This is a genomic window from Mycobacterium pseudokansasii (assembly GCF_900566075.1).
GTDB classification, from domain to species: domain Bacteria; phylum Actinomycetota; class Actinomycetes; order Mycobacteriales; family Mycobacteriaceae; genus Mycobacterium; species Mycobacterium pseudokansasii.
The window spans coordinates 4,378,671-4,609,356 of sequence record NZ_UPHU01000001.1 but is presented as its reverse complement, the minus strand read 5'-3'; the positions used below and the strand labels follow the sequence as shown (position 1 = coordinate 4,609,356).

The 230,686-nt window shown below is 65.5% G+C and carries 185 protein-coding genes, 2 tRNA genes, 3 rRNA genes and 19 pseudogenes (2 of these 209 only partly in view); 123 read left to right on the top strand and 86 right to left on the bottom strand.

The features are described 5' to 3' along the window. Positions 1-639: pseudogene (locus EET10_RS20685) on the bottom strand (PE family protein); its annotated part reaches 524 nt to the left of the window's first position; the annotation flags it as partial. A 216-nt stretch (positions 640-855) separates the two neighbouring features. On the opposite strand from EET10_RS20685, the gene EET10_RS20680 reads away from it, so the two are divergent. Both EET10_RS20680 and EET10_RS20675 read left to right on the top strand, forming a co-directional pair. Then, entirely contained in the window at positions 856-2,037 is a 1,182-nt protein-coding gene (locus EET10_RS20680; RefSeq protein ID WP_063467425.1) for an NAD(P)-dependent malic enzyme, read from the top strand. Continuing rightward, entirely contained in the window at positions 2,034-2,885 is an 852-nt protein-coding gene (locus tag EET10_RS20675; RefSeq protein WP_036400490.1) for a glycine betaine ABC transporter substrate-binding protein, read from the top strand. The genes EET10_RS20680 and EET10_RS20675 overlap by 4 nt, the downstream gene beginning before the upstream one ends. 127 nt (positions 2,886-3,012) lie before the next feature. Here the strand turns inward: EET10_RS20675 and EET10_RS20670 are convergent, their stop codons facing one another. Further along, positions 3,013-3,846 (bottom strand): SDR family NAD(P)-dependent oxidoreductase, encoded by an 834-nt coding sequence (locus tag EET10_RS20670; RefSeq protein ID WP_036400487.1) that lies wholly within the window; start codon positions 3,844-3,846, stop codon positions 3,013-3,015. A 251-nt stretch (positions 3,847-4,097) separates the two neighbouring features. Between EET10_RS20670 and EET10_RS31755 the strand changes: the two genes are divergently transcribed. Further along, positions 4,098-5,840 carry a PE family protein gene (locus EET10_RS31755; protein ID WP_122502447.1) on the top strand — a complete coding sequence of 581 codons (1,743 nt, stop codon included), beginning with the start codon at positions 4,098-4,100 and terminating at the stop codon, positions 5,838-5,840. Between the two features lie 160 nt (positions 5,841-6,000). Here the strand turns inward: EET10_RS31755 and EET10_RS20660 are convergent, their stop codons facing one another. The 4 genes and pseudogenes from EET10_RS20660 to EET10_RS32415 all read right to left on the bottom strand — a co-directional run bounded on the left by EET10_RS20660 (position 6,001) and on the right by EET10_RS32415 (position 13,334). Further along, a complete protein-coding gene (locus EET10_RS20660; protein WP_122502446.1) occupies positions 6,001-9,699 on the bottom strand; it encodes a multifunctional oxoglutarate decarboxylase/oxoglutarate dehydrogenase thiamine pyrophosphate-binding subunit/dihydrolipoyllysine-residue succinyltransferase subunit in 3,699 nt (1,232 codons plus the stop codon). Positions 9,700-9,880: 181 nt separating this feature from the next. Continuing rightward, the gene (locus EET10_RS20655; RefSeq protein WP_036400484.1) at positions 9,881-10,636 is read right to left on the bottom strand and encodes a hypothetical protein; all 756 of its coding nucleotides are present in this window, start codon (positions 10,634-10,636) and stop codon (positions 9,881-9,883) included. 492 nt (positions 10,637-11,128) lie between these two features. Further along, complete coding sequence (locus tag EET10_RS20650) at positions 11,129-12,082, bottom strand: PE family protein (protein WP_425461713.1); 954 nt, start codon at positions 12,080-12,082, stop codon at positions 11,129-11,131. Positions 12,083-12,162: 80 nt separating this feature from the next. Next, positions 12,163-13,334 (bottom strand): annotated as a pseudogene (locus EET10_RS32415) (PPE family protein). Positions 13,335-14,004: 670 nt separating this feature from the next. On the opposite strand from EET10_RS32415, the gene EET10_RS20640 reads away from it, so the two are divergent. The 3 genes and pseudogenes from EET10_RS20640 (at position 14,005) to EET10_RS20635 (ending at position 18,096) form a co-directional block, all read left to right on the top strand. After that, complete coding sequence (locus EET10_RS20640; protein WP_082273204.1) at positions 14,005-15,798, top strand: MFS transporter; 1,794 nt, start codon at positions 14,005-14,007, stop codon at positions 15,796-15,798. A gap of 402 nt (positions 15,799-16,200) precedes the next feature. Beyond that, positions 16,201-16,629 (top strand): annotated as a pseudogene (locus EET10_RS32000) (cellulose-binding domain-containing protein); the annotation flags it as partial. Then, a complete protein-coding gene (locus EET10_RS20635; RefSeq protein ID WP_246013742.1) occupies positions 16,606-18,096 on the top strand; it encodes a cellulose binding domain-containing protein in 1,491 nt (496 codons plus the stop codon). The pseudogene EET10_RS32000 and the gene EET10_RS20635, both read left to right, overlap by 24 nt. A gap of 33 nt (positions 18,097-18,129) precedes the next feature. Here the strand turns inward: EET10_RS20635 and EET10_RS20630 are convergent, their stop codons facing one another. Further along, positions 18,130-21,534: a TM0106 family RecB-like putative nuclease gene (locus EET10_RS20630; protein WP_122502445.1), complete on the bottom strand. Its 3,405-nt coding sequence runs from the start codon at positions 21,532-21,534 to the stop codon at positions 18,130-18,132. A gap of 339 nt (positions 21,535-21,873) precedes the next feature. After that, positions 21,874-22,437, bottom strand: a complete 564-nt coding sequence (locus EET10_RS20620) for an LppP/LprE family lipoprotein (protein WP_167480204.1) — start codon at positions 22,435-22,437, stop codon at positions 21,874-21,876. A 147-nt stretch (positions 22,438-22,584) separates the two neighbouring features. Between EET10_RS20620 and EET10_RS20615 the strand changes: the two are divergent. Continuing rightward, positions 22,585-23,043 (top strand): annotated as a pseudogene (locus EET10_RS20615) (IS1380 family transposase); the annotation flags it as partial. A 671-nt stretch (positions 23,044-23,714) separates the two neighbouring features. Here the strand turns inward: EET10_RS20615 and EET10_RS20610 are convergent. Then, positions 23,715-24,323, bottom strand: coding sequence for a DUF4190 domain-containing protein (locus tag EET10_RS20610; RefSeq protein ID WP_136622994.1), 609 nt, complete (start codon positions 24,321-24,323; stop codon positions 23,715-23,717). A 562-nt stretch (positions 24,324-24,885) separates the two neighbouring features. Between EET10_RS20610 and EET10_RS20605 the strand changes: the two genes are divergently transcribed. The 3 genes from EET10_RS20605 to EET10_RS20595 all read left to right on the top strand — a co-directional run bounded on the left by EET10_RS20605 (position 24,886) and on the right by EET10_RS20595 (position 28,547). Further along, the gene (locus EET10_RS20605) at positions 24,886-26,610 is read left to right on the top strand and encodes a DEAD/DEAH box helicase (protein ID WP_036400472.1); all 1,725 of its coding nucleotides are present in this window, start codon (positions 24,886-24,888) and stop codon (positions 26,608-26,610) included. Then, positions 26,607-27,746 (top strand): acyltransferase family protein, encoded by a 1,140-nt coding sequence (locus tag EET10_RS20600; RefSeq protein WP_122502442.1) that lies wholly within the window; start codon positions 26,607-26,609, stop codon positions 27,744-27,746. Before EET10_RS20605 ends, EET10_RS20600 begins: the two co-directional genes overlap by 4 nt. An 84-nt stretch (positions 27,747-27,830) precedes the next feature. Then, complete coding sequence (locus EET10_RS20595; protein WP_036400470.1) at positions 27,831-28,547, top strand: siderophore-interacting protein; 717 nt, start codon at positions 27,831-27,833, stop codon at positions 28,545-28,547. A 170-nt stretch (positions 28,548-28,717) separates the two neighbouring features. Here the strand turns inward: EET10_RS20595 and EET10_RS31050 are convergent, their stop codons facing one another. From EET10_RS31050 to tap, 7 genes and pseudogenes are all read right to left on the bottom strand, one after another. Then, on the bottom strand, positions 28,718-28,918 hold the full coding sequence (locus EET10_RS31050; protein ID WP_036400469.1) for a hypothetical protein: 201 nt from the start codon (positions 28,916-28,918) through the stop codon (positions 28,718-28,720). A 110-nt stretch (positions 28,919-29,028) separates the two neighbouring features. After that, positions 29,029-29,451, bottom strand: a pseudogene (locus EET10_RS31045) (PPE family protein); the annotation flags it as partial. Between the two features lie 661 nt (positions 29,452-30,112). Further along, positions 30,113-31,798: an IS1634 family transposase gene (locus tag EET10_RS20585; RefSeq protein WP_122501864.1), complete on the bottom strand. Its 1,686-nt coding sequence runs from the start codon at positions 31,796-31,798 to the stop codon at positions 30,113-30,115. A gap of 85 nt (positions 31,799-31,883) precedes the next feature. After that, entirely contained in the window at positions 31,884-32,465 is a 582-nt protein-coding gene (locus EET10_RS20580; RefSeq protein WP_036400468.1) for a TetR/AcrR family transcriptional regulator, read from the bottom strand. Further along, positions 32,465-33,706, bottom strand: coding sequence for a cytochrome P450 (locus EET10_RS20575; protein ID WP_051490318.1), 1,242 nt, complete (start codon positions 33,704-33,706; stop codon positions 32,465-32,467). Before EET10_RS20575 ends, EET10_RS20580 begins: the two co-directional genes overlap by 1 nt. 227 nt (positions 33,707-33,933) lie before the next feature. Continuing rightward, the gene (locus EET10_RS20570; protein WP_122502834.1) at positions 33,934-35,253 is read right to left on the bottom strand and encodes an FAD-binding oxidoreductase; all 1,320 of its coding nucleotides are present in this window, start codon (positions 35,251-35,253) and stop codon (positions 33,934-33,936) included. A 120-nt stretch (positions 35,254-35,373) separates the two neighbouring features. Then, entirely contained in the window at positions 35,374-36,627 is a 1,254-nt protein-coding gene (tap, locus tag EET10_RS20565; protein WP_036400463.1) for a multidrug efflux MFS transporter Tap, read from the bottom strand. Between the two features lie 59 nt (positions 36,628-36,686). Between tap and EET10_RS20560 the strand changes: the two genes are divergently transcribed. From EET10_RS20560 to EET10_RS20550, 3 genes are all read left to right on the top strand, one after another. Next, positions 36,687-37,514 (top strand): uracil-DNA glycosylase, encoded by an 828-nt coding sequence (locus EET10_RS20560; RefSeq protein ID WP_036400455.1) that lies wholly within the window; start codon positions 36,687-36,689, stop codon positions 37,512-37,514. 2 nt (positions 37,515-37,516) lie between these two features. Continuing rightward, complete coding sequence (locus EET10_RS20555) at positions 37,517-38,644, top strand: FAD-binding protein (RefSeq protein ID WP_036400454.1); 1,128 nt, start codon at positions 37,517-37,519, stop codon at positions 38,642-38,644. Positions 38,645-38,943: 299 nt separating this feature from the next. After that, on the top strand, positions 38,944-39,222 hold the full coding sequence (locus EET10_RS20550; protein WP_051490317.1) for a hypothetical protein: 279 nt from the start codon (positions 38,944-38,946) through the stop codon (positions 39,220-39,222). 49 nt (positions 39,223-39,271) lie between these two features. Here the strand turns inward: EET10_RS20550 and EET10_RS20545 are convergent, their stop codons facing one another. The 3 genes from EET10_RS20545 to EET10_RS20535 all read right to left on the bottom strand — a co-directional run bounded on the left by EET10_RS20545 (position 39,272) and on the right by EET10_RS20535 (position 44,232). Next, the gene (locus tag EET10_RS20545; RefSeq protein ID WP_246013664.1) at positions 39,272-43,231 is read right to left on the bottom strand and encodes a diguanylate cyclase domain-containing protein; all 3,960 of its coding nucleotides are present in this window, start codon (positions 43,229-43,231) and stop codon (positions 39,272-39,274) included. A gap of 98 nt (positions 43,232-43,329) precedes the next feature. Beyond that, entirely contained in the window at positions 43,330-43,794 is a 465-nt protein-coding gene (locus EET10_RS20540; protein WP_036400450.1) for a nitroreductase family deazaflavin-dependent oxidoreductase, read from the bottom strand. A 9-nt stretch (positions 43,795-43,803) separates the two neighbouring features. Then, positions 43,804-44,232: an HIT family protein gene (locus tag EET10_RS20535; protein ID WP_036400448.1), complete on the bottom strand. Its 429-nt coding sequence runs from the start codon at positions 44,230-44,232 to the stop codon at positions 43,804-43,806. Between the two features lie 78 nt (positions 44,233-44,310). Here EET10_RS20535 and EET10_RS20530 point away from each other — a divergent pair, with 78 nt between their 5' ends. The 3 genes from EET10_RS20530 (at position 44,311) to EET10_RS20520 (ending at position 47,745) form a co-directional block, all read left to right on the top strand. Further along, positions 44,311-45,699 carry an amidase gene (locus tag EET10_RS20530; RefSeq protein ID WP_122502833.1) on the top strand — a complete coding sequence of 463 codons (1,389 nt, stop codon included), beginning with the start codon at positions 44,311-44,313 and terminating at the stop codon, positions 45,697-45,699. Continuing rightward, positions 45,696-46,862: an adenylate/guanylate cyclase domain-containing protein gene (locus EET10_RS20525; protein ID WP_423793593.1), complete on the top strand. Its 1,167-nt coding sequence runs from the start codon at positions 45,696-45,698 to the stop codon at positions 46,860-46,862. Before EET10_RS20530 ends, EET10_RS20525 begins: the two co-directional genes overlap by 4 nt. A 298-nt stretch (positions 46,863-47,160) precedes the next feature. After that, a complete protein-coding gene (locus tag EET10_RS20520; protein ID WP_036400445.1) occupies positions 47,161-47,745 on the top strand; it encodes a hypothetical protein in 585 nt (194 codons plus the stop codon). Between the two features lie 4 nt (positions 47,746-47,749). On the opposite strand, the gene EET10_RS20515 is transcribed toward EET10_RS20520, so the two are convergent. After that, complete coding sequence (locus EET10_RS20515) at positions 47,750-49,720, bottom strand: serine/threonine-protein kinase PknH/PknJ (protein ID WP_063468554.1); 1,971 nt, start codon at positions 49,718-49,720, stop codon at positions 47,750-47,752. A gap of 293 nt (positions 49,721-50,013) precedes the next feature. Between EET10_RS20515 and EET10_RS20510 the strand changes: the two genes are divergently transcribed. Continuing rightward, positions 50,014-50,238: a hypothetical protein gene (locus tag EET10_RS20510; protein WP_036400441.1), complete on the top strand. Its 225-nt coding sequence runs from the start codon at positions 50,014-50,016 to the stop codon at positions 50,236-50,238. Positions 50,239-50,247: 9 nt separating this feature from the next. On the opposite strand, the gene EET10_RS20505 is transcribed toward EET10_RS20510, so the two are convergent. From EET10_RS20505 to EET10_RS20445, 13 genes are all read right to left on the bottom strand, one after another. Continuing rightward, positions 50,248-52,605 (bottom strand): FHA domain-containing protein, encoded by a 2,358-nt coding sequence (locus tag EET10_RS20505; RefSeq protein ID WP_122502440.1) that lies wholly within the window; start codon positions 52,603-52,605, stop codon positions 50,248-50,250. A 116-nt stretch (positions 52,606-52,721) separates the two neighbouring features. Continuing rightward, positions 52,722-53,060, bottom strand: a complete 339-nt coding sequence (locus EET10_RS20500; protein WP_244602027.1) for a DUF4189 domain-containing protein — start codon at positions 53,058-53,060, stop codon at positions 52,722-52,724. A gap of 112 nt (positions 53,061-53,172) precedes the next feature. Next, positions 53,173-53,901, bottom strand: coding sequence for an LppX_LprAFG lipoprotein (locus tag EET10_RS20495; RefSeq protein WP_036400439.1), 729 nt, complete (start codon positions 53,899-53,901; stop codon positions 53,173-53,175). Positions 53,902-54,146: 245 nt separating this feature from the next. After that, on the bottom strand, positions 54,147-56,525 hold the full coding sequence (locus EET10_RS20490) for an FHA domain-containing protein (protein ID WP_122502439.1): 2,379 nt from the start codon (positions 56,523-56,525) through the stop codon (positions 54,147-54,149). Positions 56,526-56,753: 228 nt separating this feature from the next. Then, positions 56,754-58,532, bottom strand: a complete 1,779-nt coding sequence (locus EET10_RS20485) for a serine/threonine-protein kinase (RefSeq protein WP_099187582.1) — start codon at positions 58,530-58,532, stop codon at positions 56,754-56,756. A gap of 376 nt (positions 58,533-58,908) precedes the next feature. Next, positions 58,909-60,069, bottom strand: a complete 1,161-nt coding sequence (gene embR / locus EET10_RS20480; protein WP_063466438.1) for an ATPase/transcriptional regulator EmbR — start codon at positions 60,067-60,069, stop codon at positions 58,909-58,911. Between the two features lie 255 nt (positions 60,070-60,324). Next, the gene (locus tag EET10_RS20475; protein ID WP_099187580.1) at positions 60,325-61,020 is read right to left on the bottom strand and encodes a C39 family peptidase; all 696 of its coding nucleotides are present in this window, start codon (positions 61,018-61,020) and stop codon (positions 60,325-60,327) included. A 221-nt stretch (positions 61,021-61,241) separates the two neighbouring features. Continuing rightward, positions 61,242-61,955, bottom strand: coding sequence for a C39 family peptidase (locus EET10_RS20470; RefSeq protein ID WP_036400425.1), 714 nt, complete (start codon positions 61,953-61,955; stop codon positions 61,242-61,244). A gap of 129 nt (positions 61,956-62,084) precedes the next feature. Further along, complete coding sequence (locus EET10_RS20465; protein WP_051490344.1) at positions 62,085-62,483, bottom strand: DUF4189 domain-containing protein; 399 nt, start codon at positions 62,481-62,483, stop codon at positions 62,085-62,087. Between the two features lie 67 nt (positions 62,484-62,550). Next, the gene (locus tag EET10_RS20460) at positions 62,551-63,285 is read right to left on the bottom strand and encodes an LppX_LprAFG lipoprotein (RefSeq protein ID WP_036400750.1); all 735 of its coding nucleotides are present in this window, start codon (positions 63,283-63,285) and stop codon (positions 62,551-62,553) included. 171 nt (positions 63,286-63,456) lie between these two features. Beyond that, positions 63,457-63,792 (bottom strand): DUF732 domain-containing protein, encoded by a 336-nt coding sequence (locus EET10_RS20455; protein WP_063466441.1) that lies wholly within the window; start codon positions 63,790-63,792, stop codon positions 63,457-63,459. A gap of 127 nt (positions 63,793-63,919) precedes the next feature. Next, entirely contained in the window at positions 63,920-65,839 is a 1,920-nt protein-coding gene (locus tag EET10_RS20450) for an ABC transporter ATP-binding protein (protein ID WP_122502438.1), read from the bottom strand. Positions 65,840-65,841: 2 nt separating this feature from the next. Beyond that, positions 65,842-67,590 carry an ABC transporter ATP-binding protein gene (locus tag EET10_RS20445; protein ID WP_036400423.1) on the bottom strand — a complete coding sequence of 583 codons (1,749 nt, stop codon included), beginning with the start codon at positions 67,588-67,590 and terminating at the stop codon, positions 65,842-65,844. A 148-nt stretch (positions 67,591-67,738) separates the two neighbouring features. On the opposite strand from EET10_RS20445, the gene EET10_RS20440 reads away from it, so the two are divergent. From EET10_RS20440 to EET10_RS30285, 4 genes are all read left to right on the top strand, one after another. Beyond that, a complete protein-coding gene (locus EET10_RS20440; RefSeq protein WP_036400420.1) occupies positions 67,739-68,296 on the top strand; it encodes a DUF3558 domain-containing protein in 558 nt (185 codons plus the stop codon). Beyond that, complete coding sequence (locus EET10_RS20435) at positions 68,293-68,835, top strand: DUF3558 domain-containing protein (protein WP_036400417.1); 543 nt, start codon at positions 68,293-68,295, stop codon at positions 68,833-68,835. Before EET10_RS20440 ends, EET10_RS20435 begins: the two co-directional genes overlap by 4 nt. 187 nt (positions 68,836-69,022) lie before the next feature. Then, positions 69,023-69,253, top strand: coding sequence for a PE family protein (locus EET10_RS32410; protein ID WP_122502437.1), 231 nt, complete (start codon positions 69,023-69,025; stop codon positions 69,251-69,253). Positions 69,254-69,257: 4 nt separating this feature from the next. Then, positions 69,258-69,449 carry a hypothetical protein gene (locus tag EET10_RS30285; RefSeq protein WP_218028479.1) on the top strand — a complete coding sequence of 64 codons (192 nt, stop codon included), beginning with the start codon at positions 69,258-69,260 and terminating at the stop codon, positions 69,447-69,449. Between the two features lie 39 nt (positions 69,450-69,488). On the opposite strand, the gene EET10_RS20425 is transcribed toward EET10_RS30285, so the two are convergent. Together EET10_RS20425 and EET10_RS20420 are read right to left on the bottom strand one after the other, a co-directional pair. Further along, positions 69,489-70,001 carry a SixA phosphatase family protein gene (locus tag EET10_RS20425; RefSeq protein WP_036400415.1) on the bottom strand — a complete coding sequence of 171 codons (513 nt, stop codon included), beginning with the start codon at positions 69,999-70,001 and terminating at the stop codon, positions 69,489-69,491. Between the two features lie 34 nt (positions 70,002-70,035). After that, positions 70,036-71,403, bottom strand: coding sequence for an HNH endonuclease signature motif containing protein (locus tag EET10_RS20420; RefSeq protein ID WP_036400413.1), 1,368 nt, complete (start codon positions 71,401-71,403; stop codon positions 70,036-70,038). A gap of 300 nt (positions 71,404-71,703) precedes the next feature. Here EET10_RS20420 and EET10_RS20415 point away from each other — a divergent pair. The 8 genes and pseudogenes from EET10_RS20415 to EET10_RS20380 all read left to right on the top strand — a co-directional run bounded on the left by EET10_RS20415 (position 71,704) and on the right by EET10_RS20380 (position 84,201). Next, positions 71,704-74,083: pseudogene (locus EET10_RS20415) on the top strand (LuxR C-terminal-related transcriptional regulator). Positions 74,084-74,649: 566 nt separating this feature from the next. Next, the gene (locus EET10_RS20410; RefSeq protein WP_244602026.1) at positions 74,650-75,138 is read left to right on the top strand and encodes a hypothetical protein; all 489 of its coding nucleotides are present in this window, start codon (positions 74,650-74,652) and stop codon (positions 75,136-75,138) included. Then, a complete protein-coding gene (locus tag EET10_RS20405; RefSeq protein WP_051490315.1) occupies positions 75,135-75,890 on the top strand; it encodes a hypothetical protein in 756 nt (251 codons plus the stop codon). Before EET10_RS20410 ends, EET10_RS20405 begins: the two co-directional genes overlap by 4 nt. A 300-nt stretch (positions 75,891-76,190) precedes the next feature. Then, the gene (locus tag EET10_RS20400) at positions 76,191-77,249 is read left to right on the top strand and encodes a cupin domain-containing protein (RefSeq protein ID WP_036400407.1); all 1,059 of its coding nucleotides are present in this window, start codon (positions 76,191-76,193) and stop codon (positions 77,247-77,249) included. Between the two features lie 251 nt (positions 77,250-77,500). Then, on the top strand, positions 77,501-78,652 hold the full coding sequence (locus tag EET10_RS20395) for a metallophosphoesterase family protein (RefSeq protein WP_036400406.1): 1,152 nt from the start codon (positions 77,501-77,503) through the stop codon (positions 78,650-78,652). Further along, entirely contained in the window at positions 78,649-81,270 is a 2,622-nt protein-coding gene (locus EET10_RS20390; protein ID WP_036400405.1) for an AAA family ATPase, read from the top strand. The genes EET10_RS20395 and EET10_RS20390 overlap by 4 nt, the downstream gene beginning before the upstream one ends. A gap of 10 nt (positions 81,271-81,280) precedes the next feature. Next, entirely contained in the window at positions 81,281-82,891 is a 1,611-nt protein-coding gene (locus EET10_RS20385; protein ID WP_036400745.1) for a GMC family oxidoreductase, read from the top strand. Between the two features lie 68 nt (positions 82,892-82,959). Further along, on the top strand, positions 82,960-84,201 hold the full coding sequence (locus EET10_RS20380; RefSeq protein WP_063466297.1) for an alpha/beta fold hydrolase: 1,242 nt from the start codon (positions 82,960-82,962) through the stop codon (positions 84,199-84,201). Here EET10_RS20380 and EET10_RS20375 read toward each other — a convergent pair. From EET10_RS20375 to EET10_RS20360, 4 genes are read right to left on the bottom strand one after another with little or no spacing between them, the layout of a single operon-like run. Then, positions 84,188-85,852 carry an ABC transporter family substrate-binding protein gene (locus EET10_RS20375; protein ID WP_122502436.1) on the bottom strand — a complete coding sequence of 555 codons (1,665 nt, stop codon included), beginning with the start codon at positions 85,850-85,852 and terminating at the stop codon, positions 84,188-84,190. The two genes, EET10_RS20380 and EET10_RS20375, sit on opposite strands and share 14 nt — an antisense overlap. Next, positions 85,849-87,684 (bottom strand): dipeptide ABC transporter ATP-binding protein, encoded by a 1,836-nt coding sequence (locus tag EET10_RS20370; protein WP_036400401.1) that lies wholly within the window; start codon positions 87,682-87,684, stop codon positions 85,849-85,851. Before EET10_RS20370 ends, EET10_RS20375 begins: the two co-directional genes overlap by 4 nt. Next, positions 87,681-88,580, bottom strand: a complete 900-nt coding sequence (locus EET10_RS20365) for an ABC transporter permease (protein ID WP_036400398.1) — start codon at positions 88,578-88,580, stop codon at positions 87,681-87,683. The genes EET10_RS20370 and EET10_RS20365 overlap by 4 nt, the downstream gene beginning before the upstream one ends. After that, positions 88,577-89,554, bottom strand: a complete 978-nt coding sequence (locus EET10_RS20360; RefSeq protein WP_036400397.1) for an ABC transporter permease — start codon at positions 89,552-89,554, stop codon at positions 88,577-88,579. The genes EET10_RS20365 and EET10_RS20360 overlap by 4 nt, the downstream gene beginning before the upstream one ends. 176 nt (positions 89,555-89,730) lie before the next feature. Here EET10_RS20360 and EET10_RS31750 point away from each other — a divergent pair, with 176 nt between their 5' ends. The 6 genes and pseudogenes from EET10_RS31750 (at position 89,731) to EET10_RS20330 (ending at position 97,607) form a co-directional block, all read left to right on the top strand. Next, complete coding sequence (locus tag EET10_RS31750; RefSeq protein WP_036400395.1) at positions 89,731-91,257, top strand: PE family protein; 1,527 nt, start codon at positions 89,731-89,733, stop codon at positions 91,255-91,257. Between the two features lie 459 nt (positions 91,258-91,716). Continuing rightward, entirely contained in the window at positions 91,717-93,081 is a 1,365-nt protein-coding gene (locus tag EET10_RS31745; RefSeq protein ID WP_063466432.1) for a PE family protein, read from the top strand. A gap of 453 nt (positions 93,082-93,534) precedes the next feature. Then, positions 93,535-94,026: a beta-class carbonic anhydrase gene (locus EET10_RS20345; RefSeq protein WP_036400392.1), complete on the top strand. Its 492-nt coding sequence runs from the start codon at positions 93,535-93,537 to the stop codon at positions 94,024-94,026. 150 nt (positions 94,027-94,176) lie between these two features. Further along, a pseudogene (cysD, locus tag EET10_RS20340) lies at positions 94,177-95,201 on the top strand (sulfate adenylyltransferase subunit CysD). Then, on the top strand, positions 95,201-97,051 hold the full coding sequence (gene cysC / locus EET10_RS20335) for an adenylyl-sulfate kinase (protein ID WP_099187570.1): 1,851 nt from the start codon (positions 95,201-95,203) through the stop codon (positions 97,049-97,051). Before cysD ends, cysC begins: the two are co-directional and overlap by 1 nt. Before the next feature lie 70 nt (positions 97,052-97,121). Beyond that, entirely contained in the window at positions 97,122-97,607 is a 486-nt protein-coding gene (locus tag EET10_RS20330) for an Rrf2 family transcriptional regulator (RefSeq protein ID WP_122502435.1), read from the top strand. Here the strand turns inward: EET10_RS20330 and EET10_RS20325 are convergent. Together EET10_RS20325 and EET10_RS20320 are read right to left on the bottom strand one after the other, a co-directional pair. Beyond that, a complete protein-coding gene (locus EET10_RS20325; RefSeq protein ID WP_122502434.1) occupies positions 97,604-97,993 on the bottom strand; it encodes a VOC family protein in 390 nt (129 codons plus the stop codon). The two genes, EET10_RS20330 and EET10_RS20325, sit on opposite strands and share 4 nt — an antisense overlap. A 42-nt stretch (positions 97,994-98,035) precedes the next feature. Then, on the bottom strand, positions 98,036-98,449 hold the full coding sequence (locus EET10_RS20320; RefSeq protein ID WP_036400375.1) for a VOC family protein: 414 nt from the start codon (positions 98,447-98,449) through the stop codon (positions 98,036-98,038). 39 nt (positions 98,450-98,488) lie between these two features. Between EET10_RS20320 and EET10_RS20315 the strand changes: the two genes are divergently transcribed. Further along, positions 98,489-99,367 carry an LLM class flavin-dependent oxidoreductase gene (locus tag EET10_RS20315; RefSeq protein WP_036400373.1) on the top strand — a complete coding sequence of 293 codons (879 nt, stop codon included), beginning with the start codon at positions 98,489-98,491 and terminating at the stop codon, positions 99,365-99,367. 1 nt (position 99,368) lies between these two features. On the opposite strand, the gene EET10_RS20310 is transcribed toward EET10_RS20315, so the two are convergent. Further along, complete coding sequence (locus EET10_RS20310; RefSeq protein WP_036400370.1) at positions 99,369-101,084, bottom strand: NAD-binding protein; 1,716 nt, start codon at positions 101,082-101,084, stop codon at positions 99,369-99,371. A 144-nt stretch (positions 101,085-101,228) separates the two neighbouring features. On the opposite strand from EET10_RS20310, the gene EET10_RS20305 reads away from it, so the two are divergent. Then, positions 101,229-101,696: an SRPBCC family protein gene (locus EET10_RS20305; RefSeq protein ID WP_122502433.1), complete on the top strand. Its 468-nt coding sequence runs from the start codon at positions 101,229-101,231 to the stop codon at positions 101,694-101,696. Between the two features lie 12 nt (positions 101,697-101,708). Here EET10_RS20305 and EET10_RS20300 read toward each other — a convergent pair whose 3' ends face one another. Then, positions 101,709-102,626 (bottom strand): DUF2971 domain-containing protein, encoded by a 918-nt coding sequence (locus EET10_RS20300; RefSeq protein WP_136622986.1) that lies wholly within the window; start codon positions 102,624-102,626, stop codon positions 101,709-101,711. Positions 102,627-102,774: 148 nt separating this feature from the next. Here EET10_RS20300 and EET10_RS20295 point away from each other — a divergent pair, with 148 nt between their 5' ends. From EET10_RS20295 to EET10_RS20285, 3 genes are all read left to right on the top strand, one after another. Further along, entirely contained in the window at positions 102,775-103,260 is a 486-nt protein-coding gene (locus EET10_RS20295; protein WP_174719749.1) for an NUDIX domain-containing protein, read from the top strand. Positions 103,261-103,404: 144 nt separating this feature from the next. Beyond that, a complete protein-coding gene (locus tag EET10_RS20290) occupies positions 103,405-103,887 on the top strand; it encodes an Rv2253 family sensor-like surface protein (RefSeq protein ID WP_036400361.1) in 483 nt (160 codons plus the stop codon). A gap of 49 nt (positions 103,888-103,936) precedes the next feature. After that, positions 103,937-104,572 carry a hypothetical protein gene (locus EET10_RS20285; RefSeq protein ID WP_036400360.1) on the top strand — a complete coding sequence of 212 codons (636 nt, stop codon included), beginning with the start codon at positions 103,937-103,939 and terminating at the stop codon, positions 104,570-104,572. A gap of 10 nt (positions 104,573-104,582) precedes the next feature. Here EET10_RS20285 and EET10_RS20280 read toward each other — a convergent pair whose 3' ends face one another. The 8 genes from EET10_RS20280 to EET10_RS20245 all read right to left on the bottom strand — a co-directional run bounded on the left by EET10_RS20280 (position 104,583) and on the right by EET10_RS20245 (position 111,273). After that, positions 104,583-106,007 carry a DUF2254 domain-containing protein gene (locus tag EET10_RS20280; RefSeq protein WP_036400359.1) on the bottom strand — a complete coding sequence of 475 codons (1,425 nt, stop codon included), beginning with the start codon at positions 106,005-106,007 and terminating at the stop codon, positions 104,583-104,585. A 268-nt stretch (positions 106,008-106,275) separates the two neighbouring features. After that, entirely contained in the window at positions 106,276-106,680 is a 405-nt protein-coding gene (locus EET10_RS20275) for a hypothetical protein (protein WP_051490314.1), read from the bottom strand. A gap of 340 nt (positions 106,681-107,020) precedes the next feature. Continuing rightward, positions 107,021-107,845 (bottom strand): nucleotidyl transferase AbiEii/AbiGii toxin family protein, encoded by an 825-nt coding sequence (locus EET10_RS20270; RefSeq protein WP_122502432.1) that lies wholly within the window; start codon positions 107,843-107,845, stop codon positions 107,021-107,023. A gap of 178 nt (positions 107,846-108,023) precedes the next feature. After that, on the bottom strand, positions 108,024-108,587 hold the full coding sequence (locus EET10_RS20265) for a type IV toxin-antitoxin system AbiEi family antitoxin domain-containing protein (RefSeq protein ID WP_122502832.1): 564 nt from the start codon (positions 108,585-108,587) through the stop codon (positions 108,024-108,026). A gap of 473 nt (positions 108,588-109,060) precedes the next feature. Beyond that, a complete protein-coding gene (locus EET10_RS20260; protein ID WP_063468492.1) occupies positions 109,061-110,122 on the bottom strand; it encodes a hypothetical protein in 1,062 nt (353 codons plus the stop codon). Between the two features lie 62 nt (positions 110,123-110,184). Then, positions 110,185-110,673 (bottom strand): hypothetical protein, encoded by a 489-nt coding sequence (locus EET10_RS29990; RefSeq protein WP_174719705.1) that lies wholly within the window; start codon positions 110,671-110,673, stop codon positions 110,185-110,187. A gap of 48 nt (positions 110,674-110,721) precedes the next feature. After that, positions 110,722-110,949, bottom strand: a complete 228-nt coding sequence (locus tag EET10_RS20250) for a helix-turn-helix domain-containing protein (RefSeq protein ID WP_063468502.1) — start codon at positions 110,947-110,949, stop codon at positions 110,722-110,724. A 251-nt stretch (positions 110,950-111,200) separates the two neighbouring features. After that, a tRNA-Arg gene (locus EET10_RS20245) sits at positions 111,201-111,273 on the bottom strand. A gap of 125 nt (positions 111,274-111,398) precedes the next feature. Between EET10_RS20245 and argS the strand changes: the two genes are divergently transcribed. The 21 genes from argS to EET10_RS20140 all read left to right on the top strand — a co-directional run bounded on the left by argS (position 111,399) and on the right by EET10_RS20140 (position 133,194). Continuing rightward, a complete protein-coding gene (gene argS / locus EET10_RS20240) occupies positions 111,399-113,051 on the top strand; it encodes an arginine--tRNA ligase (RefSeq protein WP_036400354.1) in 1,653 nt (550 codons plus the stop codon). Between the two features lie 59 nt (positions 113,052-113,110). Continuing rightward, complete coding sequence (gene lysA, locus EET10_RS20235; protein ID WP_174719748.1) at positions 113,111-114,454, top strand: diaminopimelate decarboxylase; 1,344 nt, start codon at positions 113,111-113,113, stop codon at positions 114,452-114,454. 3 nt (positions 114,455-114,457) lie between these two features. After that, positions 114,458-115,783: a homoserine dehydrogenase gene (locus tag EET10_RS20230; RefSeq protein ID WP_036400351.1), complete on the top strand. Its 1,326-nt coding sequence runs from the start codon at positions 114,458-114,460 to the stop codon at positions 115,781-115,783. Next, complete coding sequence (thrC, locus tag EET10_RS20225) at positions 115,780-116,862, top strand: threonine synthase (RefSeq protein WP_036400349.1); 1,083 nt, start codon at positions 115,780-115,782, stop codon at positions 116,860-116,862. The genes EET10_RS20230 and thrC overlap by 4 nt, the downstream gene beginning before the upstream one ends. Positions 116,863-117,085: 223 nt before the next feature. After that, positions 117,086-118,033: a homoserine kinase gene (gene thrB, locus EET10_RS20220; protein WP_036400740.1), complete on the top strand. Its 948-nt coding sequence runs from the start codon at positions 117,086-117,088 to the stop codon at positions 118,031-118,033. Between the two features lie 267 nt (positions 118,034-118,300). Then, positions 118,301-120,139 carry a transcription termination factor Rho gene (gene rho, locus EET10_RS20215; protein ID WP_063468495.1) on the top strand — a complete coding sequence of 613 codons (1,839 nt, stop codon included), beginning with the start codon at positions 118,301-118,303 and terminating at the stop codon, positions 120,137-120,139. 181 nt (positions 120,140-120,320) lie between these two features. Further along, positions 120,321-120,566: a 50S ribosomal protein L31 gene (gene rpmE / locus EET10_RS20210; RefSeq protein WP_036400346.1), complete on the top strand. Its 246-nt coding sequence runs from the start codon at positions 120,321-120,323 to the stop codon at positions 120,564-120,566. Positions 120,567-120,799: 233 nt separating this feature from the next. Next, the gene (gene prfA, locus EET10_RS20205) at positions 120,800-121,873 is read left to right on the top strand and encodes a peptide chain release factor 1 (protein WP_063468496.1); all 1,074 of its coding nucleotides are present in this window, start codon (positions 120,800-120,802) and stop codon (positions 121,871-121,873) included. Continuing rightward, complete coding sequence (gene prmC, locus EET10_RS20200; RefSeq protein WP_036400344.1) at positions 121,870-122,718, top strand: peptide chain release factor N(5)-glutamine methyltransferase; 849 nt, start codon at positions 121,870-121,872, stop codon at positions 122,716-122,718. The genes prfA and prmC overlap by 4 nt, the downstream gene beginning before the upstream one ends. Continuing rightward, positions 122,715-123,374, top strand: a complete 660-nt coding sequence (locus tag EET10_RS20195; RefSeq protein WP_036400342.1) for an L-threonylcarbamoyladenylate synthase — start codon at positions 122,715-122,717, stop codon at positions 123,372-123,374. Before prmC ends, EET10_RS20195 begins: the two co-directional genes overlap by 4 nt. Next, positions 123,371-124,579 carry a UDP-N-acetylglucosamine--decaprenyl-phosphate N-acetylglucosaminephosphotransferase gene (gene rfe, locus EET10_RS20190; RefSeq protein WP_099187566.1) on the top strand — a complete coding sequence of 403 codons (1,209 nt, stop codon included), beginning with the start codon at positions 123,371-123,373 and terminating at the stop codon, positions 124,577-124,579. Before EET10_RS20195 ends, rfe begins: the two co-directional genes overlap by 4 nt. A 227-nt stretch (positions 124,580-124,806) precedes the next feature. After that, positions 124,807-125,283 carry an ATP synthase subunit I gene (locus EET10_RS20185; protein WP_036400339.1) on the top strand — a complete coding sequence of 159 codons (477 nt, stop codon included), beginning with the start codon at positions 124,807-124,809 and terminating at the stop codon, positions 125,281-125,283. Continuing rightward, entirely contained in the window at positions 125,276-126,025 is a 750-nt protein-coding gene (gene atpB, locus EET10_RS20180) for a F0F1 ATP synthase subunit A (RefSeq protein WP_036400335.1), read from the top strand. The genes EET10_RS20185 and atpB overlap by 8 nt, the downstream gene beginning before the upstream one ends. A gap of 59 nt (positions 126,026-126,084) precedes the next feature. Beyond that, positions 126,085-126,330 (top strand): F0F1 ATP synthase subunit C, encoded by a 246-nt coding sequence (locus tag EET10_RS20175; protein WP_003406686.1) that lies wholly within the window; start codon positions 126,085-126,087, stop codon positions 126,328-126,330. A 10-nt stretch (positions 126,331-126,340) separates the two neighbouring features. After that, positions 126,341-126,865, top strand: a complete 525-nt coding sequence (locus EET10_RS20170; protein WP_036400332.1) for a F0F1 ATP synthase subunit B — start codon at positions 126,341-126,343, stop codon at positions 126,863-126,865. 6 nt (positions 126,866-126,871) lie between these two features. Beyond that, on the top strand, positions 126,872-128,212 hold the full coding sequence (locus EET10_RS20165) for a F0F1 ATP synthase subunit B/delta (RefSeq protein ID WP_063468497.1): 1,341 nt from the start codon (positions 126,872-126,874) through the stop codon (positions 128,210-128,212). Between the two features lie 72 nt (positions 128,213-128,284). Next, positions 128,285-129,940: a F0F1 ATP synthase subunit alpha gene (gene atpA / locus EET10_RS20160; RefSeq protein WP_063468498.1), complete on the top strand. Its 1,656-nt coding sequence runs from the start codon at positions 128,285-128,287 to the stop codon at positions 129,938-129,940. A 6-nt stretch (positions 129,941-129,946) separates the two neighbouring features. Then, entirely contained in the window at positions 129,947-130,864 is a 918-nt protein-coding gene (locus EET10_RS20155; RefSeq protein ID WP_036400327.1) for a F0F1 ATP synthase subunit gamma, read from the top strand. Between the two features lie 28 nt (positions 130,865-130,892). Next, on the top strand, positions 130,893-132,344 hold the full coding sequence (gene atpD / locus EET10_RS20150; RefSeq protein ID WP_063468499.1) for a F0F1 ATP synthase subunit beta: 1,452 nt from the start codon (positions 130,893-130,895) through the stop codon (positions 132,342-132,344). Positions 132,345-132,377: 33 nt separating this feature from the next. Further along, positions 132,378-132,743, top strand: a complete 366-nt coding sequence (locus EET10_RS20145; protein WP_036400326.1) for a F0F1 ATP synthase subunit epsilon — start codon at positions 132,378-132,380, stop codon at positions 132,741-132,743. 7 nt (positions 132,744-132,750) lie between these two features. Further along, complete coding sequence (locus tag EET10_RS20140; protein WP_036400325.1) at positions 132,751-133,194, top strand: DUF2550 domain-containing protein; 444 nt, start codon at positions 132,751-132,753, stop codon at positions 133,192-133,194. Positions 133,195-133,285: 91 nt separating this feature from the next. Here EET10_RS20140 and EET10_RS20135 read toward each other — a convergent pair whose 3' ends face one another. After that, on the bottom strand, positions 133,286-133,882 hold the full coding sequence (locus EET10_RS20135) for a cob(I)yrinic acid a,c-diamide adenosyltransferase (protein WP_063468500.1): 597 nt from the start codon (positions 133,880-133,882) through the stop codon (positions 133,286-133,288). Between the two features lie 70 nt (positions 133,883-133,952). Between EET10_RS20135 and murA the strand changes: the two genes are divergently transcribed. The 4 genes from murA (at position 133,953) to rrf (ending at position 140,608) form a co-directional block, all read left to right on the top strand. Further along, on the top strand, positions 133,953-135,209 hold the full coding sequence (murA, locus tag EET10_RS20130) for a UDP-N-acetylglucosamine 1-carboxyvinyltransferase (RefSeq protein WP_036400322.1): 1,257 nt from the start codon (positions 133,953-133,955) through the stop codon (positions 135,207-135,209). Positions 135,210-135,494: 285 nt separating this feature from the next. Then, a 16S ribosomal RNA gene (locus EET10_RS20125) occupies positions 135,495-137,023 on the top strand. 282 nt (positions 137,024-137,305) lie between these two features. Further along, positions 137,306-140,412: ribosomal RNA gene (locus tag EET10_RS20120) — 23S ribosomal RNA — on the top strand. Positions 140,413-140,494: 82 nt separating this feature from the next. Further along, positions 140,495-140,608, top strand: a 5S ribosomal RNA gene (gene rrf / locus EET10_RS20115). The 16S, 23S and 5S rRNA genes sit together here, the layout of an rRNA operon. Before the next feature lie 115 nt (positions 140,609-140,723). Here the strand turns inward: rrf and EET10_RS20110 are convergent. The 6 genes and pseudogenes from EET10_RS20110 to EET10_RS20085 all read right to left on the bottom strand — a co-directional run bounded on the left by EET10_RS20110 (position 140,724) and on the right by EET10_RS20085 (position 147,851). Next, a pseudogene (locus tag EET10_RS20110) lies at positions 140,724-141,983 on the bottom strand (ISL3 family transposase). Then, positions 141,976-142,245 (bottom strand): hypothetical protein, encoded by a 270-nt coding sequence (locus EET10_RS20105; protein WP_425461692.1) that lies wholly within the window; start codon positions 142,243-142,245, stop codon positions 141,976-141,978. Before EET10_RS20105 ends, EET10_RS20110 begins: the two are co-directional and overlap by 8 nt. A gap of 17 nt (positions 142,246-142,262) precedes the next feature. Beyond that, positions 142,263-142,757 (bottom strand): methylated-DNA--[protein]-cysteine S-methyltransferase, encoded by a 495-nt coding sequence (locus EET10_RS20100; protein WP_063466670.1) that lies wholly within the window; start codon positions 142,755-142,757, stop codon positions 142,263-142,265. Then, positions 142,754-144,250: a DNA-3-methyladenine glycosylase 2 family protein gene (locus tag EET10_RS20095; RefSeq protein WP_036400318.1), complete on the bottom strand. Its 1,497-nt coding sequence runs from the start codon at positions 144,248-144,250 to the stop codon at positions 142,754-142,756. The genes EET10_RS20100 and EET10_RS20095 overlap by 4 nt, the downstream gene beginning before the upstream one ends. 90 nt (positions 144,251-144,340) lie before the next feature. Beyond that, positions 144,341-145,966 (bottom strand): adenylate/guanylate cyclase domain-containing protein, encoded by a 1,626-nt coding sequence (locus EET10_RS20090; RefSeq protein ID WP_036400316.1) that lies wholly within the window; start codon positions 145,964-145,966, stop codon positions 144,341-144,343. Positions 145,967-146,180: 214 nt separating this feature from the next. After that, positions 146,181-147,851, bottom strand: a complete 1,671-nt coding sequence (locus EET10_RS20085) for an adenylate/guanylate cyclase domain-containing protein (protein ID WP_051490311.1) — start codon at positions 147,849-147,851, stop codon at positions 146,181-146,183. Positions 147,852-148,185: 334 nt separating this feature from the next. Between EET10_RS20085 and nucS the strand changes: the two genes are divergently transcribed. Continuing rightward, complete coding sequence (nucS, locus tag EET10_RS20080) at positions 148,186-148,857, top strand: endonuclease NucS (RefSeq protein ID WP_036400732.1); 672 nt, start codon at positions 148,186-148,188, stop codon at positions 148,855-148,857. Between the two features lie 22 nt (positions 148,858-148,879). Next, positions 148,880-149,173: a hypothetical protein gene (locus EET10_RS20075; RefSeq protein ID WP_099187564.1), complete on the top strand. Its 294-nt coding sequence runs from the start codon at positions 148,880-148,882 to the stop codon at positions 149,171-149,173. A 14-nt stretch (positions 149,174-149,187) separates the two neighbouring features. On the opposite strand, the gene EET10_RS20070 is transcribed toward EET10_RS20075, so the two are convergent. Beyond that, positions 149,188-150,033 carry an IS630 family transposase gene (locus tag EET10_RS20070; protein ID WP_246013663.1) on the bottom strand — a complete coding sequence of 282 codons (846 nt, stop codon included), beginning with the start codon at positions 150,031-150,033 and terminating at the stop codon, positions 149,188-149,190. On the opposite strand from EET10_RS20070, the pseudogene EET10_RS31030 reads away from it, so the two are divergent. The 4 genes and pseudogenes from EET10_RS31030 to EET10_RS20045 form a co-directional block, all read left to right on the top strand. Beyond that, a pseudogene (locus EET10_RS31030) lies at positions 149,914-150,165 on the top strand (site-specific integrase); the annotation flags it as partial. The gene EET10_RS20070 and the pseudogene EET10_RS31030 sit on opposite strands and share 120 nt — an antisense overlap. Positions 150,166-150,370: 205 nt before the next feature. Then, entirely contained in the window at positions 150,371-150,934 is a 564-nt protein-coding gene (locus EET10_RS31025) for a tyrosine-type recombinase/integrase (RefSeq protein ID WP_246013662.1), read from the top strand. Beyond that, complete coding sequence (locus EET10_RS30275; protein ID WP_218028477.1) at positions 150,921-152,864, top strand: tyrosine-type recombinase/integrase; 1,944 nt, start codon at positions 150,921-150,923, stop codon at positions 152,862-152,864. The genes EET10_RS31025 and EET10_RS30275 overlap by 14 nt, the downstream gene beginning before the upstream one ends. 25 nt (positions 152,865-152,889) lie before the next feature. After that, the gene (locus EET10_RS20045; protein WP_036400314.1) at positions 152,890-153,213 is read left to right on the top strand and encodes a DUF6262 family protein; all 324 of its coding nucleotides are present in this window, start codon (positions 152,890-152,892) and stop codon (positions 153,211-153,213) included. On the opposite strand, the gene EET10_RS20040 is transcribed toward EET10_RS20045, so the two are convergent. Then, the gene (locus tag EET10_RS20040) at positions 153,182-153,688 is read right to left on the bottom strand and encodes a helix-turn-helix domain-containing protein (protein WP_136622985.1); all 507 of its coding nucleotides are present in this window, start codon (positions 153,686-153,688) and stop codon (positions 153,182-153,184) included. The genes EET10_RS20045 and EET10_RS20040 overlap by 32 nt on opposite strands. A 65-nt stretch (positions 153,689-153,753) precedes the next feature. Then, positions 153,754-154,209: a methylmalonyl-CoA epimerase gene (gene mce, locus EET10_RS20035; RefSeq protein ID WP_036400309.1), complete on the bottom strand. Its 456-nt coding sequence runs from the start codon at positions 154,207-154,209 to the stop codon at positions 153,754-153,756. A gap of 82 nt (positions 154,210-154,291) precedes the next feature. On the opposite strand from mce, the gene EET10_RS20030 reads away from it, so the two are divergent. The 4 genes and pseudogenes from EET10_RS20030 to EET10_RS20015 all read left to right on the top strand — a co-directional run bounded on the left by EET10_RS20030 (position 154,292) and on the right by EET10_RS20015 (position 160,418). Then, positions 154,292-155,485 (top strand): acetyl-CoA C-acetyltransferase, encoded by a 1,194-nt coding sequence (locus tag EET10_RS20030; RefSeq protein ID WP_036400308.1) that lies wholly within the window; start codon positions 154,292-154,294, stop codon positions 155,483-155,485. 196 nt (positions 155,486-155,681) lie between these two features. Then, positions 155,682-157,103, top strand: a pseudogene (locus EET10_RS20025) (transposase). Between the two features lie 348 nt (positions 157,104-157,451). Then, positions 157,452-158,366 (top strand): thioredoxin family protein, encoded by a 915-nt coding sequence (locus EET10_RS20020; RefSeq protein WP_122502431.1) that lies wholly within the window; start codon positions 157,452-157,454, stop codon positions 158,364-158,366. A gap of 511 nt (positions 158,367-158,877) precedes the next feature. Next, positions 158,878-160,418, top strand: a pseudogene (locus EET10_RS20015) (PE family protein). Between the two features lie 84 nt (positions 160,419-160,502). Here EET10_RS20015 and EET10_RS20000 read toward each other — a convergent pair. From EET10_RS20000 to EET10_RS19990, 3 genes are all read right to left on the bottom strand, one after another. Then, the gene (locus EET10_RS20000; protein ID WP_036400320.1) at positions 160,503-162,023 is read right to left on the bottom strand and encodes an IS1634 family transposase; all 1,521 of its coding nucleotides are present in this window, start codon (positions 162,021-162,023) and stop codon (positions 160,503-160,505) included. A 218-nt stretch (positions 162,024-162,241) separates the two neighbouring features. After that, positions 162,242-164,419, bottom strand: coding sequence for a 1,4-alpha-glucan branching protein GlgB (gene glgB, locus EET10_RS19995; RefSeq protein WP_423793601.1), 2,178 nt, complete (start codon positions 164,417-164,419; stop codon positions 162,242-162,244). A 35-nt stretch (positions 164,420-164,454) separates the two neighbouring features. Beyond that, a complete protein-coding gene (locus EET10_RS19990) occupies positions 164,455-166,542 on the bottom strand; it encodes an alpha-1,4-glucan--maltose-1-phosphate maltosyltransferase (protein ID WP_036400301.1) in 2,088 nt (695 codons plus the stop codon). A gap of 261 nt (positions 166,543-166,803) precedes the next feature. On the opposite strand from EET10_RS19990, the gene glgP reads away from it, so the two are divergent. Then, positions 166,804-169,410, top strand: coding sequence for an alpha-glucan family phosphorylase (glgP, locus tag EET10_RS19985; RefSeq protein ID WP_036400300.1), 2,607 nt, complete (start codon positions 166,804-166,806; stop codon positions 169,408-169,410). Here the strand turns inward: glgP and EET10_RS19980 are convergent, their stop codons facing one another. Together EET10_RS19980 and EET10_RS19975 are read right to left on the bottom strand one after the other, a co-directional pair. After that, positions 169,411-171,384, bottom strand: coding sequence for an ATP-dependent DNA helicase (locus EET10_RS19980; protein WP_099187562.1), 1,974 nt, complete (start codon positions 171,382-171,384; stop codon positions 169,411-169,413). It abuts the gene before it with no gap. A 34-nt stretch (positions 171,385-171,418) separates the two neighbouring features. Further along, positions 171,419-172,735, bottom strand: a complete 1,317-nt coding sequence (locus EET10_RS19975) for a nicotinate phosphoribosyltransferase (RefSeq protein ID WP_036400298.1) — start codon at positions 172,733-172,735, stop codon at positions 171,419-171,421. Between the two features lie 66 nt (positions 172,736-172,801). Here EET10_RS19975 and clpS point away from each other — a divergent pair, with 66 nt between their 5' ends. The 15 genes and pseudogenes from clpS (at position 172,802) to rdgB (ending at position 182,166) form a co-directional block, all read left to right on the top strand. Further along, the gene (gene clpS, locus EET10_RS19970; RefSeq protein ID WP_036400296.1) at positions 172,802-173,107 is read left to right on the top strand and encodes an ATP-dependent Clp protease adapter ClpS; all 306 of its coding nucleotides are present in this window, start codon (positions 172,802-172,804) and stop codon (positions 173,105-173,107) included. 24 nt (positions 173,108-173,131) lie between these two features. Continuing rightward, positions 173,132-173,716, top strand: a complete 585-nt coding sequence (gene aosR / locus EET10_RS19965; RefSeq protein WP_036400294.1) for an oxidative stress transcriptional regulator AosR — start codon at positions 173,132-173,134, stop codon at positions 173,714-173,716. Positions 173,717-173,732: 16 nt separating this feature from the next. Next, positions 173,733-174,782: a P1 family peptidase gene (locus tag EET10_RS19960; RefSeq protein WP_036400292.1), complete on the top strand. Its 1,050-nt coding sequence runs from the start codon at positions 173,733-173,735 to the stop codon at positions 174,780-174,782. Further along, positions 174,757-175,194: pseudogene (locus EET10_RS19955) on the top strand (M67 family metallopeptidase); the annotation flags it as partial. The gene EET10_RS19960 and the pseudogene EET10_RS19955, both read left to right, overlap by 26 nt. 64 nt (positions 175,195-175,258) lie before the next feature. Next, positions 175,259-175,531 (top strand): MoaD/ThiS family protein, encoded by a 273-nt coding sequence (locus tag EET10_RS30270; RefSeq protein WP_036400290.1) that lies wholly within the window; start codon positions 175,259-175,261, stop codon positions 175,529-175,531. A gap of 9 nt (positions 175,532-175,540) precedes the next feature. Continuing rightward, positions 175,541-176,410: pseudogene (locus tag EET10_RS19945) on the top strand (pyridoxal-phosphate dependent enzyme); the annotation flags it as partial. 62 nt (positions 176,411-176,472) lie between these two features. Further along, entirely contained in the window at positions 176,473-177,141 is a 669-nt protein-coding gene (locus EET10_RS19940; protein ID WP_036400288.1) for a rhomboid family intramembrane serine protease, read from the top strand. After that, positions 177,138-177,953, top strand: a complete 816-nt coding sequence (gene murI, locus EET10_RS19935) for a glutamate racemase (protein ID WP_036400286.1) — start codon at positions 177,138-177,140, stop codon at positions 177,951-177,953. Before EET10_RS19940 ends, murI begins: the two co-directional genes overlap by 4 nt. A gap of 70 nt (positions 177,954-178,023) precedes the next feature. Beyond that, a complete protein-coding gene (locus EET10_RS19930; RefSeq protein WP_174719704.1) occupies positions 178,024-178,797 on the top strand; it encodes a cyclic nucleotide-degrading phosphodiesterase in 774 nt (257 codons plus the stop codon). A gap of 32 nt (positions 178,798-178,829) precedes the next feature. Then, positions 178,830-179,069, top strand: a pseudogene (locus EET10_RS19925) (helix-turn-helix domain-containing protein); the annotation flags it as partial. Between the two features lies 1 nt (position 179,070). Further along, a pseudogene (locus EET10_RS31020) lies at positions 179,071-179,373 on the top strand (VOC family protein); the annotation flags it as partial. 10 nt (positions 179,374-179,383) lie between these two features. After that, positions 179,384-179,749 (top strand): DUF1801 domain-containing protein, encoded by a 366-nt coding sequence (locus EET10_RS19915; RefSeq protein ID WP_036400279.1) that lies wholly within the window; start codon positions 179,384-179,386, stop codon positions 179,747-179,749. 193 nt (positions 179,750-179,942) lie between these two features. Then, positions 179,943-180,722 carry a ribonuclease PH gene (rph, locus tag EET10_RS19910; protein ID WP_036400277.1) on the top strand — a complete coding sequence of 260 codons (780 nt, stop codon included), beginning with the start codon at positions 179,943-179,945 and terminating at the stop codon, positions 180,720-180,722. A gap of 199 nt (positions 180,723-180,921) precedes the next feature. Next, positions 180,922-181,530, top strand: a complete 609-nt coding sequence (locus EET10_RS19905) for a DUF4395 domain-containing protein (RefSeq protein ID WP_244602023.1) — start codon at positions 180,922-180,924, stop codon at positions 181,528-181,530. 36 nt (positions 181,531-181,566) lie between these two features. Next, entirely contained in the window at positions 181,567-182,166 is a 600-nt protein-coding gene (gene rdgB, locus EET10_RS19900) for an RdgB/HAM1 family non-canonical purine NTP pyrophosphatase (protein ID WP_036400274.1), read from the top strand. On the opposite strand, the gene EET10_RS19895 is transcribed toward rdgB, so the two are convergent. Beyond that, on the bottom strand, positions 182,163-182,516 hold the full coding sequence (locus tag EET10_RS19895; RefSeq protein ID WP_036400271.1) for a DUF3817 domain-containing protein: 354 nt from the start codon (positions 182,514-182,516) through the stop codon (positions 182,163-182,165). The two genes, rdgB and EET10_RS19895, sit on opposite strands and share 4 nt — an antisense overlap. Beyond that, positions 182,513-182,896: a hypothetical protein gene (locus EET10_RS19890; RefSeq protein WP_063467275.1), complete on the bottom strand. Its 384-nt coding sequence runs from the start codon at positions 182,894-182,896 to the stop codon at positions 182,513-182,515. The genes EET10_RS19895 and EET10_RS19890 overlap by 4 nt, the downstream gene beginning before the upstream one ends. A 39-nt stretch (positions 182,897-182,935) precedes the next feature. Between EET10_RS19890 and EET10_RS19885 the strand changes: the two genes are divergently transcribed. Beyond that, positions 182,936-183,022: transfer RNA gene (locus EET10_RS19885), tRNA-Leu, on the top strand. 475 nt (positions 183,023-183,497) lie between these two features. Then, positions 183,498-184,082, top strand: coding sequence for a nucleoside deaminase (locus tag EET10_RS19880; RefSeq protein WP_244602022.1), 585 nt, complete (start codon positions 183,498-183,500; stop codon positions 184,080-184,082). A 126-nt stretch (positions 184,083-184,208) separates the two neighbouring features. Here the strand turns inward: EET10_RS19880 and EET10_RS19875 are convergent. Beyond that, positions 184,209-185,368 (bottom strand): annotated as a pseudogene (locus tag EET10_RS19875) (acyl-CoA dehydrogenase family protein). Between the two features lie 71 nt (positions 185,369-185,439). On the opposite strand from EET10_RS19875, the gene fabG reads away from it, so the two are divergent. From fabG to EET10_RS19845, 6 genes are all read left to right on the top strand, one after another. Next, positions 185,440-186,183 (top strand): 3-oxoacyl-ACP reductase FabG, encoded by a 744-nt coding sequence (gene fabG, locus EET10_RS19870; protein ID WP_099187558.1) that lies wholly within the window; start codon positions 185,440-185,442, stop codon positions 186,181-186,183. Next, positions 186,180-187,391, top strand: a complete 1,212-nt coding sequence (locus EET10_RS19865; RefSeq protein ID WP_063467274.1) for an acetyl-CoA C-acetyltransferase — start codon at positions 186,180-186,182, stop codon at positions 187,389-187,391. Before fabG ends, EET10_RS19865 begins: the two co-directional genes overlap by 4 nt. A gap of 2 nt (positions 187,392-187,393) precedes the next feature. Further along, on the top strand, positions 187,394-188,605 hold the full coding sequence (locus EET10_RS19860; RefSeq protein WP_122502428.1) for a CoA transferase: 1,212 nt from the start codon (positions 187,394-187,396) through the stop codon (positions 188,603-188,605). Further along, positions 188,598-189,791, top strand: a complete 1,194-nt coding sequence (locus EET10_RS19855; protein ID WP_036400260.1) for an acyl-CoA dehydrogenase family protein — start codon at positions 188,598-188,600, stop codon at positions 189,789-189,791. Before EET10_RS19860 ends, EET10_RS19855 begins: the two co-directional genes overlap by 8 nt. Positions 189,792-189,795: 4 nt before the next feature. Further along, positions 189,796-190,497: a GntR family transcriptional regulator gene (locus tag EET10_RS19850; RefSeq protein ID WP_036400258.1), complete on the top strand. Its 702-nt coding sequence runs from the start codon at positions 189,796-189,798 to the stop codon at positions 190,495-190,497. A 104-nt stretch (positions 190,498-190,601) separates the two neighbouring features. Then, complete coding sequence (locus tag EET10_RS19845; RefSeq protein WP_036400256.1) at positions 190,602-190,961, top strand: Rv1352/Rv1906c domain-containing protein; 360 nt, start codon at positions 190,602-190,604, stop codon at positions 190,959-190,961. Here EET10_RS19845 and EET10_RS19840 read toward each other — a convergent pair. After that, positions 190,958-191,755: a TetR/AcrR family transcriptional regulator gene (locus tag EET10_RS19840; RefSeq protein ID WP_036400252.1), complete on the bottom strand. Its 798-nt coding sequence runs from the start codon at positions 191,753-191,755 to the stop codon at positions 190,958-190,960. The two genes, EET10_RS19845 and EET10_RS19840, sit on opposite strands and share 4 nt — an antisense overlap. Before the next feature lie 171 nt (positions 191,756-191,926). Between EET10_RS19840 and EET10_RS19835 the strand changes: the two genes are divergently transcribed. Genes EET10_RS19835 through EET10_RS19805 form a run of 7 tightly spaced genes read left to right on the top strand, consistent with a single transcriptional unit; the run spans position 191,927 to position 199,752 of the window. After that, the gene (locus tag EET10_RS19835) at positions 191,927-192,934 is read left to right on the top strand and encodes a dihydrodipicolinate synthase family protein (protein WP_122502427.1); all 1,008 of its coding nucleotides are present in this window, start codon (positions 191,927-191,929) and stop codon (positions 192,932-192,934) included. A 33-nt stretch (positions 192,935-192,967) separates the two neighbouring features. Further along, on the top strand, positions 192,968-193,795 hold the full coding sequence (locus tag EET10_RS19830) for an enoyl-CoA hydratase (protein ID WP_036400247.1): 828 nt from the start codon (positions 192,968-192,970) through the stop codon (positions 193,793-193,795). 8 nt (positions 193,796-193,803) lie between these two features. After that, positions 193,804-195,009, top strand: coding sequence for an amidohydrolase family protein (locus tag EET10_RS19825; RefSeq protein WP_122502426.1), 1,206 nt, complete (start codon positions 193,804-193,806; stop codon positions 195,007-195,009). A gap of 8 nt (positions 195,010-195,017) precedes the next feature. Beyond that, positions 195,018-196,637 (top strand): acyl-CoA synthetase, encoded by a 1,620-nt coding sequence (locus EET10_RS19820; RefSeq protein WP_122502425.1) that lies wholly within the window; start codon positions 195,018-195,020, stop codon positions 196,635-196,637. Then, a complete protein-coding gene (locus EET10_RS19815) occupies positions 196,634-197,464 on the top strand; it encodes an amidohydrolase family protein (protein WP_063467270.1) in 831 nt (276 codons plus the stop codon). Before EET10_RS19820 ends, EET10_RS19815 begins: the two co-directional genes overlap by 4 nt. A 2-nt stretch (positions 197,465-197,466) precedes the next feature. Beyond that, complete coding sequence (locus EET10_RS19810; RefSeq protein ID WP_036400243.1) at positions 197,467-198,531, top strand: acyl-CoA dehydrogenase family protein; 1,065 nt, start codon at positions 197,467-197,469, stop codon at positions 198,529-198,531. Positions 198,532-198,546: 15 nt separating this feature from the next. Continuing rightward, complete coding sequence (locus tag EET10_RS19805; protein WP_063467269.1) at positions 198,547-199,752, top strand: acyl-CoA dehydrogenase family protein; 1,206 nt, start codon at positions 198,547-198,549, stop codon at positions 199,750-199,752. A 55-nt stretch (positions 199,753-199,807) separates the two neighbouring features. On the opposite strand, the gene EET10_RS19800 is transcribed toward EET10_RS19805, so the two are convergent. Then, the gene (locus tag EET10_RS19800) at positions 199,808-201,307 is read right to left on the bottom strand and encodes an acyl-CoA carboxylase subunit beta (RefSeq protein WP_036400237.1); all 1,500 of its coding nucleotides are present in this window, start codon (positions 201,305-201,307) and stop codon (positions 199,808-199,810) included. Positions 201,308-201,351: 44 nt separating this feature from the next. Here EET10_RS19800 and EET10_RS19795 point away from each other — a divergent pair, with 44 nt between their 5' ends. After that, on the top strand, positions 201,352-202,374 hold the full coding sequence (locus tag EET10_RS19795; RefSeq protein WP_036400234.1) for an LLM class F420-dependent oxidoreductase: 1,023 nt from the start codon (positions 201,352-201,354) through the stop codon (positions 202,372-202,374). 11 nt (positions 202,375-202,385) lie between these two features. Next, positions 202,386-203,606 carry a cytochrome P450 gene (locus tag EET10_RS19790; RefSeq protein ID WP_122502830.1) on the top strand — a complete coding sequence of 407 codons (1,221 nt, stop codon included), beginning with the start codon at positions 202,386-202,388 and terminating at the stop codon, positions 203,604-203,606. A 222-nt stretch (positions 203,607-203,828) separates the two neighbouring features. On the opposite strand, the gene EET10_RS19785 is transcribed toward EET10_RS19790, so the two are convergent. Then, entirely contained in the window at positions 203,829-205,085 is a 1,257-nt protein-coding gene (locus tag EET10_RS19785; RefSeq protein WP_036400232.1) for a serine hydrolase domain-containing protein, read from the bottom strand. A gap of 119 nt (positions 205,086-205,204) precedes the next feature. Here EET10_RS19785 and EET10_RS19780 point away from each other — a divergent pair, with 119 nt between their 5' ends. From EET10_RS19780 to EET10_RS19770, 3 genes are all read left to right on the top strand, one after another. After that, a complete protein-coding gene (locus EET10_RS19780; protein WP_036400230.1) occupies positions 205,205-206,032 on the top strand; it encodes an SDR family NAD(P)-dependent oxidoreductase in 828 nt (275 codons plus the stop codon). An 81-nt stretch (positions 206,033-206,113) separates the two neighbouring features. Further along, positions 206,114-206,554 carry a VOC family protein gene (locus EET10_RS19775; RefSeq protein WP_036400227.1) on the top strand — a complete coding sequence of 147 codons (441 nt, stop codon included), beginning with the start codon at positions 206,114-206,116 and terminating at the stop codon, positions 206,552-206,554. After that, on the top strand, positions 206,551-207,333 hold the full coding sequence (locus EET10_RS19770) for an SDR family NAD(P)-dependent oxidoreductase (RefSeq protein ID WP_036400224.1): 783 nt from the start codon (positions 206,551-206,553) through the stop codon (positions 207,331-207,333). Before EET10_RS19775 ends, EET10_RS19770 begins: the two co-directional genes overlap by 4 nt. 194 nt (positions 207,334-207,527) lie before the next feature. On the opposite strand, the gene EET10_RS19765 is transcribed toward EET10_RS19770, so the two are convergent. Further along, the gene (locus EET10_RS19765; RefSeq protein WP_122502424.1) at positions 207,528-208,760 is read right to left on the bottom strand and encodes a cytochrome P450; all 1,233 of its coding nucleotides are present in this window, start codon (positions 208,758-208,760) and stop codon (positions 207,528-207,530) included. A 102-nt stretch (positions 208,761-208,862) separates the two neighbouring features. On the opposite strand from EET10_RS19765, the gene EET10_RS19760 reads away from it, so the two are divergent. Genes EET10_RS19760 through EET10_RS19745 form a run of 4 tightly spaced genes read left to right on the top strand, consistent with a single transcriptional unit; the run spans position 208,863 to position 212,435 of the window. Beyond that, entirely contained in the window at positions 208,863-209,222 is a 360-nt protein-coding gene (locus tag EET10_RS19760; protein ID WP_036400221.1) for a Rieske (2Fe-2S) protein, read from the top strand. Then, complete coding sequence (locus EET10_RS19755) at positions 209,219-210,283, top strand: amidohydrolase family protein (RefSeq protein WP_036400218.1); 1,065 nt, start codon at positions 209,219-209,221, stop codon at positions 210,281-210,283. The genes EET10_RS19760 and EET10_RS19755 overlap by 4 nt, the downstream gene beginning before the upstream one ends. Then, positions 210,280-211,470 (top strand): amidohydrolase family protein, encoded by a 1,191-nt coding sequence (locus tag EET10_RS19750; RefSeq protein ID WP_036400215.1) that lies wholly within the window; start codon positions 210,280-210,282, stop codon positions 211,468-211,470. The genes EET10_RS19755 and EET10_RS19750 overlap by 4 nt, the downstream gene beginning before the upstream one ends. Further along, on the top strand, positions 211,467-212,435 hold the full coding sequence (locus EET10_RS19745; protein ID WP_036400213.1) for an alpha/beta hydrolase: 969 nt from the start codon (positions 211,467-211,469) through the stop codon (positions 212,433-212,435). The genes EET10_RS19750 and EET10_RS19745 overlap by 4 nt, the downstream gene beginning before the upstream one ends. A 16-nt stretch (positions 212,436-212,451) precedes the next feature. Here the strand turns inward: EET10_RS19745 and EET10_RS19740 are convergent, their stop codons facing one another. Together EET10_RS19740 and EET10_RS19735 are read right to left on the bottom strand one after the other, a co-directional pair. Beyond that, complete coding sequence (locus EET10_RS19740; RefSeq protein WP_423793598.1) at positions 212,452-213,033, bottom strand: hypothetical protein; 582 nt, start codon at positions 213,031-213,033, stop codon at positions 212,452-212,454. Positions 213,034-213,095: 62 nt separating this feature from the next. Continuing rightward, the gene (locus EET10_RS19735) at positions 213,096-213,815 is read right to left on the bottom strand and encodes a hypothetical protein (protein ID WP_063467264.1); all 720 of its coding nucleotides are present in this window, start codon (positions 213,813-213,815) and stop codon (positions 213,096-213,098) included. A 195-nt stretch (positions 213,816-214,010) separates the two neighbouring features. Between EET10_RS19735 and EET10_RS19730 the strand changes: the two genes are divergently transcribed. Both EET10_RS19730 and EET10_RS19725 read left to right on the top strand, forming a co-directional pair. Continuing rightward, entirely contained in the window at positions 214,011-215,153 is a 1,143-nt protein-coding gene (locus EET10_RS19730; RefSeq protein ID WP_036400716.1) for an acyl-CoA dehydrogenase family protein, read from the top strand. Further along, the gene (locus EET10_RS19725) at positions 215,150-216,385 is read left to right on the top strand and encodes an acyl-CoA dehydrogenase family protein (protein ID WP_063467263.1); all 1,236 of its coding nucleotides are present in this window, start codon (positions 215,150-215,152) and stop codon (positions 216,383-216,385) included. Before EET10_RS19730 ends, EET10_RS19725 begins: the two co-directional genes overlap by 4 nt. On the opposite strand, the gene EET10_RS19720 is transcribed toward EET10_RS19725, so the two are convergent. Genes EET10_RS19720 through EET10_RS19710 form a run of 3 tightly spaced genes read right to left on the bottom strand, consistent with a single transcriptional unit; the run spans position 216,354 to position 218,989 of the window. Beyond that, a complete protein-coding gene (locus tag EET10_RS19720; RefSeq protein ID WP_063467281.1) occupies positions 216,354-217,610 on the bottom strand; it encodes an MFS transporter in 1,257 nt (418 codons plus the stop codon). The two genes, EET10_RS19725 and EET10_RS19720, sit on opposite strands and share 32 nt — an antisense overlap. 7 nt (positions 217,611-217,617) lie before the next feature. After that, a complete protein-coding gene (locus EET10_RS19715) occupies positions 217,618-218,673 on the bottom strand; it encodes a PPE family protein (protein ID WP_051490306.1) in 1,056 nt (351 codons plus the stop codon). A gap of 16 nt (positions 218,674-218,689) precedes the next feature. Next, on the bottom strand, positions 218,690-218,989 hold the full coding sequence (locus EET10_RS19710; protein WP_036400209.1) for a PE family protein: 300 nt from the start codon (positions 218,987-218,989) through the stop codon (positions 218,690-218,692). Between the two features lie 106 nt (positions 218,990-219,095). Between EET10_RS19710 and EET10_RS19705 the strand changes: the two genes are divergently transcribed. Beyond that, positions 219,096-219,590: a MarR family winged helix-turn-helix transcriptional regulator gene (locus EET10_RS19705; protein WP_244602021.1), complete on the top strand. Its 495-nt coding sequence runs from the start codon at positions 219,096-219,098 to the stop codon at positions 219,588-219,590. A gap of 27 nt (positions 219,591-219,617) precedes the next feature. Here EET10_RS19705 and EET10_RS19700 read toward each other — a convergent pair whose 3' ends face one another. From EET10_RS19700 to EET10_RS29715, 3 genes are all read right to left on the bottom strand, one after another. Next, positions 219,618-221,579 (bottom strand): SpoIIE family protein phosphatase, encoded by a 1,962-nt coding sequence (locus EET10_RS19700; RefSeq protein WP_122502423.1) that lies wholly within the window; start codon positions 221,577-221,579, stop codon positions 219,618-219,620. A gap of 123 nt (positions 221,580-221,702) precedes the next feature. Then, the gene (locus EET10_RS19695; RefSeq protein WP_063467261.1) at positions 221,703-222,419 is read right to left on the bottom strand and encodes a GAF and ANTAR domain-containing protein; all 717 of its coding nucleotides are present in this window, start codon (positions 222,417-222,419) and stop codon (positions 221,703-221,705) included. Between the two features lie 26 nt (positions 222,420-222,445). Continuing rightward, positions 222,446-222,613 (bottom strand): hypothetical protein, encoded by a 168-nt coding sequence (locus EET10_RS29715; protein ID WP_167480203.1) that lies wholly within the window; start codon positions 222,611-222,613, stop codon positions 222,446-222,448. 166 nt (positions 222,614-222,779) lie between these two features. Between EET10_RS29715 and EET10_RS19690 the strand changes: the two genes are divergently transcribed. Next, positions 222,780-223,340, top strand: coding sequence for a hemerythrin domain-containing protein (locus EET10_RS19690; protein ID WP_122502422.1), 561 nt, complete (start codon positions 222,780-222,782; stop codon positions 223,338-223,340). A gap of 96 nt (positions 223,341-223,436) precedes the next feature. Here EET10_RS19690 and EET10_RS19685 read toward each other — a convergent pair whose 3' ends face one another. The 3 genes and pseudogenes from EET10_RS19685 to EET10_RS19675 form a co-directional block, all read right to left on the bottom strand. After that, positions 223,437-224,642: an amidohydrolase family protein gene (locus EET10_RS19685; RefSeq protein ID WP_036400202.1), complete on the bottom strand. Its 1,206-nt coding sequence runs from the start codon at positions 224,640-224,642 to the stop codon at positions 223,437-223,439. Positions 224,643-224,713: 71 nt separating this feature from the next. Beyond that, complete coding sequence (locus tag EET10_RS19680) at positions 224,714-225,715, bottom strand: hotdog fold thioesterase (protein WP_122502421.1); 1,002 nt, start codon at positions 225,713-225,715, stop codon at positions 224,714-224,716. 80 nt (positions 225,716-225,795) lie between these two features. Next, a pseudogene (locus tag EET10_RS19675) lies at positions 225,796-226,188 on the bottom strand (hypothetical protein); the annotation flags it as partial. Between the two features lie 144 nt (positions 226,189-226,332). Between EET10_RS19675 and EET10_RS19670 the strand changes: the two are divergent. The 4 genes and pseudogenes from EET10_RS19670 to EET10_RS19660 all read left to right on the top strand — a co-directional run bounded on the left by EET10_RS19670 (position 226,333) and on the right by EET10_RS19660 (position 229,312). Next, positions 226,333-226,632, top strand: coding sequence for a hypothetical protein (locus EET10_RS19670; protein ID WP_063467280.1), 300 nt, complete (start codon positions 226,333-226,335; stop codon positions 226,630-226,632). Between the two features lie 16 nt (positions 226,633-226,648). Next, a pseudogene (locus EET10_RS32405) lies at positions 226,649-227,026 on the top strand (PPE domain-containing protein); the annotation flags it as partial. A 107-nt stretch (positions 227,027-227,133) separates the two neighbouring features. Then, complete coding sequence (locus EET10_RS29265; RefSeq protein ID WP_246013661.1) at positions 227,134-228,495, top strand: hypothetical protein; 1,362 nt, start codon at positions 227,134-227,136, stop codon at positions 228,493-228,495. Positions 228,496-228,748: 253 nt separating this feature from the next. After that, positions 228,749-229,312: a hypothetical protein gene (locus EET10_RS19660; RefSeq protein WP_036400704.1), complete on the top strand. Its 564-nt coding sequence runs from the start codon at positions 228,749-228,751 to the stop codon at positions 229,310-229,312. A gap of 253 nt (positions 229,313-229,565) precedes the next feature. Here the strand turns inward: EET10_RS19660 and EET10_RS19655 are convergent. After that, positions 229,566-229,794: pseudogene (locus EET10_RS19655) on the bottom strand (ISAs1-like element ISMul1 family transposase); the annotation flags it as partial. A gap of 78 nt (positions 229,795-229,872) precedes the next feature. After that, positions 229,873-230,686, bottom strand: the 3' portion of a protein-coding gene (locus EET10_RS19650) for an IS1634 family transposase (RefSeq protein ID WP_036400320.1). Its footprint extends 707 nt past the window's final position; 814 of the gene's 1,521 nt are visible here — the last part of the coding sequence; its start codon lies off the right edge, out of view; the stop codon is at positions 229,873-229,875.

The following is a 230,686-nucleotide window of genomic DNA, read 5'->3' as shown; positions in this document are numbered from 1 at the left end:
CATAGGCGCCGCCGTTACCGCCGTCGCCACCGTTACCGCCCATGACTGTTCCGCCGGGGATGGTGGCGTACCCGCTGCCGCCATACCCAACAGCATCCCGCCGGGTCCGCCGTTGCCGCCGGTCTGGCCCGGGCCGCCGGTCCCGCCGATCCCGCCATTGCCGATCACCCCGGCCGCACCGCCGTTGCCGCCGTCCTGGCCGGGACCGCCCGCGCCGCCGTTGCCGCCGTTGCCGTAGCGCAGCCCGCCCGGCGCGCCGTTCTGTCCCGGCCCGCCGTCGGCGCCATTGCCGATCAGGGGCCGCCCCAGCAGGGCCTGGGTGGGCGCATTGATGACGTCGAGCAGGGTCTGCTCGACGTTGATGGCTTCGGCACCCGCGTACGCGCCCGCATTGGTGTTCAGGGCCTGCGCAAACCGGTCGTGACACACTGCCGCCTGGGCAGCCAGCGTCTGATAGGCCTGGCCGTGCGCTCCGAATACCGCGGCGATCTGTGTCGACGCCTCGTCGGCGCCCGCGGCCAGCATCTGGGTCGTGGTGGCCGCCACGACCGTGTTGGCCGTGTTGATCATCGAGCCAATGCTCGCCAAATCGGTAGCTGCCGCTGCCATCAGTTCCGGCGCTGCGATCAGCATCGACATCTGCCGTCTTCCTCTCAGATAGGGGATCAGATAGGGGACGAATTTCGCGCCGGTCGGCTACGACCGAGCCGTCCTGCAGCAGTGCAGATCGTATTAAGAGCTGACGCAAGTCCAGCGCTTCGCGCCGAAAATCGGCTCGGCGCGCGTCGTGCTTACTGGCCGCCGAACCGCACGGCCCAGGAGTGGAAGCCGGGCCGGGCACAGTACCCTGATGCGGTGCCAGGAATCGTGCCGCCACCGATCGTCATCGGAAACGACGAGATTTTCGAGGCCCACGCAGCGGGGAAGCTTTCGGTAGCGCTGAAGGCGCCGCTGGACACCCAGCGGGCTCTGTCGATCGCCTATACCCCGGGCGTGGCGCAGGTCAGCCGTGCGATCGCCGCCGATCGGACCTTGGCTGCGCGCTACACCTGGGCCAACCGGCTGGTGGCCGTCGTCAGCGATGGCAGCGCGGTACTCGGCCTCGGTGACATCGGACCCGCGGCCTCGCTGCCGGTGATGGAGGGCAAGTGCGCCCTGTTCCAGGCCTACGGTGGGCTGAACGCGATCCCGATCGTGCTGGACACCAAAGATCCCGACGAGATCGTCGAAACCCTGGTGCGGCTGCGGCCGACGTTCGGCGCCTGCAACCTCGAGGACATCTCCGCGCCCCGCTGCTTCGAGATCGAGCGACGGCTCATCGAGGCGCTGGACTGCCCGGTGATGCACGACGACCAGCACGGCACGGCGATCGTCGTACTGGCCGCGCTGATGGGCGCCACCAAGTTGCTCGGCCGCGACATGTCCTCGCTGCGGGTGGTGGTGTCGGGTGCCGGGGCCGCGGGTGTCGCGTGCACGAACCTTCTTCTGGCCATGGGTGTTTCGGACATCACGGTGCTCGACTCGCGCGGCATCCTGCACACCGGGCGCGACGACATGAACGGCGTCAAGGTCGATCTGGCGCACCGCACCAATCCCGACGGTCTCACCGGCGGCCTGGTCGAGGCGCTCGACGGGGCCGACGTCTTCCTCGGGGTGTCGGCGGGCGTGGTCCCCGAGGAGTTGATTGCCACCATGGCGGCCGACGGGATCGTGTTCGCGCTGTCCAACCCGGACCCCGAAATCCATCCCGAGGTTGCGGCCAAGTATGCGGCGGTGGTGGCCACGGGCCGCAGCGATTTTCCCAACCAGATCAACAATGTGCTCGCCTTCCCCGGGGTGTTTCGCGGCGCGCTGGACGCCGGTGCGTGCCAAATCACCGAAAAGATGATGGTGGCCGCGGCCGAGGCGATCTACTCCGTCGTCAGCGACGACCTTGCCCTCGACCGGATCGTTCCCAGCCCACTGGACCTGCGCGTCGGGGATGCGGTGGCCAAGGCGGTGGCTCTCGCGGTCGAGCCCTCAGACACCGCGGGGTGAGGATCGGCAGGCTGGCCCCGCTGCTACTCGCGGTCGTGTTCGCTATGGCCGGCTGCGCGCCCGGCGCCGGCAATCGCCCGGCGGAGTTGGTGGTCGGATCGCAGCCTGACAGCGAATCGATGCTGCTGGCCGACATCTATGTGGCCGCGTTGCGGTCGTACGGTTTTGCCGCGCGAGGCGAAACCGCCGCCGATCCGATGGCGAAACTGGACTCCGGGGCCTTCGCCGTCGTGCCGGTATTCACCGGCCAGGTGTTGCAGAGCTTGCAGCCCGGCGCGTCGGCCCTTTCCGACAAGCCCGTCTACCAAGCGATGATCGCCGCGCTGCCCGAGGGTGTGGCCGCCGGCGACTACACCACCGCGGCCGAAGACAAGCCCGCGCTGGTGGTGACGCCGGCGACCTCGACGGCCTGGGGCGGTAGCGAACTGGACCTGTTGCCACGCCACTGTGACGGGCTGGTCATCGGGATGGTCACCGGCGCGCACCCGCCGGCAGCGGTGGGATCGTGCCGGCTACCGGCGCCGCGTGAATTCCCGGATGACGCAACGATGTTGGCGGCGCTGCGGGCAGGACAGCTGACCGCGGCCTGGACCACCACCGCCAACCCCGCGAATCCCACCGATCTCGTGGTGCTGAACGACGGTAAGGACGCGCTGATCCGGGCCGAGAACGTGGTGCCGCTGTATCGCCGCAACACGCTGACTGATCGGCAACGGCTGGCCATCAACGAGGTGTCCGGCGTGCTGGACACCGCCGCCCTGGTCGAGATGCGCCGCCAGGTGGCCGGCGGAGCCGACCCGCAGGCGGTGGCTGCCGCGTGGCTGGGCGAGCACCCGCTGGGCCGTTGAACATCGCGGGCATCGAGCCTGCGGCCTGAGCACCGATCCTGCGGCCAGAGGCGGCCTGAGCGACCAAAATGCGCGGTGAGCGCAGGCTCGATGCCGACGCTACAGACTCGATGCCGACGCCCGAGGGTCAGCGGTGCGGCGCCGGGATCAGCTTGCCGAATAGCGGCATGAACAGCCGCTGATATCCCGAACCGGTCAGGCGCACCACCACGTCCAACACCTTGGCGTCCGGCCCGACGAGCACCCGCGCTTTGTTCTTGCGTACCGCGTCGAGAATGACCTTGGCGGCCCGCTCCGGGCTGGTACGCGCCGCCCGCTTGTCGAACAACGTGGCCAGTTCGGCCGCATCGAGCCCCTCGGCGGCGGTGGCGTTACGGGCGATCGCGGTCTTGATGCCGCCCGGGTGGACGGTGGTCACCCCGACCGGATGGCCGGCCAGGATCATCTCCTGACGCAGCGCCTCGGTGAAGCCGCGGACGGCGAATTTCGCCGCGTTGTAGGCCGCCTGCCCGGCGCAGGAGAACAATCCGAACACGCTGGAGATGTTGATGACGTGGCCGTCGCCGGAGGCGATCAGGTACGGCAGGAATGCCTTGGTGCCGTTGAGGACACCTCCGAAATCGACGTCCATCACCCGGTCGATGTCCTTGAACTCGCAGACCTCGATGTCGCCGGTGTGGCCGATGCCGGCGTTGTTGTAGATCTGGTTCACCTTGCCGAAGTGCTCGTTGACGGCGTCGGCGTAGGCCAGGACGGCCTCGCGTTCGGTAACGTCGAGCCGGTCCGCCTTGACCGGCGCGCCGATCGCCTTGAGCATTTCCTCGGTCTGCGCAAGTCCGTCGGTGTCGACGTCGCTGATCGCCAGGCTGGCGCCGGAGCGGCCCAGCTCGAGGGCCAACGCCCGCCCGATGCCCGATCCCGCGCCGGTCACCACGGCGATCTTCCCCGCGAACCCCTCCATGAGCGCCCTCCCTTGTCCGAAGCTCAGCGTCGAGGTTAGCCGGTACCGGTGGTCCGAGGTATCGGCGGGTGGGGTTCACGCGTGCCCGATTCCGACCCCCGTTTTCCGTCGCTCCTGCACATCATCGTGAGCGTTTTTCCCGAGGTTTACCCAGCTGACCGAGTATTGCAACGAAGCCGCTGATTCATGGGCTCCGCGCGGATACGCTTCGGTCACTGAGTGGCAATTCGGGTTCGGCAAGAGGAGGCGCGATGTCCTTCGTGATCGCGGTGCCGGATGCGCTGGCCGTAGCGGCGGCGGGTGTGCACGATATCGGTTCAGTGATCGGCGCGGCCAACTCTGCGGCGGCGGCGTTGACCACGACGGTGCTACCGGCGGCCGCCGACGAGGTCTCGACGGCGATCGCGGGATTGTTCGGCGCCCACGGCCGGGCCTATCAGGAGCTCAGCGCGCAGGCGGCGGTATTTCAGCAGCGGTTTGCGCAGGCTATGTTGGGTGGTGCGGCCGCCTACGCCGGTGCCGAGGCGGCCAATGCCAATCCGTTGCAGGCCGTCGAAGAAAACGTGCTGGCGGCGATCAACGCACCCACCCAGGCGCTACTCGGGCGCCCGCTGATCGGCGACGGCGCCAACGGGACCGCGGCGAATCCCGACGGGGGAGCCGGCGGCTTGCTGTTGGGCAACGGCGGTGCGGGGTTCAGCCAGACGGCCAACGGCGTCGCCGGCGGCAATGGCGGGGATGCCGGATTCTTCGGCAGTGGCGGCGCCGGCGGGGGCGGTGGTGCCGGCGCCAACGGCGGTCACGGTGGCAGCGGCGGGGTGCTCTACGGCAACGGCGGGGCCGGCGGGGCGGGCGGGGCGGCGCTCGTGGGCGTCAATTCCGGCACCGCCGGCGCCGGTGGCGCTGGCGGCAGCGCCGTGCTCTTCGGTAACGGTGGCGCCGGCGGGCTGGGCGGCGCGGGTCTCACCGGTGTCAGCGCCGTGACTCCCGACAACGGCACCGCCGCGACGGGCAGCGCCGCGCTGACCTCCCCGAACGTCGGCGGCCCCGGTGGGAACGGCGTCAACGGGACGCTGGGCCAGATCGGCGGCACCGGTGGGGCGGGGGCAGCCAACAACTTCGGCGGCTCATCTTTTGAACACGACTCGGCCGGCGGCGCCGGGGGCATCGGTGGCGTCGGAGGTGTCGGCACCGACGCCGGCGTAGCGGGGGCGGGAGGCACCGGCGGCACCGGCGGGGTCGGGGGAAACGCCGGGTTGCTGTTCGGTAGCGGAGGGGCCGGTGGACAGGGCGGCGCCGGTGGCGCGGGCGGTGGCGGTGGCATCGCCGCGAACGGTGGCGTGGGCGGTGCCGGCGGTGCCGCCGAAGCTCGCGCCGACACTATCGCCGTCACCGCGGTCGGCGGCGGCGGAGGTGCCGGTGGCGTGGGGGGCGTGGGTGGCACCGGCGGTACCGGCGGCAACGGAGGTGTTGGGGGCAGCGGCGGTCGTGGCGGGATGCTGTTCGGCGACGGCGGAGCCGCCGGTACCGGCGGCAGGGGTGGTGTGGGCGGCTCCGGCGGCCTGGGAGGCGACGGCGGCCTCGGCGGTGTCGGCGGAGATTCATATGCGATCTACAAGTTCGATGGAGAACTATCGATCAGCGGCAATGGCGGTGCCGGGGGCAGCGGCGGTGTCGGCGGTACGGGCGGCAACGGGGGCGCCGGCGGTGCCGCGGGCGCGGTGGGGCAGGGAGGACTGTTCGGCCAGGCGGGACTCAGCGGCAGCACCGGCGTGGGCGGCACCGGCGGCGTGGGCGGAGACGGCGGCACCGGCGGCAACGGCAAAGCGGCTGGTATCGCGACCGCCGGATCGGCCTCCATCATCATCCAGGGTGGCCCCGGGGGCGGTGGTAGCGGCGGCGGTGGCGGGGCCGGCGGCGCGGGCGGCTCTGGTTCAACCGCAGGTGCTATGGGCAACAACGGCGCTACAGGCGATGCCGGCGGGTCGGGCTAGGCCCGTTTCGCGTTGCGCACCCCACGAGCGTGCGCAGAATGCCGCTCGGCGTGTGCGTCTACAGACACGCACGCTCGCGGGCTATGCGGCGCAATTCAAATGCCTGACTCCTCCTCACGCCGCTGCGCGGCGCGCATCGTCACGCATCGTCGTCAGGCGGTCAGGCGAACGCCGTGTCGAGGATCTCCTGCTGCTCGACGGCATGTACCTTCGACGAGCCCGACGACGGCGCCGACATCGCCCGGCGCGAAATCCGCTTGAGTCCGGTCAGCTTGTCGGGCAACAACTCCGGCAGCTCCAGGCCGAACCGCGGCCACGCGCCCTGATTGGCCGGCTCCTCCTGCACCCAGGAGAATTCGGTGGCATTGGCGTAGCGGTCCAGCGTCTCGTTGAGACGGCGTTTTGGTAGCGGGGCCAGCTGCTCGATGCGCACAATCGCGATGTCGTCGCGGTTGTCCTTGCCCTTGCGTGCGGCCAGCTCGTAATAGATCTTGCCGCTGGTCAGCAGGATCCTGCGGACCTTGCTGCGATCGCCGATGCCGTCTTCGTAGGTGGGTTCCTCCAATACCGAACGGAACTTGATCTCGGTGAAGTCCTTGATGTCGCTGACTGCTGCCTTGTTGCGCAGCATGGACTTCGGCGTGAACACGATCAGCGGGCGCATGATCCCGTCCAGAGCGTGCCGGCGCAACAGGTGGAAGTAGTTGGACGGGGTCGACGGCACCGCGATCGTCATCGACCCTTCCGCCCACAGCTGCAGGAAGCGCTCGATGCGACCGGAGGTGTGGTCGGGCCCCTGTCCCTCGTGTCCGTGCGGCAGCAGCAGGACCACATTGGACAATTGGCCCCACTTGGCCTCGCCGGAGCTGATGAATTCGTCGATGATCGACTGTGCGCCGTTGACGAAGTCGCCGAACTGCGCCTCCCACAGCACCAAGGCATCCGGGTTGCCCACGGTGTAGCCGTATTCGAAGCCGACGGCGGCGTATTCCGACAACGGCGAGTCGTAGACCAGGAACTTGCCGCCGGTGGGGGTGCCGTCCTTGTTGGTGGCCAGCAGCTGCAGCGGCCAGAACTCCTTACCGGTATTGCGGTCGATGATCACCGAATGCCGTTGGGAGAACGTGCCGCGGCGGGTGTCCTGCCCGGACAGCCGCACCAGCTTGCCCTCGGCCACCAGCGACCCCAACGCCAGCAGTTCGGCGAACGCCCAGTCGATCTTGCCTTCGTAGGCCATTTCCCGGCGCTTTTCCAGCACCGGTTGGACGCGCGGATGCGGGGTGAACCCGTCGGGGAAGGCCAGGAACGCATCGCCGATGCGGGCCAGCAGCGCCTTGTCCACCGCGGTGGCCAGGCCGCGTGGAACCTGCTGCTCGGACTCCACCGACATGCTCGGCTGCACGGCGTGTTTCTCCAGCTCGCGGACCTCGTTGAAGACCCGCTCCAGCTGGCCCTGGTAGTCGCGCAGCGCGTCCTCGGCTTCCTTGAGCGAGATGTCGCCGCGGCCGATCAGGGCTTCGGTGTAGCTCTTGCGGGCCCCGCGCTTGGTGTCGACGACGTCGTACATGTAGGGGTTGGTCATCGACGGGTCGTCGCCCTCGTTGTGCCCGCGGCGCCGGTAGCACAGCATGTCGATGACGACGTCCTTGTGGAATTGTTGCCGGAAGTCCACGGCCAGCCGCGCGACCCACTCGCACGCCTCCGGGTCGTCGCCGTTGACGTGGAAGATCGGCGCGCCGATCATCTTGGCGACGTCGGTGCAGTACTCGCTGGACCGCGAATACTCCGGCGCGGTGGTGAAACCGATCTGGTTGTTGACGATGATGTGGATGGTCCCGCCGACCCGGTAGCCGGGCAGATTGGTCAGGTTCAACGTCTCGGCCACCACACCCTGGCCGGCGAAGGCGGCGTCACCGTGCAGCATCATCGGCACCACCGAGAAGCGCTGATCGCCGTCGGAGTCCAGCAGATCCTGCTTGGCCCGCACCAGGCCCTCCAGCACCGGGTCGACGGCCTCCAGGTGCGACGGGTTGGCGGTCAGCGACACCTGAATGTCGTTGTCGCCGAACATCTGCAGGTACACCCCGGTGGCGCCGAGGTGGTACTTGACGTCGCCGGAGCCGTGTGCCTGCGACGGGTTCAGGTTGCCCTCGAACTCGGTGAAGATCTGCGAGTACGGCTTGCCGACGATGTTGGCCAGCACGTTGAGCCGGCCGCGGTGCGGCATTCCGATGACCACCTCGTCGAGGCCGTGCTCGGCGCACTGGTCGATCGCCGCGTCCATCATCGGGATCACGCTTTCGGCGCCCTCCAGCGAGAACCGTTTCTGCCCGACGTACTTGGTCTGCAGGAACGTTTCGAACGCCTCGGCGGCGTTAAGCTTGCTCAGGATGTATTTCTGTTGGGCCACAGTCGGTTTGACGTGTTTGGCCTCGACCCGCTGCTGCAGCCACTGCTGTTGTTCGGGTTCGAGGATGTGGGTGTACTCCACGCCGACGTGGCGGCAGTAGGCGTCGCGCAGTATCGAGAGCACGTCGCGCAGCTTCATGTAGGGCGATCCGCCGAAGCAGCCGTCGACCTTGAACAACCGGTCGAGGTCCCACAGCGTGAGCCCATGGGAGCACACGTCGAGGTCGGGGTGGCTGCGGAACCGGGTCTTGTCCAGCCGCAGCGGGTCGATGTCGGCCATCAGGTGGCCGCGGTTGCGGTAGGCGGCAATGAGTTCGATGACCCGGGGGTTCTTGTCGACGATCGAGTCCGGGTTGTCGGGGCGCCAGCGCACCGGCAGGTAGGGGATGCCCAGTTCCCGGAAGATCTCGTCCCAGAAGTCGTCGGCGAGCAGCATCCGGTGGATGGTGCGCAGGAAGTCCCCGGATTCCGCGCCCTGGATGATGCGGTGGTCGTAGGTCGACGTCAGCGTGATCAGTTTACCGATGCCCAGTTCCGCGATGCGCTCCTGGCTGGCCCCCTGAAATTCGGCCGGGTATTCCATGGCGCCGACGCCGATGATGGCGCCTTGCCCGGCCATCAGCCGCGGCACCGAGTGCACGGTGCCGATGGTGCCGGGGTTGGTCAGCGAAATCGTCACGCCGGCAAAGTCGTCGGCGGTCAGCTTGCCGTCCCGGGCGCGGCGCACGATGTCTTCATACGCGGTGACGAACTGGGCGAATCGCATGGTCTCGCACCGCTTGATGCCGGCCACCACCAGCGAGCGCTTGCCGTCTTTGCCCTGCAGGTCGATCGCCAGGCCCAGATTGGTATGCGCCGGGGTGACGACGTTCGGCTTGCCGTCGACCTCGGCGTAATGGCGGTTCATGTTGGGGAACTGCTTGACCGCTTGCACCAGCGCATAGCCCAGCAGGTGGGTGAACGAGATCTTGCCGCCGCGATTTCGCTTGAGCTGGTTGTTGATGACGATCCGGTTGTCGATCAACAGCTTGGCCGGGACGGCGCGGACACTGGTCGCGGTCGGCACGTCCAGCGAGGCCGACATGTTCTTGACGACGGCCGCGGCGGCCCCGCGCAGCACCTGCAGTTCGTCGCCCTCGGCCGGCGGCGGGGCAGCGGCCTTGGTTGGAGCAGCGCCGGGCGCCGCGGTGGGTAAGCCGTTGCCGGCGGCTCCGGTGCCGGCCGGCTCTGCGGCGGGTTTTGCCGCGGGCCGCACGGGCTCGGCCGGCGGGGCGATCGTCGCGGGCTGATTGTCGGCGGGCGCCGGGGCGCTCTGCGCCGGCTCGGGGTTGTAGTCAACCAGGAACTCGTGCCAGCTCGGATCGACCGAGGAGGGGTCGTCGCGGAACTTGCGGTACATCTCCTCGACCAGCCATTCGTTTTGCCCGAACGGTGAACTTATGTTGGCCACGGCCGCTGCTCGCCTCGATTCTCTGCTTTTGACATCCTGCAAGCGCCGTGGCGCGACGCCTGCGATCCTTGTCCGCCCCGGCTGATGGGGCACTGCACACCCTTGGCGGTCGGGAACGCTGCCGCCTCATAAAGGCTAACGCTTTGCTGGCGATTCGCCAGAGACACCGGCCAGCCGCCCGCTAGCTGGCGTCCCGAACGGTCGGCAGTACGTACAGGGTGACCGGCCAGCGAGCCGGCGGCGCGCCGAACGCCGACCGCGCATTGCGCACCAGCTTCTTGCCCACCAGTCGGTTGCCGATGGCGCCGATAACGGCGCCGATGCCGACCGGCAACAGCTTGCCGAACATCAGCGCCCCCCGCTTCAGCGCGAACCTCTTGGCGAAATACTTGAACATCCGGGTGTTGAACTTCGACACCGCCGGAAGCGGCAGCGACGCAACGCTTTCCGAGACCCAGCCGCCGCTGGTTCGTCCCGAACCCATCAGTTCGGCCACCGCGTTCTTGCTGCTGTCGCCGACCAGCACCGCCAGCACCAGGGCACGACGCCGTTCCCGGTGGTCGAGCGGAATACCGTAGACCGACGCCAGTGCCAGCACCAGTAGCGCGGTGGCCTCCAGAAACACCGCGGTCTCGCCCGCGGCCGCCAGCAACGCGGCGAGGGTGCCGATTCCGGGCAAGGTGGCGACCATACCTATGGCGGCCCCGCTGGCCGTCACGGCGGCGACGAAGCGCTTCTCGATCTTGGCGACGATCTCGGCCGGGCTGGCAGCCGGGTGTGCTCGACGCAGCCGGGCTACGTAGGCCGTCGCCGCCGGGGCCTGGATATGCGAGCTGCGTTCGATGACCTGTGCCAAAGCCCGCGAGGACGCTTTGGGCCGGCCGGTGCCGGCCGGTTGCTCGTCAGGGTCAGACCTCTTATTTCGTCGAGCGCTCATGTTGCCTCTCCTGAGAACGGCGTACCTTCAGGCTAACCCGGATGCTTCGCGGGTTTGACGTGGTGGCCTGATCGGTTCGGATTGTGGTTCGCGATTCTGATTTTTGGGTTGCGGACGACGCGGCAGGGGCCGGTTAAGCGGGTTCAATGGGTCCTGGCCGGCATCGGGCGGTCCCACCGAGCGGGGCTCAAACGCCTTTGACAACCCGCCGGCCAGTGCCCCGCTCGTAGCCGGTCAACAGCACCAACGCCCGACACAGCACCGGTTGCGCGGCCGCCAGTGACAGCCCCGGTGATACACAGTGGCTTGTCGCTGGCTTGTCGCTGGCTTGTCGCTGGCTTGTCGCTGGCTTGTCAGCCGCGTTCACACCACAATTTTGCGTTAACGCAATCCGTCACCCAGCTCGGGTAAGCCTGGGGCTGGCATGCCCGTGCCTGCTGGCTTGAGGACTCAGGAACAGGTGAAGGCGGGGTCGGGTGCTGGAGGAGGTGATTAGGCAGGTTTCGGTGTGCTGTCCGCCGGCGATGCACCGTGCTTGCCCGGCCTCCCAAACAGCATGCCGCCCTCGCCGCCTGCGCCTCCGGTGCCGCCATCCGCACCGTTGCCGCCAGCTCCGCCATTACCGAATAGGTAAGCGTCGCCGCCGCTGCCGCCATTGCCGCCCAGGCTGCCGTGACCGCCGCCCGCACTGCCGTTTCCGCCGTTGCCGCCGTTGCCACAAAGCCACCCACCGTTGCCCCCGTTTCCACCTGAGCCGCCGGGCATACCGTCGCCGGTACCGTTGCCGCCGTCGCCGCCGGCGCCGCCGTTTCCGATGAGTCCGGCTGCTCCGCCGTTGCCGCCGTTGCCGCCGCTGCCTCCCGTCGCAGCCGCGGTGCCGCCGATTCCCCCTGCGCCGCCGTTGCCGACCAGCAGTCCGCCCTGGCCGCCGTTGCCGCCGTGGGCGCCGGCTCCGCCGTTGCCGCCGTTGCCGCCGTGGCCGAAGAGTCCGGCTGCTCCGCCGTTGCCGCCGTTTTGGCCTGCTGCCCCGGATCCGCCGTTGCCGCCGTTGCCCCACAGCCATCCGCCGGCGCCGCCGTTTTGTCCGGTGCCATTGAGCCCGTTGGCGCCGTTGCCGATGATCTCGCGCCCGACGAGCCATTCGCTGTCGGCGTTGGCGGTCTTGAGCGCATTCTGGGCGGCGTTGTCGATCTCGGTGGCCAAATACTTCAATGAGCTACCGTTGAGCAGGTCGACAAACTGCTGGTGAAGCCATTCATAGTCGTGGCTGAATGTCTGCCAGACCTGGCCCTGCCTGGTGAGTACGGCGGCCATCGCCGTCGAAAGCTCGTCGGCGCCGGCGGGCAGGATCGCGGTGGTCGGGGTGGCCGCGGCGGCGCTAGCCTCGCTAAATGCGGATCCGATACCGGCCACATCCGTTGCGGCGCATTCCAATGCCTGCGGCATGATGGTCACAAATGACACAGCTCATCCTCCTGGGGTTTGCCAATGTCGTTGTCGGGCAACGGATGCCCACCGCTTTCGGATTATCCGATGCCAGCTCGCGGAATCACGCTGTGCGGGATGGCCAACGCCGCCGCGGCGACGCCGACGCCGCCGCGGGTGGTTACCTCGCTGGGCGTCGCTGCAGCCGATCCCGCGGCCCGAGGCGCCATGGGCATCATCGGAACACCATCGGCCGGTGGGGTTGGTTGGGTCATGGGGGCAGGGGTTGGCGTGGATCCAAGTCCTTGCACTGCCGAACTGGAAAGTCCGCTGGGCACCGACCCTGGCCAGGTCGGTGGTACCGATACCGCGCCCACGCCGTGGGCCTGACCCAAGGTCGCCGACATCGCTGCGCCCGGTATCGCGGCGCCGCCAAGTCCTGTCATGGCCCTAGCGGCGATGCCGCCAACAACCGGCGCAGCCGAGGATGCCGCAGCGGTGGCTGCATTTCCCAATCCGGCTGCGCCCAATCCTGCGGTGGCTCCGCGTGCATTTGACATCGCCATCATCAATGGCGACATCATGAAGCTGGCCGGATACATTCCTAATTCGGCCATCGACAACAATGACGATGCCGGCAGGTCTGAAAACACGTCCGAAACCGTGTTGAATAGCGGGCCCAGCGGATCGATGATGGGTGGGGTGACGGGCGGGAACCAGGGTTGAGCCGCTGTAGCGCCTACCAGTTCAGCCGGCGGTGCGCTCAAGTGAGACAATGTAGATGCCAGGGTCACTACCTTGGCGTGGTAGCTGACCATGGCGGCGACATCTTGGGCCCACATTTCAGCATACACATTTTCGGTCGTGGCGATCGCCGGCGCATTTGGCCTAAGAAATTCGTGTTTACCAGCGTTGCGAGCAATATTCGATTCGCTGCCACCGCCGCTGGATGAACAGTTGCCGCAAACGCCGATTCGTAGGCGGCCGCTGCCCCCCGAGTCTGACCTGAAGACAACTGCGCGTGCGCGGCGGCCGGGGTCAACCATCCCGTCAGCGGAGCTGCAGCCGCCGCCATGGACAACGAAGCTGGTCCGCCCCACTGCCCATGGACCAGCCCGGATATCACCGACTGAAACGACGACGCCGTCGCCTGCAGATCCTGGGCCAACCGCTGCCAGGCAGCGGCTGCCGCATGCAATGATCCCGACCCGGCGCCCGAATACATCCGAGCCGAATTAATCTCCGGCGGCAACCACGAGAAGTGGAAGAACATGTTGCACCCTTCTACTGGCGGTATGTCACGTTCAAGAAGTTCAAGAAGATAGAATTGGCCTTATTGGAATCATCGCGGACCTTTGGTTCGGGTGACGATAATTCAGTTTCGACTCCATAAGCATGAAACAAACGCATTCGGGGGATTCTAGGATGCTGCCGCTGGAAATAAATGATCTACGAGAATGATGCTGCTAACCGCTAGCCGATTTCCTGAAATCTCACAAGTCAAGTGCGACAGCTGAATTGAGCCTGGCTCTTGCCGGAAAGACTCTCTCGCAGCAAGCCGGAGATATCAAACACAAAAATCTATCACTCAATAACTAATGTCTATGGATATGGTGGGCGTGGTTGTGTCGATTTTTACAGCGGTCGTGGTTCTGGCCTCGCTCGGCGGGTTCGGCGGGTCCCTTGGCCCGGTTCGTCGCGTCCGGCGGCGCTGGTGGGCTGTCGGCCAGTCGATTGAGAGTCGAGGTAACGCGGTGGTCACGCGCACCGCACCTTGCTTCGTTCAAAGCGCGCCATCACATCGGAGTGAAACGCCGGAGGGGAGCGCCTGTCGCGCGGATTGCGGACCGCGCGGAGCGATACCAGCGGGCATCGGCTGATGGCGGTCGGTGGGGGCTCCGCAATAATGCACGTGGATTCGGTAGCCGAAACGAGGTGCGTACATGACCACGGCGACGAGCCGGAGCTCCGCAGGCAACTACCGGGCAAGCTCCGCAAACCCGTGGCACGCGTTATGGGCGATGATCATCGGGTTTTTCATGATCATGCTCGATTCGACCATCGTCGCGATCGCCAACCCGACCATCATGGCGGTGTTGCATGTCGGCTACGCCACCGTGGTCTGGGTGACCAGCGCCTACCTGCTGGGGTACGCGGTGGTGTTGCTGGTGGCCGGCCGGCTGGGTGACCGGTTCGGGCCCAAGAACCTTTACCTGGCCGGGCTGACGGTGTTCACCGCCGCATCGCTGTGGTGCGGGCTGGCCGGCAGTGCCGGCGCGCTGATCACTGCTCGAGTGGTGCAGGGTGTGGGCGCCGGGTTGCTTACCCCACAGACGTTGTCGATCATCACCCGGACCTTTCCCGCTGCCCGTCGCGGTGTCGCGATGAGCATGTGGGGAGCGACTGCCGGGGTCGCCAGCCTGGTCGGGCCGCTGGCCGGGGGGGCGCTGGTCGGTGGGCTGGGTTGGGAGTGGATCTTCTTCGTCAACATCCCGATCGGCGTGCTCGGGCTGGCGCTGGCGGCCTGGCTGGTGCCGGTTCTGCCCGTCCGCGCGCAACGGTTCGACCTGATCGGTGTGGCGTTGTCCGGAATCGGCATGTTCTTGCTTGTTTTCGGGCTGCAGCAGGGTCAATCCGCGGGGTGGGAGCCGTGGATCTGGGCGGTGCTCGTCGCCGGGGTGGGATTGATGTCGGCGTTCGTCTACTGGCAATCGCTCCGCCGGTGCGCGCCGCTGATCCCGCTGGTGATCTTCAGGGACCGCGACTTCACCCTGTGCACCGTCGGCGTAGCCATCACGGCTTTCGCAACGACGGCGATGATGGTGCCGCTGATCTTTTATGCGCAGTCGGTGTGCGGGCTGTCGCCCGTTCGCGCGGCTTTGCTGATCGCGCCGGTGGCGATCACCAGCGGCGTGCTCGCCCCCTTTGTCGGCCGTATCGTCGACACCTACCACCCGCTGCCGGTGCTCGGATTCGGCTTTTCGGCGCTGGCGATCGCGATGACGTGGCTGTCCATCGAGATGGACCCCGGTACGCCGATCTGGCGGCTAGTGTTGCCGTTTTGCGTGATCGGCGTCGGGATGGCGTTCGTCTGGTCGCCGCTGGCCGCCACCGCCACCCGCAATCTGCGCCCCGACCAAGCCGGGGCGAGCTCGGGCGTCTACAACGCCACCCGGCAGCTCGGGGCGGTGCTGGGCAGCGCCAGCATGGCGGCGTTGATGACCTGGCGGATCAGCGCCGAGATGCCGACCTTGCCGGACGGGGCCCCCGGATTCGGCGGCGAAGGTGGTGGCCTGCAGCTGCCCGAGTTTGTCCGCGCACCCTTCTCGGCAGCGATGTCGCAATCGATGCTGCTGCCCGCGTTCGTCGCCTTGTTCGGGATCGTGGCCGCGCTGTTCCTGGTCGGCAGCACCGCTTCGGCGGCTTCCCGTCGGCTGCTCGTGCAGGAGGACCACGACCGGGGCGACTTACAGGACGAGGACGAGGACTTCGACGACGACGATTACGTCGAGTACATCCTGTGTCGCGAACCCGATCGGCGGCACCAGCCGGACGGCGAAATCCCGTGGATCTATGGGCAATCGGGCGGCGGACCGGCTGACGTCCCAGGCGACGTCGTCCGCAACGGGTCGCACCTTGACTCGTCACCGCAGACATCGACGCCGTCGCTGCTGGGGTCGGGCCAGCCGACGTACCGCGCGCATGACCTCGATGATCCACACGGCCCCGCCGGCTAGCGCTTTCTGCGGTGGGATCGGCCGGCCGCGTTGTTTCGGTTCGGCGCAGTGACGCTGTACAGCAATATGCCATCAGCGGCTCGGCCAGCGGTATGCAATCGGGTGGAGCGACCTTTGTTTCTCCTGGAAGTGGGACCGCGTCGCCCGCCGGAGCGGCCGTAGCGGCGACCCATAATAGAATTTAATTCTGTGAAAAACTGCCTCTACGCTGTACCAAGGCGCAACGTGCGAACATTTCATCCCGGCATCGATTCGGCCAATATCGAGCAGCTTGAAAAGCAATGCTAAGCATCTCGCAAAGGCATGATTTCGAGAATTAGAAGATTACCCGCCGATATCGGTTCGAGAAAGATCCGGCAGCTGTGAGAGAAATATCATCGGCGGGGGTCATACGTTAGGCCGATGCCAAATTCAATTCGATTCGAATTACGAAAACTCTGGCAACCGTCGCTTGTCGCCGTTCTCGCGATGCTTCTCGTGGCCGTCTGCGTTGTCGTCGTCACTCCGGTGGCCCGAGCTGCCGGCGTGACGGCGAAGCTGGCGGTGACATCGCAATGGAGTACCGGCTTTGTCGCCAACTACACGATCTCCAACTCGGATGCGACTGCGCTGTCCGACTGGAAGGTCGAGTTCGACCTGCCCGCAGGCGAATCCATCACTAATGCGTGGAGCACCAAACTCGCCCAGTCCGGCACGCACTACACGCTGACCCCCGAAGACTGGACGCGAACGATCGCCCCCGGCAGCTCGGTCACCGTCGGGTTCCAGGCCGCCCAGACCGGAACGTATTCACCGCCGGCGAACTGCCTGGTCAACGGACAGCCGTGCAGTGGTGCCGGGGCGACCACCACCACGTCCGCGCTACCGTCGACAACCACCACTACCCCGACCACCACGTCCACAACCTCCACCAGCGCGGCCACCACGTCATCCAGTGCGGCCACCACTACCGCGCCGACCGGGGCTGCCGCCGCCTACACCGCCGCCTTCGCCAAGACCAGCGACTGGGGCAACGGCTTCAACGGCAACTTCACGATCACCAACCCCGGCCCGACGCCGCTGAACGACTGGAAGCTCGAGTTCGACATGCCGGCCGGCCAGACCGTGACCAGCGCCTGGAATGCCAAGCTCGCCGCGCAGGGGACCCACTACGTGCTCACGCCGGAGGATTGGACGCGCACGGTGGCCGCCAACGGGGGCACGGCAAGCCTCGGCATGCAGGGCGCATACGCGGGTAGCTTCACCGCGCCGACGAACTGCACGCTCAACGGCCAGGCCTGCACGGGCAGTGGCGTCACGCCAGCCCCGACGACGATCACGACGACGCCGACCACCACGGCCCCGACCACCACCACGCCGCCCGTCACCCCCAGCGGGTCGACCCCGGCGCGATTCGCCCCCTACGTCGATATGACGCTCTACCCACAGTTCGACTATGCGTCGGCCACTCGCGCGGGGGGACTCAGGCACGTGACGCTGGGCTTCATCGTCAGCGGCGCACCGTGCACGGCATCATGGGGCACCTACTACGGGCTCAAGGACCAGTGGGTCACCTCGGCGATCGGAGCCCTGACCGCTGGCGGCGCCGACGCGATCGTCTCTTTCGGCGGAGTCGCCAATCAGGAGCTGGCGCTGACCTGTACCAGCGTCGATGCACTTGTTGCGCAATACAAGTCGGTGATCGACGCCTATGGGATCCGCGATCTGGACTTCGACATCGAGGGCGCGGCCCAGAATGACGTCGCGTCACTGACTCGCCGGTCGCAGGCGATCGCCAAGTTACAGGCGGACGGTAAGGCCGCCGGTAACCCGGTGCGCGTCTCGTTCACCCTTCCGGTGCTTCCCACCGGTCTGACCGTCGACGGGTTGCGGGTGGTGCAGAACGCCATTGCCAACGGTGTGGACATCGGCCAGGTGAACGTGATGGCGATGGATTATTACGACCCGGCCTTCGATTACAACGGCAAGATGGGCGACCTCGCGATTCAGGCGGCCCAGCGCGTCCACGATCAGCTGGCTGCGCTGTATCCGTCGAAGTCCGACGCTCAGCTCTGGGCGATGGTGGGGGTGACACCGATGATCGGGGTCAACGATGACCCCAGGGAGGTGTTCACCGTTGCCGACGCCGACAAGCTGACGGCTTTTGCCCGGCAGAAGGGTCTGGGCCGGCTTGCCATGTGGTCGGCCAACCGCGACTCGCAATGCCCGGCCGGTACTCCGCAACCGTCGAACACGTGCAGCGGTGTGACCCAAACCGCCTGGGCATTCTCGAGTTCCCTCAAGCAGTTCGGGGGGTGATCCACGCCGGCTGAGGGCAGGCCCCTCGGGTGGCTATGGGGGTGGCCTCGAGGTCAATGCCAAGAAGGCCCCCAAGTCGATCAATCCCGCGGGTGTGGTCGGCAGATATTGGGTCAGTAACTCGGAGCGCACGACGACCGCCGCGTACTGCGCCCGGCTGATGGCCACATTGAGTCGATTCCTGTTGAGCAGGAACGATATTCCGCGGGGAACGTCATCTGCCGAGGAGGCCGTCATCGAGATGAAGACGACGGGAGCCTGCCCACCCTGGAACTTGTCGACGGTGCCGACTCGGATTCCGTCCAGGCCCGCGGACTTCAATCGCCGCCGCAGCAACCCCACTTGGGCGTTGTACGGCGCCAGCACCAGCAGGTCGGAAGCCGTCAAAGGCCGGGTACCGCGCTCGTCGGTCCACGACCGTCCGAGCAGCGCCCGGATCTCAGCCAGTATCACCTCGGCCTCTTCCGGGCTTTCGGTCGAATTACCTTGGTGTGCAACGGAAAGCATATGCACGCCGGGCTGGTAGCCGGCAACGCGGCGGGCGCTGGTGCACTCGGCGTGGGACTGCAATCTGCCCTCGTAGGACAGCGTCGAAACGGCGGCACAGACTGCCGGATGCATTCGGTATGAGCGGTCCAGAAAATAGCCACGCTCGTCGGGCAGGGTGCGCTGCCCGTCGACCAGCCAATCCAGCGCGGAGGCGTCGACCGGTTCGGGATGAGTGCCCTGACTGACCTGAGGAAGCTGTTGGGGGTCGCCGAGCAGCAACATGTTCGTCGCCGCCGGCGCCACCGCGATGGTGTTGGCCAGACTGAACTGGCCGGCCTCGTCGATCACCAGCAGATCCAGGCCGCCGCGGGGCACGCGTTGATCGTTGGCGAAATCCCAGGCGGTGCCGCCGATCACGCATCCCGCATGGTCAGCAATGAATGCCGGGTAGTGCTTCTCGTCGATCTGCTGCCATCGCGCAGCAGTGCGGTCATACTTCTTCTTTGCGACGCACCGGGGATCCAAATCGGCGTCGATCACACAGTCCAACAGGTTCTCCACTGCGGCATGCGATTGCGCGACGACACCAATGCGCCAGGAATGCTCGATGACCAATCGCTTGATCACCTGTGCGGCGGTGTGCGTCTTGCCTGTCCCCGGCGGTCCATGTACCGCGACGTATGAGGCGTCCAGTCCCAGCACCGCCGCCGTAATGTCGGCGACGATGTCGGTTCCGCGCGGTAGCCGGGTGCGTGGCGGATGCCGCAGCAGCACGTCGACCAGCGCGGTACGGGGCAGTCGTGGCAGCCCGACGGCGAGCGCGGACGCCGTGGCCTCGATGGACTTGCGCAGCACCGTTGTCGGTACGGGTGGCCCGGGAGTCAGCGCGAACGGCAGTTGCTCAAACGTTTTGCCGTCACTGCCGGTTCGCTCCAGGATGACCACCTCGGTAGGCAGACCGGGGTCGTCGACCCCGACAACCTCGGCGTGGCCCGCGGCCCGGCGGTCGGGGTCGTCGCTCATGCCGGGCGGAGCCGGCGGGTCGTAGAGGGCGAACACGCTCGTCTTGAGGTCGCCACGCGCCAGCTCGCCGGTCAGCCGCACCCGCCGTTGCGGTTTGCGCGCTCGCGCAGGGGTATGCCAGGCGGCAACCACCGACTTTTCGTCGGCAACGAAAACGTCTGTGCTTTCAGACCATTCGTCGACCGGATAGTTCAGCCGGTCGAAGTGCGCCCACCAGAACGGCTTGTCCTCGCGGCGGTGGTAGCCGCGGGCCGCCGACAGCAACGCGACAACGTTCTGTTCCGGTGTGCGGTTGAGCGCTGTGTCGTCACCGACGAAGGTCGCCAATGCTGCGGCCAACTCATCGCGATCTTCGACCCGGCCGCTGTCGGGAACCGACTGGACCCCGATCGGTGTGACCCCTGCTTCCCAAGCGCGCATCAGTAACCAATCGCGCAGTTCGCGGGTGGAGCGGCAGTCGTAGTGGTTGTAGTCTTCGATCTCCTTGAGCACCGCCGCGGCCTCATCCGTACGGCCTGCGGCGCGAAATTCGCAGTAACGCGCGTAGCAGCTGATCGAGTCGGCTGCCGTCGTGACCTCACCGGCACGCAACCGGGTGCCCATATAGAGCGGCTCCAGCGCCTTGAGGCTGAACGACTCCGCGCCGGCGCGAAGGCTCTTGCGCACCAACGGGTAGAGGTCGACGAGAACACCGTTGCGTAACAGCTCGTCGATGTCGTCCTCGCCGACGCCGTAACGCCCGGCAAGCCGCAGCAGTGCCGTCTTCTCGTACGGCGCGTAATGGTAGATATGCATCTTGGGATGGCGACGGCGACGTTTGGCCACCAGCGCTAGAAAATCCTTGAGGGCCTGACGTTCCTGTGCCCGGTCGTGCGCCCACAGTGGCCGGAAGGCTCCCATCGGTCCGGCTTCCAATACACCGAACAGGTATTCCAGCCCCCACTCCTGGCCATCGGCGGTCCACAGCGGATCGCCTTCGAAGTCGAAGAACAGGTCGCCGGCGTCGGGTTCTGGCAATAGCGCCAGCGGCTGCGGGTCGACGACCTCGTACTGTGGCTCACCGGTATTATGTTGCCGCAGTTGTAGTTTAGCCTGCGCAGTCAGCTTGCCGAGGATGCTTGGGGCCAGGCCCGGCACCGGTTGGATGTGTTTGGCCAGCTCGTCGATTGTGGTGAGGCCGGCGTCCAGCAGCTTTTCCCGCTGGGTGACACGCATCCCGGCCACCAGCAGCAGGTCGTCGGTTGCGCGCAGTTGCTCTATGCACAGCGGACAACGAAAACAGGCGCGAACGCCAGGATCGTCCCAGCGCACCGCGGCGCCCGAGGCGTAATGATCGTCGAGCAGCCGCTGTAATACGGCGCGTTGGGACCGGTAAACGGGGATCAGGTCGCTAATCCGGTACCGCACCACGGCGCCGTCGCCCAGCTCCAACTCGGCCTCCGGTGCTACCGGCACCCCGCAGCCGGCTAGTGCGTCAGCGTAGGCCGCCAGCTGCAGCAGTGCGGTGACCTGAGGCGAGCGTGCCAACTTGGTGTCGGCGATCCGATAGCGTTCACCGTCTCGGATCAGGAAGTCGGCGAACCCCACGAAGCGGCCGGCGAACAGCGCAGCCTGATACACGACCCGGGCATGATTGGCGATGGCCTGTCGAGTCGCCGCCGCGGCGGCCGTCAGCCCGGCGAGCGTGTATGCCGGGCGACCGATCACGGCGACGCCATCACCGAACTCCTCGCGCAGTTGGTCGAGCCGGCGTCGTTCGTGTCGGTTCCCGAGTACGGCTGCTCTGGCGAGCAGTTCGTCCTCAACCGGCGCAGCCGGGCCGCGGCCTAGCTTCGCGTCGAAATCCCTGAGCAGCGCATACTCACAACGCGCGGCGGAGGCGAGATCCGATGCGCTGTAGACCAGGGTGCCGTCGCTGAGGAACACAACCGCAACGGTAGGTCAGGGGTCCGACATCGATGACGAACAGGCGTACCGCCTTGTTGGCTTTGGTCCTAGTGTCCCTAGTGTCCCTAGTGTCCCTAGTGTCCCTAGTGTCCCTAGTGTCCCTAGTGTCCCTAGTGTCCCTAGTGTCGGCGCGCCTGGCGATGGGGGCGCTCCGGCGGATGTGGCTTTCCCGCCGGAGCCGCCCAACGGTTGGGTCGGCGGCTGACCACGCTGAAGCATGGCTACGCCCTCGCGGGGGCGGGCCAAGTGGCACCGCTCGGTGCGAAAAGCCGGTGATTTGACCGCAAATGTGACGACTATGCTCCGGGACTGATTCGGTTACCCGCCTGGTGTGTTGCCGAGGACTTCGACGCCGCTGCCGTTCCAGCGGAATTTCACCAGGCTGTTCAAGCCGGTGATCCCGCCGGAGTACGTCAACGCGATCGTGTCTCCCGTGGACTGCGACTCGTCCACACCGGTGAACCCAAAGGTGTCGGGCACCCCCTGCTTGATGAATTGGCCGAGGTGGAACATCACCGCGCGAGTGGTGGGATTGGTGTCGTTTGTGTTGGCCTTGATGATCACCGCTGACAGCTGCGCGCACTCGTTATAGTTGCCGGCCAGCGGTTCCGGATTCCAGGGCTGCTGACTGCGGGGATCGCGAGGCAGCTCGGACACGACCCGGACGATTGCGGGCGAGGCGAGGTTGACCGCACACGGGTCGGCCGGGGCCGCACTACTGGTGGGTGGGGCAGCCGTCGCCGACGGCGGGTTCGTCGGGCTCGACGTGCTGGAGGCAGCGACGGGAGGTGTGGTTGCCTGCGGTGTCTTCGCGACCGTGGAATCCCCCGAACCACAGCCCGTCACTGTCGCGGCGACCAATACCGTCGCAGACACGCCCATGAATGGCGCGGCACGGCGGGGGAGCGACCACACAACGGGCACCGTACCGCGATCGGGCTGCAGATGGTGTCAGGCGTGGCCGCGCCAGCGAGATCTGGCGCCGGCTGGCCAGCTGCTCCCGGCGACGCCGGGCTCGCCGATGATGCGGTCAGTGCCCGAATGATCGTGCGCCGGGTCAAAGATGCTAACCAGGCCGGCGGGTTCTTTCCGGTCTTGCGATATCACCCGTTCTTCGCCGATTCAACCGAACCGCGCGTCAACGCCGACATCGCCCACCGCCGCCGCGCCGTCGCCGAAACCGTCTTCGCCGAGCTCATCGATGGACCCCTGGCACGAATCCCGTCCGGACGCATCGGCGCCAACTGCGCCTGGGTGCTGTGTGCGGCCATTGCCCACAACCTGTTGCGCGCTGCCGGAGTTCTCGCCGGCGCCCGACACGGCACGGCCCGCGGCGCAATACGGCGCCGCCACCTGGTCGACATCCCCGCCCGGCGGGCCGGTCCGCAACGCAGACCACCGCTGCGCCTGCGCAGTCACTGGCGCAGAGAACCAGTATGGCTTGCACTGTGGCACAACATAATCAGTCACACATCCACATCTGACTGACATCGCCCGACCCCACGACCTGGAACCAACAGGAAAGGCGGGGCGGACCGGCTGAATGGACGCACCCAGACCCTCTGAATCAAGATCAAACAATCAACAATTCGCGCAGCGCCGTCCATCGGTGGTTTTGAGGTGAAGCCTGAATCGCAAATGCCACAGGCGTCACTGGCGGAGACAGTGTTGTCGGTTTGCCCGGCTACCAGCGACAATCTCCGAAGCGAAGGTGCGGCAGCGCGATTTGTCGCTGAGAGCAAGGCACTTTTAGTGAGTCAACGCGCGCACGACCTCGGGGTGGTTGCAGTGGCTGGTGGGACTGGTGAGGCGCCGAAGGTCAGCGCGTCACGTGGACATGGTCAATCTTGCCGCGGCCCGGGGGATCGGTGGACCGGCCAACCCGGTGTGTCGCTCGTGGGGCCGTGTTGGCCCGCGCGACTGCATGCCGGAAATAATGTTGCAAAATAACATGTTTCGTGCGTTTGTCGATCAGCTGACGAGCGGCAAACCCGCATGTCTCGCTCCGCGGTTGACCGTAGTCGTCATCGTGAGCCAGGTCGGTGTACTTGCTGTCCGCGTCAGCGACGCGGTGCCTTGTCCGACGGGGTGACACGGAATCCCGATATGCCGAATGACTGCCGCGAAAAGCATTGCATTGAGCCACAATCTGCGACTGCCTACGTGGTCGGTGGCGGCATCGGCGCGTACTTCGACGCCTCGACGACCTTGAAGGTCACCGTCTTCATCGTGTCGTACAAATCGCTGGTAACGAAAACGAACATGTCCTTCCGGATGGCGTGACCCGGCGCAAGCGCCTCCACGAAAGCGGTGTCGTGTGCGATGCGATTTCCGTTGGCATTCAAGGCTTCAACGTCGACGCTGAAGGATGCGTTCTTATTGCCCTTGTTGCGGAGCGTCACAACCATCTTGCCGGGCTGGTACGGGTTGTCGTCAGTGACAAATTGACCGAACTGGACGTCGAGATCGTTCCGCAGAATATCTTCCGTGCTCCGGCCCGTTATGGCTTTCCGTGAGTCGCCTCGGTCCTTGAAGGAGTTGGCGATGACAACAATCCCAAAGGTCGCCAGGATCAGTGCCAGCACGCACAGGAGCGTGCCGGCAATGGCCATGGCCTTGCCCGTCCGGACCCCTTTGCTCGCCCGTACCATCGCGATGACGCCACACGCAAGGCCCACGACGGCGAACGGGAAGGCCGCTATCCCGAGGGCGGGAACCAGCCCTAAAGAAGAACCGAAGACCCCACACAATAGGGCGGTCACCGCCAAGCCGTTGCCCCTTTGTGGTTGCGGCGGGTGCTGCCAAGGACCGCGGGGGTGTGCTTCCCCCGCCGCTGGGGCCTGTTGCCACTCTTGCGGTGGCGGTTGGGAAGACAGGCAGACCCCGATCGGTGAAAGCCTCGTTGCTTATGGACGGAAGCTAAGCCGCAGTCCGTGCGGCACCAGTAGTGCCAGAAGTCCCTGACCAGAAGCTAAATGGTCCTTTCCAACCAGCTGGGGCCCAGACGCGGCGAAGCCAGCTTCCTGGTCCACCCACGACTAGGAAGGCGAGCTGCGCCGCGGCGGTCGCCGCGAATGTGGCCTCAGGCGCTGGTGTTTCGCCACTGCATTGCACCCTGCCATCGGTTAACGCAACCCCCGGAGGAAGATCTTGTCCAGGCGATCCCTTCACCCCCGAGGTACTTTCTTGGCTTCGGGCTACCGGGCAGAATTTTTCGGGGCGGTCGCTGTGCGGCCTTGGTTGCGGTGCTCCTGTCCCGCCCCCCCCGGCAGCCGATCGGCCACCGTGCCGTACGGCATAGCGGTGGATCCCGGCTAAACTCCGTGTGAAATGGTCACCTCGGACAACATGCCCGTCGCTCCTCCCGACACCTTCGTCGACCTGCAGATCCATCCCTCGGTCCTGCGGGCGATCGCTGCGGTCGGCTACGAGTCGCCGACGGCCATCCAGGCGGCAACGATTCCGGCGCTGATGGCCGGTTCCGACGTGGTGGGGCTGGCGCAGACCGGCACCGGCAAGACCGCCGCGTTCGCGATCCCGATCCTGTCCAAGATCGACGTCACCAGCACGGCGACCCAGGCGCTGATTCTGGCGCCCACCCGGGAGCTGGCCCTGCAGGTAGCCGAAGCCTTCGGCCGCTACGGGGCGTATCTGCCCAAGCTCAACGTGCTGCCGATCTACGGCGGGTCGTCTTATGCCGTACAGCTGGCCGGGCTGAGGCGCGGCGCGCAGATCATCGTCGGCACCCCCGGTCGAGTCATCGACCACCTGGAACGCGGGACGCTGGACCTGTCTCGGGTGGACTACCTGGTGCTCGACGAGGCCGACGAGATGCTGGCCATGGGTTTCGCCGAGGACGTCGAGCGCATCCTGTCCGACACCCCGGAATACAAACAGGTTGCCCTGTTTTCGGCGACCATGCCCTCGGCGATCCGCAAGATCACCACCAAGTACCTGCACGATCCCCTGGAAGTCACGTCCAAAGCGAAAACAGCTACCGCAGAGAACATTTCGCAGCGCTACATCCAAGTGGCCGGTCCGCGCAAGATGGACGCCCTCACCCGAGTCCTCGAGGTCGAGCCCTTCGAGGCGATGATCGTGTTCGTCCGAACCAAGCAGGCGACCGAGGAGGTTGCCGAAAAGCTAAGGGCCCGAGGTTTTTCCGCCGCGGCCATCAACGGCGACATTCCGCAGGCGCAGCGGGAGCGGACCATCACGGCGCTGCGTGAAGGCGGCCCCAACGGCATCGACATCCTGGTCGCCACCGATGTGGCGGCCCGCGGACTCGACGTCGAACGCATCTCGCATGTGCTCAATTACGACATCCCGCACGACACCGAGTCCTACGTGCACCGCATCGGACGCACCGGCCGGGCCGGCCGCTCCGGAGCCGCGCTGTTGTTCGTCTCCCCGCGCGAACGCCACCTGCTCAAGGCGATTGAAAAAGCCACCCGGCAAACGATGACCGAGGCCGAGTTGCCCACCGTCGAGGACGTCAACGCCCAGCGGATGGCTAAGTTCTCCGACTCGATCACCGACGCGCTCGCAAAACCTGGAGTCGAGCTGTTCCGCAAGCTGGTCGAGGATTACGAACGCGAGCATGATGTCCCGATGGCCGACATCGCCGCAGCGTTGGCATTGCAGTCGCGAGACGGCGAGGCATTCCTGCTGGCAGCCGAACCTCCACCCGAGCGGCGCAGCGAGACCAAGAAACGCGTGACCGACCAGCATGCCGAACGGCACGAAAAGCGCAGAAACGGCCCGGCGCTGAGCACGTACCGGATCTCGGTCGGCAAGCGTCACAAGATCGGCCCGGGAGCAATCGTCGGCGCAATTGCCAACGAAGGAGGGTTACACCGCAGCGATTTCGGGCACATCGCCATTGCAGCGGACTTCTCACTGGTGGAACTGCCCGCCAAGCTGCCACGCGCGACCCTCAAAAAGCTTGAGCACACCCGGATCTCGGGCGTATTGATCGACCTGCGGCCGGACCGGCCAGCCGACAAGGCACGCCGCTCCGACAGTGGCAAGACACGCCGGAAACGGGTCGGATGACCCTGTTCAAGGCCGAGGACGAGCAAGGCGGACTCGAGCAGATCTCACACGTGGACCGCGTCGCGTCGTTGACCGGAATCCGGGCAGTCGCCGCCCTTTTGGTGGTCGGCACCCATGCGGCTTACACCACCGGCAAGTACACCCACGGCTATTGGGGTCTGGTGTCGTCCCGGATGGAGATCGGTGTGCCGATCTTCTTCGTGCTGTCGGGTTACCTGTTGTTCCGTCCCTGGGTGCGCTCTGCCGCCACCGACGGCCCTCCACCTTCGCTGAGCCGCTATGCCTGGCATCGGGTGCGGCGGATCATGCCGGCCTACGTCGTCGTCGTGCTGATCGCCTATGTGATCTACCACTTCCGCACCGCCGGGCCCAACCCCGGACACAGCTGGATGGGGCTGGTGCGCAACCTGACGTTGACCCAGATCTACACCGATGGCTATCTGGGTTCCTATCTTCATCAGGGGCTGACCCAGATGTGGAGCCTGGCGGTGGAGGCAGCTTTCTACGTGGCCCTGCCATTCCTGGCCTACGTGCTCCTGGTGCTGGTCAGCCGGCGGCGCTGGCAGCCCAGGTTGATGGTCGGGGCGCTGGCGGGAATGGCAACCATCACGCCGGTCTGGTTGGTCCTGATCCACACCGTTGGCTGGTTTCCCGACGGAGCTCGCCTCTGGTTACCCAGTTACCTGGCGTGGTTTCTCGGCGGCATGATGCTGACCGTCTTGCAGGCCATGGGAGTGCGCTGCTACGCGTTTGCCGCACTGCCGTTGGCCGCCATCTGCTATTTCATCGCCTCCACGCCGATCGCCGGCGCGCCCACGACCTCGCCGTCGGCGGTGACCGAGGCAGTGGTCAAGGCGTGCTTCTACGCAGTGATCGCAACGCTGGCGGTGGCACCGCTGGCCCTCGGCGATCAGGGCTGGTACTCGCGGCTGCTGGCCAGCCGACCGATGGTGTGGCTTGGTGAGATCTCCTACGAGATCTTCCTGGTCCACCTGGTGACCATGGAATTCGCCATGGTTCACGTGGTCCGCTACCGGGTATACACCGGGTCGATGCTGAAGCTCTTCATCGCGACGATGGTGGTGACCATCCCGGTGGCATGGCTGCTGCACCGGTTTACCCGAGTCAAGACGTAGGTGTCGGCGCCGTCCGGTCGTTCAGCTTTTTAGGTTACCCTGCCCTAAATTGATGCGAATACGACGAAGGAACAACAACGACTCATGACCGAACACAAGGCGTCACGGGGCTGGCAGGGTGCGGTGTTGAAGCTCATGCGGGCCGGAGACTACCGGCTGACGGTGACCGGTTGGCGCGAGATCAGCCCCCACTACCTGCGGTTGAGCTTCGATGACGGCGGGATGTTGGGTGAACATGCCGTACATCCGACCATGTGGATCCGGATGTGGTTCTCCGATGGCGACAGATCGCACCAGCGCGGTTACACACTGGTCGACCCCGATCCGGCTGCGGGTGCATTCGATGTCGAGTTCGCCCTGCACGAGGGCATCGCGTCGGACTGGGCACGAAACGCGCAACCCGGCGACACCATCGAGGCGACGGTGCTGGGCAGCAAGTTCGCCATCCCAGATCCGGCACCCGGCGGCTACGTCATCGTCGGCGACACCGCATCACTGCCGGCGATCAACTCCTTGCTCGAATCGATCGGCGCCGCCCCCGCGCGAGTGTTTCTCGAGGCCGGCCACGACGAGGACAAATCGCTACCGGTCGCCCGCACCGACGACGTGACGTGGGTGGATCGCAAGGACGACGGCAACGCGCTGGTCGAGACGGTGCGCGGGGCGGCGTTCGACGCGGGCGATTACTTCGGCTGGGTCGCCAGCAGCACCCGCACCACCCGCTCGGTCGCCAAGGCACTGCGTGAGGACTTCGGCATTCCGCGCAAATCCATTAAGGCACAAGCTTATTGGATGGCCTGACCGGTACATCGTGACCGCACCCGAGGTCTGCGCTGGCAGGGTCAACCGCGGGCACGGAGCGTGATCGCCACCGTCTGGGGCGGTGTGCCCGGCGCGTCGATTACTTCCGCATCACCGGTACCGTCGGGACCCTCGGTTCCACCGGGACTCGGTGTATGGGCGGGACGGGCCTAGGCGTGGGTCTGGGAGGTGGCGTGGGCGCCGGGGCCGGTGCCGGTGTGGGTCTCGGAGGTGGCGGCGGGGTCACCGGCGGCGGCGTTGTCGTGGGTGGTGGAGTCACCGGCGGCGGCGGTGTCGTGGGCGGTGGCGGTGTCGTGGGTGGTGGCGGTGTCACCGGCGGCGGCGTTGTCGTGGGTGGCGGGTTCCCGCACGGCAGTGTGGGTATCCGCGGCAGGCCTTTGAGCAACTGCTGAATCGGGAATAACTGCGACCAGGCCTGCGAGACGCCCAGGTGATAGCCCAGCATCACCGCCACATCGTGGGCCCACATCTCCTCATATTCGGCTTCCATTGCCATGATCGCCGGGATGTTGAACCCAAAGATGTTGGTATTTGCCAGGGCCCGGGTGATAGCCCGGTTCGCCTCAATGATCACGGGCGATACTGCGCCGGCGATCGCCGCCTCGAAAGCCGCCGCCACGGCGCCGGCTTGGCAGGCCGCGCCCTCGGAATGGGAAGCCGCGGTGGCGAGCCACGCCGCATACGGCGCGGCCGCCTCGGTCATCTTCGTCGCTGCCGCACCTTGCCATGCTCCGCACGCCAGGTTCGAGGTCACCGATGCGAATGATGCTGCCGCCGAGCTCAACTCGCCGGCCAACTCACCCCAGGCTGTTGCCGCCGCCAGCATCGGACCCGATCCGGCGCCGGTAGCCAACAGTGCCGAATTGATCTCTGGGGGAAACATGGCGTACGACATTGTCGATCCTTCCGTTGGAGGCACTCAACTCAGTTGCTTGCACTGCACGTAGCCGTGCCTCGTCGGCGTCCACTCCGGCGGGCTCCCCTGGCTGCAAACCGGACCCCAGTTGCCAACGACCGCGTCGCTGCGTCGGTAACCGTCGTCAACCGGGCGAGAACGCAAAGCCGGCTCCCCATAACCGGCCGCCCGCCCGGGCAAGACGCGCCGTCTGCTGCGCGTTACCGACATGCCGCGGAAACCACCCTCCACCCCGGCTGAACATTCCCGTCCGCGCGCCGAAGCGCCAAGCCCCCGGCGCAGGATTCGCCTTATCTTAGAACGCGGACGCCGTGCCAGGACGGGATTAAACAAATTCGGCCGGCGCTGTGCACCGGCCGCACGCGCTCATGAAAGAAGCGCTTAGGCGGCAGGTGTTTTCGCATGCCCAAACCTCGGCGGCGGTACCGGCGGAAGTGGCGGGTTGCCGCGGGAAGCTCGATGGACCATCTTGGTGGCGCGAACGGCCGGCAGCCGCATCATGACGTTGTGCAGTGGCTAGCGGGAGTTTCCGGCCTTTCTTGATTGTGGGTCTGGTTTCGCCTGGTGGGATGGCTTTTTCGGGCAGCGCTGGTGTATTACCCAACTCGCTGTGAGGGGCCCGGCGGGGTCAGCGGGTGGGTGCGTATTGGTGGATGTCGAACAGGTCGGCCAGTTTCTGTTGGGTGGGGGTGGTGTCGGTGAGCATGCGTTGCACGCGGGGGCGTCCCTTGCCGCCGTCGTGGTAGAGCAGCACGGTTTCTTCGATGCCGGCGAGCTGGTCGAGTAACTCGCGCACGGACAGGTGCAGCCCAGCCTGGTCGGCGTGGCGGCGCATCAGGTGGGCGACGGCCAAGGCGAGCACGCAGTAGGACACGTGTACGCGGATCTTGGAGTCGGTCCAGTGGTGCATTGGGCTGAACGAGACCACGTGCGGGTCCTTGAGCTGGCGGAAGCCGAATTCGGCGTCGGATTGGGAGCGGTAGGCGGCCACGATGTCGGGCACCGGCCAGTCGCGGTTGGTGAACAGGATCCGTTTGCCGAAGATTCGTTGTTCCAAGCGTTTTCGGGCTTTGCTGTCGGTGTGCCAGGCCAGCCGCAACTCGGCGGGCTGCTCGCCGGTGAGGGTGACGGTGATGATATCGGCCACCCAGCGGGGTTTGCAGATCGCAGCGATCTGGGCCTGCACCTTGTCGCGGTCGCGGCGGGTGTGGCCGCGGGCCAGGCGGGCGGCCAGCTCGGCCAGCCGACGCCGCGCCTTGGCCAGGGTCTGGTCCAGGCCGCGGGCCTGCTTGGCCGCCAGGTTCGCCGAGTGGGTCAGCACCGCGCGGCGGGTCACCCCGAGCGCGGTGACGGTGGTGTCGACGAAAGTCAGCCCGGGATAGCGGTCTTCGTCGACGACACGGTAGTCGCGCGCCGGGATGCCCAGCAGGTCGGGGTGATCGCTGGGCGGCAGCGACCCGACGAACCCGATCCCGTGCTCTTCGACGACCGTGTGGTTGTCGCCGCTGTTTTGCCCGGCGTCATAGACCACGGTCAGCGACTCGACCGAGGACACCAGGTCGCGGTAGCGGGCCACCAGCTCGTCGATGACCGTGGGGAACTGGGTGACATCAGGCCGATCACCGGGATAGGCGTGGCTGATCACCGGCACCCCGCCGTCGCGGGTGATGACCAGCGCCAACCCGACCAGCCGCAGATCGGTGCGTTTCTGTTTGGCCTTGCCGCGCTGCGCGATCGACGCCTTCGCGTTGCCGGTGTCGATGAAGGTGGCGAAGTTGGTCATGTCCAGCGCCAGCCCGGTCAAATCCAGCCCGAACTCGCCGACCATCGCCCGCCCGAGCCGGGTCTCGATCTCGCGCAGCTCGCTCTCGCCGAGGCGGTCCATCGCGTCCCAGAACCGGCGGTGATCCAGCGCGGCGCGGCCCAGCTTCACCCATCGCGGCCCGGCCGTGCTGGCCCACCAGTCGGCGAATTCGCGTTTGGAGCACGGGTCGACGATTCGGTTCGCGCATGCCAGCGCGATGTAGGTGCCCACCGACGCGGCCGCGTCCGCGCGACGCGGCGCCACCTCGTCGACGATCCCGGCCACGTCCAGCCGCCTCAGCGTCGACCACACCGCCGCCAGATCCCCGAACTGCTTGTGCTGGCTGCGGATCGGCTGCCCGCTCGGCGTCGCCGACAGCTTGGCCAGCACCTCATCGGCGCTGCCCAGATACTGCTGGGACACGATGCGCGGCTTGCCGCCCACCCGCGCCGATTCCACCAGGTAGTAGTAGGTCTGCTTGCCGCGGCGCTTCCCCACGATCGACGCCATATATGGGTAATACTCTCTCGTCACACAAACCTCAAGCACCACAACGAAAGACACGCCGATCAACTAAAAAGGCCGGAAACTCCCGCTAGGGGGAGGCCGATACCGGGACCACGACGGGGACGACGAAATCTTCGATCATGGCCCGCTCGTCGGCTTCGTCCCGTCCCGGGAACGTCAGTAGCGAGATGATCACGCGCACGGCCCAACGGGCCCGGCGTTCGAGGCCGGCGCCGTCACCGGAGCCGAGTGACTGTAGGAACGCAGCGGCCAGAGCGGTAATTACTTCCGACTGTCCGGCCAACTCGCCGCCGATGGGCGGACGGGTCGCGGCAAACCACGCCGCCAGCGCAGGGCTCTCGCGCACCATCCGCAAGGTAGCGGCGATACTCGCGACGAGCCGTTCCTGCGGATCCTCGACCCCGCTGATGTGCTGCATGATTTCACGACCGAGCCGCCTGGTCTCCCGGTGCACATAGGCAGCCCGCAACGCCTCGCGGCTGTCGAAGTACCTGTACAGCGTCGCGCGAGAACATCCTGCGGCCCTGGCGATCTCGTTCATGCCGATCGAGCCCGGGTCGCGCTCAGTGTAGAGCTGCGCAGCGGCGTCGAGGATGCGGTCTGCGGCCACCTCGGTGCGGCGCGCAGCCAGCCAATCGGTTCCGGCCATTACGACCGCACCCGAAACGGCACCGACAACGGCCGGCGGACGTAGCTGCCCCCGGACCACACGATTGCGGGCTCGTCAATTTCGAAGTCCGGGCAGCGGCGCAGCAGTTCGGTCAGGGCGACCCGTGACTGCATGCGCGCCGCCGCCGCACCCAGGCAATGGTGCGCACCATGACTGAAGGTCAAGATGTTGCGCGGGCACCGGGCGACGTCGAGTTCACCTGCGTCCGACCCGTATTGGCGCTCGTCGCGGTTGGCCGACCCGTATAGCAGCAAAACCTTGCGGCCCGCCGGGATGGTGGTGTCGCCGATCTTCACGTCATCGGTGACGGTGCGTGCCAAGCCCTGTACGGGCGAGGTGAGCCGCAGTAGTTCCTCGATTGCATCGGGTATGCGTTCTGGTTGGTCCACCAGCAGCCGCCGCTGATCGGGCCGCTGCTGAAGCAACGGCATCGACCCGCCAAGCATTCCGGTGACGGTGTCGTTGCCACCGGTGACCATGGTGAACGTAAAGGCAAGTATCGAAAGGGTGCCGGCGATGTCCCCGTCTGCCCCGACCCCGGCGGATACCAGGTGTGAAATCGTGTCGTCCCCGGGTTCGGTTCGGCGGCGCTCGATCAATCCGGTGAAGTAGCCCATCATCGTGCCGACCGCATCGCCGACCGTTTCCAGTGCGCCGGCGATGCCGCCTTCGGCAGTGTTGGCCGCGACGATGGCTTGGGTCCAGCGGTCGAACTGGGCGCGATCCTCTTCGGGCACCCCGAGATAGTGCGCGACCACCATCGACGGCAGGGGTTTGAACAGCTCGGCGGCAATGTCGCCGCCGCCGTTGGCGCGCAGCCTCTCGATGCGCTCGACGACGAACTCTTTCACCTTGGGCTCTACCGCCTCGACCTGTCGGGGAGTGAAACCGCGCGATACCAGCTTGCGAAACTCGGTGTGCACCGGCGGGTCCTGCATCACCATCGGCGGGTTGTCTTGCAGCCCGATCAACTCCAGCTCACCGTAATTGACCGTGAGCCCCTGTGCCGAGGAGAACGTCTGATGGTCGCGGGCCGCTGCCCAGACGTCGGCATGCCGGGACAGCACGTAGTAGTCCTGGCCCGGGCTTCCGGGCGGGACGACGTGGTGGACGGGGTCATGGTCTCGCAGTGCCCGGTACATCGGCCAGGGATTGGCCCATGTTTCAGCATTGGCGAGCTGAAACACCGGCGGAGCCTTATGAGACACTAGAGCTGTCATGTCTCATTGATACGACAGCTATCGGCTATCTGTCAACAGTGCGGCATCGAGTGTGCGTCCAGGGATTCCACAGTGAGGCCCGGGCGCCGCCGCGGGCCTTGGGCTCGCCCTGGCCGCACAGTCGACGCCCTGGCCGCACAGTCGACGCCCTGGCCGCACAGTCGTACGCCCTGGCCGCTCAGTCGACGCCGTGGCCGCATGAATCGCCCCGAAGAGACTGCGACCAATCAGATCCCGCTGCCGGGGTTGAGGATGCTCAGCGGGTCCAATGCCTGCTTGATGCGCCGGTTGAGATTCATCGCGTCAGGCCCGAGGTAACCCGCCAGCCACGGCCGCTTCAGCCGGCCGACGCCGTGTTCGCCGGTGATTGTGCCGCCCAGCCCGACGGCCAGGTCCATGATTTCGCCATACGCGAGCTGGGCGCGCTCGGTCATTGCGACGTCTGCGGGGTCATAGACGAGCAGGGGATGGGTGTTGCCATCGCCGGCATGGGCGATCACCGAGATCATCAGCTCGCGCTCGTCGGCGATCCGGGCAATGCCGGTGACCAACGAGCCCAGCGCGGGCAAGGGCACCCCGACGTCTTCCAGCAACAGCGATCCCTTGGTCTCCACCGCCGGGATGCAGAATCGACGAGCCGCGACAAACGCCTCGCCCTCGTCCGGGTCGTCGGTCGAAAACACTTCGGTGGCACCGTTGTCGGTGAAGACGCCGGCCATGACCGCGGCGTCTTCGGCGCCGGCGCCGCCGCGCTCGTCTGAGCCGGCGACCAGCATGGCCGCGGCACCGCGATCCAAGTCCATGCGCATGGTGTCCTCGACGGCGTTGATGGCCACCGAATCCATGAACTCCAGCATTGACGGGCGAAGCCGCGAAGTGACGCCGAGCACCGCCTCGACGGCCGACTCCACCGAGGCAAAGCTGGCCACCACGATGCTCGACGCATGCGGCGCGGGCAGCAGCCGCAATGTCACCTCGGTGATGACGCCCAGCGTGCCTTCGCTGCCGACGAACAGCTTGGTCAGCGAGAGCCCGGCCACATCCTTCAAGCGGGGCCCGCCCAACCGGACCGCGGTGCCGTCGGCCAGTACCACCTGCATTCCCAGCACATAGTCGGTGGTGACGCCGTACTTCACACAGCACAAACCACCGGCGTTGGTGGCGATATTGCCCCCGATGCTGCAGATCTCGAACGACGACGGGTCCGGCGGATACCACAAGCCGTGTTCGGCGGCGGCCTGCTTCACCTCGGCATTGAACAGGCCGGGCTGGCATACCGCGGTCCGGGTGACCGGGTCGATGCTGATGTCGCGCATCTTCTCCGTCGACAGCACGATTCCGTTGTCCAAAGCGGTGGCCCCGCCCGACAATCCGGTGCCGGCTCCGCGGGTGACCACCGGTACCCGGTTGGCGGTGGCCCAACGCAGGACGGTTTGCACCTCGTCGGTGCGGCGCGGCCGGACCACGGCCAGCGGCTTGCCCGCCGACCGATCAAAGGCGCGGTCGTGACGGTAGCCGTCGGTGACGGCGGGGTCGGTGACGACCATCCCCTCCGGCAGGCTACCGATCAGGCTTGCCAGCAACTCTGCACTCGCCGGACCGTCCACCGGATCGATCCTACGGGCCGGTCGAGCAGCAGAAGCTCCGCATCCTCGGCAGCTGACCCGCTACACCGGCGAACTTTGCCGAGGCATCTCTTCGGGCGCGCGGTCAAGTTCCCGAAGCGATGGGAGCCGGGTACACACCAGGCCGGTCAGCAAGATCGGCAGCGCCAACGCCAAGAACGTCACGTTCAGTCCGGCTGCGTCGGTCAACGGGCCGGCCAGGAGTAGTCCCAACGGGCCGGCGGCAAAGGCCAGCGACGTCATCACTCCGACCACCCGGCCGCGCAGATGGTGCGGCGCCCGGGTTTGCATCACGTAGTTGTAGATGGGCTGGATCGGCCCGTAGACCAGCCCGATCACTGTGCAGCACACCAGGATCACCGGCAATGGCGGCAGCAGTGCGATGACAGCCGTCGCGGCACCGAGGGTGAGCACCGCGGTGAGCATGATCGTGCGCCGGCTCACGTAGTTCGACACCGTCGCGTAGCCGAGTGCGCCGACCAGTCCGCCCAGGCAGATCGCCATCAACACCGAGCCCAGCTGGGCCGGTTGGTGGCGGTCGGCGAAGTATTTGGGGAACAGCACGCTTTCCATGGGCAGGTACAGCGCGGTCACGGACAGGTCGATCAGCGCCAGCGCGCGCAATACCCGCAAACTCCACACGAACCGAAGTCCCTCGGCAACTCCGGAAACCAGCCCCTCGGGGCGGGTGGTGTGATGCGGCTTGCCGGTGCCCTCGAGCCGCAGGGCGGCAATGGCAAGGATGGACAACCCGAACGCCACCGAGGTGATCCACATCGTGTTGATGCCGCCGACCGTTGCGATCATGACGCCGCCGATGCCCGGACCCACCACGAAGGCGAGGTTGAGGATGGCCTCGTAGGTGCTGTTGACCCGATCCAGCGACCAGCCCGCCCGGGCTGCGGCCTCGGGCAGCATCGACTGGCGCGCGGTTATCCCGGCCGGGTCGAAGGCGGCCGAACAGGCGCCCAGTGCCGCAAGCACCGCCACGTTGACGGCACCGGTGCCCAACGCCCAGGCCACCAGCGGGACGGTGGCCACCGCGGTCCCGGATAGGGCGTCGGCCACCATCGACACCCGACGACGGCCGAAGTAGTCGACCGCGGTGCCCGCGATCAGCGTCGAGAACAGCAGCGGCAGGGTGGTCGCGCCGGCAACGATCGACGCCTGCCCCGCGCTGCCTTCGCGCTGCAACACCAGCCAAGGGAACGCCACGATCGAGATACCGTCGCCCGCACACGCCATCAAAGTGGCGAACAGGATCAGAAACACCGGGCCGCGGCTGTTGTTGTTCATGGGTATCGCGGCTGAATCTAACGTCACGGCCGTATCGGGGACCAGCGAATTTCCGCGCCGTGCAGGATGTTGGTGTGCTCATGCATCCGAATACCGGCCGGGCATTCGGGTCTCCGGTGGATCCCGGAACCGGCTGGCCGGGCGATCCGGCGACACCGCAGACCCCGGTGGCCGCCGATGCCGCACAAGTTGTGCAACTGGCCGGCGCGGCACACTCGATTCCCGAACTCGATGCCCTGGTCAGCGTGTGCCGGGCCTGTCCCCGACTGGTGGGCTGGCGGGAACACGTCGCCGCCGTAAAGCGCCGGGCCTTTGCCGATCAGCCGTATTGGGGACGGCCGGTGCCGGGCTGGGGTTCGGAGCGGCCCCGGCTGTTGATCGTCGGTCTGGCCCCGGCAGCGCACGGGGCCAACCGGACCGGGCGCATGTTCACCGGCGACCGGTCCGGAGATCAGCTGTATGCGGCGCTGCACCGCGCCGGCCTGGTGAACCAACCGACCAGCGTCGACGCCGCGGACGGCTTGCGCGCCAACCAGATTCGGATCGTGGCACCGGTGCGGTGCGCGCCGCCGGCCAACGCGCCCACCCCGGCCGAGCGGTTGGCCTGCTCGCCCTGGCTGGACACCGAGTGGCGGCTGGTTTCCGAGGACGTCCGGGTGATCGTTGCCCTGGGCGGGTTCGCCTGGCAGATCGCGCTGCGGATGTCTGGCGCGTTCGCCAAGCCCAAGCCCCGGTTCGGTCATGGTGTTGTGGCCGTGTTGGGGTCGAGACTGCGATTGCTCGGCTGCTACCACCCGAGCCAGCAGAACATGTTCACCGGTAAGTTGACTCCGGAAATGCTCGACGACGTAATCCGCGACGCCAAGGCTCTGGCAGGAATTGAGTAAGGGTGCGAACAGTTCTGGTTTCCGGTGCCAGTGTGGCCGGTACTGCGGTTGCGTACTGGCTTGGGCAGCAAGGCTATTCGGTCACGGTGGTGGAGCGCCACCCCGGGCTGCGGCCGGGCGGCCAGGCGATCGATGTCCGCGGTCCGGCGCTGACGGTGCTGGAGCGCATGGGGCTGCTGGCCGCCGCGCAGGCGTGCAAGACTGGCATCCGCGGCGCCTCGGTCGTCGACCGCGACGGCAACGAGTTGTCCCGGGACACCGAATCGACACCGACCGGCGGTCCCATCGACAATCCCAATATCGAGCTGCTGCGCGACGATCTCATCGAATTGCTCTACGGCGCAACCCAACCGGGGACCGAATACCTCTTCGGTGACAGCATCACCGCGTTGGACGACGACGGCGCCTCGGTCGCGGTGACATTCGAGCGCGCCGATGCCCGCAGCTTCGACTTCGTCATCGGCGCCGACGGATTGCATTCCAACGTGCGCCGGCTGGTTTTCGGTCCCGAGGAGCAATTCATCAAGAGGCTGGGCACTTTCGCGGCGATTTTCACCGTGCCCAACTTTCTGGAGCTCGACTATTGGCAGAAGTGGCATTACGGGGACGCCACCATGGCCGGGGTCTACAGCGCGCGGGGTAACACCGAGGCCCGCGCCGCACTGGGATTCATGGACCCCGATCTGCGGATCGATTATCGCGACAAAGAGGCTCAATTCGCCGAGCTGGAAAGGCGGATGGCCACCGACGGCTGGGTTCGCGCGCAGCTGCTGCACTACATGAAATCGGCTCCGGACTTCTACTTCGACGAGATGTCGCAGGTCGTGATGGACCGCTGGTCCAAGGGCAGGGTCGCGCTAGTGGGCGACGCGGCATACTGCTGTTCGCCGTTGTCCGGGCAAGGGACCAGTGTTGCCCTGCTGGGCGCCTATATCCTGGCCGGCGAGCTCGCGGCCGCCGGCACCGACTACCAGCGCGGCTTTGCCAACTACTACGCCGAATTCAGCGGTTACGTCGAGCGCAACCAATGGCTGGTCAGCGACAACATCCCCGGTGGCGAACCGATACCCCAGGAAGAGTTCGAACGCGTCGTGGACTCGCTCACGCTGGAGGACTACCAACGGCGCTGACCCGGCCGCGAAATCGCCGGCCATGATCGACACCACGGCCATGCCGCCGGTCGTCATGCGCTGTAGGTGTGATCGCTCACAGTGGCACGTGTCGCGGTCGAGGTCCAGAGACGTCTCCGTCGGCGCCGGTAGACTTTGTGACGGCTAGGTGGGTTCGGTCCGCCAGCCCTTCTCCCGGTGGTCGATCAAGCCGCGCTGCGCCGCAAACCCATTGTCTGCTAATAACGGTGAGCTTCGACCGTATCCGGCAGTCCGTGACTCGCCGACACCAGCCAGGACGGAACAAGGAGCCTTTGCGTATGGTTCACCGCTACAGCTACCGCGTCGTCTGGTCGCCCGGACACGACAAATACGCGGCCCACTGCAACGAGATACCGGTCGTGTCATCATTGGCCAGCACTCCGCAGGAAGCTCTCGACCAGCTCGTGCGGCTGGTTGCCGACGGCGAAGATGCCACGGACGGGCCGGTTGCGAGCGCGATCCCGGAAGGGCTCGCCGCCACCGGGGAGCTGCCCGCCGGCTCACGACTATCGCTGCATCGGCCGCGGGTGGTACCTCGGTGGCGCACCCGCTGCTGAGCCGACGCGAGCCGGCTGCGGTCGACCGGCCCGCCGGCCGAGGCGGCCGTCAAGCCGGATCCGGCACATGACTGTTGATCCACTGCACCACCTCGTCCGCCGGCAACGGCGGACTGTGCACGAAGCCCTGGGTGATGGTGCAACCGTAGCGCCGCAGCGCGCTCAAGGTCACCTCGTCTTCGACTCCCTCGGCAACCAGGTCCGCTTCCAGGCTGTGGGCCAGCGCCACCGTCGACCGCACGATCGCAACCGACCGAGGGTCCAGGGCCAGTCGTGCCACGAACACCCGGTCGAGTTTGAGTTCGTCGACCGAGACGTCCTGCAAGCGCGCCAGCGACGACCACCCGGTGCCGTAATCGTCGAGCGAGATGCGAACGCCTAGGTGCTGCAACGCCGCGACGGTATTGCGGGACCGCACCGAGTCGGCGAGGGTGCTTTCGGTGATCTCGATAATGAGAGCGTCCGCGGGCACGCCGTGGGCCTTCAACAGCCACTCGATCGTGCCCTCCAGATCCAGGTCAAGCAGATTTGTCGTCGAAAGATTAACGGCGACAGTAAAATTCATGCCCTGATCACGCCAGGACCGGAGCTGGGCGAGCGCGAGATCGAGGGTGCGGTTGGCCACCCTGCGCATCAGCCCGGCACGTTCGGCGGCGGGCAGGAACTCCTCGGGCAGCAGCATCCCCCGGCTGGGGTGCTGCCAGCGCAGCAGTGCCTCGACGCTGTGGACGCTACCGTCGTCGGCGTTGATCTTGGGCTGATAGTGACAGATCAGTTCGTTACCGTTCGACAGCACGGCGCGTAGATCATCGACGAGGGCGGGATCGCTGTCGCGATACAGCTCAAACGCCGAGTCATAGGCCACGACTTTGCTTTTGGCGCTCTTGGTGTGCGGGATCGCCGTCTCGGCGCGGTTGAGCAGCTCCTGCGGATGGTCACAGTGGTCGGGGTAGAGCGCAATGGCGATGCGGGCATCGACCTGCACTGTTATCGGATCCAGCTTGAACGGTTCACCGAAGGCATCGAGCAGCCGACCCGCTTGGGCGCGTGCGGCTATGAGATCCGCGCCGTCGCTCAAAAGGATCGCGAACTCGCTGTCACCCGTGCGCGCCAGCAGGTCTTCCGGACGCACATGCTGTGACAGGCGATTCGCGATGCGGCACAACAACTCCTCGGCTAAGTGACGACCGACCGAACCGGTGATCTCGTCGAACTCGTAGAGATGCAGCAACAGCAGCGCTCGACGTGCTGGGGCTCGGGGCGCCAAATCAGGCGCGTTCACCGACAGCGCCGTCAGGGCAGTCGCCAGCGAACGCCGATTGGGCAACGCGGTCAACGCGTCGGTCATGGCGTGCTGGTGGGTCTCGGCCAGCACGCTGACGTCCCGGAAAGCCACCGGGAACCGCGCCGCGACCGCGATCAGGCTCAACGCGGCCAAAGCGCCCGCGATCCGCGAGTGCGGGCCCAGCACAATAACTCCCAGCGCCACGACGGTGCCGGCTACGGGTGTGGCGTACGAACCGAGTCCACGTTTCGGTGCGGGCTCCGCCGACGACCAAGGAGCCCAACTGGCCACGGCCACCAGGAGCGACGACGCCGGCCACAGGGCATCGAACCAAGTGCCCACCCGGTACGAACCCGCGGCGGTTTCTAAGAGATACAGGGTGTCGGCGGCGGCGAACAGCGTAAACCCGGCGACCAGCAGAATCCAGCGAAACTCGTTGCGCAAGCCCAGGATCGGCAGCATGCCGGCGACAAGGGCCAGCAGGACCAGATCGCCCCACGGATACACCAGGCCCACCAGCACGGTGGCCGGTGCGCGGGCCGCCGCCGCATGAATGGGCCCCGCGGTCAGGGCGGCGGCAACCGCGGCGCCGGCCAATCCGCAGATCAGGGAATCGAGGCGCACCGCAACCGGCACCCTCTTCAGCCGCGCCCGGATGAGCAGCAGCAGCCCGGCGTAGCCGAACGGATAGAAAGCCAGGTAGAACGGATCCGCCGAGGACGGCGACTGACCGTCGGGCACCCACAGCCAGTAGACGACGTCACCCAAGGCTGAGCATGCCTGTCCGGCCGCAATCAGCGACCACGCCACCCGGCCGGCGGCAATGTGATAGGCGCGAGCGGCAATCACCGCAGCCGCCAGCAGGTTCAGCGCCGGATACCAGGATTCGGCGAAGACCCTGTGACCGGCATGCACGGTGAGCGCGGTGTAGACGGCGACGCCGATTGTCAGCAGCGCCAGGGCAATCCGGACGCCTACGGGCGGCCACCGAACTCCGCGGCGTGGCGGGCGGTCCCGTTGGGCCGGTGTTGCCGCCGCGAAGCCGGCCAGCCGTCGCAGCAGCGGTGCCGTCTTGTCCTGTCCGGGCACCGTAGGGCCGCCACTGTCCACGGCGGTCCCGCACGCGGGGGTGGTTTCCGGTGCAACGCTGATGGTCGATATCGGCGCGTCGGCATGCCGTGTGAGCGCATCGGGGACGGGCACATCCGGCACGAAACTGCGGATCCGTTCGCCGCCTTCGCGTTTGGCGGCATACATGGCCAGGTCGGCATGCCGGAGAAGCTCATCGACGGTACAGTTCGATCCCGCGGTGGCTACCGTGTACCCGATGCTGGGACGTACCGTGACCGGAACGCCGTCGATGACGATCGCCGCGTCGAATGCGCCGAGTACCCGATGCGCCGCGGCTTGTGTTTCCTCGACGGAGCCTTCGATGAGCACCGCGAACTCGTCCCCGCCCAGCCGGGCGATGGTCGTCGTTTCGTCCAGGGAGGCGGTCAGCAAGCTGGCGACCCGAACGAGAAGCTCGTCGCCGGCCGGGTGACCCAGGGCGTCGTTGACCTGCTTGAAGTTGTCCAGGTCGAGGCATAACACCGCGATCGGTGTGGGGCGCTGATCCCGAGCGGCGATGGCTCGTTCCAATCGGCCGAGGAACCGGGTCCGATTGGCCAGACCGGTCAGGCTGTCGCGAGACGCTTCCTGCGCCACCTCAGCCAGTAAAGCCTGGTTCTCGACCAGGACGACGAGCTGGCGGGCCAGCGCCGCGGCCACCAGAATGCCGAGTGCGGCGAACAGGAACGGCCACCGCCGCACCTGGTCCAAGAGGTGGCCCAGGCCGATCGCCGCGGCCAGCACCAGCGGCAGGTACGGCAACCACAGCCGGATCCGGGACGTGACCTCCGCACCCGTCTCGCTGGTCCCGTCGGAAACTGCGGTCGGGGACTCCCGGACACTGGCCAGCGCAGCCAGCGCCACCAGTCCCTGGCCGGCCACTCGGGGCAGGTCGACCAACTCTCCGGTGTGATAGCCGCCGATCCCGGTCTGGAACACGATCACGATGTCGACGCCGCCGATAACGGTGATCCCGCCGGCTAGCAGGCTTAGGCTGGGCCGCGCGCCGGAAAGGGTTCGCGACAACACCAGAATCGCAACCGTCATGACGACGACATCGGCGAAGACATGGGTGAAAATCACGGGCCGCGAGCTGCTGGCGTCCCGTACCACCTTGTTGAGGATGAATACCCACGAGGCCACGAATAGCGACGTCGCGACGATGACACCGTCGAGGATCAGCCGCCAGGGCACCCGGCGAACGGAATCGGACAGCAGCACCAACGACGCGGTGGCCCCGACGGGATACCACCACAGCGCCATCTCAGCGGCCGTCGGGTGTGCGGCGTGATCGAGTTGTGGGCACACCTCGGACAGGGCGCAGATGACCTCACCGACCGTCCACCCCGCCAGCGCCGCTGTCAGCGCCAGCCATCCCAATCTGCGGCGCCCACCCGCGCAGCGGGCCGCGTTGCCGGCACATCCCGCAGTGAAAAGCAACGACAACACCGGCACAAGCTGGTTGACCGGCCGAGCAAGGTAGCCGCCCGGCCAGCCCCCGATCGATATCGCCGCGGTCAGCGCCACCGCGATGGTGTATCCGCCGCCGACGAGCCAACCAGCGCGCGCCGGCAGTCCGAAGCGCCCCCACGGATTGGGCGTGCCGCGTTTCATAGCCGCTCCAGTCGCTTTGCACCCCATTGCCGGTGACAATTGGCAGCTTCACCGCGCGCTCTAGCGCAGGATAATCCGTGACGACCGGTCCGGCTTGACTACGCCCGCGTTTGCGGGACCGGGGTCAACGCAAAGACAGGGATGGGCCGCGGCGTCCGGCGTTGGTAAGCGGTGTATCGATTCGCGGTGTTCTTGTTGACCAGGTGCCACATCCGGGAGTAGTCCGCGTCGTCCGGGGTGACCCGTCGTGCGGTCACCGCCAATCGCCGTGAGCCGAGGTTGATTTCGCACTGCGGATGCTTGCGCAGGTTGTGGTACCAGCCGGGGTGGCGTTCGGCGCCGCCGTTGGAGGCGACGATCAGATACGAGTCGCCGTCGCGCGCGTAGGCGAGCGACGTGGTGCGCGGCTGGCCGGTCCTGGCGCCAACGGTGTGCAGCAGCAGGCAAGGTGGAACACCCGGGATGCGGTGCCCGATGCGCCCATTGGTCTTCCGGTAGACGGTGTCATGCAGTCGCAACAGGGGCGCGCCGACTAATCGCTCGAACGGCGTGAGATTGCTCATGGTGCAGTTTTACTGGCTGGCGTCGATCCGGGCCAACGCCTCGCGCAGGATTCGCCCGGTGCCCTCACGGTCCGGGTCGCGGCGTAGCACCATCGCCTTGGCAAGCGCCAGCTTGTCGCCGTTGCGCCGCGGTAGCACATGCAGGTGAATGTGGAACACCGTCTGGAAGGCGGCGCTGCCGTCGTTGATCGCGATGTTGGTCGCGTCGGCCAATTCCGTCGCGCGGGCGGCCTTGGCGATCCGCTGGCCGATCGTGACCATGTCGGCCAGCGTGTCCGGCGGGGTGTCGGTCATGTCGACGGTGTGTCGTTTGGGCAGCACCAGGGTGTGGCCGCGGCTGAACGGGCGGATGTCGAGGATGGCCAGATAGCCGTCGTCTTCGTAGATCCGGATGGCTGGGGCTTCACCGGCGACGATCGCACAAAACACACAGGGCATATGGCCACGGTACTGGGCGGGCCGCTGACTACGCGGGACCGCCTGGAACCGCCCGATGCAGCGGGATACGCTGCGGCAGTGGACCCTAGCGAGCTCGCCTTCGCCGGCGCTACGGAGCAGGCGCAAATGCTGGCCGACGGTGAGATCAGCGCACCGGTGCTTCTCGAGGTCTATCTGGAACGAATCGAGCGGCTGGACAGCCAGTTGCGCGTCTACCGCGTGGTGCGCTACGACGGCGCGCGCGACGAGGCCGAGGTGGCCCAGCAGCGCCTCGCCGCCGGCGAGCGGCTGCCGCTGCTTGGCGTGCCGATCGCGGTCAAAGACGATGTCGACGTCGCCGGAGAGGTGACGACCTACGGCGGCGGCGGGCACGGTCCGGCCGTGACCGCCGATGCGGAGCTGGTGCGCCGGCTGCGCGCCGCGGGGGCCGTGATCATCGGCAAGACCAATGTGCCCGAGCTGATGATGATGCCCTACACCGAGTCGCTGACGTTCGGGGCGACCCGCAACCCATGGAATCCCTCTCGCACCCCGGGCGGCAGCAGTGGCGGCAGTGCCGCCGCAGTCGCTGCCGGGTTGGCACCGGTGGCGTTCGGATCCGACGGCGGCGGGTCGATCCGCATCCCGTCGACCTGGTGTGGAGTGTTCGGGCTGAAGCCGCAACGTGACCGGATCTCGTTGGAGCCCCACGACGACGCCTGGTACGGGCTCAGCGTCAACGGCCCGATCACGCGCACGGTGCGGGACGCCGCGCTGCTGCTCGACGTGACGACCACGGTGCCCGGTCCCGAGGGCGAATTCGTCGATGCCGCCGCCCGCGCACCCGGACGGCTGCGAATTGCCTTGAGCACCAAGGTTCCCACGCCGCTTCCGGTCCGGGTCGGCAAGGCGCAACTGGCGGCGGTCGACCAGGCGGGTGCGTTGCTGCGCGATCTCGGCCACGATGTGGTGGTCGAAGACCCCGAATATCCGGCCACCTTGTACGCCAACTTCTTTCCCCGTTATCTGCGCGGGATCAGCGACGACGCCGACGCGCAGGCGCATCCGGAGCGTCTCGAACCGCGCACCCGCGCTATAGCCCGGATGGGTTCGTTCTTCTCGGACCGCCGGATGGCGGCCCTGCGCGCCGCGGAAGCCGCGCTCAGCAGCCGGATCCAGTCGATCTTCGACGACGTCGACGTCGTCGTCACCCCGGGCACGGCGGCCGGCCCGTCCCGGATCGGCGCCTATCAGCGCCGGGGCGCGGTGTCGACGCTGTTGCTGGCGGCCCAACGGGTGCCCTACCAACAGGTCTGGAATCTGACCGGCCAGCCCGCCGCCGTGGTGCCGTGGGACTTCGACGACGACGGCCTGCCGATGTCGGTGCAACTCGTCGGCAGGCCCTATGACGAGGCGACCCTGCTGTCGCTGGCCGCGCAGGTCGAAGCGGCCCGCCCGTGGGCGCACCGGCGGCCGCCGGTGTCATAACAGCGACAGGGGAGGCCCCCGTGGAACACGTGCCCGAGCCGATCGACCGCGATGTCGCCGATCTGCTCGACGGGCTCGACGGGACGGCACGCGCGGAGCGCGCCGAGCTGATCGAGTGGCTGCTCGAACAGGGCATCACCGCTGACGAGATCCGGCTGGCCAACCCGCCGCTGCTGCTGGCCACCCGCCGGCTGATCGGCGACGATGGCACATACGTATCCGCCCGCGAGATCAGCGAGACCTACGGCATTGACCTCACTCTGCTGCAGCGGGTGCAGCGCGCCATCGGTTTAGCCAGAGTCGACGACCCGGACGCGGCCGTACACATGCGAGCCGACGGTGAAGCCGCCGCGACCGCGCAGCGGTTCGTCGAGCTGGGGCTGAATCCCGATCAAATCGTCATGGTGGTGCGTGTTCTCGCCGAGGGCCTGTCCCACGCCGCGGAGGTCATGCGCTATACCGCGCTGTCGGCGATCATGCGTCCGGGAGTCACCGAGGTGCAGATCGCCCAGGCGTCGCAGGCGCTGGTGAGCCGGATCGTGCCGCTGCTCGGCCCGATGATCCAGGACATGCTGTTTATGCAGTTGCGGCACATGATGGAAACCGAGGCCGTCAATGCCGGTGAGCGAGCCGCCGGCAAGCCGTTGCCGGGCGCGCGCCAGGTCACCGTCGCCTTCGCCGACCTCGTCGGCTTCACCAAGCTCGGTGAGGTGGTGTCGGCCGAAGAGCTGGGGCATCTTGCCGGCCGGCTGGCAGAGCTGGCGCGTGACCTGACCGCTCCGCCGGTGCGGTTCATCAAGACGATCGGTGACGCGGTGATGTTCGTCTGCCCGGATCCGGTGCCCCTGTTGGACACGGTCCTGAAGTTGGTCGAGGTCGTCGACACCGATGCGGCGTTTCCCCGGTTGCGCGCAGGGGTTGCGTCCGGCATGGCGGTGAGCCGGGCTGGTGACTGGTTCGGCAGTCCGGTGAACGCGGCCAGCCGGGTCACCGGGGTGGCGCGGCCGGGCACGGTGCTGGTCGCCGATTCCGTCTGGGAGTCCGTCGGTGACGGCGCTGGGTTCGAGTGGTCATTCGCCGGCACCCGTCGCCTCAAGGGCATCAAGAATGAAGCCAAGTTGTTCCGGGTGCGTCGAGGCGACGGCGGCGACCGGCGGCCCTGATTGGGCAGGCCGGTCCGGAGGACTGTCCATCGCGCATATGGGCAGGCCCGGAGCGACTCTCGGGGGCGTCTGGCTCCGTCTTACGCGGATCCTGCGCTGCCGGATCTCACCCCGTTTTCCGGCACTTGAGTTCGGTCGCTTCCGGGCCTGCTTCGCTACCAAAAATACAACCGTGCATTACCCGATAGCAATGGTCTTCCGGCCCGCCGATGGCTTGAGCAGGGTCGGGCGGGGGCGTGGGCGTTCGCCGCCAGTGAACGGTATACCCTAATACGTATTACGGTGTAATCATGTAATTATGAAGGCACACCATATGCACGGACACCGGTACGGGCGGCCCGGGGGCTGGCAGCAAGCGCAGCAACCCGACGCCAGTGATGCGGCCGAATGGTTCGCCGGACGTCTCCCGGAAGATTGGTTCGACGGCGATCCCACGGTCATCGTCGACCGCGAGGAGATCACGGTGATCGGCAAGCTGGCCGCACCAGAGGATTCCGGACAGGAGCAGAGTCCGGCACGCGGAAAGGGACGAGCCTCGCGGTTCCGGGAGGAAACTCGCTCCGAGCGGATGCGGATCGCCGACGAGGCTCAGGATCGTTATGGACGCAAGGTGTCCTGGGGCGTGGACGTCGTCTCCGACACCGGCACCGAGCGCATGCTGTTCACCCACATCGCGGTTCCGGTGATGACCCGCCTGAGGCAACCCGAGCGTCAAGTGCTGGACACGCTGGTCGACGCCGGCGTCGCGCGGTCACGCGCCGACGCCCTTGCCTGGTCGGTCAGGCTGGTCGGTGAACATACCGAGGAGTGGCTGGCCAAGTTGCGCACCGCCATGGCGGCGGTGGACGACCTCCGCGCCCAGGGACCCGATCTGGGGGATTAGTCCTCTACTTGGTTTCCTTGTTGACCTTGGCGATGATCTGGTCGCCGATCTGGCCACCCTGATCGGTGATCTGGTAACCGCAGGCGTTGACGTCGACGATCACGTTGTTCGCCACGCTCATCGCGCGCTGGCACTCCCAGCCGTCAGCGCCCTCCTGGGTGTCGATGACCGTGATCTTCGGCGGACTGCCGACCACGTCGGCGAACGTCCACCGGTAGGTCTTGCCCTGGTTCGTCACGGTCACCGTCTTGCCCGCGCAGTTTTTCCATTTGCCCGCCGCGGACTGCAGGAACGAGCGAGCTTTGTCGGCGGACGGAAAGGCCACCACGGCCTGGTTGACCCAATGGTCGTAGTTGTCCCCGGGTTCCGACGACACCAGACCGCTGATGCCGGTGTAACCCGTGCCGGCGTACACCGGATCCTGGCTGGTGTACAAGGCCGCCTGGCAGTCGGGCAGAGACAGCGTCACCGGGGAGGTGTCCATCGACGTGATGGGCTTTCCCGGCTGAATGTTCGACGCGCCCATCACGGAGTTGATTTCTGACGGGCTCAGCAACAGCGCGCTGAGCCGGTCCTCCGAGATCGGTTTCGGCGGCGGCGCCGGCTTGGGCCGGGTGACCAGCCAGATACCCACGCCTCCGACGACCAGGACGAGGACGATAGCGACGGCTGCCACGATCGGCCACGGGTTGCGGTTTCGTGATGCCGACGGCTGCTGCCCCTGATTCCAGCCCGGTGGGCCCGGGGGCTGCTGCGGCGGCGGTGTGCCCGGTGGCGTAGCGCCCCAGCCGCCGCCTTGGTAGAACGCCGGGCTGCGGGTCGGCTGGCTGGCCGGCATCGGGCCGCTCGTCGGGGCCCACGAGGGTTGGCCCGCTGGCGCGGCTGGCGGCGGGGCTGGAGCCCGCCCGGGCGGCGTGGAGGCCGCAGCGGGTCCCGACGAGGGCCCAGAACCGGCCCCGGCGGGGTAATACGGCGGCTGCCGCTGCGGGGCGGGTCGCGGTGCCGGCGCGGCGGGGGCCGGCGATGCCGAAGGTGCCATCCCGGTGGCCGGCATGGTCGGCGGCGCGACGGCTGTGGGCGGGCCGGGCAGGGTGGCTTCCTGGCTGCGGCGCAGGATGTCGGCAGCGTGGTCTTGATCGGGGTCGCTGAGCGCTTCATGGGCGGCCAGCGCCAAATCTCCGGCACTGGCGTAACGGTCCTCGGGCTTTTTTGCCATGCCGCGCGCGATCACCGCGTCGAAGGCCTTGGGGATGCCCGCCCGCAGGGTGCTGGGCTGGGGGATGGGCTCGATCAAATGAGCGGTGACCAGCATGCTGGCGCTGTCGGCGCGGTAGGGCGGACTCCCGGTCAGGCATTCGTGCAGCACGCAGGCCAACGCATAGATGTCGGCGCGGTAGGTGACTTCGTCGTTGGAGAAACGTTCGGGCGCCATGTATTTCCAGGTGCCCACCGCGGTGCCCAATTGGGTGAGCTTTTCGTCCGTGGTGGCGCTGGCGATGCCGAAGTCGACGAGGTAGGCGAAGTCGTCGCGGGTGACCAGGATGTTCTGCGGTTTGACGTCGCGGTGCATCACGCCGGCGGCGTGGGCGGCGTCCAGGGCGGAGGCGATCTGGGTGATGATGGCCACCGCGCGCGGCGGGGTCAGCGGGCCGAAGCGCTTGAGGATGTGGTCCAGGTCGGTGCCCTCGATGAGGCGCATCTCCAGGTACATCTGCCCGTCGATTTCGCCGTAGTCGTGGATGGGCACCACGTGGGGTTCCTGCAGCCGGCCGGTGATGCGCGCTTCACGCTTCATCCGCTCCCGAAACACCGGGTCCTTACTGAAGGTTTCCGACATCAGCTTGACCGCGACCGTCCACTCTTTGACCGTGTGTTCGGCCTCGTAGACTTCGCCCATCCCGCCGCGGCCCAGCAGCCGCTTCAGGCGATAGGGCCCGAATGTCGACCCGACTCGCGAGCCCTGCGCGTCACTCATCGCTGATCCTCCCGGTCACGCCGCGATGCCGCAGACACTATCAACAACAGTCAGCCAGGCGCGTCAGCCGCGAGGCCCGGAAATGGCCCGGAAATGGCCAGGGGCCGGCGGGGGCCCACCCGCACCGCGATGCGACAACCGCGTCGCGGATCGCTTGGCACCCGCCCCGGCACCCGCCCGGCGACCGGCCTTCCCTGGGGCTGGTCGGCGCCAAGAAGTCCGCAAGAATGCGGCAAGCGCGTAGGCAGAAGCTCTCCTCAGCCGTCGAGAGCTGTCGAGAAAGGAAGAGACAGATGCCTACCACGGCCGGGACCGGCTCGAAGACCCACGTCGCTGTCATGTTCGTGCTGACCGCCTTGGTCGGGTGTGCGGCAACGTTCCCGGCGCAGTGGCGTACCAGCGCCGGACGCGCCTGGTCCTACGGGGTGTACTACATCGGATACCGGCTGTTGTCGGTACAGCTGTCCTGCGGTTCGCTGGCCGTCAGCGGGGTCCCGTTCGTCATGAAGCACGCCTGACAGCCCGGTTCACTTGCGGGCTTTGCGTTGCGGGTCGAGACGCCTGAGTTGCAACGCGATCAGCATCACCAGCACGATCGCCTGTATCAGGCAAGCTCCGGCGGCCAACAGCCAGCTGCTGACCTTGTAGTCCCACAGCGGATCCTGGTCCCCGCCGGCGGTGCGGCGCAGGTCGTTGAGATCGACGGTGGCGGCGGCCATGGCGTAGGCCCATCGGGACGGGGACAGCCAGGCCAGTTGTTCGAGCGGAGGCCGGCCCTTGACTCCGAACATTCCGCCGCAGAGCACCAGTTGGGCCATGACCACCAGTACCAGCAGGGGCATGCCCCGGTCGGCGTTGCCGATCAGCGCCGAGATCAGCAGGCCGATGATCATCGAGACCACGGTGACGGCAACGACGGCCACCGCCACCTCGACCGTCGGCCAGGGCAGCACCACCGATTGGTCCGGTGCGGGCAGGAACGCCGGGCCCAGGAATCCGAGGATGAGTCCTTGGATGGTGGTGAGTGCGGTCAGGACGACGAGTTTGGAGGCCAGGTAGGCGCTGGCGGATAGGCCGATGCCGTGTTCGCGGCGGTAGATGGCTTGTTCTTTGACGATTTCGCGGATGGAGGCTGCGCAGCCCATCAGTGCGCCGCCGATGATCAGCAGGACCAGCAGTTGGGAGGGTTGGGTGGAGCGTTCTTCGATGGCTTTGGCCAGTGAGAGTCCGGCGTTGCCGGGTACGGCGTGGGCGAACAGGCTCAGCAGCAGCGGCAGGGCCAGCAGGAACACCGAGTATTGGCGGTCGGCGGCGATGACGGCCAGGTAGCGCCGGCACAAGATGGCGAATTGGGCCAGGGCGCTTTGTTGGGCGAGGGCTTTGGTGGTGGGCGCTGGTGGGGGTGGGCCGGGTTTGGGGGCGGGGTGGGCGGTGACGGCGGCGTGCAGCGGTGAGGCGTGAAAGCGCGCGGTCCAGTCGGTGGTGGTGTCGCGTTCGAGCAGGGTGAACAGGTCGGCGAAGTCGGTGCAGTGGAAGTGGCTCAAGGCTTGCTGGGGTGGGCCGAAGTAGGCCAGCCGCCCCCCGGGGGCCAAGATGAGCAGCCGGTCGCACATGTTGAGGTGGGCGATGTTGTGGGTGACCACCACCACCGAGCGGCCGTCGTCGGCCAGTGAGCGCAGGGTCTGCATGACCGATTTTTCATAGCCGGGGTCGAGCCCGGAGGTGGGTTCGTCTAAAAACAGCAGCGAGGGTTTGGTCAGCAGTTCCAGTGCCACGCTGGTGCGTTTGCGCTGCCCGCCCGACAGACTGTCGATGCGCTGATCGGCCTGGGTGGACAGGCCCAGTTCGGTCAGCACCTCCGCGATGCGCTGGTTGCGTTCGGCGGCCGACACGTCGTGGGGAAAACGCAGCCGCGCAGCGTAATTGAGCGCCCGCCGGACCGTCAGCGGGGTGTGCAAGATGTCGTCTTGAGGCACGAACCCGATCCGGTGGCGCAGTTCGGCGTAGTTGTCGTAGAGGTCGCGGTCGTCGTAGCGCACGCTGCCGCTGGTGGCCGGGCGGAACCCGGTCAGCGCCCCCAGCAGCGTCGATTTACCGGCCCCGCTGGGCCCCACCACCGCCAACAGGCTGCGCTGGGACAGGGCAAAGCTGACGTCGGCCAGCAACACCTTGGATTTTTTGGTGACCACCCGCAGGTTGGCGGCCTCATAGGAAATGTCGCCGGTGTCAACGTATTCCACCAGCCGATCCCCGGACAGATGCAGCAGCTGATGACCGATACCGACGATGTCGCTGGCCCCCAGCAGCGCCCGGCTGATCCGGGTGCCGTTGACGTAGGTGCCGTTGGCGCTGTTGTTGTCGACCAGCTCCCACTGACTGCCCGAGCGGCGCAGCATGGCATGACGGCGCGAGACCAGCAGATCATTGAGCACCACATCGTTGTCGGGGCCACGCCCGATCGTCACCACCAACTGATCAATGGCATGCACCGCCGTGGGCGGGCGGGCCACCGTCGTCTGGCCCAGCACCCCAGCAGGCTGCGGCGCCGCCGCGCCGGGCTGCCCGCCCGGCGCCAACTGCACCAGCTGACCCGAGGACGCCGAACCCAACATCACCGACACCGGCCGCGCAATGACCACCCGCTCGACCCGCGCACCCTCGACAAACATCCCATTGCTGCTGTGGTTGACCAAAACCCAGCCCCCCGGCCCGGGCTGCAACACCGCATGATCACGCGACACCCGCGGATTATCCAACCGCACATCAGCCTCAGCCGAACGACCAATCGTCCACACCCGATTCGGCGTGGCATGCCAGACCCGCCCACCAGCACGCACCTCCAACCGGGGCACATCCATCACGACCGCCTCGGTCCTACCCTCCATACCCCGCCTCCGCCACCTCCACCCAACAACCCCAAACCACCACCACCATCACCCCACGGCAACAATCTTTAGGGCGCGCGTGCGCTGCCGGCCCGGAGTTTCGACCGCAGCAGCCTTTAGTTGCAGTACCAGGTCCCGATCCATCCTGAGGTACCGAGGTTCTTCGCGGCGTCTTGCTCTGCGGCCAGCAGCGTAGGCCCGTAACCGCCCGCGTGATCACCGCGGCTGTTCTCGGCGATGGCGCCGCAGTCGGTGAAGGTGACGAGCACCTTGCAGTCGGAGTAACCGCATGCACCCAGCGCGGCGCTCTCCGCGGCGGCCTTCGACGGAGCATGCTTGGTGCGGCCGAACACTTTTCCGGACGGGGAGTAGGCGATCGCGCCCACGTACCCGTCGGCCTCGGCTGCCGGCGCCAGCGTGAGGATCATCGCCGTCACCGCTACGAGGTTGGTCACTGAAACCGCAGCTCGGCGTTGAAAAGCGGTCAATGCCATGGTGGTTCCTTTCCAGGTTCGGTGGTCCGGCAAATGCTGAGACGAGAGGTGGGCTCGATGTCGGATTGGCCGGCTATGCCGGTTTGGTTGCGGTGACTTGCTTGCCCCAGTCGGACATGGTCATCGTCACGGTCCCGTTCTGGACCGGGCTGATTTCGATCTTGACGAGGTGATAAGACCCGTCCGAGGCGATCCAGAAGGTGGTGGGTGTGCCCTGCGCGTCCTTCGGGCTCAGGCGGGCCCCGGCCAGTGTGGTGATGTCGTCGGCTGACGACGTCCCGCTGATCTTGGTGGTCTGGATCCCGTTGATCTGCTCGCTGCCAACCACTTTCGGGCTTTGCAGATCGGAAAGCAGTTTGGCCAGGCCGCGATTCGGGTCGAGCAGGGTCGACACGTCATAGATCGACGCACCGTTGCCGTAATCGGCGTACGTGCCGGGGTCGGCGACATCGGAATAGAGATGTCCGTCGACGTAGACGAACTTCGAATCAACCGGGTTCTTGCCGACGACCAGCGTCGCGGTACCGGTGGCGACCGTTTGCGGCGTGTTGGAGACGTCGCCGTCGAGTTTGGTCACTGCAAGGTTGGGCACCGAGCCTTGCACCGTGAGGCTCACGTGCATCCCGGTGACCTTGGCCATGACGTCGGCAGCCTGTTTGACGATGCTGGCGGCGTCGCCAGTGGCCGGGCTGCTCGACCCGCCGCCTGCGCCCTTGTTTGAGCTGGAACATCCCGTGAGCACGAGTGCCGTCGCGGCGACGGCGGACACGGCCGCCGCAGCGGCGCGAGACCAGCGCTTCATAGACATCTCCTTCGTCGAGGCAACGGCACGTTGCCGCGGGCAAACTCGGCTGGAGGCAGCCAAAGCCAGGCGACTTAGCGTAAACCCGCCGATATCGGCTTGACCACCTTTTCGTTGGTGTCGGTGGTGAGAGGGTGATCGCCGTTTGGAGCAAAGCGGTAAGCCGACGGCGCCGCACCGGTGACCGGCCCGCAGCCAAGGCTGGTCAGCAACATCGCCGGGTTCGCCGCGCCGATCGCGCGGGCTTACTTACGACCCTTTCGCTGGGGGTCGAGCCGCTTGAGCCGCAGCGCCAGCAGGAGCACCAGGATCACCGCCAGTGCCGCGCACATACCGGCGGCGGTGAGCCAATTACTGCGATCGTGATCCCATAGCGGGTCTTCCGCGCCCGGGTGCAGGAAGTTCACCCCGACGGTGGCGGCGGCCATGGCGTAGGCCCATCGGGACGGGGACAGCCAGGCCAGTTGTTCGAGCGGAGGCCGGCCGTTGACTCCGAACATTCCGCCGCAGAGCACCAGTTGGGCCATGACCACCAGTACCAGCAGGGGCATGCCCCGGTCGGCGTTGCCGATCAGCGCCGAGATCAGCAGGCCGATGATCATCGAGACCACGGTGACGGCAACGACGGCCACCGCCACCTCGACCGCGCCGACGAGATGCTGTTGTGTTTCGTCGGCGTGCTGCGGCAACAGCACGGAGCTATCGGGGGGAGGCAGGAACGCCGTTCCCAGGAATCCGAGGATGAGTCCTTGGATGGTGGTGAGTGCGGTCAGGACGACGAGTTTGGAGGCCAGGTAGGCGCTGGCGGATAGGCCGATGCCGTGTTCGCGGCGGTAGATGGCTTGTTCTTTGACGATTTCGCGGATGGAGGCTGCGCAGCCCATCAGTGCGCCGCCGATGATCAGCAGGACCAGCAGTTGGGAGGGTTGGGTGGAGCGTTCTTCGATGGCTTTGGCCAGTGAGAGTCCGGCGTTGCCGGGTACGGCGTGGGCGAACAGGCTCAGCAGCAGCGGCAGGGCCAGCAGGAACACCGAGTATTGGCGGTCGGCGGCGATGACGGCCAGGTAGCGCCGGCACAAGATGGCGAATTGGGCCAGGGCGCTTTGTTGGGCGAGGGCTTTGGTGGTGGGCGCTGGTGGGGGTGGGCCGGGTTTGGGGGCGGGGTGGGCGGTGACGGCGGCGTGCAGCGGTGAGGCGTGAAAGCGCGCGGTCCAGTCGGTGGTGGTGTCGCGTTCGAGCAGGGTGAACAGGTCGGCGAAGTCGGTGCAGTGGAAGTGGCTCAAGGCTTGCTGGGGTGGGCCGAAGTAGGCCAGCCGCCCCCCGGGGGCCAAGATGAGCAGCCGGTCGCACATGTTGAGGTGGGCGATGTTGTGGGTGACCACCACCACCGAGCGGCCGTCGTCGGCCAGTGAGCGCAGGGTCTGCATGACCGATTTTTCATAGCCGGGGTCGAGCCCGGAGGTGGGTTCGTCTAAAAACAGCAGCGAGGGTTTGGTCAGCAGTTCCAGTGCCACGCTGGTGCGTTTGCGCTGCCCGCCCGACAGACTGTCGATGCGCTGATCGGCCTGGGTGGACAGGCCCAGTTCGGTCAGCACCTCCGCGATGCGCTGGTTGCGTTCGGCGGCCGACACGTCGTGGGGAAAACGCAGCCGCGCAGCGTAATTGAGCGCCCGCCGGACCGTCAGCGGGGTGTGCAAGATGTCGTCTTGAGGCACGAACCCGATCCGGTGGCGCAGTTCGGCGTAGTTGTCGTAGAGGTCGCGGTCGTCGTAGCGCACGCTGCCGCTGGTGGCCGGGCGGAACCCGGTCAGCGCCCCCAGCAGCGTCGATTTACCGGCCCCGCTGGGCCCCACCACCGCCAACAGGCTGCGCTGGGGCAGGGCAAAGCTGACGTCGGCCAGCAACACCTTGGATTTTTTGGTGACCACCCGCAGGTTGGCGGCCTCATAGGAAATGTCGCCGGTGTCAACGTATTCCACCAGCCGATCCCCGGACAGATGCAGCAGCTGATGACCGATACCGACGATGTCGCTGGCCCCCAGCAGCGCCCGGCTGATCCGGGTGCCGTTGACGTAGGTGCCGTTGGCGCTGTTGTTGTCGACCAGCTCCCACTGACTGCCCGAGCGGCGCAGCATGGCATGACGGCGCGAGACCAGCAGATCATTGAGCACCACATCGTTGTCGGGGCCACGCCCGATCGTCACCACCAACTGATCAATGGCATGCACCGCCGTGGGCGGGCGGGCCACCGTCGTCTGGCCCAGCACCCCAGCAGGCTGCGGCGCCGCCGCGCCGGGCTGCCCGCCCGGCGCCAACTGCACCAGCTGACCCGAGGACGCCGAACCCAACATCACCGACACCGGCCGCGCAATGACCACCCGCTCGACCCGCGCACCCTCGACAAACATCCCATTGCTGCTGTGGTTGACCAAAACCCAGCCCCCCGGCCCGGGCTGCAACACCGCATGATCACGCGACACCCGCGGATTATCCAACCGCACATCAGCCTCAGCCGAACGACCAATCGTCCACACCCGATTCGGCGTGGCATGCCAGACCCGCCCACCAGCACGCACCTCCAACCGGGGCACATCCATCACGACCGCCTCGGTCCTACCCTCCATACCCCGCCTCCGCCACCTCCACCCAACAACCCCAAACCACCACCACCATCACCCCACGGCAACGTAGCAATTGTGCATGCCGTAGTGGGCGAAATGACGTCCCTGGGAATCGCCTCGACGGCTACGGGTCGCACGGTTGCGCCCATCCCGTGCATCGTGCTCATCGCCGCCCCGTGCCTGCAAATCTTGTTGTGCTGCTTGGGCTTCAGCGGCTACGGACGGTCTGGATCAGCCGTACTTCGCCCACCACGTGTGCAGTTCGTCGATGGTGGCCGGATCGCCGAAGACGTCGCTGAGCATCAGTTTTTCCTCGTTGGTCCAGATCACGTTCGGGTGGTTCTTATAGGTGCCACAAGCGATCATGCCGGCGGTCACGTTCGGTGTCCTGTCGTAATGCCAGCCGTCCGGCGACGGTCCTTCCCCGGGGCAGTTCATCAGATCTACCGCGGCGATGTCGTCGTTGAAGGCCTTTTTGAGCGCGTCCAGAGTCGGGAACAGTCCGTAAATGGCGCGGCTGGGGCCGCCCTGGTTGGTGTTCTGCCCGCAGTTGTACATGGCTGTCGCTCCGGTCCAAACGCTGTCCGGCTTGGGACTGGTCGGTGTGCACGTGCCGCTGGCGTAGCCGGACGGCAGATAACTCATCAGCCTGCTTTGCGGGTCCCCGGCCGGGGTGGTTGTCGCCGGGGAACTCGGGGTCGTCGGCCTGGTGGTGGGGACGGAGGTCGTGGTGTCCGCCTTCGGGGTGGAGTCCGGTCTGGTCGCCAACCAGATCCCGATGGCGGCGACGACGAGAACGACTACCAGGGCGGCTGCGCCGGCCACGATCGGCCACGGGTTGCGCTTGCGCCGTGCGGGCTGATTCCAGGGTGCCGGGCTCCCGGGCTGTTGTGGTGGCGTGCCCGGTGGCGTGCCCCCCCAGCCGCCGCCTTGGTAGTACTGCGGGACCGGGGCGGCCTGGCCGGCGGCCGGAATGGGACCGCTCGCCGGTGCCCACGCGGGCTGCCCGGTCGGGCTCGCCTGTGGCAACGGCCCCGAACCGGCCGGCTCCGGGTACTGCGGCGCCGGTGGCGGCGTCGCAGCAGCAAGCGTGGGCGGCTGGGGCGCAAAAGCGGTGCCCGGCAGGGTCGCTTCCTGGCTGCGGCGCAGGATGTCGGCCGCATGGTCTTGATCGGGGTCGCTGAGGGCGTCGTGGGCGGCCCGGGCGAAATCGCCGGCGCTGGCGTAGCGGTCCTCAGGCCTCTTGGCCATGCCGCGCGCGATCACGGCGTCCAACCCCTTGGGTATCCCCGAGCGCGCGGCGCTGGCCTGCGGCACCGGATCCATCAGGTGCGCGGTGACCAAGGTGGACGCACTGTCGGCGCGATAAGGCGGGGAGCCGGTCAAACATTCGTACAGCACGCACGCCAACGCGTAGATATCGGCGCGGTAGGTCACCTCGTCGTTGGAAAACCGTTCGGGCGCCATGTATTTCCAGGTGCCCACCGCGGTGCCCAATTGGGTCAGCTTCTCGTCGGTGGTGGCGCTGGCGATGCCGAAGTCGACGAGGTAGGCGAAGTCGTCGCGGGTGACCAGGACGTTGGGCGGTTTGACGTCGCGGTGCATCACCCCGGCGGCGTGGGCGGCGTCGAGGGCGGAGGCGACCTGGCTGATGATGGCCACCGCCCGCGGCGGGGTCAGCGGACCGAAACGCTTGAGCAGGGTGTCCAGGTCGGTGCCCTCGATCAGGCGCATCTCCAGGTACATCTGCCCGTCGATCTCGCCGTAGTCGTGGATGGGCACCACATGGGGTTCCTGCAACCGACCGGCGGTGCGGGCCTCGCGCTTCATCCGCTCGCGAAACACCGGGTCCTTGCTGAACTCGGCGGTCATCAGCTTGACCGCGCACGGCCACTCCTTGACGGTGTTCTCGGCTTCGTAGACCTCGCCCATACCGCCACGGCCCAGCAGCCGCTTGAGGTGGTAAGGGCCGAACATCGACCCCACACGCGAGTCTGGCGCCTCGCCCATCGCTGATCCTCCCTCGACCCAACCCGAATTCCGCCGACCCTATCAAGCGGGCCCGACGTATCGCAGCGAGTGCGACCATCGGGCCCGGCAACCCGTGACGGTAACCATGACGGTAAGCCCTCGCCAACCCGACCGCGCGAAAACAGGGCTTATCCGTCCGCGGGTGACCGGGCACCGGTTGCCCCGTCGGTCTTCGGACGAACACGGTCGGCCACGACGGCGTCCGGCTATCGCCGCGCGCTGGCCGGGCGCCGGGCCGTGCGGTCACCGTGCGGCGAAAAGCCCTGGCGCAGTGCGACACTGAGCCGGCACCCGTCCTGTCGAGCCGGCTCGTCGCGGGTCAAAGCGGTTGCGACACAACTTTGCTGCCGCCAGGCTAGCGATTACGCCGGACAGCGATCTGAAAGGTGAATTCGTGGTCGCAGATACGGATGTGATCGCCATCGTTGAGCGTGGCGGCGCCGCGGATCCGCTGGTGCCCTACGTGCACGCCGTTGGATGACCGGAGGTCGTTGATGATGTAGTTGGTCCCGGTATCGATGATGACCGCGTGATGGCGGCTGACCTTTGCGCTGTCGAGCACGATGTCGTTGTCACTGAGACGGCCGATACGGGTTGCCGCGGTGCGAAGAGGGTGGTCGTGCCCGGTGGCGATGTCGTGCAGGCAGGCGACGGCCTGCTGTCCGGTCACCATGGTCCGTTGGTCGAGCACGGTGACGGTGCCGACGGCGGTGGACTTCGCGTTCATCTTGGCGTCCAACGGTTCCTGGCGCAGGATGCGTTCGTTGAGACCGCGCAGAGTCGGGCCGGGGTCGATGCCGAGATCCTCGGCCAGGGTTGTCTTTACCCGCCGATAGGCGCCCAGCGCGTCGGATTGCCGATCGGTGAGGTAGTAGGCGGTGATCAGCTGCGCCCACAGTGGTTCGCGATACGGGTGTTCGACGGTGAGCGCCTCCAGTTCGGTGATCACCTCAGCGGCGCGGCCGCAAGCGATCTCGGCTTCCGCTTTGGCGGTGTGGGCGAGAATCTTGTCCTCCACGAGCGCGGTGGCGAACGCGTCGACGAACTGGAAGTCGCGCAGGTCGTCGAGCACGGGCCCACGCCATTCCCGCAGTGCCGCAGCCAAATGCCGGCTGGCCTGTTCGAATTTGCCGGCAGCGGCCGCGTGTACTCCAGCGGCTTTCTCCGCGATGAATCGCCCTAGATCGCAGCTGTTTTCCGGGATGCTGAGCCGGTAGCCCGGGGGTGCTGCGGCCAATATCGCCCGGGGGTCGACCCCGGCGCCGCTGAGCAGCTTGCGCAGGTTGGACACGTAGGAATGAATGCTGGCCCGGGCTCCGGAGGGAGGCCATTCCTCCCAGAGGGCGGTGATCAGCGCGTCGACCCCGACTGGTCGGTTGCGGTTGATCACCAGCATGGCCAGCACCGCCCGCTGTTTTGGGGTGCCGGTCGGTACCAGGGCGTTGTCGATGCTCATCTCCAGCGGTCCCAGCAGCCCGAATTCGAGACGTTTGCCCGTCATCGCGTTACCAGCCATCCCGGGTCCTCCGCGGCTTCATCTGCGCCTCATCTGCCTAGTGTCAAGCAACCATCATCAACGGTCATTGTGGTACGAAGTTCGCCGATCCGGTACGAACCAACGGCCCGGGCACGTCGATCCCGTCGCGCCGCCGGGCCGCAAACGCCCGTCCATCGGTGTCCTCATAGCGAATCACCGTGTGGCCCTTGGAGACTCGTGATCGGCGGGCAGCTCACCGGGTGCACGGCGGCTGCCCGTCGCCGTGGTCGTGGGTCAGGTGCCGGTGGTGACGACCATGAAGTCGTGGCTGGTGGCCCATGCCTTGATGAAGGTTTCCATCGGGACCTGCTCGTCGCGGCCTTGCTTGGTACCGCTGTCGTTGAGGTGCACGATGCCGTTGGCGGTGTCGACTCCGGTGACCACCACCGCGTGGTCGGAGCGCGGATTGCCGTCGCTGTCTTTGTTTTCGATCGGCTGACCCCAGATCATTTCGGCGTTGAGGCTGACGATGACCTTGTGGCCGCCTCCCAGGTACTGCTCGAGCGCTTCCATGCCCGTCGGGATGCCGGTTTGCGGGGCGTCGTCGGTGTCGGTGACCTTGGCGTCGACGCCGTAGTGCGCCAGCAGGGCCGGCACGTCCCACATGCTGGTGCCCATGCCGGAATTCGGGTTCGAAGGGTCGGCGGGTTTGATGTAGATCGAGCCGGGGTGGACGGTGCTGGGTGTCGACTGGGCTACCTTGACGATCGCCCTCTCCGAAGGTTCCTTGCCGGTGATCTGACCGATCACGTCGGCGCTGGACATGATGACGCAGTCGTCGTATTTCTGGTAGCGCCACCACTTGGCGGCCGCCGCGGGGTCGCCGTACATCGTGCCCATCGCCGCATCGGCCGGGACAGCCAGTCCCAGTGCCAGCGCGCCCGCGAAGGTGGCGGCGATGGCGGTCTTGGCGATGGTGGAGATCTTCATCGGTGTCTTTCCCTTTTCTTGTTCTCTCGTTCCGCCACCGGCGGAAGGGGCGTTGAGAAAAGGTTCCGATGACGGGCTTTTCGTTATCTCTATGAATCCTTGAAGTGATCTACCCGGGCATTTCGGGTATTCGGAGCCGCAAAACACGCTTGGCGGGCAGCCGACCCGCGCTATGCGTCGGGTGGCTGCCCGCCACAGAAGTCACTCGTCTGGACCAAGGGCTACTTGTGTGTTTCCTGGGTGACGGTCATGAAGTCGTGACTGGTGGCCCACGCCTTGACGAACGTCTCGAGGGGGATCTGCTCGTCGCGACCGTCCGGATTGCCGCTGTCGTTGAGGTGCACCACGCCGTTGGCGGTGTCGACGCCGGTGACCACCGCTGCGTGGTCGGCCCGCGGCTGGCCGTCGCTGCCCTTGTTCTCGATCGGCTGGTTCCAGATCATCTCGGCGTTGACCCCGACGATCACCGCGTGACCGCTGCCCAGGTACTGCTCGAGCGCGTCCATGCCGGTGGCGAGACCGGTCTGTGCGGCGGTGTCCGAGTCGGTGTTGAGGCCGTGGACTCCGTAGTGCGCCAGCAGCGTCGGCAGGTCCTCCGGGTTGGTGCCCATGCCCGAGTTCGGGTCGTTCTTGTCGGTCGGCTTGATGTAGATCGAGCCGGGGTGGCTGGTGCTGGGCGTCGACTGGGCCACTTTGATGATGGCCCGCTCTGAAGGCAGCTTGCCCGTGATCTGACCGATCACGTCGGCGCTCGACATGATCGCGCAGTCGTCGTAGTTCTGGTGACGCCAGTACTTGGCGGCCGCGGTCGGGTCGCCGAACATGGTGCCGCCGACGGATGCGTCGGCCTGGCTGGCCAAGCCCAGTGACAGGCCGGCGGCGAGTGCGGCGGCGACGGCTGCCTTGGCGACGATGGAGATGTTGACGGTCTTCATGGCCGGGTCCTTTCTCAATTCCGCTCCGGTGGAGGGGCTGTTGAGAAAAGGCTCTGATGGTGGCCTATTCGTTATCTCGTCGAATTCTTGGAGTGACCTCGGGCCGCGGCCCGACCGTGCGGGGGTGCGTCAGTTGCAGGCCCACGTGTCGATGTAGCCGCCGTCGAGTTTGCTCAGCGCGTCTTTCATGGCGGCGCTGAGGGTCGGGCCCGTGCCGCCCTTGTAGTCGCGGTCTTTGGCGGCGACGGCACCGCAGGCGGTGAACGAGGTGAGCACCTTGCAATCGGAATAGCCGCACGATTTGACCGCTGTGGCTTCGGCAGCCGCCTTGGTGGGGTAGGCCCACGACCGGCCCCACGACCCGTTGCTGGAATAGGCGATCGCACCGTAGGAATCGGTGGCGCGTGCCGCGGGCGCCGGCACCACGGTCGCCGCCGTTGTTGCGATGGCCGCGATGGTCACGATGACAACCGTCAGCCGGGCGACCGTCACGGCGAACCGGCGCCGATGGGGAACCATCATCGTCATTGGTGAATCCTTTCCGAGCGTCGGCGGTCCGGCCGGATCAACATGCCGTGACGCCATCCGCCAATGGCTAGACCGGTTTGGTAGCGGTGACCTGTTTGCCCCAGTCGGACATTGTCAGTGTCACCGAGGTGTTCGGGGCCGGGACGATCTGGATTTGCACGAGGTGTGAGGACCCGTCCGAAGCGGTCCACACGGTGGTGGGCACCGTGGAGACGTCCTCGGTGGTCAACCGTGAGCCGGCCAGCGTCGCGATGTCATCGGCCCTCGATTTCCCGGTGATCTTGGTGGTGGCCACGCCGTTCACCTGCTGGGAGCCGGCCACCGACGCATCCATGAGGTTGGCCAGCACGTTGGCCAAGCCCTTGTCGGGGTCCAGCAGCACCGACACGTTGTAGATCGAGGCGCCGTTGCCGAAGTCGGTGTACATGCCGGGCTGGCCGAGGTCGGAGTAGAGGTGACCGTCGACATAGACGAATTTGACGTCCTGGGTGTCCTTGCCGACGAGCATCGTCGCGCTTCCGGTGGCGACGGTCTGCGGTGTGGTGGATACATCGCCGTCGAGCTTTGTCACCCGCAGGTTCGGCACGTCACCCTGCACGGCAAGGCTGAGGTGCACGCCGGTGACCTTGCGCATCACGTCGGTGGCCTGTTTGAGCAACCTTGCCGCCTCCCCGCTGGTGGCGGTTGCCGTAGCGCTTGACGATTTGGCGCTGGTATCCGGATGCCCGCAGCCGCTGATCGTCAGGGCGACGGCGAGTCCGGTGGCCGCGGCGGCGACAACGCTTCGACGCGCAAGCTTCATCGACATCTCCTTAGTCAGCCCGCAGTTGCTCAAGCCGAACTTCGAGCTTAGTGAGCCCGGGGTTACGGCCGGCCGGTCTGGGTCCAGGTACCTCGCCGCGGCTGACTGTCGCAGAATGCGCGATGCGGGGATCCCGGTTCTCGGGATCCCCGCATGCTGTGTGGGAGTCGATCAGGTGAGCTGGCTGGCGTACTGCGGGCAGTAGTACTTGGTTGCGTAGACGACGTAGTACGCGGCCTGCTTGGAGGTCAGGTTGGTCTGGCTGAGGATTTCCTTCGCAATCTGGGCTCCGGTTTCGCCGGCCGCCAATTCGGTGCAGACCTGGTGGCCCCCTTCGACCGCCGCCTGAGGTGAGCTGAACGTAACGCCAACCGACTCCATCTGCGAGATGAATGCAGCGTCAGCTGCGGTGGTGGCCGAGGCGACGCCGGCGGTGGCGACGGCAAGCCCGACGGCGGCGCCGCCGACGGCGGTGGCCAGGACTGCGGTGAGGCGTGCTGAGAACATTGGTGAGGTCCTTTGCTGAGTGCTGTGGGTTTCCTGCTTGGTGACCTCAGCTTCGGATCGACCTCTTGGCGAATTCTCAATAACTTCTTGATAACTTGCCGGCACCGGTTCGCCCGGCTCGGCGAGGTTAGGCCTGGGTCATCGCGTAGTAGGCGCCGCGCCGGGCCAGCAGTTCGGCGCGGTTGCCTTGTTCGACGATCCGTCCGTCTTGTACGACCATGATGCGGTCGGCATCGCGAATCGTCGAAAGTCGGTGAGCGATGATGAAACTCGTTCTGTCTCGGCGTAGTTCGCACATCGCTTGGGCGATGAGGAGTTCGGTGCGGGTATCGACCGAGCTGGTGGCCTCGTCCAGGATCAGCAGCTGGGGGCGGGCAAGAAACGCACGGGCGATGGTGATCAGCTGCTTCTCACCGGCGCTGATGTTGCTTCCATCGCCGCTGATCCGGGTCTGATAGCCGGCCGGCAGGCTACGCACGAAACGGTCGACATGCGCCGCCTTGGCGGCTTCGGTTATCTCGTGGGGCGCGGCGTCCGGCCGCCCGTAGGCGATGTTTTCGGCAATCGTCCCGTCGAACAGCCAGGTGTCTTGCAGCACCATGCCGATCCGTGACCGCAGTGCTTGCCGGCTCATCGCGGCGATGTCCACGCCGTCGATCAGGATCCGGCCGGAATCGACCTCGTAGAACCGCATCAGCAGGTTCACCAGCGTGGTCTTGCCCGCGCCGGTCGGTCCGACGATCGCCACCGTGCTACCCGGTTCGGCCACCAGCGACACGTCCCTGATCACCGGGTGACCGGGGTGGTAGGCGAAGCTCACGTGTTCGAACTCGACGCGGCCGGGCCGGCTCGGGCCCCGGACCGGCTTCGGGCCCCGGATAGCTGACGTCGGCGCCGGCTCCGGCGATTCTTCGGCCTCGTCGAGCAGCTCGAACACCCGCTCGGCGCTGGCCACCCCCGATTGCAGGGTGTTGTACATCCCGGCCACCTGGCTCACCGGCGTGTTGAATTGGCGGACATATTGAATGAAGGCCTGGATACTGCCCAGCGTGATGTGTCCGGTGGCCACCTGCAGGCCACCCACCACGGCGACGGCGACGTAACCGAGGTTGCCGATGAACGTCGTCGCCGGCCCGACCAGACCGGACAAGAACTGCGCGCCGAAGCTGGCCTGGTAGACGTCGTCGTTGAGCTTGCGGAATTCTTCTCGCGCGGCGGCCTGGTGGCCGAAGGTCTTGACCACCGTGAAGCCGCTGTATGTCTCTTCGATGTGGGCGTTGAGGCGCCCGGTGCTGGTCCAATGCGCAACGAACAGTCCTTGCGAACGTCGCGTGATCGCCCGCGTCACCAGCAGCGACAACGGCACGGTCAGCACCGTGATCAGCGCCAGCAGCGGCGAGATCCACGCCATCATGAAGAGCGCGCCCAGCACCGTCAGCATGGACGTCACCAGCTGGCTGATCGTCATCGACAGCGACGACTGGACGTTGTCGATGTCGTTGGTGACCCGGCTCAACAGCTCGCCGCGCTGACGTCCGTCGAAGTAGGACAACGGCAGCCGGTGCACCTTGTCCTCGACATCGGACCGCAACGTCGTTATGGTCCGCTGCACGGCCACGTTGAGCAGCCGGGCCTGAGCCCAAATCAACAGCGAAGCAACTAAATACAGTGCCAGTGCCAGCGCCAGGGTGCGTCCCACCGCGCCGAGGTCCACCCCCTGGCCCGGCACCACATTCATCCCCGACAGCAGGTCGGCGAACGCGTTGTCACCGCGGGCCCGGGCCGCCGCGACGGCCTGCGCCTTGGTGATGCCGGCCGGCAGCCGTCGCCCGATCACGCCGTTGAACAACAGGTCGGTGGCATGGCCCAGGATTCGCGGAACGACCACGCTGATCGCCGTACCGGTGATACCCAGCGTGATCACCGCAAGGCTGAGCCGGCGTTGCGGCGCCAGCCGTTTCACCAGGCGCGCCGCCGAACCCCAGAAGTCCTGCGACCGCATGGTGGGGGCCGGCGCCGCACCGCGTGGCCGCTGGTTCATAGCCATGGTCACGGGAACCCCCCGGCGCCGACGGTCACCGACTGCGAGACGGCGAATTCGGCATAGGTGGGGCAGTCGGCCAGCAGGGCTTCGTGGCTGCCCGCGCCGACGATCCTGCCGTCGTCGACGACGATCACCTGGTCGGCCTGGCATGCGGTCGAAACTCGTTGGGTGACAATGATAATGGTTGACGCTGCGGCCACCTCACGCAGTCGCGAGCGAACGCGGGCCTCGGTGTGCACGTCCAGGGCCGAGAACGCGTCGTCGAAGAGGTAGATGGCGGGGCGGCGAATGACGGCCCGCGCGATCGCCAGCCGTTGGCGCTGCCCACCGGAGAAGTTGATCCCGCCCTGGCCGACGCGCATCTGCAGGCCGTGCGCCGCCACGAAATCGTCTGCTGCGGCGACGCGCAGTGCCTCCCACATCTCCGCCTCGGTGACCGACTGGTCCGGGGTCGTGCCGTAACGCAGGTTGTCGGCGACGGTGCCGGAAAAGAGGTAGCCGCGCTGCGGCACCAGACCGATTGCAGTCCACAGTCTTTCGGTGCGGTAGTCGCGGACGTCGATGCCGTCGATCAGAACGGCGCCGCCGGTGACGTCGCGCAGCCGGCAGATCAGCGAGACCAGGGTCGACTTGCCCGAGCCGGTGCTGCCGACGATCGCGGTGGTGGCACCCGGCCGCGCGGTCAGCGAGATATCTTGCAGCACCGGACAATCAGCGCTCGGATAGGTGAACGTCACACGGTCCAGGCGGACCACGCCGGTGATCCCGTCGGGCGGGAATGTGGGATTTGCCGGTTCGCCGATGGCGGTGCGGGTGGACAGCACCTCGGTGATGCGTTCGGCGCACACGGATGCTCGCGGCAGCACGACCAGCGTCATCGTCGCCATCAACACCGCCATCAGGATCTGGGCGAAATACGACAGGAAGGCGCTCAGCGAGCCCACCTGCATCTGGCCGTTGTCGATGCGCAGGCCGCCGAACCAGATCACCGCGACGCTGGACGCATTGATGGTCAGGGTGGTCACCGGCAGCATCAGCGCCTGCCAGTTACCCGCTGCCAGTGCGGTCTTGGACAGCGCGGTGTTCGCCCGGGCGAACCTGTCCCGCTCGAAGCCTTCCCGGGTGAAGGCGCGGACCACCCGGACCCCGGACAGTTGGTCCCGCAGCACTCGGTTGATGCCGTCGATCAGGCTCTGCATGCTGCGAAACAACGGCAGCAGGTGGGTCATGATCCAGTAGTTCGCTATCGCCAGCACCGGGACGCTGACCAGTAGCAGCCAGGTCAGTGCGGCTTCCTGGTGAATTGCCATGAGAATGCCGCCGACGCTCATGATCGGCGCGGCGACCAGCACCGTGGCCGTCGTCTGCACCAGGAACACGATCTGGCGCACGTCGTTGGTGCTGCGGGTCAGCAACGTCGAGGCGCCGAAACGGGCAGTCTCTCGTTCGGAGAAGGTGACAACGTGTTCGAACATGGCTGAACGCAGGTCGCGGCCGAAGCCGGTCCCGGTCCGTGAGCCGACGTAGAGTGCGCCGACCGCGCACAGCGCCTGTAATCCGGTGACGCCGAGCATCACCACGCCCAGCCGGACGATGACGGTGGTGTTGCCCTTGGCGACTCCATCGTCGATGATCGCGGCGTTGACGGTGGGAAGGTACAGCGAAGCCAGGGTGCTGATCAGCTGCAACAGCATCAGTACCGCGATCAGCCGACGGTAGGGCCGCAGGTACTGGCGCAGCAGTGCCAGGAGCATGGGGTAACTGTCGCACACCGCGACTGCCCGGCACCGGCGCCAGGTTCGCTCGTAAGACCGAAATGCCTGATCAGCGAGCGTGTTGGTGGTTGACCTCAGGGGCTGCGGCTACAGTGCATGCTGTGACCGGCAGGAGAAGAGGTACGCGGTGCGGCGCAATGTGACGACGCTGGTGTTGGCGGCGTCGGCCCTGGTGGCTTTGACGCCCGCGATCGCGGCGTGTTCCAGTTCCGGCGCCAACCAGCCGGGTGCGACGATTTCGTCGACGCCCGGCAATGCCGAGGGCAAGCACGGGCCGTTTTTCCCGCAGTGCGGCGGCATCAGCGATCAGACCGTGACCGAGCTGACCAGGGTCGGCGGGCTGATCAACACCGCCAAGAACTCAGTGGGCTGCCAATGGCTGGCGGGCGGCGGGATCATGGGACCGCACTTCTCCTTCTCCTGGTATCGCGGTAGCCCGATCGGGCGGGAGCGCAAGACCGAGGAACTGTCGCGGGCGAGTGTCGAGGACATCAACATCAACGGTCACAGCGGCTTCATCGCGATCGGCAACGAGCCCAGTCTGGGCGATTCGTTGTGTGAAGTGGGGATCCAGTTCCAGGACGATTTCATCGAGTGGTCGGTGAGCTTTAGCCAGAAGCCATTTCCCCCGCCGTGTGACGTCGCCAAGGAATTGACCCGCCAATCGATTGCGAACGCGAAATGAGACGTGTTCTGGTCGGTGCCGCCGCAGTGATCACCGCGCTGATTTTCCTGGTGGGTTGCACGAGGTCGGTTTCCGGCACCGCCGTGAAGGCGGGCGCGGGCGGAGTGCCGCGCAACGACAATTCCGAAAGGCAATATCCGAACCTGCTCAAAGAATGTGAGGTCCTGACCACCGACATCCTGGCCAAGACCGTCGGTGCAGATCCGCTCGACATCCAAAGCACATTCGTGGGCGCGATATGCCGGTGGCAGGCGGCCAACCCGGCCGGTTTGATCGACATCACCCGGTTCTGGTTCGAGCAGGGCAGCCTGAGCAACGAGCGCAAGGTCGCCGAGGGTCTGAAATACCAGGTCGAGAATCGCACGATCCAGGGCATCGACTCGATTGTGATGCGGACCGGAGATCCCAACGGCGCGTGCGGTGTGGCCAGCGATGCGGCGGGAGTGGTCGGGTGGTGGGTCAATCCGCAGGCGCCCGGTATCGACGCCTGCGGGCAGGCCATCAAGCTGATGGAGTTGACGCTGGCCACCAACGCCTGAGTCGGGGGTTGCGGCCAAAACACTTCAGGTGCAACGTGTTCGGTGGTCGTGTGTAGGCGCTGAGACCTGATGGATCCTGTGCTGTTGCGTACAGTCTGCTGTCAGACAGCCCGAACTGCGAAATGCCAGATCAGCACGACATACGCTCGGTTTCTCGTAGTCAGCGACGACCGGGCGGGAGACAGCGATGTCGTTTCTGATAGCTGCGCCAACGGAATTGGCGCATGCGGCCGCGGACTTGTCGCTGTTGCCTCTGCGATCGGTGCGGCCAACGCGGCCGCTTTCGCCCCGACCACGACCGGTGGTGGCTGCGGCTGCCGACGAAGTGTCGGCCCAGATTGCGGCATTGTTCGCTCACCACGGCCAGAGCTATCAAGCAGTGAGCGCTCAGGCGGCGGGGTCACGCACAGTTCCTTGATGCCTTGACTTCGAGCGCGGGCTCATACGTGCCGGTGGAGCCGGAGGGGCAGGCGGTGCCGGTGTTCTGCCGTCCGGGCGCCACAAACGACGCCTCCGCGGGAGGCCGCGGCGCCAGCGGCGCCAGCGGCGGCACCGGGGGCACGGGAGGCAACGGCACCGCTGGCGGGACTGGCAAGTCCGGCAGCCACGGCTAACGCGTTATCAGTACCACGGCAGACGCCACTTTCGGTGGTCTAGGCCTGCCGCGGCACATGGAAGGCGACGAGTGCCGCACCGGCGGGTTGCAGGTCCGCCCAGGCGCCGAAGACTCGCAGTACTGCAATCGCCGACGTCGGGAACTTCTCCGAAATACGTTGTGCAGCTGTGGAGTTGGTGCCATCCGCGGCTGCCAATATCAGGGCCAGCGCCGACATCGTCGGCTCGTGCCCGACTACGAGGAGAGTCATGACCTCGTCGGCTACCCGGTTGATCTCCTCGACCACAATGCCAGGTCTGGCGCCGTAGAGCCGCTCGGCGTACCGCACCGGCGCATCGATGCCGGTGCGGACCAACGTCTCTCGGGTCCGAGTAGCCGTCGAGCACAGCACACTGTCGACCTTCGGCACATTGGCGCGCAACCAGTTCCCGGCCAGCCCGGCCTCGCGGACACCCCGTGGCGCCAACGGCCGGTCGTGATCGGCAACGCCGTCCGGATACGTCGACTTCGCGTGTCGCATCAGCACAAGGGTGCGGCGCTGCGCATTCATTGGGCTCACGTTAGTGAGTCGGGACAGTGGGTGGTTATGCCGCATCCTCCTCGTCGTCTCCGTCGCGCAGGAGTTTCTCCGGGTGATGGAAGGTGTTGGTTCTGGGCTGCCCGTGCTCGAGATGGGCCGGTGGTATCCATTCGGTGTCGCCGCGGGCGTTTTTGCGGGTGGTCCAGCCGCTGTCGAGGAGTTTGTGGTGGGGTCCGCAGGCCAGGGTGAGTTGGTCGATATCGGTGCGGTGCGTGGTCGCCCACTCCCGCACGTGGTGGACCTCGCAGCGATAACCCGGTACGTCGCAGCCGGGTGCGCTGCAGCCACGATCCTTGGCGTACAAGACAATTCGCTGCCCCGGCGACGCGAGGCGTTTGGCGTGGTACAGCGCCAGGGGTTTGCCGTTGTCGAAGATCGCCAGGTAATGAATCGCCTGGCGGGCCAAGCGGATCACATCCGACATGGGCAACAGGGTGCCACCGCCGGTGAGCGCCCTACCTGTGGCGGCTTCGAGGTCGTTGAGCGTGGTGGTCACGATGATGCTGGCGGGAAGGCCGTTGTGCTGGCCGAGCTCGCCGCTGGCCAGCAAGCCGCGCAGGCCGGCCAGCAGGCCATCGTGGTTGCGCTGGCCTTCCGAGCGGGTGTCACGCTGCGCGGCTTCCTCAGGTGCCGGGCCGTCCACCACCGGGCTGTCGTCGTGCGGGTTGCACATGCCCGGAGCGGCCAGCTTGGCCAACACCGCGTCCAGGCTGGCGCGCGCTTCCGGGGTCAGCCAGCCGCTGATGCGCGACATCCCGTCAAGGCCCTGCTTGCCCAGGCTCAGGCCGCGTCGCCGTGCCCTGTCCTCATCGGTGAAAGTGCCGTCGGGGTTGAGGCAGTCCATCAGCCGCTGCGCCAGCTTGGCCAATTGGTCGGGACTAAACCGGGTGGCCAGCCGGGCCAGATGGGCCTCGGCCTTCTCCCGCGTCTCGAGGTCCACACCGGCGGGCAGCTGGCGAAAGAAGTCGCGGATCACCCGCAGCTGGGCCGCGCCGATGCGCCCGTCCCGTTGCGCGGCAGCGGTGGCGCTGAGCTGCGGCGCCAACGGCTCACCGGTCAACGCGCGGCGCTCACCGAGCTCGGTCGCCTCCGCCACCCGCCGGCTGGCCTCCGCCCGCGTGATCCGCAACCGGGTGGCCAACGCCGAAGGCAACCTACCACCCAGCTCCTCCTCGCTGGACTGCTCGGCAATCTGGTTGATCAGCGAGTGTTCGATGCTGGGCAGCTGACGCCGCGTCGTCTCACAGTGCTCCAGCAAGACCAGCCGCTCAGCAGTGGTCAACGCGTCGAAGGAGAGCTCGAGCAACTGCGTCATTGCCGCCTTGAGCGCAGCGAAGGCCGAGATGACATCTTCCCGATTAGTCGAACGCATGTTCGAATACTATCGCCGGCCACCGACAGACTCGTCGGCGAACGAAAACTCGCTCGAGCCCGTCGCCGAAGGTGCGGATGGGCGGCGCCGCGGCGCGGGTGATCGCCTCGACTATGCGATGACTTTGCGAGCGGGACCGGTGAGCCGCCGTCGGCCGAAGCGCCTAATTCGGCGACCCGCGCAGACGCGTATGTAGACGCGCTGCGCAACTCGCACGATGAGCCATTTCGCTGATGTTTGCGATCGGCGCGTCTCCGCATGCTGGCTACCATGAGCGAAATCGACTGGAGCGACGTGAGCATGAGCGAGCTACCAACCGGAACGGTGACGTTGCTGCTGGCTGACGTTGAGGGCTCCACGCGGCTGTGGGAAACGCACCCCGACGAGATGGCGGCCGCTATCACCCGCCTGGACCAGGCGGTGTCCGAGGCGATCGCCGCCCACGACGGTGTCCGGCCGGTCGAGCAGGGCGAGGGCGACAGCTTCGTGATCGCGTTTGCGCGCGCCTCCGACGCGGTGGCCTGTGCGGTGCAGTTGCAGCGCGCGCCGCTGGCGCCGATCAGGCTGCGCATCGGGGTGCATACCGGTGAGGTGCGGCTACGCAGCCAAACCAGCGGCGACGGCAACTACGTCGGGCCGGCGATCAATCGCACCGCACGGCTGCGCGACCTGGCCCACGGCGGCCAGACGGTGCTGTCGGGGACCACCAGTGATCTGGTCATCGATCAGCTTCCGGCCGACTCGTGGTTGAGCGATCTCGGCAGTCATCCGTTGCGCGATCTACCCCGGCCCGAGCGAGTCGCGCAGCTATGTCATCCCGACTTGTGCAACGACTTCCCGCCGCTGCGCACACCCGTCACCATGGCGACCCACAATCTTCCGGTGAATCTGACGAATTTCGTTGGCCGCCAAGCTGAAACGAGGAGCCTGCAGGATGCCCTCGCCGATAGTCGGCTGGTCACCCTGACCGGAGCGGGTGGCGTCGGTAAGACGCGGCTGGCGGTGCATGTCGCCGCTCTGATCGCCAACAAGTTCCGTGACGGCGTGTTCGATCGAACTGGCGGCTGCACGAGTGCGGACGATGTCGCTGACGGAGATCGTCGACGGCCTGCATGACCGATTCCGCCTGCTGACCGGTGGTTCGCGCACCGCGGTGCGCCGTCAGCAGACGTTGCGGGCCTCGGTCGATTGGTCCCACGCGCTGCTCACCGACACCGAACGCCGCCAGTTTCGCCGGCTCGCGGTGTTTCTCGGTGGCTTCGACCTGGACGCCGCGCAAACGGTCGCCGGAGCCGACGACATCCAGCGTTACCAAGTGCTCGATCAGCTCACCCTGCCGGTGGACAAGTCGCTGGTGCTCGCCCAAAACACAAGTGGCCGCACGCGATACCGGCTGCTGGAGACCGTCCGCCAGTAAGCACTGGAATAACTGAGCGAATCCGAAGAGGCTGACGCCGTCCGGGCGCGACACCGCGACTACTACACGTCGATGGCTGGGAGGCTGAGCCAGATCCTTGCCCAGCAGTCGAATACGGCTGTCATGCAGGGTGACCCGTCCGCGGCCCAAGCGACCGCCGAAGAGGGGTGTGATGTCGCCGACGCCGTCGGCGACCGGTTCGGCGCGCATCAATGTCGCCTCAGTCTCGGATGGGCACTTCTGATGCGGGGGGACCTGGTCGATGCGGTAGCACAATTCAGCGCTGTGGTGGCCGATTGCCAAGCGGCCCACGATGAGTTTCTCGCGGCGTCTGGCCTCATGGGCCTGGGTGTTGCGCACGCGCAGCGGGGCGAGGTGAGCGCCGCAGGCGCGGCGGCGGAAGTGGCGCTGGAGGCCGTGGCGGACCTCGGCGAGTATTTCCTGGGATTGGGGTACGTGGCGTCAGCGCAAGCGGCGCTGGCCGGGGGCGATGTGGCGGAGGCGCAGGTCGCTAGCGACGCGGCTTGGCGCTGCCTCAGCGTGGCTACGCCCAAGATGGCGGTGGCGCAGCGCGGCTTCAACGCCGTCGAAGCCGCGCGGGTACTGGGTGATCTCACCGCGGCACGCTCGTGGGCCGATGACGCCGTCGCCGTGGCGACCGGCTGGCACCGGGTGGTGGCATATCTGGCTCGGGCTCGGGTGGCAACGGCGCAGGGCGTGCCAGACCAGGCCGGACACGACGCCCACGACGCCCTCACGTGCGCAGGGGACAGTGGCGTGTACCTACACCTTGCCGACACCCTCGACTGCCTGGCCGACCTCGGCAATGACACTGACAGTTGGCTAGCAGCAAGGCTTTTCGGCGCGGCCGATGCCTGTCGCCGACGGATGGGTCAGGTGCTGTTCAAGATCCACCAAGCCGACTACGAGTCTTCGGTGGCCGGACTGCGAAACGCGATGGGCAACAACGACTTCGATGCCGCATGGGTATAAGGCGCGACCCTGAGCGCCGAAGAGGCAATCGGCTACGCCCAGCGTGGCCGCGGCGAACGCAAACGTGCGTCTAGCGGCTGGGAGTCGTTGACCCCGGCCGAACTCGACGTTGTCGGATTGGTCACCGAAGGTCTGGGTAACAAAGACATCGCCGCCCGGCTCTTTCTGTCACCACGTACGGTGCAGGCCCATCTGACGCACGTCTATACCAAGCTCGGTCTCACCTCCCGGGTGCAGCTCGCTCAAGAGGCGGCCCGGCGTTCTCAGTGATGGGTTGATACATCGCTCTGGGCGTCGACTAAGCTGCCGCGTCCGCTGAAATGCTTGTGCGAGAACGGACAAAGCCACATCCGACAGTATCCATGGTCGCCCGGGATTAGGGCAGGCCAGCCGCCCGACTGACAGCTGACTGGCGTGCGACCTCGGCTCCAGTGTGAGATGTTTCGTCAATCCGCGTATAGCGCAGACGGGAGGATCCGATGGCGTCCAGTGGGCGTTTCGCGGCGCGCGTTCGGCGATCAGGGACGCGCGCGCCGCACCGGTCGTGGCCATACCTGGTAGCCGGTGCGGCACTAGCCATGCTCGGCGCGTGTGGGGTGACGGTGCTTGTGATTGGCCCTCGCGCAAACTCATCGACGAGTCTGGCGTCGCGAGCGGATTGGGTTCTGGCTGGCGCGCTTCCGTCGAGTGACGACTTTCCGGCGGACTGGGGGTATAGCCTGTCTGGGTGGTTGCGCCGCTCGTCGCTCTCGGAGACCACTGCCTCGAGCACCGCGCCGCAGCTTGGCCCGCGAGCCGTGTATGAACCGGCGCAGTGCACTAAGATCCCGCAACTGTTGACCCATTCCGGCGCGGCACTCGCCGCGGAACTGGACGTCGACCGCTACACCCAGCTGATTGCCCGCGATGCTCGAATCTGGGATTGGCCGGCGACGGGGGAAACCGACGAGCACGGCCCCAATGCGCATTTCGAAATCTCGGTGGTTCCCGACGGTCCGCAGCGCATCGCCAATTACCTGGATTGGCTGGGCCGATGCGGGTCCTACCAGGTGACCAACTACGACTTCAATGGGCGATTCAAAGATCACCGCTCGGCCACCACGGTGCTGCAGGACCACTGGACCGACGACGCCGTTGTCGCCGCCGTGGTCACCAGAACATTTGTCACCGCCGACAGTCACGAACCACCGGCGACCTATCTCGTCAGCTACTACGCGTTGCGTGGCGTCATCCTGGAATGCTCCGTCCACATGGAAACCACCGGGGATCGCGAGCTGGTGCAGCGCCGTGCCGCCGAAACGCTGCACAGGCTGCGCGCGCTATGAGCGGCACATCCGACGACGGCAGGTCTGCGGGCGCTCAACGGGATTCGCGCGCGCCGCTTTTCATGGCCGCGCTGATGTGTTTGGTCGCCATCGCGGCGGTACTGACTACTGCGCCTGTCGCGCTGCGACATTGGCGACCAACCGTCCAGTCGCTGGCCCCGGGACTGGCGGTGCTGTCTGACCAACAGCTGGCCGACCTGCTTCCCAAACCCGCCGACTTCCCGACAACGTGGACCGTCGACACCAGGACCGGCGCCGACAGGTTCGGATACTTCAGGACCCAACCGTTCCATAACGGTGACCTGGACTACGATCCGCCCGAATGCGCCAACATCAATGACCTGGCTCCCGGCATCGCCGGCGGCGCCGAAATCGCGGGACGTGATCCCGCCGATCGGCCCGAACGTTTTGGCCAGCATCCTGACGTCCGCCTGCAAATCGGCCGCGAGTTCAACCAAAGCGGCTTTGACGCGATGACCGCCCGGATGTCCCGGTGCTCACGATTCACCTTCGCGGACACCATAAACCACACGGTGCATGTGATCGAAGACGCGCGCTCCGCTCGCGGGCTGCGTCTCTTCCGGATCTCGGTCACCACTGTTTTCGGAGGCTCCGCCAACGCCGCCAGGGCGCAATACCTCTCCTTCGCGCAGCTGTCGAACCTGGTGCTTATCGGTGACGCGACCACAAGCAATCAGCATGTCCTCGACGTGCTTTTCGAAAACACCCTGCGCCGCATCCGCTCCGGCTGAATGTGGGCCGTGGGAGCAGATCAGCTTCTGGCTGGGCACGCCCCTGACCGGTCACCGCACGAGCACCGAAAACCCGCTCTGGCACCCGAGATTGACAACCGATGTCCGCGCCGGCCAGCTTTCCTGCGTCGCCGACACTACCGGCCCAAACGGCGAGCGCGGAGGCGTTCGCGGAGGCGTTTGATAATCAGCGCTGATCGACACATCGAAACCGGGTCTTGGACGGCTCGCCGCCCGCGCGGGGATCGTAACGGGCAGCAATCCACTGCGATCTTCGATCCAGGAGTTGAGGAGAATGAAATGCTCACGCAGACAAGCGCACACGTCGCATCATTGATTGACGGTGAAATTGTCGAAGAGTCCGACCTCGGTTCCATCCAGCGGCTGACGGCCGACACCTTCCCCATCCTGAAGGGCCTGTCGATCAAGCGGCTGGTGATCAACCCGGGCGCGATGCGGACGCCACACTGGCACGCCAATACCAACGAACTGACCTACTGTGTTTCGGGCACCGCTCTGGTCTCGGTGCTCGACACCGGTAGCCAGTTCGCCTCGTTCGTGGTGCATGCCGGCGACATGTTCCACATCGACTCCGGTTCGCTGCACCACATCGAAAACATCGGCACCGACGTGTGCGAATTCGTCATCGCGTTCCGCAACGAACGGCCCGAGGACTTCGGGCTCGGGGCAGCGTTTGGCGCCATGACCGATGTGGTGCTCGGCAACACCTACGACCTGCCGGCTTCGGATTTCGCGGCGATGCGCTGCAGCACCACTGACCGCGCCCTAGCCGCCCGCGCCGGGGCACCGGATGTTCCTGACACGGCGTACTTCAACGACCCACACAGGTTTTCTGTCGATGCGATGACTCCGCCCGTGAGCATGGCGGTCGGCTCGGCCAGGACCGCGCGGCTGCAATATTGGCCGGTGCTCGAAGACTTATCGATGTACTCCCTACGAATCCGCGAGGACGGGATGCGTGAGCCGCACTGGCACCCGATCACCGCCGAGATGGGCTACGTCAACTGGGGCTCGGCGCGCATGACCGTGATGAGTCCCGGCGGCGAGCTGGACACCTGGTACCTGCAGCAGGGCGACGTCTACTTCATTCCTCGCGCCTACCCGCACCACATCGAGGTCGTTGACGCCCCGGAAATGCACTTCTGCATCTTCTTCGACCAGCCGACCCCCGGCGACATCGGCTACCGGACGTCGGTGAGTGCTTACTCGCGCGAAGTGCTTGCGGCAGCATTCAACACCCACCTCGAGGACCTGCCCGACTTCCCGTTCACCAAAGCCGACCCGCTGATCGTCAACCGGCTCAACCCACTCGATGCCCACGCTCTAGGGGAGCGCTGAGAGCACGTCCGCCGCTGCACGATTCGGTGCCCGCCGCACCTGCTGCGGCCACTGCCGCCACGCGACGTCAGTCAACGCCGTCGAGCAACTCGAAGACCTCGCCACGAAACCAGAGTGACGTGAGTGACTGTTCTGTCAACGACGCCGCGGCCTCGAGCCGAACCTGCCGAGCGAGGTCCCGCGACTTGTCGGCACCGAGTCCTACACTCGCGGTGCCTTGATAGACATGCACTTCAGAGGGAGGTGCCGGGATGCGATTCCTGCACACCGCCGACTGGCAATTGGGCATGACCCGGCACTTCCTCGCGGGTGACGCCCAGCCCCGCTATTCCGCGGCCCGCCGCGACGCAGTCGCCGGACTCAAAGCGCTGGCCGCCGACGTCGGCGCCGAGTTCGTGGTGGTGGCCGGCGACGTCTTCGAACACAACCAACTCGCTCCCCAGGTGATCGGCCAATCGCTGGAGGCCATGCGCGCCATCGGAATTCCCGTGTACCTCCTGCCCGGCAACCACGACCCGCTGGATGCATCGTCGGTCTACACCAGCGCGCTGTTCCAGGCCGAACGCCCAGACAACGTGATCGTGCTCGACCGGCCCGGCGTGCATGAGGTGCGGCCGGGTCTGCAGATTGTCGCCGCGCCGTGGCGGTCGAAAGCGCCCACCACCGACCTGGTCGCCGAGGTGCTGGCCCCCCTGTCGGCAGCGGATGTCACCCGGGTGCTCGTCGCCCACGGCGGCGTCGACGTCTTGGACCCCGACCGTGACAAGCCCTCCCTGATCCACCTCGGCGAACTCGACCGGGCTTTGGCTGCCGGCCTGATCCACTATGTGGCCCTTGGGGATAAGCATTCGCGCACCCAGGTCGGCGGGAGCGGCCGGGTGTGGTATTCCGGCTCCCCGGAAGTCACCAATTTCGACGATGTCGAAGCAGATCCGGGATACGTCTTGGTGGTCGACATCGACGAGAGCGTCCCCGAAAGACCCGTAGCCGTCGACGCCAGGCATATCGGGCGTTGGCTTTTCGTCACGTTGCACACGCAGGTGGACACCAGCCGCGACATCGCCGACCTGGACATGAACCTGGATCTGATGACCGACAAGGAACGCACCGTGGTGCGGCTGGCACTGACCGGGTCATTGACGGTCACCGACCGCGCCACGTTGGACGCCTGCCTGGACAAGTACGCGCGGTTGTTCGCGTGGCTGGGCTTATGGGAGCGTCACACCGATCTGGCGGTGGTACCGGCCGACGGCGAATTTTCCGACCTCGGCATCGGGGGGTTCGCCGCCGCCGCGGTCGATGAGCTGATCGCAACGGCACGCGCGGGCGAGGGCGATGAGGCTGTGGATGCTCAGGCGGCGTTGGCGCTGCTGTTGCGGCTGACTGACCGGGGCGTCGCATGAAGCTGCACCGGCTCGTCCTGTCGAACTATCGCGGTATCTCCCACCGGGAGATCGCGTTTCCCGATCACGGCGTGGTGGTGGTATGCGGCGCCAATGAGAGCGGCAAGTCGTCGATGATCGAGGCGCTGGACCTGTTGCTGGAATCCAAAGACCGCTCGACGAGGAAGGACGTCAAGCAGGTCAAGCCCACCAACGCGGACGTCGGCTCCGAAGTCACTGCCGAAATCAGCAGCGGCCCTTATCGTTTCGTCTACCGGAAACGCTTCCACAAGCGGCCCGAGACCGAGCTGACCATCGTGGCGCCGCGCCGCGAACAGTTGACCGGCGATGAAGCGCACGATCGGGTCCGAGCGATGCTGGCCGAGACCGTCGACACCGAGCTCTGGCATGCGCAGCGAGTGCTGCAGACGGCGTCGACGGTCGCGGTGGATCTGTCGGGGTGCGATGCATTGTCGCGCGCGCTCGATGTCGCGGCCGGAGACGAGGCGGCGCTGTCCGGCGCCGAGCCCTTGCTGATCGAGCGGATCGACGCCGAATATGCGCGCTATTTCACCGCGACCGGGCGGCCCACCGGGGAATGGGCCGCCGCCATCAACGAGCTCGCCCAAGCCGAGGCCGCGGTGGCGGAGTGTGCGGCCGCCGTGGCCGAGGTCGACGAGCGGGTTCGGCGCCATGCTGAGCTGACCCGGCGGGTGGCTGCGTTAGCGGAACAACGTGTCGCTGCCGGTCCTCGGCTCGTCGCGGCGCAGGCCGCGGCGGACAGGATCGCCGCGCTGACCAACGAAGCGCGGGAAGCACAACTCATCGCCGCCGCTGCGGCCGCTGCCAGTGCCGCATCGACGGCACGACATGCCGAGCGGCTGGCCTGTGTCGCCGACGTCGACGCCGGCGGCGCAACGTTCGCGGCCCTGCAGGCCGAAGCGCACCAGGCCGTCGATCGGCAGGCCGTGGCAGCGGGGGCGGTAGCTGCCTGCGACGCCGCGGTCGAGGAGGCCATGCACGCGCTGTCGGCCGCACAGCGCCGCGCCGAATCCGCTCGGCGAGCGCTCGACCAGATCGTCGACCGCGAGGAGGCTGACCGGCTAGGGACGCGGCTGGCCAGGATCGACGCGATCCAGCGCGAACGTGACCGGGTCCGTGCTGAGCTGTCCGACGTGACGGTGACCGAACAGGTGATGCGTCGTATCGACGAGGCCGCCGCGGCTGCCGATCGATCAGACGGACAGCTCGCATCGATCTCCGCCGCGGTGGAATTCACCGCCGCGGTCGACATCGAGCTTGTAGTCGGCGAGCAGCGGGTCTCGCTTCCGGCGGGTCAATGCTGGTCGATCACGGCCGCCGGACCCGCAGAGGTGGTGGTGCCAGGTGTCCTCACGGCGCGGATCAGCCAGGGCCCGGCCGCCCAGGAGATGCAGGCCAAACACATTGCGGCACAACAAGAGCTGACCCAAGCATTGACGGCCGGTGGAGTCGCCGCCGTGGCGGATGCGCGAGCTGCCGACCGGCGGCGCCGGGAACTGGAAAGCAGGTGCGATCAGCTGACCGCCACTCTGGCCGGCCTGTGCGGCGACGACCAGGAGGATCAACTCCGAGCCCGACTGGCGCAATTGCAGGCCAGCCAACCCGCCGAGCCGGATCTGTTCGCGACGGACGCCGCGGCCGCCCGAGTCGAATTGCAAGCGGCCGAGGCGGCCCGCACGGCCGCGGAGACCGAGTGCGAAACCCAGCGCCGGACTGCCGCAGCCGCTGCTCGCCAGCTGGCCGAGATATCCACGCAGGCAACGGTGCTACGGCATAGGGTGGAAACTCAACTCGCCGAACTCGACTCGGCCCGAGCCCGGTTGGCGCAGGCGCGCGCCTCGGTCAGCGATGCACAGCTGGCGGTCAAAGCCGACGCGGATCTGCGCTCGCGAGAAACCGCCGAGTGGCGGGTGGCCGAACTGGCCGAAGCCCTCGCGGCCATGGCGCCCGAGGCGGTAGCCGCCGAGCTGAAGGAAGCCACCGACAAAGCAGAGTCGCTACGTGAGCGCCATGACGATGCCGTAAACGCGTTGCGAGAGATCAGCATTGAACTCTCGGTGTACGGCAGCGAAGGCCGCAAGGGCAAGCTCGACGCCGCCGAGACGCAGCGTGAGCACGCCGCTGGCCGGCACGCCCGCGTCGGCCAGCGGGCCAGGGCCGCGCAGCTGCTGCGGTCGGTGATGGCGCGTCACCGCGACAGCACCCGCCTGCGTTATGTCGAGCCGTACCGAGCGGAGTTGCATCGGCTCGGCCGGCCGGTGTTCGGGCACACCTTCGAGGTTGAGGTCGACAGTGACCTGAAGATCTGCAGCCGCACCCTGGACGGCACCACGGTGCCCTACGAGTCGTTGTCCGGGGGTGCCAAAGAGCAGCTCGGTATCCTGGCCAGATTTGCCGGGGCGGCCCTGGTCGCCAAGGAGGACGCCGTTCCGGTGGTGGTCGACGACGCGTTAGGGTTCACCGATCCAGACCGGTTGGCCAAGATGGGGGAGGTATTCGACACTGTGGGCATCCATGGACAGGTGATCGTGTTGACGTGCAGTCCCGACCGCTACGACGGTGTCGCCAACGCGCACCGCATCGATCTCCGTGCCTAGCGATCGGCGGCTGTCCCGCGGTTCACCGGCGACGGAGATTCAGTGCGACTACGTGGTGGTGGGCACCGGCTCGGCCGGGGCGGTCGTGGCCAATCGGCTCAGCGCCGATCCGGCCACCTCGGTAGTGGCGCTGGAAGCCGGCCCTCGCGACAAGAACCGCTTCATCGGAATTCCGGCGGCGTTTTCCAAGTTGTTCCGCAGCGAGATCGACTGGGACTACCTGACCGAACCGCAGCCGGAGCTCGCCGGTCGTGAAATCTATTGGCCCCGAGGCAAAGTGCTCGGCGGGTCGTCATCGATGAACGCGATGATGTGGGTGCGCGGGTTCAAAGCGGACTACGACGAGTGGGCGCGGCGTGCCGGCCCGCAGTGGTCGTACACCGAGGTGCTCGGGTATTTCCGTCGGATCGAAAACGTCACCGCGGCCTGGCACTTCGTCAGCGGAGACGACAGCGGGGTGACCGGTCCATTGCACATCTCCCGTCAGCGCAGCCCCCGGCCGTCGACCGCGGCCTTCCTGGCCGCGACACGTGAGTGCGGCTTTGCGGGTGCGCAGCCCAATTCTCCTGATCCGGAAGGGTTTTGCGAGACCATTGTCACCCAGCGTCGAGGTGCGCGATACAGCACCGCCGACGCCTACCTCAAGCCCGCGCTGCGCCGCAAGAACCTGCGGCTGCTCACCGAGGCCACCGCGACCCGAATCGTCATCGACGGGAACCGGGCGGTCGGCGTGGAATACCAGCGTGGTGGCCAAGCCGGTGTTATCCACGCCCGCCGTGAGACCGTGCTGTGCGGCGGCGCCGTCAACAGCCCGCAACTGCTGATGCTCTCCGGCATCGGCGACCGCGACCAGCTCGCCGAGCACGGCATCCAAACCGTCTACCACGCGCCGGAGGTAGGCCAGAACCTGCTGGATCACCTGGTCACACCGATGGGTTTCGACGTCGCCGGCGACAGCCTGGCCGCGGCCGAGAAGCCACGCCAGGTGCTGGACTATCTGTTGCGGCGCCGCGGCATGCTCACGTCCAACGTCGGCGAGGCATACGGCTTCGTCCGCAGCCGACCAGATGTCGAGTTGCCCGATCTGGAGCTGATTTTTGCCCCGGCGCCCTTTTACGACGAGGGTCTGCTCGTCCAGCCGCCGGGTCACGGAGTGGTGCTCGGGCCGATCCTGGTCGCGCCGGAAAGCCGCGGCCAGCTGACGCTGCGCTCGGCCGACCCGCATGCCAAACCGGTCATCGACCCGCGCTACCTCTCGGATCGCCAAGGTATCGACCGGGCCGCGATGATGGCCGGCCTGCGGCTGTGTGCCCGGATCGCCGCAGCGCCGTCGCTCAAAGGTGTGCTGGGTCCCATCGCTCGGCCGCGCAATTGCACCGAGCTGAACGAGGCAACCCTCGAGGCGGCCCTGGAAACGTGCTCGCACACCCTCTACCATCCGCTGGGCACGTGCCGGATGGGCACCGACGACAACAGTGTGGTCGATCCGCAGCTGCGGGTCCGCGGCGTCGACCGGCTCCGCGTCGCCGACGCATCGGTGATGCCGAGCACCATCAGGGGACACACCCATGCGCCGTCGGTGCTGATCGGCGAAAAGGCCGCCGACCTCCTGCGCAGCTGAGGCCACACCGCTGAACTGCCGACCTCGAAGGTTGTCGGCAGAATGGTACGCATGGCGGGGCAAAACCGATGACGATGAATGCCAAACGGCGCCGGGTACACGACAAGTTGGCGAAACTGCCCGGGGTGCGGCCGGTACGCCGGCCGGTGTCACCCGGCAGTGACGACGAGTTCGACCTGTACTACGTGCGCACCGGTCGCAAATCGGCGCACCCGCTGGTCATCATCCCGGGTGGGCCGGGAGTGGCGTCGATGCGGTTGTACCAGGGGCTGCGCCGGCGTGCCGCCGCGGCCGGTCTGGACGTGATCATGATCGAGCACCGTGGCGTCGGCATGTCCCGCCACGACGACTCCGGCGCCGACCTGCCGCCCGAGGCGCTGACCATCGACCAGGTCGTCGACGACGTGGCCGCGGTGCTCGACGACGCGCACGTGGACTCGGCCGTGGTCTACGGCACGTCGTACGGCACCTATATCGCGGCCGGCTTGGGGGTGCGTCATCCCGGCCGAGTGGAGGCGATGATCCTTGACTCCCCGGTGCTGTCGCGCCACGACATAGCGCTGGCGCGCGACGCTATCCGCAGGCTGCTGCTCAAGGGCGACAGTCCGGAGACGGCCGCTCTGGCGCCCAAGGTTCGCCGGCTGGTCGACTCCGGCGTGATGACCCCCTCGGCGGCACAGGTCGCGGCGGCAATTTACGGTTACGGAGGCGCCAAGCTTCTCGGCCGACAACTGGACCTACTGCTCGACGGCCGGACGATGCTGTGGCGCGGGCTGTGCCGGGTCACCAGCGCGGTCAATCGGAAGGTGCCCTACCGCTACGAGAACGATCTGGTCAGCCGCATCGCATTCCGCGAACTCGACTACGCCGCCGAGCCCGACGGCCTGCCCCTCGACCCCGCCGTGGCGATGCGGGAAACCCTGAAAGCAACAGCCGCCTTCGAGTCCGAGCCGTATGACTTGGTGGCCGAGATGCCGAAATTCGGCTGGCCGACGGTAGTGGTTTCCGGCGGCCGTGACCTCATCACGCCGCCGACGGTAGCCGAACGCGTGGCGTCGCTGGTGCCCGACGCTGTGCTCGTGGAGTTACCGACCATGGCGCACAGCGCCCTGGACTTTCGGGAGCCCGCCGCCCTGGCCATCGCCGCAGCGGTATGCCGCGGTGAACACCACCGGCTCACCGGCCAGGCGCCGCTGCTCGACGATATGCCGGCACGGGCCCCGGTGCGGCTGCTGTGGAAGGCCATCGACATGGCCGCCGCCGCGGAGGCGGCCGTCCTACCGGTGCGGCGCCAGGTCAGTCCCGCATGAATCCGATCGCGGTGTAATCGAGGTCGGCCAGGCCGGTGGCGCCGAAGTTGGCCAGCGTGCTGCGCACCGCGATGGTTCCGGGCGATTGGGTCAGCGGCAGGCTGAAACCTTCCGCCCACACCAGTCTGTCGACCTCGTTGGCCAGCTCACGGGCCTTGACTGGGTCCAGTTCCTGCAGCGTGCGCTCGATAGCGGCGTCGATCTCGGGGCTGCCGATTTTGCCGAAATTGCTTTCCCCGTCCGAGGTGTAGATCTGGGTGAGCGACGACAGCGGAAACGCGTCGCCGACCCACCCGAACAACGCGATATCGAAGGCTCCTACGTTGATGTAGTTGCTGAAAAAGCCGCTGCCGGAACGGGATTGGAGCTCGAGTTTCACTCCGATCTGAGCCAGGCTGTGCTGCGCGACCTGCCCGAACTGCCGGGTGCTCTGCGCGTCGTAGAACAGCAGGCGCACCATCAGCTGGTGGCCGTTCTTCTCCCGGAACTTGCCGTTGAGCTTCCAGCCCAGCGCGTCGAGGTCCCGCTTGGCCTGCTCCGGGTCATAGGGAGTGCTGTTGTCTTGATAGCCCTCCTGTCCGGCGACAAAGATGTGGTTGCTCAGTGGGGTCGGATCACTGGTGAGTCCGTAAAGGGCCACTTTTGCGATGGTCCGACGGTCGATGCCCTTGCAGACCGCCAGTCGCAGCGCCGGGTCGGCCAGTATCGCTCCGGGCGCGCCGTTGAGGGTGAAGTGACTCCAGCTCGGCGCCGGCGCGCGCCGGATCGAGATGCCCTTGGTGCGCTCGGCGATGGTGAGCTGATCGAGGGAGCCGATCCCGGTCGCGTCGATCGTCGCGTTCTGCAGCGCCGGCAACCGTGCGGCGTCATCCAGCACCAGGTAGGTGATGCTGTCCAGCCGCGGCCGCTGGCCCCACCATTTGGGGTTGCGGGTCAAGACGATTCGCTGTGTACTCCGGTCCAGCGAGCTCACGATGAACGGGCCGGCCGACGGGCCGGGCGCGTTGAGCTGGCCTGTGTTGAATGCCTCGGGTGTGGCGGTCATGCTGCTGGGCAGCAGCATCCCGTTGCCGGCGAACATTCCGCGCCACTCCGCGTAATGCTTGGCGAAGGTCACCACGGCCTGGCGGTCGTCGACGCCCCGGGTCACCGAGGCGACGCGGTCGGCGCCGTTGAGTGACGCGATCGCGAAGTTCTTGTCGGCGCCGCTGGTCGCGTGGATTTGGCTGGCGATGTCGCGCCAGGTGATCGGCGTGCCGTCGGACCAGAACGCCTTGGGATTGATGGTGTAGGTGATGACCTGCGGCTCGGTCTGGGTGAGTTCGACGCTGGTGAAGTAGTTGGTGTCGACTGTGGTCGAGCCGTCGGGCCCGATGACGAACGCGCGCGGCAAGGTGGCCTTCAGCATCGCCGAGACTTCGGCCGAATTGCCGTCGATGTGCAAGATGTTGAAGTTGGGCGGGAAGTCGCTGAGCGCCAGCCGCAGGTTGCCGCCGTCGCGCAGGGCGGCGGGACTCTGCGGGTTGATATCGCTGGTCGTGCCGACGGCGCCGTTCGGTGCGCCCGATGGTGTCACGGGCGCGGCCGAGCAGCCGGCGACTATCAGGGCGGCGATCAGCAGCGCAAGGATGAGGCGGGTCCGGTTGGTCATGATTGCCTGGGATTCGGTTGCGGCACCGCTCCAAGCAGCCGCCGCGTGTACTCGTGTTGTGGATTGGCGAGAACCTCCCGGCTGTCGCCCTGCTCGACGATGGCGCCGGCATACATGACGACCACATCGTGGGCGAGGTGTTTGACCACCGAAAGGTCATGGGACACAAACAGATACGAGAGCCGGAATTGCTCTTGCAGGTCCAGCAGCAGGTTGACGATCCCGGCCTGGATCGACACGTCGAGGGCGGATACCGGTTCGTCGAGCGCCAGGATCTTGGGCTGCAACGCCAGCGCCCTGGCGATACCGATGCGCTGCTTCTGCCCGCCGGAGAACTCGGCGGGATAGCGGCTGGCATCGGAGCGGCGCAGCCCGACGATGTCGAGCAGCTCGGCCACCCGGGCGTGCGTGTCAGTCTTGCTGAAGCCGTTGGCCTGCAACGGTTCGGCCAGCAGATCAGAGACGGGAAGCCGCGGATCCAGCGAGGCCACCGGGTCTTGGAAGACGACCTGGATATCGCGGCGCAGCGAGCGCCGGCTCGACGGCGTCAGGGTGGCGACATCGGTACCCAGCACTTCGATCGATCCCGATTGCGGCACAACCAATTCCAGTATCTGATGCAGGGTGGTCGACTTGCCCGAGCCTGATTCACCGACGATCCCCAATGTGCGGCCCTGCTGCAGCTCGAAACTGACCCCGTCCACGGCGCGAACCTCACCGATCGACCGGCGAAACAGCAGGCCCTTGGTCAGCCGGTAGGTCTTGACCAGACCGCTCACCCGCACGACGACCGGTGTGTCACCGAGATCCGGCGCGGCACGCTCGGTGTTGACGCCGTAGATGTCGGCGGCGCTGCGACCGTTGACCTGGTCGGTGCGGATGCAGGCAGCCCGTTGGTCTACACCGACCTCGATCAATTCGGGCTCGGCGCTGCGGCATTCGTCGATCACCAGCGGGCAGCGGGGCGCGAACGGGCAACCGGGCTCCAGACCGGCCAGCGATGGGGGCGCACCGGGAATGGGTACCAGCCGGGTGCCCTGCGCGGCGTCCAGTCTGGGCACCGATCCCAACAGCCCCACGGTGTAAGGCATCTGGCGATCGCGGTACAGGTCATCGACCCCGGCGGCCTCGACGACCCGGCCGGCGTACATCACCAGCGCCCGGTCGGCGAACTCGGCGACCACCCCGAGGTCGTGGGTGATGATCAATACCCCGGCGCCGGTGACGTCGCGAGCCGTCCTGAGCACGTCGAGGATCTGCGCCTGCACCGTGACGTCGAGTGCGGTGGTCGGCTCGTCGCAGATCAGCAGATCCGGATCGTTGGCAATCGCGATCGCGATCACCACACGTTGCCGCTCGCCGCCGGAAAGTTCGTGCGGGAACGCGCGGGCTCGCCGCTCGGCTTGCGAGATGCCCACCAGCTCAAGCAGTTCCACGGCGCGTCGGCGGGCTTCCTGCTTGCCGACCCGGGGCTGATGGACCCGGATCGCTTCGGCGATCTGGTCGCCGACGGTGTAGACGGGAGTCAGGGCGGACATCGGATCCTGGAACACCGTGCCGATCACCTTGCCGCGAAACCGTGACATCCCGTCGTCGCCAAGCCCCAGCAGTTCGGTGCCCTGCAGCCGCACCGAGCCGCCTACCTCGGCGTACTCGGGTAGCAGGCCCACCACGGCCATGGCCGCCGCGGACTTACCCGACCCCGATTCGCCGACCATGGCCACCACTTCGCCCGGGTCGACGCGGTAGCTGATGCCGCGCACCGCGGTCAGCGGATCGCCGTCGGTCGGGAAGGTGACAGCCAAGTCGGTCACCTCGAGCAGCGGGGTCATCTCTCACCACGGCGCAGTGTTCTGCTGCCGGGATCCAGGGCGTCGCGCAGGCCATCACCGGTCAGGTTGGCGCACACCAGGATCAGCACCAGCACCCCGGCCGGAAACAAAAACACCCACGGGTACGTCGTCGCGGACTGGGTACCGTCGGCGATCAGCGTTCCCAGCGACACATCGGGTGGCTGGATGCCGAAACCGAGGAAGCTCAAACCGGTTTCGGCCAAGATGGCGGATGCGACATTGAGGGCCGCGTCGATGATCAGGATCGACGCCACATTCGGGATCACGTGACCGGTGATGATCCTGCGGCTGGAAACCCCCATAAACCGTGCCGCACGGATGAATTCGCGCTCCCGCAAGCTCATCGTCATGCCGCGCACCATGCGGGAGCTGACCATCCAGCCGAAACCGGCCAACAGCAACACCAGAAACATGATGTTCGCCGAATTCTTGGTTCGCGGAGTGACGATGGCGATCAGGATGAAGCTGGGCACCACCAGCAGCAGGTCGACCACCCACATGAGTGCCCGGTCCCGCCAGCCGCCGAAGTACCCCGAGATCGCGCCGACGGTGGCGGCGATGCCGGTCGAGATCACGGCGACACACACACCGATCAGCATCGACTTCTGCATGCCCCGCAATATCTGCGCCAACAGGTCCTGGCCCAGCGCATTGGTGCCCAGCCAGTGCCGCGTATCGGGCGGTTGCAGGAGGGCGTCGAAATCAAGGTCCTCGTAGGAATAGGGCAGCAGCGTGGGCAGCGTGTAGCAGCCGACGAACAGCAGCACCAGCACCACGAGGGAGATCACCGCGGACCGGTTGCGCAGGAACCGTCGCAGCACCAGGGTGCGCCGCGACGTGAAATCCGCGACCTCTGGCTGGGCTACGGCGGTCATGCCACTCGCACTCTCGGGTCCAGCGCCGCGTAGATGACATCGGAGAGCAGGCCGGCCAGCAGGACCACGGCGCCGGAAAACACCGTGATCGCCGCGACGATGTTGGTGTCCTGGGTTGAAATACCGCGGACCATCCATTCGCCCATGCCGTGCCAGCCGAAGATTTTCTCGACGAAAACCGCTCCGGTGACCAGTCCGGCCACCCCGTAGGCGAACAGGGTGGCCATCGGTATCAGCGCGGTCCGCAGCCCGTGTTTGATCAGCGCGCGCCGCCTCGTCAGCCCCTTGGCGCGGGCGGTGCGAATGAAATCCTGGCCGAGGACGTCGAGCATCGCGTTGCGTTGATAGCGGCTGTAGCCGGCGGCAGCTCCGAGCGCCAGCGTGAGCGACGGCAGGACCAGATGCTTCAGCCGGTCAGCGAAGGCTTCCCACGTCCCGGCCGCCACGCCGGGTGCGGTCTCGCCGGTGTAGTCGAACAGTTGCAGACCCAGCGCCCAGTTGACCCGCAGGGCGCCCAGGATCAGCAGGTTGGCTACGACGAACGTCGGTGTGCTCAGCACCAGCAACGCCAGCATGGTGATGACGCGGTCACTGAGCCGGTATTGACGGATGGCGCCCCACGCGCCGATCGCCACCCCGACTATCGTGCCGACCACCGACCCGATGATCAGCAGCCGCAGGCTGGTTCCGATGCGCCGCCCCAGCTCGGCGCCGACGGGCTGGCCGGTGATGGTGACCCCGAAGTCGCCGCGAGCGGCATGGGAAACCCAGTTGGCGTAGCGGATCGGGATGGGCCGGTTCAATCCCAGTTGGGCGGCTTTGGCGTCGATCACCGCTTGCGGCGGCCGCGGGCTGCGCTGCAGCAGGCTCTCCAGCGGCGAGAACGCAAGTGAAGTCAGGCAGTACGTCAAGAAGGACGCCAACGCCAGCAACACGAGGTAGTTGAGCAACCGGCGCGCCAGAAAGCGTGTCATGCCCCGCCACCGTGCCGCATTGGGACAGGGTAGCGAGACTCGGTGACAGATGGCGCACCTGTTCGAGCCGACCTGCGCATTTCATGACTTCTGAACATTCGCCGAAGGCCGCTCGGACAGGCTTTTCGCGGACTCGGGCCGGCCTAGGCCTGTTTGACGACGCATGGAGGACGCGGATGTCGTTCGTGACCGCAGTACCCGACTTCGTCAGCGCCGCAGCGACGGAGCTAGCGAATATCGGTTCGACGATCAGCTATGCCAATGCGCTCGCCGCCTTTCCGACTACGGCAATCCCCGCCGCGGGCGCCGACGAGGTCTCGGCTGCCATCGCGGCGTTGTTCGGGGCGCACGCTCAGCAGTACCAGGCGATCAGCGGGCAGGTGGCGGTGTTTCATGACCAGTTCGTGCGCAACCTGCAAGCCAATGTGACCGCGTATGCGAGCACCGATGCGGCCAGTGCCCTTGCCGCAGCAGAGCAACACGTCCTCGACGTGGTCAACGGTCCCGCCAGGCTGCTGACCGGGCGCCCGCTGATCGGCGACGGCGCCGACGGAATAGCCCCCGGCCAGGACGGTGGCGACGGCGGATGGTTGATCGGCAACGGCGGCGACGGCGCCGACGGCACGGCACCGGGTCAGGCCGGCGGTCGAGGCGGCGACGCCGGTTTCATCGGCAGCGGCGGAAAGGGCGGCAGGGGCGCCGATTTCCGCGTGATCGACGGATTGCAGGGCGGGTTCGGTGGCCGGGGAGGTAACGCCTGGGGATTCGGTAACGGCGGCGCCGGCGGGGCGGGCGGAATGCTGGCTGATGGTGGTCGTGGGGGTGATGCTGGGTTCTTTGCCGGCAACGGCGGACCGGGTGGGGCGGGCGGGGGTTCGCCGCTGCCGGAGAATTTGGGCATCGGTCCTGGCATCCCCGGCGGGCGTGGCGGTGACGGCGGCGATGCCTTCCTTTACGGATTCGGTGGGGCCGGCGGGCCAGGCGGCGCCGGCAGTCCCGGCATCGCCGACTTCAACAGCAATTTTCTATTCGGTGGTGGGCCCGGCGGCTCTGGCGGTAACGGCGGCACCGGCGGGTTCATCGGTGGTGGCGGCCCCGGCGGCGCCGGCGGGCCCGGCGGTGCGGGTACCACGAGCAACGGTGGCGGTGGTGCCGGCGGTAGGGGTGGCGACGGCGGGATCGGCGGTTCGACCCGCCTGATCGGTCCCGGTGCATCCGGCGGTGCAGGCGGCCCCGGTGGTCAAGGCGGGTCCAGTCTTAACGCGGCCTTGGCCAACGGCAGCGGCGGCGACGGCGGCGACGGCGGTGCGGGCGGCTCGGGCGGGATCTCCTTCCCCTATGGCCCGCCAGACAACTTCGTGCAGCAGCTGCTGCAGCACCGTGGCGGTTACGGGGGAGACGGTGGCCCCGGCGGTAGCGCGGGACAAGGCGCGGGGATACCGGGCACTGGCGGCACCGGCGGCAAGGGCGGCAGCGGTGGCAATCTCTACGGCGTGCCCGGCCTGCCGGGTATCGATGCCGTCACCCATTTTGTGGCAACGTTCGCTACAGGGCAGTTGCAACTGGCGACTATAGTACAACCCGGTGAAGTCGGCGGAGTCGGCGAACTCGGTAACGGCCCTGGTGGGATCCTCGGCAATGGTGGCGGCGGTGGAGTCTACGCGGGCGGGGAGGGCGGGACCGGCGGTGCCCCGGCAGGTTAGCTACTGACGGGTACCGAAAGCCACATGTCAGGCACCGGCACATGACCGCCTGGCGCATGCGCCGCTCTCGATGTGCCAGAAGTCCCCCACGACATGAGCTGCGCAGGGTGTGGCTATGCCGCCGGCCCGGTTTGGCCCATGCACTCCTATGCACTCCCATGCATGAAGGACGTTGATCTCGTTCGTCTCTGCGGTGCCCGAGTTCGTCGATGCCGCGGCAGCGGAGTCGGCGCCTATTGGCTCGGCGATCAGCTAGGCGAATGCGGCCGGCTGCCTTCCCGAGGACGTCGATCGCGGCCGCGGGGATTGATGAGGCCCCTTAACCACGCTTCCATTCGCCACCTGAGCGGATATGACCAGCGCATTTCATAACTTATAAACGTTCATCTCAGGGCCCCTCGACAGACTTTGCCCAGATCCGGGCACGAATGACGTCCGGTTGGGCTTAGGAGGACGCAGATGTCGTTCGTGATCGCAGTGCCTGAGTACGTCGACGCCGCCGCAACGGAATTGGGGCGCATCGGCTCGACGATTAGCCAGGCGAATGTGCTCGCCGCTTTCCCGACGACGACGATCGCGGCAGCAGGCACCGATGAGGTGTCGGTGGCCCTCGCGGCGTTGTTCGGGTCGTTTGGCCAGCAGTATCAGGCGATCAGCGAGCAAATGGCAGCATTTCATGATCAGTTCGTGCGCAACCTGCAGGCTGCGGTGAACGGCTACGCGAGCACCGACGCGGCCAATGCGCTCGCTGCGGCAGGGCAACAAGTGACCAATGCCGTCAACGGGCCCATGCAGGCGCTGACCGGGCGCCCATTGATCGGCGACGGCGCCGATGGGATAGCGCCCGGTCAGAATGGCGGCCACGGCGGGTGGCTCATCGGCAACGGCGGCGACGGCGCACCGGGTGCTCCCGGCCAGGCCGGCGGCCGCGGCGGCGACGCGGGGTTCATCGGCAACGGTGGCCGCGGCGGATCCGGCGGGGCCGCTCCGGCTACAAAGGCTCCCTTGTTCGCGCCAACGATCGGGGGAGTCGGCGGGCATGGCGGCAATGCCTGGGGGTTAGGCGACGGCGGTGCGGGCGGTTCGGGCGGCTTGCTCGCGGATGGTGGTCGCGGCGGCAACGCTGGGTGGATCGGAAACGGAGGACCTGGCGGGGCGGGCGGACCCGCACCACCCGCGCTCGCTCAATATGTTGGTAACGGTCCTAATGGCGGGCGCGGCGGTGACGGCGGCCATGCGTTCCTTTATGGCAATGGCGGTGCCGGCGGGCCAGGTGGTGGTGGTGGACGCGGCAACGAATTCCCCTTGGGATTTAGCGTGTACAACGGTGGCCATGGCGGTGCCGGGGGTCATGGCGGCACTGGCGGGCTGATTGGCGGCGGCGGCCAGGGTGGTGCTGGTGGGCCTGGCGGTGCGGGGAGCGCCGGCCAGGCTGGTGGCGGCGACGGTGGTGATGGCGGTCCCGGCGGGTCCGGCGGAAGTACCCGGTTCGTCGGTCCGGGTGGTTCTGGTGGCGCCGGAGGGCACGGTGGCAATAGCGGGACCTCATTGTCGGCAGGCCTCTCCAACGGAAATGCGGGCGACGGCGGCGCAGGCGGCGCCGGGGGGTCAGGCGGGATCCCTTATGGCTTTGGTGGAAACACCACCCTTCTGCAACACCGTGGCGGTGAAGGTGGTGAAGGTGGTCCCGGTGGTGACGCCGTTTTCTTGTTCTCGACAGTTACGGGTGAACCCGGCACCGGCGGTGCCGGAGGTCCTGGGGGGAGTCAGTTCGGCTTACCCGGGCTGCCGGGCGACGACGGCGTCACTAGGAAGCTGTTCTGAGCCCGGGACCGCCTGTAGGGAATACCGAGGGCCACGCGAACAGCGAAGCCGCAGGGGCCGGTCTTTCCCTAGCGGTCATCTCGGGTGCGCGGCACGGGGGTGTGCCAGTGTTCGGAGAGCGGTAGGCAGTGCCAATGGGGACGCCGTCGGGGGCAGAGGATAGGGCCGTTCGCGCAGCTTCTGCCCAGCGGGCAATGGCAGTCCCATCCAGCGTCTGACTGGGGGCGGGCAAAAGTGGTAACGCAGACAAGCATCCACTTTCAAGCGAAACAGCCCCCGGTGGAGGCCCGCCGGCGGTGCTGCGGCAGCTATATGACGAGCAGAACTCGCGCAAGCGGGCATGTCCTTTTCGATCCCACTGATCAAGACGGACGAAATCCGGGCAGCCGATTGTTACGATCCTCGGGCCGCATCGTTCTGCGCAGTAAGACACCGATCCCCGAGGAGCCTGGCGTGACGGTCACCGACGAATACCTAGCTCACAACACCGAGTACGCAAGCACTTTCCAGGGTCCGCTTCCGCTGCCGCCCAGCAAACACATCGCGATTGTCGCCTGCATGGACGCCCGGATCGACGTCTACCGTGTGCTGGGCATCAACGAGGGCGAGGCCCACGTCATCCGCAACGCGGGCGGGGTGGTCACCGACGATGTGATCCGCTCGCTGGCTATCAGCCAGCGGCTGCTGGGGACTCAGGAGATCATGCTGATCCACCACACCGACTGCGGGATGCTCACCTTCACCGACGACGACTTCAAACGCGCCATTCAGGATGAGACGGGCGTCAAACCGCACTGGGCGGCTGAATCATTCCAAGATGACGTGGAGGATGTCCGGCAGTCGCTGCGCCGCATCGAAACCAGCCCCTTCGTCACCAAACACGTCTCCCTGCGCGGGTTCGTCTTCGACGTCGCCACCGGCAGGCTCAACGAAGTGACGCCGTAGCGCCGCCGTCCCGCCTGCCTCGGCGGATCACGAATCGCGACCCTCGCAGCCGACCCATTGACAACTCACGCCTCGGTCAGGCAATCGCTAGGAACTTGCCAGCGGTCCTGTCGTTGACAGCGGCCGCAGCGGCTGGTTCTATGGTTGACAATGACCGTAAACCTGGTCAATTCAACCAACTTTATCAAGTATGAGGCTCGGACTATGACAGGCAAGTATGAGGCTCGGACTATGACAGGTAAGCCATGACCAGCGGCGTCAAGGCCGGCCCCGCGGCGGGGCAGTATGAGTTGAGCCATCTCCGCTTACTGGAGGCCGAGGCGATCCACATCATTCGGGAGGTGGCTGCGGAGTTCGAACGGCCGGTGCTGTTGTTCTCCGGCGGCAAGGACTCGATCGTCATGCTGCATCTGGCGCTCAAGGCGTTTCGGCCGGGACGGCCGCCGTTCCCCGTGATGCATGTCGACACCGGCCACAACTTCGACGAGGTGATCGCGACCCGCGACGAGCTCGTCGCCGAGTCCGGGGTGCGGTTGGTGGTGGCATCGGTGCAGGACGACATCGACGCCGGGCGGGTCGTCGAAACCCCGCCGTCGCGTAATCCGCTACAGACGGTGACGCTGCTGCGGGCCATCCGGGAGAACAAGTTCGACGCCGCGTTCGGGGGAGCCCGACGCGACGAGGAGAAGGCGCGCGCCAAGGAACGGGTCTTCAGCTTCCGCGACGAATTCGGCCAGTGGGACCCCAAAGCCCAGCGGCCCGAGCTGTGGAACATCTACAACGGACGGCACCACAAGGGCGAGCACATCCGGGTCTTCCCTTTGTCGAACTGGACGGAATTCGACATCTGGTCCTACATCGGCGAGGAGAACATCACCTTGCCGTCGATCTACTTCGCCCACCGGCGCAAGGTATTTGAGCGCGACGGAATGCTGCTGGCCGTGCATCGCTACCTGCAGCCGCGCGCCGACGAGCCGGTATTCGAGGCCACGGTGCGGTTCCGCACCGTCGGTGACGTCACCTGCACCGGGTGTGTGGAATCAGATGCCGCGACGGTGGCCGAAGTCATCGCCGAGACGGCGGTGTCCCGGCTGACCGAACGCGGGGCGACCAGGGCTGACGACCGGATCTCGGAGGCTGGGATGGAAGACCGCAAACGGCAGGGGTACTTCTGATGACTGCATCCACCACGCTGTTGCGCATCGCGACCGCCGGATCCGTCGACGACGGCAAGTCGACGTTGATCGGGCGGCTGCTCTACGACTCCAAGGCGGTCATGGAAGACCAGTGGGCGTCGGTGGAACAGACGTCGCGGGAACGCGGCCACGACTACACCGACCTGGCTCTGGTCACCGACGGGCTGCGGGCAGAGCGCGAGCAGGGCATCACCATCGATGTCGCCTACCGCTACTTCGCCACGCCCAAGCGGAAATTCATCATTGCCGACACTCCCGGCCACATCCAGTACACGCGCAACATGGTGACGGGCGCGTCGACCGCCCAACTGGTGATCGTGCTGGTCGATGCACGTCACGGGCTGCTGGAGCAGTCCCGCCGGCACGCCTTCCTGGCCTCGCTGCTGGGCATTCAGCACATCGTGCTCGCGGTCAACAAGATGGACCTGATCGGTTGGGACAAGGACAAGTTCGAGGCGATTCGGGACGAGTTCCACGCCTTCGCCGCCCGCTTGGATGTGCAAGACGTGGCCACGATCCCCATCTCCGCGCTGAACGGCGACAATGTGGTGACCAAATCCGACCAGACACCGTGGTACGAGGGACCGGCGTTGCTGACCCATCTGGAAGAGGTCTACATCGCCGGTGACCGAAATCTGGTCGACGTGCGATTCCCGGTTCAGTACGTCATCCGGCCGCATACGCTTCGGCATCAAGACCACCGCAGCTATGCGGGCACCGTGGCCAGTGGGGTAATGCGTCCCGGTGACGAGGTGGTCGTGTTGCCGATTGGTAAGTCAACCCGGATCACCGCCATCGAAGGCCCCAACGGTCCAGTGCCGGAAGCGTTTCCGCCGATGGCGGTCTCGGTCAGCATTGCCGACGACATCGACATCTCCCGCGGTGACATGATCGCTCGCACCCACAACCAGCCGAGGGTCGCGCAAAGTTTCGACGCGACGGTGTGCTGGATGGCGGATTCGTCGGTGCTGGAGCCGGGCCGGGACTACATCATCAAGCACACCACCCGAACCACTCGTGCCCGCGTTACCGGGCTCGACTACCGGCTCGACGTCAACACCCTGCACCGCGACAAGACGGCAACCGCGTTGAAGCTCAACGAGCTTGGCCGGATCTCGCTGCGCACCCAGATGCCGCTGCTGCTCGACGAATACACCCGCAACGCCGCCACCGGATCGTTCATCCTCATCGATCCGGACACCAACGGAACCGTCGCGGCGGGCATGGTGTTGCGCGAGGTCTCGGCCCACACGCCCAGCCCCAACACCGTGCGGCACAAGTCGCTGGTGACAGCCAACGACCGGCCGCGGGGACGCACCGTATGGTTCACCGGGTTGTCCGGCGCGGGCAAGTCGTCGGTGGCCACCCGGGTGGAGCAGAAGCTGCTCGAAAGCGGTGTTCCCGCTTACGTTCTCGACGGCGACAACCTGCGGCACGGGTTGAACGCGGATCTGGGATTCAGTATGGCCGATCGCGCCGAAAACCTGCGGCGGCTGGCGCATGTGGCGGTATTGCTCGCCGACTGCGGCCATGTCGTACTGGTTCCGGCGATCAGTCCACTGGCTGAGCACCGCGCGTTGGCCCGGAAAGTGCACGACGACGCCGGGTTCGACTTTGTCGAGGTGTTCTGCGACACGCCGCTCGAAGACTGTGAGCGGCGCGATCCCAAGGGCCTGTACGCCAAAGCGCGCGCGGGGGAGATCACCCACTTCACCGGGATCGACAGTCCGTATCAGCGGCCGAAGAATCCCGACCTGCGGCTTACCCCCGACTGCTGCCTTGACGAGCAGGCGCAGCTGCTTATCGACCTACTGGAGGCCCGGGCCTGAGAGGCGGATCCACAGCGCACCGCTTCGCGTTGCGCATCGTCGCTCAGGGTGGGTGGCACAATCCTGAAGCATGCGGATGTCGGCCAAGGCTGAGTACGCGGTGCGGGCGATGGTCCAGCTCGCCACGGCTCCCACCGGCATCCTGGTCAAGACCGACGATTTGGCTCAGGCTCAGGGCATACCCCCGCAATTTCTCGTCGACATCCTGACCAACTTGCGCACCGACCGCCTGGTGCGCAGCCATCGCGGTCGCGAGGGCGGTTATGAGCTGGCGCGCCCGGGCAGCGAGATCAGCATTGCCGATGTGCTGCGCTGCATCGACGGGCCGCTGGCCAGCGTGCGTGATATCGGGCTCGGCGACCTGCCTTACTCCGGGCCCACCGCAGCGCTGACCGATGTGTGGCGGGCGCTGCGGGCCAGTATGCGATCGGTGCTGGAAGAAACCACGTTGGCCCATGTCGCCGCGGGCGCCCTGCCCGAGCACGTCATACGACTCGCCGACGACTATCGGGCGCAGGAGAGCAAACGCCACGGGTCAACCCGCAGCGGGGATTAGCCACCCGAACCGTACGGCCGGGTGAGGATCTCCATGAAATGGCCGGTCGGGTCTCGGAAGTACACTCCGCTCCCGCCGTCGTGGTGGTTGATCTCGCCGGGTCTGGTGGCCCCGGGGTCGGCCCAGTGCGCCACTCCGCGGGACGCGATCCTGCCGTAGATGGCGTCGAATTCCTCGTCGGAGACCAGGAAGGCGTAATGCTGTGGACGGATTTCCTCGTCGGCCGGGACATCGGCGTAATCAAGCGACGCGCCGTGGTCGAGTGCGACGACCAGGAAGCGGCCGAACGGTACCGGCTCGGGCAAGCCGAACAGGTCGGTGAGGAACTCCGCGGACTCTCGCTTGTCGTGCGACGCGACAATGGTGTGGTTGAAGCTGATGCCCATCTTTCTGGCTCTCCCCTTGTTTGCGGCGCGACGCCGCACCCGCTACTTGGGCGCGGTGAGTTCCAATGCAATGTTGTCGGGGTCGCGGAACTCGAGAATGTATGCCGGCCCGATGTCTTTGATCGGCTCGTGCCGGATCCCGAGATCATCGAGATGTGTAGCCGCAGAGTCTAATTCGGCCCGGCTGCCGACTCGGAACGCGATGTGGTCCAGGCCGGTGCGATCCTCGTCGAAGCGGTCGTTGGCCACCGGCCGCAGACCCAGCAGCGCGCCGCCGAGGTCGTAGATCACGCCGCCGAACAGAAAGCCCAACTGCCGGCGCGTTGCATCGTCGGCATTGTCGGGAACTTCGATCAGCACCGGCCAGCCGAACACGCTCTCGTAGAACCGCCGCGATCGCTCGATATCGGTGACCGTGAGCCTGACATGCGCAATCGACGTGCTGGCGAACCCCATCTAGCTCATGCTGCCAGAATCGCCTTCGTGCAGATAGCCATGACCATGCCCGTGATGGAGCCCGACCTCGACGCGGCGGTGCTCAAGAAGTGGGCGCGCGCAATAGACGACGGACCGTTCTCGTCGCTGTGCTGGGGCGAGCGCATCGCGTTCGACAACCCCGACAGCCTGACGCTGCTGGGTGCGCTGGCGGCGTGGACCGACCGGGTCCGGTTGGTGACGACGGTGATCGTGCCCCAATTGCACCACCCGGTGATGCTGGCGAAGGCGCTGGCCACCGGCGACGTCCTGAGTGGTGGGCGGTTGACGGTGGGAGTCGGGATCGGTGGCCGGCAGGAGGACTACCATGCCGTCGGCGCCGACCCCTCGACGCAGACGATGCGCGGTATGGCCGAGCATGTGGCGGTCATGAGGCGGGTCTGGGCCGGCGAGAAGATCACCGAGTCGCAGCGACCGATCGGCCCGCCACCGGTGCAGGCCGGCGGTCCGCCGCTGCTCGTCGGGACGATTGGGCCAAAGACCCTCCGCAACGCCGCCGGGTGGGCCGACGGACTCGCGGGAACAACCCTCGACCTCGACGTCGGGCGGCAGAACGAGCTCTACGACGTTGCTCGCAGCGCCTGGGCCGAAGCAGGCAAGCCCAAACCACACCTGGGGACGTCGTTCTGGTTCGCCTTCGGATCGCCGGATCAAGCCCGCGCGCAGGTGCATCGTCACCTGCGGCGCTACATGAACTGGATCCCGGCCGAATTCGTCGATGCCATGGCGCCGATGACCGGCTGGGCCGGCAGCGAAGAGGAACTGCTGGCGGTGCTGCGAAAGTTCGAGGAGATCGGCACCGACGAGGTTCAGCTGATCCCGACCAGTGCTGACCCGGAGCAGCTTCGTCGCGCCGCCGACGTGGTAGCCGCGCTGTAGATCAGCCGGTCGCCGCTTCGGGCAAGCCGCCGACGGCGCGTTGCTGCACGGGCTGGCCTTTACGCAGCGTCGCCAGCAGCTCGCGGTAGGGGCCGACAAGGTAGACGGTGTCGCCGGCCCGCAGCCGTGCCTCCCGGCGCGGATGCAGCGTGACCGGCTCGTCGGCCCTGGTGATCGCGATGACCCGGGTGTCGGTCGACAACTCGTACATGGGCAGCCCGTCGAGTTCGCTGCCGGCGCCCACCTGCATTCCGCCCACCATGAAGGAGCTTTGCCCCACCGAAAAGGTGCCCAGCACCTGAAGGCCCATCGCGGCGCCGATGAACCACGGTGCCGCCAACTCCACGGTCGAGCGCACACTTTCGAAGCCGAACCGCTGGGCCACCGCGCTGCCCAGGGTGCGGTCGTAGACCCGCAGCACCAGCGGAACGCCGCGTCCCTTGGCCTTGAGGCCACCCAACATTTCCCGCAGCACGATCCCGGTCTCGACGTTGACCATGTCGTCCTGGGTGAGCACCGCCACCGCGCGCGCGTGAGCGACGCAGGCCGACTCCAGTGTCTGTGGCAACGTCGCATCACCAAAGATGACCGGCACCTCCAGCTCGGCCGCCGATGACAGGTATCGGCTGTTTTCGTCGAGTTCGATGACCGCGACGTCGTAGCCGGCGGCGGTCAGGTCCCTGACCACCCGGATGCCGAACGAGCCGAGCCCGACGACGATCACGTGGTTGCGTAGGTGGCGTACCCGCATCCGCCCGGCCGAACGAGTGAAGCGGCGCGACAGCAGCAGGTCGGCGAGGAAAGCGACCAGAATCGCGGTGAGGGTCACGCCGGCGAACATCAGCGAGATGCTGAACACCCGCAGCCACGTGGGCTGGTGGGCGAAGCTGAAGTCGCCGTAGCCCACGGTCGCGATCGTCTCGGTGCTGAAGTACAGCGCATCCAGCCACGTCATTCCCGGCGGGCGCAGGTAGGCAAAGCGCAGCAAAATCGTCGATCCGACGAGCAGTACCGCCATCGCGGCCAAAGCCCGATAGAACATCGGGTTCACGTCGTTACGGAAAGCGCGTACCGCGTCGGACAGCTGGCGAAGCCACAGCAGGCGGAAACGCGTCGCCGTGGGCCGGGGGACCTTGATGCCGCGGACGGCCAGCTCGTCAGCGGTGCCGATCATCGCGGTCTGGTCGCCGGCGTGGACGCGCAGATCGCGGCCCGGACAGGCCACCAGCTCGCCGGGGTTGGGGGAGTCCTTGCCGCGGACGACGGCCACCGGCGCAAGGTCGCCGTAGATTTCCCGCAGGGTCGCCTCCCGGGGTGCCTCGGCCCGCCAGACGACGAACTTCATGCCGGCCACCTCGAACGGGTGAGCGGTGCGCGCCAAACAGGCCTCGACGACCGAAGGCGCCGCCAGGTCGGCGACGTCGAGGATCGCGCCGGGCTCGTTGGCGGCAGTCATCGCTTCGCGCAGGACGTCGTTGGCCAGCCTCGCCACCACCCGCACGTGCGGGTCGGCTTTCCTTGCCAGCAGCGCGATTTCGAGGTTTCGCGCGTCGTCGTCGCCGGCGCAGATGACGGCGATCGCCTGCGAGAGTTCGGCATCTTTGAGCTCGTCGGCGGCAAGCTTGACAATGCGGACGCCGGCGCTGTTCAGCTCCTCGACAATCGTGTTCGCCAGCGCGTCGTCACCGCTGACGATGATGTGCCGGCGCGTTCTCACCGATACCGCCGTGGCACCGGGTCGTCTGGCATCTCAACCCCTCCGCTGGCTGCCGTCGCTATCTACGCCTATCTGGCACCGTAACGGTTTGCCGGCCGAACATGTGTCGTAACTCGGCGGGCAGTCGGGTGGGATACTCGGGCCATGCCCACAGCCCGGCGCGGTCGCGAAAGTATCGACATTTCCGCACCTCCCGATCCGGTGTACGACCTCATTGCCGACGTCACCCGGATGGGAGAGTGGAGCCCGGAGTGCTATCGGTGCGAGTGGCTCGACGGGGTTTCCACCGCGGCCCCGGGCGCGCGGTTCCGCGGCTACAACCGGCTGGGTCTGATGCGCTGGGAAAGGACCGCCGTGGTGGGCACGGCCGAGCGGGGCCGCGAATTCAGCTTTACCACCGTCAACGACGGTGCCGGACGTGAAGAAACCCGCTGGACCTACAGCATGGAGCCCACGCCGTCGGGAACACTGCTCACCGAATCTTTCGAGTTTCTCTGGTGTTCGGTGGTCACCAGGTTGGCCGAAGCGGCTATTCCGCGGGGGCGGCAAATGGACCGCGGCATTCAGGAAACGTTGCGGCGTATCAAGAAGGCCGCCGAAACAGCGGCGTGAATCGCGGATGTGTCAAATGTCCCGGTATGGCACGTTTGACCGAATCACCTCGGCCCTTGGGTACCAACGCCGCAGGTAGCGGCACAGTGACAGGGTTTTGGCGTCGCAGTGTTCGCTGGGCCCCACGAGCACTCCTTTGACCGCGCTTCGGTCGAATTCAAACCGCACCCGCGGGATCAGGCCGATGCGCGACGTGGAATAGAAGGTCTCCGACGTGTGCGAGATCAGCCGCTGTTCGGCTTCGCCGACGAACTTCTTGTGCTTCATCGAAGCCGCTAACGGAATTATTCGCCGGACCAGGCGCTGCTGACCCGGATGAATACCGGCGCCAGGGTCGTCGCCCACGGCGTGGATCAACTCGTCGATATGGTCGTCGACCAGCCGAGCCACCCGCGCCGACTGCCGCTCCGGTAGATATTCCACCGGTTGCAACTCGGGCACCGGCGTGGATTCACTGATCGGAAGTTCGGTGGGCAGGGTCGTCTGCTTGACGGAATCTTTCAGTATTCGGCTGTCGAACTCGATCGCGTACCCGCCGTTGGCGTAGCCGCGCCACTGGGACAGGTCGTCTCCGAACATGGAAAAGCAGGCCACAAACGGTCCGAAGTCGTCGGCGATGAGCTCTTGGGCGCGCAGCACATTCCTGCAGACGCTCAGAATCGCAGACGATCGCAATTCGGGTTCCGCGTGTGCGGATGACTTAACGTCCTCCCCGTATTTCGCGATCATGGCGCATATCGCCTCCACTCCGTAGGAGAACTCCTGGGAGTCGTTCAGGTATGCGACATGAGTTCCCCAGATTTGTCCGGAGTCGAGAATTCCCTTGAGGCCCTTGATGTCTGTGTAGTGGTAAACGCTGCCGTCGCGCTCGTGCACCGGCCGATCGGTTACGTGTTCTGCTGAGTGGCCCGCAGCGGCGTCATCGGACACGTCGCCCAGTGAAGCACGTGGTGGCGACGGGCTCAGCGAAACCTGCGCAAGCGACCGCCTGCGGCGCTCTCAGCGCGACGGTCGCGATACTGGCCGGGTGCCTTTCATCGAACCCGTCGCGTCCCGCGAGATCTATCGCAATCGCTGGATGGTGCTCCGCGAAGACGACATCCGCCGCCCCGATGGCAGCTCCGGGATTTACGGCGTGGTCGACAAGCCGACCTACGCGCTCGTGATGCCGTATGACCGGCGACGATTCCGGCTCGTCGAGCAATTTCGGTATCCCGTCGGCGCCCGACGCTGGGAGTTTCCGCAGGGCACCGCGCCCGATTTGGTCGATCTGGAGCCCGCCGAGCTGGCCGCGCGCGAGCTGCGCGAGGAGACCGGATTGTGCGCTGCGTCGTTTGAGTTGCTCGGCCGGCTCGACACCGCCCCCGGAATGACAAGTCAGCGTGGGTGGGTGTATCTGGCCACCGACATCACCGAGGGTGATTCCGATCCTGAGCACGAGGAGCAGGACATGCGCAGTGCGTGGTTCCCGCGTGACGATGTCGAGGAGATGATCCGCTCCGGAGTGATCGTCGATTCGCAGTCGATCGCCGCATATGGGCTGTTTCTCATACTCGGCCTATGACGCGGATTGCCCTGTGTTGCTCACAGTTCCGACGCTTCTGCAGCCGAACGCGATCGTGTCCGCGCCGAGACCTGATTGCGTCGTCGAACCCGCACCATCAACTCGATGCGTCCGATTTCCAGGTGGGAAGCCCGTGTCGCTGGGATGCTCGCTGCCGCCGTGATCGCGGTGGTCGGCAACCCTGCGGTTGCGGTGCACGCGGCGACGCCATCGTGGAACGGGAAATACTCGCTGGTGCGCTACGCCGCCGACAAGTCCGGCACCAGCATGGCTGCCGGCCAGGCCGAACCCACGTTCAGCGCGGACTACGTCTTCACGACGATGTGTTCGGCTGCCCAGTGCGTTGCCACTGCCACCAACGGACCTACGCCGAAGAACCCGACGTTGCCCCGGCCTTCTCACTACGCCTGGGATGGAACAAGGTGGGTGGAGCACTTCGACTTTCAATGGGACTGCTACCTGGGAGAAGGGGTCGCCAAAGTATGGGCGCCCGCGCGGTCATGGGCGTTCTATGCACCTCAGGCCGACGGCTCGCTGCGCGGCACCTGGCATACCGACATTGCCAGCGGCCCGTGCCGCGGCAGCGTCGACATGCCGGTGGCGGCGTTTCCCGCTCGACCTCAATAGAACGGGCCGGTTGCGACACGACCGAGGTACTGGCCGATAGCCTGATCGCATGACCGTGGGCGAGTCGGTTGCGCAGTCGCTGCAACAGTGGGATCGCAAACTGTGGGACGTGGCCATGCTGCACGCATGTAACGCCGTCGACGGCACCGCCCGAAAACGCTATCCGGCTTTGGGAGTCGGCACGCGCTTCAGGAAAGTCATCCGGGATTCGCTCGACATTTTCGGTGTGATGGCGACGCCCGGTGTCAACCTGGAAGAAAGCCGTTTTCCGGTGGCGGTGCGATCCGATCTGCCGGACAAGCGCCCCGACATTGCCGACGTCCTCTTCGGGATTCACCGGTGGTTGCACGGTCACATCGACGAAGGCCCGGTTGGCTTCGAGGTAACGCCGTACGTGAACTCCGGTGCGGTACTGCGTACCGCGAACGACGGCAAAATTCAGCTGACCAAATTCGCGATCCTGGGAATGCTGGCCGTGGCCGTGTTTGCGCCGGAGAACAAGGGCGAGTCCATCCCGTCCGATTACCAGCTCAGCTGGTTTGACCACGTCTTCTACATCAGTGTCTGGTGGGGCTGGCAAGACCATTTCCGCGAAATCGTCAACGTCGACCCGTCGTCGCTGGTCACGCTCAACTTCGGCGACCTGTGGGATAGGTGGACGCCGGTTTCGGCGACCCCGGCGTAGTCGAGGTCTGTTAAACCGCCCCGCCTTTGTCGGCGGCCCTGATTGTCGATGCCGCCGCCTGCGCCGCAGCTACCTGGCCGAACACCGAGGACGGCGGCGCCAAGGTTCCGGGTTTCTCGGCGACCTCGGTCGCCCGGGCAGCAGCACTGACAACCATGGCCTGGTCCGATTCCTCCGCGAGCTCGCGGCGGGCGGTACGGACCACCAGGGCGATCTGGGTGTGCACTGCCGCGCGGCGCGACGGGTCGACGCAGTTTTGGGCGACGGCACTCAACAACTGCAGCAGCGCCGCCAGCACCAGCGGTTCCCGCGAACCGTAGCGGCGTATTTGTGCACATCCGACGTGCAGGTAGGCGGCAAAGCCGGGGTACGGCAGCCAGACAAGGAGATCCCCGCTGCCGTCGCGGCGTACGTCATTGGGAAGCGCGCGTGATGCCAGTACCGATTCGACGGCCGAAAGATGGTGCACGACTTGTATTGCCGTGTAGGGGTCGTTGACCGCGGGCGATAGCGCCCGCAGCGCGATATCTACCAGCTGCCGCAGTCCGAACCGGACGTCCTGCTGCAGCGTGCGCTCGAACCCGATGTGCACAAAACGCAAACAGTGTTGCGTAAAGTCCGATGCCGGTGGGCCCGGCTTGGTGCTCCGGCACCAGCACCAGCCGAGCAAACCCCCGGCGGTGATGTAATCGCCGACAAAGGCAACCAGTTCCACGGTGTGCCCGCAGGCGGCTGCTGATTCGGCGATCTCGTCGATGTCGACGGTTTGTATATAGCCCGACTGCGGGGCCAACAGCGGCGCCGCCCCCGCCGGCGGCTTAGGTGGCGTTTCCAGTTGCCGATCCGGCGTATCCGGATCCGGATACATCTCGTCGATCAGCCCGAGTGTGCGCAGTCGCACCTTCTCCATGATCGTGTCGATCTGGATCGAGTGCATGAGGTGGTGCAGGAAATAGATCAGCGCGGCGAAGCTGACGAACGCCAGCGCGAGGGAACCGCTGACCGCAACCTTCGGTACAAACGCGCCCCCGCTGGCATGCTCTCCGACCGTGTGGAGCCCGCCGGTGCTGTAGGCGAAGGTGCAGGCGAAAATCGCCAACACCACCTGGTTGGACACATCGCGCAGGAAGGTCCGCAGTAACCGGACCGAGAATTGGCTGGAAGCGATTTGCAGGGACAGAACCGTCAGCGAGAAGACGATCCCGATGGTGGTGATCATCGTGGCCGACACCACGATCAGCACCCCGCGAGCGTCGCCGGCGGTGCCCTGAAACATCACCTTGTCGATCAGCGAGTCGGATTTCACCGGTATCAGCGACAAAGCAGCTCCAGCCGCGAGACCGAACACAATGCCGAGCGTCGGGAGCACCCAGACCGCGCCCTGCAGGTAATCCCGGATGACGCTGCGGCGGCTGAGCAGGCTCTTTGCGGTCACCGATTAAGCATGCACCGCCGGCAGACGGTGTAACGAGAGTTTGCCTACCGCTTTGCCGGATGCAGGCCGGCGGTCACCGCCACCATCGCTCGGTCTGTTGGTGATCGACTTCCGGATGGTCATAGTGTGCTGGAATCGCCCGTTTTCGGCGCGCACGTTGCGGTCGGCGAGTTCGGTCAAGACATCTCCGCATCGCGTGCGGACCTGACTCGAATGTCTTGGCCCCCAAACGTCGTTGGGTGCTGCTGCGACCCCGGGCGGGGGAGAATCAGCGCAGTCTTTCTACCAGCCGGTGCCACCGGCGGTGACGGTGGCGGAACATCAGCCTGATGAACAACCGCGTCGGAGCCCCGCGCAGCCCGTCGTCCGTTTCGATCTCGTCGGTGTAACGACAGTGGTGCTCGTCGATGGGTTCGAAAGTCAAGCGGTGGTTCCGGGTGCGTGCGGGTCCGCCGTGTTCGTTGGTGTAGATCTCGGTGGCATCGAGTTGCTTGATCGTCAGGTGGTGGGTCCACGAGGGTATTACGCCGAACCACCACAGGCGCCCCGATGCCTGGGTGCCGACCTCGAAGTGTTCGGGGAATTCGAGGCGATAGAAGCGCAGGATCGGGCTTAAGACATGGGTCATCGTCGTAGGTTTGCGCGCCAGCGCGGCGGCCGTCTCCGCGGACATCGGCAGTTCGGTAGTTAGGGCAACCTTACTCACCGGATTATGATGCACCGCAAGGTGATTTCGGGCCAATCCGCATCATCCGAGGGCCGTTGGTCCGCGAGGTGCCCAGGAGAACGCTGATGTATGCCTGTTGGTTGGGATTGGTCGACGGCGTCGGAATTTTGACCCGGCACGCCATCTAATGTCGCCCATTGGACGGGGGTTGGCGCTGCGGTCAGGCGATGGCCCAGCCCCGGCTGCTTCGGCGGGTGACCGGTGGGATGGCGGTCGGTCGGCGGTCGCCGAGTGACGGCGTCAGCACAGGTCGCGCTGGGCGGCGGCGGGCGCGTGACCGAAAGGATTAGTGGGCGTCGATCTCTTCGATCCGCGCGTTCAGCCATGCGCATGCCTCCGACATCGTCGCGATCAGCAGGACGGCCTGGTTCACTTCATCTTTGGCCACCTGGTAACGCGTCTCCAAAGCGTTGGGCATCGCCGCGGCCGGCGGCCACGCGTGGGCTTTCCGGTAGGCGAATGTCCGTCGGCACCGATCGGCGAGCTTCGGCAGATCGAGCCCGTGTCCCCCCACCGTGCCCGCATGCCATAGCAGTTGCAGGTCGACTAAGTCATGCGCTCGTGTCGAGCCTTGTTCGGTCGCAGCGTGAATTTTCTGAGCGATCTGCTGCTCCAGTGAGATGAGTGGGACCGGCGCCAGTTCCCCGAAACCCAGGACCCTGCCGATAGCCGCGATCTGGTCGGCGATCTCGGTCGGATGGTCAGCGTCCTCAAGCGCGTCGATCTCGTCATGGCCCACTTCGACAGGCACCTTTTTCCATGGTTTGCCCATGAAGTGCAACGTCACATCGTAAGGCTCCATGAGGTATTCAGCCAGCACCCCTTCGGGCCGCGCCTGTTTAGCCGGTCGAGCCGTTCCACTGAACGCGAGCCTCGGAGGTGCGTCCGGGTTTCTCTTAAGGGCGCCCCGGCTCGCGGGCACTGTTCCCCAGCCGATTTCAAGCCGCTGGTTCAACTCGTCGAGGAAGGTGGTGCGGTTTCGGGCGGCTACGTCCATGTCCGCGGTTGCTCGCGTGCCGACTTCCCCGAGCCTGAATTTCACGCCGATGCCACCCTTCACAACGGCCTCGTCGGGAAGCATCTGCGCGACGATGACGCTGCCGATCAGCATGCGAGCACGGTCGATTGGGATGTCAAGCGCGCCGGCGATAGCTTCGACTCAGTCGTCGAATTGGACCAGGTTCACGGGAGTACCGGGGTACTCAAGTGCGTCCAAGGCCGCAATTGCGGAGTCGTGGGTAGTGATGAGTTGTCCTTACTCGCTGAAGATTTCGGCCGAGTTGTTATCGTCAGCGGGCTTGAGCTAGGAGCCGGTTCTGGGCTGCGATAGCACCACGGATCTCGGCGGCATCCCGTTCGTCGATGAGTTCGCGGCGCTGAGCTTCGGCGACTGCTTGTAAGACGCGTTCGCTAAGGAGATGGGGGACCCCGTCGAGGAGTGCGCGTCGAACCGTGACACAGCGCAAGCCCTCGTAGGTGGTCAAACCGTCCTCTGTCGCTCGGGGCCGAACTGTGACAACGGTGTGCGGCGGTGGCGCGGTACGCCGACGGCGCGGCGTACCGATGAAGATCTTCGGCGGGTTGACCAGAGCGAGGTTGAACATCGCTAAGACGGTGTCGCCTTCCAGGAAGGCGTCCTCACCGACACGGGCCAGCGTTGCCGCCAGCTCGGTCCACTTATCAGCTGGCACACCGGCATGGCGGTAGACGCCGTGCCCTATCCGGGTAAGCGCTCCGCGTGCGGCCAGCTTGCGCACCTCGACACCCGGGACGCCCGCATCTTCAGCCTGTCGCGTGGTGAAGATGCCGTGATGCTCCGCAGCAATCTCCCATAGATCCTGACGGTACGTCATCATTGCCTCCCTCCGCCAGGCCGTCGCTGACCAAACCGTACCATATTCGGTACGAATTTGCCATCATCGTTGGTACAATCCGTACTGAAAATGGGCCGTTTCTGCGCAACGTGCCGCCGCGTATGGTCGCGACCAAGGCTGACGACTGCGCAACTAGCAATCATCGGAACCAGAACAAGCGTGAGTGTCGATAGTCAAGAGAAAGACCCCTTCCAAAACGCGTAGATACGACTGGTCATCAGCCGACGCGTTTGTTGGGGTCCTCGCGTGCACAAGCCTGCGCACGGGCCGCCTCAACGTGCCCTTGGTCCTTTTCGACAGTGCCGCCCGCTGCGCTACTCGCGACTCATGCGGGTCACTGATAGCTGTCGGGGTGCTCCGAACCTTGCACACCCGGCTACAGGTGCGCGCGACACGCTACACCTGTCCCGCCACCACCCGCCACGGTTACGTTCCGCCCTCGGTGAGCTCTCCTACGCGTCATCCTCCGCTGGCTTCCGGATGAGAATTCGGGAGGACACCTCTGCTGAAGCCTCGGTGTCGGCGTTGGCGCGAAGAATCTCCATGATCGCTGACAGCTTGTGCATCCGAGATAGGCCTGCATGATCATTGGCGGATTGCCTGAGCCCAATCGCGTCCGCGCTGACCGTCTCGGTCTCGTCGGCACCTTCGTCGGTGCGTTCTTCCTCCACTTGCTTGTAGTCGACGTCATTGAAATGCCCGGCGTTGATCCCGATGAGGAAAGACCTTCGGTAGCCGCTGAATTCGAGCCTGGCATTGGCTGGCTGTGCTGAACTTCCTGGGGCCAACTGCAATTGGAGGTCGACCGGCGGGATACCGCGTTGCGCTACGAACACAGGGCTTCCCGAGTTGCCGTTGGTTGAGAAGGCGTCGAACAGTATCTGTTGGTTTCCGTCGTGGATTGTCGGCTCGCCAGAATTTGACCGGTAATCCGTTTGGGGATCGCTTGCAATCACGCCCGAGCGAAAAACAGGCCTGTTCTGCAGGCGGTCAAACCAGATCGGATAGCCAGGAAAGGCCACCGACTCGCCGGGTCCCAATTCGCCCCATAAAGTTTCACACTCAAGGAGGTATTCCCAACTCAAACCGTGCTTGAATTCAAGAAATTCGGCGCTCAGGTCCGGAATCAGATTTTCAATCTTGTCAAAGGGGTAGCCTTTCGCATTCGTGTCGATGGCCGGGCCGAATGGAATCACACATATGTCGATATACGGGTCAACGTGAAAGTATGTGGTCGGGTCCTGAATGTCAAATTCTATCCGGAGGTTCTTACTCTGCCACAATTCGACCTTCACGGACTTTAGTACGGTTCCATCGCGGTTCGGCTCAACCCATGGAATATCGGTCAGGTGACGGTTCGTCACCAAAGCGAATCTATTGTCCGGCGTAGAGAATCCTGTGATGAAGCCGGTGCCGTACAGCAGCCGTGGCGTGTGGTCAGCCGGTTCGTAGTAGTGCGTGAACGTGAGCCTGCACGCCGAGTACAGCTGCGTAGCCGAGAAACCCGTGTCCATTCATACCCCGATCCACCTCACGGAAAGCTATGTGGGCAAGTGTTGCATAGAGGTACGACAAGCTATGCAGACTCACCCTGGTGGAGTCTGACGGTCTCGGCACGTATCCACTGCTTCAAGAGCGGTTCAATCTTGATCCTCTGACCGCCGGCTGCCTCCTTGACCTTTAGTGTCCCTTCATAGGTGAACGGGAATCGAATGGCGCACCTTTTGTTGCTTAGCAGAATCTCGGTTTTGCTGACTCGCTTTAGCTCCCAGCGATACGTGTTCTCTTTACACAGGGCAATAATATGTGTGTCCATATTGCGTTTCTCAATCCATTCATCAGCTTCGGAGGGACGTAGTACTAACAAGCCGTCCAAGTCCGGCTCTTGCGCCATAATCAGCCGAGCGTAGAAGGCCCTGTGATTGTTGCTCAGTTTGTCATCGCGGTCATCTGTGGTGATTGCTAATTCCCACCTCGCCCGCTCGTAAAGATTTGCAACGCCTAACCTGTGCCGCCCGGTCCTGGAAACCCACTGCCTCGCAAAGTAGACCAGCGCGTCGTACACGCCGGGATTATTCGAGTGGAACTGCTCGAACTGCTGCCAAAGCGCGGCTCATGAGTTGTCAATCGTGACGATCAGCGCGTCTAGCTCTTTGACGTCGCACTTGATCAATCCGCCGATCTTGTAGCCCCGTAGCTTGCCGTCCGCGATGTACTGGCGGATGGTGCCGGGGGACACGTTCAGGCGGTCGGCGGCCTTCGTGGTGGAGATCAGTCGGCGCGGCGAAATCTCCGTAGCTACGGCTTTGGACGTTTGTGCGCCAGAACTGGACTTAGACATGGTGACTGAAACCCTTTCCGGGGTCACCATCCTCCCGCGAGGCCGAGGTAGCAGACTGCGCGAACCGGTGCGGTCTGCGCAGGCCACGCGGCACAACGCGGACACGGCCAAGTGTGCTGGCCGAGCGATACCCCGCAGCTCGCGCCACGGCGGCGCGCCAGCAACCGAACGTTAGCGTGCTGGTGGCAACGGAATGGGTAGCGGATAGGTAAGCCGTCTGTATTTCGGGCATTTTCACAGGTCAAATGGGGTGCCCCCGGCAGGATTCGAACCTGCGGCCTTCTGCTCCGGAGGCAGACGCTCTATCCCCTGAGCTACGGGGGCGCATCAACACCATGTTGCGCCATTGGGGCTTGAACAAGCACGGACAGACTAGCGCATCGCGGTTGCCGCCGGGCCACCGCTCTGGGTTCGAGCCCCGAGCGGCCCAGACCATAGGATGGACGTTCGTGACCCCCGCCGACCTGGCTGAGCTGCTCAAAGCGACCGCCGCTGCGGTGCTGGCCGAGCATGGCCTCGACACGTCTGTGTTGCCTCAGACGGTCCTCGTGGAGCGGCCACGCAATCCCGAACACGGCGATTACGCCAGCAACCTGGCATTGCAGCTCGCCAAGAAGGTCGGTGTCAACCCACGCGAACTGGCCGGATGGCTCGCCGCGACGCTGACGAAAGCTGACGGCATCGCGTCGGCAGAAGTAGCAGGACCGGGATTCATCAACCTGCGCGTCGAAACCTCGGCGCAGGCCCAGATCGTCAACAGCGTCATCGACGCCGGCGACCATTTCGGGCATTCCGACCTGTTGGCCGGACAGAAAATCAACCTGGAATTCGTCTCGGCCAACCCCACGGGGCCGATTCACATCGGCGGCACCCGCTGGGCCGCCGTCGGCGACGCGCTGGGCCGGCTACTCACCACGCAGGGTGCCGACGTGGTCCGCGAATACTATTTCAACGACCACGGCGCACAGATCGACCGGTTCGCCAACTCGTTGATCGCCGCCGCCAAGGGTGAGCCCACCCCGGCCGACGGCTACGCCGGCAGCTACATCACCGACATCGCCGCGCACGTGCTGGAAAAGGCTCCCGACGCGCTGAGCCTGCCCGAACCCGAGATGCGGGAAACCTTCCGCGAGATCGGTGTCGACCTGATGTTCGGCCATATCAAAGAGTCGTTGCACGAGTTCGGCACCGACTTCGACGTCTACACCCACGAAGACTCGATGCACACCAGCGGTCGCGTCGACCAGGCCATCGCAAGGCTTCGCGAGACCGGCAACATCTATCAAAAGGACGGCGCAACATGGTTGCGCACCAGTGCTTTTGGTGACGACAAGGACCGGGTGGTGATCAAGAGCGACGGCAAGCCGGCATATATCGCCGGTGACCTCGCCTACTACCTCGACAAGCGGCAGCGCGGTTTCGACCTGTGTATCTACATGCTCGGCGCCGACCATCACGGCTACATCGCCCGGCTCAAGTCGGCCGCCGCCGCATTCGGTGAGGATCCGGCGACCGTTGAAGTGCTCATCGGCCAAATGGTCAACCTGGTGCGTGACGGCCAGCCGGTCCGGATGAGCAAGCGGGCGGGCACCGTCATCACCCTCGACGACCTGGTCGAAGCGCTCGGCGTGGATGCCGCGCGCTACAGCCTGATCCGTTCCTCGGTGGACACCGCGATCGACATCGACCTGGCGCTGTGGTCTTCGGCGTCGAATGAAAACCCGGTCTATTACGTCCAATACGCACATGCCCGGCTATCCGCCCTGGCGCGCAACGCCGCTGAACTGGGACTGATACCCGACACCGCGCACCTGGAGCTGCTCAGCCACGACAAAGAGGGCACACTGCTGCGGACCATCGGCGAGTTCCCGCGGGTGCTCGAAACCGCGGCAGCCCTGCGTGAGCCTCATCGAGTGTGCCGCTACCTGGAGGACCTGGCCGGCGACTACCACCGCTTCTACGACTCCTGCCGGGTCTTGCCGCAAGGTGACGAGCAGCCCACCGACCTGCACGTAGCGCGCTTGGCGCTGTGCCAGGCCACACGCCAGGTCATTGCCAACGGCCTGTCAATACTCGGAGTCACCGCACCGGAGCGAATGTGAACGCCCACCCGGTCGCCCCACGACACACCGAAGACAACCGGCCCACGCGCCCGCAGTCGGTGCAGGAGCTGCTGCGACTCGCCCCGAATGTGTGGCCGCGTAACACGATTCGCGACCAATCGGGTGTAGCCTGCATTGCCGGGGTACCGGTGACCGAGCTGGCTCAGGAGTACGGTACTCCGCTGTTTGTCATCGACGAGGACGACTTCCGCTCGCGCTGCCAAGAAATTGCCGCAGCATTCGGCGGCGGGCACAACGTGTACTACGCCGCCAAGGCATTCTTGTGCAGCGAGATCGCGCGCTGGGTGGACGAGGAAGGCCTCTCCCTCGATGTGGCCACCGGCGGGGAGTTGGCCGTCGCACTGCACGCTGATTTTCCTCCAGAACGAATCACCCTGCACGGCAACAACAAGTCTGTCGCGGAGTTGACGGCTGCGGTCAAAGCCGGTGTGGGCCAGGTCGTTGTGGATTCGATGATTGAAATCGAGCGACTTGACGCCATCGCGGTGCAGGCAGGCATAGTTCAAGATGTCCTGGTGCGGGTCACCGTCGGCGTCGAGGCCCACACCCACGAATTCATCTCCACCGCACACGAAGACCAGAAGTTCGGGCTGTCGGTGGCCAGCGGCGCAGCGATGGCAGCGGTTCGGCGAGTTTTCGCCGCGGACCACCTGCGATTGGTCGGCCTGCACAGCCACATCGGTTCGCAGATCTTCGATGTCGCCGGCTTCGAAATCGCCGCACACCGCGTCATCGGCCTGCTGCGCGAGGTCGCCGGCGAATTCGGCGCCGAGAAGACGGCGCAGCTGTCCACCGTCGACCTCGGTGGCGGTTTGGGCATCTCCTATGTGCCCGCTGACGATCCGCCGCCGATCAGTGATTTGGCGGCCAAACTGAGCGCCATCTTGAGCAACGAATCCGTCGCGGTGGGGCTGTCCATCCCGAGGCTGGTGGTTGAGCCCGGACGGGCTATCGCTGGACCGGGCACCATCACGCTGTACGAGGTGGGCACCGTCAAGGATGTCGACGTGAGCGCCACGGCAATCCGGCGCTATGTCAGCGTCGACGGCGGCATGAGCGACAACATCCGCACGGCGCTTTACGACGCGGAGTACGACGTCCGCCTGGTGTCGAGAGTCAGCGATGCCCCGGCCGTGCCCGCACGTCTCGTCGGAAAGCATTGTGAGAGCGGCGATATCATTGTGCGCGATACGTGGATGCCCGACGATGTAGCTCCCGGCGACCTGGTCGGGGTGGCCGCGACCGGCGCCTACTGCTATTCGTTGTCAAGCCGTTACAACCTGATCGGCCGTCCCGCTGTGGTAGCCGTGCGACAGGGACAGGCGCGTCTGGTCCTGCGCCGGGAAACGGTCGACGATCTGCTGAGTCTGGAGGTGAGGTGACCTGTGCCGGGTGATGAAAAGCCGGTCGGCGTAGCGGTTCTCGGGCTGGGCAATGTCGGCAGCGAGGTGGTCCGCATCATCGAGGAAAGCGCTGACGATCTCGCTGCCCGGGTGGGGGCCCCACTGGTGCTGCGCGGTGTCGGGGTTCGCCGGGTGGCGCCCGGCCGCGGGGTGCCGGTCGAGTTGCTGACCGACAACATCGAAGAACTCGTCTCGCGCGAAGACGTCGACATCGTCGTCGAAGTAATGGGACCGGTGGAACCATCTCGCAAGGCGATCCTGACCGCGCTCGAGCACGGGAAATCCATCGTCACGGCGAACAAGGCCCTGTTATCCACGTCCACCGGTGAACTGGCCCAGGCCGCGGAAAGCGCGCATGTCGACCTCTATTTCGAGGCGGCCGTCGCCGGAGCCATACCGGTGATTCGCCCGCTGACGCAGTCGTTGGCCGGTGACACTGTGCTGCGGGTGGCCGGCATCGTCAACGGCACCACCAACTACATCCTCTCGGCGATGGACAGCACCGGCGCCGACTACGAGAGTGCCCTGGCCGACGCGAGCGCGCTGGGTTACGCCGAAGCCGACCCCACCGCCGACGTCGAAGGCTACGACGCCGCGGCCAAAGCCGCGATCCTGGCATCCATCGCGTTCCACACCCGGGTGCACGCCGACGACGTCTATCGCGAGGGCATTACCAAGGTCACGCCGGCCGACTTCGAGACCGCTCACGCCCTCGGCTGCACCATCAAGCTGCTGTCCATCTGCGAACGGATCACGGATGATGATGGGCAACAACGAGTTTCGGCTCGCGTCTATCCGGCACTGGTACCGCTGACGCATCCGCTCGCCACCGTCAACGGCGCATTCAACGCAGTGGTGGTCGAAGCCGAGGCCGCGGGCCGGCTGATGTTCTACGGTCAGGGCGCCGGTGGTGCGCCCACCGCATCGGCGGTGACCGGCGACCTGGTGATGGCGGCGCGTAATCGGGTGCTCGGTAGTCGTGGGCCACGCGAATCCAAGTATGCCCAACTGCCGATCGCGCCAATGGGTTTGATTTCAACCCGCTATTACGTCAGCATGAACGTGGCCGACAAGCCGGGTGTATTGTCCTCGGTGGCAGCGGAATTCGCCAAGCATGATGTGAGCATTGCCGAGGTTCGCCAGGAAGGCGTGGCCGATGAAGGCGGCAAACGGGTGGGTGCCCGAATCGTAGTCGTCACCCACCTCGCTACCGATGCCGCGCTTTCGGAAACCGTTGCAGCGCTGGCCGATCTGGACGTCGTACAGGATGTGACAAGCGTGTTGCGATTGGAAGGAACCGGCCTGTGACCACCCCGCGAACTGCCACCCACCGGCCCTGGCCGGGCGTGATCGCTGCCTATCGCGACCGGTTGCCGGTGGGCGACGACTGGAGCCCGGTCACTCTTCTCGAGGGCGGTACCCCCCTGATCGCGGCCACCAGGCTCTCCGAACAGGCCGGTTGCACAATTCATCTCAAGGTCGAGGGACTCAACCCCACCGGTTCCTTCAAGGACCGGGGCATGACGATGGCGGTCACCGATGCGGTGGCCCGCGGGCAGCAGGCCGTATTGTGCGCGTCGACCGGAAATACCTCGGCGTCGGCGGCGGCCTACGCTGCCCGCGCCGGCATCACCTGCGCGGTCCTGATACCGCAGGGCAAGATCGCGATGGGCAAGCTGGCTCAGGCGGTTATGCACGGCGCCAAGATCATTCAGATCGACGGTAACTTCGACGATTGCCTGGAGCTGGCCCGAAAGATGGCCGCCGATTTCCCGACGATCTCATTGGTCAACTCGGTCAATCCCGTCCGCATTGAGGGCCAGAAAACGGCGGCCTTTGAGGTCGTCGACGCGCTCGGCGCCGCGCCCGACGTGCACGCACTTCCAGTGGGCAATGCCGGCAACATCACCGCGTACTGGAAGGGCTACACCGAGTATCACCGCGAGGGGATGATCGACAAGCTGCCCCGCATGCTCGGCACCCAGGCGGCCGGCGCAGCGCCTCTGGTCCTCGGCAAGCCGGTGAGCCACCCGGAGACCATCGCCACCGCGATCCGCATCGGGGCTCCGGCGTCGTGGACGCAAGCCGTCGAGGCGCAGCAGCAATCGAACGGGCGCTTCCTGGCCGCTACGGACGAGGAGATCTTGGCCGCATATCACCTGGTCGCTCGTGCCGAAGGCGTCTTTGTCGAGCCCGCGTCCGCGGCCAGCGTCGCCGGCTTGCTCAAAGCCATTGACGACGGGTGGGTGGCCCGCGGGTCGACGGTGGTGTGCACCGTGACCGGCAACGGTTTGAAGGATCCCGACACCGCGCTCAAGGACATGCCTTTGGTGTCTCCGCTGCCGGTTGACCCGGTCGCCGTGGTCGAGCAGCTGGGCCTGGCCTAATGGCGATCGCAAGCGCGGCGGAGCCGGGCGCGGCGGGTCGCCATCGATCCGGCACCGTGGCGATCGCAAGCGCGGCGGAGCCGGGCGCGGCGGGTCGCCATCGATCCGGCACCGTGGCGATCGCAAGCGCGGCGGAGCCGGGCGCGGCGGGTCGCCATCGATCCGGCACCGTGGCGATCGCAAGCGCGGCGGAGCCGGGCGCTGGGGGCCCGACGGAGGCCTGTTGGTGACCCAGTCACTGCCTGCCGGGCTGGCGGCGAGTGCCGTGGTGGCGGCATCCAGCGCCAACCTCGGTCCGGGATTCGACAGTATCGGTCTGGCATTGAGCCTCTATGACGAGATCGAGGTCGAAACAACGGATTCCGGCTTGACGGTGATGGTCGAGGGGGAAGGTGCCGATCAGGTATCACTGGGTCCCGAGCACCTGGTGGTGCGCGCTATCCGGCACGGTTTGCGGGCCGTTGGCGCCCGAGCCGGGGGCCTCGTGGTTCGCTGCCGCAACGCCATCCCGCACTCGCGCGGTCTGGGCTCTTCCGCGGCAGCCGTGGTCGGCGGCCTAGCGATTGTCAACGGCCTTGCGGCACAGGTTGGTTCGACGCCGCTAAGCGAGGCTCAGTTGATTCAGCTTTCCTCGGAGTTCGAGGGTCATCCCGATAACGCGGCGGCTGCGGTGCTCGGGGGTGCGGTGGTTTCCTGGATCGACCGCACGGAGGATCGCCCGAACTACTCGGCCGTGCCCCTGCGCCTTCATCCCGATATCCACCTGTTTTCGGCGATTCCCGAGGAGCGGTCGTCGACTGCGGAGACGCGTGTGCTGCTTCCGGCACTGGTCAGCCACGACGAGGCGCGTTTCAATATCAGCCGCGTCGCGTTGCTGGTGGTCGCCCTGACTCAACGGCCCGATCTGCTGATACCGGCCACGGAAGACGTGCTCCACCAACCCCAGCGTGCGCCGGCCATGCCGGCCTCGGCGGAATATCTGCGGCTGCTGCGGCGTCATAATGTGGCAGCGACGATTTCCGGGGCTGGTCCAGCGCTCATCACCATGACGACGGAACCGGAACTGCCTTCAGAGGCGCTGGAGTACGGGGCCGCGCATGGCTTCGCGGTAACTGCCATGACTGCCGGAGACGGAGTTCGCTGGTGCCCGGGAGTCCCCGCCATTGATTGATACATAGCGCCACGGGAGGGTTTGCTTGCTTCCGGCCGGGAAGCGGGCTATCCTCGGACCCGTCCAGCAATCGCAGCATCTGCATCTGCATACATACTGCCTTGCCGCTAGGACACCACCAATTCTTCTCGTGGACGAGGTTCGCCGTACTCGCCGCCGATCCAGGCGATCACCGTTGCAGAGTCGATGATTGGGCGCACTCGGCGATTTGGCCGAATGCAACGAACCCCCCGTATGACGTGATCAGCGGGGGAAGAAAGGAAATCCGTGACTGATACGGACCTCATCACGGCTGGCGAAAGCACCAACGCCGACACGCAGTCGGAATCCGTGACCAAAGACACTTCAGACGTCAATACCAGGGTGCCGGGCGGCTCATTGTCCACCATGGTGTTGCCCGAGCTCCGTGCCCTGGCTAATCGCGCCGGCGTCAAAGGGACGTCGGGTATGCGCAAGAACGAACTGATCGCCGCAATTCAGGAGATCACCGGGCGCGCCAACGGCGCCTCGGCCGCCTCGACATCACCCCAAGACTCCGACCGATCGGATCCGACCGTGGCCGCCGCGGCTGACGCTGCGGAAGAAGTCCCCGCAGAGGGCCGGAGCGACTCGGGTGAGACCCAGCGACGGGAACGGCGCAAGTCCTCGCGTGAGGCGGGCACATCCGCGGCCGAATCGGGCAACCAAGCTGCTGCCGGGGAGGATGCGACCACTACTGACGAGGACGCCAAGGGCCGGCCTGGGCAAGGAGGCGACAAGACCGACGAACGAGCCGACAAGACCGACGAACGGGAAGAGTCGGATGGCGAGCAGCAAGGCTCAGGTGGCCAGCAGGCCCGCGGCGACGAGGACGGCGAAGGACGGCAGGGCCGCCGGGGCCGCCGGTTCCGCGACCGCAGGCGTCGTGGCGAACGGTCGGGTGAAGGCGCTGAAGCCGAGGTGCGTGAGGACGACGTCCTCCAGCCGGTGGCCGGCATCCTCGATGTGCTTGACAATTACGCATTCGTGCGCACGTCCGGCTACCTGGCCGGCCCGCATGACGTCTACGTATCGATGAACATGGTGCGCAAGAACGGGTTACGCCGTGGTGACGCGGTGACCGGTGCCGTCCGGGTGCCCCGAGAAGGAGAAGCGGGCGACAAAAATCCGCGGCAAAAGTTCAACCCGCTGGTGCGCCTAGATAGCGTCAACGGCGGATCGGTGGAAGACGCCAAGAAGCGTCCTGATTTCTCCAAACTGACGCCGCTGTACCCCAACCAGCGGCTGCGCCTGGAAACGACGACCGAGCGGCTGACCACCCGGGTCATCGACCTCATCATGCCGATCGGCAAGGGCCAGCGGGCGCTGATCGTGTCGCCGCCCAAGGCCGGCAAGACCACCATCCTGCAGGACATCGCCAACGCGATCACCAAGAACAATCCGGAATGCCATTTGATGGTCGTGCTGGTCGACGAGCGGCCCGAAGAGGTCACCGATATGACCCGCTCGGTCAAGGGCGAGGTCATCGCCTCGACGTTCGACCGGCCGCCGTCGGACCACACCTCGGTCGCCGAGCTGGCGATCGAGCGTGCCAAGCGGCTCGTGGAACAGGGCAAGGACGTCGTGGTGCTGCTTGACTCGATCACCCGGTTGGGGCGGGCCTACAACAACGCCTCACCCGCGTCGGGCCGGATCCTGTCCGGTGGTGTCGACTCCACCGCGTTGTACCCACCCAAACGCTTCCTGGGCGCCGCCCGCAACATCGAGGAAGGCGGCTCGCTCACCATCATCGCCACCGCGATGGTCGAGACCGGGTCCACCGGTGACACCGTCATCTTCGAGGAGTTCAAGGGCACCGGCAACGCCGAGCTCAAGCTGGACCGCAAGATCTCGGAGCGCCGAGTTTTCCCGGCCGTCGATGTGAACCCCTCGGGCACCCGCAAGGACGAACTCTTGCTCTCGCCGGACGAGTTCGCCATCGTGCACAAGCTGCGCCGCGTGCTGTCGGGCCTGGATGCCCACCAAGCCATCGACCTGTTGATGTCGCAGCTGCGCAAGACGAAGAACAATTACGAGTTCCTCGTCCAGGTTTCGAAGACCACACCGGGCAGCATGGACAACGACTAGCCGGCTGATTTCGGTGCCCGTCGCGGGGAATGCGCGGGCGCAGCCCGGTGTTTGGGCTGATGGTGATTGAGCTGGCATAATCGTCGCTTGACCACCGGAACCACTTCAGGTTCTCGAGTTCGGCCTGACCCGCCACAACCGAACGCCGGGGGCACCAGCGGCAACGATCGAAGAGGACAGCATGAAATCTGACATTCATCCCGCCTACGAGGAGACCACCGTGGTGTGTGGATGCGGGAACACGTTTCAGACTCGCAGCACCAAGTTGGGCGGTCGCATCGTGGTTGAGGTTTGCTCGCAGTGCCACCCGTTCTACACCGGCAAGCAGAAGATCCTCGACAGCGGCGGCCGGGTTGCCCGCTTCGAAAGGCGTTATGGCAAGCGCAAGGTCGGGGCTGACAAGGACGAAGCCGCAGCCACGAAGTAGCCGGATTACCGACGCCCGAACTGTGCAAGCCGGTGCACAGGCCGGGCGTCGGTTCGTGTATGTGACTGCCCGGTTTTTTCCCGCAGCCGGCTTGGGATACTGCCCTGGGAGGCAGGTGCCCCGGCCCTCACCGGGTATACGCCCAGGTCCGGCAGAGCGGGAAGACTCCCCGCGGACTACCGGGCCCGTAATCGTCGCGGGTGCATGGTGCAGAGCTGGCCAGGAGGTGTGACATGACGCAACCGGTGCACACGATCGACGTCCTCTTGGCCGAACATGCCGACCTCGAGCGCGCGCTATCCGATCCGGAGTTGCACAGCAACCCCGGTGCGGCACGCAAGGCCGGACGCCGATTTGCGTTGCTTGCACCGATCGTCGCGACCCACCGCAAACTGGTAGCCGCTCGGGAAGACCTGGAAACCGCGCGAGAGCTGGCCGCCTCCGACGACTCGTTCGTAGCAGAGGCCGTCGAATTGGAGGCTCGGGTAGCAGAACTGGATGCCCAACTCAGCGACATGCTGGCGCCGCGCGACCCGCACGACGCCGACGACATCGTGCTCGAAGTCAAATCCGGTGAGGGAGGCGAGGAGTCGGCGCTATTCGCCGCCGATCTGGCCAGGATGTACATACGCTACGCCGAACGGCACGGCTGGACCGTGACCGTACTGGATGAGACCACCTCGGATCTGGGCGGCTACAAGGACGCCACGCTGGCGATCGCAAGCAAGGGTGACTCGGCCGACGGCGTGTGGTCGCGGATGAAGTTCGAAGGTGGAGTACACCGGGTACAACGGGTCCCGGTGACCGAATCCCAAGGGCGCGTACATACTTCGGCGGCCGGTGTGCTGGTCTACCCGGAACCCGAAGAAGTGGGCGAAGTCCAGATCGACGAGTCGGATTTGCGCATCGACGTCTACCGGTCCTCGGGCAAGGGCGGCCAAGGGGTCAACACCACCGACTCCGCGGTGCGGATCACCCACCTACCCACCGGACTCGTCGTCACCTGCCAAAACGAACGATCTCAGCTGCAGAACAAGACCCGCGCATTGCAGGTGCTGGCCGCCCGGCTGCAAGCGATGGCCGAGGAGCAGGCGCTGGCAGACGCGTCTGCGGATCGGGCCAGCCAGATCCGCACGGTGGACCGCAGCGAGCGCATCCGCACCTACAACTTCCCGGAGAACCGGATCACCGATCACCGAATCGGTTACAAGGCATACAATCTCGATCAGGTTCTGGACGGCGACCTGGATGCGCTGTTCGACGCACTGGCCGCCGCAGACAAGCAGGCCCGGCTACAACAGTTATGACCTCGCTACGCCACGCGATCGACTCGGCTGCGGCCCTGCTGGCCGCAGCCGGGATCGACTCCGCGCGTTGGGATGCCGAGCAGTTGGCCGCTCATCTGGCGGGCGCCGAGCGCGGTTTGCTGGCCTTGCTTGACCACGCCCCGGGTGACGAGTTCTTCGAGCAGTACCGCGAGGCCGTCACCGCCCGCTCGCGGCGGGTGCCGCTGCAGCATCTGACCGGGACGGTGTCGTTCGGCCCGGTGGAGTTGCGTGTGGGCCCGGGCGTGTTCATACCGCGTCCCGAGACCGAGGCGATGTTGGAGTGGGCCACCGCGCAACCGCTTCCGCAGCGAGCGCTCATCGTCGACCTGTGCACCGGTTCGGGCGCACTGGCGGTCGCCCTGGCCCGGCACCGGCCGGCCGCGCGAATCATCGGTGTAGACGACTCCGAGGCGGCCTTGGAATACGCCCGCACTAACACCAAGGGCAGCAACGTCGAACTGATCCGGGCCGACATCGCCACACCCGCCCTACTGCCCGAGCTGGACCGGCAAGTCGACCTGGTCATCGCCAACCCGCCCTATGTTCCAGACAATGCCACTGTGGAACCCGAAGTAGCCCAACATGATCCGCAGCACGCCGTGTTCGGCGGCCCGGACGGAATGGCGGTGATTGCCCATATCGTACGGCTGGCCGGACGCTGGCTGGGTCCCGGCGGCCTGTTGGCTGTCGAGCATGACGACACCACTTCCAGATTGACCGTCGAATTCGTCAGCACCACAGGCCTTTTCGAGAACATAGTGGCACACAAAGACCTGGCTGGACGTCCCCGGTTCGTGACGGCCGGCAGGCGGGAAACATCATGACGCCCGCCGAGCTGTTCAACTGTGCCGACCCCGGCCAGCGCTCCAACGGAATCAGCGCTGCGGTCGCGGCCCTCAAGGCGGGCCGGCTGGTTGTCATGCCGACGGACACGGTCTACGGCGTCGCCGCCGACGCCTTCGACCGCACCGCGGTCGACGCGCTGCTCGCGGCGAAAGGACGTGGGCGCGATATGCCGGTGGGGGTGCTGGTCGGCTCCTGGCACACGATCGAGGGACTGGTCTATTCGGTGCCGCCCGGGGCGCGCGAGCTGATTCGCGCATTGTGGCCCGGAGCCCTGAGCCTGGTCGTGGTGCAAGCACCATCGCTGCAGTGGGATCTCGGCGATGCGCGCGGCACCGTGATGCTGCGGATGCCGTTACACCCGGTCGCCATCGAATTGTTGCGTGAGGCGGGGCCGCTGGCGGTGTCCAGTGCCAATGTCTCGGGTCAACCGGCGGCGGTGGACGCCGACGACGCGCGCCGCCAGCTCGGCGACCGCGTCGACGTCTATCTCGACGGGGGGCCGTCCGCACAGCAGGCCGCCTCGACGATCGTCGACCTGACCGGCGCCTCCCCCCGCATTCTGCGGCCGGGCCCGGTGACCGCGGAACGGATCGCCGAAGTGCTCGGGGTGGACGTGGCCACCCTGATCGCTTGAAGTACGGTCTCGAGGTGTCCAGCGATGTGACCAGCCTTGCCGGTGGTTTGCTCGCACTTTCTGTTCGCAGCGCCGGTGTCCCGCTGCGTGAGCTCGCCCTGGTGGGACTGACCGCGGCGATCGTCACCTATTTCGCGACTGGGCCGGTTCGGGTGCTGGCGACGCGGCTGGGCGCCGTCGCCTATCCGCGCGAAAGAGACGTGCACGTGACGCCGACCCCCAGGATGGGGGGACTGGCGATGTTTCTCGGCGTCGTCGCCGCCGTTTTCCTTGCTTCCCAGCTTCCCGCCCTTACCCGCGGATTCGTCTATTCCACCGGCATGCCCGCCGTGCTCGTCGCGGGTGCCGTCATCATGGGGATCGGCCTGATCGACGACCGCTGGGGACTTGATGCGTTGACCAAGTTCGCCGGTCAGATCACCGCCGCCAGTGTGCTGGTCACCATGGGAGTGGCGTGGAGTGTCCTCTACATCCCGCTGGGCGGCGTCGGAACCATCGTGCTGGACCAAGCGTCCTCGATCCTGCTCACCCTGGCGTTGACCGTGTCGATCGTCAACGCGATGAACTTCGTCGACGGCCTCGACGGGCTGGCGGCCGGGCTCGGCCTCATCACGGCGCTGGCGATCTGCATGTTCTCGGTGGGCCTGCTCCGCGACCACGGCGGTGACGTGCTGTTTTATCCGCCTGCCGTGATCTCGGTGGTGCTTGCCGGGGCATGCCTCGGCTTTCTGCCGCACAACTTTCACCGGGCCAAGATCTTCATGGGTGATTCCGGCTCCATGTTGATCGGACTGATGCTGGCTGCCGCCTCCACCACCGCAGCCGGCCCGATCTCGCAGAACGCCTACGGCGCTCGTGATGTGTTTGCTCTGCTGTCGCCGTTTCTGCTTGTGGTGGCCGTCATGTTCGTGCCGATGCTGGACCTCCTGCTGGCGATCGTTAGGCGTACCCGTGCGGGTCGTAGCGCCTTCAGTCCGGACAAGATGCACCTGCACCACCGCCTGCTACAGATCGGTCATTCTCATCGCCGGGTGGTGCTGCTGATCTACCTGTGGGTGGGCATCGTTGCATTCGGCGCGGCGAGCACGATCTTCTTCGACCCACGCCACACCGCGGCGGTGATGCTGGGCGCGATCGTCATCGCCGGCATCGCGACTGCGATCCCGCTGCTGCGCCGCCGCGACGACTACTACGACGACGAGTAGTAGTGGCGTTGACCTTGTGGTACGGTGCTGCTAGAACCCCGCAAAGAATCTCGCGGGCTGCCGGCCACCCGGCCTGTCGGATGGGTATCCGACCACGCCGATCGACGACCGACACAGGGAGCTACCCCTTGGGTGATTCCACCGTGACCCTTGCGATACGCTCGGCGGGCCACCGCTCAGTCGATCGATCGTTTTCCGCTCCGTCTACCCGGGATTGAGGTGCTGCAGTGACGACACCAGCGCAGGACGCGCCGTTGGTGTTTCCCTCTGTTGCTTTCCGCCCGGTTCGCTTGTTGGTCATCAGCGTTGTGCTGACCGCGGCGGCGATGCTCGTCGCCGGCTTGGGCGGGCACCTGATGGTCGGGGTTTTCTTGGGTGTCGGATTGCTGCTGGGTTTGCTCAACGCCCTCTTGGTCCGGCGCTCGGTCGAGTCGATCACCGCAAGAGAGCATCCGCTGAAGAGTTCGATGGCCCTTAACTCCGCGTCGAGGCTGGCGATCATCACCGTTGTCGGGCTGATCGTGGCCTACATTTTCCGGCCCGCCGGGTTGGGGGTGGTGTTCGGACTCGCGCTCTTCCAGGTGTTGCTGGTGGCAGCGACCGCGCTGCCGGTCTGGAAGAAGCTCCGCACCGGCGTGGGCTCAGACGGTGATGTATTGACGGCATCTGAAGGGACGGAAGTGAGGAGCCCCAGCGATGACTGAGTCGATCCTGGCCGCTCAGATCGAGGTCGGCGAGCACCACACCGCCACCTGGCTCGGTATGACAGTCAACACCGACACCGTTCTTTCGACGGCCATCGCCGCGGTGATCGTCATCGCGCTGGCGTTCTACCTGCGCTCGAAAGTCACGTCGACGGATGTGCCGGGCGGTGTGCAATTGTTCTTCGAGGCCATCACCATCCAGATGCGCAACCAGGTCGAAGGCGCCATCGGTATGCGGATCGCACCGTTCGTGCTGCCGCTGGCGGTGACCATCTTCGTGTTCATCCTGATCTCCAATTGGCTCTCCGTCCTCCCGGTGCAGTACACCGACAAGAACGGGCAGACCACCGAGTTGCTCAAACCGGCTGCTGCCGACATCAACTACGTGCTCGCGCTGGCCTTGTTCGTCTTCGTCTGCTATCACGCGGCCGGCATCTGGCGCCGGGGTATCGTCGGGCACCCGATCAAGCTGCTCAAGGGTCACGTGGCGATCCTCGCGCCGATCAACGTCGTCGAAGAACTCGCCAAGCCGATCTCGTTGTCGCTCCGTCTTTTCGGCAATATCTTCGCCGGCGGCATCCTGGTCGCGCTGATCGCGCTGTTTCCGCCGTATGTCATGTGGTTGCCTAATGCGATCTGGAAATCGTTCGACTTGTTCGTCGGCGCCATCCAGGCGTTCATTTTCGCTCTGCTGACGATCCTGTACTTCAGCCAAGCGATGGAGCTTGAGGAACATCACTAAACCGCACTGCTAACGAAATCTGGTCAACCGCAACCAGAGTCATCAAGGAGGATAAAGGAATGGACCCCACTATCGCTGCCGGCGCACTCATCGGCGGTGGACTGATCATGGCCGGTGGCGCGATCGGCGCCGGTATCGGTGACGGCGTCGCCGGTAACGCGCTGATCTCCGGTGTTGCCCGTCAGCCCGAGGCACAAGGACGGCTGTTTACCCCGTTCTTCATCACCGTCGGTCTGGTTGAGGCCGCCTACTTCATCAATCTGGCGTTCATGGCGCTGTTCGTCTTCGCCACGCCCGTCAAGTAATTCGGCTGTGATGGGTGACCTGAACTCGATTGTTCTGGCCGCTGGCCAGGCAGCGTCGGGGGCGGAAGAAGGCGGCAAGAACCAAAACTTCCTCGTTCCCAACGGCACCTTTTTCTTCGTGCTGGCCATCTTCCTGGTGGTGCTCGGCGTCATCGGCACTTTCGTCGTGCCGCCAATCCTCAAGGTATTGCGGGAACGTGACGCCATGGTGGCCAAGACATTGGCCGACAGCAAGAAGGCGGCCGAGCAGTTCGCCGCTGCCCAAGCCGATTACGAAGAGGCCATGAGCAAAGCCCGAGTCCAGGCGTCGTCCCATCGCGACAATGCGCGGGCCGAAGGTCGTAAGGCCATCGAAGACGCGCGCGCCCGTGCCGAACAAGAAGTGGCATCGACGTTGCAAACGGCCAATGAGCAGCTCAAGCGCGAGAGGGATGCGGTGGAACTGGATCTACGCGCCAATGTGGGAACGATGTCGGCGACGCTGGCCAGTCGGATCCTGGGCGTCGACGTCACCACCTCGGCCGCGACGAGGTAGCCGATCATGTCGACATTCATCGGACAGCTGGTCGGGTTCGCGGCCATCGTGTTTCTGGTGTGGCGCTACGTTGTGCCGCCCGTGCGGCGCCTGATGACTGCGCGTCAGCAGACCGTACGCCAGCAGTTGGCTGATTCGGCCGCCGCGGCCGACCGGCTCACCGAGTCCACGACGGCTCACAGCAAGGCAGTGGAAGCCGCCACCGCGGAGGCCGAACGAGTCGTCGAGGAGGCCAAAACCGACGCCACGCGCATCACCGAACAAATGCGGGCCCAGGCCGAGGTCGACGCCGATCGCATCAAGGTCCAGGGCGCTCGTCAGGTCGAGTTGCTCCGCACCCAGCTGACCCGTCAGCTTCGCCTGGAGCTCGGCCACGAATCCGTGCGCCAGGCAGGGGAGTTGGTGCGCAACTACGTTGCCGACTCGGCACAGCAGTCCGCCACGGTCGACAGATTCCTCGACGAACTCGACGCCATGGCGCCGGCGGCCGCAGAAGTCGAGCACCCGGTGGCAGCGAAGATGCGATCGGCCAGCCGACGGGCGCTGCAGAGCTTGGTCGACAAATTCGGCACCCTCGCCAAAGGCCTTGACAATGAAGGATTGTCGAAGCTTGCCGACGACTTGGTGTCGGTAGCCAACTTGCTGGATCGGGAAATCGTCGTCACGCGATACCTCACCGTGCCCGCCGAGGACGCGGCCCCCCGGGTCCGGTTACTGGAGCGACTGGTCTCGGGCAAGGTCGGCGATGCCGCACTCGATGTATTGCGGGCAGCCGTCACGGAACGGTGGTCGGCGAACTCCGATCTGATCGACGCTATCGAGCACGTGTCGCGGCAAGCGCTGTTGGAAATCGCCGACCGCGAGGGCCAGGTCGACGAGGTCGAGGACCTGCTATTCCGGTTCTCGCGCATCCTGGACGCACAGCCGCGGCTGGCGATTCTGCTGGGCGACTACGTCGTACCGGCCGAGGGCCGTATCCGGTTGTTACGCAACGTGCTCGACCGCTCGGGCAGCGCCGTCAATCCGATCGCGGCCTCGTTGCTCGCCCAGACGGTCGAGCTGCTGCGAGGTCAGTCGGCCGAGGATGCGGTGCTACTGCTGGCCGAGGTCGCGGTGGCTCGCCGCGGCGAGGTCGTCGCGCAAGTCAGCGCGGCGGCCGAGCTCACCGCCGCGCAGCGCACCCGCGTTACGGAGGTGCTGAGCCGCATCTACGGTCACCCCGTGACTGTGCAGCTGCAAATCGACCCGGAGCTGCTGGGTGGTCTGTCGATCGCGGTGGGTGATGAGGTGATTGACGGTACGCTCTCGTCCCGTCTGGCCGCTGCCAAGGCTCAACTGCCCGACTGAAGACCCTCTAGACGAAGCCTGCCTGAAACCCGAACTTAGTCAACATAAACCGAAGTAGGAAGACGAAAAGCCATGGCCGAGTTGACAATATCCGCCGATGATATTCAGAGCGCGATCGAAGAGTACGTAGGCTCCTTCACCTCGGACACCTCCCGCGAGGAGGTCGGCACCGTGGTGGACGCCGGCGACGGCATCGCACACGTCGAAGGGTTGCCTTCCGTCATGACACAGGAGCTGCTCGAGTTCCCGGGCGGAGTCCTCGGCGTGGCTCTCAACCTCGATGAGCACAGCGTCGGCGCGGTGATCCTCGGTGACTTCGAAAACATCGAAGAAGGGCAACAGGTCAAGCGCACCGGCGAAGTGCTCTCGGTTCCGGTCGGCGACGCGTTTTTGGGTCGGGTGGTCAACCCGCTCGGCCAGCCGATCGACGGCCGCGGCGACATCGAAGCTGAGACACGGCGCGCACTGGAGCTGCAGGCACCTTCGGTGGTGCAGCGGCAGAGCGTGAAAGAGCCGCTGCAGACCGGCATCAAAGCTATCGACGCGATGACCCCGATCGGCCGGGGCCAGCGTCAGCTGATCATCGGTGACCGCAAGACGGGCAAGACCGCGGTCTGCGTTGACACCATCCTCAACCAGCGGGAGAACTGGGAGAGCGGTGACGAGAAGAAGCAGGTGCGCTGCGTCTACGTCGCCATCGGGCAGAAGGGCACCACGATCGCTTCGGTGCGGCGTGCGCTGGAAGAGGGTGGCGCGATGGACTACACCACCATCGTGGCAGCGCCCGCGTCGGACTCCGCCGGCTTCAAATGGCTTGCTCCTTATACTGGTTCGGCCATCGCGCAGCACTGGATGTACGACGGCAAGCACGTGTTGATCGTCTTCGACGACCTGACCAAGCAGGCCGAGGCATATCGGGCCATCTCATTGCTGCTGCGGCGCCCGCCCGGCCGCGAAGCCTATCCGGGTGACGTGTTCTACCTGCATTCGCGACTCCTGGAGCGCTGCGCGAAGCTGTCCGACGACCTAGGCGGCGGCTCGCTGACCGGCCTGCCGATCATCGAGACCAAGGCCAACGACATTTCGGCCTACATCCCGACGAACGTCATTTCGATCACCGACGGGCAGTGCTTCCTGGAGACCGACCTGTTCAACCAGGGTGTCCGGCCGGCCATCAACGTCGGCGTCTCGGTGTCGCGCGTCGGCGGCGCCGCACAGATCAAGGCGATGAAAGAAGTGGCCGGTTCGTTGCGGCTGGACCTTTCGCAGTACCGCGAGTTGGAGGCCTTTGCCGCTTTTGCCTCGGACCTGGACGCCACGTCCAAGGCGCAGCTGGAACGCGGTGCCCGATTGGTCGAGCTACTCAAGCAACCGCAGTACCAGCCGATGGCGGTGGAGGAGCAAGTCATCTCGATCTTCCTGGGTACTGGCGGTCATCTGGACTCGGTGCCGGTCGAAGACGTCAGGCGGTTCGAAACCGAACTGCTGGACCACATTCGGGCCTCCGAAGAGAAACTCTTGAGCACCATCCGCGACACCCAGAAGCTCACCGAGGAGACCGAGAAGGCGCTGACCCAGGTCATCAACCACTTCAAGAAGGGCTTCGCGCCATCGGGCGGCGGATCAGTGGTGCCCGACGAGCATGTCGAGGCCATGGATGAGGAAGAGCTGGAAAAGGAATCGGTGAAAGTCAAGAAGCCCAAGCCGGAGAAGAAGGAAAAGAAGTAGCAACCGATGGCCGCCACACTTCGCGAATTGCGCGGACGGATCCGCTCGGCGGGCTCGATCAAGAAGATCACCAAGGCCCAGGAGCTGATCGCGACGTCGCGTATCGGTAGGGCGCAGGCCCGGCTCGGGTCTGCCCGGCCCTACGCCCTCGAAATCACGCGGATGCTCACCACCTTGGCCAACGACGCTGCGCTGGACCACCCGCTGCTCGTCGAGCGACCCGAACCGAAACGCGCTGGCGTTCTGGTGATGTCTTCCGACCGCGGCCTCTGCGGCGCCTACAACGCCAACATATTCCGGCGCTCCGAGGAGCTGTTCTCCCTGCTGCGGGAAGAAGGTAAGCAGCCGGTGCTCTACATCGTCGGACGTAAAGCGCTGAATTACTTCACGTTTCGGCACTGGGACATCACCGAGTCATGGACGGGTTTTTCTGAGCAGCCCAAGTATGAGAATGCCGCGGAGATCGCCTCGACCCTGGTGGATGCGTTCATGTCCGGCACCGGCGCCGGCGAGGACCAGCAACCCGACAACGAGCAGGGTGTCGATGAGCTGCACATTGTCCACACCGAATTCAAGTCGATGCTGTCGCAGTCGACGGAGGCGCGCCGGATCGCCCCGATGGTGGTGGAATACGTCGAGGAAGAGCCAACGCCGCACGCCCTGTATTCCTTCGAGCCGGACGCGACGACGCTGTTCGCGTCGCTGCTGCCGCGGTACCTGACCACCCGGGTGTATGCGGCGCTGCTGGAGTCCGCGGCATCGGAATTGGCATCGCGCCAGCGAGCGATGAAGTCGGCCACCGACAACGCCGACGACCTCATCAAGGCCCTGACGCTGATGGCAAACCGTGAGCGGCAGGCCCAGATCACCCAGGAGATCAGCGAAATCGTCGGTGGCGCAAATGCGCTCGCAGATGCCCGCTAGGTAGCCCCACCAGGAAGCGAAGAAAATTATGACTGCTACAGCCGAAAAAACGGACAAGTCGACCAACTCGGAGACCAGCGGCCGCGTGGTGCGGGTCACCGGGCCCGTCGTCGATGTCGAGTTTCCGCGTGGCTCCGTCCCGGAGCTGTTCAACGCGCTGCACGCCCAGATCGACTTCGAGTCGCTCGCCAAAACTCTGACGTTGGAGGTGGCGCAGCACCTCGGCGACAGCTTGGTGCGCACCATCTCGCTGCAACCCACCGACGGTCTGGTGCGCGGTGTCGAGGTCACCGACACCGGGAGGCCGATCTCGGTACCGGTTGGTGAAGCCGTGAAGGGCCACGTCTTCAACGCGCTGGGAGACTGCCTGGACGAGCCCGGCTACGGAGAAGACTTCGAACACTGGTCGATTCACCGCAAGCCGCCGGCTTTCGAGGACCTCGAGCCGCGGACCGAAATGCTCGAGACCGGTTTGAAGGTCGTCGACTTGCTGACCCCGTACGTACGTGGCGGCAAGATCGCCCTGTTCGGCGGCGCCGGCGTGGGCAAGACGGTGCTGATCCAGGAGATGATCAACCGCATCGCCCGCAACTTCGGTGGTACGTCGGTGTTTGCCGGCGTGGGGGAGCGCACCCGCGAAGGCAACGACCTGTGGGTCGAGCTTCAGGAAGCCAACGTCCTCAAGGACACCGCGCTGGTTTTCGGTCAGATGGACGAGCCGCCGGGTACCCGTATGCGCGTCGCGCTGTCCGCGTTGACCATGGCGGAATGGTTCCGCGACGAGGCTGGCCAGGACGTACTGCTGTTCATCGACAACATCTTCCGGTTCACCCAGGCCGGTTCGGAGGTCTCCACGCTACTCGGCCGGATGCCGTCTGCCGTCGGATACCAACCCACGTTGGCCGACGAGATGGGTGAGCTGCAAGAGCGCATCACCTCCACGCGGGGACGTTCCATTACGTCGATGCAGGCGGTTTACGTGCCCGCCGACGACTACACCGACCCGGCGCCGGCTACCACGTTCGCCCACCTGGACGCCACCACGGAGCTGTCGCGTGCGGTGTTCTCCAAGGGCATCTTCCCGGCCGTCGACCCGCTGGCGTCTAGCTCCACCATCCTTGACCCCGGCGTCGTCGGCGACGAGCACTACCGGGTGGCTCAGGAGGTGATTCGAATCCTACAGCGCTACAAGGACCTTCAGGACATCATTGCCATTCTGGGCATCGACGAGCTGTCCGAAGAGGACAAGCAGCTGGTGGGGCGGGCGCGGCGGATCGAGCGCTTCCTGTCGCAGAACATGATGGCGGCCGAGCAATTCACCGGTCAGCCGGGTTCGACGGTCCCGGTCAAGGAGACCATCGAGGCGTTCGATCGGTTGACCAAGGGCGAGTTCGACCACGTCCCCGAGCAGGCCTTCTTCCTGATCGGTGGCCTCGACGACTTGGCCAAGAAAGCCGAAAGCCTCGGTGCAAAGCTGTAACGAGCATCCGACCGAGCCGAAAGGTGATGTGCCATGGCGGAATTGAACGTTGAATTCGTCGCCGTCGACCGCAAGATCTGGTCCGGTAAGGCAACGTTTCTTTTCACCCGCACCACCGTTGGTGAGATCGGTATCCTGCCGCATCACATTCCGCTGGTGGCTCAGTTGGTCGATGATGCAATGGTCCGCCTGGAGCGGGAGGACGACAAGGATCTCCGCGTCGCGGTCGACGGCGGGTTCATGTCGGTAACCGAAGACGGAGTCACCATTCTCGCCGAATCCGCGGCATTCGAGTCGGAGATCGACGAAAGCGCCGCCAAGCAGGACGCCGAGTCTGAGGATCCCCGGATCGCCGCCAGGGGGCGCGCGAGATTGCGCGCTATCGGCGCGATCGACTGACACGTCGATGAGCGCGCCCATGGTCGGCATGGTCGTGCTCATCGTCCTGTTGGGCATAGCCGTGCTCGCCCTGAGCTATCGGTTATGGAAGCTACGCCGGGGTGGGACGCCGGGGATCATGCGAGATATTCCTGCGGTCGGAGGCCATGGTTGGCACCACGGCGTGATCCGCTACCGCGGCGCCGAAGCCGCCTTTTACCGGTTGTCCAGCCTGCGCTTGTGGCCGGATCGGCGGCTCAGTAGACGAGGCGTCGAGATCGTGGCCCGGCGGGCGCCACGCGGGGACGAATTCGACATCATGACCGACGAGATCGTCGTTCTGGAACTGCGCGACACGACCCAGGATCGCAGGTCCGGGTACGAGATCGCCTTGGACAAGGGCGCGTTGACCGCGTTCCTGTCGTGGCTGGAGTCGCGCCCGTCACCGCGCGCACGACGTCGCAGTATCTAGCTCGTTGGCGTTGAAAGTTCAACCGCCCGAATGGATCTGCCAGTAGCTGCGATGGCCGGTGAGGTCAGAGCGCTGGTATCGCCGCGCTGCGTCACCCCGCAGGCTTGTCCCCGCTTGAGGCACCGCCCGGTCGCCACATCAGGTCACCGCCGGGGTTGGCCACCCTGGACAGAATGAAGAGCAGATCAGAAAGCCGGTTCAGATACTTCGCCGGCAACACGCTGACCCCTTCTTGATGGGCGGTCACGGCGGCCCATGCCGATCGCTCGGCGCGGCGTACCACGGTCCGGGCGACGTGCAGCAGGGCCGACAGCGGTGAACCGCCAGGCAGTACAAAAGAATTCAACGCCGGCAAGGCCTCGTTGTAGGTGTCGCACCATCCTTCGAGCCGATCGATATAGGTCTGGGTGATCCGCAGCGGGCGGTGCGCGGATTCTTCCACTTTCACCGGAGTTGACAGATCCGCGCCGACGTCGAACAGATCGTTCTGGATCTGCCGCAGCACGTCCGTCAGCTGCCGGTCAGGGTTTCCCAGTGCCACGGCCAGACCGATCGCGGAGTTGGCCTCGTCGCAATCCGCGTACGCCACCAGGCGTGCGTCCGTTTTGGGGACCCGTGAGAAATCGCTCAACCCGGTGGTTCCGTCGTCGCCGGTGCGGGTATAGATGCGGGTCAGGTGCACAGCCATAGCAAGACGGTACCGGGCCGACTCGGTTGGCTGACTGACAAGCCGATAGCGCTTCACTAGACTGACCCGGGTGGCGGAGCGATTCGTGGTGACTGGTGGCAACCGGTTGTCAGGCGCAGTCGCCGTCGGAGGCGCGAAAAACAGCGTTCTCAAGCTTATGGCCGCGACACTGCTGGCCGAAGGCACCAGCACGATCACCAACTGCCCCGACATCCTCGATGTGCCGCTGATGGCGGAAGTACTGCGTGGCTTGGGTGCCACCGTTGAACTCGACGGTGACGTCGCGCGCATTACCTCACCAGACGAACCGAAGTACGACGCCGACTTCGCCGCCGTTCGTCAGTTTCGGGCCTCGGTCTGCGTGCTGGGACCCTTGGTCGGGCGATGCAAGCGGGCCAAGGTCGCTCTCCCGGGTGGCGATGCAATCGGCTCTAGACCGCTGGATATGCACCAGGCCGGTCTGCGGCAACTGGGTGCGCGGTGCAATATCGAGCATGGGTGCGTTGTGGCCCAGGCGGAAACCTTGCGCGGTGCGGAGATTCAGTTGGAGTTCCCCTCGGTGGGAGCTACCGAGAACATCTTGATGGCTGCCGTGCTGGCCGAGGGTGTGACGACCATCCACAACGCGGCGCGGGAACCTGACGTGGTCGACCTGTGCACGATGTTGAATCAGATGGGCGCACAGGTGGAAGGCGCTGGCTCGCCGACCATGACGATCACCGGTGTCCCACGGCTCTACCCCACCGAGCATCGGGTGATCGGGGACCGCATCGTCGCTGCCACCTGGGGCATCGCTGCGGCCATGACGCGTGGCGACATCACCGTGACGGGCATCGACCCGTCGCACCTTCAACTGGTGCTGCACAAGTTGCACGACGCGGGCGCTACTGTCACCCAAACCGACGACAGCTTTCGCATCGTGCAGTACGAGCGTCCTAAGGCCGTCAATGTTGCGACCTTGCCGTTCCCCGGCTTTCCGACCGACCTGCAGCCGATGGCGATCGCGTTGGCATCGATCGCCGACGGCACGTCCATGATCACCGAGAATGTGTTCGAGGCGAGGTTCCGGTTCGTCGAAGAGATGATCCGGCTGGGAGCCGATGCGCGCACCGACGGCCACCACGCGGTGGTGCGCGGCCTGCCACAACTATCCAGTGCACCAGTCTGGTGCTCGGACATCCGGGCGGGAGCGGGCTTGGTTCTGGCCGGACTCGTCGCAGATGGTGACACCGAGGTCCACGACGTCTTCCACATCGACCGCGGCTATCCGTTGTTCGTCGAGAACCTGGTCAGTCTGGGAGCCGAGGTCGAGAGGGTATGCTCTTAGATGCGTCCGACGGGCCCGGTCACTTCGCAAAAGTTGGCCGGAACCGGGGCTTGACCTAGCTGCCAGAATCGTATTAAGCTGGCAGGGTTGCCCCGAAGCGGGCGAAGACAAGTGAGCGTGTTGTTTGAGAACTCAATAGTGTGTTTGGTGTATTTGTTTGTTGTTGTTTTTTTGGCTACGCCGTTCACGCCCCGTGTGAAGGCGTAGTCGCATATTCAGATGCCAGTTTTTGGCGTCTTGTCAGGTATCTCTGATTGTAAATTCGCCTCGTTATCGAGGGGTTTTTGTTTGGAGAGTTTGATCCTGGCTCAGGACGAACGCTGGCGGCGTGCTTAACACATGCAAGTCGAACGGAAAGGCCCTTCGGGGTACTCGAGTGGCGAACGGGTGAGTAACACGTGGGCAATCTGCCCTGCACACCGGGATAAGCCTGGGAAACTGGGTCTAATACCGGATAGGACCACTTGGCGCATGCCTTGTGGTGGAAAGCTTTTGCGGTGTGGGATGGGCCCGCGGCCTATCAGCTTGTTGGTGGGGTGACGGCCTACCAAGGCGACGACGGGTAGCCGGCCTGAGAGGGTGTCCGGCCACACTGGGACTGAGATACGGCCCAGACTCCTACGGGAGGCAGCAGTGGGGAATATTGCACAATGGGCGCAAGCCTGATGCAGCGACGCCGCGTGGGGGATGACGGCCTTCGGGTTGTAAACCTCTTTCACCATCGACGAAGGTCCGGGTTTTCTCGGATTGACGGTAGGTGGAGAAGAAGCACCGGCCAACTACGTGCCAGCAGCCGCGGTAATACGTAGGGTGCGAGCGTTGTCCGGAATTACTGGGCGTAAAGAGCTCGTAGGTGGTTTGTCGCGTTGTTCGTGAAATCTCACGGCTTAACTGTGAGCGTGCGGGCGATACGGGCAGACTAGAGTACTGCAGGGGAGACTGGAATTCCTGGTGTAGCGGTGGAATGCGCAGATATCAGGAGGAACACCGGTGGCGAAGGCGGGTCTCTGGGCAGTAACTGACGCTGAGGAGCGAAAGCGTGGGGAGCGAACAGGATTAGATACCCTGGTAGTCCACGCCGTAAACGGTGGGTACTAGGTGTGGGTTTCCTTCCTTGGGATCCGTGCCGTAGCTAACGCATTAAGTACCCCGCCTGGGGAGTACGGCCGCAAGGCTAAAACTCAAAGGAATTGACGGGGGCCCGCACAAGCGGCGGAGCATGTGGATTAATTCGATGCAACGCGAAGAACCTTACCTGGGTTTGACATGCACAGGACGCGTCTAGAGATAGGCGTTCCCTTGTGGCCTGTGTGCAGGTGGTGCATGGCTGTCGTCAGCTCGTGTCGTGAGATGTTGGGTTAAGTCCCGCAACGAGCGCAACCCTTGTCTCATGTTGCCAGCGGGTAATGCCGGGGACTCGTGAGAGACTGCCGGGGTCAACTCGGAGGAAGGTGGGGATGACGTCAAGTCATCATGCCCCTTATGTCCAGGGCTTCACACATGCTACAATGGCCGGTACAAAGGGCTGCGATGCCGCGAGGTTAAGCGAATCCTTTTAAAGCCGGTCTCAGTTCGGATCGGGGTCTGCAACTCGACCCCGTGAAGTCGGAGTCGCTAGTAATCGCAGATCAGCAACGCTGCGGTGAATACGTTCCCGGGCCTTGTACACACCGCCCGTCACGTCATGAAAGTCGGTAACACCCGAAGCCAGTGGCCTAACCCTCGGGAGGGAGCTGTCGAAGGTGGGATCGGCGATTGGGACGAAGTCGTAACAAGGTAGCCGTACCGGAAGGTGCGGCTGGATCACCTCCTTTCTAAGGAGCACCACGAAAAGCACTCCAATTGGTGGGGTGCAAGCCGTGAGGGGTTCTCGTCTGTAGTGGACGAGGGCCGGGTGCGCAACTGTAAATGAATCACCAACACACTATTGGGCCCTGAGGCAACAACTCGGACTTGTCTGGGTCGTTGTCCCACCATCTTGGTGGTGGGGTGTGGTGTTTGAGAACTGGATAGTGGTTGCGAGCATCAACTGGATGCGCTGCCGTTCGTGGCGGCGTGTTCTTTTGTGCAATTTTATTCTTTGGTTTTTGTAGTGTTTGTAAGTGTCTAAGGGCGCATGGTGGATGCCTTGGCATCGAGAGCCGATGAAGGACGTGGGAGGCTGCGATAAGCCTCGGGGAGCTGTCAACCGAGCGTGGATCCGAGGATTTCCGAATGGGGAAACCCAGCACGAGTGATGTCGTGTTACCCGTACCTGAATATATAGGGTGCGGGAGGGAACGCGGGGAAGTGAAACATCTCAGTACCCGTAGGAGAAGAAAACAAAAGTGATTCCGTCAGTAGTGGCGAGCGAACGCGGAACATGGCTAAACCGCACGCATGGGTAACCGGGTAGGGGTTGTGCGTGCGGGGTTGTGGGATCGATACATCTCAGCTCTACCCGGCTGAGGGGCAGTCAGAAAGTGTCGTGGTTAACGGAAGTGGCCTGGGATGGTCTGCCGTAGACGGTGAGAGCCCGGTACGTGAAAACCCGGCACCTGCCTTGTATCAATTCCCGAGTAGCAGCGGGCCCGTGGAATCTGCTGTGAATCTGCCGGGACCACCCGGTAAGCCTAAATACTTCTCGATGACCGATAGCGGAATAGTACCGTGAGGGAATGGTGAAAAGTACCCCGGGAGGGGAGTGAAAGAGTACCTGAAACCGTGTGCCTACAATCCGTCAGAGCCCCTTCGTGGGGTGATGGCGTGCCTTTTGAAGAATGAGCCTGCGAGTCAGGGACATGTCGCGAGGTTAACCCGAGCGGGGTAGCCGCAGCGAAAGCGAGTCTGAATAGGGCGTATCACGCGCGAGCGTGTGTAGTGGCGTGTTCTGGACCCGAAGCGGAGTGATCTACCCATGGCCAGGGTGAAGCGCGGGTAAGACCGCGTGGAGGCCCGAACCCACTTAGGTTGAAGACTGAGGGGATGAGCTGTGGGTAGGGGTGAAAGGCCAATCAAACTCCGTGATAGCTGGTTCTCCCCGAAATGCATTTAGGTGCAGCGTTGCGTGTTTCACCACGGAGGTAGAGCTACTGGATGGCCGATGGGCCCCACTAGGTTACTGACGTCAGCCAAACTCCGAATGCCGTGGTGTATAGCGTGGCAGTGAGACGGCGGGGGATAAGCTCCGTACGTCGAAAGGGAAACAGCCCAGATCGCCGGCTAAGGCCCCAAAGCGTGTGCTAAGTGGGAAAGGATGTGCAGTCGCAGAGACAACCAGGAGGTTGGCTTAGAAGCAGCCACCCTTGAAAGAGTGCGTAATAGCTCACTGGTCAAGTGATTGTGCGCCGATAATGTAGCGGGGCTCAAGCACACCGCCGAAGCCGCGACAACCGCAAGGTTGGGTAGGGGAGCGTCCCTCATTCAGCGAAGCCGCCGGGTGACCGGTGGTGGAGGGTGGGGGAGTGAGAATGCAGGCATGAGTAGCGATAAGGCAAGTGAGAACCTTGCCCGCCGAAAGACCAAGGGTTCCTGGGCCAGGCCAGTCCGCCCAGGGTGAGTCGGGACCTAAGGCGAGGCCGACAGGCGTAGTCGATGGACAACGGGTTGATATTCCCGTACCCGTGTGTGGGCGCCCGTGATGAATCAGCGGTACTAACCACCCAAAACCGGATCGATCACTCTCCTTCGGGGGCGTGGAGGTCTGGGGCTGCGTGGAGCCTTCGTTGGTAGTAGTCAAGCGATGGGGTGACGCAGGAAGGCAGCCGTACCAGTCAGTGGTAATACTGGGGCAAGCCCGTAGGGAGAGCGATAGGCAAATCCGTCGCTCACTAATCCTGAGAGGTGACGCATAGCCGATTGAGGCGAATTCGGTGATCCTCTGCTGCCAAGAAAAGCCTCTAGCGAGCACACACACGGCCCGTACCCCAAACCGACACAGGTGGTCAGGTAGAGAATACCAAGGCGTACGAGATAACTATGGTTAAGGAACTCGGCAAAATGCCCCCGTAACTTCGGGAGAAGGGGGACCGGAATACCGTGAACACCGTTGCGGTGGGAGCGGGATTCGGTCGCAGAAACCAGTGAGAAGCGACTGTTTACTAAAAACACAGGTCCGTGCGAAGTCGCAAGACGATGTATACGGACTGACGCCTGCCCGGTGCTGGAAGGTTAAGAGGACCCGTTAACCCGCAAGGGTGAAGCGGAGAATTTAAGCCCCAGTAAACGGCGGTGGTAACTATAACCATCCTAAGGTAGCGAAATTCCTTGTCGGGTAAGTTCCGACCTGCACGAATGGCGTAACGACTTCTCAACTGTCTCAACCATAGACTCGGCGAAATTGCACTACGAGTAAAGATGCTCGTTACGCGCGGCAGGACGAAAAGACCCCGGGACCTTCACTACAACTTGGTATTGGTGTTCGGTACGGTTTGTGTAGGATAGGTGGGAGACTGTGAAACCTCAACGCCAGTTGGGGTGGAGTCGTTGTTGAAATACCACTCTGATCGTATTGGACACCTAACGTCGAACCCTGAATCGGGTTCACGGACAGTGCCTGGCGGGTAGTTTAACTGGGGCGGTTGCCTCCTAAAATGTAACGGAGGCGCCCAAAGGTTCCCTCAACCTGGACGGCAATCAGGTGGCGAGTGTAAGTGCACAAGGGAGCTTGACTGCGAGACCTACAAGTCAAGCAGGGACGAAAGTCGGGACTAGTGATCCGGCACCTCTGAGTGGAAGGGGTGTCGCTCAACGGATAAAAGGTACCCCGGGGATAACAGGCTGATCTTCCCCAAGAGTCCATATCGACGGGATGGTTTGGCACCTCGATGTCGGCTCGTCGCATCCTGGGGCTGGAGCAGGTCCCAAGGGTTGGGCTGTTCGCCCATTAAAGCGGCACGCGAGCTGGGTTTAGAACGTCGTGAGACAGTTCGGTCTCTATCCGCCGCGCGCGTCAGAAGCTTGAGGAAACCTGTCCCTAGTACGAGAGGACCGGGACGGACGAACCTCTAGTGCACCAGTTGTCCCACCAGGGGCACCGCTGGATAGCTACGTTCGGACAGGATAACCGCTGAAAGCATCTAAGCGGGAAACCTTCTCCAAGATCAGGCTTCTCACCCACTTGGTGGGATAAGGCCCCCCGCAGAACACGGGTTCGATAGGTCAGACCTGGAAGCTCAGCAATGAGTGAAGGGAACTGGCACTAACCGGCCGAAAACTTACCAACACACAAAAATCGCAACCACTTTCCACTCTCACGGCGTAAGCCGTGGGTCCACACCCCCCACCAATACAAATTTACATAGAGTTACGGCGGCCACAGCGACAGGGAAACGCCCGGTCCCATCCCGAACCCGGAAGCTAAGCCTGTCAGCGCCGATGATACTGCCCTTCTCGGGTGGAAAAGTAGGACACCGCCGAACATACAAAAACACCCCCGGTATCGGGGGTGTTTTTGTATTTACAGGATTCGTGTCAGTCGAACAAACTCAAATTGACCGACACGCGCTGCTTCTCCAATTCGAGCAATATGGCTCTTCACAATGTGGGGTGTAGTTGGGGTCTGAATCCGCCGGTCTCCGGGAGTGCTCTTGCGATGTAGTTGGTCAGGTTGCGGAATCCGAGGGCGGAGCCGCGTAGGTGTTCGAGGCGCCCGTTGATCGCTTCGGTCGGCCCGTTGGCGGTGCCGGGTCGGATCGAAGTTGGCCAGCACGTCGGCGGCGCGTTTTTTTAACGTGCGTCTCAGGGGTGATGACTTCGGCGAGCACGGCGGGGACGCCGTGGCTGATCGACTCGATAAGCGTGCTCATCAGGGTGCGGCCGGTCCGGCGGTCGGGGTGGCGGTAGGCGGTGATCATGCGCTGGTAGATGCCCCAGGTCGCCTCGACCTCGACGTGGGCGTCGGCGGCGAACAACGTCGTCAGCCGGTCTTTCTGCTTGTCGGTGAGCAGCTCAGCGCCGGTGTGCAGGGTCCGCCGCGCGGCATAGAGCGGATCGGCTTTGCGGCCGCGGTGGCCACAGGTGTCGAGTTGGACGCGGCGGCGGCATCCATCCAGCGCCTCGCCGGCCAGCCGGACAACGTGGAAGGGATCCATCACCGCGACCGCGTCGGGCAGTTCCTCGCTGGCGGCGGTCTTAAACCCGGTGAACCCGTCCATTGCCACCACCTCAACTTCGTTGCGCCAGGACTCTTCTCGTTCGACCAGCCAGGCCTTGAAGGCCTGTTTCGAGCGGCCCTCGACCATGTCCAGCAGCCGCGCCGGGCCGGTGCCCTCGCGGATGGCGGTCAGGTCGATAATCACGGTCACGTACTGTCCCCGCGCCGCGTGTGGCGCACACGTGTTCGTCGACCCCGATCACCTTGACCCCGTCGAACCTGTCCGGGTCGTCGATCAACACACGCTTGCCTTCGGCCAACACGGCGTCGTTGGCGGTATTCCACGAAACCCCGAGTCCCTCGGCGATACGGGAAACGGTGAGGTGTTGGCACACAACGGCTTCCAACGCCCACCGCAAGCCATGACGCGACAGCTTCGCCCGCGGCTCGGCCGCCGCGCTGGCGTCTTGGCGCCACACGTGCCCGCAGCCTGTGCACCGGTACCGGCGCACCGTGACCAGCAGGGTCGTCGGCCGCCAGCCCCACGGCTCGTGGGACAACCGACGGGTCACCGTATCGCGTGGCGTGCCCTGGCAGCCGCAGCGACGACACCAATCGTCGGGTTCGACGACCAGGCAGGCCAGCACCGCACGCTCGGGCTCGACACGCTGCCCGACTACCTCCAGGCCGAGATCATCCAACCGGCAAAAACAACCGACGGGTCACCGTATCGCGTGGCGTGCCCTGGCAGCCGCAGCGACGACACCAATCGTCGGGTTCGACGACCAGGCAGGCCAGCACCGCACGCTCGGGCTCGACACGCTGCCCGACTACCTCCAGGCCGAGATCATCCAACCGGCAAAACGCAGTCAAATCAGGGGTAATGAAGATAGCGTCAGCCATGTCGAGGTCTTTCAGATGAGGTGTATAGGAACCTTCATCCTCGGAAGACCATTCCGGCAACGACGCGCCGACCAGCCCTACACCCTCATCTGCGAAGAGCCCACGCGCTGCTTCTCCAATTCGAGCAATATTTGCTTTCGGTCAAGCCCGCCACCGTACCCGGTGAGCTTTCCACTGGCCCCAATGACCCGATGGCACGGGACAATGATGGCGATGGGATTCCGCCCGTTGGCCAAGCCGACGGCACGCGCCGCGCCCGGGGCACCGATCTGTTCCGCGATTTCTCCATAGGATCGAGTTTCTCCGTAGGGAATTGTCAGCAAGGCTTTCCATACCCGCTGCTGGAATTCTGTGCCGGGCAGGTCCAGGTCGACATCGAAATCGCGGAGGTCACCGGCGAAATAGGCGTCAAGCTGTTCGACCGCGGCGGGAAAGGCACATTGATTCGGTGACCAACCGGATCGGTTCGGCTCATGGGTTTGATCGGCCATCCGCAGGTTGGCCAACACGGCGCCGCGCCCAGCTAGCGTCAACGGTCCGATCGGGCTGTCGATTGTGCGGTAATGAATCATGCGACTTCCTTCGGCGGCTCTTGGGGCCAATGGTTTACCGGGTGCTCGAGCGTGGTCCACAAATGCTGTGTGGCATATGACCGCCAGGGCCGCCACCGGGCACTTCGCTCGGTAAGTGCGCGTCGTTGCTCGGGCAGGCCCAGTTGTCTGGCGGCCAAGCGGACACCGAGGTCACCGACGGGAAATGCGTCCGGGTCGCCCAAGCCGCGCATCGCGATGACCTCGGCCGTCCAAGGACCCACCCCGGGCAAGGCCAGCAACTGACTACGTGCTTCAGTCCAGTCGCAACCGGGGTCGAGGCTGATCCTCCCGTCAGCTAGGCCACTGACGAGCGCGCTGAGCGTGAGCCGGCGCGCTCTGGGTACAGCCAGATCGACCGGGTCGATCTGCGACAGCTGCTCCACTGACGGAAAGGTATGGGTCAGGCCGCCGTTGACATCGTGCGCCGGTTGCCCGTAGGCCGAGACGAGCCGACTAGCGTGGGTTCGCGCGGCCTTGGTCGAAACCTGTTGAGCCAGTACCGCCCGTATTGCGAGTTCAGCCTCGTCGACGGTGCGCGGAATTCGTTGTCCGGGCGCCTTAGTGACCACTGGGGCCAAGTCCGGGTCGCCGCTGAGTGCGCCGATCACGGCTTCGGGATCGGCATCAAGGTCCAGCAGCCGGCGGCACCGCGCCGTGGCGGCCGCGAGATCGCGGAAGTCGTCGAGTGCCAGTAAGCAGCGAACATGATCGGGGGCCGGTGTGAGGGTGACCACAGCGGTGCCGGACGAAAGCCGCAGCGTGCGTCGGTACGCGCCATTGCGCACCTCCTCGCAACCGGGCACCGCGCCGGCGGCCAGATGACCGAAGACACCCTCATAGGCGAAGGGGGTGCGAACCGCGAGCCGCAGGGATATCGTCCCCGCCCCGCCGGCCCCGGGTTCGCGGCGGGAAGCGGCGCGCTTGCGCAACGCCGTCGGCGTGCTATCGCAGACTAAGCGCACGGTGTCGTTGAACTGTCGGATGCTGGAAAACCCGGCGGCAAACGCCACATCGCCGAACGGTAGATCGGTGGTCTCGATCAGCACCCGCGCTGTCTGCATTCGTTGTGCGCGGGCCAGTGCCAGCGCGCCGGCACCCACCTCCGCGCGCAGCAGTCGCTGCAGCTGACGAGTGGTGTAACCCAGACGGGCAGCCAGCCCGGTGACGCCTTCGCGATCCACCGTCCCGTCGGCAATGAGCCGCATGGCCCGCGCCACCACATCGCCGCGGACGTTCCACTCCGGAGAACCCGGAGACGCGTCGGGACGGCATCGTTTACAGGCACGGAAGCCCTGCTGTTGGGCCGCCGCCGCTGTCGGCAGGAACCGCACGTTGTGCGCGAACGGTGGCCGTACCGGACAACTCGGCCGGCAGTAGATCCGGGTCGTCAAGACCGCGATCACGAACCAGCCGTCGAACCGGGCGTCTTTGGCCTGGACCGCTCGGTAGCAGCGTTCGAAATCTTCGTGCACAGTTCGACAATTACACCTGATCACCGACATCGCTGGCGGGAAAGCGACATCGTAATAGGCGCCGTCGCGCACGGGCTGGGTGACCAGAGGTTACCTGCGCGGCTTGGCCGGTTCGATCGGCGATGCCAGTTGGGTGGGCTGCTTGTGCCCACGAAGCTTCACGTGCCTTCCCAAAGTCCAATGGGCACGCTCGCTTTCGCTCGCTGCCTCGACGGTCTGCGCCGAAGCCAGTAACTTGCCGGGGCGCGATTTCGCACGTTCGCACAGTCGGGCCGCCTCGTTTACCGGCTCGCCGATCACGGTGTATTCGAACCGCTCCTTGGAGCCGACATTGCCGGCCACCACCTGTCCCGACGCCACCCCGATGCCCGCCGGGCACTCCCAGATTTCCTCGGCCAACCGCTCGGCCAGGGTCCGTGCGCAGGCCAAAGCCTGGTCTTCGGGTCGGTCGAGATGGTTGGGGGCACCGAAGATGGCCAGCGAGGCGTCGCCCTCGAACTTGTTGACCAGCCCGCAATGGCGATCGACCTCTTCGACCACGATCGCGAAGAAGCGGTTGAGCAACTGCACGACCTCGGCCGGGGGTTGGGTGGTCACCAACTTGGTCGAGCCGACGATGTCGAGGAACACCACGGCGACGTGGCGTTCCTCCCCGCCCAGTTTCGGCCGCTCCCGCTCGGCGGCGAGGGCGACCTCGCGTCCGACATGGCGGCCGAACAGATCACGCACCCGCTCGCGCTCCCGCAGGCCGTCGACCATCGCGTTGAAACCACGCTGCAGCTCCCCGAGTTCGGTTCCGTCGAACACCACCAGGTCGCCTCGGAGATCCCCTCGCTCCACGCGCTGGAGTGCCGCTCGGACCACGCGTACCGGTGTCGCTGTGAGCCAGGCCAAGATCCACATCAGGAGAAACCCGAAGACCAATGTTGCCATCGACACGATGAGCACACCGACCGCGAACTGGGTCGCCGTGAGATTCCGCATCGCGATCTGGAAGATCGCAATCAGGGCAATACCGACGATGGGAACACCCGACCCGAGGAACCACACCATCATCGTCCGCCCCATGATCCCCGATGCCAGTCGCCGGGGCGGCGGTCCCGCCTCAAGCGCCTGTGCTGCTACCGGACGCAATGCGAACTCGGTGATCAGGTAGCTCCCGGTGGCCACCAGGAGTCCGCAAATGGTCACCGCGAAGAGGAAGCGGGGGATGAACATGGTGTTGGCCATGCCGTAGAGCGTCGTCAGCAGCGCTGCGCCGACTCCCCAGAGGATCAGATCGACAATGGCGACCCGCCAGGGAGTCAGGAAGGTGTTGCGCTCGTCGTCGTGGGTTGGCGGGCGTTCCTCGATTGCCCAGCGCAGCGCGATCACCGTTCGTCGCGTGATCCAATACGCTCCGAGAGCCAAGGCGACCACGATGTAGGCCGGTACAACGGCGAACGACACCCACAACGGCGCGTCGGAAAAGACGCTCGGCTCGGGAATCGCGACGGTAACCAACAGGATGGAGACCGCTATCCCGATCAGGTTTGCCGCCACCACCATCACCGTCAAGATGACCTGGATGCGTATCCGCCGGCCCCGTTGGTCCTCCGATACCCGTCCGAGCAGCCAGGAGCCGTAGGCGGGGGTCTCTGATAGCCGGCCGCTTTGACGGGTCACCGTCTCAAGTACCCGGCCCAAACGTTGCGCCATACTTTCCTCGGCCACCATTGTGGCGTCAGTCTAGTCTGGAACCTTCGCGTGGTTGACGTGCTGGCCCGAGTGGGTTCGGGTTGCGCCTTGCGTCTGTGGTGGCGGCCCGTGGCGTCGATGCATTTTGTCGCACCGTCGGCGTTGATGGAAATGGCTGCAGCCGTTGGCATTCCAGTTGTCAGCCATCTCGAAGCCACAAATCGGCGGTTGTCTTACTCGTTGGCGCCGCACGTTAGCCGTTGCCGGTCACGGTTGCGCCGGCGCTGGACGCATTCTCTGGATGGGCGTTATCACCGGTCTGCGTCGGTGATGCCAGCCGGGTGGGCTGGCCGAGCCCGCGAAGTGTCACGACCTCGCCCAGATGCCAAAGGGCACTTTCGCGTTCGGTTGCGCCCCGAAGTGTTTCGGCGGTGGCCAACAATTGACCCGGATGTGATTTGGCCAGTTCGCAAAGTCGGGCCGCTTCGTTGACCGGCGCACCGATCACGGTGTATTCGAACCGCTCGTTGGCGCCGACATTACCGGCGACCACCTGCCCCGATGCCACACCAATGCCCGCCGGACACTCGGGCACTTCATCGGCCAGTCGTTCGGCAATCGCGCGTGCGGCGGCCAGAGCCTGATCTTCAGGTTGCTCAAGGTGATTAGGGGCGCCGAAGATGGCCAGCGACGCGTCACCCTGGAACTTGTTGACCAGCCCGTGATGTCGGTCAACCTCCTCGATGACCACTGCGAAAAACCGGTTGAGCAACTGCACGACGTCGGCCGGAGGCTGGGTGCTCACCAACGTTGTGGAGCCGACGATATCGATGAAGACGACGGCGACATGGCGTTCTTCGCCACCCAATTGCGGCGGCTGGCGTTCGGCAGCAAGGGCGACTTCGCGACCGACGTGCCGGCCGAAAAGGTCTCGCACCCGCTCGCGTTCCCGCAGGCCGTGGACCATCGAGTTGAATCCGCGTTGCAGCTCACCGAGTTCGCTGCCGTCGAACACCACCAGATCGCCGGCCAAGTTGCCCTGCTCGACACGCCTGAGCGCCGCGCGCACGACGCCCACCGGCGTTGCCGTCATCCAGGCAAGCATCCACATCAGGACGAACCCGAAGACCAAAACGGGCACCCACAAGATCAGCACCGAGACTATGTATTGGTCGTTCTCGAGATCCGAAAACGAATTCTCGAATAACGCGGTGACGGCGATACCGGTGTTGGGCAGCCCCGAACACAGCAGCCATACCACCATGGTCCGGCCCATGATGCCTGGCACCAGGGATCGGGGTGTCGGTCCTACTTCAAGCGCCCGGGCGGCCACGGGGCGCAGCGCGAATTCAGATATCAAATAACAGCTGGTGGCCACAAGAACGCCGACAACGCTCATCGAAAACAAGAACCGTGGGACAAACAGCGGGTTGGCCAAACCGTAGAGAGTGCTCCACAACGCCATCCCGAATCCCCACACGAAAAGAACGGCCAACGCCACGCGCGCCGGGATCCGGAATGCATCGCGCGCTTCAGCCGGGGTGGGGGTGCGCGCTTCGATCGCCCATCGCAATGCTCGAGTCGTTTGCCGGGTAAGCCACAATGCGCCCAGTACCACAGCGAGCAAGTTGTAAGCGGGCACGAGCCCGAAGGACAGCCAATGCGGCGCGTCGAAGATCACGCTTGGTTTCGGGAAGGCAATCGTGAGTAGCAGAGTGGCGATAATAATCCCGACCAACTGCGCGACCAGAATGGCGACGGTCATCATCATCTGGATACGTATCCGCCGGTGTTCCAAGCTTTCCGATGCCCCGCCGAGCAGCCGCGATCCGTAAGCAGGGGTTTCCGACGACCAGCTGTACTGGCGGGTCACTTTTTCAATCACCCGGTCCAAGCGCTGCGCCACGGTCTTCTGGGACGACATTGTGGCATCAGCCTAAATTGTCAGACCGGCTCTAACCGCATTTTTTCGCGGAAGTGTATCTGTATCGGGTATTGATAGGCGCAGGATCCCGTTCCGCATTGAGGATCGCGTTTGTCTTATGGCTCGGCACCGTTTTCGCGCCGTCTCTGTCGATACCCGGTCCGACCTGTCGAGGTAGGCGATCAGGGAAGAGCCGCGGCCCCGACGCGTCCGACCAACCGATACCGGCCAGCCAAGCGCATCGCATCTCGAAAACAGCATCCACACAGGCCAATCCGTGACTCGACGGCAGCCATACCTACCGGCGCGCAAGGCCGAGGCTAGGGTGAATCGGGTGCGGCTAGTCATCGCTCAATGCACGGTCGACTACATCGGCCGGCTGACCGCGCATCTGCCGTCGGCGCGCAGGTTGTTGTTGTTCAAGGCTGACGGGTCGGTCAGCGTGCACGCAGACGATCGCGCCTACAAGCCGCTGAACTGGATGAGTCCCCCCTGCTGGCTGACCGAGGAGTCCGGCCCAGAATCACCGGTGTGGGTGGTCACCAACAAGTCCGGCGAACAGTTGCGCATCACCGTCGAAGAGATCGAACACGACTCGAGTCATGAGTTGGGTGTCGACCCCGGGCTGGTGAAGGACGGCGTCGAGGCCCACTTGCAGGCCTTGCTCGCCGAGCACGTCCAACTCCTGGGTGAGGGCTACACGCTGATCCGTCGCGAGTACATGACCGCGATCGGGCCGGTCGATCTGCTGTGCCGCGACGAACGCGGGGGCTGCGTAGCAGTGGAGATCAAGCGGCGCGGCGAAATCGACGGGGTGGAGCAGCTAACCCGATATCTCGAGTTGCTCAATCGCGACAGCGTTCTCGCGCCGGTCAAGGGTGTGTTCGCCGCTCAACAGATCAAGCCGCAGGCCCGCACCTTGGCTACCGACCGCGGCATCCGTTGCCTCACACTGGATTACGACAAGATGCGCGGTATGGACAATGATGAGTACCGGCTGTTCTGAAGGTCGCGGCTAAACTTGTCAGGTGGCTGGGCGCCGTAAACCGCCAAGCCGGCAGCGGCCGGTCGCGCCATCGCCGATGCCGCGCCGGGTCGAGACCGGGCCGGATGGCTACGAGTACGAAGTCCGAGCGATTGCGGCAGTGCGAGCCGTCAAGACCTATCGATGTCCCGGGTGTGATCACGAAATCCGAACCGGGACTTCACATGTAGTGGTGTGGCTCGCCGATCGACCGGAAGCTGTCGAGGAGCGGCGGCACTGGCATACTCCGTGTTGGGCCAGCCGGGGGACTCGTGGCCCAACCCGAAAGTGGTCTTAGCTTAGTGGTGTGTCTCAGTTTTGGCTAACTACTTGTTCGAGTTTAGTGCGTGCTCGCTGGACTTTGGCCAGGATGGATTCGGCGGTGGCCGTCCACACGTAGGGGGTGGGATCGGCGTTGTGGGCGTTGAGGTATTCCTCGATGCTGGCGATCAGATCGGGCACGCTGGCGAATACCCCGCGACGCAGATTCTTGTCGGTCAGATCCCGAAACCAGCGCTCGACCTGGTTGAGCCACGACGATGAGGTCGGCGTGAAGTGCAGGTGAAAACGCTTGTGCCGGTTGAGCCACCGGTCGACCTCGGCGTGCTTGTGGGTGCTGTAGTTATCCAGGATCAGAGGGACCTGCAGGCCCTGGGGCACCTCGTGGTCGATCGTGTTGAGAAACTTCAGGAACTCGGTATGACGGTGATGAGGCAGGCATTGACCGATCACCGTGCCGGTCAATACGTCAAGTGCCGCGAACAACGTGGTCGTCCCGTTGCGCTTGTAGTCATGGGTCATCGTTCCGGCTCGACCGGGGATCATTGGCACCGACGCCTGGGTACGGTCGAGAGCCTGAATCTGGCTCTTGTCATCCATGCACAACACGATCGCCTTGTCCGGCGGGTTGAGGTACAAACCGACGACATCGACAAGCTTGTCTCCTTTACCGGCTAATCCTGTTTGCTTCCAGGGCCCGACACGCCGTAGTGGGTGTGGTTCCCGGGCTGCTCGATGTGTGTGTGGGATACGTGTCTCATGACATCGCTGAGCGAGTTCCGTGTCGAGGCGCGTAACGACGGCTGGGTGCTGACTGGCCCGTCCTCGGTCGGCCTGCGGCTGGTCAATGACTATCTGGGCTATCTCGGTGACCGGCATTACGCGCCGGGCACTCGACGCTCCTACGCGTTCGACCTGCTCGCGTTGTGCCGGTGGCTGGAGGAGCAACATCTGCGGCTGGATGAGGTGGATACCGCTGTGCTGCTGCGGTTTCTCACCTCGTGCCATGGGTTGGCGGCGGCGACGGTGAACCGGCGGCTGGCCGCGATCAGCGGCCTGTTCACGTTCCGGGCGATGCGTGATCCTGCCTTGGTCAACCCGATGCCGAAAGGCCCGGCCGGCCGCCGGGTTTCCGCGTCCCAGCGCAGTGGGCTGCTGGGTCACCTGGCCAGCCCGCAGCCACGCTCGCCGTTGCGGGCAACGGCAGCCGCGGCGGTTGCCGCGCGGTCTGGAACACGCCGAGGTCAACGCGTTCTTGGCGAGTTTGCGGACCTGGCGGGACAAGGCGATCGCGGGGCTGATGTTGTTCTCCGGCCTGCGCAGCGCCGAGGTCCTCGCACTGGATGTCGCCGACGTGGACATCGGCGCCGGCTGGGCACGGGTGGCCGGCAAGGGCGGACGGGAACGACGGGCACCGGTCGATAGCGAGGTGGTCGGCTGGATCCAGGCTTACCTTCTCGCCGAACGGCCCGACACCAAGACCGGTGCGTTGTTCGTGGTCGCCAAGGGGCCGCACCGCGGGCAACGGCTGACCCCGGCCGGGCTGCGCACGATCTTCCGCTACCACCGGGACCGCGCCGACGTGCCCGCCGCGCACCCGCACGCGTTGCGGCACTCCTTCGGGACCGCATTGGCCGAGGCCGGTCTGGATCTTGCGGTCATCCAGGCGTTGCTCGGTCACGCCCACGTCGACTCCTCGGTCGGCTACATCCATTTGGCGCCGGTGCGGGTCCGCGCGGCCTACGACGCCGCCCGGACCAAGCAACGTGCCCGGGCCTGAACGGCGCGCAGCGCACGTGCCCGGCGCGGCCGAGCTGGTCGCCGACTACGAGGCGTGGCTGGCCGTGGACAAGCGCGGGTCGCTGTCCTACCGCAACGCGGCGTGGTCGTTCCTCGCGCGCTGGCTCGACCCGGCCGCATTCGCCGCGGAAACCCTCGACGTGCAGCAGAGTTTGGGCGTGGCGCAACGGCCGTTCGTCACCTACCTGATGGCCACCGGGCGGCTACGGCCCGGCTATGACTACCTGAGCCGCAAGATCGGCGGGCTGCTCACCCAGGCTGGCCGCGGCCCGCTGGCCGCCGAGATCACCGCGTTCACCACCGCGGCGACCGAGCTGGATTACAGTGCCCACACCGTGCGCTGCGCCACCGAACGCGTCATCGTCCGGCTGCTCACCCAGACCGGCCGGCCACTGGCTCAGCTGCGCGCCGCCGACCTCGACGAGCTGGCCGCGGCGCTGCACCGACGCACCCAGATCAACGGCAAACCCGCCGCCTGGAACGCCGACCGCGCCATGATCAGCACGGCGCACCGGGTGCTGTTCCACCTCGGCATCCTCGACACGCCTCCACCGGACCCGCGGTGCCGGCCAGGCCTGCGCGGGTGCTGCAGCGGCGTGGACGAACCTCTGCGCACCGTATTCATGGACTACTGCACGCAGGCCGCCTCAACGCGGGCACCGACCACGGTCAAAGCGATTGCGGGCCACCTGGCCGGCTTCGGCCGGTTTCTGTCCGCCTGCGACCCGCCGGTCACCGACCTCGCCGTGCTCGACCGCGCCACCATCGAGGCGTGGCTCGCGGCGCTGGCCGCCGCCCGACTGCGCGACGGCAGCCCCATGTCCATCGGCTACCGCCGCGGCCGGATCATCGCCGTACGGCAGTTCCTCACCGACATCACCGAGTGGGGCTGGCCCGCCGCACCGGCCCGCATCCTGATCTTCTCCCGGGACCTTCCGCGCTTGCAGCACCCGCTGACGCGCTATCTGCCTCCCGACGCCGACCGGGCGCTGCTGGCCGCGCTCACCGACCTGTCCGGGTCCGCGCCGGCCGGGTTGACGCGGCTGCACGCCGACGCGCTGCTGCTGACCCGCGCCACCGGGCTGCGCATCGGCGAACTGCGCGACCTGGAACTGGACTGCGTGCACCAGATCGACGGAAACGGCGCCTGGCTGAAAGTGCCGCTGGGCAAGCTCGCAACCGAACGGATGGTCCCGCTCGACGACGAGACCGTGACGATCCTCGACCGGATCGTCGCCCGCCGCACCCCCGGCCGGCCGCTGCCGCACCCCCGCACCGGCGCACCGGTCGACTTCCTGCTGGTGCATCAAGGCCGACGCATCTCCGCCTGCGCGCTGCGGGAAGAGCTTTCCCGCGCCTGCCAAGATCGCCGAAATCACCACGGCCACAACGCATTCCCTCAGACACACCTTCGCCACGGCCCTGGTGAACGCGGGCTGCTCGCTGCAGGCGCTGATGCAACTACTCGGGACGTCTCGGCGAACATGAGTCTTCGATACGGGCGGCTGTTCGACGCCACCGTGCGCGAAGAGTACGAACGCGCTTTGACCCAGACCAAAGCACACCTCGCCACGGCACCAGCCGCACCGCCCGCACCGCCCGGCTCGCCACCGGCATCCGGTCGGCCGCTACCGCTCGTGGCGATCACCGGCGGCGCCGACTGGAAGGACACTGCCACCATCAAATCACGCCTGGCCGGCGGGTCTGCCTACGCGCCCCAGCTCAGGGATCCTGTTCCTATGCCAACATCTGCGAGCACTGCCCGAACTTCCGCACCGACGCCGGCTACCTCGCCGTCCTCGGCGCCCAACACGCCGACGCGCTCACCCTGGCCGCGGACGCCGAAACACGCGGCTGGGGCGCCGAAGCCGAACGCCACCGCCGCCTCGCCGACCGCCTTGATGAGCTGATCAGCCAAACCCGGGCCGAAACACGATGAGCGACAACCCGACTGACCGCGTCCGCAGCGCCTGCGAACAACTGCTCGCCGCCGGACGCGATGTCACCTTCGCCGCCGTCGCCGAGCACAGCGGCATCAGCCGCGCCACTTGCTACCGCAACCGGCAACTCCGCGCCGTCATCGACACCTACCGATCCCGCCACGGCGAAATGCTCACCATCACCGGACTCGCCGACCGCCTCGACAACCTCACCCAAGCCCTCGATGCCGTCGCCGCCAAAGTTCGCCGACAAGAAGAAGAACTCCGCACGCTCAAACGCCGAACCGCTACCCCGCGGCGGAGCCAGAAGCAAGATTAGCCGGAGAATCCTCGAACTTCGGATCGGTGGACACCTTGAACGTGTCCACTCGATGCGGCTTGATCCCTAAATCGGACCAGATACGTTGCACCGCAGAGTGACTCACTCCCACCCGGGTGCCCATCGTGCGGCATGACCAATGCGTGTGGCCGGGCGGGGTCTCCTCGGTGGTCAATCGCACGATCTGCGCGACCTGCTCGTCTGAGATCGTGGGCTTGCGGCCTCGTCCCTTACGTACCTGCCCCAGCTTGGCCAGCCCGTCCTCGCTGAACCTTTTGCGCCAGCTACGCACCGTCACCGGCGTCACCCCGACCTCCTCGGCGATGCGGGTGTTCGCCACGCCATCGGCAGCCATCAGCAACGCCCGCGCGCGCATCACCTGCCGATGCGGCACCGCATGAGACCGCGCCAACCTCTCCAACGTTTCACGCTCGCCAACCGACATAGCCAAGGCAACTGCAGGTGATGCGCTCACCGATCCAGAATACCGAACATGCAGCTAGATATTTACGTGACACACCATTGGCTTAGCCGGAACTCTCAGCGAGCCGGCTCGACCAACTCGATCAGGACGCCGCCGGCATCCTTGGGGTGGATGAAGTTGATTCGGGAATTCGCCGTGCCACGCCGGGCAGCGTCGTACACCAAACGGACGCCCTGCGAGCGCAGTCGGCGGCTGAGGGCGTCAAGATCGGCGACCCGGCAGGCGAACTGCTGGATGCCCGGTCCGCGCTTCTCCAGAAACTTTGCGATCGCCGACGATTCATCCATCGGGGCCATTAATTGGATCTGGGCTGTGGAGCCCGGCACCGCAAGCATGGCTTCGCGGATTCCCTGGTCGTCGTTGAGCTCCTCATGCACCAGGATCATGCCGAGGTGTTCGTGGTACCACTCGATCGCCGCGTCCAGATCGGTGACGGCGATGCCGACGTGATCCAGCCCGGTCACCAAGGAGGTGGCCACAACCTGACGGGCGTCAACTTGATCGGTGGTCATAACACAACGGTAACCTCATGGGGAAGAATCTGCTTCTCCGGGTTGGCTGGATCGGCCGTTCCCACGCTCTTAGGAGGTAGTCATGACGACGTCGGTGATCGTTGCTGGAGCCCGGACACCCGTCGGCAAGTTGATGGGTTCGCTGAAGGATTTCAGCGCCAGTGACCTGGGCGCCATCGCCATCAGGGGTGCCCTGGAAAAGGCCTTCCCGGGTGTGGAAAACCCGGCATCTCTGGTCGAGTACGTGATCATGGGCCAGGTCCTCACCGCGGGCGCGGGACAGATGCCCGCGCGGCAGGCGGCGGTCGCGGCGGGCATTGGCTGGGACGTGCCCGCGTTGACGATCAACAAGATGTGTCTGTCCGGCATCGACGCCATCGCGCTCGCTGACCAGCTGATTCGGGCCGGAGAATTCGACGTGGTGGTTGCCGGCGGTCAGGAGTCGATGACCAAGGCCCCGCATCTGCTGATGGACAGCCGGGCCGGCTACAAGTACGGCGACGTCACGGTTCTCGACCACATGGCCTACGACGGTCTGCACGACGTGTTCACCGATCAGCCCATGGGCGCGCTCACCGAGCAACGCAACGACGTCGACAAGTTCACCCGCGCTGAGCAGGACGAGTACGCGGCGCAGTCGCACCAGAAAGCGGCCGCTGCCTGGAAGGACGGGGTGTTCGCCGACGAAGTGGTGCCGGTGAGCATTCCGCAGCGCAAAGGCGATCCACTGCAGTTCAGCGAAGACGAAGGAATCCGGGCGAACACGACCGCCGATTCGTTGGGTGGTCTCAAGCCGGCGTTTCGCAAGGACGGCACCATCACCGCCGGCTCGGCCTCGCAGATCTCCGACGGCGCCTGCGCGGTCGTGGTGATGAGCAAAGAAAAGGCCCAGGAGCGCGGAGTTTCATGGCTGGTCGAGATCGGCGCGCATGGCGTCGTGGCGGGCCCGGATTCGACGTTGCAGTCGCAACCGGCCAACGCGATCAAGAAGGCGCTCAAGCGTGAGGGCATCTCGGTCGACCAGCTCGATGTCGTCGAGATCAACGAGGCGTTCGCCGCGGTCGCGCTGGCGTCGACGAGAGAGCTGGGGGTTGATCCCGAGATCGTCAATGTCAACGGTGGCGCGATTGCCGTCGGTCATCCCATCGGGATGTCGGGCGCGCGCATCACGCTGCACGTGGCACTCGAGTTGGCCCGCCGCGGCTCCGGTTATGGGGTTGCGGCCCTGTGTGGTGCGGGTGGCCAGGGTGACGCGCTGATCTTGCGTGCCGGCTAGGAGCGCGGGTCAGTAACACGCCGTCGGCGCTGCAGGGCTGATCGCCGGATGCACGCGATGATGGGGTGTGCCTGATGGTCTCGATTATGGCGGGTTGTTCGAGGTAGACCCTGCGCAGCGGGTAGATCCACATTTTGTGGTGCCGAAGTCGCCGGTGGTCAAGACTTTTCGGGCTTTCGACCCAGACCAGGGGTAGTTGTTGCCGCCGTCGCTGGATGACTGGTTGCCGGCCGAGCACCTGGCCCGGTTTATCGCCGATCTCGTCGATGATCACCTGGATTTATCTCGTATCCACGCGGCCTACACCGAAGTCCGCGGCGGGCCGCCCTATGACCCGCGGCTGATGGTGCGCATCCTGCTATATGGCTACACCACCGGGGTACGCTCGTCACGGCGGCTGGAAGCGGCCTGCGTCGATGTGGTGGCGTTTCGATGGCTGGCCGCCGGCAGCGCCCCGGATTATCGGGCGATCGCCCGGTTCCGCAAACGTCACCTGTCAGCGCTGGGACATCTGTTCGTCCAAGCGTTGGCGCTGTGTCAGGCCGCTGGCATGGTCAGCCTGGGCCAGGTGGCGCTGGATGGCACCAAGGTGCGCGCCAATGCCTCCCGGCGCAAAGCGATGAGTTATGCGCGGATGAGCCAGAAGGAAAAGATCCTCGCCGACGAGGTGTCGGCGCTGTTGGCTAATGCCGAGCGCATCGACAAGGCTGAGGACAACAAATTCGGCAAGAACCGCCGTGGCGACGAGCTGCCCGAAGAGCTGGCCCGCCGCGAAACCCGGCTGGCTAAGATCCGCGAGGCCAAGGCCGCCTTGGAGGAGGAGGCCCGCCATCGGGCCCGCGAGCAGGCCGAGGCCAGCGCCCGGGACCGCGGCGATGACGCCGAGGTCGTCGTGGCCAAGGGCGAGGCCGCGGCCGCGCAGGCAGTCCCGAAACCCAAGGCGCAGCGCAACTTCACCGACCCGGATTCAAAGATCATGCCCACCAGTGACGGCGCTTTCCACCAGTGCTACAACGCCCAAGCCGTGGTTGACGCCGATCATTGACCGCTGCTCACAGGTGAGGAATTTCGGCGAGCACACCTGGGGACTTTCGATGAGCGCGATCATCATCAGGTGATCGTCGCGACCGAGGTCAACACCTGCGCCGCCGATATGGGCAACCTGATCACGATGACCGACCAGACCACCGCCAACACCGGGCAGGCCCCGGCTCGGTTGCTCGCCGACGCCGGCTACTGCTCAGCCGACAACCTCGATGCCGCCGCCGACTACACCGACGCGCATGGCACCGAGTTCTACGTGGCCACCGGACGCCTCCGTCGTGGGGACCCGCCGCCGGTGGCCCCGCGTGGCCGGATCCCCAACACGGCCACCAGCAAGCAGCGCATGGCCCGCAAACTGACAACCAAGAACGGTCAACAGGTTTACGCCCGCCGCAAGGCGATCGTTGAACCGGTCTTCGGCCAGATGCACACCCTGCAAGACGCCAAACACCTGCTGCTGCGCGGGCTCGAGCAAGCTCGCGGCGAATGGCTGCTGCTCACCGCGTGCCACAACCTGCGAAAACTCCACGCCCACATCGGCGTGGACGGACTGACCGGCCTGGCAATGAGCTGACCCGACGGGCCTTCACGGGTGGCTTGTCCGCCCGAGTGTGCATCCACGGCATTGAGTCTGCGTCCAGGGCGGCGACACGCCGACGGACATCGCCCTGACCGCAGAATCAAAACCGACCACGCCCCGCAGCGCACTTAGACCCGCCCAACCTGTTACTGACCCGCGCTCCTAGCGCCGGCGGGCATGGCGACGTTGCTGGGATCCGTTCGTCGGATACTGATGTGATTTTCGTCATATACCGTGACCGCGGCCGCTCAGGCCACTTTTCGGTGATGATTTCCGCCGTCGGATGAAGGTCGGCGCCACCGGCTGGACGGCGCCCGACCCCGGCGTGACAGACTTGATGACGTGACACGTCCCCGACCTCCGATCGGGCCTGCCATGGCCGGTGCGGTCGATCTTTCCGGTCTCAAACAACGAGCTCAACAAAACGCTGCAACAGCCGGGGCTGCCGGCCGGACACCCGCTGCTCAGTCCGGCGCGGTCGAGATCACCGAAACCAATTTCGAGGACGAGGTGATCGCCCGCTCCGATGAGGTGCCCGTCGTGGTGCTGCTGTGGTCACCGCGCAGCGACGTGTGCGTCGACCTGCTCGACACGTTGTCCGGCCTGGGCGCAGCCGATCAGGGCACTTGGCAGTTGGCGACGGTCAACGTCGACGTTGCGCCCAGAGTGGCTCAGATATTCGGCGCACAGGCGGTCCCGACCGTGGTGGCACTGGCTGCGGCGCAACCGATCTCGAGCTTCCAGGGGCCCCAGCCCGCCGATCAGCTACGACGCTGGCTAGACTCGCTGCTGTCGGCGACAGCGGGAAAGCTCAGGGGCCCAACGGGTTCGGCAGAGTTCGCGGAAGTCGATCCGGCGGTGGCGCAGGCCCGCGCGGAACTCGAGGCCGGTGACTTCGAGGCGGCCAAGAAGTCTTATCAAGCGATTCTGGACGCCGAGCCGGGCAATGTCGAAGCGAAGGCGGCGATCCGGCAGATCGACTTCCTCACTCGCGCAACCGCACAGCGTCCGGACGCGGTCCTGGTCGCCGACGCCGCACCGGATGACATCGAGGCTGCGTTCGCGGCCGCCGACGTGCAAATCCTCAACCAGGATGTCACCGGGGCGTTCGAGCGATTGGTTGCTTTGGTGCGCAGTACATCTGGTGATGAGCGCACCAGAGTGCGTACTCGGCTGATCGAGCTGTTCGAGCTGTTCGACCCTGCCGATCCCGAAGTCATCGCGGGTCGGCGCAATCTTGCCAACGCCCTGTACTGAGTGGTACTGAGTGGTGGGGTCGGGCAGGCCTGAGTTTTCTGAGGGTCCTGTCAGCGTGGAAGGCAAGCACTTTGCTGGTGAGGGCGTCGAGGCCGTGATGCCGACGACGACCAGCGCGTCGATGCGACCGCGTGAGCTGCCGAACCCTCCAGGAGCGGGTGGCTGCGTGTCGACATTAACGCCACGCTGACCGGTCGACCGCAACGACAGCAGGGCAGTGGGGCCGCAGAACTGCCCGACAAATAGTGCGCGAGCGGCGACGCCTCCCCAGCGAGTGGTCGGGTCCACGCATCTTGACCATGGCTGGGTCGGTGCGTTGCCCGACCGCCGCGACCACACAAATTCACTGAAGTTCAGTATTCGCCGAGCTGGCCAACATGGTTGTGCCACCGGGGGTGAAGTACTCAAAAGGGGATAGGTATTGCGAAATAGTACGGTTTGTGACCCTGAAGCGGCACACTCGGTATTCTCTCCCGCCCGTCCTGGAGTTGCTGAGCTGAAGGAGATCATCGTGTCGTTTGTGGTTGCAGTACCTGAGATGTTTGCGACGGCACGAGCTGATTTATCGGGGCTCGGGGCGGTGATTGCCGAGGCTGATGCGGCTGCGGCGGCTGCGACGACGGCTGTGTTGGCCGCTGGTGCCGATGAGGTGTGGGTGGCGATTGCGACGCTGTTTGGTTCGCATGGGCAGGCTTATCAGGCGTTGCGCGCACAGGCGGCGAAGTTTCACGCTCAGTTTGTGCAGACCCTGGCGGCTGCGGGCAGTTCGTACGCGGCCGCTGAAGCGGCCAATGTTGAGCAGACGCTGCTTGGCGCGATCAATGCGCCGGCTCAAGCGCTGTTGGGTCGTCCGCTGATCGGCAACGGTGCTAACGGCGCGCCTGGTCAGCCCGGCGGTCCTGGCGGGCTGCTTTATGGCAATGGCGGCAATGGTGGTGCCAGCGTCACCGCCGGGGTGGCCGGTGGTCGCGGTGGAGCGGCGGGACTGATCGGAAACGGTGGACTGGGTGGGGCGGGTGGGGCCGGGGCTTCTGGTGGGGCTGGCGGTACGGGGGGATGGTTGGTTGGCAATGGCGGCGCGGGGGGGCCGGTGGGGCCGCTGCGACGGTTGCTAGCAACGCGGGCAACGGTGGCGCCGGTGGCAGTGCCGGGTTGTTTGGTGTGGGGGGCCATGGCGGGGCCGGCGGAGCCGGGGCCGCGGGCGCTTCGGGGGTTAATCCGGGGCCTGCCACCCCAACCACCCCTGCGGCCAATGGCGCCAACGGTGGTCTGTTGCCCGATGGCGCCGGTAGTGGTGGCCAGCATGGCGACGCCGGCACCGCTGTCGGTCAGGCTGGTGGCACCGGCGGCACCGGTGGCACCGCCGGCACCGGCATCGTCGACGGCGCGGGCGGAGGCGGCGGTGCGGGCGGGGCGGGCGGTCCGGGCGCGCCCGGTGGAACCGGCGGCAACGGCGGCGCTGGCGGCGGTGGCGCCGGCGGCGGCGGCGGAGGCGTCGGGGGCGCCGGGGGCGACGGCGGCGGTCACCTTGCCAGCGGCGATAGCGGCGGCGGAGCCCACGGCGGGGCCGGCGGCTTGACGGGATATGGCGGTAACGGCGGCGGTATCGGGGGTGGCTCAGGCCGCAACGGCATTACCTCCGGTGGGGGTGGCGGTAGCGCGGGCGGTGCGGGCGGGATCGGCGCGCCGGGCGGTCATGGCGGAAACGGCGGTGACGGCGGCTATGTTCCGCCTGAAAATTCAGGTAACGGCGGTGGCGGTGGGGGCGCGGGCGGCGCCGGGGGCGTCGGCGGCAATGGCGGCAGTGGTGGCGCCGCCTACAGCGGGTATTTCGCCGGCAATGGCGGCCGTGGTGGTGATGGCGGAATCGGCGCCGCGGGAAGTGCTGGTTCCAACGGCGGCACCGGGGGCGCCGGGGGTCGTGGTGGCCTGCTGTTTGGCTACGGCGGAAACGGCGGTAGCGGCGCGACCCATGGCGGGAACGGCAATGCCGGCGCGGCCGGCGCAAACGGCGGGCACGGACAAAACGGCGTACACGGCGCACCGGGCTGACAATGGCTGCGGGCCATCGACAGCGCCCACCATCGATTGCTCGTCTCGGTACGGAATATCACCGGGTCACCTACCTGACTTCGGTCATTTAGTGCGTAGGTCGGCTCCGCTGATTTGGGCGAGGGCGTCGCGTAGGTCGGCGGGCAGTGGATCGGCGGCGGTGAGGGTGTGTTGGCCGGCTCGGATGTCCACGGTGCGGTATCGGCGTGTGGTGCGCACGAATTGCCGGATACTCCAACCGGTTTGGTGTTCGATCCAGTGGCTGACTGCGAGCGCGGCGAACACGATGTTTAGGTGGGCCTCGATGGACTCGCGTTTGTGGTGGTAGATCGGGCGGGCGGCCAGGTCGTGCTTGGACATCCGGAACGCCTTCTCGATCCGCCACAACTGGTGATACGCATCGATGACGAAGTCTGCGGTCTGGCCGGTCAGGTTGGTGGTGTAGCCCTTGATCCCGGCCAACTCGCGGGCTTTGGCTTCTAACTCCCGGTTCACCGACCGGTTCTCGCCGGTCACGGTGATGAACCGGTTGCGTTTGAGGGGGGCCTTCCCGTCGACGGCGGCCTGGGCTTTGGCTACCTGCTCATCGATACCACGCAGGGTGCGCCGGGCCCGGTCAGCACGGTACTGGTAGAAGATGACCCGGTCGGGGATCCCGCGGGCCTTCTCCTTGCTGCTGGCCGGCCAGGCCTGGGTGAAGATGTGCCCGTCAGGGATGTCCTCGCCGGGATGCTTGTCGCGCCATTCGCGTATGACGCCGGGCAGGAACGGGATCCTGGAGCCGAGGATGAAGGTCAGCCCGGCGGCGTAGATCGCTTTCTGGTTGTCCTCGGAGATCATGCCGGCATCAGCGACCACTGTGACATCGGTGAGTTGGTGGGCCTTCTTGAAGGCGTTGATGACGGGCAGCATCGTCTTGGTTTCACCCTTGTCGCCTTCAAATGCGTGTACTGCCAATGGAAATCCAGTCGCATCGGTGAGCAGGCCGATGGTGATCTGCGGTTCGAGCCGACGTTCTTTGGAGAATCCGGGCTCGCGGAATCCGTCGGCCTTATCGGTCTCGAAGTACAGCGTCGAGACGTCGTAGAGCACCAACGACGCCGGCCCCAACGCCGCCTGAACCGCGCACGCCTTGGACAACGCCCGGCCGAAAGCCGCTGTGGCGAACCGCGGCAGGTGCCGGGTCAGGGTGCGGTAGGACACCGTGGCGATACCGGTCTCGGCCAGTACCCGCAGCGAGTCGGCCTTACTGGTCGGCTCGATGATCCGGGCCAGCACCAGATCCCGGAACACCTCATCGGCTCCAGCGGCCCGATCGAAGCCAAGCCGGACATACGCAGCGCACAAGCTGTCCCACAAAAACGCCATCCGCGAAGAGACGATTTCCAAAGAGGCACCGGATATTTCGGTGTCACCGACATCAAGGTCGAGGGTCTGCTGACCTCCAGTAAGCCGCCGTACGGCCGCCGTCTTGAGTGCTTGCAATTCCACCGCGTCATGAGCCGAACCCACATGCTCGATCGAGCGTGCACCGCGCCGCGACGACCACACAATCTGCACCGCTGTCGCCCCCGACTTGGTCCTCACCGTCCGCATATAGGCCACTCCGGCACCCGACGAACCCATCCGTTAGTGCACACATTCCGGCCCCAACGACCACAAAACAGCAGGTCCAAGCGTCGCGCCAACCCCAAACCGGAAAAGTGACCGAAGTCAGGACCGGGTCACCTAGATGCGGAGCGCGATATCGGCCTTGTCCGTCTGACGCCAAAGTGCAGGCATGCCGGATTCAGGCGGAAAGTTTCCTCCGGCGGCTGCTAAGCCTAAGCCGGCTCCAGCCATAACGCCGACGTGGGCGGCAGCACCAGCACCGCCGAGGCGGGGCGGCCGTGCCAGGGATCTTCGGTGGCGTCGACGCCCCCGAGGTTGCCCACTCCAGTCCCGTTGTAGTCGGTCGCGTCGGTGTTGAGGACCTCGCGCCAGCGGCCCGCCGCCGGGAGGCCCAGCCGGTAGCCGCTGTGCTCGGCGCCCGCGAAATTGAACACGCACGCCATCACCGAGCCGTCGTTGCCGTAGCGCAGGAAGCTCAACACATTATTGGCCGAATCGTTGGCGTCGATCCAGGAATAGCCCGCCGGAACGGTGTCTTGGCTCCACAGTGCCGGGTGGCTGCGGTAGATCTCGTTGATGTCGCGCACCAGGCGCAGGATCCCGTTCGAGAAGCCTTGTTCGTCGAGCTGGAACCAGTCCAGACCGTGTTGCTCGGACCATTCGGCACGCTGGCCGAATTCCTGGCCCATGAACAGCAGTTGTTTGCCCGGGTGTGCCCACTGGTAGGCGAGCAGACTGCGCAGCCCGGCGGCCTTCATGTGGTTGTTGCCCGGCATCCGGCCCCACAGCGTCCCCTTGCCGTGCACCACCTCGTCATGGCTGAGGGGCAGCACGTAGTTCTCACTGAACGCATACAGCATCGAGAACGTCATCTCATGGTGGTGGAAGCTGCGGTAGACCGGATCGCGACTGATGTAGTCAAGCGTGTCGTGCATCCAGCCCATGTTCCATTTCATCGAAAAGCCAAGGCCGCCAAGGCTCGTCGGTCTCGTCACTCCCGGCCACGACGTCGACTCCTCGGCGATGGTGACGATGCCGGGCGCCACTTTGTGCGCGGTGGCGTTCATCTCCTGCAGGAACTGCACCGCCTCCAAGTTCTCCCGCCCGCCGTAGATATTGGGGGTCCAGCCGCCCTCGGGGCGCGAGTAATCCAGGTAGAGCATCGATGCCACCGCGTCCACCCGCAGCCCGTCGATGTGGAATTCCTGGAGCCAAAACAACGCGTTGGCCACCAAGAAGTTTCGTACCTCCGGCCGCCCGAAGTCGAAAACGTAAGTGCCCCAGTCCAGTTGCTCGCCACGTTTGGGATCGGAATGCTCGTAGAGCGGAGTGCCGTCGAACCGTCCGAGCGCCCATGCGTCCTTGGGGAAGTGGGCCGGCACCCAGTCCACGATGACCCCGATGCCGGCTTGGTGAAGGGCGTCGACCAGCGCCCGGAAATCGTCGGGGGTACCGAAGCGCGATGTCGGGGCGTAGTACGACGTGACCTGGTATCCCCAGGATCCGGCGAAGGGGTGCTCGGCCACGGGCAGCAGCTCCACATGGGTAAACCCGTGTGCCACCACGTAATCGGTCAGCTCCCGGGCAAGCTGGCGGTAGCTCAGCCCGGGACGCCAGGAGCCCAGATGGACCTCGTAGGTACTCATCGGCTCGAACACCGGGTTGCGCTGGGCACGCCGCGCCATCCAGTCGGTGTCGCCCCAGGAGTAGTTGCTCACCGTCACCCGCGATGCCGTCTGCGGCGGCACCTCGGCGCCGAACGCGAACGGGTCGGCCCGATCGGTCACGACGCCGTCGGCACCGTGCACCCGAAACTTGTACAGGCCGTCGTCCGGGAAACCGGGCCAGAACAACTCCCACACTCCCGAGGAGCCCAGCACGCGCATGGGCGCGTCGTTTCCGGTCCAGCCGTTGAAATCACCGATCAGGCTGACGCCCTTGGCGTTGGGTGCCCACACCGCGAACGACACGCCCTCGACGTCACCGTCGGCCGTGCTGAACGAGCGGCGGTGCGCGCCAAGGACTTTCCAGAGTCGTTCATGGCGGCCTTCGGCGAACAGATGCAGGTCGACTTCACCCAGGGTGGGCAGAAAGCGGTAAGCGTCGGCGACCGTATAGGGGTCCGCGCCCACATAGCTGACCTGCAACCGGTAATCGATTAAGTTGACGAAGGGCAGCGCCACGGCGAACAGTCCGACGTCAATGTGCTGCATCGGCAGTTGCTCGTCACCGACGAGCGCGACGACGCTGACCGCATGCGGACGAAATGCCCGGATGACCGTGTGGTCGCCGTATTCGTGGGCGCCCAGGATGCTGTGCGGGTTATGGTGTGCGCCGGCCACCAGGCGCGCCAGCTCGGCAGGGTCAGGCGCCAAGTGCGTCACGGGCAGTTGATCGGTTCGGCTCTTGGATCGGCTCAAGTCGCTCACCTCCTGCGCAGCAGTGTGATTCGGGATTCTTCCGGTATGAGTGGCATGTTGATGACGTGGGCGACTGCCTGCGCCGGGTCGATGCGAACATAATTTGCTTGCCCCCAATTGAATTCCTGGCCGGTTATCTCGTCACGGACCCAAAACCGCTCGTAGGGCTCCATACCCAGCGCGGCCATGTCCAGCCACAGGGTTGCTTCCTCGGGCCCGAGCGCGTTGAGCGTGACCACCACCAGGACACAGTCCCCGGATGACGGATCGAACTTGCTGTAGGCCAGCAACGCCTCGTTGTCGAGGTGGTGGAAATGAATGGTGCGTAGCTCCTGCAGCGCGGGATGCAGGCGCCGAATTGCGTTGAGTGCTGTGATGAACGGCTCCAGTGACCTGCCTTCGGCAAGCGCGCCTGCGAAGTCTCGGGGACGCAGTTCGTATTTCTCCGAGTCCAGGTATTCCTCGCTGCCTTCCCGCACCGCCCGGTGCTCGAACAGCTCGTAACCGGAGTACACGCCCCAGGCCGGGCCCATGGTGGCCGCCAGGACCGCGCGGATGGCGAACATGCCGGGGCCGTTGTGTTGCAGGACCGCGTGCAGGATGTCGGGGGTGTTGACGAAGAGGTTGGGCCGGCGAAAATCGGCGAATTCGGCTATCTCATTACCGAATTCGGTGAGCTCCCACTTGGACGTGCGCCAGGTGAAGTAACTGTAGGACTGCGTGAAGCCCAGTTTGGCCAGCCCGTACTGGCGGGCCGGCGGAGTGAATGCCTCCGACAAGAACAACACGTCGGGGTGGGTGGTCTTGACCTGACCGATCAGCCAAGACCAGAAGTCGGGTGGCTTGGTGTGCGGGTTGTCGACCCGAAAGAACTTGACGCCGTGGTCAATCCAATGTCGTACCACGCGCAGCACTTCGTCGTAGAGTCCGGCGGGGTCGTTGTCGAAGTTGAGCGGATAGATGTCCTGATATTTCTTCGGCGGGTTCTCCGCGTAGGCGATGGTGCCGTCCGGCAGTTGGGTGAACCAGTTGCGGTGTTCACGGGCCCACGGATGGTCGGGCGCGCATTGCAGGGCGAGGTCCAGGGCCACCTCCAGGCCCAGGTTTCGCGCCGCGGCAACGAAGTCGTCGAAATCGTCGATGGTGCCCAGGCTCGGATGGATGGCGTCGTGGCCGCCCTCGTCGCTGCCGATCGCCCACGGAGATCCGACGTCACCGGGCGCAGCGGTGGGGTTGTTGTTGCGGCCCTTGCGGTGCACCTTGCCGATCGGATGGATCGGCGGCAGGTACACCACGTCGAATCCCATCCGCGCGATGCGCGGCAGTTCGTCCGCCGCGGTGGCAAAGGTGCCGTGTACCGGTTTGCCGTCGTCGTCCCGGCCTCCGGTCGAGCGCGGGAACATCTCGTACCACGCCCCGAAGCGGGCCAGCGGCCGATCGACCCAGATCCCGAACTGTTCGCCGCGGGTAACCAGGTCCCGCAGCGGATAGGTTTTGAGCAGGTCCTCGATTTCCGGGGACAGGGCTAGCGCGGAGCGGGTCACCGGATCCCCGGGATTCCGCAACGCCGCGGCGGCCTCCATCAGGGGCCAGCGCTGCGCGCGCGGCACGCCCGTGGCGGCGCGCTCGAGTAGCGTGGCGCCGATCAGCAAGTCGTTGGACAATTCTTTTTCGCCTTGGCCGGCGTCGAGTTTGGCGACCAGGCCATGACGCCAGGTGTGTACCGGGTCACCCCAACCGTCGACCCGGAAGGTCCATAGTCCGGCGCTGTCGGGGGTGAACTGGCCGTGGAACACATAGGGCTCCGGGCCCATCGTCATCGGGAACAACAGCGGCTTGACGCGCTGATGCTCGGCCGGCCTGGCCGTCACCTCGGATTCCAGCGCTCGCACCGCCGAGACCCTGCGCACGTCGGTGACCAGCGGATAACGCGGGCCGAGATAGCGCACGACCAAGGTCGCGGCCACCGCTTCGTGGCCTTCGCGCCATACCGAGGCGCGGACCGGCAGGACCTCACCGACCACCGCCTTGGCGGGGTAGGTGCCGCATGAGACGACGGGCTCGACGTCATCGATCTCGACACGACCGGGCACCAATCACTCCGTTCTGTTCGCGGCTCGCCCACGCAGGCGGGGAACCCGACCTAGCTCCGCCCTTGGCCTGCCATGCCGCCCGTTCCCGGGCTCGTCCACCCCGGGGACGAGCAACAGCGGTGTCGCCGGGGTGTCCATCGTGTGTCGTTGTCTGCTCGTCTTAGCGACCCATACCCACCCTAGTGTCCGGCCACACCGGCGCGGCCGAACCTGTCGCCGAGTGCCCTGCGCCGAGCGGAATCCTCAGTAAGGTAAAGACGCGTGAAGGCCCTCCGCCGGTTTACCGTCCGTGCTCATCTGCCCGACCGTCTTGCCGCGCTGGACCAGTTGTCGACCAACCTGCGGTGGTCCTGGGAAAAGGCCACCCAGGACCTGTTCGCCCGCATCGACCCGGCGCTGTGGGCAAGCTGCGGCAATGACCCGGTGGCGGTGCTGGGTGCGGTCAAACCGGCACGCCTGGACGAGTTGGCGCTCGACGAGGAATTCCTGTGCCGCCTCGACGAGCAGGCGGCCGATCTGGCCGACTACCTGAGCCGCCCACTGTGGTATCAGCAACACGAGCAGGCGGGCATTGCAGGGACATCCGGGACGACCCTGCCCTCCAGCATCGCGTATTTCTCGATGGAATTCGGCATTGCCGAGGTGCTGCCCAATTACTCGGGCGGCCTTGGGATCCTGGCTGGAGATCACCTGAAGGCCGCATCGGATCTGGGATTGCCGCTGATCGCGGTCGGTCTCTACTACCGCTCGGGATACTTTCGGCAGTCGCTGACCGCTGACGGCTGGCAGCAGGAGACCTATCCGTCGTTGGATCCGCATGGGCTGCCGTTGCGTCTGCTCACCCACGCCAGCGGTGATCCGGTGCTGGTCGAGCTGGCGCTGCCGGACTCCGCGCAACTGCGGGCGCGGATCTGGATCGCACAGGTGGGCCGGGTTCCGCTGCTGCTGCTGGATTCCGACATCCCGGAAAACGAGCACGAGCTGCGCAGCGTGACCGACCGCCTCTACGGGGGTGATCAAGAACACCGGATCAAGCAGGAAATCTTGGCCGGCATCGGCGGGATACGGGCGATTCGCGCGTTCACCGCCATCCAGGGGTTGCCGGCCCCCGAGGTTTTCCACATGAACGAGGGCCACGCCGGATTCCTGGGAGCCGAACGCATCCGGGAACTCATCACCGACTCGGGATTGGACTTCGATACCGCGCTGACGGTGGTGCGGTCCAGCACGGTGTTCACCACACACACTCCGGTGCCCGCCGGTATCGACCGGTTCCTGGTGGACATGGTGCAGCGGTACTTCGGCGATGACGAGGCGACGCTGCTGCCGGGGGTGCCGACCGATCGGATCCTCGCGCTGGGCGCCGAGGACGATCCCACCAAGTTCAACATGGCCCACATGGGTCTGCGGCTGGCGCAACGAGCCAACGGTGTCTCGCTGCTGCACGGCAGGGTCAGCCGGGCCATGTTCAACGAGCTGTGGCCCGGATTCGACCCCGACGAAGTACCGATCGGGTCGATCACCAACGGGGTGCACGCCCGCAGCTGGGCCGCGCCGCAATGGCTGCAACTGGGCCGCGAATTGGCCGGTTCGGACTCCTTCGCCGAGCCGGCCGTCTGGCTGCGGTTGCAGCAGGTCGATGCCGGCCATCTGTGGTGGATCCGGTCTCAGCTGCGCTCGTTGCTGGTTGCGGACGTGCGGGCGCGGTTGCGTCAGTCATGGCTGGAACGCGGTGCCTCTGAAGCCGAATTAGGCTGGATCGCAAAGGCTTTCGATCCGGATGTGTTGACCATCGGGTTCGCCCGCCGGGTTCCGACATACAAGCGGCTGACCCTGATGCTGCGTGATCCGGATCGACTCGAGAAGCTGCTGCTGGACCCGGAACGGCCGGTACAGCTGATCGTGGCGGGCAAGTCCCATCCGGCCGACGACGGGGGAAAGGCGCTGATCCAGCAGGTGGTGCGCTTCGCCGACCGGCCACAGGTGCGCCACCGCATCGCGTTCTTGCCCAACTACGACATGTCGATGGCCCGGTTGTTGTACTGGGGTTGCGATGTGTGGCTGAACAACCCGTTGCGGCCGTTGGAGGCATGCGGAACCTCAGGGATGAAGAGTGCGCTCAACGGGGGCCTGAACCTGTCCGTCCGCGACGGGTGGTGGGACGAATGGTACGACGGCGAAAACGGCTGGGAGATACCGTCTGCCGACGGCGTGGCCGATCCGGAACGACGCGATGACCTGGAGTCCACTGGGCTGTACAACCTGCTGGAACAGGCGGTGGCACCGAAGTTTTACGAGCGCGACGAACACGGCGTTCCCCCGCGATGGATGGAGATGGTGCGCCACACCCTGCAGACCCTGGGACCCAAAGTGCTGGCTTCCCGCATGGTGCGCGACTACGTCGAGCACTACTACGCGCCGGCGGCGCACTCGTGGCGCAAGACCATCGGTGTCGCCGACGACGGCACCGAGTTCGGCGGGGCCCGCGAGCTGGCCGCCTACCGGCGGCGGGCCGCAGCGGCGTGGCCGCGAATCGAGATCACCGACGTGGACAGCGCCGGGCTGCCCGATACTCCGCTGCTCGGCTCCAAGCTGACCTTGACCGCAATCGTGCAGCTGGCCGGGCTGCAGCCCGACGAGGTGACCGTGCAGGCGGTGCTGGGCAGGGTCGACGCCGGCGATATGCTGCTGGACCCGACCACCGTCGATATGTCGCACACCGACACCGACGGCGTCAGCCACATCTTCTCGACGACGACGCCGCTGCCGCTGGCGGGGGCCGTCGGGTACACCGTGCGCGTGCTGCCGCGCCATCCGATGCTCGCCGACGGCAACGAGCTCGGGCTGGTCACCCTCGCCGGGGGCTGATCAACCGGCGGCCGACAATCGCCGCAGCGCCGCGCGGACCTGGGTGGCGCTGGTGGTCTGCCAGAACGGGGGCAGCGAGGCTCGCAGGTAGTCCCCGTAGCGGGCGGTCACCATTCGCGAGTCCAGCACCGCCACCACCCCGCGGTCGCTGACCCGGCGCAACAGCCGACCCGCGCCTTGTGCCAGCAGCAGCGCCGCATGGTTGGCGGCGACCGTCATGAAACCGTTGCCGCCGCGAGCCGCCACCGCGCGCTGGCGGGCGCTCAGCAGTGGGTCGTCCGGACGTGGAAACGGGATGCGGTCGATCAGGACCAACGACAGCGACGGTCCGGGTACGTCGACGCCCTGCCACAACGACAGCGTGCCGAACAGCGAGGTGGCGGGGTCGGCGCTGAATTGCTCAACCAGCGCGGAGGTGGTGTCGTCGCCCTGGCATAACACCGGTGTGGAAAGCCGGTCGCGCATGGCTTCGGCGGCGGCACGAGCCGCGCGCATCGAGGAGAACAGGCCCAGGGTGCGCCCGCCGGCCGCGGTGATGAGTTCGGCGATTTCGGTCAGTTGCTCGGCCGACCCGGTGCCGTCCCGCCCGGGCGGCGGCAGATGGGCCGCCACGTAGAGAATTCCCGACTTCGCGTGCTGGAACGGCGATCCCACATCCAGGCCGCGCCAGCCGGTATCCGAAGGTGGGTCTGACGTCAGGCCCCAGGCCGCCGCCATCGAGTCGAATGTCCCGCCGATTGCCAGCGTCGCCGAGGTCAGCACCGTCGTCGAACGGGCGAACACGGCAGTGGCCAGCAGGTCGGCGACCGACAGCGGAGCCACCCGCAGCACGCTGCGTGGCGAACCGCGGTTCTCCTCGTGGTCGAGCCAGACGACGTCGGTGCGGTCGGGGATCGCCGGTGCGAAGGACGTCAGTATTCGCGAAGCAGTATCGGAGATGTCGGTCAGGGCCGCGGCGGCTTCGGCTCTGGCGGATGCCGCTTTGGCGTCGCTGCTGCTGTCGATCGCCGATCGGGCTGCGCCGGCTGCGTCGCGTAGCGCCGTCAGGTATGTCGCCAACTCGTCGTCGAGGTAATCAATGCGCCCGGGCGACGCGTCGTGGATCGCCGAGGAGAAGGTCGCCGATGCGGCTTCCAACCGCTCGAGTACCTCCGGGCCGACCAACCGGGCGATCCGCCGCGCCGCTACGCCGAGTGTCGCCGACGTCAGCTCAGCGGTGGCCACTGAGGTCACCCGGTCGGCCAACTCATGCGCCTCGTCGACCACCAGGAGTCGATGTTCGGGCAGCACCGAGGATTCGGCAACGGCATCCACGGCCAGCAGCGCATGATTGGTGACGACGATATCGGCCGCACCCGCCCTGGCGCGGGCCCGTTCGGAGAAGCACTGGGAGCCAAACGGGCATCGGGCCACGCCGATGCATTCCCGTGCGGAGACGCTGACCTGCGACCATGACCGATCGGCCACGCCGGGCTTGAGGTCGTCGCGGTCCCCGGAGTCGGTCGTGGCCGCCCATTCGGTAAGCCGTTGCACGTCGCGGCCCAGCGCGGTCACGGCCATGGGGTTGAAGAGTTCCTCCTGCGGCTCGCCGGCCGCGTCGGTGGTCGCGCTGTCGTTGTGAACCTTGTTGAGACACAGGTAGTTTCCCCGCCCTTTGAGCAATGCGAACTGCGGCCGGCGGGGCAGGGAAGCGGCGAGCGCATCGGCGAGTCGGGGTAGGTCGCGATCGACGAGTTGCCGCTGCAGGGCGATCGTTGCGGTAGACACCACGACGGGCTCGTCGTCACCGACCGCACGGACAATCGCCGGAATCAGGTACGCCAGGGACTTGCCGGTGCCGGTGCCGGCCTGGACGACGAGGTGCTGGCCGGTCGCGAAAGTCTGCGCCACGGCGTTGGCCATCTCCAGCTGGCCGCGGCGCTCGCTGCCGCCCAGGGCTGCCACGGCGACGGCCAGCAACTCGGGAACAGACACCTCAGGCGTGGTTACTCCCTCGTCGAATCGAATTTCAGGGCGTGATCGTCAGGGTCGGAATAGCCGGCTCGCCGGCCGCCAATTTCAGTCCCTCCCACGGCAGGCTCCCCAGCCCGAACGCCACCAGCTTGCGGGCCGCCGCCAGTGCAGTGCTACCGGTATCGGCGACCACGTCCCCGCCGCGAACCAGTGGCGTGGTCAACACTCGGTGCGGCTCGGTGGTGGTCGGTGGGCGCCCCGCCGGATGCACGATTTCCTCGGTGATGGTTCCCGTGGGCTTCGACAGCCGCAGCGCTGCTTTGTGGCCGCCGCGGGATTCCTTGTGGCTGCTGCGTTTTTGCACAGGTATGCCGTCGACCTCGACCAGTTTGTAAACCATGTTCGCGGTCGGTGCACCCGAGCCGGTGACCAGCGACGTCCCGACGCCGTAATGATCGACCGGCTCCGCGCGCAGCGCCGCGATGGCGAACTCGTCGAGATCGCCGGACACCATGATGCGGGTCTGCTTGGCGCCGAGTTGGTCGAGCTGCTCGCGGGCTTGGCGGGCCAGCACGCCCAACTCGCCTGAGTCGATGCGGACCGCGCCGAGCCCGGTACCGGCGGCCGCGACAGCGTTGGCGATACCGGTCGTCACGTCGTAGGTGTCGACGAGCAGCGTCGTGTCCGGCCCCAGCGCCTCGACCTGGGCGCGGAATGCGGCTAACTCTGACACCGCCGAGGGGCTGTCGCGGTGGGCGTACAGCATCGTGAACGCGTGGGCCGCGGTGCCTTCGGTGGGTATCCCGTAGCGTCGCTGAGCTTCCAGATTGGACGAGCCCGCGAAGCCCGCGACATAAGCTGCCCGGGCGGCGGCGACCGCGGCGCGCTCATGCGTCCGGCGTGAGCCCATTTCGACCAGCGGGCGGCCTCCGGCGGCGCTGACCATCCGCGCTGCCGCGGATGCGATGGCCGTGTCGTGGTTGAAGATCGACAGCACCAGCGTTTCCAGCAGCACGCATTCGGCGAAACTGCCGTGCACTGAGAGCACCGGGGAACCGGGGAAGTACAGTTCGCCTTCCGGGTAGCCGTCGATATCGCCGCAGAAGCGAAAGTCCCGGAGGTAATCCAGGGTCTCGGGGTCGAGGAAGTGGGCCAGCAACTCGCATGCGTCGTCGTCGAACCTGAACTGCGGCAACAGCTCCAGCAGTCGACCGGTTCCGGCCACCACCCCGTACCGCCGGTCCGCGGGAAGCCGGCGAGCGAACACTTCCCACGTGGTCCGGCGATCGGCTGTGCCGTCGCGCAACGCGGCCGCGAGCATGGTCAGTTCGTACTTGTCGGTCAGGAGCCCAGCGGGGACCGAGTCATTCACCCCGCAACCGTATCGGTTGGCGTCGGGGTCTCGGTATCCACCGCAATCGCTCGCTATCCTATGGCTATGGTTGCTGCATCAGCGCCCGCCAAGCCCGGATCGACCGGGCAACGCGAGTCCGCGCCGGTCGATGTGACGGCCAGTCCGTGGGTGACCATCGTCTGGGACGACCCGGTCAACTTGATGAGCTACGTGACGTATGTGTTCCAAAAATTGTTCGGCTACAGCGAGCCGCATGCCACCACGTTGATGTTGCAGGTGCACAACGAGGGAAAGGCAGTGGTCTCGGCCGGCAGCCGGGAGGCCATGGAGGTCGACGTGTCCAAACTGCACGCCGCCGGATTGTGGGCGACGATGCAGCAGGACCGGTGAGCTTCGAGGGTATCCGGATCCAGCGTGCGCAAATGGAAGCGCGTCGAAACCCGCAACGGCCCCCGTTTTCGGTCTGCCTTGGCTCCCCATGAGGCAGCCCTGCTCAAGAATCTGGTCGGCGCGATGGTCGGTCTGTTCGATGAACGCGAATCGTCGGCTCCGACAGATGAACTCGAAGAAATTACCGGCATAAAGACCGGGCATTCCGACCGTCCGGGTGACCCGACGCTGGGTCGGCTGCTGCCGGATTTCTACAAGCTGGATCTGGGCGACCCGATGACCCTCGATGCGTCGGAGACGCTCAACGCCGCCCTTCGCAGTTTGCATGAGCCGGCAATCATCGACGCCAAACGCGGTGCGGCACAGCAGTTGTTGCAGACGGTCCCGGAAAACGGCGGACGGTTCGAGCTGACGGAGGCGGATGCCAACGCCTGGGTTGCTGCCGTCAACGACTTACGGCTGACCCTGGGAGTCCTGCTCAACGTCGGTCCACAGGGGCCCGAGCGGCTGCCGGCTGACCATCCGATGGCCGCGCACTATGACGTCTACCAGTGGCTGACAGTGCTGCAGGAATACCTCGTCCTGGTGCTGATGGGCAAGCCCGGATGATCGCGACGGCAGCCGGATGAACGCCATCACCGACGTCGGCGGCATCCGCGTCGGCCACCACCAGCGGCTTGACCGCGACGCGTCGCTCGGCACCGGCTGGGCGTGCGGCGTCACCGTGGTGCTGCCGCCACCCGGAACGGTCGGTGCGGTCGATTGCCGCGGTGGTGCGCCCGGAACCCGTGAGACCGACCTGCTGGATCCGGTCAACAGTGTCCGCTTCGTAGACGCGGTGCTGCTCGCCGCCGGCAGCGCCTACGGCCTGGCCGCCGCCGACGGCGTCATGCGCTGGCTGGAGGAACACCAGCGCGGTGTCGCAGTGGGTACGGGGGGCGCGGGTGTGGTGCCCATTGTCCCGGCCGCGGTGATCTTTGACCTGCCGGTCGGGGGCTGGGATTGCCGGCCGGGAGCTGACTTCGGCTATCTGGCCTGTGAAGCCGCGGGGATCGATGTCGCCACCGGGACCGTGGGCGCGGGCGTCGGCGCGCGCGCCGGACTCCTCAAGGGCGGTGTCGGCACAGCGTCCACCGTGCTGCCCTCCGGCGTCACCGTCGGCGCGGTCGTCGTGGTGAACTCGGTGGGCAACGTCGTCGATCCGGCCACCGGCCTGCCGTGGATGGCGGACTTGATCGACGAGTTCGCGCTGACCCAACCGCCCGCCGAGCAGGTCGCGGCGTTGGCGCAACTGCCGGCGGGATCGAGCCCAATGAACACCACCATCGCGGTGGTTGCGACGGACGCGGCGCTGAGTCCGGCGGCGTGCCGGCGCGTCGCGATCGCGGCTCACGACGGGCTGGCCCGCTCGATCCGGCCAGCCCACACGCCGTTGGATGGCGATACCGTCTTCGCGCTGGCCACCGGTGCGGTCGAGGTGCCGCCGGACCCCGGCATACCCGCCGCTCTCTCGCCGGAGACGGGGCTGGTCAGCGCGGTGGGAGCGGCCGCCGGCGATTGCCTGGCCCGAGCGGTGTTGGCTGGTGTCATCGCCGCCGCGCCGGTGGCCGGAATACCGAGCTACCCCGGCATGTTGCCCGGAGCATTCGGTGCACGTGCGGAAGGGAACCGCTGAGGTGCTGGTGATTCGTGCCGACCTGATCGAAGCGATGCTCGCCCATGCGCGCCGCGATCATCCTGACGAAGCCTGCGGGGTGCTGGCGGGGCCGGAGGGTTCCGACCGTCCCCAGCGGCACATCCCGATGACCAATGCGCAGCGCTCGCCGACGTTCTACCGTATCGATTCCGGTGAGCAACTCCAGGTGTGGCGATCCATGGAAAGCGCCAACGAAGTGCCGGTTGTCATCTATCACTCGCATACGGCGACTGAGGCCTACCCGAGCCGTACGGACGTCAGCCTGGCCGCCGAACCGGAGGCGCATTATGTGTTGGTTTCCACCCGTGATACCGAGCTTTTTGAGCTACGCAGCTACCGCATCGTCGCCGGTGCCGTCACCGAAGAGCCTGTCCATGTCGTCGAGCAGTATCGAACATCTGTGAAAGTCCCCGGAACGTCCCCGGAAAGTCCCGAAAAGTCGAAGGAAGCCCTGCATGAGCGTCACCGTGTCCATCCCGACCGTCCTGCGACCGCACACCGATGGCCAGAAGCGCGTCTCCGCGAACGGCGACACGCTCGGTGCGGTCATCAACGACCTCGAGGCCAACTACGCGGGCATCTCCGAGCGGCTGATCGATAACGGCAAGCTGCACCGCTTTGTGAACGTCTACGTCAACGACGAGGATGTGCGGTTCTCCGGTGGTCTGGACACCGTCCTATCCGACGGCGACTCGGTCACCATCCTGCCCGCCGTGGCGGGCGGGTAAGCGGAGCGCATGACGCGATACGACTCGCTGCTACAGGCCTTGGGCAACACCCCGCTGGTGGGTCTGCGGCAGCTGTCACCGCGCTGGGCAGACGAGGCCGACGCAGCACACGTGCGGCTGTGGGCCAAGCTCAAAGACCGAAATCCGACCGGATCGATCAAAGACCGGCCGGCGCTGCGGATGATCGAGCAGGCCGAACAGGACGGGCGGTTGTCGCCCGGCACCACCATCGTCGAGCCCACCAGCGGCAACACCGGCATCTCGCTGGCGATGGCGGCCCGGTTGAAGGGGTATCGGCTGATATGCGTGATGCCCGAGAACACCTCGATGGAACGGCGTCAGCTGCTGGAGTTCTATGGCGCGAAAATCACTTTTTCGCCGGCCGAGGGGGGATCCAATACAGCGGTGGCCGCCGCCAAGGAGCTTGCCGCCGCCAACCCGTCGTGGGTGATGCTGTACCAGTATGGCAATCCGGCCAACACCGATGCGCACTACTGCGGTACCGGCCCCGAATTGCTGGCAGACCTGCCCGAAGTCACCCATTTCGTCGCCGGCCTGGGCACCGCCGGCACGCTGATGGGTACCGGCCGGTTTCTGCGTGAGCGGGTTCCCGGTGTCCAGATCGTGGCGGCCGAGCCACGCTACGGCGAGGGGGTGTACGCGTTGCGAAACATCGACCAGGGCTTTGTCCCCGAACTGTATGACCCCGAGGTGCTGACCGCGCGATATTCCGTCGGCGCGCACGACGCGGTGCGCCGGACCCGTGAACTGGCGGCAGCCGAGGGCATCTTCGCGGGTATCTCGACGGGCGCGGTGCGGCACGCCGCACTGGGAGTCGCGGCGAATGTCGTCCAGTCGGGTAATCGCGCCGACATTGCCTACGATGCAGTAAGGGCACCGCCCGCTTGCGGGGGACGTAGCGATGAGGAGGAGCGGCGCCAATGACCGCGCATCCGCGCACACCCAAGAAGCAGCCGGAAAAGCGGCCGCGCTGGATCGTCGGCGGGGCGACCATCCTCACCTTCGTCGCGCTGCTGTATCTCGTTGAACTGATCGACCAGCTGTCGCGGCATTCTTTGGACGTCAACGGCATCCGCCCGCTGAAAACCGACGGGTTGTGGGGCATCGTTTTCGCGCCGCTGTTGCACGCCAACTGGGCACACCTGATGGCCAACACCATTCCCTTGCTGGTGTTGGGATTCCTGATGACGCTGGCCGGATTGTCGCGGTTCGTCTGGGCGACGGTGATCGTGTGGATCCTGGGCGGCTTCGGAACCTGGCTCATCGGAAATGTGGGCAGCAGCTGCGGTCCGACCGACCACATCGGAGCGTCCGGGCTGATCTTCGGCTGGTTGACCTTTCTGCTGGTGTTCGGCCTTTTCGTCCGCAAGGTCTGGGACATCGTCATCGGTTTGGTGGTCTTGTTCTTCTACGGTGGCGTCCTGCTGGGAGCACTGCCGCGGCTGGGCATGTGCGGCGGGGTGTCATGGCAGGGCCATCTGTGCGGCGCGCTTGCCGGCGTGGTGGCGGCATATCTCTTGTCGGCACCGGAGCGTAAATCCCGCGCACTGAAGAAGGCCGGCAACCGGCAGTTGCGTCCGAAGACATGAGCTCGCCGTTGGCGCCCGTCGGAATCTTCGACTCCGGCGTCGGCGGACTGACCGTCGCGCGGGCCATCATCGACCAACTGCCCGACGAAGACATCATCTACGTCGGTGACACCGGCAATGGCCCCTACGGTCCACTGACCATCCCCGAGATCCGCGCACACGCGTTGGCCATCGGCGACAACTTGGTTGACCGGGGTGTCAAGGTTTTGGTGATCGCCTGCAACTCGGCGTCCGCGGCGTGCCTGCGAGACGCGCGGGAGCGATACGACGTGCCCGTCGTCGAGGTGATCCTGCCGGCCGTACGCCGCGCGGTTGCCGCCACCCGCAACGGCCGCATCGGGGTGATCGGCACTCGCGCGACCATCACCTCCCACGCCTACCAAGACGCCTTCGCCGCCGCGCGCGACACCGAGATCACCGCGGTGGCCTGTCCGCGGTTCGTGGATTTCGTCGAGCGTGGGGTCACCAGCGGCCGTCAGGTGCTGGGGCTGGCGGAGGGTTACCTGGAGCCGTTGCAGCGTGCCGGGGTGGACACTCTGGTGCTCGGTTGTACGCACTATCCACTACTGTCCGGACTCATTCAACTGGCCATGGGAGACCCCGTCACACTGGTCTCGAGCGCCGAGGAGACCGCCAAAGAAGTTCTCGCGGTGCTGACCCGAAGCGACCTCCTGCGCCCGCACGATGCGCCGCCGGCTACCCGGATGTTCGAAGCCACCGGCGACCCGGAAGCCTTCACCCGGCTGGCGGCGCGATTTCTCGGGCCGGCGATCACCGGTGTGGAAGCCGTTGGTCATCCGCCTGTCAAATAGTGTCACGCGAGATTCTGCTCACCTATTGCGGCAATGTTTTTCTCATCGCGGTAATGGGCATGGCACAGTAGTGTCCGTGCGAATAACCGTGCTCGGATGCTCCGGGAGCGTCGTGGGTCCGGATTCGGCTGCGTCGGGTTATCTGCTCCGGGCTCCGGAAACCCCGCCGATGGTCATCGACTTCGGTGGCGGTGTGCTCGGCGCACTGCAACGACACCTGGACCCCGGGTCGGTGCATGTGCTGTTGTCGCATCTGCACGCGGACCACTGTCTGGATATGCCTGGGTTATTTGTATGGCGCCGTTATCACCCAACGCCTCCGAAGGGCAAGGCGTTGTTATACGGGCCGAGCGACACCTGGTCGCGCTTGGGGGCAGCGTCGTCGCCCTACGGCGGCGAGATCGACGATTGCTCGGACATCTTCGACGTCCACCACTGGGTGGACGGCGAGCCGGTGACGTTCGGCGCGGTTACCGTGGTGCCCCGGGTCGTTGCTCACCCGACCGAGTCCTACGGCATGCGCTTTACCGATTCCACCGGCGCGTCATTTGCCTACAGCGGCGACACCGGCATCTGTGACCAGCTCGTCGAGTTGGCTCGCGGCGTCGACGTCTTTCTGTGCGAGGCCTCCTGGACACACTCCCCGGACCGTCCGCCGGACCTACATCTGTCCGGCACTGAAGCCGGAAGGGCCGCGAGGCGGGCCGGCGTCCGCGAACTCCTGCTGACCCACATTCCGCCATGGACGTCGCGCGAGGACGTCATCAGTGAGGCCAAGGCCGAGTTCGACGGACCCGTACACGCGGTGGTGTGCGGCGAGACTTTTGAAGTCCGGCGGGCCTGAAGCCCGCTGGTGAAGGCGGTGGTTCGGCGCAGATGAGCACACCAGCCCAGGTTCAGCGTTTACGAGCCCTCAAGCTGCTGCGGCGCGCTCGGGACAGGATGGACCGCGAGTATGCACAGCCGCTGAACGTCGACGCGCTCGCCCGCAGCGTGAATATGTCCGCCGGGCACTTCAGCCGCCAGTTCAAGCTCGCCTATGGCGAATCGCCCTATTCGTATCTGATGAGGCGGCGCATCGAGCGCGCGATGGCGCTCTTGCGTCGCGGCGACCTTGATGCGCTGGGTCACGGTCGGTCCTCCCCATCAGCCCGACACCTCCATCGTCTTGTACCCGCCGAATGCCACCCCCGGCATCACCGACGAGGAGCGCCGCACCATTGCCGAGATGATGGCCAAAGGCAGCTACGGCACCCTGCTTTTGGTAACCAAGGACCTCGATGCCACCTTTGAGCGGCTGCAAGCCTGCGTGCAGAACGGCCAGGGTGAGGTGATTCAGGAACCGAACGACCAGCCGTACGGGGTTCGAGATTGCGCGCTGCGTGATCCCGCCGGCAACCTGATCCGCATTCAGCAGGTGAGCCAAAACCATGAGCAATGCAACGAAGAACATCGACGCGCGGATAGCCGAGCTGGCCGACTGGCGGGGCGACACGCTGGCGCGGATCCGCACGCACATCAAGCAGGCCGATCCGGACGTGACCGAGGAATGGAAGTGGCGCGCCGTTCAAGTCTGGTCACACGACGGAATCATCTGCACCGGTGAGACCTACACGTCTCAGGTGAAGGCGACCTTTGCCAAGGGCGCGTCGCTGGCCGACCCGGCGGGTTTGTTCAATGCCAGCCTCGACGGCAATACCGGGCGTGCGATCGATATTCGCGAGGGCGATGCGATCGACGAAGAGGCGTTCGTGGCGCTCATTCGCGAGGCGGTGCAGCTGAATACCCGTGGTTGAGCGTCGGGTGCGGCCGCGCGCTGGGACGGACTGCGGCAATGTCGATCTGCGAGGCGTCGGTCTGCCCGAGCGAGCGGATATGGCTTCGAGGGTGTACACAAGGCGGCCGACCGGCACGTGGCGAAGCCGTGGACGCACCCTCGACGCCGTGGACGCACACTCGATGGGGACGGTGCCCGCTAGGGTTGGCGTCGTGTCCAAACGAGAAGACGGCCGCCTCGACGACGAGCTTCGTCCGGTGGTCATCACCCGCGGGTTCACCGAAAATCCTGCAGGCTCGGTGCTGATTGAATTCGGTCGCACCAAGGTCCTGTGTACCGCCAGCGTTACCGAGGGGGTTCCGCGCTGGCGCAAGGGATCTGGTGTGGGATGGCTGACCGCCGAGTACGCAATGCTGCCGTCGGCGACTCATACCCGCTCCGACCGCGAATCGGTCAAGGGGCGAGTCGGCGGGCGCACCCAAGAAATCAGTCGACTGGTCGGCCGGTCGCTGCGGGCGTGCATCGACTTGGCGGCCCTGGGGGAGAACACCATTGCGGTCGACTGCGACGTGTTGCAAGCCGACGGCGGGACCCGCACGGCGGCCATCACGGGCGCCTATGTGGCGCTGGCCGATGCGGTGACCTACCTGGCGGCCGCCGGCAAACTGTCCGATCCCCGACCGTTGTCGTGCGCCATCGCCGCGATCAGCGTGGGCGTGGTCGACGGCCGGATCCGCGTCGACCTGCCGTACGAGGAAGATTCGCGAGCCGAGGTCGACATGAACGTCGTCGCCACCGACACCGGGACTCTGGTGGAGATCCAGGGCACCGGCGAAGGCGCTACGTTCCCGCGATCGACGCTGGACAAGCTGCTCGACATGGCGCTGGGCGCTTGCGACAAATTGTTCGCCGCTCAGCGGGAGGCGTTGGCGCTGCCGTATCCGGGTGTCCTGCCCGAAGGACCGCCACCGCCGAGAGCGTTCGGAAGCTGACAAGGCTGCTGGGCAATCCAAGCGGCGCGTCGTTCATTGGTCGGGCAGTTCGAGCCCCAGGGCGCTGTCGTCTGGACACCGGGTTGGCATTGGCCAGCCGTGGCAAGCCGCGGCCGTCGATCCAAGGTGGCTGACCAGAGGCGCGCACAATACCGCCATGATAAACTGCTCGACGTCTAATTGAGTTTTGTCAAAACCAATGTTTCGCCACATTTTTAGGATCAAAATTATGGTCAGTCGGCGAGTCCCACTTGAACATGCCTTTCTCAACCAGCCGTGGTGGGCAATGGGACAGATGACGCAGGAACATGCGGAACCGCGCATCAACGAAACCGCGACCCGCGCCAGGGCGGGCTTGCTCAATATTATCTCGGCAATCACGATTGCCTTGTTGCTTATGCGTCCGGAAACCGATCCGGTGATCATTGTTGGTCCGCTCGTGCTTTTCGACATGTTGGCTGCGGCCGCTACCGGATTAACTCCGTTCAGCCCCACCGGCATTCTGGGCACAGCGTTGACAATGGGCATGCGTCCGGTGTGGAAAGCGACGCGGCCGAAACGGTTTGCATGGTTGCTCGGTGCCGGTTTAGCAGCGACATGTCTTGCCATGCGCTTGTTAGGCGCGTCGCCGGTAGCGATGGCAGCTGTTGTTGCGGTCTGTTTTGTCCTGACCTGGTCGGAAGCCACGCTGGGATTTTGTGTCGGCTGCTACCTGCACAAATTAATGTGGGGTTGTGAAGACTGCGAAGTCCCTTATGTCAGGACAATAGCACCGCGACCGGCAACAAAAGAGGAAAGTCGCGCGTAGCCCCGGGGCCGTGTGGACAATGTTTGGAAGTGATTAGTGACCCGGCTGCTGGTCGCCAGCCGCAACCCCAAGAAGCTGGCCGAACTGCGCAGGGTGCTGGACGGCGCCGGATTGTCCGGGGTGACATTGGCGTCGCTCAATGACGTTGCACCATTTCACGAGGTACCCGAAACCGGTGCGACATTCGAGGACAATGCGCTGGCCAAGGCGCGAGACGCGTTCGCCGCGACCGGTCTGGCCAGCATCGCCGACGACTCTGGTTTGGAAGTGGGGGCACTCAACGGCATGCCCGGGGTGCTGTCGGCCCGGTGGTCCGGCAACCACGGCGACGACGCGGCCAACACCGCCCTGCTGCTGGCCCAGCTGCGCGATGTACCCGACGAGCGACGCGGTGCGGCATTCGTCTCGGCCTGCGCACTGGTCTCGGCGTCCCGCGAAGTCGTGGTGCGCGGCCAGTGGGCTGGCACGATTGCGCGGGAGCCACGCGGTGACGGCGGGTTCGGCTACGACCCCGTCTTTATTCCCGACGGCTATCAGCGGACCGCGGCGCAGCTGAGCCCGGAGGAGAAGGATGCGGTGTCGCATCGCAGCCGCGCGCTGAGGCTGCTGGTGCCGGAGTTGGTGGCGCTCGCCTAGAGGTTGTAGCGCGCCTTGACGTCCCTGGTTTGGACATGTTCGACGATGATGCCCAGCAGCGGGATGGTGCCGGCGAGCAGGACACCGACTGTCTTGCCGATCGGCCAGCGAACCTTGACGGCGAGATTGAAAGCGGCCAACACGTAGACGAAGTAGACCCAACCGTGGACGATCTCGATCCAGCGGATCTCGTGGTGAAAGACCAAGTGGGAGACCAGTTCGTAACACAAGGCGATGAGCCAGATACCCGTCGTCCACGCCATCACGCGGTAGCCGAGCAGCGCGGTACGGATCTTCTCCACGGGAAAGACGGTGTTGCGCTGGGCTTCGGGTGTCTCAGGCGTCGTCATGCGGTGTTCCTATTCTGCCTTTCGGCGTCGTGCTTCGCGAGTTCGGCCAAGTATGCGTTGTACTCCAGTAGCGCAGGATCGTCGGTCGGCTGCGGCGTGGGCCTCGGTCGTTCGGGCAGCAGTCCTGCTGGTATCTCGGTCATGGTGTTTCGTGGCTCCGGCGGTACTTCTTCGTAGCGAACGAACTTGCGGTACGCGTAGATGCAGAACCAGGCGAACATCGGCCACTGCAATGCGTATCCCAGGTTCTGGAAGTTGCCGGATACCGACTGAAACCTGGTCCACTGCCACCAGCCCAAGGCCAGGCAGCCGCAGGCGGCAATGATCGCCAGGGCGATCAGCGCGGGCCTGGCGGGCCTGCGAGGACGGGTGGTAGACACACTTAGACGCTACCGCGCGGTACTCTGTGAGGCGCCCATGCGCGAGTGGCGGAACTGGTAGACGCCCTGGATTTAGGTTCCAGTGTCCTTCGGGACGTGGGGGTTCGAGTCCCCCCTTGCGCACCATCTGCGATGTCTCGGGACATCATGCACACGTGTGTTGGGACATCGTGCGCGGTTGTATTTGTGGCTGGCAGTCCTTGGTCGGGGCGAGGTGAAGTTCTCGGTGTAGTTGGCCGTCGGTGGTCACGAGCGGTGTCGCCGGCGGTCCATGTCCGGCACTCGAGTGTTAGCGTCCATCGGAGGTGGGCCCGGCGTCCCCGATACTGCGTTGAGCCGAACCTGATGCGGGCATCGGCCTTCTGACCGCCGCCGAACCCCCACCATCCGATCATGCCGGCCAATTGCCGAAATGCAGAACCGCGTGCGCACTAGCGTGACAAAAGCCAGGTCTGACACGATCTCAGGCAGCCCGGCGGGTAGCCCTGTCCAGTAGGAGCGTACGACGTTGAATCGACATTCAGGTCATCCGGCGTCTGTCGGGATTGTCCGGAGATTGTCGCGGCGACGACTTGGCGCTTCCGCTATCGGAGCGAGCATCTTGGCCGTCACATACCCGACCGGACGGGTCAAGGCGGACGACGGGACTGCCCACTGCGGCGACAACCCAGAACCGGATGACAAAAGTGAATCAGCCCTTCGCAGATTGCTCCAATACCAGCCCACGGCGGCAGAGCTACAGCAACACGAATCGAACATGCGCGTAGCACTTGAAGCGGCAAAAACGAATCAGAAGTTCCCCTTCGGCGCCGCTATCTTCGACCAGACCCGCAATTATCCGATCGTGATTAGCGTCGGTAACCAATCGATTGACCCGATCTCACATAGCGAATTAGTCGCTATCAACAATATGGCTGCGCAAGAGGGTGCGGGGAAGTGGAGTGAGACTACACTGTATTCCACTGGCGAGCCTTGCTGTATGTGTATGGGGGCCATCGTTTGGATCGGCATACCGCGCGTCGTCTGGGGGTCTTCAATAAAGACGATCAGGAATTCCGGGACAAGCCAAATCGGTATCGGCGCACTCGACGTTGCAGCCCGAAGTCACGAAATGTATACGCCTCAATATTGCATTTCCGGAGTATTGTCAGATGAAACCGACGAATTGTTCAGGATCCGTCCTTGAGCTCCCGTCCTCCCTGGCATTTTGCTTTTCGGTCGAGCGATTCCGCCAAAGCGATGCAGGAGCGAATTCATGCCGAATCCAGCCGGACCTCGCCCCACCAACGCAAACGGAGCCAGGCCGGACGCGTTATCGCTGCGCCGCTCGCACCAGGTTCGACCCGATGATCAGGCGCTGAATCTCGCTGGTGCCCTCGTACAGTCGCAGCAGCCGAACATCGCGGTAGATGCGTTCCACCGGCACCCCTCGCATGTAGCCGCTGCCACCATGAATCTGCACCGCAAGGTCGGCTACCTTGCCGGCCATCTCGGTGCAGAAAAGCTTCGCCGCCGACGGCGCGATGCGGCGGTCCTCGCCGGACACCCACAGCCGCGCGGCATCGCGGACCAGCGCGCGTCCGGCCAGCACGCCGGTCTGCTGATCGGCCAGCATCGCCTGGACCAATTGGAAGTTTCCGATCGGTGTGCCGCCCTGCGTTGCGCTCGCGGCGTAGGCGACGGACTCATCGAGTGCGCGCTGCGCTGTCCCCACCGCGACCGCCGCGATATGCACCCGGCCGCGTGCCAATGAGGTCAGGGCAGCTCGATAGCCGATGTCCTCGCTGCCGCCGATCAGCGCCTCGGCGTCGACCTGGACGTCGTTGAAGTTGACGTCGGATGTCCAGGCTCCTTCCTGGCCCATCTTGGCGTCCTTGACACCGACGTCCACTCCTGCCGCGTCCGCGGGAACCAGGAAGACCGCGATACCGGCGCCCCGTTCGTCAGCCGGCCTGGTCCGCGCGAAAACCACGAACACACCGGCGACCGGGGCATTGGTGATGAACCGCTTCTGCCCTGAAATCACCCAATTGCCGTTGTCCCGAAAGGCTTTGGTGCGTAATCCGGCCGGATTCGACCCGGCGCCGGGTTCGGTCAGTGCAAAAGAGGCGACGACGTCGCCGGAGGCTATCGGCCCCAGCCAGCGGGCCTTCTGCTCGTCGGTGCCGAAGCCGACCAGTACCTGCCCGGCGATGCCGTTGTTGGTGCCGAACATCGACCGCAACGCCAGCGAGGTGTAGCCCATTCCATGGCAAGTTCGACGTCCTGCGTCAGGTCGAGGCCAAGCCCGCCCCACTCCTGTGGAATCGCGTAGCCGAACAATCCCATCTTCTTGGCATGCTCACGCAGGTCGTCTGGCACCTGATCGTTGTCCAGGATCTCCTGCTCACGCGGGATCACGGCGGTGCGGACGAAGTGACGGGTCTGGGCCAGGATGTGCTGAAAGTCCTCGGCGTTGACTGTCAGGGACATCGCCTCATCATATATGAAATATAATATTTGGACGGTGAGTGCCCGGCTGCGGGCAGGACAGTGAGGAATAGGTGATGTCATTGCTGAACGGTCAGACCGCGGTGGTCACCGGCGGAGCCCAAGGACTGGGCTTGGCCATTGCCGAGCGATTCGTCACCGAGGGCGCGCGCGTCGTGCTCGGTGATCTGAATCTCGAAGCGACCGAGGCCGCGGCCGAGAAGCTCGGCGGCGATGGAGTAGCCGCGGCCGTGCGGTGCGACGTGACCAAAGCCGACGAGGTCCAAACGCTCATCCGCACGGCCGTCGAGCTTTTCGGCGGTCTCGACGTCATGGTCAACAACGCCGGCATTACCCGGGACGCGACCATGCGCAACATGACCGAGGAGCAGTTCGACCAGGTCATCAACGTACATCTGAAGGGCACCTGGAACGGCACCCGGCTCGCGGCGGCCATTATGCGCGAAAACAAACGGGGTGCGATCGTGAACATGTCCTCGGTGTCGGGCAAGGTCGGGATGGTGGGTCAAACCAATTACTCTGCGGCGAAAGCCGGGATCGTCGGGATGACCAAGGCCGCCGCCAAAGAGCTTGCCCACGTGGGTGTTCGAGTGAACGCGATCGCCCCCGGATTGATTCGCTCGGCGATGACGGAAGCAATGCCGCAACGCATCTGGGACCAGAAATTGGCCGAGGTTCCAATGGGCCGGGCGGGTGAGCCCAGCGAAGTCGCCAGCGTAGCCTTGTTTTTGGCCTCTGAACTGTCTTCGTACATGACCGGAACGGTGCTGGATGTCACCGGCGGGCGGTTCATATGAATGACGCTGTCATCTGCGAGCCGGTCCGCACGCCGATCGGTCGCTACGGCGGAATATTCAAGTCGCTCAGTGCCGTTGATCTCGGTGTCGCGGCGCTCAACGGGCTGCTGGACCGCGCCGGTCTGCCGCCCGATGCGGTGCAGGACGTTATCCTGGGGCACTGCTATCCCAGCAGTGAGGCACCGGCCATCGGTCGCGTGGTCGCATTGGATGCCGGGCTGCCGGTCACGGTTCCCGGTATGCAGGTCGACCGCCGCTGCGGTTCTGGCCTGCAGGCCGTGATCCACGCCTGCCTGCAGGTGAGCAACGGCGACAACGACCTCGTCATCGCCGGCGGCTGCGAAAGCATGAGCAATGTCGCGTTCTATTCCACCGATATGCGCTGGGGCGGCGCCCGCGATGGGATCCGGGTGCATGACGGGCTGGCTCGTGGGCGCACCACTGCCGGGGGCCGGCATTATCCGGTGCCCGGCGGGATGCTGGAGACCGCCGAGAATCTGCGCCGCCGGTACGGCATTTCGCGGCTGGAGCAAGACGAACTCGCGGTGACGTCGCATCGGCGTGCGGTCACCGCGCAACAGGACGGCATCCTGGCCGTGGAGATCATTCCGGTCGCAGTGCCCACTCGCCACGGCGAGGAGCTGATCGACACCGACGAACATCCCCGCGCCGACACCACGCTTGAGTCTCTGAGCAAGCTCAAACCCGTTCTGCTGAAACAGGATCCGGAGGCTACGGTTACAGCGGGCAACGCCAGCGGCCAAAACGATGCGGCATCGATGTGCGTGGTTGCCACGCCGGCGAAAGTCGCCGAGTACGGCTTGAGGCCGTTGGTCCGGTTGGTGTCCTGGGGGCTGGCGGGGGTGGGTCCTGACATCATGGGCATCGGTCCGGTTCCCGCGACCGAGGCCGCCCTCGCCAAGGCGGGCCTGCGGCTGGCCGACATCGACCTCATCGAACTCAACGAAGCGTTCGCCGCCCAGGTGCTTGCGGTGATGCGGGAGTGGAACTTCGGTGCCGCCGACCGAGAACGCACCAACGTGCACGGCTCCGGCATCTCGTTGGGTCATCCCGTCGGCGCGACTGGCGGCAGGATGCTGGCCACCCTGGCTCGTGAACTGGACCGGCGCCAGGCGCGCTACGGCCTGCAAACCATGTGCATCGGCGGGGGTCAGGGGCTGGCCGCCGTCTTTGAGCGGGTCGCATAGCCATGCAAGGTCACGCGTTGCCGTTGAGCGGCATCAGCATCGTAGAGGTTTCCAGCTTCGTGGCCGCACCGCTGTGCGGCATGACGCTCAGTCAGCTTGGTGCACAGGTGATCCGCGTCGATCCGATCGGTGGCGCTGCTGACGTGCAACGCTGGCCGCTCGCTGCAACCGGAACGTCGATCTACTGGACGGGTCTGAACAAGGGAAAGCGTTCGGTGACCGTGGATCTGCGCTCGGCGGAAGGACAGCGGCTGGTGCAGCGGTTGGTCATCGAGGGCGACGGCATCGTCGTGACCAACGCCGTCTTTCCCTGGCTCAGCCACGAGCTGCTGGCCACCCGGCGTTCCGACGTCATCCACCTCCAGCTACTGGGGCGCAGCGACGGGTCTACCGCTGTCGACTACACCGTCAACGCGGCCACCGGCTTCCCGCTGGTCACCGGTCCGGTCGGCCATGCCGGCCCGGTCAACCATGTGCTGCCGGCCTGGGACGTCTGTTGCGGTCTGTATGCCGCGCTCGCCGTGGTGGCTGCGGTTCGCCGCCGCGACCAGACCGGGATGGGGGCTCGGGTGAGTCTGGCACTGGAAGACGTTGCGCTGGCGACGGCGGGAAACCTGGGGCTGTTGACCGAACCGCAGGTCAATGGGACGCAACGGCAGCGCCTGGGCAATGCCGTCTACGGCCAGTACGGCCAGGACTTCGCCAGCCGCGACGGGGTCGGGTTCATGGTTGTCACGTTGACCGGAAGGCACTTTCGCGATCTGGTCGATGTGACCGGCTCGGGGGCGGCGGTGTCGGCACTGGCCGAGGCGCTGGGTGTGGATTTCTCCGCTGAAGGCGACCGGTACCGCTACCGCGATGTCCTTACGGGCCTTTTCGCGACCTGGTTCGGCGACCATACCGGTGACGAGATCAGTGCGGCACTGTCGGGAACCACCGTGCTCTTCGAACGCTACCGCAGCTTCGCGCAGGTGGCTAAGAGTCCGAAAGTGACTGCCAACCCGCTGTTTTCCCTACTGTATCAGCCCGAAGTCGGTGCTTACCTGGCCCCCGGCATGCCGACGGCGTTCGATGGCGCACACCCTGCCAGCGCACCCGCAGCGGGACTCGGACAGGACACCGCTGAGGTATTGACCGAGCGCCTCGGACTGACGACCGCCGATATCGCGCGATTGTCGAGCGCCAAGACGATAGGAACTCCAGCGCATGACTAAACTTGCCCAGACCCTCGGGCTGACCGAGTTGCAAGCCGAAATCGTCGCTACCGTAAGGAAATTCGTCGACAAAGAGATCATTCCCAACGCGCCGGAGCTGGAGCGTGCCGACACCTATCCGCAGGCAATCGTCGACCAGATGCGTGGCATGGGCTTGTTCGGCCTGATGATCTCCGAAGAATACGGCGGACTGGATGAGTCGTTGCTGACTTACGCGTTGTGTGTCGAGGAGCTGGCGCGCGGCTGGATGAGTGTGTCCGGTGTGCTCAACACCCACTTCATCGTGGCCTATATGCTGCGTCAGCACGGGACCGACGAGCAGCAGCAGCGCTTCCTGCCGCGGATGGCCACCGGTGAGGTCCGCGGCGCGTTCTCGATGTCCGAGCCGGAACTGGGCTCCGACGTCGCCGCGATCCGCACCCGGGCCCGCCTCGATGCCGGTGGCGACTACGTCATCGATGGCCAGAAGATGTGGCTGACCAACGGCGCCAGCTCGACGCTCGTGGCGGTGCTGGTGCGCACCGACGAAGGCGCAGCCAAGCCGCACCGCAACCTGACCGCATTTCTCATCGAAAAGCCAACGGGCTTCGGCGAAGTGGCTCCCGGCTTGGTGATCCCCGGGAAGATCGACAAACTGGGCTACAAGGGCATCGATACCACCGAACTCATCTTCGACGGTTATCGGGCGCCCGCCGACGACATCCTTGGCGGCATCCCGGGTCAGGGCTTCTTCCAGATGATGGACGGCATCGAAGTCGGCCGGGTGAACGTTGCGGCGCGAGCCTGTGGTGTCGCCATTCGAGCCTTCGAGCTGGCGGTGCGGTACGCGCAGCAACGCCAAACATTCGGCAAGCCGATCGCCGAGCACCAGGCCATCGCTTTCCAGCTGGCCGAGATGGCGACCAAGGTCGAAGCGGCACACCTGATGATGGTCAACGCGGCGCGGCTGAAAGACTCGGGCGAGCGCAACGACGTCGCCGCCGGAATGGCGAAATACCTTGCCAGCGAATATTGCTCGGAAGTCACCCAGCAAAGCTTCCGCATCCACGGCGGTTACGGATACTCGACGGCCTACGAGGTCGAGCGGCTGATGCGCGATGCGCCGTTCCTGCTGATCGGCGAGGGAACCAGCGAAATACAGAAGTCCATCATCAGTAAGCGCCTGCTCGACGAGTATCGGATGTGAAGCGATGACTGTCCCGGATTTCGCTGCGCGGCCCCAGCTTTCCGACGATGTGGCGAATTTTGTCCGCAAGAGGATTTACGAAGGCAGCTACGCCGCGGGCAACTACATTCGCCTTGATCAGCTGGCCGCGGAATTGGGAATCAGCGTGACGCCGGTGCGTGAGGCGTTGTTCGCCTTGCGCGCCGAAGGATTGGTCGCCCAGCAGCCGCGGCGAGGGTTTGTGGTGTTGCCGGTGACCAAACGCGACCTCGCCGACGTCGCCGACGTGCAGGCGCACGTGGGCGGCGAGCTGGCGGCGAGGGCCGCGATCAGCATCAGCGACCAGCAGTTGCGTGACCTCAGGCAGATCCAGGCGCAGCTCGAGGAGGCTTACGCCGCCCACGACGACGAGCGGACGGTCCAGCTCAACCACGAGTTTCACCGAGCCATCAATATTGCGGCCGACTCGCCGAAGCTGGCCCAATTGATGTCTCAGATCACCCGTTACGCACCCGAATCGGTGTTTCCCAGCATCGAGCATTGGCCGGCCCGGGCAATCAGGCACCATCGGCGGATACTGTCCGCACTGGCGAAGCGCGACGACAAGCTGGCCCGCGCTGCCATGGCCGACCATCTTGCCGCCAGTGCAATCCCGTTGATCGACCATCTGATTGCGCGTGGGGTGGTGGCAGAAAGCGGAGCCCTCGGCGCATCGCGGCTAGGCTGAAGCTACGGCGGTTAGGCCGAGCCATTCGGCGCTACCCGGCGCGGGCATGGGTATAGGCTGCCGCTAGGCCGAGCCAGATCGAGCCCAGATCGGACGAGGACGAAATGCCGGGTGCAACTCGAGCGTCGGCCGCGCTGGTTGCCTGCGTGGCCGCGGTATCGCTCGCGTCACCGGCCCGTGCCGAACCGGGCGACCAGATCGCCGGCGATGGAGTCTTTCTGGTGGGGACTGACATCGCACCAGGTACTTACCGCACCGAGGGACCATCGAATCCCCTTATCCTGTTGTTCGGTCGGGTGTCCGAGCTCTCGACCTGCTCGTGGTTGATGCACAGCACACCCGCGGCCGGCGCTGCGGACATTGTGAACTCGAATACCTCGATGGGTCCGATGTATGTGACGATCCCGGCAACGGTCGCGGCTTTCGAGACGAGAAACTGCAAACTTTGGATGCGGGTCTCCTAGACTCGACCCGTGGATGGGCCGGTCCCGGTCCGTTTTCGCGGAGCGGACGACTTGGTCGTTTTGCGTTGCGGTGACGCCGGTTTGGCTGCTTTCGCCCGTTCCTCGATCAACCGGCCGGCGTGGTCAAGGATGCAGTTGAGGCCGTATTCGAAGTTGGCCTCATCAGGGGTCGCGATGCGGTGTCCCTTCCCGGTGACCCGGGCGATCAACGGTGTGGTTTGCGGGTCGATCTCCATGGCGTCTTCGAGGGCGCGTGGCCCGCTGTCGGCGGACTGGTGTTTCTCGTTGAGCCGATGCAGCACGACCGACCCGCGGACATGAAGCGAGACCGCGGCGTAGGTGTCGAACGCGTCCTCGGGGGACAGACCTGCTTGCACCAGATTCGCGATGGCCCGCTCCATCTCCTGGGCGCCAAGCCTGGCGGCCCTGGGACTGAGCGCTGACCGGATAAGGATCAGATCGCACAGTATCGGGTTGCCCATGAAGGTCTTCCGCATCAGGCGGGCATGATTGCGTAAGGTCTCACGCCAGTCGTCGGCCTCCACGTACGGGGTGGCAAAGACGTACTTGCTCAAGGCGCGGTCGGTCATCGCGTTGAGCAGATCGTCCTTCTTCCGGAAGTACCAGTAGATGCTGGTGACGCCTACTCCAAGATGTTTGCCGAGCAGCGGCATGCTCAGGTTGTCGATGGACACCTGTTCTGCCAGTTCGAATGCGCCGGTGATGATGTCGTCTGGATTGATGGACCCGCGCTCGCGCCGCTGACGTTTGTCGGCGGTTGCCTGCTTTGCCACTACGCGGCTACCTCCGTCGAAGATCTGTGTTGCGCACGCGGTCCTGGTGGTCCCGCCGCTCAGCCCGACCGGCACTGCTTCGGGCGCCTTTACGTCTGCTACTGTAATACCTATCGTAGGCTTTTTGGTATAAGCGGCTGGGCGGGGCGAGCATGACCGGGCTGAGGCAGAGTGGCAACGGCCGGTGAGGCGCGCGCCTGGGCACGGGGCGCGTTGCGGGGGATCGGCGACTCGCTGTATACGCCGTTCTGCGGGAGCGACGGGGACGACATCGACTGGGATGCCTATCGGACTTTGGTGCGTTATTGCGTCGGTGATCTCGGGCATCCGATGTTGTGGTGCACCAGCGGAATCGGGGAATTCTGGTCGCTGACCATCGAGGAGCGGAAGCGCTTGCTCGAGGTCGCGATCGAAGAAGGGCGTGGCTGCAATCCTGACGTCGTCATACAGGCCTGCACATCGGCGATGGCGGCCAAGGACTGCCTGGAATTGACGCTGCACGCCCAGGCGGCGGGCGCCGACATCGCCTATATCCAGACTCCGATGATGGAAACTCACGGCGGCGAAGGCGTGTTGAGATTCTTCAAATACGTTGCTGCACATACCGACATCGCGATGGGCATGTTCAATTCGCCGTCTTCAGGCTATGTGTTGACGCCGGCCGAGAGTGCGCGCATCTACCACGAAGTGCCCGCGGTATGTGCTACCAAGGAAGGTGCTTTCCGCCCGCAGGCCAGTCGGCTGCTCCACGAACTCGCCCCCGGACTGGTGCTCTGGGAATGCGACAAGACGATCTACCGCGCCGGATGGCTGCGCGCCGGGATCGTCTGTCCGGCACAGCTGGGCACGGCCGGCTATCTGATGGAGACGCCGCAGCGGCCGCTGCTGTCCGAATACTGGGATTTGGTGTTGGGGGACAAGCTTATCGAGGCGATGGACTATGGACGTGATTCGGGTCTGGACCAGTTCGACGTGGACCTCGGTTCGTGGTGGACCTGCTATCCGGGCAGACCTGGCTACTTCACCCACTGGGGCGGTGCTTTTAAGTACGCGGCGTCGGTGCTGGGGTTGCCGATCGGGTCCTATCCGCATTCCCGGCCGCCCCAGGCCGAGTTGCCGCCCGAGGCGAAGACCCAAATCGCGGCTGCCTACCGTCGGCTGGGGCTCGTCGATGCCTAACCGCTGCGCCGCGGTGGGGTCGAGGAGGCACCGATGAGCAACGATGCTGACGACGCGGTGCTCTACGACGCAACCCCGGGCGGGGTAGCGATCCTCACCTTCAACCGCCCCGATCGTCTCAACGCGTGGGGTCCCGACATTGCCGCCGGGCTCTATGCGGCGCTCGACCGCGCCGAACAGGATCCGGCGATCCGGGTGATCGTGCTGACCGGCCGGGGCCGGGGCTTCTGTGCCGGCGCTTATCTGGGCTCGCCGGATTCGGCGGCGGGATACGGCGCCACCATGGCGACGGCACGTCAGACCGATCTGGCCGATTTGGTCGGTGAACGCCCGCCGCATTTCGTGACGACGCTGCGCAAGCCGGTGATCGCCGCGATCAACGGTCCCTGCGCGGGCATCGGTCTGACGCAGGCGCTGATGTGCGACGTTCGATTTGCCGCCGCCGGGGCGAAGTTCGCCGCCGTGTTCGCCCGGCGCGGGCTGATCGCCGAGTTCGGCATCTCCTGGATACTTCCGCGCTTGACAAGCTGGGCGGTCGCACTGGACCTGTTGTTGAGCGGCCGAACGTTTTTGGCCCAGGAGGCCGCAGAGTTGGGTTTGGTCAAGGAAGTCGTCGCGCGCGATGACTTGATGAAGCGCACTCTCGACTATGCGGAGGACATCGCCCGCAACTGCTCGCCGGCGTCGATGGCGGTGATCAAGCGCCAGGTCTACGGTGACGCCACTGGCGATGTCGTCGAAGCCACCGCCCGCGCCGAAGTTCTGCTGCGCGAGGCGATGCCGAGGCCAGACGTTGTCGAAGGAATCGTGAGTTTCCTGCAGAAGCGGCAACCGCGGTTTCCTTCGCTCACATCGGAATAAGGACGATGATGGGGCACTTGAAGTACCGGGCGATCGACGTCGACAACCACTACTACGAACCGCTGGATGCGTTCACCCGCCATCTGGACAAGCGGTTCCGTCGGCGTGGTGTGCAGATGTTCAGCGACGGCAGGCATACCCAGGCGATCATCGGCGATCGCGTCAACCGATTCATCCCCAATCCGACCTTCGACCCGATCATCGTGCCGGGTTGCCTGGACGTGCTGTTCCGCGGCGAGATTCCCGAGGGCGTGGACCCTGCGTCGCTGATGAAGGTCGAGAAGCTGGAATTGCGGCCGGAGTACCAGCACCGGGACGCACGCGTTGCCGTGCTCGAAAGCCAGGGTATTGAAACGATTCTCGTGTTCCCGACCTTCGGCTGCGGCGTCGAGGAGGCGCTCAGGGGCGACATCGAGGCGACGATGGCATCCCTGCATGCCTTCAACCTTTGGCTTGACGAGGATTGGGGTTTTGACCGCCAGGACCACCGCATCCTTGCCGCGCCCATGATCTCGTTGGCCGACCCCGAAGAAGCGGTCAGAGAAATCGATTTCGTGCTCGCACGCGGTGCACGACTGGTGCATGTGCGTCCGGCCCCGGTTCCAGGTATTCCGAAGAACCGCTCGCTGGGCCACCGCTCGCACGACCCGGCGTGGGCGCGGCTGGCCGAAGCCGGCGTGCCGGTGGCCTTCCACCTGGGCGACAGCGGCTACCTGAAAATCGCTGCGATGTGGGGCGGAAAGGAAACCTTCGAGCCATTCTCGGCCCCGCCCGACCCGCTGGACAAGATACTCGTCGATGATCGTGCCATCCATGACACCATGGCTTCGCTGGTCGTCCACGGTGTTTTCGATCGTCATCCCGCACTCCGGGTGGCCAGCATCGAGAACGGTTCGGAATGGGTGCATCGGCTCGCCAAGCGGCTCAAGAAGTTGGCTAACCAGCATCCGCGCGCGTTCCCCAACGATCCCGTCGATACGTTGCGCGAGCACGTGTGGGTGTCACCGTACTACGAGGAAGATCTCGTGTTGCTGGCCGACAAGATCGGCGTCGATCGCGTTCTGTTCGGCTCGGACTGGCCCCACGGCGAAGGTCTGGAGTCACCCCTGTCGTTCACCGGGGAACTTGCCGCGTTCAGTGAATCCGACGCCCGAAAGATCATGCGCGACAACGCCTTGTCCTTCCTCGGCATCACGGTGTCCTCGGCGGCCTAGGTAAGACCGTGCCCCAATGGACTATCGGCGCCGTGCTGGATGCCATCGCGGACGTCATTCCGGATCACCAGATGACGGTGTGCGGTCCGCGCCGCAGCACCTTCGCCGAGTCGGCCGCGCGAACGAACCGGTTGGCAAACTACCTGCACGGCAATGGTTTCGGAATTCATCACTCGCACAAGGTGCTGCAGCGGTGGGAATGCGATCAGGACCGGATTGCCCTGATCATGTACAACGACCTGTATCCCGACATGGTGATCGGCTGCCTCAAGGCGCGCGTGGTGCCGGTCAATGTGAACCACCACTACTCACCGCGTGAAATCGCTGAGCTGCTTGACTATGTCAAGCCGCGGGGCGTCATCTACCATCGCTCGCTTGGTGCCCGATGCGCCGAAGTGCTGCCGTCCCACGAAACCGAACTATTGATATCCATCGACGACGCGAGCGGCGCTGCCGAACTGCCGGGCGCGGTTTCGCTGGACGACGCGCTGGCACCCTGCGGCGCTGACCGCACTGTCGCGGATTCGCCGGACGATCTGATCATGATGTGCACCGGCGGAACGACGGGACGCCCCAAGGGAGTGCTGTGGCGCCAAAGCGATATCTACGTGACGTCGATGCTCGGCGCCGACCACGCAGGCGTCGAAGAGATCTATCAGCTGGTGCGCGCGGGCGGACCGCCATGGTTCGCCGTTTCACCGCTCATGCATGCGGCCGGGATGTGGACGGCGTTCGCCGCGCTCCTGCACGGCCTCACCGTCGTCATGTACGACGACCGCAACAGGCTCGACGCGCGGTCGGTCTGGGCGACCGCCGAACGGGAACAAGTGGGCATGATCACCATGGTCGGCGACGCATACGCCGCACCGCTGGTCGCCGAACTGCGGAACCGCACCTACGACCTGTCGTCGGTGCACTCGATCGGCACCGGCGGGGCGGCCACCAACGCGAAATACAAACGGGCGCTGATGGAGTTGCTGCCGCAGGCCACCATCATCGAGGGCTACGGCTCGTCGGAGACCGGCAACATGGCATTCGGGTACAGCCGCGACGGAACCGCCAGCGAAACCTTCGAACCCAGAGTCGGTGCAACCGTCGTCTCCGCGGACCGCACCCGATTCCTGCGGCCCGGTGAGCCCGAGATCGGTTGGGCGGCCAGAATCGGCCGGATTCCACTGGGATACTTCGACGACGCCGAAGCCACCCAACGCACTTTTCCCGAGATCGCCGGCCAGCGTGTGGTGATACCGGGCGACCGGGCCTGCCTCGAGAAGGACGGAACCATCCGGTTATTCGGCCGCGATTCCCTGGTGGTGAACACCGGTGGCGAGAAGGTGTTCGTCGAAGAGGTCGAGGACGTACTGCGCACACATCCCGGCGTTGCCGATGCCGTGGTGCTGGGACGGCCCAGCGAGCGCTGGGGGCAGGAAGTGGTCGCGCTCGTCGTGCTGGGCACCGATGCCCCCGTCGGTGAACCGGCGCTATATGCCTTCTGCACCTCGCGGCTGGCGCATTTCAAGGCCCCCAAGGCGTTCGTCTTCGTCGAGCACATCCGGCGTCTCGGCAACGGCAAGCCGAACTATCGGTGGGCCAGAGAGCAAGTGACGCGGCAGGTCCCGGCGCCATGACCCAGACAGCGATTGATTGCCTGGTGAACGTCCACTTCGGTGAGGCCGCATCCCAGCCGACCTGGATGCTCAAGGTGCGCGACGACTACTTCAAGAGCCCCGAGTCGATGTTCGAACCGGTCGAGCTGTCCGCGCTGCTCGCCGAGATGGACGAACAAGGGGTGCGCAAAGCGATCCTGATGGATTCGCTGGCCAACCCGTCCCGCACCGCGCGCGCATTCGTCGAAGCCAAGCCGGACCGGTTCGCGCTGGCCATGGGTGGCGTCAACCTGCTGCGTCCGGTCAAGCCGTTGCGTGAACTGAACGCCATTGCCAGCGACCTTCCCGTAGCGTATGCCGTTGTCGGGCCCAGCTTTTGGGGAGACGGGCAATACCCGCCCAGCGACGCCGTCTACTATCCGCTCTACGCCAAGTGCGCCGAACTCGACCTTCCGCTGGGCGTCAACACCGGCATACCCGGGCCGCCGATCCCCGGAGAAGTACAGCATCCGATGCATCTCGACCGGGTGTGCGTGCGGTTTCCGGAGCTGCGGCTGTGCATGATCCACGGCGCCGATCCATGGTGGGACGTGGCGATCCGGCTACTGCTCAAGTACGCCAACCTGCGGCTGATGACCTCGGCATGGTCGCCCAAGCGGCTGCCGGAATCTCTGCTGCATTACATGCGGACCCGGGGCAAGAACAAGGTGATCTTCGCCTCGGATTGGCCGGTATTGCCGATGCGCAGGGTCATACCCGAGGCGCGGGCACTGGACCTGCCGTCTGACGTCCTGCAGAACTACCTCTACAACAACGCCCAAGAATTTTTCTTCGGTGAGGAGCGCTGATGATGGACCGTTTCGAACTGCGCAGGCTGGACTACAGCCTGTCCGAGGACCATATCGCGTTGCAGTCCGCGTACAAACAGTTCTTCAAGATCCACTGCTCGATCGAAACGGTCCGTGCCGCAGAGTCATCCGGCTTCGACAAGGGCCTGTGGGAGCGGTTGTGCGGGATGGGCGCCACGACGATGGCGCTGCCCGAGTCCGCCGGCGGCGACGGCGCGACGCTGGTCGACCTCAGCCTGGTGGCCGAGGAGATCGGCCGCTGGCTGGCGCCGGTCCCGTGGATCGACCATGTCTGCGCGACGCGGCTCCTGGCACGCCTCGGGATGCTGGATGCCGAAACCGCTGCCCTGGCCAACGGAGAACAGATCGCGGCGCTCGACCCGCGGATCGATGGTGGACCGGGCCGGCGGCTGATTCCCGCCGGGTCGATTGCCGGCCGCGTCGTCGTCGCTGACCGCGACCATATCCTGAGCCTGATATTCGGCACGCAACCGGAAAAGGTGGACAACATCGGCCGGCTGCCGATGGCCTGGGTTGATCCGGCCTCCGTCGACTCTCGGACGGTGTTGGCTCGCGGCCCTGAGGCGCTGGCGAATTATCAACGGGCGTTGGATGAATGGCGACTGCTGATGGCCGCGGCGCTGGTTGGCCTGGTCGAGGAGACGATGACGATTGCGGCGGAGTTCGCCAAGACCCGTTACACGCTGGGCGTGCCCATCGCTACGCTGCAAGGCATTTCGCACCCGCTGGCGAACATGGCCGTCACCGTGCACAGCGGACGCAACCTGGTTCGGCGCGCCGCCTGGTTCCTGGACACTGAACCCGGCGAACGACCGGAACTCGCACCGGCAGCCTTTCTGTTCATGGCCGAGGAAGCCGCCAAGGCCGCCACCATGGCCGTCCACATCCAGGGAGGCCTGGGGGTTTCGGCTGAGGCCGCCGCCACCGCCTATCTGGTGCGGGCCCGCGGATGGCCACTGGCCGGCGGTGATCCGGGCGCCTGCGCCAGGCGAATCGCCGGGATCGTGGCCGCCCGCGAAACCGCGTCCCGGGCCGCGTGCGTCTAGGAACAGGAGCCCAACATGGACTTTTCCCTGGTTGAACTTTCCGACGAGGACAAGGCATTCCGCGACGAGGCGCGCAGGTTCCTGGCCGAGCACGTGACCGATGAGGTCCGCCGTCACGACCGTGAGACCGGCGACAACTTCCATGAGGGTCTGCACCTGAAGTTCGGCGCCGCAGGGTATTTGGCAGCGGAGTGGAAGACGGAATCCGAAGGCGGATTCAGTCGAGTGCGGCGGCGGATCTGGGAGCTCGAGAAGCGGCGGGCACGGGTGCCGTGGGTGACGTGGGGAACCACCGCCATGGTGGCGAGGTCGATAACGAAGTTCGGCTCGCCCGAGCTCGTCGCGGAGGTATTGCCCGGTGTCTTCAGCGGCCATGTCCGGATGTGCTTGGGCTACACCGAGCCCGAAGGCGGATCCGACGTCGCCACCTGCAAGACCCGCGCGGTGCGTGACGGCGACAGCTGGGTGATCAACGGTTCGAAGATGTTCACCACCGGCGCGCACAACTGCCAATACGTCTTTCTGATCACCAACACCGACCCGCACGCCCGAAAGCACAAGAGCCTCACCATGTTTCTGGTGCCGCTGGACTCGCCGGGCATCGAGATCCGGGGCATCCGCACGGTGGACGGCGACCGGACGAACATCGTCTACTACAGTGACGTGCGCGTCGATGACAAGTATCGGCTGGGCGAGGTGAACGGGGGCTGGACGGTCCTGCGGGAGCCACTCAACGTCGAGCACGGCGCGGTCGCACCGGCACCCGACGGGTTGCAGGACACCTCGATCATGATGCACCAGGCCGGCGTCATGGCCGAAGCGGTCGACCGGGTCGCGGCGCGGGTGACCAAGCCCGGTCCCGGCGGGCGCCGCGTGCTTGACGATGGGTCGGTGGCGTATCGATTGGGCTGCGCTGTCGCGAGGGTTGAGGCAGCGCTATCGGCGCCGGGCATCTTCGGTCGGGTGGCCATCGCGCAAGCGATGCGTGACATCTCTCCTGACCTGATGGACATTCTGGGGACCGCCGCTGCGTTACCGTTCGGGGCTGACGGCGCGGCCGATGACGGCGGCGCCGAATACGTCTACCGCTTCGCGCCGTTGGTCGGAATCTACGGCGGCACATTGGAAGTGTTCCGCAACATGATTGCCGAGCACGTCCTTGGCCTCGGCAAGCAGAACCACGCGCTGCCCGCTACCACGGTTTCCTCGCGCCGAGCGTGAACAGGCTGCGGTGGCATCGTATCGTCACAGTAGGTTCACGTTCAGCGAGACGACGTCACGGCATGATGAGGGTGCGCGTCACCGGTTCCGCGGCGGCTTGCCGGGTGTGGATGCCGCGCTGCAGCGCGGCCAGCAACGCGTCACGGGTTTCGCGGGGGTCAATGAGTTCGTCGAAGCCCATATGCTCGGCCGACCGAAACGACGCCTGCAGCTCCGCGTTTCGCAGCTTGGCGGACAACTCCTGGTCGGCGTGTGAGGCGCGACTGAGCGCCGCGGCACCCATGGCGCCCATCGTAGCGCCCGGATAGGCGAAGGTCGCCACCTGGCCGTCGAAACTGATCAGTCCCATCACCATGGAGCCGAAGCCGTAGGCCTTACGCAGTGTCACGTGCAGCTTCAGCGTGGTGGCCGCGGTCTGCGCGGCGAACATCCTTGCCCCGCTGCGCAATACACCGTCACGTTCGGACCGGCTGCCCGGAAGCATGCCCGGGTTGTCGGCCAGGAAAACGATTGGCAGATGGAAGGAGTCGGCCACCATGATGAAGTGTGCGGCCTTGTCGGCGGCGTCTGCGTCGATGGACCCGGCCAGTACCCGCGGCTGGTTGGCGACGACGGCGACCGGATGCCCCCCGAGGTGGGCGAGGGCGCAGATGATCGCCCTGCCGAAATGTGGTTGTACTTCCAACCAGTCGGGCGAGTCGAAGACGACATCGAGCACCAAGCGCATGTCGTAGACGCGGCGGTTGTCCCGCGACACGATGTCCAGCAACTCCGGCGTGGACCTCGGCCCGGGTGTCGCCTCCGAGGCCGGCAGCGACGGGGGATACGACCACGCGCTGGACGGGAAATAGGACAGGTAGTGGCGAATGGTATCCAGCGTGGCCGCGTCGTCGTCGGCGACATTGTGGATGACGCCGCTGGCCAACGCGACGTCCGGACCGCCCAACGCTTCTTTCGAAATGTCTTCGCCCGTGGACTCTTTGACCACCGGCGGGCCGGCGGTGAAGATCGCGCCCTGGCGGCTCATGACGGTGAAATCACAGATCGGGGCGACCAGGGCGCCGTGTCCGGCCGAGGCGCCGAGCACCGCGGCCACCGTCGGAACCCGGCCCGAGCACCGTGCCTGGGCGAGCAGATCGGTCGGGCTGCGTCCGTAATGGGCACCGGTGGGGCGAAACCCGGCGCCTTCGAGCAGCATCACCAGCGGTATCTTGTCGCGCAACGCCAGCTCGGCGATGCGGTAGCGCTTGGAATTGCTGCCCGGCGCGATGGTTCCGGCCAGCGTCGTGAAGTCCTCGGCGCCCACCATCACGGGGACGCCATTGATCCGCCCGCAGCCGGTGACGATCGCGTCGGCCGCGACCTCGCCGCCGACGATGGTGCCGAGCTCGCGGAAGGTGCCCGGGTCGAGGAGTCGTTCGACGCGGGCGCGCGCGTCGAGTTTGCCCATGCCACGATGTTTGTCGAGCCGCTCCGGCCCGCCCATCGCCCGTGCCTGCCGGCGGCGACGGTCGAGGTCCTCGAGCGTCTGCTGCCAATCCTCGGCTTTGGTCATGCGTCTGTCCTACATACTGGATTGCTTACTGTAAAGTCGCTCGTATGGGTAGCGCGCCCCGCCTCAAGGTTGACGGGGGCATTCCCAACCAGCTCGCCCGGGTCGTCGAGGCAGCCGAAGCCTTGGAGCGGAACGGATATGACGGTGGCTGGACAGCCGAGACCAGTCACGATCCGTTTCTTCCGCTGGTGCTGGCCGCCGAACACACGTCGCGAATCGAACTCGGCACCAACATCGCGGTGGCCTTCGCGCGCAATCCGATGACCGTGGCCAACCTGGGCTGGGATCTGCAGAGCTATTCCCAGGGACGGTTCATCCTCGGGCTGGGCACCCAAATCCAAACCCACATCGAGAAGCGATTCAGCATGCCCTGGAGCCACCCGGCACACCGGATGCGTGAATTCGTTGCCGCGCTGCACGCGATCTGGTCCGCCTGGCGCGCCGGCGGCAAGCTCCGTTTCGAGGGCGAGTTCTACACCCACAAGATCATGACCCCCATGTTCACGCCGGAGCCCCAGCCGTATCCGGCGCCGAAAATCTTCCTCGCCGCAGTGGGCGACGCAATGACCGAGATGTGCGGCGAGGTCGCCGACGGCCACCTCGGACACCCGATGGTCTCCCGGCGCTACCTCGATGAGGTGACCTTGCCGGGGCTGCTTCGCGGTCTGCGGCGCTCCGGCCGGGACCGCGGCGACTTCGAGGTGTCCGCCGAAGTGATGATCGCGACGGGCGAGAACGACGCGCAGCTGGAGACGGCCGTCGTGGCCCTGCGCAAGCGAATCGCCTTCTACGGGTCCACGCCCGCCTACCGCAAGGTTCTCGACGTGCACGGCTGGGGAGAGCTGCACACCGAACTGCACCGCCTTTCCCGGCACGGTGAGTGGGACACCATGGGATCTCTGATCGATGACGAGATGCTGAGTGCCTTCGCGGTTGTCGGGCCTGTCGGCGGAATCGCCGCCGCGCTGCGCGATCGGTGCGAAGGCGTGGTCGACCGGGTGCTGCCGATCTTCTTCGCCGCCTCGCAGGACTGTATTCGAGCCGCATTAAAGGACTTTTGGCAGTGACGGTGCGGACCATGGACGAGGCCGCCAAACTATTGGCAGACCCGCTGGCCTACACCGATGAACCGCGGTTGCACACCGCGCTGACTCACTTGCGTGCCAACGCGCCGGTGTCGTGGGTCGAGGTGCCGGACTACCGGCCGTTCTGGGCGATCACCAAACATGCCGACATCATGGACATCGAGCGCGACAACACGCTGTTCACCAACTGGCCGCGCCCCGTCTTGGCGACGGTAGCGGGCGACGAACTGCAGGCAGCCGCGGGTGTCCGCACGCTGATCCACCTCGACGACCCGCAGCACCGGGTGGTCCGCGCGATCGGCGCGGACTGGTTCCGGCCAAAAGCCATGCGCGCGATGAAGGTTCGCATCGGCCAGTTGGCCAAGGTCTATGTCGACACGATGATGGCGGAGGCTCCCGAATGCGATTTCGCGCAGCAGGTCGCGGTCAACTATCCGCTGTATGTGATCATGTCGCTGCTTGGACTGCCGGAGGCCGACTTCGGCCGCATGCTCACGCTGACCCAGGAGTTGTTCGGCAGCGACGACAGCGAATACCGGCGTGGCGCATCGAACGAGGACCAGTTGCCCGCACTGCTGGACATGTTCGAGTATTTCAACGCGGTGACCGCGGCGCGCCGCAAGCATCCGACCGAGGACCTCGCGTCGGCCATCGCCAACGCTCGCATCGACGGCCAGCCGCTGTCGGATATCGAAACGGTGTCCTACTACCTGATCGTGGCGACCGCCGGGCACGACACCACCAGCGCGACCATCTCCGGCGGCCTGCATGCCCTCATCGAAAACCCGGACCAACTGCAGCGGTTGCGCGACGATGCCGGTCTGCTGCCGCTGGCCATCGAGGAGATGATCCGTTGGGTCACCCCGGTCAAGCACTTCATGCGCACCGCCGCCGAAGACACCGTGGTACGCGGAACACCCATCGCGGCGGGCGAATCCGTGTTACTTTCCTATGCCTCGGCCAACCGCGACGAAGACGTTTTCGAGGAGCCGTTCCGCTTCGACGTGGGACGTGAGCCCAACAAGCATCTCGCCTTCGGTTACGGCGTGCACTTCTGCATGGGCGCCGCACTGGCCCGGATGGAGGCGGCCAGTTTCTTCTCCGAGTTGCTTCCCAGGCTGAAATGCATTGAGCTCTGCGGTGATCCACAGCTCGTCGCCACCACGTTCGTCGGTGGCCTCAAACACCTACCAATCCGATACATGGTGGTGTAACCCGTGGCACGGCGCCGACTGGTCACATGAGTCACATGGGTAACCCAGGGTTGGGCATTCCCGGATATTTCATGTTGCTCGGCGACACGCGGCAAACTCGTTGCACCCCTGAGGGTGTCGCTGAAAATGGGTCGGCAAAGCGGGCTTCACCCGACTCGGCCTGTAATGGCCATGGCCCGGCACGGAGCCGGGGCGGTGACCGGTCAAGCCACCGAGGTTCGGTTACCCGGCCGCCGAGATTTCTTTGATGATCGCCGGGCCGTGATTGTCGGCCAAGACGGCCGGCTTGTCCTTGTTCCAGTAGCCGTTGACCAGGATGGCAATTCCCATCGGCTCGTTCGCGGGGCCGGCGGGCGTGATTCCGATCCAGCAGGAGCAGCCGCCCGCAGAGGTCAGGCCGTCTTTCCAGATGATCTGGGGCGGACCGGTTTCGACCTGCCAGGCCAGGCCCATCTGTGCGGGTCCCCGGGTGTGCTTGCCGCACACCTCGACCGATAACGGCTCGGGCCGGATCGTGGTGGCCAGTGCCTGCATCAGGTGCTCGGGTCCGTTGACGGAGCCCAGATGCGCCAGCAGCCAGGTGTGCATATCGGCCGCCGAGGACTTCAGATCCGAAGGGGCGGCGGGTGATACCTCCCGGCCATTGGGGTAGGCGCGCACCAGCGGTGCGCCGTCAGCCACCGTCGCACCGGTGTCGGGCATCGCTAGTGGCCCGGTGATCTGATCGAGCAGCACACCCGCATACGACCCACCCATGCCCGCACACCGGTAGGCCGACACGGCGGCGAAGCCCAGCGTGACAAAGCCGAGGTTGGAGTATTGCCAGCAGCTTGCCGGTTGTGGTCCGCGGTGGGTCCGCCACGCGTTGAGCAGACTTGGCGGCGGCGCCGACGGGTTGGTGAGGAACAGGCCGTCGCCGTCGGCTGGGCCGGTGGAATCGTGCGCCAGACCCGACGTGTGCTGGGCGAGCATCCTCGGGGTGACCAGTTTCATGGTCTTACTCAGATCTTCGGTGTCGCCGAGATAGGGGCTCAGGTAGCGCTTCAGCCCGGCATCCCAATCGAAGCAGTCCGGCCGCATCGCTACCCCGGTGGCGAACAGTGCGGCGGTGAAGGTCTTGGTCACCGATCCGATGGAGAAGATCGTTCTTTCGGTGGGCGGGTTGTTCTCGGCAACTGTTCCGTACATGTAGAACGGCTTGAAATCGCGGCTCGGATACGCGAAAGCCACCGCGACGCCGTAGTCGCGTCCCGGAGCTTTGGCTCGCAGGTGGTCAAGCAGCGTCTGGGCGTGGTCGCCGATGATCCGATCGACATCGGACTGGGTGGGCCGGATCGGCCTGCCGCGGGTCTGCGGGCGCGCGGTGGTCGTCGGATCGGCGCGGCGCGATATTGGAGTCGCGCCACAGGCGACAAGCGCACCGGCAACGCCGACATGCGTGCTGAGGCGCCCGAACTCGCGGCGAGAAAAAGCGCTCATCGCGGCCTTTCGTGATCGGTACTCCGCGGACGATCCCGTCGGCACAACTCTCATAAGTCAATGACATTCGGCGCCGTATCGCTACACTCTCGTTGGAGTACGCACGAGGACGCAACGATATGACGCGCAAGACGATTGTCATCACCGGCGCCAGCGACGGTATCGGGGCGGCGGCGGCGCGCCGGCTCAGTCGCAATGGCGAGCACGTCGTCGTGGTCGGGCGCTCAGAAGCCAAGACCACCGCAGTGGCCGCGGAGTTGGGTGCGGATTACTTCGTGGCCGACTTTGCCGACCTGTCCCAGGTGCGGGTCCTCGCGGACAAGATCCGCTCGGAGTACTCACGCATCGACGTCTTGGCCAACAATGCCGGTGGCATGAGTCGAACAACTCAGTTGACGGCCGACGGTTACGAAAAGACCTACCAGGTCAACTATCTGGCGCCGTTTCTGCTCACCACGCAGGTGCTGACGGTGCTGCTCGATTCTCGCGCGACGGTCATCAATACGACCAGTTCGTCGCAGAAAATGCTGCCCCGAGTGACCATTAGCACCCTCGAGAACACCGCGCAACATCGGCCCAGCGTTGCCTATGCGCTGACCAAATTGGCAATCGTGTTGTTCACCAAGGAATTACATCGTCGCTACCATGGCAGCGGGCTGTCTGCCGCCACGTTTCATCCCGGCTATGTGAACTCCAACTTCGGCGATGCATCCGGATCGCGGGTCCTGACCTTCATGAAGCACCACGTGCCGGTATCGGCCCGATTCACGGCCACCCCCGAACAGGGAGCCGAACAGCTGGTCTGGCTGGCGTCCGGCCGGCCCGGCGTCGATTGGACGTCAGGCGAGTACTACTCCCGGCACAAGATCGCCAAAGCCAACCGCGCGGCGTACGACCCGCTCCTGGCCGGCGAGCTGTGGGAAAGCACGATGGCCAAGCTCACCTAGGCGCGGCTCCGGCGTTGCGAATGAGCTCCGGGCGCCGTCCCGCCTTAATGGCTGAAATGCCGCCAGCTAACATTGAATTTCGTGCTAGGTGTTCATCACGCCGCGATCTGCACCGCCAATGTCGAAAGTTCGCTGCGATTCTGGCGGGACGGTCTCGGGTTGACCGAATTGTTCGACCATACTTTCACCGGTAATTGGCTAGAATTGTTCGGCGCCAAGACCGATCGACTGCGTTCGATTTTTCTGGGTGATCCGCAGACACCCGGTTGCGGGATCGTCGAACTGGTGGAGCTGTTCGGTGCCGATGAGGCGCTACCGGCGGCTCACGCGCCGCGGCACGGCTTCTTTCTGCTGTCGTTGCAGCGCGACGTCGACGCGACGTTGTCCGCGCTGGCGGCTCTGGGTTTCGCCGACGGGGTGCGGCGGATCAGCATGCCGGCTCCGGCAGGCAAGACCGTCCCGATGGCGGTCGTCACCGCGCCGGACGGCGTTCTGGTCGAGCTGATCGGACCCGTGGCATGAGCGCTGCAACCGCCCTGGTGACCGGCGGCTCCTCCGGGATCGGACTTGAAGTCGTCGCACGGCTGCACGACGCGGGCCACGACGTCGTCGTATGGGATTTGTCCGATGCCGACGTCATCTGCGATGTCAGCGACCCCGACGCGGTGGCGGCCGCGATGGCACAAACCGTGCGCGAGCACGGGGTGCCCACCCGGGTGGTCACCTCCGCCGGCGTCGGATCGTCCGGTCTGTTGCTGAAACAAACACCCGCGGAATGGGAACGTGTCTTGGGGGTCAACCTCACGGGCACCTGGCTGACCATCCGCGCCGCCGCGCAAGCCATGATCGATGCCGGAGTGGGAGGTTCGATCGTTGCGGTCTCCAGCATCAGCGGCACCGTCGCCGACCGCGATATGGGCGCCTACTGCGTGTCCAAGGCCGGGGTGGACATGCTGGTGAAGGTCGCCGCGGTGGAGTGGGGCACCCATGACATCCGGGTCAACGCCGTCGGACCAGGTGTCACACGAACCCCGATGCTGCCCAACCCGGAAGCCTGGCCCGGCTGGGTGGACGGGTTGTCCAGGCGGACGGCCCTGGGCCGGCTCGGCGAGGTCAGTGATGTGGCCGCGGCTATCGTCGGTGTACTGGAACTGCCGTGGGTGACCGGGCAGGTGGTGCACGCCGACGGGGGCCTGGCCCTGCACAGCCCGATCGACGCCTACGGCCAAGTCGAGCGGCTGATGCGTCTCAAGCGACTGAGAGAACTCCGAGACCAGCGGGAGAACGCCAAGAAGGCTTAGCGGACACCGAAATCGATTATGCCGCCGATGATTTTACCGTTGCGCAATTCGATGTAGGCGGTGTTGATGTCGTCGGGAGGTAGTGCCGGGCGTCAAGCCATCTCGGCCAGGACCTCGCCGGCGCGGGTGGGTCGAACTCGAATTCTTCGACGAACCAACGCCCACGACGTCATGCGGGATCGCCGCCCGGCTCCTCACGCGGCCGGGGTGAACGTGACCGGAAGCTTGTTGGGCGACCGGAACGTCAGCCCGACGATCCTGGATTCCTCACCGGTGCCGTCGTCGGGGACGAAAGTCAGGTCCGTGATCCGGTCGAGCAGGCTGTTGAGCATCACCCGCGTCTCCAGCCGGGCCAGATGCATGCCCAGGCACATGTGGATGCCGCCCGCGAAGGCGATGTGTGCGTGCCGCGGGCGTCGTATGTCGAATGTGTCGGGGTCGGTCCAGCGGGTTTCGTCGCGGTTGGCCGAACCCATGCACAGGTCGATCTGTGCATCGGCCGGAATTGTCTTGCCGCCGATTTCGACATCCTCGGTGGTGGTCCGCATGACCATGGTCAACGGGGTTTCCACGCGTAGGCCCTCTTCGATGGCGGTGGGTATCAACGAGAGGTCCCGGCGGACCATCGCCAACTGCTCGGGATGAGTCAGCAGCAGGTACAACAGGTTTCCCGAGGACCGGTACGTGGTCTCCAGCCCGGCCGGCAGCAGCAGGCGCAAGAACGCGATGATGGCCTCGTCGGTGAGCCTTTCGCCGTCGATCTCGGCAGCGACCAGGTCACCGATGATGTCGTTGGTGAGTTTGCGCCGCCGCTGTTCGACCTGGTCGAGAAAGTACGCGTGCAGCTCGGCCGCCGCGGTCAACCCGGCCATGATGTCGGTCGGGATCGAGATCAGGTCGAGTGACAGCCGCCGGAACAGGTCGAGGTCCTCCCGGGGCAGCCCCAGCAGTGTCGCAATGATCCGCGTCGGAAACTCGAACGTCAGCGCCTTCACGAGATCGGCGTGACCGTCATGCTTGATCTCGTCGATCAGCTGGTCGCAGACCGGCCCGATGACCGACGGTTCCCAGCGTTCCAGCGCGGTGGCCCGGAAAGCCTTGGCCACCAGGCTGCGATGGTCGTGGTGCTCTTTGCCGCCCATCGCCAAAATGGTGTGGCCCATGACCAATCCAATGGTCTTGTCGTAGTTGGCCGAAGTGAAGATGCGGTCGTCGCGAAAGGCTTGAAACACGCCGTCGTAGCCGAACAACACCCATTCGTCGTTGGGCCGCAGTTCTTCGGGCATCTGTTCGTGGTCCATGAGGGCGCCGTGCCACACCGGGTCGGTGCGGCGCATGTACTCGAAGAACGGGTAGGGGCTGGTCTGGCCGGTGGTATCAAGCGTGGGGGTGACGGCGTGGCCGTCGGAGTTGGTGCGCAGCGTCATCAGCGCTCCTCCTGGTACGGAATGTCGCTATTATAGTATAGATAGCAACGAAGCCAGGTGGTGGTGGTGGGTGCCGTACCGGGCAGAAGGCGGGGTACACCAGTGCTGCAACGGCGCCTCGTGTGCTCGATCGACGAGCTGCCGCCGGGCACGATGAGGCTGGTCGACGCCGGGAAGTTCGGCGTGGGTGTCTACAACGTCGGCGGTGCGCTGTATGCCATCGCCAATTACTGTTCACACGAGGGCGCCCCATTATGCCTCGGCTTGATCGGCGGCACCAACGAGTCGGTCCCCGGCGAACCCGGACGGCTGCGCCGGGTACGTGACGGGCAGATCGTGCGATGCCCTTGGCACAATTGGGAATTCGACGTCATCACCGGTCGCAACGTCGCCGATCCACGACGTCGCGTGCGCACCTATCGCGTCGACGTCGCCGACGGGAAGGTGTACCTGACCGCATGAGCCGGTTCGCCGCCGCCTGCATTGACACCAACGTGCAGCCCCATTTCCGCCACAACGCGGAGATACGGCGTTATCTGCCCGCTGCCCATCAACTGCGGTCGATCCCCGACGTCGAACAGCAGTGGTACCAGGCTCCCGGCGGTGACTACCGGCCGGACCTGTATGGAAAGCATTACCCGGGCTCGGATCCCGAGACCGTCAGCCGGCATCTTTTCGGCGACGCCGGTGTCGACTACGCCATCCTCAACCCGCTGACCCGGGGTAACATCGCCGACTACCTGCTCAACAGCTGCATCTGTGCCGCGATCAACGACTGGCTTCTCGACCGGTGGCTAGATCCCGATCCCACCAACCGATTCCGGGGAACCATCCGGGTCAATCCGGAGGACCCCAAGGGCGCCGTCGCCGAGATCGAACGACTCGCCGGTCATCCCAAGCTGGTTCAGGTGGGGGTCCCGATGCAGTCGCGCGAGCCGTACGGCAAGCCGGTGTTCGAGCCCATCTGGGAGGCCGCCGCGGCCCACGGCCTACCGGTGGCGGTGCACATCAACGGCGGCAACGGCGTCGACTATCCGCCGACATTCGCCGGGCACGCGCACACCTATCCCGGCTATGCGGCCTTCATGCCGTTGAACTACTTCGTGCACCTGGCCACGCTCATCGTCGAGGGCGTCTTCGCCCGGCACCCCGGCCTCACCTTCGTGTTCGCCGACGGCGGATACGACATCCTCACCCCGCTGATGTGGCGGCTGGACACCTTCTGGCTGTCGATGCGTGACCAGACGCCCTGGGTGGAGCGCTATCCGAGCGAATACCTGCCCGCTCATGTCCGGTTCTGCTCGTCGGCGTTCGACGGACCCGTCGATGCCGGGCAGATGCAGCGCTGGATGGACTTCTCCGACAAGGCCGACCTGGTGATGTATGGCTCGAGCTACCCGCAATGGTCCACCTCGCCGCCCGCCATGGCAGTCGCCGGTCTGGACGCGCTACAGCGCGAGAAAGTCTTGTGGCGCAACGCCGGTGAGCTTTACGGGCTGACAGTGGAAAGCAGCGTGCCATGACCACGACCGAACGCGCCGACGCCGGCGCGCAACAGCGAGAAATAGCGGTCACCGTCGTCGACACCGACGTCCACCCACTGCCGGTCTCGACCGACGTGCTCAAGTCCTACGCGCCGGCCGAATGGGTGGACAAGATCTGGCCGACCGGAAATGCGGTCACTCCGGTGCCGCACTTCTACGACACCCCGGACTCCTACAAGACGATGTCGTTGCGGCTGGACGCCGCCCCGCCGGGTGGCGGGTTCGCCGGCAGCGACCCGGATTTCGCCGCCAAGCAGTTGCTGGTGGAAGCCGGCGTCAGCATCGCCTCGTTGGAGCCGATGTGTGATGCGCAATTGCCGCAGGCCGAACATGTGCTGAAGTCGACCTACAACGACTGGCTGGCCGACGTCTGGCTGGACAAGCACAACGGGCACGGCCGCTGGCGCGGGTCGATCAGCGTCAGCGCCCAGACACCGGATCAGGCGGCCCGCGAGGTCGAGCGCTGGGCCGGTCATCCGTATCTGGTGCAGGTGCTGATGACCCCGCAGACACGCGGAATACCGTTCGGCAGTCCGCATTTCGATCCCCTTTACCGGGCGGCGGCGCGCCATGGACTGCCGGTGGCCACGCATCTGATGGGGCAGACGCCGTTCGAGCTGATCCCGGTGTATCCGGTGGGAAACCCCGCGCACTGGCACGACTTCTTCGCGTCCTGGCCGCTGTTGTACGTCTCGCACCTGATGAGCCTGGTGTTCGACGGCGCGTTCGATCGCCATCCGGACCTGCGGGTGGTATTCATCGAAGGTGGCTTCACCTGGGCGATGCCGGTGATGTCGCGGATGGACCGGATATGGCAGGCCCGTCGCGGCGACCTGCCGCCTGTGCGCCGCCGCCCGTCGGAGTATGTGCGCGAACACGTCCGGTTCACCACCCAGCCGCTCGAGGACGCCGACACCGTAAAGTTTCGCGCGTATCTGGACATGATGGACCTGGGCGACAATCTGATGTTCTCGACGGACTACCCGCATTGGAGCTACGACTCTCCGGCGTATGCGATCAACCGGTTCCCCCGCGACCAGCGGGAGCGGATCATGCGCGGCAACGCGACCGCGCTCTATCGGCTGCCCGGGACCGTCAAGTCCCTGCCCGGAGAACCGCTCCGCGACGATGTCGTCGGCGCTGAGCCAGGGGTCGAGTCATCATGACTCAAACGAATCTCACACGGCCGCAAGGCCTTAGCCGTATCGACCCGGCACTGCGAGACAACGCCGCGGCGCTGGGGATCGTCGAATTCAGCGCCGAGACGTTGAGCGCCGAGCGCCAGCAAGCCAACCGGGCCGCCGCCGAGCGGGCCGCGGCCGTCGAGGCCGCGGGCCTGGGCGGGGTGAGCATCGAATCGCGATACATTGCCGGTCCAGACGGCGGACAGCTGCGGTTGCGGCTGTATCGGGGTGGCGGCGGGTCAACCGCGCCGATTGTGATCTACGCCCACGGCGGCGGATTCGTCACCGGCAACCTCGACACCGACCACGGGCACTGCGTGGAGCTGGCTCGCGCGGCCGACTGCCTGGTCGTGTCGGTCGACTACCGGCTGGCACCGGAGCATGCGTGTCCGGCGGCCCTCGATGATGTCGAGGCGAGTCTGCGTTATGCGGTCGACAACTGCGCCGAACTGGACGCCGATGCCCGTCGGCTGGCGGTGATGGGCCGCGACGCCGGTGCGGCACTGGTGGCCGGATTGGCTCAGCGCATGTTCGACGAGGAAGGCCCGCCGATCCTGGTGCAGATTCTGCATCAGCCGATGCTCGACTCCGACGCCACGCCGTCGCGGCGGGAGTTTCAGCGCACCCCCGGTCTCAACGGTCAGGCGGTGTCGCGGGCCTGGGCCCATTACCTGGGCCACACCACAGCGAATCGTCAGCACGTTCCGGCGCACCGGGCGAATCTGGAAGGCCTGCCGCCGACGTTCATCAGCTGCTCGGAGATCGACCCCTGCCGCGACGAGGCCATTGATTACGCGAATCGTCTGCTGCACGCGTACGTCCATACCGAACTGCACGTCTTCGCGGCGACGTTCCACGGCTTCGACTCCGTCGTCACCGAGTGGGTGGTCTCCCAGGAGAACCGCGCGCTGCATGCTCAGACGCTGCGGCGAGCCTTCGCCACCTGAACCGAACGGACCCGACCTAGACCGGGTTGAATTTGGTGATCAGCCACTTGCCGTTGACCTGGGTCACGCTCACCAGCACGCTGCTGGGCTTGATGGTCGGTTCGGGGTTGTCCTTGGTGGTGGTGCTCTGGTCGACGAAAACCAGTACGACAGCCGAACCCGGATGCAGCTCCGACACCGCGGCGCGCATCACCTTGGCGGTGGTCTTCAGCGCTTTCTGCTTGGCCCCCGGAACTACGAACTGTTGCGTGAATTGGTTGTAGTAGTCCAGGAAATCCCCGCCGAGATGTGTCCTGGCGGCGGCGATGTCCTTGTCGAGGGTGTCGGACGAATAGGACAGCAGCGCGACGGTGCCGTCGGAGGCCGCGCTGACCGCAGCGCGTGCGACGCTGGGGCCGACCTGCTGATCGGGCCGGTACAGCTTGGCGTACAGCCAGGCGGTGATGCCGCCGGAGATCAGAATGAGGACGATCAAAATCACCGGAACCGGTTTCAGATTGATCTTTCTGCGCCATAAGTCCTGCGCCCACCCACGCGCCGGTGCGGGGGAGTCGTCACCCGATGCTTCGTCGTCCCACTCGTCCGTCGCCGGGATCACCGACGTCGCTGAATCGTCGAATTCGCTCTCGGCGGCGCCGCCGACGTCACGCACATGATCGGTCACGGTACGAACTCGACCTTCGACATCTTGTACTGCCCGTCCTCCTCGGTCACGGTCACCTTCAGCCGCCACTCACGTGGTTCCTCTTTGCCGTTTCCGCCGTTGGTGACCCGCGATGTCGCCGAGACGAGCACCAAAGCGGTGTTCCCGTCCATGGATTCGACGGCTGTGGCGGTGACCGATCCTTCCGTCACGACTTTGGACTGCTCGACAACCTTGGTGAAATCGGCTGCCCGCTGCTGGAATTCGTCTTTGAACTCGCCCGTGGAACTGTCGATCACCCGCTGCACGTCCTCCTTGGCCTTCCGGAAGTCCAGGGAAATCATATTGACGATGCCCTTTTTGGCCCCGTCGGCGAACGCCTCGGCGCGTTCGTGACGCTGCGCGGTCTGGTGGTGCTGCCATACCATGATTCCGCTGAGCGCGGCGAAGCCGCAGATGATGACCACCGCGGCGGCCTTGGCGAGTCCGGCCAGCAGCACCCGCAACCACCGCCAGGACCGGCCTCGGGGCGCGGCCGCCTCGGCGGCGTCCTGGCCTTCGACTTCGTCTGTCTCGTCGTCGTCAGCTGCGACAAACTCGTCGTAGTCGACGTACTCGTAGTCGGCGTCGCTGTACTCGGCATCGTCTTCCTCGGCGGCATCGGCTTGTGCAGCCCACGCCCTCACCTCGGGTTGCGAGTTCGCCGACCCCGAGCGCGGTTCGGTTGCGTCAGCCATTGCGGTTGCAGCCCGTGGCCATCATTATCGACTGAACTCCGGTATCTCTTACGGTATCGCCCATTGCTAACATCAGAGTCGCCACCGAACTCCGCTCCAGCGAGGACCGATTAGGCGGATGATCAGCCACCCGAGCTTTCCCACCGACGTCCTTTGCGGCGGCGAAGGACGGCCCAGGAGAGTACGGGCGGCATGATGACCGCTGTCGACTCTCCCGAAAACATACTCTTTACCTCCACTACCCACGCATTTCTGCAAAAAGAAGCCTCGCTGCGCCATGTCCGGGAGTTGCATGCCGCGGGGCTGTCCTTTGACCCGCGGTGGTGGCGGCGGGCCGCTGAGCTGGGGTGGACGGCTCTGCTCGTTCCCGAAGAGTTGGGCGGCGGCAGCATTTCGGGCAACGGCATCGAGGATCTGGCCATGGTGGCCGAGCAGCTTGGTAAGACGGTGGCACCCGGGCCGTTGTATCCGGTCAGCACCGTGCTTGCGGCGTTGGTCGACTGTGCCGAGCCGCGCGCGCACGCCGCGGTGATCGCGTCCCTGATGTCTGGCGAAGCGGTGGCCTCGTGGGCGGTCTCCGAACCGGGCCGGGGTTGGTCGCCGCTGGATCCGACGGTCACGGCCACACGCGTCGACTCCGGCTACCGCATCGAGGGCGTCAAAGACCGGGTGGAAGCCGGTGCCCAGAGCGCGCTGTTGCTGGTGGTCGCGCGGTGCGGTGATGAGGTCCGCCAATTCCTGGTGCCGGCGGATGCGCCCGGGGTGCGGATTGTGCCTCAGCAGTCGCTGGATTTGGTCAAGCAGTACGCGAGGGTGGATTTCGACGGCGTCGTGGTGGCTGAGTCGGCGACGGTCGGCACCGCCGCCGAGACGACCGGGCTGATCGATCGGCAAGGTCAGATCGCTCAAGTACTGCAGTGCGCCGAGGTGGTCGGCATCTTGCAAACTGTCTTCGACTTCACCGTGCAATGGGCGCTGGATCGGCACACATTCGGACGTCCGCTGGCGTCCTACCAAGCGCTCAAACACAAGTTCGCCGACATGAAGCTGTGGCTGGAGGCCTGCCGCGCCACCACGGCCGCCGCGGTGAAAGCGGTTGGCGCGCGCTCGGCGGCAGCGGGCCGGGAGGCCAGTGTTGCGAAGTCCTATGTCGGCGAAATGGCTGGACAGATCGTTCAGGGTTGCGTGCAGATGCACGGCGGCATCGGCATCACCTGGGAACATGACCTGCACTTGTACCTGAGGCGAGTTACTTTGTACCGCGCCATGTTCGGCACGCCGGAGGAACACAATCGCCGGGTGTACGCGCTGCAAGCCGAAGCGCAGGCGACACGATGACGCCGACCCAATCCGTTGCGGAATTCGCTGCCCGGGCCCGAGCGTGGCTGGCCGACAACATGCCACCTGTCGACCCTATGTCACCGCCCGCGGCACCTCGCGATCAAGAACGCTCTTGGCAGCGGGCCCGAGAACTGCAAAAGCGGCTCTACGAAGGAGGATTCGCCGGGATCTGCTTCCCCCGCGAGTACGGCGGCCAGGGTCTACCGTACGAATACCAGCGGGCGTTCGACGAGGAATCCCGGTGCTACGAGATGCCGTTGATCCTGAACACCCCCACATTCACCATCTGCTGTGCCACGCTGCTCGACACCGCCGGCGAGGAGCAGAAGAAGACTCACATCGGGGCGGCGTTGCGCGGAGAAGAGGTGCTCGTGCAACTGCTCTCGGAGCCCAGCGGCGGATCGGATTTGGCGGGCGTGCTGACCCGGGCCGAGAGACGCGGTGACAGATGGGTGATCGACGGTGCCAAGACCTGGAGCACCAGCGCGTTCGCCGCCGACTACGGACTTTGTCTGGCCCGCACCGCCTGGGATGTGCCCAAGCATGAGGGGCTGACGATGTTCCTGGTGCCCATCGATCACCCCGGAATCACGTTGCGCCGGATCACGCAGGTGAACGGCTCTTCGGAGTTCTGTGAGGAATTCCTCGACGGGGTGGACGTCGGCGAGGATGCAGTGGTCGGCGAGGTGAACCACGGCTGGGCCGTGGCATCACGACAGCTCTATCACGAGCGCCGGGCGGTCGGGATGGGCTCGGAGTTCGCCAGCGGCGGTGGCAGCGAGGGCGGTCACACGACGCCGGTCGACTACGCCGAACTCGCGCGGCAGGCCGGCCGAGCCGACAGCGATTGGGTCCGGGAGACGGCCGGCCGGGCGTTGGTGCACCGCGCGGTGGCCGAGCAGCTGATCGAGCACGTATACCGCAGCGTCAGCGACGGCACGCTGCCGCCTGCCGGTGGAACGCTGATCAGGCTCTTTCACGCCGAGACGGTGATGTGTGAGATGGACACCGCGCTGGCGATCGCCGGAGCCGCCGGTGTGGTGGGGCAACCCGGCGAGGGCCTGCAGGCCGGACTGCGCTACCTCGCGCGGCAGTCCGTCGCCATCGGCGGCGGAACAACCGAGATGGCACGCAACGTCATCGGTGAGCGAGTGCTGAACTTCCCGCGGGAATACGCCGCCGACCGCGGGGTGCCATTCAATCAGGTACGGCACGGCCAGGCACGTTGATCTTTGCGTCGTGCCGGTATAGTCCCGTCGCGGCGATTAGTCCGACGAGAATCAGTGCGGCCCACACGAGTTCGTCGGTGTCCAGGCGGTGTTCGGTGCCCAGCAGCGCTCCGATCGCGAAATTGCCGGCCAGGATCCCGACTCCGATGATGGTGTTGTAGAAGCCATAGTGGGTCGCCACCAACCGTTCGCTGGACAGCGACACCACGATGTGCATCTCGAAGGGAAACACCGCCGCGGAGGCGACGGCGAGCAGGGCCGCCGCGGCAAGCACCGCCGCGACGGCCGCCGGAGTGCCCAATCGCTGCGAGTTGGGGATGGCGGCCAGCGGCGCAAACGATGCCGCCATCAGCGCGACCCCGATGTACACACTGCGGCCCGGCCGCCATCGTGCCGAGAACCAGCGGGTGATGCGCAGCTGACCGGCCACCGCAACCAGGCCTGACGTGCCGAAAAGCGCTGCCACCAATTGTGCTTGGGAGTGTGGCGCCACCACTGAAGCCTGCGCGGGAAGCATGAGATAAATCTGCGAGGACAGCAGATAGGAGCCGGTCATGGTGGCGGCGAACCGCAAGAACGATCTATTGCCCGCGACCGCCCGCCAGTCCGAGATGATCGACGTCTTCGCCGGCGCGACCGGACCCGGATCTGCGAATCGGTGCCCAGGTAACGCCAGGAGTTGTGCGAGGGCAAGGACGGCGAAGATCACCGTAGCCGCCAGTACACTCATCCGGAAGTTCGATGTCGCAAAGGCCAATCCGATTAGCGGGCCGAGGAAGATTCCCGCTCGGTTGAACATGTTCAAGGTGGCGAATGCTTCGATTCGGCGATCGTCGGCTTCGGTGGCGAGATAGGCCCGCAGCGCCGGATTGAACAACGCACCAGCGAAACCCGTTGCCGCTGAAGCAATTAACAACGTCGAAAGCGACTGGGCGACCGCCAACAAACCGAACGCGCCTATGCGCAGCAGACAACCGGCCACGATCAACGGTTTGTAGCCGAGCCGATCGGCGAGCGTACCGCCCACGAAAAACATGCCCTGCTGGCTGAAGTTGCGCACACCCAGCACCAGGCCGACAGCCCACGCTGCCAGGCCAAGGGTCCCGGCCAGATAGCTGGACAGGTAGGGCATCAGCATGTAAAAGCCTACGCTGGCCCCGAATTGATTGATCATGAGCACGCGGCTTGGGCGGCTGAAGCTGCGAAACTGCGCCCAGAATCCCATCATGGCACTATCCGATGTACTGCGATTGCGGAAGGACGTTGAGTCGCAACAGGTCTCGCACAGCCACGCTGCCGGCTTGTTGCGGGGACTTCGAACTCCCGGGAATCCCGCTGACCAGGCTGCCCAACCCACTTCCAACGCCCGGCTGTTGTACAACCGAGTTGACAGCCGGCAGGGCGTCGACGCTGCTGCCGGCCAGTGCTCGCGGAGCGGGCATCGTCGCCGCCGTCGCGCCGGCCGGCTTGGGTGGCACCGATAGCCCGCCGACCCTGGCCGCCCGGCCGAGCCCGGCCGACACCGTACCGGCGACTTTCACCGCGTCAGCTGCTCCCTGGGTGGGGACCATCCCCACGGTCACGCCGGCGGGCATTATGAGGTCGCGCAGCGCACCGGGCACGAAGCACAGGAGTGACAGCACCGAGACGACGGTGGAACTGATATTCAGCGTCTGCAAGGTCACAACGGCCGCGTGCACGATCTTCCGCGTCTCCGCGCCGGCTGCCCGGCTGGCCGAGGCGGCGTGCGACGCCAGCCCGGCGGTGTTGGTGGTTCGCGGCGGCGGCACGAACGGAGTCAGCCTCGTCGCGGTATCCGACGAGGCCGCATAGGCGTACATGGTGGCTGCGTCCTGGGCCCACATCTCGCCGTAATGCGCTTCGGTGGCGGCGATCGCCGGACCGTTTTGGCCCAAGATGTTCGTCGCGACCAACGTTGCCAGCAGCGCGCGGTTGGCTGCGATCACCGGCGGCGGCACAGTGGCCGCGAACGCCGCTTCGTACGCCGACACCGCAGCCCTGGCGTGGGTGGCCGTTAGCTCGGCATCGGCAGCGGTCGCGCTCAACCACCCCACATCGTGTGCGGCCGCCGACGCCATCGATGTCGACGCGCAACCCTGCCAAATGGCGGTCAGTCCCATCATCGCCGAGCGGTGTGCGTCGGCCGCCGAATGCAGCTCGGCGGCCAACTCGTCCCATGCGGCCGCCGCGGCCAGCAGCGGCCCCGCGCCTTGACCGCAGTACATCCGCCCCGAGTTCACTTCGGGCGGCAATGCTCCGAAATTCATTCCAGTAACCTGGGTTTCAGCGGGCTAGCATCGCGTTGGCAGCCTCGGCCGCCGCATACGAACGGCCGCTGGCCAGCAGGACCGCCACGAAATCCTGGTGTATGGCCATAGCTTGAGCACTGACCTGCTGGTAGCGCTCGCCGTGAACGCCGAACCGCTGGGCGGTCAGCGTCGATACCTCATCGGCGGCTGCGGGGATCACCGCGGTGGTCACGGCAGCCGCTGTGGCATTTCGCGCCGCCACGGCCGAGCCGGCAGTCGCCAAGGCAGTGGCGGCGGTGCTGAACGCGTCAGGTTCTGTGATGACGTACGCCATGTCTTCCTCTCCTGGGCCAGGTGACTATCTGGCCAAAATTTGATGACGGTATTGTACGTATGTGAACTATTGAGAATGCAAGTGTGAGTCTTGTTACTATTTGCATGTGAACAGAACCAATGAGGGCGGCTCGCGAGCGGGTGTTCGGCTCAGCGAGCTGGATCCCAAGCAGGAACAAGCCTGGGAGCTGTGTATTCATTCGGCGGCGTTGTTGCAACGCACTCTCGATGCCGAGCTGCGTGCCGAGTGTGGCATGAGCCTGCTCACCTTGGACACCCTGGTGCAGTTGTCCCGCGCGCCCGGGCAGGCCCTGTACATGAAGGACCTGGCGACGGCCCTGGTCTACAGTGCCAGCGGGATCACCCGGATAGTTGACAACCTGGAACGATCGGGTCGTGTCGCGCGTAACCCGGATCCGGCCAATCGCCGGGCCACGTTAGTCCAGCTGACCCCGCGAGGGCTTGGTGAGCTGCAATCAGCGTGGCAGCTTCATGCCCGGGGGGTCGAACGTTGGTTCGCCAAACACGTCAACCCGCGTCAGGCGAATGTTCTCGTCGAGGTGTTCGGTGCGGTGACCGCGGATTTGGAACGGCTGCGGTAATGCAGGTTAGGGAGCTTAGTGCCGGCGTCAATCTTCGGCGAAGACGTTCTCGGCGTCGCCGCTGACCACCGGTATCCGGACCAGCGACAAGACGTGGTGTGCCGGGCTGCCCGGAGGCGCCATCAGCACGCAATCACCGCCCTGTTTGCGTGCCCGGTCCCGGGCGGCCACCAGGGCGGCGACACCTGCTGATCCGAGGTGGGTGACGGCACTGAGATCGATCGTCAAAGACGCCAGACCCGAGCGGCTTTCGACGGCGATCTGGCTGTCCAGGGTCGTCGCTGCGTGGGCGTCGACGTCGCCGCGTACGACGATGCGGCCGGGCACGGCGAGCAAACTGACGAACTCCGTGTCGATCGCAGCTGGGTAGGCGGTACGGCTGACCACCGCGTCGGTGACGAACTGCGCCGGCCGGGACAGCCGATGGGTGATGGTGGCGGTGGTCCCGTCGGCGCCGTGGCTGACGTGCGATTCGCCGACCAGGGCCGCGGCCATCGCGAGTCCACGCCCGCGGCCCTTTTCGCCTTCGCGGTGATCCTTCCACATGCCCCTGTCGATCACCGATGCCCGCAGTTTGCCGTGACCGTCCAGCGTCGCCTCGACCACGAGACCGTCGGGAACCTCTGTGCCGTAACCATGTTCGACCGCATTCTCGACGAATTCGGAGATCGCGTGCACGACATCGGAGATGTCGGCGGAGTCCGCGCCGATCTGCACAAGCCATTCACGGAGCCGGGCGCGGATCCGGCGCGCGGCGTGGATCGTCGCGTCGGTCGTCATGCACAACGGTGCCGCCGGGATCCGGCGTTGTGCCGCAAGCAGTGTGACGTCGTCGTTGTAACCGGTGGATCGCAGCAGCAACTCGAGCGTTTCCGAGCACAGGCGGTCGATCTGCCGCGCCGGCGCATCGATGACGAAGCCGCCGCCGCTGGCGATGGTTGCCGCCAGTTCGGCGAATTCCGCCGTGCTGGCCCCCAGCGGCCTACCCGGGCGTTCGACCAGACCGTCGGTGTACAGCATGATCGAATCGTCGATGTTGAGCATCTCGGTACGCACCGGGAATCCCGCTGCGCTGCCGAGCGGACCCGCGCCCGACGGCTCCAGGTAGCGGGACTTCGCATCGGCGGTCACCAGCAACGGCGGTGGGTGCCCGGCGGTGCAGTACTGGAATTCTCCGGTGGCCAGGTCGAGGGAGCCGACGCAGATCGTCGCTGAGGTCGAGCCGGGCACTTGATCGTGGAATGACTCCACCGCCTGCAGGGCCTCGGCGATGGTGTGGCCTGCCCAAATCTGCATGCGCAGCGCCGTGCGCAACTGTGACATCACCGCCGCGGCTTCCACCCCATGGCCGACCACATCGCCGACGATCAGCACCAGCCGATCCCCCAGGGCCACTGTGTCGAACCAGTCCCCACCGGCCGCGGTGTCCCGGGCAGCGACGAGATACTGCGCGGTCAGGTCGGCGCCGGAAACGACGGGTACTGACGGAGCGAGCAGCGCCTGCTGCATCACGATGGCCGAGTCACGGACGTGGCGGTACCGCTCGGACAGTTCCTCGACCTGCGCTTCGGCGGCCAGTCGTTCCCGTACCCGGCTGGTGACGTCATCGAAGATGATTTGCACGCCCTCGATCGATCCGTCAGCCCGGCGTCGTGGCGTGACGACAAAGTCGAAGAATCGCTCCTCGATTCCGGAACCGTCGAAGTCGGCCTGCAGCCGCCACTCGGATCCGGACTGTGGCTCGCCGGTTTGATACACCCGGTCGAACATGTGGTAAATCTGCTGTCCCTCGAGTTCGGGATAGACCTCGCGCGCCAGCTGTCCCACGCCGACAAATGTCGGGCTGAGGGTGCGATACGCGGCGTTGGCTGCGACGAAGCGGTGGTCAGGTCCATCCAAGCCCACCAGCATGGCGGGCACATTCTCGAAAATCCGGCGAACGTCGTCTGCTGTGCCGACCTTCTTGTCCCAGTCCATGTCGGGCGCCATGTGGCTGTCCCTCCTACGGACCGATCGAGCAACAAGGCAAGCGCGTCGACGGATCTCGCCAACGGCCAATAATCAGATTAGCAATGCCCACGACCAGGTCGCGGCACCAAAAGTTCGGTCGATTCAGGTGGCATTCGTGTTGAGCACCCGGTTGGCGGTCTCAGGCAGTACCTGCCGATACTTCCCGGACAGTTGGGTCAGCAGCACAAATGCCGCAGACGCGTCGATGTTGAAGCGTTCCATCAGCACACCGGTCGCTTGCGCGATCAGGTCACGGTCGACCAGTGGTTCGCGTCGTGCCCGCGTACGGCGGTCGGTTTCGATGGCCAGGGCCGCGTGTGCCGCGAACGTCAAGGAAATCTCCTCGGTTTGCTCGTCGAACGCATTCGGGTGCTCGGCGTAGAGATTCAGAACCGCTCCGCCGTTGGAGTGCCCGAACAACTGGATTGACAGCATCGAACGGACCGAGGTCTGAGACAGTACCTCCTGAGTGAAAACCGGCCACCGGGTCTCACTGTTGACGTCATCCACCCGCCAGATTCGTTGCTGCTTGGGCACTTCGAAGCACGGACCCTGTAGATAACGCTGCGCGATGTTGTCGATGACAAGGGAGTCGACGTCGCTGGCTGCCACCGAGCGGATGACACCGCGGTGGGTGATCAACGTGATCCCGGCATGGCTTACGGCCGGAATATGCACTGCCGCAGCGGCTGTGATCCACTTCAGCCGTTTGGTCGTAGTCATCTCTTTGCTGTAGCCGTCCAGTAATTCCGCTGCGGCTGCGTCGATATCGGCTGCCTCGGGTGACTTGGCGACGAACTTCTCGCCGGGCCGGTTCACCGCGTCCTCCTGTCGGGTGATGTGCGCTACGCAAGCTCGACGATCGGGCCGTCGCTTTCGGGTCGGCGCATGCTCGGTAAAGGCAACGACTCCGACCAGTCCCGGCGCTGGTCTCGGTCGAGATCGGCGATCAGCAACGCTTCGCGCACCGAGGGACGTCCGGCGCCAAGCACCCGTCCTCGTCGCCTCTGCACGGTTATCGGGTACCCAGACGGCCCGCCAACAACCCCCGAATTCGGCGGGGTGGTCTGGATCGTGGCGGTGTGGGTTTGTGGTTCTGCCGATCGGGTAGCCGATACCACGCGCGACTACCAAACAGCCCACGCGCACTGAGCGCGATTGAGACCGAGGAGGACATTCGTGGCGAAGGCCGCTCTGAAATCACCGACCGATGTGATCGACTTTCTCGTCGACCAGCACGAGCAGATCAAATCGCTGTTCGCGAAGACATTGTCCAGCTCGGGTAAACAACGAGAAGAGGCGTTCCTCGAGCTGCGTCGCTTGCTGGCGGTGCATAAAACCGCCGAGGAGGAAATCGTCCATCCGCGGGCCAAGCGCAAGATCGCCGGCGGGGAGGCGGTCGTCACCAAGCGCCTGGAGGAAGAGCACGAAGCCAAGACCGTGCTCAGCGAACTGGAGAAGCTCGACGTCGACAGCGCCGAGTTCACCAGCAAACTCACCAAGCTGCGCGATGCCGTCGTCGACCACGCCGAGCATGAAGAAGCCGAGGAGTTCGCGAGACTGGGCGACGAACTGAGCAGCGGCGAACTCGAACGGATGGGCCGCGCCGCCAAGCTGGCCGAGGCGACCGCGCCCACCAGACCCCACCCCGGAGTGGAGTCCCAGATCGCGAACCTGATGGCCGGACCGTTCGCGGCAATGCTGGACCGGGCACGCGACGCCATTGTCGGCAAGGGCTGACTCGGCGGCCGATTCGCCGAGGTAACCCGAACCAGAAGTAGCCCGGTGCGCGAACCACCGGGCTACTCCGGCTACTCCGGCGGGCTGCTCGGGCGATTAGGCGCTGACCGGTTTGGTTGCCGGCGCTTCGACCTTCATCACTTCCATCATGTTGCCGCCCATGATCTTTGCGACATCTTCCTGGTCGAAACCGGCAAGTTCGTCGACGAACGAAATCGGGTCCTTCAGGCCTTCCGGGTGCGGCCAGTCGGAACCGAAGACCACCCGGTCGGTGCCCACCATCTTCACGATTTCGGAGAACCGATCCTCCCAGAACGGGCTGACGTAGACGCAGCGCTTGAACGCCTCGATCGGGTCTTCGCTGAACGCGTTCGGCATCTTCTTGTAGACGCCCTTGAGCCCCTTGAACAGGTGCGGTACCCAGTCTGCGCCGTTTTCAATGGACAGGATTCGCAACTCCGGATTGCGGGATAGCGCGCCATGGCAGACCAGCGCACCCATGGCATCCTCGATCGGCCGGTGTCCCATCGCCAGGCTCCGGAAGGCGGTCGGCTTGAACGGCAGGAACTCGTCGCCGGGTTCCCACACGTTCATGAATTCCGAATAGCCGCTGTCCGATGCGTGCATCGAAACCGGGATCCCGGCGCGGATGCAGGCTTGCCAGAAGGGGTCGAACTCCTCGAAACCGAAGGAGCGGCTGCCGCGGTAGCCGGGTACCGGGGCCGGTCGGACCAGCACCGTGCGAGCGCCACGCTCCAGGCACCACTCGAGCTCTTGAAGCGCCCGATCCACGATGGGCAGGGTGATCACCGGGGTGGCGAAGATGCGGTCCCGGTAGTTGAACGACCAGGTCTCGTACATCCATTGGTTGAGCGCGTGGATGACGTCGTGGGTCGTCTCCGGGTCGTCCTTCATTCGCTCCTCGACCAGGCTGGCCAGGGTGGGGAACATCAGGGCGTAGTCGATGCCCAGCTCATCCATGACTTCCAGCCGGGGGCCCGGCTCCCGGAAGGCCGGGATCGCCTTCATCGGCTCACCCATCACTTCGCGGTAGCTCTTGCCTCCGCTGCCGTGCCGGAAGTACTCCTCCTGGGCGCCCGGGCGGGCCACCACTTCGAACGTCGGGTTGGGGATGTATTCGCTGATATGGCCGCGCACCACGATCTTGGTGCGCCCGCGGATCTGCACGTAGTCGATCACGTGCTTGCGCTTGTCGGGCAGGAACTTGGTCAACGCCTCCTGCGGCTCGTACATGTGGTTGTCGGCGTCGAACACCGGAAAGGGAAGCTCGCGAGACGGCATGGCGATCTCCTTGTAGAAGTCTCGATTCTCAGCATCTGGTAATGACGTTACCACCTCGCGCGAGGGTTCCGCTAACCGCTGTCGTGGCTGTCTTTGCGGTCGATGACGGCGAAATTCACCGTTGCCGTTGCCGCGAGTTCGCTATCGCTGTCCCCGAAGATGTCGATCTGCATGACCAGGGATCGCCGGCCGGCCCGCAGCACCTGCGGTACCGCGAGGGCGGAGCCCTGCCTTATGGGGCGCAGGTAGCGGATGAAGAGGTCGGCTGTCGTCATGGCGGTCCCCGGCGGCAGATACTCCAAGCCCAGCTGTCCGCCGGCCACGTCGGCGAGCGTGGCGATCAAGCCACCCTGCAGCGCTCCGGAGGTGTTGACCACCTGCGGACTGACCGGCATCGTCATCGCGAAGGCGTCGTCGTGGGCGGTGGCTGGGCGCATCCCAATCTGGGCGAACAGTTCGGCCAGTGAGGACACCGGCTGATCGTCGACATCCCGAATGCCCAGGGCGCGGCTGCAGAACTCGTACAGTTGGCCGGCGTCGATGGGCGTTCCGTTCAATTCGGTTCCCAGCCAATGCAATCGGAGCGCACCCAGCACCGTGTGCATGATGATGGCAGCCGCGGCCCCGACGTCGAGACCGGGGTTGAACACTCCCTCGGTGATGCCTTGCCCGACGATATCGCGCAGCAGTCGATGCAGGGGCGATAGCACCCGCGCGTATTCACGGGGCCGGTTCTCGGCCAGGTACTGGTTGTAGAGGCTCAGCGCCCGGTTGAGGCTGTCCTGGGTATTGGACTCCGGTCGCGCGCTGATGCGGTCGATGACCAGCTTCAGGGCCGCGGTGCTGTCGAGCCCGGCGGTTTCGGTGCGCCACAGCTGTGCCGTCTGCGCCATGGTCCTGTCGAACAGGGCCAGCAGTAGTTCGTCCTTGCTGCCGAAATGCTGGTAAAACGCCCGCAACGAGGTCTTGGAGCGCGCGACGACTTCCTGCACGGTGAAGTCGGTACGCCCGGTCTCGCCCAGAATTTCGACCGCCGTCTTGATGAAGCGATCGGCGCGCGTTACTTCGGCCACGGGCGTTCTCCTCTTCCGGCGCCACAAGACAGGGCGCTTCGAGAATGAGGTTACCGGGTTTGCGGTGATTCCCGCGAAGCTCAGAACGGGGGAGGCTCATCTGGTGGCGCGGGGCCGTTTTGGGTGGGATGGTCGGGTGAGGTGGTGCGGGAGTTGCGGTTGCGTCGGCGTTCGCCGGCGATGCGCTGGGCTCGCTCTTGGGCGCGGGTGCGGCCGCGTATGGGCATCATGGTGGTTTTGTCGGTGCAGTGGTTCGGTGGTGGTGTGGTGTGCTCGGGAAGCTCGCCGGTGGGTGCGCACAAACTTGGGAATAGCAGGGCGCTGCCGGGGGTGGTGACATGGGTGCGCTCGGCCGGGGAGGTCAAGATCAACGTTCCGTCGGGCAACTGCTGTTCGCGCCAGCCCCAAAAAGTCTTGACCAAATGGTGAGTTCGGCAGTAGCACTTGAGATTTGACGCATGCGTGAGCCCGCCCTGTGGTTGGGCTTGCGAGCCTGGCGTGGCGGTTTGTGCGGCCTGCGGGCTGGCTGGTGCGGGGTTTGTGTCGTGCGGGGTTGGCGGGTGCGGTTTAGGCTTGGCCGACGTTGGTCTGCGGGCAATAAGTCGGGGGTCTGAGTGGTGGTGTTTGCGGTGGAGCCGGCTGTGGTGGGAGCGTCGGCGGTCAGCCAGGCGGGGTTGGCGGCGCAGCATGGTGCTGGTGTGGCCGGTTGTGCGGCGGCGTTGGTGGGGGTGGTGCCGATGGGTGAGGTTGCTGATTCGGCGGCGTTCGCTGGGGTGCTGGCTGGGGTGGGGGCGGCGTATGTGAGCGCCGCTGGTGAGCATGCGGCGGCGCGGGGGGTGTTTTCTGATGCGCAGTCGGGGGCGGCCGGGATGACGGTGGCTAGTGAGGCGTTGCGCGCGGCGGCGATGACGCTGTAGCGGTTCGGGGTTTGGGGTGTCGCATCCGTGGCCGGCGTTTCCGCCGGAGGCCAACTACACGGCGTTGGCGTCGGGGTCTGGTCCGGCATCGACGTTGGCGTATGCCGAAACGCTGAGCGCGCAGGCGGCGAACTTGCAGGCGGTGGTAGCGGCCTCGGCGGCCAGTGGGGCCGCCACGTACGGCGGCGGTTGGCGTGGGGTGGGTGCGGCGGCGTCGGCGGTCAGCCAGGGTGCGCTGGATACCCAGCATGAGTTGCTGGCGGCGGCGCTGCTGGAGAAGGCATCCCATGTCGCGGCGGCGGCCGGTGCGCATCAGAGTGCGGTGGCCTCGATGGTCACCGCGCAGGAGGCGGTGGCCAATCGATGCGATGAGGCCACCGCCCGGCAGCTCAACCCGTTGGTGTGGGGGGCGTTGACCCCGCAGATCGTGGCGTTGAATCTGCAGTATGACGGGCAGATGCGGCCGCGGGGGCGGCCTAGGGCGCGACCTACGGGGCGGCGTTGCGCGCGGCCGCGGCGGCGGTCATGGTGCCGTTTCCGCCGGCGGCGGCGGGGGGATCGCCGGCTGCCGCGGTGGTGGGGTTGGCCGACACCGGGGCGATCAGCGCGGCCGAAGCAACCCTGCAGGCCGGCGAGCAAGGCGCCCGCGCGGTCATCGCCCCGCCAACCGTCGGTGCCGGGATGGGAGGTGCGCCGCCGGCGCCGTTGGCCGGCTCGGTCTCAGCGTCGGCGTCCCCAAGTGGTGCCTCGGCGGCGGCCACGCCCGCCGGGGCTTCGACGCTAGCCCGGGCGCCGCAGCCTCCGATGGGGATGTTCGCCCAAGTCGCACCCGCCGAAGGAATCGCCGCCCCAGCCATCGAGGGGCCGGGTTCAGCGCAGCTCAGCGAGGCGCTGCAGAGCCGCGCTGACACCCTCTCCCCGCCAGCCGGATCGGGTCCAAGAACCGCTGGTGTGATCAGCGGTTATCCGGGTGCGGGAACAACCAGCTACATCCGGCCTACCGGTGACGGGTTCAGCCCACCGGCCGCGCAGCGACCCGGCAGCGGCGCACCCGCTGGCATGCTCACCACCGCTACGCTGCACAGTCCGGTCACCACCGCGCCCCGCTCGACGGTGCAGCCGCTGGCCTACGTCCACCCACAGCCATCCCAACCCAGCGGCGCGCCGTCACCAGCGCCCCCGCTCGACCCCGGCGAGACCGCCCACACCCTCAACTCCCCACCCCCACCCCAACCTCCGGCACCCCCACCACCGGCCGCCCAACCGGCTACACCACCTGGCGACGCACCCGGTCCCCCCACCGGTAGCGACGGTCCTAACGGCTCCGGGAGCCCCGGCGCCCAGATGCTGGACCAAGGAGCGGGCCAAGCACCCCAAGCGCCACCAATGCTGCCGCCGCTGGCGCCGCAACCACCGATTCCGCCGCCACCGTCTCCGCCGCCGGGCACACCGCCGCTGGGGCAGCCCCCCATTCCGCCCTGGGCCAGCCCACCGCCACCGCCATCGCTGCAAGCGACACGGGAGGCCTACAACCAGTTAATCAACGACATCGACCACCACAATGGAAATCCGCCCAACCCTTCCGATTGGAACGCGGTTCAGGCTTATAACCAAGAAGCCTGGTATTACAACAGCTTGAAGGCCCAGCTCGAGCGCCAATTAGATGCGGCCAACGCACAATACTCACACCCGCCAACGACGCCAAACGCGCCGACATCCCATACTGGACACAACCCGCACCACAACAACCACGTACACCCGGCGCCCAACCACAACCGGGCACGCCTTCAAGCCCAAGTATCGCCGACCAGGCCACAGAAATCGGTAGGGAAATCTCGACTCTCCCGAGAGGAACCAGGCTAGATACTTTAGCGGACAGGATTACGGGACTGCACGTTAGTCAGGAAGAGGCTGTCGAAGCAACAGACATCGCCGCTAAGGCCGCTTTTGGTGAAACTGGGGGAATTGTTAACGTGCCTGACGGAACAAAAGTGGTGCTGCCCGCGGACTTAACGTATGGGAGGGCAATGGTGGTACATCCTGACGGCTCGGTGACGGTTTTTGTGGGCGACCTTCACAAATTCTTGCCGTACATTGGCCGATGAAGGGTGGAGAGATGAACGTATCCGCATATGCAATGATCATTGACTTTGAGGTCTACCTGCTCATGACGATGAGGCTAAGAATGTCAATGGCGAACAAGGAAGCTCAACTCGAAGCCAAGCTGGCCGAGCACGGGCTCTCCTTGGAAGATGCGGAACGCATACATGAGCGAATAGCAAGAGCGCTTAGCGACGAAGATTCCCGGTATGAGAACATGAAAAAGCTGTTAGGCGTTACTGAACAGGACTCTGCAGGATTGAAATACAACAGTGTATTGTGGCCTGGATTCGACTTCAATGCTATAGCCGGCGACGAAGGAGTGCTTGAATCGGCGGGTTACCGGCACGCGAGGCGCAATTCGCCTCGCGTTGATTCCCCTACCGAGCTGCCAACTTGGAGCGTGGACATCGCCGAATTCGCAGAGCGGTTTGACCCCATGACTCTTCGCGGCAAGTGGCCTCTATTCGATGAGTTCTTGCCCGCATACGAGGAGTACGACTTTTTTTGGAATGGAGAACATTACGGTGCACGATTCATCTGGGGCCTATTCTTGTCTTCTTCAATCTACTGGGAGTGAGCTTCTGCGGAGTGTTGTGGCCGGGATTCGACTTCAAAGCCGTCGCGGGTGAAGAAGGAGCGCTTGAATCGGCGCAGTATTGGTATACGGCGTTGGAGTCACCTCGCCGCCGATTCTCCGATCAAGCTGCCTGCTTGATACCAGTAAAGAAAATCCTCACGCGCCAGGTGAGATGTGGTCGCTCGTGGGCTTGGTCGGTGTATCGGCCGGAGTTTTGCGGGGCGGCGGCCGGGCAGGGCTCCGGCGTTGTTGATTAGCAGGCTCGTGAGCTGGGGAATTGGGGGTTGAGGAGGTCGAGGCGGGCGACTGGCGCTGAGGGCGGTGACGCGGCAGGCTTCGGCGATGTTGTCGGCGCCGTTGAGGCGGTGCAGGTTTATCGCGGTGTTACGGAGCGTCGCCAGGACCTGCGCGCCGCTGCCGGTGTGCGCGGTGTGACGGTCCTCGTCGAAGGTCGCATCGCGCACCCAGTGCACGCTGTTGTCGGATGTTGACCGGCGCTCAGGATGAGCATGATGGCGGCGTTGACGGTGAGGACGTGTGGGTATGAAACCTGACTTCGGTCATTTAGTGCGTAGGTCGGCTCCGCTGATTTGGGCGAGGGCGTCGCGTAGGTCGGCGGGCAGTGGATCGGCGGCGGTGAGGGTGTGTTGGCCGGCTCGGATGTCCACGGTGCGGTATCGGCGTGTGGTGCGCACGAATTGCCGGATACTCCAACCGGTTTGGTGTTCGATCCAGTGGCTGACTGCGAGCGCGGCGAACACGATGTTTAGGTGGGCCTCGATGGACTCGCGTTTGTGGTGGTAGATCGGGCGGGCGGCCAGGTCGTGCTTGGACATCCGGAACGCCTTCTCGATCCGCCACAACTGGTGATACGCATCGATGACGAAGTCTGCGGTCTGGCCGGTCAGGTTGGTGGTGTAGCCCTTGATCCCGGCCAACTCGCGGGCTTTGGCTTCTAACTCCCGGTTCACCGACCGGTTCTCGCCGGTCACGGTGATGAACCGGTTGCGTTTGAGGGGGGCCTTCCCGTCGACGGCGGCCTGGGCTTTGGCTACCTGCTCATCGATACCACGCAGGGTGCGCCGGGCCCGGTCAGCACGGTACTGGTAGAAGATGACCCGGTCGGGGATCCCGCGGGCCTTCTCCTTGCTGCTGGCCGGCCAGGCCTGGGTGAAGATGTGCCCGTCAGGGATGTCCTCGCCGGGATGCTTGTCGCGCCATTCGCGTATGACGCCGGGCAGGAACGGGATCCTGGAGCCGAGGATGAAGGTCAGCCCGGCGGCGTAGATCGCTTTCTGGTTGTCCTCGGAGATCATGCCGGCATCAGCGACCACTGTGACATCGGTGAGTTGGTGGGCCTTCTTGAAGGCGTTG

Excerpts from the sequence above, each read along its gene's own strand:
- EET10_RS20670 (WP_036400487.1), bottom strand. The coding sequence starts at position 3,846 with ATGGAGGGGTTCGCGGGGAAGATCGCCGTGGTGACCGGCGCGGGATCG.
- EET10_RS31755 (WP_122502447.1), top strand. The coding sequence starts at position 4,098 with ATGTCCTTCGTGATCGCGGTGCCGGATGCGCTGGCCGTAGCGGCGGCG.
- EET10_RS20655 (WP_036400484.1), bottom strand. The coding sequence starts at position 10,636 with ATGAGCGCTCGACGAAATAAGAGGTCTGACCCTGACGAGCAACCGGCC.
- EET10_RS20650 (WP_425461713.1), bottom strand. The coding sequence starts at position 12,082 with ATGCCGCAGGCATTGGAATGCGCCGCAACGGATGTGGCCGGTATCGGA.
- EET10_RS20640 (WP_082273204.1), top strand. The coding sequence starts at position 14,005 with ATGACCACGGCGACGAGCCGGAGCTCCGCAGGCAACTACCGGGCAAGC.
- EET10_RS20620 (WP_167480204.1), bottom strand. The coding sequence starts at position 22,437 with ATGGGCGTGTCTGCGACGGTATTGGTCGCCGCGACAGTGACGGGCTGT.
- EET10_RS20605 (WP_036400472.1), top strand. The coding sequence starts at position 24,886 with ATGGTCACCTCGGACAACATGCCCGTCGCTCCTCCCGACACCTTCGTC.
- EET10_RS20600 (WP_122502442.1), top strand. The coding sequence starts at position 26,607 with ATGACCCTGTTCAAGGCCGAGGACGAGCAAGGCGGACTCGAGCAGATC.
- EET10_RS20595 (WP_036400470.1), top strand. The coding sequence starts at position 27,831 with ATGACCGAACACAAGGCGTCACGGGGCTGGCAGGGTGCGGTGTTGAAG.
- EET10_RS20585 (WP_122501864.1), bottom strand. The coding sequence starts at position 31,798 with ATGGCGTCGATCGTGGGGAAGCGCCGCGGCAAGCAGACCTACTACTAC.
- EET10_RS20580 (WP_036400468.1), bottom strand. The coding sequence starts at position 32,465 with ATGGCCGGAACCGATTGGCTGGCTGCGCGCCGCACCGAGGTGGCCGCA.
- EET10_RS20575 (WP_051490318.1), bottom strand. The coding sequence starts at position 33,706 with ATGACAGCTCTAGTGTCTCATAAGGCTCCGCCGGTGTTTCAGCTCGCC.
- EET10_RS20570 (WP_122502834.1), bottom strand. The coding sequence starts at position 35,253 with ATGGTCGTCACCGACCCCGCCGTCACCGACGGCTACCGTCACGACCGC.
- tap (WP_036400463.1), bottom strand. The coding sequence starts at position 36,627 with ATGAACAACAACAGCCGCGGCCCGGTGTTTCTGATCCTGTTCGCCACT.
- EET10_RS20550 (WP_051490317.1), top strand. The coding sequence starts at position 38,944 with ATGGTTCACCGCTACAGCTACCGCGTCGTCTGGTCGCCCGGACACGAC.
- EET10_RS20545 (WP_246013664.1), bottom strand. The coding sequence starts at position 43,231 with ATGAAACGCGGCACGCCCAATCCGTGGGGGCGCTTCGGACTGCCGGCG.
- EET10_RS20540 (WP_036400450.1), bottom strand. The coding sequence starts at position 43,794 with ATGAGCAATCTCACGCCGTTCGAGCGATTAGTCGGCGCGCCCCTGTTG.
- EET10_RS20535 (WP_036400448.1), bottom strand. The coding sequence starts at position 44,232 with ATGCCCTGTGTGTTTTGTGCGATCGTCGCCGGTGAAGCCCCAGCCATC.
- EET10_RS20520 (WP_036400445.1), top strand. The coding sequence starts at position 47,161 with ATGAAGGCACACCATATGCACGGACACCGGTACGGGCGGCCCGGGGGC.
- EET10_RS20515 (WP_063468554.1), bottom strand. The coding sequence starts at position 49,720 with ATGAGTGACGCGCAGGGCTCGCGAGTCGGGTCGACATTCGGGCCCTAT.
- EET10_RS20510 (WP_036400441.1), top strand. The coding sequence starts at position 50,014 with ATGCCTACCACGGCCGGGACCGGCTCGAAGACCCACGTCGCTGTCATG.
- EET10_RS20505 (WP_122502440.1), bottom strand. The coding sequence starts at position 52,605 with ATGGAGGGTAGGACCGAGGCGGTCGTGATGGATGTGCCCCGGTTGGAG.
- EET10_RS20495 (WP_036400439.1), bottom strand. The coding sequence starts at position 53,901 with ATGAAGCGCTGGTCTCGCGCCGCTGCGGCGGCCGTGTCCGCCGTCGCC.
- EET10_RS20490 (WP_122502439.1), bottom strand. The coding sequence starts at position 56,525 with ATGGAGGGTAGGACCGAGGCGGTCGTGATGGATGTGCCCCGGTTGGAG.
- EET10_RS20485 (WP_099187582.1), bottom strand. The coding sequence starts at position 58,532 with ATGGGCGAGGCGCCAGACTCGCGTGTGGGGTCGATGTTCGGCCCTTAC.
- embR (WP_063466438.1), bottom strand. The coding sequence starts at position 60,069 with ATGGCTGGTAACGCGATGACGGGCAAACGTCTCGAATTCGGGCTGCTG.
- EET10_RS20475 (WP_099187580.1), bottom strand. The coding sequence starts at position 61,020 with ATGAAGATCTCCACCATCGCCAAGACCGCCATCGCCGCCACCTTCGCG.
- EET10_RS20470 (WP_036400425.1), bottom strand. The coding sequence starts at position 61,955 with ATGAAGACCGTCAACATCTCCATCGTCGCCAAGGCAGCCGTCGCCGCC.
- EET10_RS20465 (WP_051490344.1), bottom strand. The coding sequence starts at position 62,483 with ATGACGATGATGGTTCCCCATCGGCGCCGGTTCGCCGTGACGGTCGCC.
- EET10_RS20460 (WP_036400750.1), bottom strand. The coding sequence starts at position 63,285 with ATGAAGCTTGCGCGTCGAAGCGTTGTCGCCGCCGCGGCCACCGGACTC.
- EET10_RS20455 (WP_063466441.1), bottom strand. The coding sequence starts at position 63,792 with ATGTTCTCAGCACGCCTCACCGCAGTCCTGGCCACCGCCGTCGGCGGC.
- EET10_RS20450 (WP_122502438.1), bottom strand. The coding sequence starts at position 65,839 with ATGGCTATGAACCAGCGGCCACGCGGTGCGGCGCCGGCCCCCACCATG.
- EET10_RS20445 (WP_036400423.1), bottom strand. The coding sequence starts at position 67,590 with ATGCTCCTGGCACTGCTGCGCCAGTACCTGCGGCCCTACCGTCGGCTG.
- EET10_RS20435 (WP_036400417.1), top strand. The coding sequence starts at position 68,293 with ATGAGACGTGTTCTGGTCGGTGCCGCCGCAGTGATCACCGCGCTGATT.
- EET10_RS32410 (WP_122502437.1), top strand. The coding sequence starts at position 69,023 with ATGTCGTTTCTGATAGCTGCGCCAACGGAATTGGCGCATGCGGCCGCG.
- EET10_RS20425 (WP_036400415.1), bottom strand. The coding sequence starts at position 70,001 with ATGAATGCGCAGCGCCGCACCCTTGTGCTGATGCGACACGCGAAGTCG.
- EET10_RS20420 (WP_036400413.1), bottom strand. The coding sequence starts at position 71,403 with ATGCGTTCGACTAATCGGGAAGATGTCATCTCGGCCTTCGCTGCGCTC.
- EET10_RS20405 (WP_051490315.1), top strand. The coding sequence starts at position 75,135 with ATGAGCGGCACATCCGACGACGGCAGGTCTGCGGGCGCTCAACGGGAT.
- EET10_RS20400 (WP_036400407.1), top strand. The coding sequence starts at position 76,191 with ATGCTCACGCAGACAAGCGCACACGTCGCATCATTGATTGACGGTGAA.
- EET10_RS20395 (WP_036400406.1), top strand. The coding sequence starts at position 77,501 with ATGCGATTCCTGCACACCGCCGACTGGCAATTGGGCATGACCCGGCAC.
- EET10_RS20390 (WP_036400405.1), top strand. The coding sequence starts at position 78,649 with ATGAAGCTGCACCGGCTCGTCCTGTCGAACTATCGCGGTATCTCCCAC.
- EET10_RS20380 (WP_063466297.1), top strand. The coding sequence starts at position 82,960 with ATGACGATGAATGCCAAACGGCGCCGGGTACACGACAAGTTGGCGAAA.
- EET10_RS20375 (WP_122502436.1), bottom strand. The coding sequence starts at position 85,852 with ATGACCAACCGGACCCGCCTCATCCTTGCGCTGCTGATCGCCGCCCTG.
- EET10_RS20370 (WP_036400401.1), bottom strand. The coding sequence starts at position 87,684 with ATGACCCCGCTGCTCGAGGTGACCGACTTGGCTGTCACCTTCCCGACC.
- EET10_RS20365 (WP_036400398.1), bottom strand. The coding sequence starts at position 88,580 with ATGACCGCCGTAGCCCAGCCAGAGGTCGCGGATTTCACGTCGCGGCGC.
- EET10_RS20360 (WP_036400397.1), bottom strand. The coding sequence starts at position 89,554 with ATGACACGCTTTCTGGCGCGCCGGTTGCTCAACTACCTCGTGTTGCTG.
- EET10_RS31750 (WP_036400395.1), top strand. The coding sequence starts at position 89,731 with ATGTCGTTCGTGACCGCAGTACCCGACTTCGTCAGCGCCGCAGCGACG.
- EET10_RS31745 (WP_063466432.1), top strand. The coding sequence starts at position 91,717 with ATGTCGTTCGTGATCGCAGTGCCTGAGTACGTCGACGCCGCCGCAACG.
- cysC (WP_099187570.1), top strand. The coding sequence starts at position 95,201 with ATGACTGCATCCACCACGCTGTTGCGCATCGCGACCGCCGGATCCGTC.
- EET10_RS20330 (WP_122502435.1), top strand. The coding sequence starts at position 97,122 with ATGCGGATGTCGGCCAAGGCTGAGTACGCGGTGCGGGCGATGGTCCAG.
- EET10_RS20325 (WP_122502434.1), bottom strand. The coding sequence starts at position 97,993 with ATGGGCATCAGCTTCAACCACACCATTGTCGCGTCGCACGACAAGCGA.
- EET10_RS20320 (WP_036400375.1), bottom strand. The coding sequence starts at position 98,449 with ATGGGGTTCGCCAGCACGTCGATTGCGCATGTCAGGCTCACGGTCACC.
- EET10_RS20315 (WP_036400373.1), top strand. The coding sequence starts at position 98,489 with ATGACCATGCCCGTGATGGAGCCCGACCTCGACGCGGCGGTGCTCAAG.
- EET10_RS20305 (WP_122502433.1), top strand. The coding sequence starts at position 101,229 with ATGCCCACAGCCCGGCGCGGTCGCGAAAGTATCGACATTTCCGCACCT.
- EET10_RS20295 (WP_174719749.1), top strand. The coding sequence starts at position 102,775 with ATGGTGCTCCGCGAAGACGACATCCGCCGCCCCGATGGCAGCTCCGGG.
- EET10_RS20290 (WP_036400361.1), top strand. The coding sequence starts at position 103,405 with ATGCTCGCTGCCGCCGTGATCGCGGTGGTCGGCAACCCTGCGGTTGCG.
- EET10_RS20285 (WP_036400360.1), top strand. The coding sequence starts at position 103,937 with ATGACCGTGGGCGAGTCGGTTGCGCAGTCGCTGCAACAGTGGGATCGC.
- EET10_RS20275 (WP_051490314.1), bottom strand. The coding sequence starts at position 106,680 with ATGTCCGCGGAGACGGCCGCCGCGCTGGCGCGCAAACCTACGACGATG.
- EET10_RS20270 (WP_122502432.1), bottom strand. The coding sequence starts at position 107,845 with ATGCTGATCGGCAGCGTCATCGTCGCGCAGATGCTTCCCGACGAGGCC.
- EET10_RS20265 (WP_122502832.1), bottom strand. The coding sequence starts at position 108,587 with ATGACGTACCGTCAGGATCTATGGGAGATTGCTGCGGAGCATCACGGC.
- EET10_RS20260 (WP_063468492.1), bottom strand. The coding sequence starts at position 110,122 with ATGGACACGGGTTTCTCGGCTACGCAGCTGTACTCGGCGTGCAGGCTC.
- EET10_RS20250 (WP_063468502.1), bottom strand. The coding sequence starts at position 110,949 with ATGTCTAAGTCCAGTTCTGGCGCACAAACGTCCAAAGCCGTAGCTACG.
- rpmE (WP_036400346.1), top strand. The coding sequence starts at position 120,321 with ATGAAATCTGACATTCATCCCGCCTACGAGGAGACCACCGTGGTGTGT.
- prfA (WP_063468496.1), top strand. The coding sequence starts at position 120,800 with ATGACGCAACCGGTGCACACGATCGACGTCCTCTTGGCCGAACATGCC.
- prmC (WP_036400344.1), top strand. The coding sequence starts at position 121,870 with ATGACCTCGCTACGCCACGCGATCGACTCGGCTGCGGCCCTGCTGGCC.
- EET10_RS20195 (WP_036400342.1), top strand. The coding sequence starts at position 122,715 with ATGACGCCCGCCGAGCTGTTCAACTGTGCCGACCCCGGCCAGCGCTCC.
- atpB (WP_036400335.1), top strand. The coding sequence starts at position 125,276 with ATGACTGAGTCGATCCTGGCCGCTCAGATCGAGGTCGGCGAGCACCAC.
- EET10_RS20175 (WP_003406686.1), top strand. The coding sequence starts at position 126,085 with ATGGACCCCACTATCGCTGCCGGCGCACTCATCGGCGGTGGACTGATC.
- EET10_RS20170 (WP_036400332.1), top strand. The coding sequence starts at position 126,341 with ATGGGTGACCTGAACTCGATTGTTCTGGCCGCTGGCCAGGCAGCGTCG.
- EET10_RS20165 (WP_063468497.1), top strand. The coding sequence starts at position 126,872 with ATGTCGACATTCATCGGACAGCTGGTCGGGTTCGCGGCCATCGTGTTT.
- atpA (WP_063468498.1), top strand. The coding sequence starts at position 128,285 with ATGGCCGAGTTGACAATATCCGCCGATGATATTCAGAGCGCGATCGAA.
- EET10_RS20155 (WP_036400327.1), top strand. The coding sequence starts at position 129,947 with ATGGCCGCCACACTTCGCGAATTGCGCGGACGGATCCGCTCGGCGGGC.
- atpD (WP_063468499.1), top strand. The coding sequence starts at position 130,893 with ATGACTGCTACAGCCGAAAAAACGGACAAGTCGACCAACTCGGAGACC.
- EET10_RS20145 (WP_036400326.1), top strand. The coding sequence starts at position 132,378 with ATGGCGGAATTGAACGTTGAATTCGTCGCCGTCGACCGCAAGATCTGG.
- EET10_RS20140 (WP_036400325.1), top strand. The coding sequence starts at position 132,751 with ATGAGCGCGCCCATGGTCGGCATGGTCGTGCTCATCGTCCTGTTGGGC.
- EET10_RS20135 (WP_063468500.1), bottom strand. The coding sequence starts at position 133,882 with ATGGCTGTGCACCTGACCCGCATCTATACCCGCACCGGCGACGACGGA.
- EET10_RS20100 (WP_063466670.1), bottom strand. The coding sequence starts at position 142,757 with ATGATTCATTACCGCACAATCGACAGCCCGATCGGACCGTTGACGCTA.
- EET10_RS20090 (WP_036400316.1), bottom strand. The coding sequence starts at position 145,966 with ATGGTGGCCGAGGAAAGTATGGCGCAACGTTTGGGCCGGGTACTTGAG.
- EET10_RS20085 (WP_051490311.1), bottom strand. The coding sequence starts at position 147,851 with ATGTCGTCCCAGAAGACCGTGGCGCAGCGCTTGGACCGGGTGATTGAA.
- EET10_RS20070 (WP_246013663.1), bottom strand. The coding sequence starts at position 150,033 with ATGCCGGTCACCGAGATAGCCCAGATAGTCATTGACCAGCCGCAGGCC.
- EET10_RS20045 (WP_036400314.1), top strand. The coding sequence starts at position 152,890 with ATGAGCGACAACCCGACTGACCGCGTCCGCAGCGCCTGCGAACAACTG.
- mce (WP_036400309.1), bottom strand. The coding sequence starts at position 154,209 with ATGACCACCGATCAAGTTGACGCCCGTCAGGTTGTGGCCACCTCCTTG.
- EET10_RS20030 (WP_036400308.1), top strand. The coding sequence starts at position 154,292 with ATGACGACGTCGGTGATCGTTGCTGGAGCCCGGACACCCGTCGGCAAG.
- clpS (WP_036400296.1), top strand. The coding sequence starts at position 172,802 with ATGGTTGCTGCATCAGCGCCCGCCAAGCCCGGATCGACCGGGCAACGC.
- EET10_RS19960 (WP_036400292.1), top strand. The coding sequence starts at position 173,733 with ATGAACGCCATCACCGACGTCGGCGGCATCCGCGTCGGCCACCACCAG.
- EET10_RS30270 (WP_036400290.1), top strand. The coding sequence starts at position 175,259 with ATGAGCGTCACCGTGTCCATCCCGACCGTCCTGCGACCGCACACCGAT.
- EET10_RS19940 (WP_036400288.1), top strand. The coding sequence starts at position 176,473 with ATGACCGCGCATCCGCGCACACCCAAGAAGCAGCCGGAAAAGCGGCCG.
- murI (WP_036400286.1), top strand. The coding sequence starts at position 177,138 with ATGAGCTCGCCGTTGGCGCCCGTCGGAATCTTCGACTCCGGCGTCGGC.
- EET10_RS19915 (WP_036400279.1), top strand. The coding sequence starts at position 179,384 with ATGAGCAATGCAACGAAGAACATCGACGCGCGGATAGCCGAGCTGGCC.
- EET10_RS19905 (WP_244602023.1), top strand. The coding sequence starts at position 180,922 with ATGTTTCGCCACATTTTTAGGATCAAAATTATGGTCAGTCGGCGAGTC.
- EET10_RS19895 (WP_036400271.1), bottom strand. The coding sequence starts at position 182,516 with ATGACGACGCCTGAGACACCCGAAGCCCAGCGCAACACCGTCTTTCCC.
- EET10_RS19865 (WP_063467274.1), top strand. The coding sequence starts at position 186,180 with ATGAATGACGCTGTCATCTGCGAGCCGGTCCGCACGCCGATCGGTCGC.
- EET10_RS19860 (WP_122502428.1), top strand. The coding sequence starts at position 187,394 with ATGCAAGGTCACGCGTTGCCGTTGAGCGGCATCAGCATCGTAGAGGTT.
- EET10_RS19855 (WP_036400260.1), top strand. The coding sequence starts at position 188,598 with ATGACTAAACTTGCCCAGACCCTCGGGCTGACCGAGTTGCAAGCCGAA.
- EET10_RS19850 (WP_036400258.1), top strand. The coding sequence starts at position 189,796 with ATGACTGTCCCGGATTTCGCTGCGCGGCCCCAGCTTTCCGACGATGTG.
- EET10_RS19845 (WP_036400256.1), top strand. The coding sequence starts at position 190,602 with ATGCCGGGTGCAACTCGAGCGTCGGCCGCGCTGGTTGCCTGCGTGGCC.
- EET10_RS19830 (WP_036400247.1), top strand. The coding sequence starts at position 192,968 with ATGAGCAACGATGCTGACGACGCGGTGCTCTACGACGCAACCCCGGGC.
- EET10_RS19825 (WP_122502426.1), top strand. The coding sequence starts at position 193,804 with ATGGGGCACTTGAAGTACCGGGCGATCGACGTCGACAACCACTACTAC.
- EET10_RS19815 (WP_063467270.1), top strand. The coding sequence starts at position 196,634 with ATGACCCAGACAGCGATTGATTGCCTGGTGAACGTCCACTTCGGTGAG.
- EET10_RS19810 (WP_036400243.1), top strand. The coding sequence starts at position 197,467 with ATGGACCGTTTCGAACTGCGCAGGCTGGACTACAGCCTGTCCGAGGAC.
- EET10_RS19805 (WP_063467269.1), top strand. The coding sequence starts at position 198,547 with ATGGACTTTTCCCTGGTTGAACTTTCCGACGAGGACAAGGCATTCCGC.
- EET10_RS19800 (WP_036400237.1), bottom strand. The coding sequence starts at position 201,307 with ATGACCAAAGCCGAGGATTGGCAGCAGACGCTCGAGGACCTCGACCGT.
- EET10_RS19795 (WP_036400234.1), top strand. The coding sequence starts at position 201,352 with ATGGGTAGCGCGCCCCGCCTCAAGGTTGACGGGGGCATTCCCAACCAG.
- EET10_RS19790 (WP_122502830.1), top strand. The coding sequence starts at position 202,386 with ATGGACGAGGCCGCCAAACTATTGGCAGACCCGCTGGCCTACACCGAT.
- EET10_RS19785 (WP_036400232.1), bottom strand. The coding sequence starts at position 205,085 with ATGAGCGCTTTTTCTCGCCGCGAGTTCGGGCGCCTCAGCACGCATGTC.
- EET10_RS19780 (WP_036400230.1), top strand. The coding sequence starts at position 205,205 with ATGACGCGCAAGACGATTGTCATCACCGGCGCCAGCGACGGTATCGGG.
- EET10_RS19770 (WP_036400224.1), top strand. The coding sequence starts at position 206,551 with ATGAGCGCTGCAACCGCCCTGGTGACCGGCGGCTCCTCCGGGATCGGA.
- EET10_RS19765 (WP_122502424.1), bottom strand. The coding sequence starts at position 208,760 with ATGACGCTGCGCACCAACTCCGACGGCCACGCCGTCACCCCCACGCTT.
- EET10_RS19755 (WP_036400218.1), top strand. The coding sequence starts at position 209,219 with ATGAGCCGGTTCGCCGCCGCCTGCATTGACACCAACGTGCAGCCCCAT.
- EET10_RS19750 (WP_036400215.1), top strand. The coding sequence starts at position 210,280 with ATGACCACGACCGAACGCGCCGACGCCGGCGCGCAACAGCGAGAAATA.
- EET10_RS19745 (WP_036400213.1), top strand. The coding sequence starts at position 211,467 with ATGACTCAAACGAATCTCACACGGCCGCAAGGCCTTAGCCGTATCGAC.
- EET10_RS19735 (WP_063467264.1), bottom strand. The coding sequence starts at position 213,815 with ATGGCTGACGCAACCGAACCGCGCTCGGGGTCGGCGAACTCGCAACCC.
- EET10_RS19730 (WP_036400716.1), top strand. The coding sequence starts at position 214,011 with ATGACCGCTGTCGACTCTCCCGAAAACATACTCTTTACCTCCACTACC.
- EET10_RS19725 (WP_063467263.1), top strand. The coding sequence starts at position 215,150 with ATGACGCCGACCCAATCCGTTGCGGAATTCGCTGCCCGGGCCCGAGCG.
- EET10_RS19720 (WP_063467281.1), bottom strand. The coding sequence starts at position 217,610 with ATGGGATTCTGGGCGCAGTTTCGCAGCTTCAGCCGCCCAAGCCGCGTG.
- EET10_RS19715 (WP_051490306.1), bottom strand. The coding sequence starts at position 218,673 with ATGAATTTCGGAGCATTGCCGCCCGAAGTGAACTCGGGGCGGATGTAC.
- EET10_RS19710 (WP_036400209.1), bottom strand. The coding sequence starts at position 218,989 with ATGGCGTACGTCATCACAGAACCTGACGCGTTCAGCACCGCCGCCACT.
- EET10_RS19700 (WP_122502423.1), bottom strand. The coding sequence starts at position 221,579 with ATGGCGCCCGACATGGACTGGGACAAGAAGGTCGGCACAGCAGACGAC.
- EET10_RS19685 (WP_036400202.1), bottom strand. The coding sequence starts at position 224,642 with ATGCCGTCTCGCGAGCTTCCCTTTCCGGTGTTCGACGCCGACAACCAC.
- EET10_RS19660 (WP_036400704.1), top strand. The coding sequence starts at position 228,749 with ATGAACGTATCCGCATATGCAATGATCATTGACTTTGAGGTCTACCTG.